The sequence below is a fragment of the Herbidospora sakaeratensis genome, from assembly GCF_001570525.1.
Classification (GTDB): Bacteria; Actinomycetota; Actinomycetes; order Streptosporangiales; family Streptosporangiaceae; genus Herbidospora; species Herbidospora sakaeratensis.
Window position 1 is genome coordinate 72,074 of sequence record NZ_BBXC01000017.1, and the last position, 176,175, is coordinate 248,248.

Consider the following 176,175-nt stretch of genomic DNA (forward strand, 5'->3'; position numbering starts at 1 on the left):
GTGCGGGAGGGGGCGGCGTTTGGGGCCCTGCGGGAACGGTGCCTCCGGAGGTGAAGGCTCTGCCGCATCAGGGCGTTTCTCCGTTACGGCTTCGCCTGGCTGGCACCGCCCGCCGCCTCCGGATCTCTCCGAGAGCGGCGGCAACCGGCCGCTTCTGGGGCTGCCCTGCTACGGGCCAGCGCGGTCTGGGTGGCGCGGTCTGGGTGGCGCGGTCTGGCGGCAGGCGCGGGCAAGGCGGCAGGCGCGGGCAAGGCGGCAGGACGGACAAAGGGCGGAGCGGAGCCGTAGGTGCTTGATGTTCTGAGGCGTCGAGCATTTCTGGGGGTTAGATGATCACCGTGCTCGTTGGGTTATGCGCAGGGCTGGCGGTTTGGGTGTGGTCCGGACCTTCGGTTCCAGCCGTGCGCCTGGCGCAGCTGACCCGTGCGGCAGGCCGAGGGTTCTCGCTGCCCGACCTGCTCAAAGCCAGGCGGTCACGCAAAGGGCTGGTGCGGGCCTGGCGCGGTGGAACGGTCGAGTTGTGTCAGGCGGTCGTGGCCGAGCTCTCCGCCGGGCGGACGCCCGGTGAGGCCCTCTCCAGGGCCATCGGCGCCATCGAGGGGCCGCCGGAGATCGTGAAAGCGCTTCGGCCGGTCGCGCGGGTTGCTCGTGACGGCGGAGACGTCGCGGCGGCACTGGTGGATGTGGCGCCGCCCGTAGGAGGGGAAGGGCTGCGGAGGCTGGCGTCCTGCTGGGAGGTCGGGGTCAGCGTCGGTGGCGGGCTGGCGCCTCTCGTGGAGCGCGTGGGCGGGGCGTTGCGGGACATGGAGAACCACCGGCAGGAGATCTCCGCACAGCTCGCCGGGCCTCGGGCCACCGCTCGGCTGCTCGCCGGGTTGCCGGTGCTCGGGCTGTTGATGGCAGCTGGGTTGGGGATGCAGCCGCTGCCGTTCCTCTTCACGACTCTGCCGGGGATCGGGTGTCTCGTCGTGGGGTTGCTGCTCAATGTGGCGGGACTGCGGTGGACGGATCGTATGGTCCGGAAGGCCGAAGACAACGTCCGCTGAGGCGGACAAGGTCTGATCCGGCGACCCCTTTTGGTCGAGATCAGGCGACCCCTTTGGTCGAGATCAGGAGATGAGGGCGTGGTGGTGGGGATTCTGTCCGGGCTGTGCGTGGCGCTTGCCGTCGTGTGCTGGCCGGTTCGGCGTACTGCGGCCGAGCGGCTCAAGGCCGTGGTCGAGCCACCCGAGGTTCGGCCGCCCGTGGCCGAGAATCCGGCGGGCCGGATCGCGATGGTCGCCGGGCCGGTGCTCGTACTGGTGGTGCTCGTGGTCGGTGGGGTCGCCGGGGTCCTGTTGGGGGTGCTGCTGGCGGGGCCGGTGGTCGTCCACTTCAGACGGCAGGAGCCTCCTCAGGAGCGCCGTCGTAAGGAACTCGTCCGGGCCGATCTGCCGTTCGCCGCCGATCTCATGGCCGAGTGCCTGCGGGCCGGTCAGCCGCTCGTGGGGGCGATCGAGATCGTCGCCCGGGTCGTCGACGGGCCGTTGGGGGAGCGGTTGCGGTGGGCGGGTGGGCAGATGCGGTTGGGCGCCGATCCCGTCGAGGTGTGGCGCGGGCTCGCCGCCGAGGACGCGCTCGCCCTGCTGGCCAGGGCCATCGCGCGGGCGGTCGAGTCGGGGGCGCCCGTGGCCGACGTGCTCACCCGGGTCGCCGAGGATGCCCGGCAGGCCGGACGGGCCGCCTCTTCGGCGGCGGCGCGGCGGGTCGGGGTGCAGGCGGTGGCGCCGCTCGGGTTGTGCTTTCTGCCGGCGTTCTGCTTTCTGGGCATCATTCCGGTCGTCGCGGGGCTGGCCACTCAGGTGCTCGCGCCCTGATGGTGGTCGCCGCCTGCCATGATCTTCGAGCGAGGTTTTCCACACCGGTCCCCACTACTGCACAGGGTGTGGACGAACGTTGTCCACAGGTGTGGATAACCGGAGTGTCTCCATGTGGGTTCTGGGCTCGGTTTCCCCTTCCACGCAGGTCTTTTGAGTTATCCACAGGGTCTTTCGTTTTCCACAGTCTGAGCCTGGGGCCGGTGGATACAGCGTCCGGATCGGCAGGCTGGCAACGCCGGGACGGAGGGTCCGGACCGGTGTCAGGAGGACGCGTGAACGTCAAGACCAAGGGCATCTCGTGGACCCGGGCCACGACCGCCAAGGCCAAGCGGGCGCGGGGAGCCGAGCGGTTGCGGGAGGCGGCCGCCCGGGCGGCTCGGGTGCTGGCCGAGCAGGGCGCGGGGCGGCGGGCCGACGCGGGGATGTCGACCGCCGAATACGCCGTCGGCACCATAGCGGCCTGCGGATTCGCGGGGCTGCTGTTCAAGGTGGTGACCTCGCCCGACGTCCAGCAGATGCTCAGCTCGCTCGTGCAGAAGGCGCTGGCGCTGGCCGGATGAGCCGGCGTGAGCGCGGTTCGGTCACCGCCGAGACGGCCGCGGCGCTGCCCGCGCTCGTGGTGGTCCTCGGCGTCGCCCTGTGGGCGGTGAGCGTGGTCGGGGCCCGGCTGGAGTGCGTCGACGCCGCCCGGGCCGGTGCGCGGGCCGCGGCACGTGGAGACGGGCTCTCCGCCGTGCGCGAGGGCGCGCTGACGGTCGCGCCTGCCGGGGCCACGGTCGAGGTGGCGGTGGGGGCGGCGCTCACGCAGGTGACGGTGCGGGTCCGGGTTCGGCCTGTCTGGGCGGTGGCGCTGCCCGAGGTGGCGGTGTCCGCGTCGGCGAGCGCGGCGACCGAGAAGGGCGTGCTGCCGTGAGAGCGAGTTCGGCGACTGACGAGGGTGTGCTGCCGTGAGAGCGAGTTAGGCGACCGGGTCGGTCGGTGGGAACCAGGAGGCGATGGTGAGTGCGCGTGAGGGCGGAAGGCGTGATCGGGGGTCGGCGACCGTCTGGGTCGTCGCGGTGATGGTCTTGGTGTGGGGGGCGGCTTATGTGCTCGTCCAGGTCGGGATGGCGAGGGTGGCCGTGCACGCTGCCCGCACAGCCGCCGACCTGGGCGCGCTGGCCGCCGCCGAACTGGCCCTCGCGGCCCCCCAGGAGGCCTGTGGGCGGGCGGCCGAGGTGGTCGTCGCCAACGACGCCCGGGTCGTGTCGTGTGAGATCAAGGCCGGTGTGTCGGAGGTGACCGCGGGGGTCCGGCTCAGGTTTCCGGGGCTGGCCGAACGGGAGGCGTCGGCCACGTCAAGGGCCGGGCCCGTCTACCTCGACGCGGAACGCTGAACAGGCCCCAGCAGGACGTCGAGGAGTTCCAGCGCCCCCCGCTTGCTCAACGGCTCGTTCCCGTTCCCGCACTTCGGCGACTGGATGCAGCTCGGGCACCCGTGCCCGCACTCGCACGACGCGATCGCGTCCCGCGTCGCGGTCAGCCACGCCACCGCGTTGCCGAAACCACGCTCGGCGAATCCGGCGCCGCCGGCGTGGCCGTCGTACACGAAGACCGTCAGACGCCCCGTGTCGGGGTGGAGTTCGGTCGAGACGCCGCCGATGTCCCAGCGGTCGCAGGTCGCGAACAGGGGGAGCAGGCCGATCGACGCGTGCTCGGCCGCGTGGGCCGCCCCGCCCAGGTCGCCGATCTCGGCGGGCAGGGACTCGGGGGGCAGCGTCCACCACACCGCTTTGGTCCGCAGGCTGCGTGGCGGCAGGTCGAGGGGCTCGTCGCCGAGCATCTCGCCCGTCGACGTCCGCCGCTTCAGGTAGCTGACCACCTGGCGGGTCACCTCGACCGAGCCGAAGTGCAGTTCGCCGGGGCCCAGGGGGTGGGAGCGGAGCGACTCGATCACGGCGATGTCGGTCACGTCGCGGGCGAAGGTCGAGTAGTCGGGGGTGCCGGGCGTGACCAGGGCGACGCCCGTCTCCAGGTCGAGTTCGTCGACGACGAAGGTCTCTCCCTGGTGGATGTGCACCGCGCCGGTGTGCACCGAGGTGTGGGAGGACGCCTCGTCGCACGTTCCGAGCAGGCGTCCGGTGTCGGTCTCCACGATCTGCACGGGCGATCCGCCCGAACCCCGGATGTCGGCCAGGCCGGCGGCCAGGTCGCGGCTGGTCCAGAACCAGCCTGTCGGGCGGCGGCGCAGCAGGCCGTCGGCCACCAGGTCGTCGAGGACCGCGGCCGCGGCAGGGCCGAAGATCTCCAGGTCGGCCTCGGTCAGCGGGACCTCGGCCGCGGCGGCGCACAGGTGGGGCGCCAGCACGTAGGGGTTGTCGGGGTCCAGGACCGTCGCCTCGACCGGGCGGCCGAACAGAGCTTCCGGGTGGTGGACGACGTACGTGTCGAGCGGGTCGTCGCGGGCGATCAGGACCGCCAGCGCGTCCTGGCCGTCGCGGCCGGCCCGGCCGGCCTGCTGCCACAGGCTGGCCCTGGTGCCGGGCCAGCCGGCGATCAGGACCGCGTCGAGGCCCGAGACGTCGACGCCGAGTTCCAGGGCGTTGGTCGTGGCCACGCCGAGCAGGTCGCCCGAGCGCAGGGACTTCTCCAGCAGGCGGCGGTCTTCGGCCAGGTAGCCCGCCCGGTAGGCGGCGATCTTGTCGGTCAGGGGGACGCCCGCGTCTTCCAGGTGGGCCCGGGCGGTGAGGGCGACCGTCTCGGCGGCGCGGCGGGAGCGCACGAACGTCAGGGTGCGCACGCCGTCGACCACGAGGTCGGCCAGCAGGTCGGCGGCCTCGGCGGTGGCTGCCCGGCGAATTGGAGCTCCACCTTCGCCGCGCAGATCGGTCAGGGGCGGTTCCCACAGCGCGACCGTCGTCGTGCCTCTCGGGGAGGCGTCGCGGGTCACCTCGGCCATCTGGAGGCCCGTCAGGCGCATGCCGGTCGTCGCCGGGTCGCTCGCCGTGGCCGAGGCCAGGAAGAACACCGGGGAGGCGCCGTACTTCGCGGAGACGCGGCGCAGGCGGCGCAGGATCTGGGCCACGTGGGAGCCGAAGACGCCTCGATAGCCGTGGCACTCGTCGACGATCACCAGGCGCAGGCGGCGCCAGAACGACGTCCAGGCCGAATGCCTCGGCAGGATCGAGCGGTGCAGCATGTCGGGGTTGGTCAGGACGTAGTTGGCGTTGCGCCTGACCCAGGCCCGTTCCTCATGGGGCGTGTCGCCGTCGAAGGTCGCGGCCCGCAGGCCCTGGACGCCCAGCGCGCCCACCGACCGGAGCTGGTCGGCCGCCAGGGCCTTGGTCGGGGTCAGGTAGAGCACGGTGCCGCCCGACAGGGCCTCGGTGACCGCCGGCACCAGATAGGCCAGCGACTTCCCCGACGCGGTGCCCGTGGCGATGATCACGTTTTGGCCACGGTGCGCCAGGTCGGCGGCCTCTGACTGGTGGCTCCACAACCCCTGTATCCCGAGTCCCCCGAAACCCTCCCGCACCAGCGGGGGGACCCAGTCGGGCCACTGGGCTTGACCTGCCTGACGTGCCGGAACATGCTCCACATGAGTGACCCGCCCGTGGCGGCCCGCGACCGTGACGAGACGGTCGAGAAGAGGACCGTTCCGGTTTGGCGTACGCTCTCGGGGAAGAGCAGGGGACGTCTGCGAAGTCATGGGTTTCCATCCTGGCATCTCTGGGGAGAGTCGCCCGGAGTCGTGATTTCGTATAGACACAGGGGCGTGGCGTGGTTGAATGCCGCGCGTCGGGGTCGTGCTTTCCTAGGATGCACGATCCGCATCGGGACCTACGCAGGCAAGGCGCTGGAGGATCTGTGGATCTGAAGTTGGACCACCGTACCGAGGACCGACTCACCATCGTCGAGGTTGAGGGTGAGATCGACGTCTACACCGCGCCCAGATTGCGTGAGCTGCTCATCGATTTGGTGAACAAGGGGAACTTCCACCTTCTCGTGAACATGGAGAAGGTCGACTTCCTCGACTCGACCGGCCTTGGTGTGCTGGTCGGCGGGCTCAAGCGGGTGCGGGCGCACGATGGCTCCCTGGAACTCGTCTGCACTCAGGAGCGGATCCTGAAGATCTTCCGGATCACCGGATTGACCAAGGTCTTCGGGATCTACGCCTCTGTGGAGGAGGCCAAGGAAGCCCACGGCCGAGACAAGTAGTCATGGCCACCGTCGAGCTGACGTTCAGCGCGCTACCGGCCCACGTGCGTACCGCTCGGTTGGTCGCGACGGCCATCGCCCGGCGCACCGGGGTGGCCGAGGCGCTGCTGGACGAAGTACGGCTCGCCGTCGGAGAGGCGTGCTCCCGGGCCGTGGAGGCACATCGTCTCCACTGCCCGGGAGAGCCGATCCGGATCGAGCTCAAAGACGACTCGGGGCGGTTCGAGGTCACCGTGACCGACGCCGCCCCCAGCGACGACCTGAAGGCCGTCGACTCCTCTGACGGCTACCGGCTGGTCGACGCGATGCTCGGGATAGTGCCCGAGATGCCCGGCCTCGGGATCGCGGTGATCGCCGGCTTGGCCGACGACGTCGAGGTCTCACCCGGCCCCAACGGTGTCAAGATCAGAATGAGCTGGCCGGCTGCTCCGACTCCTAACGGGTTGGCTGCCGTCTAGTCAGGGCTCCCGGTCATGCGGGAGCCCTTTTTTACTTGTGCGCAATCCCCGCGACATACGGCGATGCCCAATCCGCAGCCGATCTGTTCACCAATTTGCGGGGCGCAGGGGGTTCATATATGGCGGAGCGCTGCGTAGAGTACCCGGCACCGGCCAAGGTATTGCGGAACGCAACCGGAAGCGGCACTGCCAATGACCCGGAAGTGCGCCGCCGGAGCTCTCCTCCAACGGGGCAGCCGTAACATTTTGGGGCAGCCACTCCCGGGCAGGACCTACCCGTCTGGCCGAGGAGGACGGATTGTCTGCTCCTGCACATTTTCTAGCCGTGGATGACGGTACGGCGGTTTCCCTGAGCGGTGGTCACCTCACTCTCGTGGTCGTGGTGGCGGCCGTGGCCCTTCTCGCCCTCGCTGTCGCGGGCGGGCTCGTACGCGAGGTTCTCGCCGCGGGCCAGGGCACCGAGCGCATGCAGAACATCGCGAAGGCCGTTCAGCAGGGCGCCGCCGCCTATCTCACCCGGCAGTTCAAGACGCTTGCCATCTTTGTCGTGTTGATCCCGCTGGTGCTTCTGTTGCTGCCGGCGGAGACGACGGGGGTGCGTATCGGGCGCAGCGTCTTCTTCGTGATCGGCGCGCTGTTCTCGGCGCTGACCGGTTTCATCGGCATGTGGCTGGCGGTGCGCGGCAACGTCCGCGTCGCCGCGGCGGCCCGTGAGTCCGGTGAGAAGACGGCGATGCGCATCGCCTTCCGCACCGGTGGTGTGGCGGGCATGTTCACCGTCGGGCTGGGCCTGCTGGGCGCGGCCATCGTGGTGTTCGCGTACAAGGGGGACGCGCCGAGCGTCCTCGAAGGGTTCGGTTTCGGCGCGGCCCTGCTCGCGATGTTCATGCGAGTCGGCGGCGGCATCTTCACCAAGGCCGCCGACGTCGGCGCCGACCTGGTCGGCAAGGTCGAGCAGGGCATCCCCGAAGACGACCCGCGCAACCCGGCGACCATCGCCGACAACGTGGGCGACAACGTCGGCGACTGCGCCGGCATGGCGGCCGACCTGTTCGAGTCGTACGCGGTCATGCTGGTCGCCTCGCTGATCCTGGGCAAGGCGGCGTTCGGCACCGAGGGCCTGGTGTTCCCGCTGATCGTCCCGATGATCGGTGTCATCACGGCGATCATCGGCATCTTCATCACCGCGCCCCGGGCGGGCGACCGCAACGCGATGGCCGCCATCAACCGCGGCTTCTTCATCAGCGCGATCATCTCGGCGATCTTCGTCGCGGTGGCGGCGTTCCTCTACCTGCCGGGCAGCTTCGCCGAGCTGAACGGCGGCGTGCAGAACCTCGACGCCGACCCGCGCTGGATCGCCATCGGCGCGGTGCTCGTCGGTCTGGTGCTGGCCAGCGCGATCCAGATCCTCACCGGCTACTTCACCGAGACGAACCGCCGTCCGGTGAAGGAGATCGGCGAGAGCTCGCTGACCGGCCCGGCGACCGTCATCCTGTCGGGCATCTCGGTCGGCCTCGAGTCGGCCGTCTACTCGGCGCTGCTGATCGGCGGCGCCGTCTACGGCGCCTTCCTGCTCGGCTTCGGCAACGTCACCGTGGCGCTGTTCGCGGTGGCCCTGGCCGGAACCGGTCTGCTGACCACGGTCGGCGTGATCGTGTCGATGGACACCTTCGGCCCGGTCTCCGACAACGCGCAGGGCATCGCCGAGATGTCCGGCGACGTCGAGGGCGAGGGCGCGCAGGTGCTGACCTCGCTCGACGCCGTGGGCAACACGACCAAGGCGATCACCAAGGGCATCGCCATCGCGACGGCCGTGCTCGCGGCGACGGCGCTGTTCGGCTCGTTCCGGACCGCCGTCGAAACCGCGCTGGCGGGTGCGTCGCCGACGGTCAAGGAGATGCTGGGCAGCTTCCAGGTGTTCTCCCTGTCGGTCGACTCGCCGAACACGCTGGTCGGCCTGATCATCGGGGCCGCGGTCGTCTTCCTGTTCTCCGGTCTGGCGATCATGGCGGTCGGGCGCGCGGCGATGCGGGTGGTCTTCGAGGTACGCGACCAGTTCCGCAGCAAGCCCGGGATCATGGCGGGCACCGAACTGCCCGACTACTCCCGCGTGGTCGACATCTGCACCAAGGACTCGCTGCGTGAGCTGGCGACGCCGGGTCTGCTGGCCGTCATGACCCCGATCGCGGTCGGTTTCGCGCTGGGATACGCCCCGCTGGGCGCCTTCCTGGCCGGAGCCATCGCGGCCGGCACCCTGATGGCGGTCTTCCTGTCGAACTCGGGCGGCGCCTGGGACAACGCCAAGAAGCTCGTCGAAGACGGCCACCACGGCGGCAAGGGCTCCGAGGCGCACGCCGCGACGGTCATCGGCGACACCGTCGGCGACCCGTTCAAGGACACCGCCGGTCCGGCCATCAACCCGCTGATCAAGGTCATGAACCTGGTCGCGCTGCTGATCGCGCCGGCCGTCGTGACCTACTTCGACAACGTCGCCCTGCGGGTCGGCGTGACGGTCGTGGCCGTCGTCGTCGTGGTCGGCGCGATCATCGCGTCGAAGCGGCGCTCGGTGACGATCGACAAGCCGAACAGCGACAACGAGAAGAAGCTGGAGCCGGTGGTCAGCTAGACCCCCGGCGACGACGGCCCCCCGGCACCCACGTGCCGGGGGGCCGCCGCACGTCCATAGACTCGTTGTTCATGAACGACAAGGGTGGCCGCGGCCTGGCAGTCATTCTGCTCGGCATGGCTCTGATGTTCGCCGTGATCGTGGCCCTCGCCATGTGGGCGATGCCCTGAAAGACGCCCTGAAAGGGGAGTTGACCGCGTGAAGACGCTGATCGTGTTGCGGCACGCCAAGGCCGAGCACACGCCCGGGGTGCTCGACTTCGACCGGGTGCTGACCAGCCGCGGCGAGCGCAACTCCCGTGAGGCCGGTGAGCTGATCGCCCGGCTGACGCCCGACCTGATCGTGGCCTCGCCGTCGGCCCGCACCCGGCTGACCGCCGAACTCCTCGGCCTCGAAGGCGTGCCCATCGAGTTCGAGCGGGACGTCTACGAGGCGTACACCGACGAGCTGATCGAGATCGTTCGGCGCACCGATCCCGAGGTCGGCACGCTGGTGCTGGTCGGGCACAACCCGTCGGTACACGACCTGGTGGTGCAGTTGTCGGGGCCGCAGACCGAGACGTTCAAGCCGGGGGCGTTCGCCGTGATCGAGTTGCCGGGGCCGTGGGAGGAGCTCGACCCGGGCACCGGCACCCTGGTCGATGGCCACCAGCCTTAGAGACCGCGGCCTCGCCGTCGGCTACGGCCTCGTCGGCGCGGCCGGCCTGCTCATCCCGCTCCTCGTCGGCCTGGCCACCGGGCGGCCCGCCATGGGCGGCGTGGTGGCGCTCGGCGCCTTCCTGGTGACCATCAGGGCCAATCCCGATCCGCCGGGTGTACGTCTGTCGTTCATGCTCGCCGGCGTGCTCGTGCTGGCCGCAGGGTCGGTCCTGGGCGTGTTACTCGTCGGGAACGACTGGCTGCTGATCCCCGTGGCGACACTGGCGGCGGCCCTGGCCATCCGCTTCCCGGTGGTGGGCTTCACCGCGCCGCTGGCGCTGCTGCTCACGGCGGCCAACCCGCTGCCGGTCGACCCGATCCCGCACCTGGTCCTCCAGGTGGTCGGGGGACTGCTGGCCGCCTTCCTGCTGACGCTGCCGTGGGCGTGGCGGCGGACCCGGCCGCTGGCCGCCACCCTGGCCGAGACCGCCGGCCTGCTGGCCGACCTGCTGGAGGCGACCTTCGACGGCGAGCGCCGGGAGGAGCTGCGCGACGAGGTCGCCAAGGCCCTCCACGACGCCCGCACCGCCTGCGCGCGGCACCGGTGGGAACGCCGCTCGCGCGACGCCGAGCGGGTCACCACGGCCCTGCGCAGGGTCTTCTACGAGGCCATCACGCTGCGCGAGCTCGCCGAGGCGACCGACCTGCGCGCCGAGATCGAGCCGCTGACGTCCGAGCTGGCCGCCCGCATCCGGGACCTGTTCCACGACGACGTCGAGATCGCCGAGGTCGACTTCGCCGCCCTGATCGACGAGATGCGGGGCGAGCGGCCCGACGACGAGCGCGAGCTGCTGCGGCTGGTGCTGCTGCGGCAGATCGACCACGCCGCGACGCGGATCAGGGCCACGCTCGGCCAGGCGAGGATGCCCGCGATGAAGCTGAAGTCGGTGCTGATCCCGATCCCCCGGCTGCCCGCGGAGAGTCCGGTCACCGACGCCATCATGGTGGTTCCGCGAAGCCCGATCATGCGCATGACCAGAGACGACCCCGGCTTCCGCCATCTGCTGCGGGCCATGCTCGGCACCGCGATGGCGTGCGTGATCATCGCGATCTTCACGCCGGAGCACGCGCAGTGGCTGGCGCTGGGCGTGCTGCTGACCATCCAGCCCACCTACGGCGAGACCCTCGACAAGGCCGGCGCCCGCGTCGGCGGCAGCATCGCCGGGGCGCTGGTCGCCGCCGTGGTGCTGCTGATCGCTCCCGGGTACGGCTGGCTCGCCGCCCTGATCGTCATCAGCGCCGGCCTGGGCTTCGGCCTGTACGCCGTCCACTACGCCTACTGGGCCACGTTCATGACCATGTGCGTGCTGCTGCTGATCGACATCCAGGCGATCCAGACGTGGGAGATCGCCGGGTTCCGGATCGGGCTGAACGTGCTCGGCGGGGCCATCGCGCTGGCCTGCGTGCGGTTGCTCTGGCCGCGCGGCGAGGCGGTGCGGCTCCGGCGGCGGATGGCCGACCTGCTCCGGGCGCACGCCCTGGCGGCCCGCACGCTGGCCGAGGCGACCCGGGGCAGACGGCCCGAGGGGGCGGCCGAGCTGGCCATCCGGCGGGCCGCCGACATGGCCGAGGCGGTCGGGCAGGGCATCGCGGCGATGGCGCACGAACCCGGCGCGGGCGAGACGGGCCACGTCGCCGAGCTGCTCGACGAGGTGACCAGGGTCCGCGACGGGCTCATCACGCTGACCTCGGTGTTGCGGGAGGACCCGGGCAACGACGTCGGCCCGGCTCCGGCCGTGCTGCAGGCGGTGGCCGACCGGCTGGAGGGCGGGGCGGCGGCCGTACAGGAAGGAGAGCCCTATCAGCCGCAGGGTGACGTCGACCAGACGCTCTCCGAACTGCGGACCTGGCTGGGCAAGCTGGCGGTCACCCGGCTCGGCGAGCTCGACGCCGACCCGGCCGACTCCCGCACCGAGGTCAGGAGGGCCCTGCTGCACGCGGCCGCGGCCGACCACGCGCTCAAGGCCCTCGCCGACGACTCGGCGCGGGTGGTGAGCCTGGCTACCGGGGACCGGTGAGGCCGTCTTCGGCGTCGGCCGCCTCCACCTCTTCGCGGGAGATCCCGAGCAGGTAGAGGATCGAGTCGAGGTAGGGCACGTTCAGGGCGGTGTCGGCCTTGGCCCGGACCACCGGCTTGGCGTTGAAGGCGATGCCGAGCCCGGCGACCTCCAGCATGTCGAGGTCGTTGGCGCCGTCGCCGACCGCGACCGTCTGGGTGACCGCGATCCCGGCCTGGGCGGCGAAGCGTTCCAGGGCGCGGGCCTTGCCGGGCCGGTCGACGATCTCGCCGACGACCTTCCCGGTCAGCCGGCCGTCGACCACTTCGAGGGTGTTGGCGGCCGAGTAGTCGATGCCCAGGTCGGCCACCAGCGTGTCGGTGATCTGGGTGAACCCGCCGCTGACGATCGCGAACTTGTAGTCGAGCCGCTTCAGCGTGCGGACCAGGGTGCGGGCGCCCGGAGTGAGCACGACCTCCTTGGCGACCTTCTCGAAGACCTCCTCGGGCAGCCCTTCGAGCAGCGCGACCCGGCGGATCAGCGACTCGGCGAAGTCGAGCTCGCCGCGCATCGCCGCCTCGGTCACCCGGGCCACCTCGTCGAGGTTGCCCGCGTGGCGGGCCAGCAGTTCGATGACCTCGCCCTGGATGAGGGTCGAGTCGACGTCCATGACCACCAGGCGCTTGGCCCGGCGGAGGATGCCGGTGCGCTGCACCGCCACGTCGACCTGCTGGTGGCTGGCCTCGATGGCCAGCTCGGACCGCAGCGTCTTCGGGTCGGCGCCGGAGACGGCCATCTCGATGCAGGTCACGGGGTAGGACGACAGGCGTTCGATGCGGTCGATGTTGGCGCCGCTGGCCGCGATGCGGCCGGTGATGCCGGCCATCGCGGCCGGGGTGAGCGGGTTGCCGAGGACCGAGATGTGCAGGCGCCCTCGCCTGCGGGCCTCCTTGGAGGCCGTCCCGGTGGTCAGTTCGAGGTCCATGTCCAGGTCGGCCGCGACCTGCTCGATTGCGGTCCACAGGCCGCCGATGGTCTCACCGGTGCCCTTCGGTTTGCCTCCCGCGTAGGCCACCAGGACGCCGAGCGTCAGGCGGCCGCGGATGACCACCTGTTCGACGTCGGCGACGGTCACGGGAAAACCGGAGAGTACGGAGAAAAGTCGGGAGGTGACCCCAGGGCGGTCAGGACCGGTGAGCGTGATCAGAAGAGTGCGCTGTTTCATCCCGGATCTCTGGGCGTAGGACGGTTCCGTCGTCTCAACGCTACTGGGCCTGATCCCGGGGCCGTACACCAGGTTCACCATGCGGACGCCGACACGCCCGAAAAGTGAGAGATCTTCGTCACTTCCTCATGTCGTCATTTCAGTCATGAAGACTGAAAGGGAACTCCACCTCACGGACGCCCGCGGACGGTACTCCGTCAGCCTCGCCACCAGCGCGGCGGACGTCCAGGCGGCCCAGCGGCTGCGCTACGAGGTGTTCGCCGGGGAGATGGGCGCGCGGCTCGACTCCCCGGTGTCCGGGCTCGACGCCGACCGGTTCGACGCCTACTGCGACCACCTCATCGTGCGCGCGGGCACCGAGGTCGTCGGCACCTACCGGATGTTGCCCCCCGGGCGGACCGACCGGATGTACTCCGACGGCTACTTCGACACCGCGCGGCTGGCGGGCGTCCGGGACGGCCTCGTGGAGGTGGGCCGCACCTGCGTGCGCGCCGACCACCGGGGCGGCGCGGTGATGGGCCTGATGTGGGCCGGCATCGCCCACTACATGGTCGGCGGCGGCCACTCCTGGCTCGCCGGCTGCTGCTCGGTTCCCCTCGACGACAACGGCGCGGCCGCCGCGGGCGTGGTCGCCAACATCGACCTCGGGCCCGAGGAGTACCGGGTCACCCCGCGCAAGCCGTGGACGGGCGGCACCCCGCCGGAGCGGTTCGTGATCCCGCCGCTGCTGCGCGGCTACCTGCGGCTCGGCTCCTGGATCTGCGGCGCGCCCGCCCACGACGCCGACTTCGGCACGGCCGACTTCTTCGTGCTGCTCTCGCTGGCCAACGTCGACGCCCGCTACCTGCGGCACTTCCTGGGAGAGGCGGCATGACCATCACGGCGCCGGTCCGGGCGCTCACGCCCTGGTTGCCGCTGGCGCCCTGCGAGCCGGACACCTGCGTGGCGCCCGCGCGCCGACCGGCCGGGCTGGTCCGGCAGGCGGCGCGGCTGACCGGCGCCGTCGTCGTGCTCACGGCCGGGCTGGTCTTCGCGGTGTTCGCCCGGCGGTTGTCGGCCGAGACCCTGGCGCGGGTGACCATGGCCTGGTCGCGGCTGCTGCTGCGGGCCCTCGGCATCAGGGTGACCGTGGCCCAGGGGTTCGCGTTCGTCGGCGGCGCGGCCATGGCCGTCAAGGCCGTCTCGGACGAGGCCGGCGCGCTCATGGTGGCCAACCACATCTCCTGGCTCGACCCGCTCGTGATGGCGGCCGTCATGCCCTCGCGGCTGCTGGCCAAGAGCGAGATCGCCCACTGGCCGCTCATCAACACGCTCGTCGCCGGCTCCGGCGCGATCTTCATCGACCGTGAACGGCTCAGCCTGCTGCCCCGTACGGTCGGCGAGGTCACGGGCGCCCTGCGCGCCGGCGACACCGTCGTCGCCTTCCCCGAGGGCACCACCTGGTGCGGCCAGAGCATGGGCGGCTTCCGCCCGGCCCTGTTCCAGGCCGCCATCGACGCGGGCGCGTCCGTCCGCCCCGCGACGATCCGCTACCTGGAGGACGACGCCACCTCCGCCAGGCCCTGTTACGTCGGCGGCGACTCCCTGGTCGGCTCGATCGCCCGGGTGGCCTCGACCAAGCACATGACCGTCGAGGTGACCATGTTCCCGCCGGTCGCCGGGACCGGCCAGACGCGGCGGTCGCTGGCCGGAGTGGCCGAGGCGCAGGTCAGGACCGCTCTCGGCACGCCGTTCACCGGCCTGCACTCGTAACAAGAACAAGCGACCAGGCCATGGGGCCTGATCGCCTGTCCTCCTACTTCACAATCAGCCGTTCGGCGGCGTGTGGTTCGCCGGCGGGACCGTGCAGTTGTTCGGCCACGCCGGGTTGTTGCCGGTACCCGGGGTCGGCTGGAGCCTGCAGGCCGTCTGCCGGATCTGGCCCATGGAGTCGACGACGGTGACATGCAGGTCGGGACCCTGCACGGCCACGGACACGCCGACCACGTTCCCTCCGATCCTGCTGCTGATGTCGTGCCAGGTCGGCACGGTCCGCGGGTCGCGGATCAGCGTGGACCCGTTGCCGGGGGCGTAGCCGATGTACTTTCTGTTGTCATGGAAGGCGGTGTCGATCGAGCTGCCCGAGCGTCCAGGCAGTCCGGCCGGGCCCTGCATTCCAGGCGGGCCCTGCATTCCGGGAGGGCCCTGCATTCCGGGAGGGCCGGGAGGGCCGGGACGGCCCTTGCAGATCACGCACGGCGGCTTGGGCTTGTGGTGGTGGTGGCGGTCGCAGCTCCAGTGGTTGCAGCTGGACGTCTGGGCCTCGGCCACGTACTGCGTCGTGACCGGCTGGACCTCGCTCGCCTGCGCCGGCGTCGCCATCGAGAGGAGGCCGCCGGTCATCAGCGCCGCCGTCGCCGCGGCGGCCGCGAGGGACCCCTTGGCCGGCGGGCACGAAGACCCGATCTTGAGTCGGTGAATCACTGTTTTTCCTTTGGGTTGTCTGAGAGATGCGCCCCGCACGTTCGGCCCCGCCGGGGCGCAAGATCAGAAATACCCGTCAACGCATGTGAATTCTGTGACTGCGGTTACTGAAAGTGCAAAATCAGTACGTCAGGGCAACAGGGGGCTTTTGGGGCAGCAGCGGGCGAATCGCCCGCCGACCTTCATACGTGGGTAGTCTTCGCCCCATGGGGTCCACGATCATCGTCAATGATCTGCGAAAACACTATGGTCAAGTGCGCGCCGTCGACGGCGTGTCGTTCTCCGTCGAGCAGGGTGAGTTCTTCGGCATCCTCGGGCCGAACGGCGCCGGCAAGACCACCACGCTGGAGATCGTCGAAGGTCTCCGGGAGGCCGACTCCGGCACCGTCGAGGTCCTGGGCATGCGCCCCTGGCCGCGCAATTCCAAGCTGCTGACGCGGATCGGCGTCCAGCTGCAGGCGACCTCGTTCTTCGAACGGCTCACCGCCCGCGAGCAGATCAGGACCTTCGCGTCGCTCTACGGCGTCGCCCCCAAGAAGGCCGACGAGATGCTGGCCCAGGTCGGGCTGGAGGACAAGGCCGACACCCCCGCCGAACGGCTGTCGGGCGGCCAGGGGCAGCGGCTCTCCATCGCCTGCGCCCTCGTCCACGACCCCGACATCGTCTTCCTGGACGAACCCAGCGCCGCCCTCGACCCCCAGGCCCGCCGCAACCTGTGGGACCTGCTGCGCCAGATCAACGACAACGGCCGCACGGTCGTGCTGACCACCCACTACATGGACGAGGCCGAGTCGCTCTGCGACCGCGTCGCCATCATGGACGACGGCCGCATCCTCGAACTCGGCGCCCCGGCCGCCCTGGTCAGAGGGCTGGAGGCGGTCACCCGCATCAGCCTGGAGACCGGCACGCTCAGCGTCGAGTCGGCCGCCGAGATCGCCGGGCCGGGCGCCTCGGTCGACGACGACGGCGTCTCGGTCACCATCGGCACCGACGACCCGGCGCGGGTGCTGACCGCGCTGGCCGAGCGCAACCTGCTCACCGGCATCCAGGTGCGCGGGGCCACCCTCGAAGACGTCTTCCTCAACCTCACCGGACGGGAGTACCGCGCGTGACCGCCTTCACCTCCCTGTCGCGGGCGATGTTGCTCGGCTGGTTCCGCGACAAGTCGGCGCTGTTCTTCTCGATCCTGTTCCCGCTGATGTTCCTGGTCCTGTTCGGCGGCATCTTCAGCGACATGGGCACCTCCAAGATGGCGGTGGTCCAGGTCGGCAAGGTGCCCCTGCTGGAGCAGGCCGCGGCCGGGCTGGGCGACGTCCTGGAGATCCAGAAGAGCGACGACCCGGCCGCCGCGCGGGAGAAGGTCAAGGAGGGCGACGTCGTCGCCGCGATCAGCCAGCAGGGCGACACGCTCCACGTCTCCTACTCGGCCGCCGACCAGGTGCGGTCGGGCACCGTCCAGGGCGTGTTGCGGCAGGTCGTCAGCCAGGCCAACGCCGTGGGGGTGCCGCAGCGCTTCACCATGACCGCCCAGCAGGTCGAGGACGACTCGCTCAAGGCCATCCAGTACGTCACCCCCGGCCTGCTCAGCTGGGCGGTCGCCATGGGCGCGGCGTTCGGCGCGGCGGCGACGCTGGTCACGTGGCGGGAGAAGCGCATCCTGCGGCGGTTGCGGCTGGCGCCCGTCTCGCTCGGCTCGGTCGTGGGGGCTCGCGTCGGCGTCAGCGTCGCCATCGCCCTCATCCAGACCGCGATCTTCCTGGGCGTCGCGTCGTTGCCCTACTTCGGGCTGCGGTTGTCGGCCTACTGGTGGATGTCCATTCCGCTGATCATCGCGGGCACCCTGACGTTCATGGCGATCGGGCTGGTCGCGGGCGGGCTGGCCAAGTCGGCGGAGGCCGCGTCGGGCATCGCCAACCTGATCGTGTTGCCGATGGCGTTCCTGTCGGGCTCGTTCATCCCGCTGGACGCCTCGCCCGGCTGGCTCCAGACGTTGTCGAACGTCTTCCCGCTCAAGCACCTCAACCAGGCCCTGCTCGACGTGATGGTGCGCGGCCAGGGGCCGTTGTCGGTGCTGCCCGAACTGGGCATCGTGCTGGCGTTCGGGCTGGTCATCAGCCTGATCGCGATGAAGGTGTTCCGCTGGGACAGCGTCTAGGAAGCGGAAACCCGCCGTCGCGGCCACGACGGCGGGTTGTGGGGGTGCCTTGGGGTGCCGCTACTTCTTCTTGGGCTTGACGACCGCCGTCTTGACGGTGCGCATCATCTCCCAGCCCTTGAGGTTCTGCTCGCGCAGGCGGGCCCGGTCGAGGTTCTCCGCGCCGGCGGGGATGTCGTACACAAAGGCGCCGACCTTGCCGGTCTGGGTGCTCTTGGCGGTCTTCTTGAGCTGGAACCGGATGCTCACCCAGGTGGAGTCGCCCACGTCGAGGATGAAGTCGTTGGGGCACAGGAAGTGGCGTCCGTCGAGGAAGCACTTCAGGTCGTCGCCGGCGCCGTAGACGATCTTCTTCTTGAGGTCGACGTCCTTCGGCAGCAGGCCGCCGACGTCGAAGTAGTCGGCCGCGTGCGGGCCGGTGTTGGTCACGTGGAAGGTGTAGGTGACGTAGCCACCCGGCTTGGCCTTCTTCGTGTACGACAACTTCGTGACCTTGAACAGCGACCACGGGTCGTCGGCGGTGGTGGCCGAGGCGGCGGCCGGGGCGACTAAGGCCGCCGCGGCCAGCAGGGCGACCCCTGCGATCGCGCGCGTGACAGTGCGCATGTGTTTGTCTCCCAAGGAACAGACGGGGAGAGAGAAGGAACCCCCGTGATACTCGAAGGGATTTCTTACCATTTCCCGGCTGAACCGCGAAAGATCTTTTATATGTCGATTCGGCGCGTTCCAAGGATGAGGTGGACATCGCCGAACTCGTGCCACAGATAGCCGTGGTCGAGCGCGGCCTCGTAGGACTTCATGACGAGATCGGCGCCCCCGATGGCCGACAACATCATGAGGTGCGTCGACCTGGGCTCGTGCAGCCCGGTCAGCAGCCCGTCGACCACCTCGGGCGGGTGGTCCGGCGAGACGATCCGCGACGTCCACCCCTCGTCGTGGGCGGTCTCCAGCGCCCGCACCACCGTCGTGCCGACCGCGACGACCCGGCCCCCGTTCTCCCTGGTCATCGCGACGAGCCGCCGCGTCGCGGCCGGCACGTCGAAGCGTTCGGCGTAGGGCGGCTCGTCCTTCTCAGGTGAGGCCACCCCCGTGTGCAGGGTGATCGGCGCGATCGTGACGCCCCGGGCGACCAGGTCGGTGACCAGGCGGGTGGTGAACGGCCGCCCGGCGCTCGGCATCTCGGCGCTGCCCGGGATCCGGCCGAACACGGTCTGGTAGTCGTCGATGGGCCAGTCGCGGTCGACGTAGGAGTAGCGGATCGGCGTGCCGTGCCGTTGCAGGTAGCCGATGACGTCGGTGTCGAGCCGGGCCTTCCACAACCGGGGGGTGAAGCGCTCGACCAGCCGCAACGTGGCCCCGCCCGGCAACGGCAACCACTCGCCCGGCGCGCCGCCCCTGTACGTCGTGCCTCCCGGGCACCGCAGCTCGACCAGCCACTCTCCCCAGGGCAACTCGGTCGAGAAGTGCACCCACAACCGGTCGAGCTTCACGGCGGCCGGCAGGGTGCGCGAGTTGTTGACCACCACCAGATCGCCGGGATCGAGCAGTTCGGGCAGGTCGGTGAAGGCGTGGTGGGTGATCGCGCCGGTCAGCCGGTCGGAGACCATCAGCTTGACCGAGTCGCGGGCCTCGGGCGGGCGGTGGGCCTCGTTGACCGAGGGCAGCGCGAAGTCGATGCTCATGCCAGGCTCCCGCGGGTGTGGCGGCCACTGGCCGGGCGCTCGCCGACCAGCTTGACGATCAGCGGCGCGACCTCGTCGGGGAGCGGCGCCTCGCCCGCCTCCTGCGGCCCGATCGCGTCGGCCAGCATCCGGGTCCGCATCTCGCCCGGGTCGAGCCACCAGACGGCCACGTCGCGCTCCTCGGCGGCCAGCACGTTGGAGATCTGCTCCAGCGCGGCCTTGGAGGCGCCGTACCCGCCCCATCCCTCGTAGGCCTCGACGGCGGCGTCGGAGGAGATGTTGAGCACCGCCCCCTTGCGCCGCCGCAGCGCGGGCAGCACCGCCTGGGTGAGCGCCAGCGGCGCCACCACATTGGTCTCCAGCAGCTGCCGCAGCACGGGCACGGGATAGTCGCCCAGCGCCGGCAGGGGCACCGCCCCCAGCCCACTGGCGTTGTTCACCAGCAGATCCAGGTCCGGTACGGCCTCCGCCAGCCGCTCCCGGTGCGCGGGATCGGCGACGTCCCCCGGAATCGCGGTCGCGCCGAGACGGCCGGCCGCCTCGGCGAGGTCGTCGGCGCCGCGGGCGGTCAGGGTGAGGCGCCACCCGTCCTTGGCGAGCTCGGTGGCCAGCGCCAGCCCGAGCCCCCGGGAGGCCCCGGTGATCAGTGCGTTCTTCATGCCGTCAACGCTAGGAATCGCGGCGTCCGGCCACATCGGGCCCAGGACGGGCCGGACCTAGGCCTTCTGGGCTAGGACTTAGGGTTGCACCATGCGGGATAGTCAGGACGCCCTGCTGAACGCCGTCAGCGCCGCCGTCCTCGCGGTCACCCGGCACCTCTCCCCGCGAGAGGTGCTGCAGGTCATCGTGCGATCGGCCCGGGAGCTCCTCGACGCCCGCTACGCCGCCCTCGGCGTGCCCGACGACGACGGGTCGTTCGCCGAGTTCGTCGCCGACGGCATCACCCCCGAGCAGTGGGCGGCCATCGGCCCCACCCCGCGCCAGCACGGCCTGCTGGGCGCGATGTTGCGGGAGGGCACCCCGGTCCGGCTCGGCGACGTGCGCCGCGACCCCCGCTTCGACGGCTGGCCCAAGGCCCATCCGGTGCTGAAAGACTTCCTCGGCGTGCCCATCCAGGACGGCGACCAGGTGCTCGGCATCATCTTCCTGGCCAACAAGGCGTGCGGCCCGTTCACCCACGACGACCAGGACGTGCTGACCCTCTTCGCCGCCCACGCCGCCATCGCGCTGACCAACGCCCGCCTCTACGAACGCGGGCGCGAGCTGACCGTCATCGAGGAACGCCAGCGCATGGCCCGCGAGCTCCACGACGCCGTCACCCAGAAGCTCTTCTCGTTGCGGCTCACCGCCCAGGCGGCCATGGCGCTGCTGGCCACCGATCCCGATCGGGCCGCGCGTGAGCTCGACACCGTCCAGCGGGTGGCCGGAGAGGCGCTGGCCGAGCTCAGAGAGGTCATCGTCGAGCTGCGGCCGGCCGAGCTCGACAGCCACGGCCTGGTCGAGACGCTGCGCAAGAACGTCGGCCTGCTCGACCGCCTCCACGCCCCGGCGGTCACCTTCGAGGGGCGCTTCGAGGGCGAGCTCGCGGCCGAGACCGAGGTCGCGGTGCTGCGCGTGGCCCAGGAGGCCCAGCACAACGCGCTGCGCCACTCGGGCTGCTCGTCGCTCCGGGTGCGGCTCTGGCGCGAACACGCCGACCTCGTGCTGGAGGTCGTCGACGACGGCGGCGGTTTCGACGGCGAGCCCACCCAGGGCCTCGGGCTCGAGTCGATGCGCGACCGCGCGGCCGGAGTCGGTGGCAGGCTGGACGTGATCTCCCGGCCGGGGGCCGGGACGACGGTGAGGATGGTGGTGCCGACATGATCCGGGTGCTGATCGCCGACGACCATCCGATCGTGCGCCAGGGTCTGCGTACGTTTCTCGAGGTCCAGGGCGACATCGAGGTCGTGGCCGAGGCCGGCGACGGCGCCGAGGCGGTGAAGCTGGCCCGCGTGTTGTCGCCCGACGTCGTGCTGCTCGACCTGAAGATGCCGGTTCTCGACGGGCTGGGCGCGCTGGCCGAGCTCGACGGCGCCGCCCGGGTGATCGTGCTGACCTCGATGACCGAACGCGGCGACGTCGCGCCCGCGATGCGGGCCGGGGCGGCGGGTTTCCTCTACAAGGACGTCGACCCGGCGGCGCTCGTGTCGGCCATCAGGGCAGTCCACGGCGGCCAGGTCGCGCTGGCCCCCGAGGCGGCCGAGGCGATGTTGTCACCGTCGACCGAGGCGGTGGCGCTGACCGACCGCGAACGCGAGGTGCTGGCGCTGATCGCCGGCGGCCGGTCGAACCGCGAGATCGCGCGGGCGCTCGACGTCGCCGAGAAGACCGTCAAGACGCACGTGTCGAACGTGCTGATGAAGCTGGGCGTACAGGACCGGACCCAAGCGGCCCTGTACGCCGTGCGGCACGGCCTCGCTTAGGTGCCCTTCTTGCGGTTGCGCGTGGGGGCGCGGTCGGGCTTCGGCGGGGGCGGGGGCGGCGGCACGTAGACCTGCTTGGTGCTCTTCTTCTTCTTGACCGAGGGCGCGACGATCTGGGTCTTCACGGTCTTGGTGTAGATCCAGCCCTTGATGCCCAGCTCGCGCAGGCGCTTCTCGTCGAGGTCGCCGGCGCCGGTCGGCACGTCGAAGGTCATGCCGCCGAGCTTGGCGGTGGCGGTGCCGCGGGTCTTCTTGTTGAGGGTGACCTGGATCGTCAGCCACGTCGTGTCGGTCTGCCAGTCCTCTTCCGGGTTCGGGTAGAGGATGGGCGGCGGCCAGCACCAGAACTCGTTGCCCTCCCACGTGCACGTGGTGTTCTTCGGGCCGTTCCACTTCAGGGTGCTGATGATGCCCTTGGGCAGGATGCCCCCGATGTAGTAGTAGTCGGCGCTGTGCGGGCCGAGGTTGGTGATCTCGAAGTAGTAGGTGATCTTGGCCCCGGCCTTCACCTTCTTCGGATAGACGATGTGGTGCACCTTGAAGTTGGCGAAAGGAGCCTTCTTCGCGGTGACGCCCTTGGCGGCGCTCGCCAGGGCGGGCGCGGCGCTCGCGGGAACGCTCACCGCGAGCGGTGCTAAGAGCATGAGTCCGGCGACGATGCCGGAAGTTCGGCGCATGGAATTCTCCGTTGGACAAGACATGGCAATCCCCGTATGTCTAGACCATTATCACTTTGGAACGGTTAAGCACTACTACACTTCGCGTAGAGTTGATCGTTTGTACGGGGGAGCACCGTCGTGCCGCAGACTTCGCCATTACGGCCTGGCGACCCAACTGAGCTGGGGGTTTACCGCATCGACGCGCGCCTTGGGGAAGGCGCGCAGGGTGTCGTGTACGCCGGGACCGCACCCGACGGGACACCCGTCGCGATAAAACTGTTGCGCGTTACGGACGCGATCGACGCCGACTCGTTCCTCCGCGAAGTGTCGGCCGCGCGACGGGTCGCGCAGTTCTGCACCGCCCAGGTCCTCGGCGCCCACATGGACGGCGAGCGCCCCTACATCGTGTCCGAGCTCGTCGACGGGATCTCGCTGCAGAAGGTCGTCCAGCAGGAGGGCCCCCGCACCGGCGGCAACCTCCATCGGCTGGCCGTCGGCACCATCACCGCCCTGGCGGCCATCCACCGGGCCGGGATCGTGCACCGCGACTTCAAGCCGTCGAACGTGCTGCTGGCCCAAGATGGGCCGCGCGTGATCGACTTCGGCATCGCGCGGGCGCTCGACTCGTCGTCGACCCTGTCGAGCGGGGTCGTCGGCACGCCCGCCTACATGTCGCCCGAGCAGATCGAGGCCAAGCGCGTCGGGCCGCCGTCCGACATGTTCAGCTGGGCCGTGACGATGTTCTACGCGTCGACCGGGCGGCCCGCCTTCGGCCACGACAGCCTGCCCGCCGTGCTCTACCGCGTCATGAACGACACCCCCGACGTCTCGACGCTGCCCGACCTGCTCCGCCCCATCGTCGAGGCCAGCCTCGACAAGCAGGCCGACAACCGCCCGACCGCCAGCGAGGCCCTGTTCGCCCTCCTCGACCACCAGGTCGACGACGACCTCGACAAGTCCCTCCTGGCCGGCCTGAACGCGGCGTCCAAGAAGAAGGACACCCCGCCACCGCCGCCGCCGGTCACCCCGGCCTTCGCCCCGCCCGACCCGCAGGCGCCCCACTTACGGCCACCGGCCCAGAGCTTCCCGCCCCCGGGCTACCAGCCCCCGCCGGGCTACCCGCCGCAGAGCCCCGGCCAGAGTTTTCCGCCGCCGGGTTACCCGCAGGGCCCCGCACAGCCGCCTCCCGGCGGTTACCCGCAGGGCCCGCCTCAGCGGGGTCCCGTTCAGGGGTATCCGCCGCGTTACCAGCAGCCGCAGCAGAGTTTCCCGCCGCCCGGATACCAGCCGCCCAACGGGGTGCATCCCGCGCCGCCGGTCGAGCCGAAGCCGAAGCCGAAGGGCAAGGCGAAGGACAAGGCGAAGGACAAGGCCAAGGTGACGCCGCCGCCCGTCGAGGTCGACGCCGACGCGACCACCTTCCACCCCCGGCCCGATCCCACCGGCGGCTGGCTCGGTGAGGCGCCGCCCACCAAGAGCAGGGCGGGCCTGGTCACCGGGGTCCTCGTCGGCGTGCTCGCGGTGGCGGCGACCGCGCTGTTCCTCGTACCGAACCTCTTCGGCGGCGACGACGGCGACGACCCCGGAAAGATCCCCGCGGCCGCCCAGGGTGGCATCACCGAGGCCCCGGCGACCACGGCGCCGACCACGACCGCCGCGGGCTCGGTCCCGTCACCGGCGGCCGCCTCGTTGTCGCCGACCACCGCGCCGTCGCCCACGCCCAGTCCCAGCCCCACGCCGACGGTGGCCCCGGTCCCGGCGCTCGGCGAGCAGGACGGCAGCTCCATGGCCGGCCACCGCAGCTCGATCTACTCCGTCGCCGTCGGCGGGGACAAGGACGACCCCGTCGTCGTCACGGCCAGCGTCGACCGGTCGGTGCGGATGTGGAACGCCGAGTCGCACAAGGCGATCGGCAAGCCGTTCTACGCCCACGGCGACTGGGTCTACGCCGTCGCCACCGCCGAGGTCAACGGCCGCCCGCTCGCCGTCACCGGCAGCCGCGACGGCTCGGTGCGCGTCTGGGACGTCGAGAAGCGCAAGGCGGTCGGCGGCGGCCTGTGGGGCCACGGCAACTCCGTCTACTCGGTCGCCATCGGCAAGGTCGGCAGCAAGTGGGTGGCCGCCTCGGCCGGCGCCGACGGCCGGATCCGCCTGTGGGACCTCAAGACGCGCCAGCCCATCGGCGGCGGCATCAGGGCCCACAACGACGTCATCAACTGGATCGCCTTCGGCCAGGTCGGCGACAAGACCGTCATCGTCTCGGCCAGCGAGGACAAGAGTCTCAAGGTCTGGGACGCCTCGTCCAGGAAGCAGTACGGCAAGACCTTCAAGAGCCACGGCAAGCCCGTCTACGCCGTCACCACCGGCGAGGTCGACGGCAAGGCGGTGGCCATCTCGGGCGGCGAGGACAAGAAGATCCGCGTCTGGGACCTGAAGACCGGCAAGCAGGTCGGCGACAGCCTGACCGGCCACAAGGACAACGTCTACTCGCTGGCCTTCCGCGAGATCGGCGGCCACCCGATGGCGGTCTCCGGCTCCACCGACGGCACGCTCCGGATGTGGGACCTGGAGAAGTCGGAGGAGGTCGGCAAACCGGTGAAGGCCCACGACGGGAAGAACGTCTACTCGGTCGGCTTCGCCGACGTCGACGGGAAGACGATGGTGGTCTCGGCCGGTGAGGACAAGCGGGTCAGGTTCTGGAAGCTGACTGACTAGGCGCTGAGTTGTTCGAGGATCGCGTGGTGGGCGGCCACCCGCGCGCGGCGCACCGCGTGGTCGAGGGCCTTCAGCGCCTCCCGGCGCGCGGTGACCTGGCCGGAGGTCAGCCCGCGCTCCTCGGCCAGCCGCAGCGCCAGCGCGAGGCGGGCCGCGAGATGGCCGACGCGGTGGGCCCGCCCGGGATAACCGGGCGCCAGCGCGCCGTCGACGTGGTCGAGCGCCGGGAAGCCCTGCATGGGCCCGTCGACCGAGGTCAGCGCGTCGGTCGCCGACCGCATCGCGGCCGACAGGGCCCGCTCGGCGTCGGCCAGCTGCGGCACGTCGGCGTCGGCCGCGTGGGCGTCGTGGACGGTCCACCGGATGCCCGAATAGGACGAGCCGCGCCGGTCGGGGGAGGGCACCAGCCCGAACCGCCGGCCGCCGAGCACCGCGATGACGGCCTGCCCCGCTTCGAGCGCGGCGCCGTTGAAGACCGGCGGGCCGGTGAGCCCGAGAAGGTCGCCGGGGATGGGCAGCGCCAGCCGGAACGACGACAATCCCGTCGCCCGCAGCTCCGCCAGGAAGACGCGCAGCGGCGACTCGCCGGTGATATCCGTCACGATCTGTGGACCGGCCGACCGCTCGAGCGCGTCGACGGCGTCGTCAAGACCGGCATGGCCGGTCAGCCAGGCGTTGCCCCAGGAGACCAGGGCCGCGGAGATCGGTGAATCGGTGCGCACCCCAACCACGATAAGGCAATAGATTTTACGCGGACGGATTCGGACGTGAGGGGGATCGTCGTGGGCGGTCAGGTGCTCAACATGCGTGGCGTCGCCATCCGGCGCGACGGCGCGATCCTGGTGCGCGACATCGACTGGGCGGTGGCCGAAGACGAACGCTGGGTGGTGATCGGCCCCAACGGCGCCGGCAAGACCACGCTGCTCCAGATCGCCGCCGCGCTGCTGTTCCCCACCGACGGCCACGTCGACATCCTGGGCGAGCGCCTCGGCCAGACCGACGTGTTCGAGCTGCGTCCGCGCATCGGCCTGGCGAGCTCGGCGCTGGCCGAGAAGGTGCCGCCGGAGGAGAAGGTCATCGACCTCGTGCTGACCGCCTCCTACGCCATCCTCGGCCGCTGGACCGAGGAGTACGACTCCCACGACGTCACCCGCGCCGTCGAGCTGATCGACCAGCTGGGCTGCGCCCACCTGATCCGCCGCCGGTTCGGCACCCTGTCCGAGGGTGAGCGCAAGCGCGTCCAGATCGCCCGCGCCCTCATGCCCGACCCCGAGTTGCTGCTGCTCGACGAGCCGGCCGCCGGGCTCGACGTCGGCGCCCGCGAAGATCTGGTAAGGCGGCTTTCCCAGCTCGCGCAAGACCCGAAGGCGCCCACGATGGTGCTCGTCACCCACCACGTCGAGGAGATCCCGGCCGGGTTCACCCACGCGCTGATGCTCCGGCACGGTTCGGTCGTCGCCCAGGGCCCGATCGACTACGTGATGACCGGCGACAACCTGTCGAAGACGTTCGGGGTGCCTCTGGGGCTGGAGAGGAACGCGGCCGGTCGCTGGTACGCCCGGCCATTCTGATATTTCGTTCTTTTTCCTCTTGTAAAGCGTCGTCCAAATATCATTTACTCCAGTCGTCACAGACTGGAGTGGACGCATGACCCAGCTCGTCATCACCCTCGTCGTGGTCTTCCTCGCCGCGTTCGCGCTGGCCCGGACGATTCGCATCGTGCCGCAGGCGACCGCGAGAATCGTCGAACGATTCGGTCGATATCACCGCACCCTGAACGCGGGACTGAACATCGTCGTGCCGTTCATCGACCGCATCAAAGTCGAGGTCGACCTGCGCGAACAGGTGGTGACGTTCCCTCCGCAGCCGGTCATCACGTCCGACAACCTGGTCGTCTCCATCGACACGGTCATCTATTTCCAGGTGACCGATCCGAAGGCGGCGACGTACGAGATCGCGAGCTTCATCGTCGCGGTCGAGCAGCTGACCGTGACGACCCTGCGCAACGTGGTCGGCGGCATGGACCTCGAACGCACGCTGACCTCCCGCGAGGAGATCAACACCGAGCTGCGCGGGGTGCTCGACGACGCGACCGGCCGCTGGGGCATCCGGGTCAACCGGGTCGAGCTGAAGGCCATCGACCCGCCCGCCTCCATCCAGGACTCGATGGAGAAGCAGATGCGCGCCGACCGCGACAAGCGCGCCGCGATCCTCACCGCCGAGGGCAACAAGCAGTCGGCCATCCTCACCGCCCAGGGCGAGCGCGAGGCGGCGGTGCTGAAGGCGCGCGGCGAGGCCGAGGCCGTGGTGCTGCGGGCCCAGGCCGACGCGGAGGCCCGCGCGATGCGCGCGAAGGGCGAGGCCGACGCGATCGGCATGGTCTTCAAGGCCATCCACGACGGCAACCCCGACGAGAAGCTGCTGGCCTACCAGTACTTGACGACCCTGCCGCAGATCGCCAAGGGCGACGCGAACAAACTGTGGATCGTGCCGTCCGAAATGGGCAAGGCGCTGGAGTCGCTGGGCGGCCTCTTCCAGCCGCCGTCCAAGACCGACAAGGATCTCCCCGCGAAGTGACAGGTGTGTTCCGGCCCGTCGGCCCACACCCGCGACGACCTGCCCGCGAAGCCGATCGGATTGTGACCGGCGTCGATCGGCCTGTCGGCGGAACCTTTGTGACCTGACCGCAAGTGCCGCCCCCGCGTCCTGAGCTCTGACCGCTGCCGCCTAGGATTCCGTCAGCCGGTACGAGATGAGGATCTGTGACACCGTGTTGACGGCGTGGGGGGCGGTCGCGGTGTTCGCGGCCGGAATCGGGGCGGGCGGCATCAACGCCGTGGTCGGCTCGGGTTCGCTGATCACGTTCCCGACGCTGCTCGCACTGGGCTACCCGCCGATCGTCGCGAACGTGTCGAACAACATCGGGCTCGTGCCGGGCGGGGTCACCGGCGTCCTCGGCTACCGGGCCGAGCTCAAGGGGCAGAGGGCCCGCCTGATCAGGCTCGGCGCCGCCTCGGTCCTCGGATCGCTGGTCGGCGCGTTCCTGCTGCTCCGGCTCCCGGCCCAGGCGTTCCAGGTGATCGTGCCGGTGCTGATCGCCATCGCGCTGGTGCTGGTCGTCATCCAGCCCAAGATGGCCGGCTGGATCTCCGGCCGTCCCCATCGGGACCACGGCGGGCCGTGGCTCTGGCTGGGGGTCTTCGGGGGCGGCATGTACGGGGGCTATTTCGGCGCCGCCCAGGGGGTCGTGCTGATCGGGCTGATGGGGCTGTTCCTCGACGAGGAGCTGCAACGCCTCAACGCGGCCAAGAACCTGCTGGCGCTGCTGGTCAACTTCACCGCGGCGCTGCTGTTCATCTTCATCGCCGACGTCGACTGGCTGGTGGTTGCCCTGATCGCGGTCGGGTCGGCGATCGGCGGATACCTCGGCGCCCGCATCGGGCGGCGTATCCCGTCGCCCATACTGCGCGGGGTGATCGTGGTGGTGGGCATCGTGGCGATCGTGAAGTTGTTGGCCTGATTTATGCGTACAAATTATCGAAAACGGGTATGAAACCCCATGTGAAAGGCGATCGCGTAGAAATCGTCATCGACGCCGGAGGAACCCCCCGCACCTACGAGGTCATCGCGACGAAGGCCGGCCGCCGGGTCGAGGTGACCACCGGCCGGGGCGTCGTCGAGGTCTCCGAAGTGACCAGGAACGGAACTCCGGTCCGCACCGCCCGGTTCATGCAGAGCCGGGTGCTCGCCCTGGTGGAGCACCCGATCGACGCTAACGAGCCGGCCTGACCTGAACCACGCCGTCGCGGCGCACCCTCGTCTCGAACGAGGGCTGCTTCGCCGTCGCCGGGCCGTGGATCACCGCGCCGTCGGCGATCCGGAACACGCTGCCGTGCCACGGGCACACCACGCACGGCTCGCCGTTCTCGACCGTCACGCGGCCCTGGTGCAGCGGCCCGGCCAGGTGGGAGCACCCGTCGGCGAGCACCGTCACGCCCTCGCCCAGCCGCAGCACGAACAGGTCGATGTAGCCCAGGCGGCGGGCGACGGGCCGGCCGTTGGGCAGGTCGCTGATCGGGCCGAGGTCGTGCCAGCCGGTCGGCACCAGATGGCTGACCTGCTCGGCGTGGTTGGCCCCCGCGGCGAGCCGGTAGGCCAGGTGGCCGCCCAGGTAGGCGCCGGCGCTCGCGGCCATCAGGCCCGCCGTGGCGAAGACCCGCCCGGCCTTCTCGCGCCCGGCGATCCGGAACGCCAGCGAGCCCGCGTAGAGGCCCACGGCGGCGGCGTTGGCGAGGGCGTGCACGAACCCGACCCGCTGCTGCTCGCGGTGCAGGGTCGACCAGTCGGTGACCCCCGCCGCGGCGGTCGGCAACGCGGTCGCCAGGCCGGCGGCCAGCACGGTCCGGGCGGCCATGGGGTCGGACTTGGTCACGTCGAGGATGGCGGTGGCCACGAAACAGCCCACGGCCACGGTCGCCAGCGGCGGGTGCACCGGATGGCCGATCGGCACGCCGTGGAGCGCGTCACGCACCCAGCCCGGCCCGATGCGGGCGCGGACCGCCTTCGCGAGCCCTCTGATCGGCCGGTCGAGCGTCGTGGCGTGTTCGAGCCGGTCGAGGAGATCGCCGCCGCCATTGCCGATTTTGCGTGGCTTCGCGGACTTCTCGGTTGATCTGTCCATCGATGTCACCCCCTGACACGACGTACCCGGCCTGTCAGGAGACGAACATCATCGGGCGAGGTGACCTCGGAGCACCGAGGTCTCCACCAGGTCGTGGGCGTAGGCGCCCAGGGTGGGGGAGCCCTCCTCGATGATCGCCACGTTGGCGAGCACCTGGGAGGCGGTGACCTTGTAAAGCGCCCAGGTGCCGCCGTCGTTGTGGTGGTTGGCCATGATCGGCGCGAGCCGGTCGAGGGCCTTGGCGTAGCGGGCCTCGGGGGTCTGCCGGGCCTCGAACTCGTCCCAGAGCTCCCGCAGGGGGCCCGCCTGGTCGCTCGGCAGCAGCCCGAAGATCCGGTCGGCCGCGGCCCGCTCGGCCGCCTCCTGCGCCTCGACCGCCACCCGGTCGTAGATGAACGTGTCACCGGCGTCGATCTCGACGATGTCGTGGACGAGCAGCATGCGCACCACCCGGTCGATGTCGGTGCCCGCCGGGGCGTGCTCGGCCATCACCAGCGCCCAGACGCCGAGCTGCCACGAGTGCTCGGCGTCGTTCTCGCGGCGCGATCCGTCGATGAGGGTGTTCCGGCGGATGACACGCTTCAGCTTGTCGATCTCCACCACGAAGGCGAGCTGAGCGTCGAGGCGATCCCGGTGCTGCGCGATGGTCACCGCGCCACCCTATTCCGTGGTGATCAAACGCGGCACAGGATCACCGGAACACCGTTGAACACGGCATTCCCGGACAGCGGATCGATGATCTTTTCATCCGTCAGCACGTTGACGTTCACACCCGCGTTCCCGGAAGCCACCTGTTGCGGCAACCCGTCGTGCCCCCAGCCGTGCGGCAGGCTCACCACCCCCGGCATGATCTTGTCGGTCGGTTCGAGGGGCACGGTCAGCTCGCCCGCCGCCGACCGGACGAGGGCGTGGTCGCCGAGCCCGAGCCGGGCGACGTCCACGGGGTTGATCTGCAACGTGCAGCGGTTGGTGCCGCCGACGAGCGGCTCGATGTTGTGCAACCAGGAGTTGTTGGAGCGCAGGTGCCGGCGTCCGATGAGCACGAACTCCGGGTTCTGTACGGCGAGCCGGTCCCTGAGCCGGGCGACGTCCTCCACGATCTCCGGCGGCGCGAGCTCGATCCTCCCCGAGGCCGTGGTGAGGATCTCCGGCAGCCGCGGCGTGAGGGGCCCCAGGTCGAGCCCGTGGGGGTGCTCGTCGCGCAGCCTGCGCAGCGTGAGGTCGCCGCCGTTCCATTTCCCGTACGGCCCCAGCCGCAGCATGGCGTCGAGCCGACGCTCGGCCCCGGTGTCCCCGTCGAGTTCGGCGGGGTCGTGGTCGCCGATCAACTGGCCGATGATCAGATCGTCCACCCCGGAGAAGCCGGAGGCGATCTCGATGAGCCGGATGAGGATCTCCGCTTCCGAGGGCCCGTCGGAGGCCAGGATCGGCGGGGAGTAGCGGGCGTAGTTGCGCACCGCGAAGCCCAGCAGCGCGAAGTCGTAGTGGCCGGTGGCCAGCAGCCGGGGCGGCGGCAGGATCACGTTCGCGTGGCGGGTGGTCTCGTTGAGGTAGATGTCGACGCTGACCATGAAGTCGAGCTGCGCGAGGGCCCCGGCCAGCCGTTTCGCGTTGGGCGCCGACGAAGCGGGGTTCCCGGCCACGGTCACCAGGGCCCTGATCCGCCCCTCGCCTGGCGTCTCGATCTCGTCGGCCAGGGTCGCGACCGGCAGTTCGCCGTTGGTCTCCTTCAGGCCGCGCACCCGGCTGGTCCACCGTCCGGTCCGGTACGGCTTGCGCCGGCGCGCCCCCTCGGTGGCGGGCATCGGGAACATGGCCCCGCCCGGCCGGTCGAGATTGCCGGTGAGCACGTTCAGGACGTCCACGAGCCACTGCGTCACGGTGCCGAACTCGGCGGTGCACGTCCCGATGCGGGCGTAGACGGCGGCGGCGGGAGCGGCCGCGAGGGCGCGCGCGAGCCGTACCGTCACCTCGGCAGGGACGCCGCAGGCGGCCTCCACCACCTGCGGCGGGAAGTCCTTGACGACCGCCTCGACCTCGGCGAGCCCCTCGACCGGAAGGGTGGTCGTCACGAGATTCTCGGCGAAGAGGGTGTGCGCGATGCCCGCCAGCAGGAACGCGTCGGTGCCCGGCCGGACGAAGACGTGCTCGTCGGCCAGCTCGGCGGTCCGCGTGCGTCGGGGGTCGACCACGACGAGGGTCCCGCCCCGCTTCCGGAGCGCCTTGAGCCGGCCGGGGAAGTCGGGCGCGGTGCAGAGCGACCCGTTCGACTCCAGCGGATTGGCCCCCAGCATGAGCAGGAAGTCGGTGCGATCGAGGTCGGGCACCGCGATCGTCATCGGATGCCCGAACATCAGCCCCGAGGCGACGTGCTTGGGCATCTGGTCGGCCGTGCTCGCCGAGAAGACGTTCCGGGTGCCCAGCGCCCTGATCAGCGCCCCTCCGTAGAGGGCCCCCGCCATGCTGTGGGCGCTGGGATTGCCCAGGTAGACGGCCCGCTCGGGTCCCGAGATGTCCTTCAGGCCCTTGGCGACGGCCGCGAAGGCCTCCTCCCAGCCCACCTCGCGCCACTGGTCACCCTCGCGAACCAATGGTGCGGAAAGCCGGTCGGGGTCTTCGTCGAGCCGCCCGAGCGAGGCCCCTTTGGGGCAGATGAAACCCTTGGAGAACGGATCGTCACGGTCGCCGGTGACCTTGGTGACGCGGTCGCCCTCCAGCGTGATCGTGAGACCGCAGACGGCCTCACAGAGGGGACAGGTTCGGTGGACGGTCGTCATGGATCTCATCGTGCGCCCGCGAGCAGGAGGGGCGGAAGCCCCAGAACGGAATAAAATTCTGTGGCCCCCGCCGTCGCCCAGACGCCCCCGCGGACCGTCCGGGCCTCCTACTGAGCCGCGCCCGGCGCCCGGTGGGCACGGCCCAGCTCAACGGGTCAACCGGCCAGCACGAGCCGGCCGACCTCCTCGACCTCACGAACGACGTCGAAACGGGGATCGCGGTAGACGCGACTCCCGAAGCCTCTGCGAGTGGTGGTCCACTCCAGCTCATAAGCCCAACGATCCTGCGCGGAGCACAACCGACGGTCGGCCCCATCACGGAGCAGTATGAGTCGGGCCTTGCATAGCAAGATGGCGTTGGTACGGTGGAAGGGCATAGGAGACTCCTTATCGGTGGCTTCGAGTGGAGCTCTCGGGTCGGGTCGTCGGTGGCAGCCTTCGGCCCGGCCTTTTTTCTTTGCCGGAGGTCACGAGGAACCGGCCGTGTCCGGTTAGCGATCTTCTGTGAACCTTCTACCTAGATGCTCTATCAGAAGAAGTTTGTCTGCAAGACATGGCGTAAAACTTCGCGAGGAATACACTGCAAGTCCGGATGCAAATTGCATACGATCGTCGGTGGCCCTCCCATGAGGGCACCAGTCCAGCGTCTGCGAGACGGGGGGACGGGGATGCCAGAAAAGGACACTGCCACGCCTCGTCGCCGCCGCCTTGGGCAGCAACTTCGGAGACTTCGCGAAGTAACCGGGATGACCGGCGCGAAGGTGGCCAAGCCGCTGGGCTGGTCAGCCGCGAAGGTAAGCCGTATAGAGAACGGCCTGACTCTGCCCAGTGAGGACGACGTTGCCGCGTTGGTTGCCGCGTATGGTGGCGACGATCCTGTGCTGAGCCAGATGATGAGGCTTCGCCGAGATGCTGCCCAAAAGGGCTGGTGGGGGCTCTTCAGCGAGTCCTTCCCGCCCGGATTCGCGGCATTTCTCGAACTCGAGGCCGAAGCCGAAGAGTTGCGGAACTGGGAACCGATGGTTCTCCCAGGGCTTCTGCAAACCGAGGACTACGCACGTGTCTTGATGAGCAACCTGTCGCAGCCGATCCTCCAGGCCCCGAAGACGTGGTTACAGGATCGAGTCGAGGTGAGGGTTCGCCGCCAGCAGACTCTCTTCCATAGCTCGAAGCCACTCCGATTCAGGGTCGTGTTCGAAGAGTCACTGCTGAGCCGTGATGTCGGCGGTCCCGTCGTGATGCGGAACCAGATGGAGAGTCTGGCGGTCGCCAGCGAACTTGATCATATTGATATTCGGATCATCTCCAAGTCAAAGCTTCTGCCGGTGACCACCGGCCCCTTTGTGCACTTCACGTTCCCTGATTTCCCAGACCTCGTGTACCTCGAAGACCTCGAAGGATCTCGGTTTGTGGAAGATCCAGAGGAAGTCTTCGTATACGAGCGTGCTTTTGATCATTTGGTTGGGGTGGCCCTCGAGCCAGTCGCCTCACGGCAGTTGATCAAGGATGCTGCAGCGTACTGGCAGGGCATGATGCAGCAGAACGGGAACGTCGGCCAATGACTTCAGGAAATGCGGTTTGGAAGAAGAGCACCCTCAGCAACGCGGGGAACTGCGTGGAGGTTGCTCGCCTTGACGAGGGGCAGGTGGGCGTGCGCGACAGCAAGGACCGGAACGGCACCGCCCTTGTCTTCACCCAGAACGAATGGCAGGCGTTCATCGGCGGTGTGAAGAGAGGCGAGTTCGACCAGTAGTCCCTGAGTGAGGGGAGGTCCGGCTGCGCCTGATTGATGCCTGGCCGGACCATAACCTGACGTTTTAGGACATTGAGTACCTAGGCCCCTTTTCGTCATTCTGACGGTGACCAAGACGAAAAGGGGTGGGCCGTGTCGAATGTCGACATGTCCGATGCCGTCTGGCACAAGAGCAGCTTCAGCACCACCGGAAACTGTGTTGAAGTGGCTCGGGTGGCAGGAAGCTACACCGCAGTCCGCCACAGCCGGGACCCCGATGGGCCCGTACTGGTCTTCACCGAAGCCGAGTGGAACGCCTTCCTCCAGGGTTTGGCGGTTGGAGAGTTCGACTAGGCGCTGACGTGAAAACGGCCCGCATTCCTCGGTGGGGAGGAGGCGGGCCGTTGTCTGTTGGGGCCGAAACCCCGGCCGGATCAGTCGATGCCCAGGCCCCGGGCCACGCCCTGGCCCAGGTCCTTGTGGACGTTGGTCCAGTATTCGACCACCCGCTTCTGCACCTCCGGCGTCATCTCCGGCGCCGAAGCGTGCCCGACGATGTTGCTCGTCAGGTTCGCCCGGTCCTCCTCGCTCAGCACGTTCTCCCACAACGCCCGAGGCTGCACGAAGTCGTCGTCCTCGGCATGCGGCCGGTACGCGGAGCGCATGATCTCCCCGGTCACGTGGTAGGTGTCCCCGGCGTACAGGTCCTCGAAGGCCGCCGGCCCGCCCATGCTGTTCGGCGCGTAGACAGGGTCGGGCATGTTGGCGTACCGCATCGCCCCGTCCCGGTTGTAGCTGTGCACCGGCACCCGGGGAGCGTTGATCGGCAGTTGCTGGTAGTTGGGCCCGATCCGGTACCGGTGGGTGTCCGGGTAGGAGAACAGCCGTCCCTGCAGCATCTTGTCCGGCGAGGGCCCGATGCCGGGCACGAAGTTCGACGGCTCGAAGCCCGCCTGTTCCACCTCGGCGAAGTAGTTCGCCGGGTTCCGGTTCAGGGTGAACCGGCCGATCGTGATCTCCGGGTAGTCGCCGTGCGGCCACACCTTCGTCAGGTCGAACGGGTTGAAGCGGTAGTCGGCCGCCTCCTCGAACGGCATGATCTGCACGTTCACCGTCCACGACGGGTGGTCGCCGCGCTTGATGGCGTCGTACAGGTCCCTGATGTGGAAGTCGGCGTCCTGGCCGATCATCGCGGCGGCCTCGGCGTCGGTGAAGTTCTTGATGCCCTGGTCGGTGCGCAGGTGGTACTTGACCCAGAACTTCTCGCCGGCCGCGTTGTACCAGAGGAAGGTGTGCGAGCCGAAGCCGTGCATGTGCCGCCACGACGCCGGGGTGCCTCGGTCGCTCATCAGGAAGGTCACCTGGTGGGCCGACTCGGGTGACAACGTCCAGAAGTCCCACTGCATGTTGTGGTCGCGCATGTGGTTGTCGGCGCGGCGCTTCTGGCTGTGGATGAAGTCCTGGAACTTCTGCGGGTCCCGCACGAAGAAGATGGGGGTGTTGTTCCCGACCAGGTCGTAGTTGCCCTCGTCGGTGTAGAACTTGATGGCGAAGCCGCGCGGGTCGCGCTGGGTGTCGGCGCTGCCGAGTTCGCCGGCGACCGTCGAGAAGCGCAGGAACAGGTCGGTGCGGGCGCCCTTCTGGAACAGGCCGGCTTTGGTGAACTGGCTGACGTCCTCGGTGATCTCCATGAACCCGTGGGCGCCGCCGCCCTTGGCGTGGACGACGCGTTCAGGCACCCGCTCCCGGTTGAACTGGGCCATCTTCTGGATCAGATAGTGGTCCTGCAGCAGGAGCGGTCCTTCGGGGCCGACGGAGAGCGAGAACTCGTCGCTCGGGGCCGGGGTGCCGGAATCCGTCGTGGTACGTGGCCTGTCAGTCATCGGGTGTCCTCCAGAAGTCGTCTGGCCTATCACCACTTTCCCCACGCTACGTCTCTTAACTTGAACTATTCAAGTAAGTGAATTTCCCCAGTTTGTCCATAAGAAGTCTCCCTAAGGCGCGAACCTTCATGAGATGGCATGCTCTGGACCGTGAGACGTGCAATTGCGATGATCGCCGCCGCTGCCCTGAGTGCCGGATGCGCCGCCGCCGCGGAGGATCCCGGCGTGGAGCGCGTCAAGGCGCCTGAGCAGGCCACCCGCGAGACGCCGTCTCCCAAGCCGAAGCCGACGAAGAAGCCGTTCACCATCGCCTTCGGGGGTGACGTCCACTTCGAGGGCATCCTGCGCACCCGGCTGAACGCCAACCCGAAGACCGCGCTCGGGCCGATCGCCAAGGTGTTGTCGAAGGCCGACCTCGCGATGGTCAACCTGGAGACCGCCATCACCGAGGCGGGCACCCCGGCCCCCGGCAAGCAGTACACCTTCCGCGCCCCCGCCAGCGCGCTGACCGCGCTCAAGGCCGCCGGCGTCGACGTCGCCTCGATGGCCAACAACCACGGCATGGACTACATGCAGAGCGGCCTGGACGACTCCCTCGCGGCCATCAAGAAGTCGAAGTTCCCCATCGTGGGCGTCGGGCGCAACGCCACCGAGGCCTACCGGCCCTGGCGGACCGTCGTGAACGGCAACAAGGTCGCGATCATCGGCGCGACCCAGGTGCTCGACGCCGAGTTCATCTCCTCGTGGACGGCCACCGGCTCCCAGGGCGGCCTCGCCTCGGCCAAGGAGGAGGCGCGGCTGATCCAGGCGGTCAAGAACGCCCGGAAGAACAACGACACGGTGATCGTCCACCTGCACTGGGGGACCGAGCTGCAGAAGTGCCCCAACGAGGCGCAGCTCTCGCTGGCCCCCAAGCTGGTCGCGGCGGGCGCCGACGTCGTGGTCGGCGGGCACGCCCACATCCTGCTCGGCGCGGGTTACCTCGACAACGCCTACGTCAGCTACGGCCTGGGCAACTTCGTCTTCTACAACTGGGGCCCCGACACCGGCCGGACCGGCGTGCTGACCCTGACGATCAACGGCCGCAAGGTGCTCAAGGACACCTGGACGCCGGCCCGCATCAACGGGGGCGTGCCCGTCCCGGTCACCGGGTCGGCGGGGCGGCAGGAGATCGCCTACTGGCGGTCGCTGCGCGAGTGCACCGGGCTTTCGGCCAAGCCGTGATTTGTCAATCGGCTGGTCATGGCGTTGTCAGGCCCGGCGGCACTACCGTCTCCTCATGACGCAGCGGTCCCAGTTCATTCTCGACGTCCTGCTGGCCGAGTTCGGTGAGTCCATCGCCCGCGAGCCCGGGGCGTTCCGGGCCAAGTTCCGCAAGATGGCGGCGACCCCGTTCGCCTTCTACCGGGGCAGCGCGTGCCTGTTCTACGCCGACCTCTCAAGCGAGCCGGCCGACGACGCGTTCCTCGACGACCTGACCCGCCGCGTCTGGATCCACGGCGACCTGCACGCCGAGAACTTCGGCACCTACATGAACTCCTCGGGCCGCCTGGTCTTCAACGTCAACGACTTCGACGAGGCCTACGTCGGGCCGTACGTCTGGGATCTGAAGCGGTTCGTGGCCAGCGTCGCGCTCATCGGCTACGCCAAGGCGCTGTCCGACGACGTCATCTCCGAGCTGGTCCGCGAGTTCGCCCACTCCTACCTCCACGAGCTCACCGCCATCGCCCACGGCGGCGACGACGCCATCGGGTCGCTCACGCTCGAGACCACCACCGGGGTGCTGCACCGGGTGCTGCAGACCGCGCGGCTGAACACGCGGGTGGCGCTGCTCGACGAGGAGACCACGGTCGAGAACTTCGAGCGCCGTTTCGCGGTCGCCGACAACCGCCACCCCGTCGACGACGCCACCCGCGACGCCGTGCTGGCCGCCTACGAGGGCTACCTGGCCACGCTGCCGCAGCCGCTCAACCCCGTCGAGCACCACGTCAAGGACGTCGTCCTGCGGCAGGGCATCGGGATCGGGTCGGCGGGCCTGCCGTCGTACAACCTGCTGCTCGAAGGGCACACCCAGGCGCTGGAGAACGACGTCATCCTCTACATGAAGCAGGCCCAGGTCCCGGCCGTGGCCCGCTACATCGACGACGAGAAGGTGCACGGCTACTTCCGGCACCAGGGCCACCGCACCGCCGAGTCGCAGCGCGCCCTCCAGGCCTACGCCGACTCCTGGCTCGGGTACGCCGACCTCAACGGCGTCGGCCAGCTCGTCGCCGAGGTCTCGCCCTACTCGGCCGACCTCGACTGGAGCGACGTCAACGAGCCCGTCGAGATCGCCTCGGTGATCACCGACCTGGGCCGCGCGGTCGCCCGCATGCACTCGGTCGCCGACGACGAGTCGAGCCACGACCTGGTCGACTTCTCCACCGAGGAGGCGATCGTCGCCGTGATCGGCGGCCGGGAGGACGACTTCACCACGCTGCTCGTCGACTTCGCCCACGCCTACGGCGCCCGCGCCCGGCACGACCATCAGCTTTTTGTGGATCTGTTCCGTAACGGCAGATTCCCCGGTCTGTAGATTCCCGGGCAAGATAGGGAGAGTGTCCAGCCAGCCCCTTGACTACTCCGACGATTCCGGGAACTCCTCGCTGCGCCGCCAGCCGACGCAACGCCGCAGCGCGCGCCGGGTCGAGCGCATGCTCGACGCCTGCGCCGAGCTGCTGGACGAGGTCGGGTACGACGGCCTGTCGACGACCAGGATCGCCGAGCGCGCCGACGTGGCGATCGGCTCGGTCTACCAGTTCTTCCCCGACAAACGTGCCATCAGCCAGGCCCTGACCAGGAGAAACGTCGAGCTCTTCGTGGCCCGGGTGGGCCGCCGCTTCATCAGCGAGGAGTACGGCGGCTGGTGGGACGCGGTCGACGCGATCATCGACGAGTACGTCGAGATGCACCGCTCGGTGCCCGGCTTCAAGTCGTTGCGGTTCGGCGACGCGGTCGACCTCAACCTGCTCGACGCGGGCACCGACAACAACACCGTCATCGCCGGCCGCCTGCGCGGGCTCCTGCTGAAGGAGTTCGGCATGGCCGACAGCGAACGCCTCGACACCGCGATACTGGTGGCGGTCGAGGGCGGCGACGCCGTACTGAAACTGGCTTTCCGGCGTGATCCCGACGGCGACCCCGAGATCATCGCGGAGGCCAAGACCCTGGTGCGCAGCTATCTGTCGCGGCAGCTGCGCCAGTTCAACGCGGCGGCCACCCGGGTGGCGCCTGGAGCTCGATCCGGCTCTTGATGATCGCCTCGACGGCGGCCGGGGTGAGAATCGGCGTGCGGGGCACGGCGAGGGTGATGCGGTCGAGTTGCGGCCGGCACGGTTGCCGCCGCGCGTTCTCGTCGCTGATCCGCGCGGCCCGCAATTGGGCGTCGCGCAGTTCGAGGGTGCGCATGTCGGCGCCCCGCGCCGACCGGATGTCCTGGAGTTGTGCCCTCAGCCGGAGCACCTCTTTGACGGCTTGTTCGTGGGCCTCGAAACGCGCCGCGACATAACCCGCCAAACCGGGCAGAATCGCAGCCGCCATGAGCGCGCCGGCCACTGTGAAGGTCGTCTGCTTGGAAAGGCCCATCGCAGTCCCGTCACCTCCTGATGGAGCTCAGGTCCCGTCAATAATGCCCATGAGCTGGAACGACACACGCTCTGTAGGTGATCTGGCGCGAATCGTTGCCGGAGGAACACCTGCCGTTGTCCGGGCAAAGAACCTTCGCGCTCGCTAGCCTCATCCTTGTGGCACATGTGACGCGGGAGCAGCTTGATCGTCTGCTCGAACAGGCTCTGCTCTCCGATGACCACGGTGCCCTCGCGAGGCGCCTCGACGACCTCGCGCAAGGGTACGAATCGGGCGAAGTATCCCGGGCCTACATCCTGGCCCTGGCCGCCGAGGAGTGGCGTCAGGCGGGTCACCCCGACGCGGCGCTCGACCGCTACCGCATGGCGGCCGAAGACGACGGGGGAGACGTCAACGTCGACCCTCGTGCGGGCATCGCCGACACCCTCTTCGAACTCGACCGGCCCGACGAGGCCCGCGACGTGATCGAGGCCCTGCGCGCCGCCCCCTGCACCCCGGCGACCGTGCTCAACGTGGCCGAGACCCTGGCGGCGTACGGAGACCTGGCGGGAGCCCACGAATGGGCCACCGAGGGCGTCACGGCCTGCCCCCCGGGCAACTCGCTCCGCGAATCCCTGCTGCGCACCCGCTACCGCATCCGCATCGACCTGGGCCTCCCGGAAGACGACCTCGACGCCCTGGCCTCCTGACACCGAAAAACGGGCCGCGAGAAATCTCGCGGCCCGTTTCGTATGTATGTCGACGGCCCGCCCGCTCGCTGGGAGCGCTGGCCGGAGGCGATAAGGGAACTACGGGGAAACGAAGATCAGTGGAGGAGGGCGCCGCCGAGGAGCCCTCCGGTCAGCTTGGTGATGTTCGACAGGCCGCCGACGCCCAGGTCGTCGGCCTTCCGCTTCGGAGCGGGCGCCTGCTGCGGCTGCACACCGTCGACGACCCCGCCGACCGAGTCGCTGATGCCGCGCGGCACCACGGCCACCTTCGGGACCTTCGGCAGCACCTTCGACACCCGGGGCACCGGCGGCACACCCGGCAGGTCGGGCAGCAGCGAGAGGTCGGGAACCACGTTGGGCACCCCCGGCAGCGCCGACCCCGACGCGATGCCGAGCACCCCGTCGGCCCGCGCCAGGCCCGACAGGCCGAGCAGGGCGGCGGCGCGCTGGACGGTCCGGGACACCTCGTCCTTCGGCGCCACCCGCCCGCACGGCACGCCCGCCAGGCGGCCCGCCTGGGCCATGGTCATCGCCGCGGAGCCGCCCGTGCGGGTCAGGTCGCGGACGGTCTGGCCGGCCGCGCCCGCCGACCGCGCGACGTCGGCGGCGCCCTTCACGACCGAGGCGGCGACCGCGCCCGTCTTGGCGGCGGCGCGGTAACCGGTCACGCACAGGCCGTCGTCCGCGTGGGCCTGCTGGCCGGCGGCGGACAACCAGCTCACCCCGGCGGTGACGACCGCCAGGGCGACGAGCCGCCCCCGGATGCTACGTGGTGTCGTCGACATCGACGTCCCCCTGTTGCTTGCGGTAGTTCGGTGAGTGCCGAACGTAGCAGCGGGGTTTTCGCAGCCGGGAGCCGCTTGTCCCAGTCGTGGAGAACTGATTACGCGCCGGGACGCACGCTCAGCGTGTCGCCGGCCTCGTCGAGGTCGACGACCACCTCGTCGCCGTCGCGGATCTCCCCGCTCAGCAGCGCGCGGGCCAGCTTGTCGCCGATGGCCGACTGCACCAGCCGCCGCAGCGGCCGGGCGCCGTAGAGCGGGTCGTAGCCGGTCAGGGTCAGCCACTCGCGCGCCGCCGGGGTGACCGTCAGCGTCAGCCGCCGGTCGGACAACCGCCGCGCCAGGTGGTTGACCTGCAGGTCGACGATCTGCGACAACTCCTCGGAGCCGAGCGCGTCGAACAGGATCACGTCGTCGAGCCGGTTGAGGAACTCGGGCTTGAACGACCCCCGCACCGCCGCCATCACCGCGTCGCGCTTCGCGGTGGGTTCGAGCGCCGGGTCGACCAGGAACTGCGAACCGATGTTGGACGTCAGGATCAGGATCGTGTTCCGGAAGTCGACGGTACGCCCCTGCCCGTCGGTCAGCCGCCCGTCGTCGAGCACCTGGAGCAGGATGTCGAAGACCTCGGGATGGGCCTTCTCGACCTCGTCCAGGAGCACGACCGTGTAGGGACGGCGCCGCACGGCCTCGGTGAGCTGGCCGCCCTCCTCGTAGCCGACGTAGCCGGGCGGGGCGCCGACCAGCCGGGCCACGCTGTGCTTCTCGCTGTACTCGCTCATGTCGATGCGGGTCATCGCCCGCTCGTCGTCGAACAGGAAGTCGGCCAGCGCCTTGGCCAGCTCGGTCTTGCCGACGCCGGTCGGGCCGAGGAACAGGAACGAGCCCGTCGGCCGGTCGGGGTCGGCCACCCCCGCCCGCGCCCGCCGCACGGCGTCGCTGACGGCCTGGACGGCGGCCTTCTGGCCGATGAGACGCTCACCGAGCACGTCTTCCATCCGCAGCAGCTTGGCGGTCTCGCCCTCCAGCAGGCGGCCCGCCGGGATGCCCGTCCAGGCGGAGATGACCTCGGCGATGTCGTCGGGGCCGACCTCCTCCTTGACCATGGTCTGCTCGCGCTGGGACGCCTGGATGGCGTCGGCCAGCTCCTTCTCCAGGCGCGGCACCTCGCCGTACATGAGCTTGGCGGCCTCTTCGAAGTCGCCGTCGCGCTGGGCCCGCTCGGCCTGGCTGCGGGTCTCGTCGAGGCGCATCTTCAGGTCGCCGACCCGGTTGAGGCCGGCCTTCTCGGCCTCCCAGCGGCCGACCAGGCCGTTGAGCTCCTCCTGGCGGTTGGCCAGCTCCTCGCGGAGGCGTTCGAGGCGGGCCACGCTCGCCTCGTCGGTCTCCTTCGCCAGGGCCAGCTCCTCCATCTTGAGCCGGTCGACGATGCGCTGGAGCTCGTCGATCTCCACCGGGCGCGAGTCGATCTCCATGCGCAGCCGGGAGGCGGCCTCGTCGACGAGGTCGATCGCCTTGTCGGGCAGGAACCGGGCGGTGATGTAGCGGTCGGACAGGGTCGCGGCGGCCACCAGCGCGCCGTCGGCGATCTGGACCTGGTGGTGGGCCTCGTAGCGGCCCTTCAGGCCACGCAGGATCGCGATCGTGTCCTCGACGGTGGGCTCGCCGACGTACACCTGCTGGAAACGGCGCTCCAGCGCCGGGTCCTTCTCGATGCGCTCGCGGTACTCGTCGAGCGTGGTCGCGCCGATCATGCGCAGCTCGCCGCGGGCCAGCATGGGCTTGAGCATGTTGCCCGCGTCCATCGCGCCCTCGGCCGCGCCCGCGCCGACCATCGTGTGGAGCTCGTCGATGAACGTGATGACCTGGCCGTCGCTCTCCTTGATCTCGTTGAGCACGGCCTTCAGACGCTCTTCGAACTCGCCGCGATACTTCGCCCCGGCGACCATCGCGCCCAGGTCGAGCGCCACGAGCCGCTTGTTCCGCAGGCTCTCCGGTACGTCGCCCGCGACCACCCGCTGGGCCAGGCCCTCGACCACGGCGGTCTTGCCGACGCCCGGCTCACCGATGAGGACCGGGTTGTTCTTGGTCCGCCGCGACAACACCTGCACCACACGCCGGATCTCCGAGTCACGGCCGATCACCGGGTCGAGCTTGCCGTGCCGGGCCCGCTCGGTCAGGTCGACGCCGTACTTCTCCAGCGCCCGGTAGGTGTCTTCGGGGTTCTCGCTGGTCACCCGGGTGTGGCCGCGCACCTTCTCGAACGCGTCGAGCAGCGCCTGCGCGGTCGCCCCCTGGCCCTTCAGCAGGTCGGCGATCGGGCCGCCGTCGGTGGCCAGGCCGACCAGCAGGTGCTCGGTCGAGACGTAGTCGTCTTCGAGCTGCGCGGCCCGCTGGGCGGCGGTGTGCAGCACGGTCAGCAGCTGGCGGGAGGTCGACGGCGCGCTCACCGTGGCGCCCTGCGCCTTCGGCAAAGCGGCCAGCATCTCCTCGGCCCGGGTCCGCATGGCCTTCCAGTCGGCCCCGACGGCCTCGAGCAGCGGCACGGCCGTGCCCCCGGTCTGGGCCAGCAACGTGGTCAGCAGGTGAGCCGGGGCCACCTCGGGATTCCCCTCGGCCGCCGCCCTGCGCACCGCCCCCGCGAGCGCTTCCTGGCTCTTCTGGGTGAGTTTGTAATCCATGTCTATCGGCCTCGCCTTCGCTCGGCGGCCCGGCCGCCTTCAGCCACTGTCTTCCCTCGTCGCTCCGCTCCTCAGTCCAGACAGCGGCGCGGCCGGGCAAGTCCCCCATATGACGAATGTCTTCAGTTATGACGGCGGTAGTTCATATCTGACCAAGGCCCGGATCAGCTTCAGTTCCGTGGCGACGCGGTTGAGTTCGTCTCTCAGGCGGAGGTTCTCGGTCTCCAGCTCCAAGATGCGTTTGATGCCTGCCAGGTTTATGCCCTCTTCCTGCGACAACCGCTGGACCTCGCGCAACAAGACGATGTCGCGGGTCGAATAGAGGCGGCCACGGCCGGCCGTGCGGCCGGGGCTGACCAGGCCGAGTCGGTCGTACTGGCGGAGAGTCTGGGGGTGGAGGCCGCTCAGCTGGGCCGCCACCGAGATCACATAGACGGGGGTCTCGTCGGACAGGTCGAAGAAATTGGCGTCCATGCGCTACTCGCTTCTGGCCTGCTTGATCAGTTCCTCGCGCAGGTCATGGCCGTCGGTCGCGTCGCGGAACTGCTCCAGGGCGGCCCGGGCCTTCTCGTCGAGGTGCTCGGGCACCGCGACCTGGACGGTCGCGAGCAGGTCGCCCTTGGTGCCGTCCTTGCGGGGGGCGCCCCGGCCGCGCACCCGGAAGGTGCGGCCGTTGGGGGTGCCCTCGGGGATGCGGAGCGTGACCGGCATGCCGCGCAGGATGGGCACCTTGATCTCGGCGCCCAGCGCGGCCTCGGGGAACGTGACGGGCACGGTGACCGTGAGGTTCTCGCCGGTCCGGCCGAACACGGGGTGGGGCTGGACGTGCACCAGCACGTAGAGGTCGCCCGCGGGGCCGCCGTTCTCGCCGGGGGCGCCCTTGCCCTTCAGCTTGACCCGGCCGCCGTCGCTGACGCCCGCCGGGATGCGGGCCTGGATGGTGCGGGTGGAGCGGCCACGGCCGCTGCCCTCGCAGACCGGGCACGGGTCGTCGACCAGCAGGCCCCGGCCCCGGCAGTCGCGGCAGGGCTCGGAGAAGGCGAAGTTGCCCAGGTTGCGGCTGGCCGCGCCGGTGCCGTCACAGGTCGGGCAGACGCGCGGCGTGGTGCCGGCCTTGGCGCCGGTGCCGGAACAGGCCGGGCAGGCCGACGAACTGGTCAGCCGCAGCGAGACGGTCGCGCCGTCGATCGACTCGGCGAACGACAGCGTGACCTCGGACTCGATGTCCTGGCCTCGGCGGGCCCGCCCGGCGGTGTTGGCCTTGGGGCCGCCGCCGCGGTTGAACAGGCCGCCGAAGATGTCGCCGATCCGGTCGCCCGCCTGGGCGGTGCCGCCGAACAGGTCGCCGAAGTCGAAGCCCTGCTGGCCCTGGCCCGGACGCCCGCCCCGGTTGTAACCGCCGAGGCCGCTGCCGAACAGGCTTCTGGCCTCGTCGTACTCCTTGCGGCGCTTGACGTCGCTCAGGATGTCGTAGGCCTCGGAGACCTCCTTGAACTTCTCCTCGGTCTCCTTGTTGCCCTTGTTCGCGTCGGGGTGGTACTGCCGGGCGAGCTTGCGGTAAGCCTTCTTGATCTCTTCGGGGGTCGCGGTCTTGGGCACACCGAGGACGCCGTAGTAGTCCTTCTCCAGGTAGTCCTTGGTGCTCATCTAGCGCTTCCTCCGCGTGAAAGACATATGTGAAGGGTGCCCCTCCCGCGCTGGGACGGGAGGGGGCTGCCCTGGAGAATCAGGCGCCGGCGGGTTCGTCGTCGAGGACGTCGCCACCACCGGTCTCCGGCTCGGCCACCGCGACCCGGGCGGGGCGCAGGACGCGCTCGCCGAGGCGGTAGCCGGGCTGCAGGATCTCGACGCAGGTCGGTTCGGTGACCTCGGCCGAGTAGCTGTGCATCAGGGCCTCGTGGACGGTCGGGTCGAAGGGGTCGCCCTTCGTGCCGAACGAGGTCAGGCCCAGCTTGCCGACCGCCGCTTCGAGCGACTCGCTCACCTTGGCGAAACCGCCGGTGAGCTCGCCGTGGTCACGGGCCCGGCCGATGTCGTCGAGCACCGGCAGCAGCTCGTTGATCACGCCGGCGACGGCGTGGTCCTTGACGGCGATCCGGTCGCGCTCGACCCGCTTGCGGTAGTTGGAGAACTCCGCCTGGAGACGCTGGAGGTCGGCGGTGCGCTCGGCGAGGAGCTGCGTGGCCGCGCCCGCGAGGGCGTCGGTGTCGGCGGTCTCGTCGGGCGCCGGTGCGCTCTCGCGCGCCGCCAGCGTCTCGGGGTCGATCTTGCGGTTGTCGCGGATCACCGGCTCCTGCTCGGAACCGTTCTCGCGCGGGGTCACTTGGCGCCGCCCTCCCGCTTCGGCTCGTCGTCGACGATCTCGGCCTCGACGACGTCGTCGTCGGCCTTGCCCGCGTCGTCCTGCTCGGCGCCGGGCGCGCCCTCGCCGGCCTGGGCCTGCGAGTTGGCGTAGATCGCCGAGCCCATCTTCTGGCTGACGGTGGCGAGCTTGTCGGCGGAGGCGCGGATGGCCGCGACGTCGGTGCCCTCAAGCTCCTTCTTCAGCTCGGCGAGCGCCTCGGTGACCTCGGTCTTGATGTCGGCCGGGACCTTGTCGTCGTTCTCGCGCAGGAACTTGTCGGTCTGGTAGGCCAGCGAGTCGGCGTTGTTGCGGACCTCGGCCTCCTCGCGACGCTGCTTGTCCTCCTCGGCGTAGGACTCGGCCTCGCGGACCATGCGGTCGATGTCGTCCTTGCCCAGGGAGGAACCGCCGGTGATGGTCATCGACTGCTCCTTCCCGGTGCCCAGGTCCTTCGCGCCGACGTTGACGATGCCGTTGGCGTCGATGTCGAAGGTGACCTCGATCTGCGGGATGCCGCGGGGCGCCGGCGCGATGCCGGTGAGCTCGAAAGTCGCCAGCTTCTTGTTGCGCGCGGCGATCTCGCGCTCGCCCTGGTAGACCTGGATCTGGACCGACGGCTGGTTGTCTTCGGCCGTGGTGAAGACCTCGGAGCGCTTGGTCGGGATCGTCGTGTTGCGCTCGATGATCTTGGTGAAGATGCCGCCCTTGGTCTCGATGCCCAGCGACAGCGGGGTCACGTCGAGCAGCAGGACGTCCTTGACCTCACCCTTGAGCACACCCGCCTGGAGCGCGGCGCCGATGGCCACGACCTCGTCGGGGTTGACGCCCTTGTTGGGCTCCTGGCCGCCGGTGAGCTCCTTGACCAGCTCGGTCACGGCGGGCATGCGGGTCGAGCCGCCGACGAGCACCACGTGGGCGATGTCGGAGACCTTGATCCCGGCGTCCTTGATGACCTGGTGGAACGGGCCCTTGCAGCGGTCGAGCAGGTCGGCCGTGATGCGCTGGAACTCCGAACGGGTCAGCTTCTCCTCGAGGTGGAGCGGGCCCTCGGCGGAGGCGGTGATGTAGGGCAGGTTGATCGTGGTCTCGGTCTGCGCCGAGAGCTCGATCTTGGCCTTCTCGGCCGCCTCACGGAGACGCTGGAGGGCCATCTTGTCCTTGGACAGGTCGACCCCGTGGGCGTTCTTGAAGCGGGTCACCAGCTCGTCGACGACGCGCTGGTCCCAGTCGTCGCCACCGAGGTGGTTGTCGCCGCTGGTCGCCTTGACCTCGACGAAGCTGTGGCCGTCTTCCTGGCCGACGTCGAGCAGGGACACGTCGAAGGTGCCGCCGCCGAGGTCGAAGACCAGGATGGTCTGGTCCTTGTCCTTGTCGAGGCCGTAGGCCAGCGCCGCGGAGGTCGGCTCGTTGATGATGCGGAGCACGTTGAGGCCCGCGATCTGGCCGGCCTCCTTGGTGGCCTGGCGCTGCGCGTCGTTGAAGTAGGCCGGGACGGTGATGACCGCGTCGGTGATCTTCTCACCGAGGTAGGCCTCGGCGTCCTGCTTCAGCTTCTGGAGGACGAAGGCGCTGATCTGCTGGGGCGTGAACTTCTTGCCGTCGATCTCGACGGTCCAGTTCGTGCCCATCTCACGCTTGACAGAGCGGATGGTCCGGTCGACGTTGGTCACGGCCTGACGCTTGGCGACCTCGCCGACGAGGACCTCTCCGTTCTTCGCGAAGGCGACCACCGAGGGGGTGGTGCGGGAGCCCTGCGCGTTGGCGATGACGGTGGGCTCACCGCCTTCGAGGATCGAGACGACGGAGTTGGTCGTCCCCAGGTCGATACCTACCGCACGTGCCATGAGTACGTCCTTGTAGTCAAAGTTGAGTCGTGGTGACTCAAGTTTCGGTGAGTACGACAGCCCTTGTCAAACGCTGTCCTGTCAACGGTCTTGAGTCTAGTGCGCTCAACTCTCGGCGCGAGCGGAATGTTCCCGGGATATCCCTGATTCGACCCTTAGGGGTTACCTGGCCCCGTCGAGGATCACCCTCTTCCCTACGGGCTTCTTGAGCTTCACGTACGTGGCCTTCTTGATCGCCATGGCCACGCACATGCCGGCGTCCTTGACCGAGCCCTCGTACAGGGTGATCCGGACCGTCTTCCTGGTCTCCTTCACCGTGACCTTGGTCAGCACGGTGCACGGTTCCACGCCCGACCACCACACGACGCGCACCCCGCGCATGTGCGGCCTGGCGGTCAGCCACCTCACCTTCTTCGGTGAGAGGGCGCCCTTCTGGACCTTCACCACCTTCGGCCCGGGAGCGGCCTGCGCGGGGGCGGCGGCGGGGACGAGCAGCGCGGCGACGGCCGCGGCGACGACTAAGAGCCTCACTTGGCACCATCCACGACTTCCCGGCCGGCCAGGGGCTTGGCCAGCTTGACGAACGTCTCCTTCTCGACCGCGATCAGGATGCAGGCGGCCTCGGGGTCGGTGGTGCCCTCCCACAGGGTCACCGTCACCTCGGTGTCCGTCTCCTTCACCTCGACGCGATCGAGGGTGTAGCAGGGCTCGACCCCCGAACTCCAGGAGATCATCACGCCGTCTCCGGCGGGGGTGGCGCGCGTCCAGGGCACCTTGCGGGGGTCCACCGTCCCGCCCTTGGGCTGCACCAGCTCCGGCCCGGAACTCGGCGGGGCCGAGGCCGGCGGGGTGGCGGGCTGGTCGGGGCCGATCGGCGAACCGCTGTCCACGGAGTCTCCCTTTCCGCAGGCCGAGGCCATGATCACGGCTGTGAGCATGGCCGCGGTGACGAGCCAGATCCTTCTCATGTCCGTATGACGGGCGTCACTTCGAAGGGGTTCAGTAACCCGTTGACTCCGGTATGGGCGCCGGTTTAATTTCATCACATGATGAGTTCTGCTGAACCCGCGATAGCCGTCACCGGGCTGCGGGTCGTCCGGGGAGCCCGCGAGGTGCTCCACGGGTTGTCTTTCGAGGTGCCGAAGGGCCAGATCACCGGGCTGCTGGGCCCGAGCGGCTGCGGCAAGACCACGCTGATCCGATCGATCGTGGGCGTGCAGGTCGTCGCCGGGGGCGAGGTGACCGTGCTGGGGCGTCCGGCCGGGTCGGCCGAGCTGCGCCGGCTCATCGGCTACTCCACCCAGAACCCGGCGATCTACCGCGATCTGTCGGTCATGGAGAACCTCCGCTACTTCGCCGCCGTGCTCGGCGCGCCGAAGACCGACCCGGCCAGGGTCCTGCAGGAGGTCGGCCTGGAGGGGCACGCCGACCAGCTCGGCGGCACCCTGTCGGGTGGCCAGCTCAGCCGGGCCAGCCTGGCGGTCTCGCTGCTCGGCTCGCCGCAACTCCTCGTGCTCGACGAACCGACCGTCGGGCTCGACCCGGTGCTGCGCAAGGAGTTGTGGGAGCTGTTCGGCGGCCTGGCCGAGCAGGGCGTGACGATCCTGGTCTCCAGCCACGTCATGGACGAGGCCGCCCGCTGCCAGCGCCTGATCATGCTGCGCGACGGCGACATCCTCGCCGACGACAGCCCCGAGGGCCTGCGCGCCCGCACCGACACCGCCGACCTGGAGCAGGCCTTCCTGCGCCTCATCGAAGAGAGGCAGCCGGCATGATCACGCTCGCCACGGCCCGCCGGATCCTGGCCCAGCTCCGCAACGACCACCGCACGGTCGCCCTCATGGTGCTGGTCCCGAGCCTGATCATGATCCTGCTCTACTACGTGATCGACAACGAGCCGGTCTTCGCCCAATGGGCCCCCGCGCTGCTGTCGATCTTCCCCTTCCTGGTGATGTTCCTGGTCACGTCCATCGCCACCCTCCGCGAGCGCACCTCCGGCACGCTGGAGCGGCTGATGGCCTCCCCGCTGCGCCAGCTCGACCTCCTCCTCGGGTACGGCCTCGCCTTCGGCGCCGCCGCCGTCCTCCAGGTGGCCCTGGCGCTGACGGTCTCGCTGACCTGGCTCGGCCTCGACCTGCGGGGAGACCTGTGGGCGCTGGTCCTGGTGGCCCTGCTCAACTCGCTCCTGGGCACCGCGCTCGGCCTGTTCTGCAGCGCGTTCGCCCGCTCGGAGTTCCAGGCGGTCCAGTTCATGCCGCTGGTGATGGTCCCGCAGCTGCTCCTCGGCGGCATCATCGTGCCGCGCGACCAGATGGCGACCGTGCTGGAGTGGATCTCCAACGTGCTGCCGATGTCCTACGCCCTGGAGGCGATGAAGCTGGCCGTCATGACCGGCGACCTCGGCTCCGACTTCTGGCGCGATATCGCGGTGGTGGCCGGATCGGTCCTGCTGGCGCTGGTTCTGGGAGCCGCGACGCTGAAGAGGCGCACCCCGTAAACTGCCCCCCATGATCGCGATCCTGGGCACCGGCAAGATGGGTGAGGCTCTGCTCTCCGGCCTGGTCCGGGCGGGGCGGGCGGCTGACCAGATCATGGTCACCACCCGCCGGCCCGACCGGGCCAGACAGCTGTCGGAGACCTACGGCGTCAAGGTCGTCACCAACCTGGAGGCGGCCGAGCAGGCCGACGCGCTGATCCTGGCCGTCAAGCCCCAGGACATGGGCACCCTGCTGCGCGAGATCGCCCCCGTGGTGCCGTCCGACCGGCTGGTCATCTCGGTCGCGGCGGGCATCACCACCGACTTCGTGCAGGCGCGGCTGGGCGGCCCGATCCCGGTCGTCCGGGTCATGTCGAACACGCCGGTGCTGGTCGACGAGGCGATGAGCGTGATCTCGGCCGGGGCCCACGCCAAGGAGGAGCACCTCAAGCTGACCGAAGACCTGCTCCAGCCGGTCGGCAAGGTGCTGCGCATCCCCGAGTCGCAACAAGACGGCGCGACCGCGCTGAGCGGGTCGGGTCCCGCCTACTTCTTCTACCTGGTCGAGGCCATGGTCGACGCGGGCATCCTGCTCGGCATGCCGCGCGCGGCGGCCCTCGACATGGTCAAGCAGTCGATCGTGGGCGCGGCGATCATGCTGCGCGACTCGGGGGAGCACCCGGTGATCCTGCGCGAGGCCGTCACCTCGCCGGGCGGGACGACCATCGCCGCCATCGCCGAGCTCGAAAGGCACCGCGTGCGCGCGGCGTTCCTCGACGCGATCGAGGCGGCCCGCGACCGAAGCCGCGAGCTGGGCGGAACCAACAAGTGACCCCTGGTGACCAGGCGAAAAGGACTTAATGGTTAGGAAGCTTTCCTTATAGGCTAAGGCGAGTGGTTGTACTCTCCCCGGCTCGCCTCTGGTCTCGTGACTTCTCCCTCTACTTCGTCGGCCGGGCCGTCGCCCTCATGGGCGACGCGATGTTGCCGGTGGCGGTGACGCTCGGCGTCCTCGGCATCTACGGCCCCGTCGGGGTCGGCGTCGTGCTGGCGGCCTGGATGGCCGCCTTCGGCGGGCTCGTGCTGTTCGGCGGGGTGCTCGCCGACTGGTTCACCGCCCGGCGCATGATGATCTTCGCGGACGTTCTCCGCGTCGTCACCCAGATGACCATCGCGATCACCTTCTTCACCGGCACACCCGCGCTCTGGCTGCTGATCGTGATGTCGTTCCTCAGCGGCCTCGGGGCGGCGCTGTTCCAGCCCGGCGTGAACAGCATGATCCCGCAGATCGCCGCCGACCCCCAGCGCGCCAACGCGACCCTGCGGGTGGCCGACGCGGTCGCCCGCCTCATCGGCCCCGGCATCGCCGGCGCGATCGTCCTGCTCGGCGGACCGGGCGTCGTCTACGCCATCAACGCCGGAACGTTCCTGGTCAGCGCCCTGTGCCTGCTGGCGATGCGGGTGCGGCTGACCAAGACCGAGGCGACCTCGCTGATCAGCGACCTGCGGGAGGGCTGGGCCGAGTTCCGGTCCCGTACGTGGATGTGGTCGGTCATCCTCGTCTGGGCGGTCTACGGGATCGTCCTGTTCGGCCCGATGTGGCCGGTCGGCGCCCAGGTCATCTCCGAGGCCCACGGCGACGCGGCCTACGTCCTGGCCATCACGGGCGAGGGCCTCGGCAGCATCCTCGGCGGCCTGGTGGCCATGCGCTACCGCCCGGCCCGCCCGCTGTTCTCGGGCGCGGTGGCGATGATCGCCTTCATGGCCATGCCGCTGGTCGTCGCCCTGGCCGCCCCGATCCCCGTGATCGTCACCGGCTACACCCTGGCCGGCGCGGCCTGGGCCTTCTGGTCGGTGATGTGGGCGACCAGCGTGCAGACCCAGGTCCCGGGCGAGGTGCTCAACCGGGTCACCGCCTACGAGGTGGCCGGCTCGGTGCTGAGCATCCCGATCGGCCAGTCTCTCGGCCCGATCGTCGGCGAGGCGATCGGCGCGCAGACCGTCGTCCTCATCGGATTCTTCGCCGGCCTGGCCGGGATCGGCGTCCTGCTGTCCATTCGACCGGTCCGGAACCTGAGGGCGGTGGGGCGGATCTAGCATGGGCACTTGTGGTGATCCGGCGTGGTATCCCCCTGTTGGCCCTGCTGCTCTTATCCGTCGCCTGCACGACGGAGGAAGCGCCCGTCGTGCAGACGGCGGCCGTGGCGCGGGCGCCCGTCAGTGAGGTGGTGGAGGCCCCGGCGACCGTCGGGGCGCGGGCCACCGCGAGCCTCACCTCTCCCTCGGCCGGGACGGTCGCCAAGCTCTACGTCTCCGACGGCGACACCGTGAAGAAGGGCGAGATCCTCGCCCGCATCAGCGCGCCGCAGGCCCGAGACCGGCTCAGGGAGGCCAAGAAGGCCGACAAGCAGGCGGCCAGGCCGGTCTCCTTCGGGGGCGCGCCGAGTGTGCCGTCGCTGAGACTGCCCACGGGAGTCGACGCCCACGTGCGCAAATCGTTCGCGCAGGCGCGCCGGGCCGCGCGCAAGGTCGAGGACACGGCCATCCGCAAGCACCTGCTGGCCGCCATCGACCTGGCCGAGCAGCAGCACAGATCACAGCAGAAGGCGCTGAACGGCATCGTCGGCGGCCTCAACCGCATGCTCGGCTCGTTCACCGGGCAACTGGGCGCGGGCATGAGCGGGCTCTCCTCGTCGATGAGCTCGCTCCAGGCGGCCTCGCGCAGTCAGACCCGCGCCGCCGTGAAGGCCGCCGAAGACACCGTCAAGGGCCTGACGATCAAGGCGCCCTTCGGCGGGGTCGTCACCCTCGGCGGTGGTGGCGGGCCGGCCGCCCCGGCGCTGCCCGACCTGTCGCAGCTGGTCTCCGGCGGCGGCGTGCCGGCCTCGTCGGGCGGCAGTTCGGCCGGCACGATCGCCGAAGGCGTCCCGGTCGGCCAGGGGGAGGCGCTGCTGACCGTCACCGACGTCTCCGAGCTGAACCTGCGGGCCGACGTCGACGAGACCGACGTGCTGCTCGTGCGGGACGGCACCCGGGCCGAGGTCGAGTTCGACGCGGTGCCCGGCGCGATCTACACGGCCGAGGTCACCGGCGTCGGGGTCACGCCCCAGGAGGGCGCGACGGGCGGCGTCAGTTATCCGGTACGCCTCGCGCTCGCCGAAGGCCGGTTCGACGACGGCTCCGAGGCGCCCGACCCCAAACCCGGCATGAGCGCCGTCGTCCGCATGATCGTCAAGGAGTCGCCCGAGGCCGTCGCGGTCCCGGCGGCGGCCGTGGTGACCAGCGGGCGCGACACCGTCGTCTGGGCCGTCGTCGGCGGCAGGGCCGAACGCCGGACCGTCATGCTCGGCGCGGAAGGGGACGCCTTCGTCGAGGTCGTGAACGGGATCCAGGTCGGCGACCGGGTCATCACGCGAGGGGCCGACGGCGTGCGTCAGGGGCAGGAGATCCCGTGACCGCGTTCGAGGCCGCCGGGTTGACCAGGTCGTACCAACTCGAAGGCGTGACCGTGGACGCGCTGCGCGGCGTCGACCTGACCATCGGCGACGGCGAGTTCGCCGCGATCCTCGGGCCGTCGGGGTCGGGGAAGTCGACCCTGATGCATCTGCTCGGCTGCCTCGACCGGCCGACCTCGGGGGTGCTGAAAGTGGGCGGCGTCGACGTCTCCACCCTCGACGACACCAGCCTGGCCGAGCTGCGCAACCGGATGATCGGCTTCGTCTTCCAGTCGTTCCACCTGCTCGCCCGGACCTCCGCCCTCGACAACGTGGCGCTGCCGCTCGTCTACCGGGGCGTCGCGAAGACCGAAAGGCGGTCGAGAGCACGCCGGGCCCTGGAGGCCGTGGGCCTCGCCCACCGGCTCGACCACCGGCCCTCGCAGATGTCCGGCGGCGAGCAGCAGCGGGTCGCCATCGCCCGCGCGCTCGTCGGCGACCCCCAGGTGGTCTTGGCCGACGAGCCGACCGGCAACCTCGACACCCGCAACGGCGAGGAGGTCATGGGCCTGCTCGAACGCCTCAACGCCGACCAGGGCGTGGCGATCGTGCTGGTCACCCACGAGCCCGAGGTGGCCAACCGGGCCCGCCGGCAGATCCACGTCAGAGACGGCCTGATCGAGCGGGACGTCGCATGAGGACCGCCGAAGCCTTCCGGATGGCCCTCGAGGCGCTGCGGGTCAACCGCCTGCGCAGCGCCCTGACCATGCTCGGCGTGATCATCGGGGTGTCGGCCGTGGTGATCCTGGTCGCCATCGGCACCGGCGCCAAGGACGCCATCGAAGACGAGATCTCCGGTCTCGGCTCCAACATCATCCTGGTCGTGCCCGGCCAGCTGAACTTCCAGGCCGCCCCCACCCAGAGCCGCCTCGACCTCTCCGACGTCAACTACGTGCGCCGGGTGGTCGGCGACCCGAGCCGGGTGACCGTGTCGGTCCAGTCGGGCGAGAACATCCGCGTCGGCCGCAACGAGGCGTTCGTGACCGTCGTCGGCACCGACGAGAACATCCGCAACGTCTTCGAACGCCCCCTGAAGCGGGGCCGCTACCTCACCGAGACCGACATCGACACCCGCCGCCGCGTCGCCGTCCTCGGCTCCGAGGTGTCGGAACAGCTCTTCGGCGACCTCGACCCGGTCGGCAGACAGGCCACGATCGCCGGGGTGCGGTTCCGGGTCGTCGGCGTGTACGAAAAGGTCGGCGCCACCTTCGGAGTAGCCCGCGACCGCGAGACCCACATCCCGGTCACCACGGCCCAGCGGCTCCTCGGCGTCGAGAGGGTCAACGGCATCGCCATCGGCGCCTCGGGCCCCGACGTCATCGACAGCCTCGGCCAGCGCGTGGTCGACGCCCTCACCTCCCGCTACCCCGACGAGAAGTTCTCCGCCGTCACCCAGACCCAGCTCCTCGGCACGATCGGCACCGTCCTCGGCATGCTGACCGGCGTGCTGGCCGCCATCGCGGGCATCTCGCTGCTGGTCGGCGGGGTCGGGGTGTCGAACATCATGCTGGTCAGCGTGCGCGAACGCACCAAGGAGATCGGCCTGCGCAAGGCGCTGGGCGCCCGCCAGCGCGACGTCCTGGGCCAGTTCCTCATCGAGGCCGTGCTGCTGACGACGATCGGCGGCACCATCGGCATCGCCCTGGGCGTCGGCGGCTCCCTGCTGATCGAGACCCTCTCCCCGGTGCCCGCCTCGATCACCCTGTGGTCGATCCTGCTGGCCTTCGGCGTGTCGGCCGTCGTGGGCGTCTTCTTCGGCGTGGCCCCGGCCCGCCGAGCCGGCCGGCTCGACCCGGTGGTGGCACTCAGAGCCGAATGACCCGCAGCGCCGCCGCATCGGGGGGTCGGGGGGTCGTTGCCCCGTGAACCACGGTAATTTGCTGGCTATGAGCGACTTCGCGCGTGGCGCCTGCGGACCCGTGCGGGTCGTCTGGGACGACGCCCTGACGTCGTACGACTTCGGTCCCCATCATCCCCTCGCGCCGGTGCGGGTCGAGTTGACCATGGCGCTGGCGCGGGAGCTCGGCGTGTTCGGCGCGGTCGAGATCGTGCCCTGTACGCCCGCCACCGACGACGATCTCGCGAGTGTGCACAAGCGCGACTACATCGAGGCGGTCAAGCGGGTCTCGCTCGACGGGCGGCCCGATGTGCGGGCGGGGCTGGGCACCAGTGACAACCCGGCCTTCGCCGGCGTCCATGAGGCTTCCGCGCTGATCGCGGGGGCGACCCTGGAGGCGGTGAAGCAGGTCCATCAGGGCGGCGCGATGCACGCGCTCAACGTCGCCGGGGGGCTCCATCACGCCATGCCCGCCACGGCCAGCGGCTTCTGCGTCTACAACGACCCGGCCGTCGCCATCGCCTGGCTGCTCGCCCAAGGGGTGGAGAAGGTCGCCTACGTCGACGTCGACGTCCATCACGGCGACGGCGTGCAGGCCATGTTCTTCGACGACCCCCGGGTGCTGACGATCAGCCTCCACGAGTCGCCCCGCACGCTCTTCCCGGGCACCGGCTTCGCCGAGGAGACCGGGGCCGAGGGCACGGCCGTGAACGTGGCGCTCCCGGCCGGCTGCGGCGACTCGGGGTGGTTGCGGGCCTTCCACGCCGTGGTGCCGCCGCTGCTGCGCGAGTTCGCGCCCGACTTCCTGGTCACCCAGCACGGCTGCGACTCCCACGCCCTCGACCCGCTGGCCCATCTGATGTTGTCGCTCGACGGCCAGCGGACGGCGTACCGGGAACTGCACAAGCTGGCCCACGAGACGGCCGGTGGGCGGTGGCTGGCCACCGGCGGCGGGGGGTACGAGCTGGTCCAGGTGGTGCCGAGGGCCTGGACCCACCTGATCGCCGAGGCCGCGGGGGCGCCGATCGAGCCCGAGACCGCCACCCCCGACGCGTGGCGCGAGTTCGTGCGGGCGCGGACCGGCGAGTTGCCGCCGCTCACGATGACCGACGGACGCACGCCCGAATATCGGCCCGTCTCCGAGGGTTACGACCCGGCCGATCCGATCGACCGCGCGATTATGGCCACCCGGAACGCCGTCTTCCCCTACCACGGTCTGGATCCTTTGCCATGACGCGAGCAGAGCTCATCGACCACCTCGTCCGCACCCGCATCGCGGGTGACGTCGCCACGAGCCGTGAGAACAACCTCGACCACTACCGGTCGCTGGCGGTGCGCGACCCCCACTACATGTTCGGGCTGACCTTCGAGGGCGCCTGGGCCTACCGCGACGTCCTCGACCTGATGGCCAAATCGGCGGGCGTGGTGGCCGATCCGGGCCACCGGTCGGGCCAGGACACGATCGACCCCGAGCGCACGGTCGCGGCCCTCGACGCGATGGGCGACCGGATCGCGGTGGCGCTGCGGCGGCCGAACCCCACGATGATCATCGCCACCGGCCACCCGACGGGGCTGATGGTCGTTCACATGGCTATCGCTCGTTTCGTCGTGACTCAGGGGGCGACTCTGCTTACTCCGGCGGAAGGGTGGACGTACCTTCCCGGTTCGTTCGGCCGCCGGCGCTCGATCCGCTACATCGACGACGTCGCGCTCCTCGACGACGGCGGTGCCCTTGTGCACACGCACGACTCCGCTCCGATGCGGCAGATGCTCGAGGAGCAGAGACCGGATTTCGTCGTCGCCGACCACGGCTGGGCGGGCGCGGCGGGGGAGGCCGGCGTCGAGACGGTCGGGTTCGCCGACTGCAACGATCCGGCCCTTTTCGTGGGAGAAGCCGAGGGGAAGATCGCGGTCACCGTCCCGCTGGATGACAACGTGCTGCCCCGCTATTACGGACCGTTGACCGACTACCTGCTCCGACGTGTGGCGGCCGGCCTTTAGGGGTGTCCCTTTTAGGGGGTTTCACGCCCGCTTTTCAACTGGTGTGTCGACCGGTTGCCAACTTTTTGGTGATCCTGGGCGACTCTAATGTGAGAGAAGTTGGTCCGTTCCAAGATCAAGGCGAGGGGCACGGTCCGGCTGCTGGCCAGCGTTTTTCGGTGTTTCGCGGGCAAGATCCCCCGATGGCTGATGAAATGGGGGGTTTGCCTCTGTGAAGTCCCGACTTACGCTGACAGCAGTACACGTGCGTGAGCAATGGCACCAGTGGGGATAACCCGGAAACACGTGCGGAAGAGGCGTCCGATGGGTGCAGGCGAAAGACCTCTCAGCGAGGTGAAGTTCCTGACGGTGGCAGAAGTGGCCACCGTCATGCGGGTGTCCAAGATGACGGTGTACCGGCTCGTGCACTCGGGCGAGTTGCCGGCCATCAGGGTAGGCCGGTCCTTCAGAGTGCCCGAACAGGCGGTGCACGACTATCTGAGGGACGCTTTCATCGAGGCTGGATGAAGTGACCTGTAGCGACTAGCGATACCAAGGGCAACACGGGTTCCCCCCGGGGAACGATCAACCATGGATCGCCGGTAGGCTGTTGTGCCGGTGTGCGCTCGCGCACCGGTACGACGTCTATCTTCACCTGGGGGTCCCGTGGGCTCTGTGATCAAGAAGCGCCGCAAGCGCATGGCCAAGAAGAAGCACCGCAAGCTGCTCAAGAAGACCCGCATCCAGCGGCGTAACAAGAAGTAGCCCAGCGCGGTCCCTGCGAGGAAGAGTCTATGAGTCCCGTGACCCGGACTGTCCTGGTCACCGGGATATCCCGGCACATCGGCGCTCGGCTGGCGAGCGTCCTCGCAGCCGACCCGGCCATCAGCCGGGTCATCGGAGTCGACACGGTGCCGCCGACGTCGCTTACGCGTGATGGCGGCGCCCAACTCAATCCCCTGGGCCGCGTCGAGTTCGTCCGCGTCGACCTGCGCAGCCCCGACATCGCCCAGGTCATCGCGGCGGCCGACATCGACACGGTCGTCCACATGAGCCTGATGAGCGGGCCGGCCGGCAGCCGTCCGGCGATGAAAGAGCACAACGTCATCGGCACGATGCAGTTGCTCGCGGCCTGCCAGCGCTCCGAGACCGTTCGCCGGGTCGTCGTGCGTTCCACCACGGCCGTCTACGGCTCCTCGCCCACCGATCCCGCCGTCTTCACCGAAGACAGCGAGCCGGTGGAGGTGCCCCACACCGGCTACGGCAAGGACGCCGCCGAGGTCGAGGGCTACGTCCGCGGCTACGCCCGGCGGCGGCCCGACGTCGTGACGACGACCCTGCGGTTCGCGAACTTCATCGGGCCCAAGGTCGACTCCCCGTTGACGCGTTACTTCCGGGCGCCGCTCCTGCCGACCGTGCTCGGCTTCGACCCTCGGCTCCAGTTCGTCCACGAGGACGACGGGGTCGAGGTGCTCCGGCGGGCCGCGCTCGACGATCATCCCGGCGTCTTCAACGTCGCGGGCGACGGCGTGCTGCTGCTCTCGCAGTGCCTGCGGCGGGCCGGGCGCTTCTGGGTGCCGGTGCCCGCCCCGGCGTTCCGGTTCCTGGGCGAGGGCGCCCGCGCGGTCGGGCGCATGGACTTCACGCCCGACCAGCTGGCGCTGATGAGCCACGGCCGGGTGGTCGACTCGGGCAAGCTGGCCGACGAGTTCGGCTGGGTGCCCAAGTTCACCACCGCGTCGGCGTTCGACGACTTCCTGCGGACCCGGAGCGCACGGTGAACGCCGAAGAACTGCTGACCTTCGCCGCCCGCCGCATCTCGGGCCGCTACGAGGTCGACGAGTTCGGCTACGACGCCGAGCTGAACGACAAGGTGCTCCTCGAACTGCTGCGCCCGCTCTACCGCCACTGGTTCCGCGTCGAGACCATCGGCCTCCACAACCTGCCGCCCGAGGGCGCGCTCGTGGTCGCCAACCATTCGGGCACCCTCCCGGTCGACGCCCTGATGTTGCAGGTCGCCCTGCACGACGAGGCCGGGCGGGCGGTCCGGCTGCTCGGCGCCGACCTCGTCCACCGGCTGCCGGTGCTCGGCCACCTGTCCCGCAAGACCGGCCACACCCTGGCCTGCAAGGAAGACGCCGACCGGCTGCTGCGCAAGGGAGAGCTCGTCGGGGTCTTCCCCGAGGGCTTCAAGGGCATCGGCAAACCCTGGTCGCAGCGCTACAAGCTCCAGCGGTTCGGCCGGGGCGGGTTCGTCGCCTCCGCGATCAGGGCCGGGGTGCCGATCGTGCCGTGCTCGATCGTCGGGGCCGAGGAGATCTACCCGAAGATCGGCGACCTGCGGCTGCCGGCCCGGCTGCTCGGCCTGCCCTACCTGCCGATCACGCCGCTGTTCCCGTGGTTCGGCCCGCTCGGGCTGGTGCCGCTGCCGTCGAAGTGGCTGATCGAGTTCGGCGAGCCGATCAGGTCGGACGAGGTCGACCCCGCCGAGGCCGACGACCCGATGGTGGTCTTCGAGCTCACCGACCAGGTCCGCGAGACGATCCAGCGCTCGCTCAACGCGCTGCGGCTGCGCCGCGGACCGGCGTTCTTCCTCTAACGCTTCTTGTAGAGCCGGCGCAGAGCCAGCCCCGCCGCCACGCCGCCCGCGACCGCGCCGGCCGTCGCCGCGATGGGCAACCCGATCATGGTCGCCTTGCGGGTGGTGCGGAAGTCGCGCACCTGCCAGCCGCGCTGGCGGGCGTGTTCGCGCAGCTCGGTGTCGGGGTTGATCGCGTAGGGGTGGCCGACCAGCGACAACATGGGCAGGTCGTTGGCCGAGTCGCTGTAGGCCGAGCAGCGGGTCAGGTCGAGACCCTCACGCCGCGCCAGCGCCCTGACGGCTTCGGCCTTGGCCGGGCCGTGCAGTAAATCACCCACGAGATGGCCGGTGTAGGCGCCGTCTCTGGTCTCGGAGACGGTGCCGAGCGCGCCGGTCAGGCCCAGCCGGCGGGCGATGACGTGGGCCAGCTCCACCGGCGTCGCGGTGACCAGCCACACCCGCTGACCGGCGTCGAGGTGGGCCTGGGCCAGCGCGCGGGTGCCCGACCAGATGCGGTCGGCCATCACCTCGTCGTAGATCTCCTCGCCGAGCAGCACGACCTCGTCGACCTTCAGCCCGGCGACGAACGCCAGCGCCATCTCCTTGGCCTTGGCGACGTGGTCGGGGTTCTCGTTGCCGCGGACCCGGAACATGGCCTGGCCGACCGCGAACTTGACCAGGTCGCCGGTGGTGAACAGGCCCCGGGCGGCCAGGCCCCGGGCGAAGTGGTAGATCGAGGCCCCGCGGACCATGGTGTTGTCGACGTCGAAGAACGCGGCGGCCGTCGGATCGGGCTCGGCGCTCGGGGCCGGCAACGCGGCCGCGGCCGCCACCTCGCCCGCGAGTTCCGCCGCTTCGCGCCGTCTCAGTAGCCGCTTCATAACCTCCGAGCTTAACCGTTGAGGTCCCGTCGGCCGGTTGCCCGCGCGTGAACAGCGCTAGTTGCCGGCGGGCCCGGCGTACCCGTCGATCAGGCTCAGGTACTCGGTCGCGATCTCGCGGTTCTCGGCGTCGAGCTTCGGCACCATCTTCTCGACGACCTTCTTCTGCTCCCGGGCGAACCGGCGCACCTTCGCGGGCGGCTTGGTCGGCTGTTTCACCTTCTCCAGCGCGAGCCGCGTGGTGCTGTCCATGTCCTCGAGGGTCTGCTCGATCAGTTCCGCGCGGTCGGGCGTGGCGGCCTTCAGCAGCTCGGCCGCCTCGGCGGCGCGCGAGCGGGCCACCGTCATCTGCCGGTCGGCGCGTTCGGCCTCGCCCCGGGTGAGCGTCAGCAGCGTCGACTCGGCCGCCCGCTTCAGCGGGTAGAGCACCTCGCCGGGACCGGACGAGTAGGTCACCGCCGCCACCGACATGGTCGCCGCGACCATCGAGCCGAGCGCCAGCCACGGCCGCAGACGCACCAGCAGGGGGACCCGCCGGATGCGCGGCCGGGCGTGGGCCGGCCCGGGGCGCCGCGGCGCGGCGCGTTCTTCCTGGTGTGTACGCAGCAACTCGGCCCGCAGCCCCTCGCGGAACTCGGCCCGGGGACCGGCGCCCTCATGGCCTGCGGCCTCACGGCGGCCGAGCTCCTCGAGCCGGGCGGCGACGCGCGCGGCACGCCGCGCACGCGGAAGACGCCACCACCCCATCGCCAGAGCTCCCGCTCGAAGATCCACCCACCCCTGCGAATGGACCAACGACGACGCGTCGGAGTGGTTACGGGGCGTTTCTCAACTGAGATCTTTCGGCAGCGACCTGGCCAGCGCCTTGATGGCCCGGAACTGGAGGGCCTTGATCGCGCCGCTCTTCTTGCCCATCGCGGCGGCGGTCTCGGCGAGCGACATGCCGTACAGGAAACGCATGATCACGCACTCCTGCTGCTCGGGATTAAGCTGCTGGACGGCGCGCATGACGTGCTCGTTCACCATGTTGGTGATCGCGGCGTTCTCGGGGATGTGGGGGCCGTCGAGCGGGGTGTCGAGCACCTCGGCGGTGGACACCTCGAGGCGGCTGCGGCCCGACTTGTAGTGGTCGGTGATCAGGTTGCGCGCGATGGTCACGAGCCAGGCGCCGAAGTCGCGGCCCTGCCAGGTGAAGTCGGAGATGTTGCGCAGGGCGCGCAGGAACGTGTCGCTCGTCAGGTCTTCGGCGAGGGGGTGGGAGCCCACGCGGAAGAAGACGTACCGGTAGACGAGGTCGACGTACCGGTCGTAGAGCTGCCCGAAGGCCTCGGTGTCGCCCGTTTTGGCGCGCAGCACCAGCGTGCGCATCTCGTCGAACTCGGGCGAGACCGCCTCGGGCGCGGACTGCAACGCTCCAGCGGTGACCGAAGGGGCCAGCCCGGCTAACGACCAACTGTTCAGCATCCGGATATCCCATGGGAGAGGGGAAGTCGGCGTGCTCGCCACTCTAGAAATCTCCCATAAATTACACAATGAGGGCTGTCTCTGTAATCCCTTCCGTAACGGACGCTTCCGACGAGTCTCGCTGGCTGGGCGTGTGGACAGGGACAGGCCATAGAGTTGGTCCGTCATGGAACTCGTTGTCGCAGTCATCGCGTTCGCGGGGGCGATCCTCGCCGCGGTCACCACAGGCGTCCTGGTCGGGCGGATCCGCGAGGAGTCCTCCGGCTGGCTCGTGGCGTGGGCGATCACCACGGTCGCGGTGTGCCTCGGGCTCGGCGCGATCGCCGTCGGCACCCTTCTCGGGTTCGGCCCCCTGACCTTCCGCGTGTTCCAGATCGGCGGCGCGCTGCTGGCGCCGCTGTGGCTGGCCGGTGGACTGATCCAGCTGCTCGCCGAGTCACGGTCCGCCCGGCTCGGCGGCTGGCTCCTGGGCGGTGGCCTGAGCTTCGTCGGCGTGGTCATCATGACCCTCGACCCGGTGCAGAGCGGCTTCAACAAGACGCTGCCCCTCGCCAGCGAGAAGTGGGACATCCCGCCCGAGTGGCTGCTGCGCGGCGTCCACGTGCTCGACCTGGTGATCCTTTTCGTCGCGCTGATCGTCGCGCTGATCCGGATGCGGTCGGGCGACGACTACGACGCCGACAACATGAACGCCACCGTCGTGCTGGCCCCCATCGGCATGGCCGCGATCGGCTCCCAGCTCTTCCTGGTGCAGGGCGTCTTCGTGGCGGCCCTGCTGGCCGCCATCCCCGGCGGCCTCTGGTACGCCGTCAGCCGCCCCCTCGCCCCCTACGACGAGGAGGACGAACCGGCGGCGGCGCAACAACAGGGCCCGCCGAGCGGCCCGATGCCGGTGCAGCCCCAGCAGCCGGTCTGGCAGGAGCAGAGCCTCGGCCGCCGCGTGGCCGGCATGCAGCAGCAGCCGATGGCCAGCCCCATGACGGGCTCCATGAGCGGGCCGATGAGCGCCCCCATGGGCGGTCCCATGGGCGGCCCGCCGATGCCCACCACCGGCCCGCAGCCGGCGGTCCCGCCCGCCCCCCGCTCGGGCCTGGGCGACCTGGTCGCCGAATACCGCGCCGGCGAGCAGCAGGGCGGCGGGTTCGACTACGCCTCCCGCATGCAGCCCCCGCCGCAGCCGCAGCAGCCGCCCCAGCCGCCGCTGCCTCCCGACTTCGGCGCCCCGGCGACCGGCACCTTCATGGCCGCCGACGCCTACAACCCCCAGGCCCCCGAATACGCCATGCCGGTGCCGCCCCCGACGGCCTCCACCGAGTTCCAGATGCCGAACACCGGGGTGCTCTACCCGGGCCAGGTCCAGGCCGCCCAGTCGATGGCCGCGGCGCAGGTCCCGGCGACGGCGACCGGTTCGGTCCGGCCCTCGCCGAGCATCTACGGCATGCTGACCGTCTTCACCCTGATGGACGGCGCCGGGGAGGCCTTCGACAAGCTGGCCGAGGACACCGTCGAGCAGGTGCTCCGCAACGAGCCCGACACGCTGCTGTTCGTCTGCCATGGCGTGAAGTCGGCCCCGCTCCAGCGGCTGGTCTACGAGCTCTACCGCGACCAGACGGCCTTCCACGACCACCAGCGGCAGGCCCACATGGAGCGGTTCGCCACCGAGCGTCAGCCGCTGGTGCTGGCCACGAATGTGATCGAACTCACGGTCAACGCGGCCAAGGTCGTGCCGCTGCCCACGACGTTCAAGATCTGAGGGCTTGGCGCAGCCGGTTCTCGTCGACCCGCCAGTAGTCGTGCTGCACGCCGTCGACCAGTGTGACGGGAATCATCTCCCAGTATTTCGCCAGGTCGGCGGGGTTCTGAGTGATGTCGCGCTCGTCCCATTCGACGCCGGTTTCGGCCGCGACCCGCTCGATGACGGCGCGGGCGTCGTCGCACAGGTGGCAGCCGGGTTTGCCGAGGAGCGTGATGCGGTGGGCCATGTGCCTACCGTATGGGGCGGATTCGGGACCGGCGGCCACTCCTGACACCCTTGAAGTGAGCACGACAAGGGGGTCGCTCGACTTTGTGCATCACTTCACAAAGGCACTAACCTGGAAAGCGGCCCCGAAACCGATTCCCCTCAGGAGTGCCGGCCTGTGATCCGCCGAACCCCGCAACAACCGCGTGAACGCGGCATCCCCGACGCGACCGTCGCCCGGCTGCCGCTCTACCTGCGCGCGTTGAACGGTTTGGCCGAGCGGGCCGTAGCAACGGTCAGTTCCGAGGATCTTGCGGTCGCGGCGGGGGTCAATTCCGCCAAACTCCGCAAAGATCTGTCGCATCTGGGATCTTATGGAACACGGGGCGTCGGCTACGACGTTCAGTACCTCATCTACCAGATCTCCCGCGAACTCGGCCTGACCCAGGACTGGGCGGTCGCGATCGTCGGAGTCGGAAACCTCGGCAGGGCCCTCGCCAACTACGGCGGGTTCGTCTCCCGGGGGTTCCGGGTGGCCGGGCTGCTCGACGCCGACCCGGAGGTCGTGGGCGACCACATCGCCGGTCTCGTCGTGGAGCACAGCGACGAACTGGAATCGGTGATCGCCAAGCGGGGGGTGTCGATCGTGGTCATCGCGACTCCGGCGACCGCCGCGCAGGCGGTCTGCGACCGGGTCATCGCGTCCGGAGTGACGAGTATCTTGAACTTCGCCCCCGTCGTGCTCACGGTTCCTGCGGGCGTCGACGTCCGCAAGGTCGATCTGTCCATCGAACTGCAGATCCTCGCGTTCCACGAGCAGCGCAAGGTGAATGGGGGGCCCGTAATGGGCGAGGAATGGGCGGGGGAGGTCTCATGAGTCTGCTGATCGTGGGGCTGAGCCACCGGAGCGCACCGGTCTCGGTGCTCGAACAGGTGACGATCTCCGGCGACGCCCTGGTCAAGCTCCTCCACGACGTGCGGCAGGACGCCCACGTCGCCGAGGCCATGGTGGTCTCCACGTGCAACCGCGTCGAGGTCTACGCCGAGGTCGACCGGTTCCACGGCGGGGTGTCGGCGATCACCACCCTGCTCGACCGCCATGCGGGGGCCGACCTGGCTCCCCATCTGTACGTCCACTATGAAGACCAGGCCGTCCACCACCTCATGTCGGTGGCCTCCGGGCTCGACTCGATGGTGGTCGGCGAGGGCCAGATCCTCGGCCAGATCCGGGCCGCGCTGCGCCTGGCCCAGCAGGAGGACGCGGTCGGCTCGATCCTCAACGAGCTGGTCCAGCAGGCCCTGCGGGTCGGCAAGCGGTCCCACAGCGAGACCGGCATCGACCGCGCGGGCGCCTCGCTGATCGGCGTGGGCATCACACTGGCCGAGACCGTGCTCGGGCCCATCGAGGGCCGCCGGGCGCTGGTCGTCGGCGCGGGCTCGATGAGCGCGCTGACCGCGGCCACCCTCGCGCGGGCCGGGGTCACCGAGATCGTCATCGCCAACCGGACCTTCGAACGGGCCGAGCGGCTGGCCGAGACCGTCGGCGGCCGGGCCGTGCCGCTGTCGGAGATCGCCACCGAGCTGGCCACCGCCGACCTGGTCGTCTCCTGCGTCGGCGCGGGCACCCGCGTGATCACCCCCGAGATGATCCCGGCCCGCGACCTCCCCCTGTTCCTGCTCGACCTCGCGCTGCCCCACGACATCGACACCGCCGTCCGCGCGCTGCCCCTGGTCACCCTGGTCGACCTCGAAGACATGCAGCAGTCGGGCGCCGGGTCCGACGGCGGCCGGGCCGCCGACATCGCGGCCGTCCGCCGGATCGTGGCCGACGAGGTCACCGCTTATCTCAACTCCGCCCGCGCGGCCAAGGTGACGCCTACTGTGGTGGCGCTGCGCAGTCGCGCGGCCCAGGTGGTCGAGTCGGAACTCGGCCGGCTCCACTCCCGCATGCCCGACCTCGACGAGCGTCAGCGAGACGAAGTGGCACAGGCGGTCCGGCGAGTGGTAGACAAACTGCTCCACGAGCCGACTGTGCGTGTCAAACAGCTCGCCGCGTCTCCGGCAGGCGATCATTATGCGGAGGCGCTGCGCGAGCTGTTCAACCTGGACCCGAAGGCGCCCGACGCCGTTTCCCGGATGGAGATCGAGCAGTGAACCTGAGGCTGGGCACCCGCAAGAGCCTGATGGCGACCACGCAGTCGCAGCAGGTGGCGGACCGGCTGACCGAGCTCACCGGCCGCGGCGTCGACCTCGTCGGGATCACCACCTTCGGCGACGTCTCCAAGGCCCAGCTCTCCCAGCTCGGGGGCACCGGCGTGTTCGTCAGCGAACTGCGCGAGAAGCTGGCCGCCGACGAGATCGACTTCGCGGTCCACTCGCTCAAGGACCTGCCGACCACCCCCGACCCCCGGCTCGTGCTGGCCGCGATCCCGCTCCGCGACGACCCCCGCGACGCGCTGGTGGGCGCCCGCAAGCTCGCCGATCTGGCGCCCGGCTCCCGCGTCGGCACCGGCTCGCCCCGTCGCATCGCGCAGCTGCGGCTGCTGCGTCCCGACCTCGACTACGTCCCGATCCGCGGCAACGCCGACACCCGGATCGGCAAGGTCACCTCCGGCGAGCTCGACGGCGTCGTGCTGGCCGCGGCCGGCCTCGCCCGGCTCCGGCGCGACGACGAGATCGCCAACTTCTTCGACACCGACGAGATGCTGCCGGCCCCCGGCCAGGGCGCGCTCGCGGTGGAGTGCCGGGCCGACCGGCCCGAGCTGATCAAGCTGCTGAGCACGCTCGACGACGCGCGCACCCGCGACGCCGTCATCGCCGAGCGTGCGGTCCTCGCGGCGCTGGAGGCGGGCTGTTCGGCCCCCGTCGGCGCCTTCGCCGTCGATGACGGCCACACGCTCACCCTGACCGCCACCGTGGTGTCCATTGACGGCGCCGCGGCGGTGCGGAAGTCCACCACCGGACCCATCTCCTCGGCCATGGAACTCGGGCGGGAGCTCGCGGCCACCATGATCGCGGAGGGGGCCGGGCAATTGATGGGAGAGCAGGCCCATTGACCACATCAGAGCATCATCATGAGCATGGCATCGGGGGCTTCGTCGCCTTCGTAGGAGCTGGTCCCGGTGACGAGAACCTGCTGACGCTCCGGGGCGCCGATCTGCTGTCCAAGGCCGACGTCGTGGTCGTCGACCGCGAGTCGTACGGCCCGCTGCTGCGGCACTGCCGGGCCGGCGTCGACGTGCGCGACGTCGCGGCCGACCCGGGCGCGCTGGCCGGCGCGGTCGGCGCGGCCAAGGCCGGGAAGCTGGTCGTCCGGGTGTGCCCGGGTGACCCGTCGTTCTTCTCGTCGGTGTCCGACGAGGTCGCGGCCTGTTCGCAGGACGAGGTCGACTTCGAGATCGTGCCCGGCGTGCCGCCGGCGACGGCGGTGCTGACGTACGCGGGCATCCCGCCGGCGTCGTCGGGGCCGGAGTTCCGGATCGTCGACGCGAGCCAGATCGACGACTGGTCCAGGCACGCCTCGGTCGAGGGCACGCTGGTGATCTACAACGGGGTCGCCGAGGCGCCCGCGATCGGCAAGGCGCTGATCGCCGCGGGCCTGCCCGACTACACCCCGGTCGCGGTGACCAGCGACGGCACCACCACCGAGCAGTACACCGTGGTCTCCTCGCTGGGCCGTCTCGGGCCCGACCTGAAGCACGCGGGCATGACCGAACCGGCGCTCATCGTGGTCGGCGACGCCGTCGGCCAGCGTGAGAAGCACTCGTGGTTCGAGACCAAGCCGCTCTTCGGCTGGCGTGTTCTCGTGCCGCGTACCAAGGAGCAGGCCGCGGGCCTGTCGGAGCAGCTGCGGAGCTACGGCGCGGTGCCCGAGGAGGTGCCGACGATCTCCGTCGAGCCGCCGCGCACACCGCAGCAGATGGACCGCGCCATCAAGGGCCTGGTCACCGGCCGCTACGAGTGGGTGGCCTTCACCAGCGCCAACGCGGTCAAGGCGGTGCGCGAGAAGTTCGACGAATACGGCCTCGACGCCCGCGCGTTCGCCGGGCTGAAGGTGGCCGCCGTCGGTGAGGCCACCGCCAAGGCGCTGGTCGAGTTCGGCGTGAAGCCCGACCTGCTGCCGACGGGCGAGCAGTCGTCCGAGGGGCTGCTGGAGGAGTGGCCGCCCTACGACTCGATGCTCGACCCGATCAACCGGGTGCTGCTGCCGAGGGCCGACATCGCCACCGACACCCTGGTGGCGGGCCTGACCGAGCTCGGCTGGGAGTGCGACGACGTGACGGCCTACCGGACCGTCCGGGCCGCCCCGCCGCCCGAGGAGATCCGCAACGCGATCAAGAGCGGCGGCTTCGACGCCGTCTTGTTCACCTCGTCCTCGACGGTGCGCAACCTCGTCGGCATCGCCGGCAAGCCGCACAACGTCACGGTGATCGCGGTCATCGGGCCGCAGACCGCCAAGACGGCCGAGGAGTTCAACCTGCGGGTCGACGTGATGGCGGACAAACCGTCGGCCTCGGCGCTGGCCGCCGCACTCGCGGAGTATGGTGCCAAGCAGCGCCAGGCGGCCGTGTCCGCCGGTGAGATCCCACGCCGCCCCTCGCAGACCCGAAGGGGTGCCCGGCGACGTCCCAAGTGACCTCAGAAGGTGGTTTTCGCATGAGTGCCGAGTTCCCGGTCGCCCGCCCGCGACGGCTGCGCCGGACCGTTCCGCTGCGCCGGATGGTGGCCGGAACCCGGCTCCACCCGGCCGAGCTGATCCTGCCGATGTTCGTCAAGGAGGGCATCGCCGAACCGGCTCCGGTGGGGTCGATGCCCGGGGTCGTCCAGCACACGCGCGAGAGCCTCCGCAAGGCCGCCCACGAGGCCGCCGAGGCCGGGGTGGGCGGGGTCATCCTGTTCGGCATCCCGGCCGTCAAGGACGGCCGGGGCTCCGGCGCCGACGACCCTTCGGGGATCGTCCAGCTGGCCCTGGCCGACCTGCGCGCCGACTTCGGCGACGACCTGGTGGTCATGGCCGACACCTGCCTCGACGAGTACACCGACCACGGCCACTGCGGCATCCTGACCGAGTCGGGCGAGGTCGACAACGACCTGACGCTGGAGCGCTACGCCGCCGCGGCGGTCGCCCAGGCCCGCGCCGGCGCCCAGGTGATCGCGCCCAGCGGCATGATGGACGGCCAGGTCGGCGCGATCCGCGCGGCCCTCGACGCCGACGGCCACGCCGAGATCCCGATCCTGGGCTACTCGGTCAAGTACGCCTCCGCGTTCTACGGCCCCTTCCGCGACGCCGCCGAGTGCGCCCCCCAGTTCGGCGACCGCAGCGCCTACCAGCAGGATCCGGCGGGCCCGATCGGCGAGGCGCTGCGCGAGGTCAGGCTCGACCTGGCCGAGGGCGCCGACGCCGTCATGGTCAAGCCCGCGCTGGCCTACCTCGACGTCATCCACCAGGTCAGGGAACTGGTCGACGTCCCGGTGGCCGCCTACCAGGTGTCGGGGGAGTACGCCATGGTCGAGGCCGCCGCCGCCAACGGCTGGATCGACCGCGACCGCGTGATCATGGAATCGCTGATCGCGATCCGCCGCGCGGGAGCCGACATGATCCTCACCTACTGGGCCACCGAGGTGGCGCGGCGGCTGAGTTAGCAGGCCTGTCTTTGAGGCAGATTCCAGCGCGAGATGCGGCCGGCCTTCGGCCGCCCGCATCTCGTTTTCCAGGGGTCGCCCTGCGAAGATCCGGTCGGTCCGGGCATTATCGGGGGCAACAGCCCGTTTTTTCTCTGTGGGGGAGGAACAGCATCTGATGGTCGGGGTCCCGCTCGCTCGCCGCTCGAAACGCCGCGCGCACCGAATACCGCACCGGCTCGAAGCGGTGGTCGACTACGCCCGGCTGGGCTGGGCGAGCTGTCTGGGAGCTCATCCGCTGCGCGAGGGGCAGCGGGCGTGCTCGTGTGACCGTGTGGGTTGTCCGGATCCGGGCGCCCATCCGCTCTCGCCCGCGTGGCGCATGCAGGCCACCACCGACACGGCCCAGCTCACCCGGTGGTGGGAGCAGGAGCCAGAGGCGAATGTGATTCTGCCCACCGGACGCGTATTCGACGTGTTCGACGTCCCGGCGGAGCTCGGGATGTCCGCCCTGACCACGCTGGAGTCCCCAGGCCCGGTTGCCGCGAGCGGCGACCGGGTTCTCTTTTTCGTGGCCACGCGCGGCAACCCCGAAGACGAGGACGAGTGGTGGACGTCGTCCATCGACCACGCGCCCGAGACGATCGAGTCGAATCCGGGGCTGCGCTGGCACTGCCGTGACTCCTACGTCATGGCGCCGCCGTCGTCGCTGGTCGGTGGGGGGACCGTGCGGTGGCTCCGGCCGCCCGACGGGCGTCCGCTGCCCGATCCGCTGCGCGTGCTGGACGTGCTCGCCGACTAGGCTCGGTGGCCGTGAGTCGTACCGATGAATCAGCGGCCCTGTTCGCGCGGGCCAAGGAGATCGTGCCGGGTGGGGTCAACTCGCCGGTCCGGGCGTTCAACTCGGTGGGGGGCACGCCCCGCTTCATGGCGTCCGGGCAGGGGCCGCACATCACCGACGCCGACGGGAACACCTACGTCGACCTGGTCTGCTCGTGGGGGCCGATGATCCTTGGCCACCGTCACCCGGCGGTGGTCGAGGCGGTCGCCGAGGCGATGTCGGGCGGGTTCTCCTTCGGCACGGCGACCGAGGGCGAGGTGCTGCTGGCCGAGGAGATCGTCTCCCGGGTCGCGCCGGTCGAGAAGATCCGCCTGGTCAGCTCGGGCACCGAGGCCACCATGAGCGCCGTACGGCTGGCGCGCGGCTTCACCGGCCGCTCGAAGATCGTCAAGTTCGCCGGCTGCTACCACGGCCACGTCGACGCGCTGCTGGCCTCGGCCGGGTCGGGCGTGGTGACGTTCGGCCTGCCCGACACCCCGGGCGTGACCGGCGCGGCGGCGGCCGACACCCTGGTGTTGCCCTACAACGACCTGGCGGCCGTCGAGGAGGCGTTCACGCTCCACGAGATCGCCGCGGTCATCACCGAGGCGTGCCCGGCCAACATGGGCGTGGTGCCGCCCGCCGAGGGGTTCAACCGGCGGCTCAAGGAGCTCTGCGCGGCCAACGGCGCGCTGCTCATCGTCGACGAGGTGCTGACCGGCTTCCGGGTCTCGGCCGCGGGGTGGTACGGCCTCGACCCGGTGGACGCCGACCTGATGACCTTCGGCAAGGTCATGGGCGGCGGGCTGCCCGCCGCCGCGTTCGGCGGACGGGCCGACGTGATGGCCCGGCTGGCCCCTGAGGGGCCGGTCTACCAGGCGGGCACCCTGTCGGGTAACCCCCTGGCCTGTGCGGCCGGTCTGGCGACGCTGCGGAACTGTGACGCCGACGTCTACGCGCGGATCGACGCGGCCGCCCTGGCCCTCGGCGACGCCGTGTCGGGCGCTCTGGCGGCCGAAGGCGTCGCGCACCGGCTCCAGCGGGCCGGCAACCTGTTCTCGATCTTCTTCACCGAGGGGCCGGTGACCGACTTCGTGTCGGCGAAGACCCAGAACACGGCCGTGTTCACCGCGTTCTTCCACGCGATGCTCGACCAGGGCGTCTATCTTCCCCCGTCGGCCTTCGAGGCCTGGTTCCTGTCGTCGGCCCATGACGACGGAGCTCTGTCGAAGGTCGTCGATGCTCTTCCGGTCGCGGCCAAGGCCGCGGCCCAGGTCGCCGGTTAGGCGCTCCGGGCGCGGTTCTTGGCGCGCGACTGGCGGGCGTTGGTGGCCAGGGTCTCCAGGTACGAGACGCGGGCGGTGGCGGACTGCTTCGTGAAGAGGTTGTTGATGATTCGCATGTCTTCATCATGCAACGCTTAATAGTTGAGGACAAGCGAGATTTTCTTGGGTGGACCCTTTAGACTGGCTACATGTTGGACTTGCACCGTCTGAAGGCCCTCCACGCGGTCGCCACCTACGGTTCGGTCGGCGCGGCGGCCGAAGCGCTCATGGTCACCCCCTCGGCGATCTCCCAGCAGCTCGCGAAGCTGGAGAAGGAGACCGGCGCGGTGCTCGTCGAGCGCAACGGCCGCGGCGTGAAGCTCACCGACGCCGCCGGGCTGCTCGCCGAGCACGCCGAGAAGATCCTCGCCCTGGTCGAGACGGCCGAGGCCGACTTCGAGGCGCTGCGCGGGGCGGTGGTCGGGCGGTTGTCGATCGCGGCCTTCCCGACGGCCGCGCGCGGCATCTTCCCGGCCGCGCTGAAGCTGCTCAACGAGCAGCACCCCGACCTGGGCATGCTGTTCTGGGAGCGCGAGCCCGAACGGCAGATGCGCGAGGTCTCCCGGGGTGAGATCGACCTGGCGGTGCTGCAGGACTGGCTGAACCGCCCGATGGCCATCCCCGAAGGGCTGTCGCGGGCCGCTCTCCTCGACGACGTCGCCGACATCGCCGTGCCGGCCGACCACCCGCTCGCCGACCGGCGCGAGATCTCCCTGTCGGAGCTGCCCGACGACCGCTGGATCACCTCGGCGCCGGGCACCGTCTGCCACGACTTCCTGCTGTTCCTGGTGCGCTCGGCCGGCAAGGAGCCCGACATCGTCTGCATGGCCGACGAGTACCCGACCCAGCTCGCGCTGGTCGCGGGCGGCCACGGCCACGCGCTGATCCCCAGGCTCGGGCGGGGCGTGCTGCCGGAGGGGGTTCGGGCGATCCCGATCCTGCCCCGGCCGACCCGCCGCATCTACGCCCTGTGGCGTACTGACGCGGCGCGGCGCCCGGCCATCCGGGCCGCCGTCGACGCGCTGCGTACGGTCTGCGGTCAGTTGGAGACCACACTCGAGCTCGTCTGAACTCTTCGGCTGGCCTGACGCCGTCTCGTCATCTGGCCCGAGTAGGCTGGCGCCACCATGACTGAGACGACCGTCGTTCACCTGTTGCGCCATGGTGAGGTCTACAACCCGGGCGGGGTCCTCTACGGCAGGCTGCCCGGCTTCCACCTGTCGGACAACGGCCGGGCGATGGCCGACATGGTGGCCAAGTCGATCGCCAGCCGCGACATCGTGACCCTGTGGAGCTCGCCGATGGAGCGCGCCCAGGAGACCGCCGCCCCCTCCGCCGAGGCGCTCAAGCTCCCCGTCGTCCTCGACGAGCGGCTGACCGAGGCCATGAACGTCTTCGAGGGCAAGCCGGTCGCCGGCGACAACCGCGCCTTCTTCCGCGACCCCCGCAACTTCTGGCACTTCCGCGACCCGCGCCGCCCCTCGTGGGGCGAGGCCTACCGCGACGTCGTGGCCCGCATGAAGTCGGTGATCGACGACGCCCGCGCCGAGTCGCGCGGCCACGAGGCCCTGCTGGTCTCCCACCAGCTGCCGATCTGGATCATCCGCCTGGCCGCCGAGAGCAAACGCCTCTGGCACGACCCCCGCCGCCGCCAGGCCAGCCTGTGCAGCCTGACGACCTTCACCTTCGACGGCGACCGCCTCATCAGCGTCGGCTACAGCGAACCCGCCGCGGCGCTGCTCAAGAGCTAGTTCTCACCAGAGCGAGAAGAAGCTGCGCAGCGGGTGGGGATGGTAGGAGTCGTACAGCGCGAAGTTGATGAAGGGCGCCGAGGCGACTCCGAGCCGGGCGAACGAGCGGTTGAGCTCGGTCGTCTTCCGCAGGTAGGAGGCGCCGGGGTCGCGGCGGGCGAGCACCTTGGCGACCAGGGATGCCGCGCCCGCCAGGATCGTGCCGGTGACGAGCACGTCCTTCGACGCCACCATGATCTCCGCGTCCTTCTCCAGCGGCCTGCTGTGCAACGTTCTCCGCTCGGTCAGCCATCCGGTCGCGATGGCGGCGTTGACGAGCAGGTCGTAGAAGGGGGCGCGGGCGGGTCTGCTGAACGCGGCCGCCGCCAGGCCCAGGCGGCCGATCGACACGGCCGTCATCTGCATCATCGTCATGATCGTCACCGCCGATTCCTCAGGTGAACAGCCGGAAGATCGTTCCGGGCCGGTAGGAGCGCAGGATGTTGAAGTTCACGCGCGGGGTGAACGCGATCGCGCCGCCCGCGAAGACGCGGTTCAGCCGCCTCATCAGCGTGTACCAGCGGTAGTAGCGCCTCCCTTGGGGCGAGGCGTCGGGCGTGAGGTGACCCTCGTCGTCCAGCGGCAAACCCTTGGGGAACTCGCGCTGGAGGAGTTCGGCCGTGGCGATGGTGGCGATGTTGGTGACCGCTGATCCCACGACGGCGAGGTCCTTCAGCCTGACGGCGGCGTCGGTCGCGTGATCGAGGTGGCGCTGGGTCCGGAGGGTGTGCTGCTCGATCAGCCATCCCCCGGTGAGCATCGTGTTCGCCACGACGTCGTACCTGCTCCACAACCGTCCGGCGCCGTCGGTTTCCGGTGGTTGCGGACTGCCGACGAGAGCGGCGGCGGCGCCGAGTTGGTGGACGGATGCCGCGGAAGTGGTGAGCAGACTCATTGGTGACCCCCGTGTGGATGCGGCTCACAGGGCTTCCCACGGCGAGCCGTGAACGTGACGGGCTCTTCTTGCGCTCTTTGTCAACTCTGCGACCTGGGATTTCTCGTGTCAAGCGAGCGCCTGGCCGCCCGGACCGACCACTGGCCGGGTGGGTCGATACTATGTTTGCTCTACCGGTTGTAGTTCAAGGAGATCTCCTCCATGTCCCCCTTCTCGCGTGCTCTCCTCGCCGTATGCTCGGCGCTGGTCCTGACCGGATGCGCCGGGAACGTCGGAGGGTCGGGGCAGCCGGAGTCCGATGACACCCGGTTCGTCGCCGGCGACGGCAAGGTCCAGGTGTTCGAGGCCGGTGACCGCAAGCCCGCTCCCGTCGTCGAGGGGCAGACCCTTGAGGGCACGGCCACGAAGATGGCCGCCGGCAAGGTCACGGTGATCAATTTCTGGGCCTCGTGGTGCGCGCCGTGCCGGGCCGAAGGGCCGACGCTCAAGGACGTCGCCGCCCGCACCAAGGCCGACGGCGTCGACTTCCTGGGCATCAACTTCAAGGACCAGAAGGCCGCCGCCACCGCCTACGACGCGCAGCTCACGCCGGGCTACCCGAGCATCCACGACCAGAGCGGCAAGGTGCTGCTCGGCTTCTCCGGCACGGTCCCGCCCGCCGCCATCCCCTCGACGCTCATCATCGACCGGGAGGGGCGGATCGCGGCCCGCGCCCTGGGGGCCGTGAAGTACCAGGCTCTCCTCGACGCCGTGACCAAGGTCTCCAGTGAATCTCGCTGACACCGTCGCCTCCGGGTCGCTGCTGGTCGCGCTGCCGATCGCGCTGCTCGCGGGCCTGGTGTCGTTCCTGTCGCCCTGCGTGTTGCCGCTGGTGCCGGGCTATCTGTCGTACGTGACCGGCATGAGCGCCGACCCCAAGCGGGGGCGGCTGGTGCTGGGCTCGGCATTGTTCGTGCTCGGGTTCGCCCTCGTCTTCGTGCTGGGCGGCGCGTTGTTCGGCGGGCTCGGGGCGGCGATGCTCGGCAACGCCGAGGTGATCACGCGGGTGCTGGGCGTGGTCACGATCGTGATGGGGCTGGCCTTCATCGGCATCATCCCCGGCATGCAGCGCGACTTCCGCATCCACAAGGCGCCGGCGGCCGGGCTCGCCGGGGCGCCGCTGCTGGGTATCGTGTTCGGGCTCGGCTGGACGCCGTGCATCGGCCCCACGCTGGCCGTCGTGCTGACCCTCTCGGTCGATCAGGGCAGCGCCGCCAGGGGCGCGCTGCTCGCGTTCGGCTACGCACTCGGGCTCGGGCTGCCGTTCGTGGCGGCCGGGCTCGCCTACCGCAAGGCGCTCCACACGTTCCGCGCGGTGCGCCGACACACCCAGCTCATCACGCGGATCGGAGGAGCCATGCTGGTCGCCGTCGGGCTGCTGCTGGTCACCGGTCTGTGGGGTGAGCTCATCGCCGGTCTCCAGGTGTGGATCGGCGGATTCGAGCCGGTGATATGACACTGACCGACGAAGAGAAGACGACCGGCAACGGCCCCGCGGGGCTGGGCGTGGTCGGCTGGCTGCGCTGGGGCTGGCGGGTGCTCACCTCGATGCGCACCGCCCTCATCCTGCTGTTCCTGCTGGCCCTGGCCTCGGTGCCCGGGTCGCTCTACCCGCAGCGCGGGGTCGATCCGGGCGCGGTCGCCCGCTACTTCCAGAACGATCCCACCAAGGCCGAGTGGCTCGACCGGTTCTCGCTGTTCGACGTCTTCACCTCGCCCTGGTTCGCGGCGATCTACCTGCTGCTGTTCCTGTCGCTGATCGGCTGCGTGCTGCCGCGCACGATGGTGCACCTGAAGGAGATGCGGCGTACGCCGCCGCCCGCGCCGCGCAACCTGTCGCGGCTGCCGCACCACGCCGACATCGAAGGCGACCTCGCCTCGGCCGAGGCCTACCTGCGGTCGAAGCGCTGGCGGGTGGTCACCGGCGACGGCTGGGTGTCGGCCGAGAAGGGGCACCTGCGCGAGACCGGCAACCTGCTCTTCCACGTCGCGCTGCTCGTGCTGCTGGTCGCCGTCGGGGTGGGCGGGCTGTTCGGCTACCGGGGCAACGTGCTCGTGGTCGAGGGCGACGGGTTCGCGAACACGGTGGCGGCCTACGACCGTTATCTGCCCGGGTCGCAGGTGTCGCCCGAGGACCTGCAGCCGTTCTCGTTCACGCTCAAGGACTTCCAGGCGAGCTACATCGGGCCCGGCCACGAGAAGCAGGGCCAGCCGCTCGACTACTTCGCCAAGCTCACCGTGCAGGACTCGCCGAGCTCGCCGGAGCGCGAGTTCACCCTCCGGGTCAACGAGCCGCTCGACGCCGACGGCGCGCTGACGTACCTGATCGGGCACGGCTACGCCCCCACGTTCCGGATCACCGGCGGCGACGGGAAGGTCGCCTTCGAGGGCGCGGTGCCGTGCCTGGTGAACGACACCTCGACCTACGAGTCGGAATGCGTCATCAAGGTGCCCGACGCGGCCCCCGACCAGCTGGCCTTCCTGGGCCGGTTCCTGCCCTCCACGGTGCCGAACGGCGCCGAGTGGTTGTCGGTCTTCCCGGGCGCGGTCAACCCGACCGTGCAGATCTGGCCGTTCAAGGGCGACCTGGGGCTCGACGCGGGAACCCCTCAGTCGGTGTACGACCTGAGCGGCCACCAGAACCTCAAGCCGCTCGGCCAGATGACCGCCTCGCCGAAGCCGATGGCCGTCGGCGAGGCCGTCGACCTGCCCGACGCGGCGGGGAAGATCGAGTTCACCGGTGTGAAGGAGTGGATCACCCTCCAGACCACCTACGACCCGGGCCGTTTCCCGGCCCTGCTCGCCTCCGGCGCCGCCATCCTCGGCCTGCTGCTGTCCCTGCTCATCCACCGCCGCCGCGTATGGGTGCGGGTAAGGGACGGAGGGGTCACGGTGGGAGGATTGACGCGCACCGAGGGCGGAGACTTCGGCGAGGAGTTCGCCGAGCTGACGAAAGCCCTGGAACACCACGCTCGCGCAGAGGTGAAGGATGTCTCCTGATCGTTTGGCCACGTTGAGCGACCAGCTCGTGCTGGCCGCCATTCTCCTCTACCTGGCCGCGATGATCGGCTACGCCCTGGAGCTGGCCTTCGGCCGGGTCACCGAGACGGTCAGGGAGCGCCGTCTGGCGACCGTCGGCGGCCCGTCCGACGACCTGCCCGAGCCCGAGCCCGCGCCGGAACCCGCGTCGTGGGCCCCCAAGGCGGGCCTGGTCGGCACCGGCGCCATGTGGCTCGGCTGGGCCGCCAACGTGGGCGCGACGCTCACGCGCGGCCTGGCGGTCGACCGCTGGCCGTGGGGCAACATGTACGAGTTCGTCGTCGCCATGCTGCTCGCGGCCGTGACGGTGTTCCTGCTGCTGCAGGTGCGCTATCCGGTGCGGTTCCTCGGCGCGTTCGTCGGCGTGGTCGCCGCGATCGGCCTCGGCTTCGCGGTCCGCGTCCTCTACACGCAGGCCGGCCCGGTCGTGCCCGCGCTCGACTCGTACTGGGTGGCCATCCACGTCACCGCCGCCGTCGCGGCCAGCGGCCTGTTCATCGTCGGCGCGGCCGCCGCGGGGCTGTTCCTGGTGCGCAAGGAGGGCCCGTCGCGGCTGCCGTCGCGGGCCGACCTCGAACGCGTCGCCCACCGGGTCATCGTCATCGCGTTCCCGGTCTGGACGTTCGCCGTCATCTCGGGCGCGCTCTGGGCCGACAAGGCGTGGGGCCGCTACTGGGGCTGGGACCCGAAGGAGGTCTGGGCGTTCATCACCTGGGTGGCCTACGCCGCCTACCTGCACGCCCGCGCGACCGCCGGCTGGAAGGGCAAGGCCGCGATGATCGTCTCGCTGATCGCGTTCGCCTGCCTGATGTTCAACCTGGTCGGGGTGAACATCTTCATCGGCGGCCTGCACTCCTACGCCGACGTGAAGTAACCGCCGGTCAGTCCTCTTCGCGCAGCTTGCGCTCCAGGCTGCGCAGGAAGTCGGGGTCGTCGTCGGGACCCCTCGGCGCCTCGGGAGGCGGTGAGGGGAGCAGGTTCTGCCCGGGGGTGATCGGCTCGGGCACCGGTCGCCCGGCGAGCAGCCACAACACGCCGCCCATCGCCGGAATCATCACGACCAGAACCCACGCGGCCTTGGGGAGGGTCCGCACGATCTCCGGGGGAGTGGTGATGACGTCGAAGAGGCAGTAGAGCCAGAAGGCCAGCAGCGCCAGCCCGACAACCACGTTCGCCATTCCAACACGGTATGCCATCCCATGGCCTGATCGTGTTGCGTCTTGCATAGCGACCGACGAAGCGGGATGACTCGGACCAGACGGGCATCGTACGCTGCATCGGTACAGCACCTTGCCGACGCAAAGAGAGGTGCGATGGCGCAGCAGGGCGACAGGGGCCGCCACCGGCGAGGGAATCGGTGGTGGCAGCGGAGCCACGCAGGGGCCGGCTATGTCTCCCGTCGCGGGGCGGAGGCGACGCAGGAACGCATCGAAACAGTGGTCACCGACAGATGGGCCGACGTCCCGAGGGCCGTCGAGACCCCGGTGACCGCCCCGGTCGTGGACCGTCCGCAGTACACCTGGCGCGACTTCGAGCTGGACGACCAGCCCGCCCGCGCCGAGCCGCACCACCCCGACAGCCCCGACTACCGTGACGGCCGCCGCAACTGCGGCGCCCTGGAGACGATCCTCTACCGGCAGTGGGACGCCATGGACGGCCCCCCGCCCCCGGATGTCATCCGCGCCGTCGACAGCCTGGCACGGTTACCCGACCGCCTGAAGGAGATGCTGGCGGTCGGCCTCGACGGCATCTACGTCGGCCCCGGTGGCGTGCCCGACCTCGACGACATGGGCTACCTGCGGGGCGCCCCGCTCCCCAGCGGCCGCGCGACCTGGGACATCTGCGCCGGCGCGTACGGCGACCGGAAGATCGTGGTCGGCGATCGCCCCAGCCCCACGCCCGATGTGATGATGCACGAAGTCGGTCATGCGCTGGACGACGTGGACTCCCGTCCGGGAGAGTGGGTCTCGGACTCACCCGAGTTCGCCGCCCTCTACGACGAGTGCATCCCCCATCTGGCCTCCGCCTTCCACAAGCAGTCCGGAGAACTCGGCCGCAAGGAGTTCTTCGCCGACGCCTTCGCCGCCATAGCGTCGAGGCAGCGTCCCGCCCTGATAGACATGCTGGGTGGCGACACCCGCACGGCACTCAACGTCATGCTCTTCTTCAACAGGCGCTACGGAATCTAGGTAGGTCCCCTGATGTTCGTGATCCGGCTCGCTGACGGCACGCTGCGGGTCCCGCAGTCGTTGACCAGCGACGACGGCCGCCTGATCGGCAACGCGTATGTCGAGATAGCGCCCGGCGAGCCGGACTACGACCAGTGGCTGGAAGAGTCCATCACCGAGGAGGAAGAAGCCGACCGCCGCAGAAGATGGCAAGAAGAGAATGATGCTCTAGAACAAGAATTCCTAGCCTTCAAGGCAGAGCAGGAAAAATAACAAGCGAGCGGTGGTGCAATTTCACATGCCACCAAGTGGTCAAATATTTAAATAAAACTAGGCCGTCGGCGGAAATACCCAGGCCAGATCCATGAATTGCCGCAGCGCGCCGGCGTCTGGACTGAGGAGCGCAGGGGAGCGAAGCGACCCGGAGCGACGAGGGAAGACGCCGGATATAAGCGCGAGGACCCCGCGCCGAAGGCGCGGCTTCAGACACGTACCGTTCCCGTGGTTTTTCTCTCCCTCGGCGCCGTAGGCGCCTCAGAACAGAGAAAAGGCGCGGCTTCGGGTACGCCGCGCCTCTCTGCTTCTTCCCGTGGAGCTCTATCCGTTCGGCTTGTCGGCCGTCAAGACGTCTTCTCCACGGAGAAGGGCGTGCACTTCCGACTCGCGGAAACGCCGGTGCCCTCCGGGGGTACGGATGCTGCTGATTCGCCCCGCCGCGGCCCAGCGAGTCACGGTCTTCGGGTCGACCCGGAAGAGGGCGGCAACCTCTCCAGGGGTCAGCAGTCGCTCGCTGCTACTCTCCACAATCTCTCCCCCTCGCATCCCGCGTCATGCAGCGGGCGGACAGGTAACCAGTGTGCCGAGCGAAGCCTGATTTATCCGTGGTTTTCAGAGAAGATCACGGGATGTTACCGGCTCAGTGCCCGATTGTTATATGATAGAGCCTCTTTGGGGCGCTCATGGGTGTTTCTTTACGAAAGCGCCGTGATGGGCACACTAGCAGCGCTCGTGCCGGATGCGAAGAGAGTCCGCCATACGGGACAGTGACGTAACCTCTACGGCGTGCATCCGGTAATCGTCTACACCCTGTCCCGCCTGGGCCTGTTCGCCGTCGCCCTGGGCGTCCTCTATCTGCTGGGTCTGCGGACCTACGTGTTGCTCGCAGTGGCCGTGGTGCTGAGCGGGCTCGCCAGTTACGTTCTGCTGTCGAAGCAGCGGGACGCGGTCAGCGAGAAGATCAGCGACAAGAGGCGCCAGCCCGAGGGCTAGTCAGGGCATCGGGAACATTCCGACTCGGGCATGGTACTCGTGCCCGAGCTTCGTGGTGTCGCTTCCCACCAAAAGCCCCTTCTTTACCGGGAGAAAGGCCTTCACCCCGATTCCTCTCTCCCGGCCGGGATTGAACCCGAGCGCCTTTCCGGTACGTGGATGGAGCGCCGCGATGCCCTCTCGCGCGACCGCTCCCGGACCGGCGGAGTCCTTTCCCAGCGGGTTGTCCATCCAGCGTTGGTGCCCTCCGACGTAAACGGCCGCGCCGGTGATGGCGACGCTGTAGAGCGAATCGCCGCCCGTGTGGTTGACCCATGTCGGCTTCACGTTCGCGCCTTTCGCGTACGTCTCGAAGCGCGCCGCGGTGTCGCAGAGTTTCCCCGTCTTGGGCGCCGCGCCTCCGGTGGTGACGACCACGAAATAGGAGCCGTCGGGGGAGACGTCGAGTCCGCGTACATAGGAGGGAAAACCGTCGCGGCAATGGGGGGCGTAGGCATTGGTGCGCCATCGGGCGACCCTGCCGGTCTTCAGATCGATCTGGCCGAGCTGGTCGCGCGGCTGCCCGCCGAGGGTGGTGAAGGAGCCGTCGAGAATCAGCCGGTCTTTCGTCGCCGCCATCGCGTGGACCTTCGGATCGCCTTCTGACCGGCCGCCGCCGACGGCGACGGTGAACGCGGGGTCGACGGCCCCGGTCGCGGCGTCGAGGCGGGCCAGGGCGGTGCGCTGGGCGCGGCCGATGTGGGAGAAGTCACCCCCGACGTAGAGGTGCGCGCCCCGGCGTACAAGAGAGGTGATCTCGCCGCCGTAGGCGGCGCCCCCGAACGACGCGACCGGGACGCCCGACGGGACGGAGAAGGCGGCGAGGCCCCGGGAGAAGGAGCCGCCGGCGTAGACCGTGCCGTCGGCGCCGGCCGCGAGCGCGTTGACCGCGCCGTCGAGGAAGGGGGCGAAGGGGGAGATCCGGCCGGTCGTCAGGTCGAAGGCGAACAGGTTGGTGCGGCGCAGGGTGGACGTGCCCGACTTCACCGAGGAGAACTCGCCGCCGACGACCACGGTGTTCCCCACCAGCGCGAACGCGTTGACGATCCCGTCCAAGACGTGGGGCGTGTGGTTCACCGGATTCGGCGACACGACCGAGGGGTGACGGATGCCCGCCCAGGCCGGAGTGGCCACGAGCGCGAGAGCGCTTACTGTGATCATGAATCTGGCACGCATGGCCAAGTCCTAGCAGACGCAGAGTAATCAACGCACTACGTTGCGCACATTCGACCGGGCATGGCGTGACGGTGTGTGAGGTCGTCCTAGGCTGGGCACCATGACGCGCGCTTCGCTGGACAAACAGCCCCATGAGGTCGCGGCCATGTTCGACCGCACGGCCGCGCGCTACGACCTGGTCAACGACGTGCTGTCGCTCGGCCAGGACCGGCTGTGGCGGCGGGCGACCGCGTCCGCGATCGACGCCGGCCCGGGCGAGCTGGTGCTCGACCTGGCGGCCGGCACCGGCACCTCGACCGACGCGTTCACCCAGCTCGGGGCGCGTGCCATCGCCTGCGACTTCTCGATCGGCATGCTGCAGACCGGCGTGCGGCGGCGGGGTTCGTCGGGGCTGAGCGGCGGCGTCGCGGGTGTGACGTTCGTCGCGGGCGACGCGCTGCGGCTGCCGTTCGCCGACGGGGTGTTCGACGCGGTCACGATCTCGTTCGGGCTGCGCAACGTCGCCGACACCCGGCAGGCGCTGGAGGAGATGCTGCGGGTGACCCGTCCCGGCGGGCGGCTCGTGGTGTGCGAGTTCTCCCGGCCGAAGCCGAAGGCGTTCGACACGGTCTACACGCAGTATCTGATGCGCCTGCTGCCGGTGGTGGCCCGCGCGGTCAGCTCCAACCCCGACTCCTACGAATACCTCGCCGAGTCCATCCGCGACTGGCACGACCAGAAGAGCCTCGCGGCGGTCGTCCAGAGCGCCGGGTGGAAGCGGGTGGCGTGGCGTGACCTGAGCATGGGGATCGTGGCGCTGCACCGGGGCATCCGACCGGAAAAGTCATGAAATTTGCACCGGCACGCCAGGTAGAACGATGTTTTCGTCACGACTGTGCATGTTTACCCGCCGGTAGGTGTCTACCCCCTGACGAAGGTGTCGGAAGAGGGACTAGACTGCGGCGCGACAAGTTTGTGAAGTAGTTCACAAAGGCACGAAAGGCTCAGCCTACACGGTCTGCGGCCCCAAGAAACTCAAAAGGACAGGACAGGTCCCCTCGTGAGCGAGCCAGCCCTTGCGGCGCGGCGGAGCGAGACCGATGCCGACGTGATCGTCGTCGGCGCCGGCCCCGCCGGATCGACGACCGCGTTTTATCTGGCGCAGTCCGGGCTGTCGGTCCTGTTGCTGGAGAAGACGACCTTCCCCAGGGAGAAGGTCTGCGGCGACGGCCTGACCCCCCGCGCGGTCAAGGAACTGCTCGCGATGGGCGTCAACGTCGACGCGCCCGGCTGGATCAGGAACAAGGGCCTGCGCGTCGTCGGCGGCGGTCTGTCGTTCGAGCTCGACTGGCCTGAGTTGTCCGACTTCCCCGACTTCGGGCTCGTCCGCACGCGCAAGGACTTCGACGTCATCCTGGCCGACCACGCCGTGTCGAAGGGCGTCACCCTGCTCCAGGGCGTGAACGTGACCGCCCCGGTGATCGACGAGCGCAGCGGCCACGTCGTCGGGGTGAAGACCGCCTCGGGCGACGTCTACCGCTCCCGCCTGGTGATCGCGGCCGACGGCAACTCCACCCGCATCTCCCTGGCCATGGGCCTGCACAAGCGCGAAGACCGCCCGATCGGGGTCGCGGTCCGCACCTATTACACGAGCCCCCGCCACACCGACGACTACCTCGAGACCTGGCTGGAGCTGTACGACGGCGAACGCCTGCTGCCCGGCTACGGCTGGGTCTTCGGCGTCGGCGACGGCACCTCCAACGTGGGCCTCGGGCTGCTCAACACCAGTGAGGCGTTCAAGAAGATCGACTACCGCGACCTGCTCCGGCGCTGGACCAAGAACATGCCGGCCGAGTGGGGCTTCGTCGAAGAGAACATGGTCGGCCCGATCCGGGGTGCCGCGCTGCCGATGGCCTTCAACCGGCAGCCCCACTACACCCGGGGCCTGGTTCTCGTCGGCGACGCCGGTGGGATGATCAACCCTTTCAACGGCGAGGGCATCGCGTACGCGATGGAGACCGGCCGCATCGCGGCCGACGCCGTGGTGACCGCGCTCGCCCAGCCGACCCCCGCCGCGCGCGAGCGGGTCCTGCGGGCCTATCCGCGGATACTCAAAGACGCGTACGGCGGATATTTCACTCTGGGCCGGGCCTTCGTCGAGGCGATCGGCAAACCAGGCGTGATGAACTTCCTGACGCGGCACGCGCTGCCCCACCCCCGGTTGATGAGGTTCGGCCTGAAACTCCTGGGCAACCTGACCGACCACGGTGGCGACGCGTCAGACCGGATCATCAACGCCCTGTCGAAGGTCGCGCCGTCGGCATGACACCACTGGATCGAAGAATCATGACCACATTCACCGAGAGGACGCCTTAAGCGATGGAGCTCTACGCCCCCATCCTGGTGCTCGCGGTCCTCGGGGCGGGATTCGCCGTCTTCTCCGTGAGCATCGCCCCGTTCACCGGGCCGAAGAGGTGGAACCGCGCCAAGCTCGACGCGTACGAGTGCGGTATCGACCCCACGCCGCAGCCGATCGGCGGCGGCCGGTTCCCGCTGAAGTACATGATCACAGCGATGCTCTTCATCGTCTTCGACATCGAGATCATCTTCCTCTACCCGTGGGCCGTGGCCTTCGACAAGCTCGGGGTCTTCGGTCTGGTCGAGATGGTGCTGTTCATCGTCACCGTGCTCGTGGCGTACGCCTACGTGTGGCGGCGTCGCGGATTGGACTGGGACTAATGGGCCTTGAAGAGAAACTGCCCAGCGGCTTCGCGCTGACCACCGTCGAGCAGGTCGCCGGCTGGGCGCGCAAGAACTCCGTCTGGCCGGCCACCTTCGGTCTCGCGTGCTGCGCGATCGAGCTCATGTCCACCGGTGGCCCCAAGCACGACCTGGCCCGCTTCGGCATGGAGCGCGCCTCCGCGTCGCCCCGCCAGGCCGACCTGATGATCGTGGCCGGTCGCCTGTCGCAGAAGATGGCGCCGGTGCTGCGCCAGATCTACGACCAGATGGCCGAGCCCAAGTGGGTCATCTCCATGGGCGTGTGCGCCTCGTCCGGCGGCATGTTCAACAACTACGCGGTGGTCCAGGGCGTCGACCACGTCGTGCCCGTCGACATCTACCTGCCCGGCTGCCCGCCGCGGCCCGAGATGCTCATCGACGCGATCGTCAAGCTGCACGACAAGATCCAGAACATGAAGTTCGGCGCCCACAGGGAGAAGCAGGTCGAGGAGCTCGAGCTCCAGGCGCTGCGGACCCTGCCGCTCATCGACCAGGGAGGGCAGAAATGAGCGACAACCTTCCTGAGGTCCCGGAGCAGCCGATCGCCCGGACCGGCATGTTCGGAACCTCCGGCACCGGCGACACCTCCGGCTACGGCGGCCTCGTGGTCCGCCGCCCGGCGCCGGTCTCCAGCCCGCGCCCCTACGGGAGCTACTTCGACGAGATCGTCGACGGCCTCGACCACGAGGGCGTCGAGCGGGTCGTCGTCGACCGCGGCGAGCTGACCCTCCACGTGGCGCGCGAGCACCTCGTCGAGGTCATGCAGAAGCTGCGCGACGACCCCGCCCTGCGGTTCGAGCTGTCCCTGGGCGTCTCGGGGGTGCACTACCCCCACGAGACCGGGTCGGAGCTGCGCGCGGTCTACCACCTGTGCTCGATCACCCACAACCGCCGCGTGCGGGTGGAGTGCGCGACGCCCGACACCGACCGGCACATCCCGTCGACGGTCTCGGTCTACCCGACGCACAACTGGCACGAGCGGGAGACCTACGACTTCTTCGGCATCGTCTTCGACGGGCACCCGGGTCTCACCCGGATCGAGATGCCCGACGACTGGGAGGGCCACCCGCAGCGCAAGGACTACCCGCTGGGCGGCATCCCGGTCGAATACCGCGGCGCCGAGATCCCCGCGCCGGACCAGAGGAGGTCGTACGCATGACTCAGGAAGCGACCGAAGGCAAGGTCTACGACGTCGCGGGCCAGGACTGGGACAAGCTCACCGAGGCGGTGGCCGAGTCTTCCGAGGAGCGGCTGGTCATCAACATGGGCCCGCAGCACCCGTCGACCCACGGCGTGCTCCGGCTCGTGCTCACCCTCGACGGTGAGACGGTGACCGAGGCCCGGACCGTCATCGGCTACCTGCACACGGGCATCGAGAAGAACCTCGAATACCGCACCTGGACGCAGGGCGTCACGTTCGTGACGCGCATGGACTACCTGTCGCCGATCTTCAACGAGGCGACCTACTGCCTGGGCGTGGAGCGCCTCCTCGGCATCGAGGACCGCATCCCCGACCGGGCGCAGGCGATCCGGGTGCTCACGATGGAGCTCACCCGCATCTCCTCCCACCTGATGGCGATCTGCACCTACGGCATGGAGCTCGGGGCCACCACCCCGTTCCTCTACGGCCTGCGCGAGCGCGAGATGGTGCTCGACATCATGGAGTACATCACCGGGCTCCGGATGAACATGGCCTACATCCGGCCGGGCGGCGTCAGCGTCGACCTGCCGGCGGGCGCCGTCGACAAGATCGGCGAGCTGCTCAAGGTCATGCCCGAGCGGATCAAGGACATGCGCAAGATCCTGGACGCCAACCCGGTCTACACCCGGCGTACCAAGGACATCGCCTACCTCGACCTGACCGGCTGCATGGCGCTGGGCATCACCGGCCCGGTGCTCAAGGCCGCCGGCCTGCCGTGGGACCTGCGCAAGTCGCAGCCCTACTGCGGCTACGAGACCTACGACTTCGAGATCGCCACCCAGACCTCCTGCGACGTCTACGGGCGCTACCAGGTCCGGGTCTCGGAGATGGAGGAGTCGCTGAAGCTGATCGAGCAGGCGCTCGACCGGCTCACCGGGCCGCTGAAGAACCAGCCCGTCATGATCGAGGACAAGAAGATCGGCTGGCCGGCGCAGCTCGCGCTCGGCCCCGACGGCCTCGGCAACTCGCCCGCCCACATCGCGCACATCATGAGCAGCTCGATGGAGGCCCTGATCCACCACTTCAAGCTGGTGACCGAGGGCTTCCGGGTGCCGGCCGGCCAGGCGTACGTGCCGGTCGAGTCGCCCCGCGGCGAGCTGGGCGCCCACGTGGTGAGCGACGGCGGCACCCGGCCCTTCCGGGTCCACTTCCGCGACCCGTCCTTCACGAACCTGCAGGCCGTGCCGGCCATGTGCGAAGGCGGTTACATCGCCGACGTCATTTCGGCGGTGGCCTCGCTCGACCCCGTCATGGGAGGTGTGGACCGATGACCTACTCCCCAGAGGTCCGCGAGCGTCTCGAACTGGACGCCAAGGAGATCATCGGCAAGTACCCCAAGGCCCGGTCGGCGCTGCTCCCGCTGCTCCACCTGGTCCAGTCGGAGGACGGCTACGTCTCCGACGCCGGTCAGGAGTTCTGCGCCGAGATGCTGGGCCTGTCGAAGGCCGAGGTCGTCGGCGTCTCGACGTTCTACACGATGTACAAGCGCAAGCCCGCCGGTGACTACCACGTCGGCGTCTGCATCAACACCCTGTGCGCGGTGATGGGCGGCGACCAGATCTGGGAGGAGCTCAGCGAGCACACCGGCATCGGGCACGAGGAGGCCACCTCCGACGGCAAGGTGTCGCTGGAGCGCATCGAGTGCAACGCGGCCTGCGACTTCGCGCCGGTGATGATGGTGAACTGGGAGTTCTTCGACAACCAGACGCCCGAGTCGGCCAAGCAGCTCGTCGACGACCTGCGGGCCGGCAAGCCCGTGGTCCCGACCCGCGGCCCCGGCCGGCTCTGCACCTTCAAGGAGACCTCGCGGGTGCTCTCGGGCCTGCCCGACGAGCTCGCCGGCGAGGGTCCCTCGGCCGCCGGTCCCTCCCTTGAGGGCCTGCGCGTCGCCAAGGCCAACGGCTGGGAGGCTCCCAAGTGACCACGCTGACTCCGGTCCTCACCAAGAACTGGGACCTGCCCAACTCCTTCACGCTGGAGGGCTACGGCGACTACTCCGCCGCCCGCAGCGCGCTGGCGATGGACCCCGACGCGATCATCCAGGCGGTCAAGGACTCCGGTCTGCGCGGCCGCGGCGGCGCGGGCTTCCCGACCGGCATGAAGTGGGGCTTCATCCCGCAGGGTGACGGCAAGCCCCACTACCTCGTCGTGAACGCCGACGAGTCGGAGCCGGGCACCTGCAAAGACATCCCGCTGATGATGGCCAATCCGCATTCCCTCATCGAGGGCGTGATCATCACGGCGTTCGCCATCCGGGCCAACTACGCCTTCATCTACATCCGCGGCGAGGTCGTCCACGTCATCCGGCGGGTGCAGGCGGCGGTGCGCGAGGCGTACGAGAAGGGCTACATCGGGCGCGGCATCTTCGGCAGCGGCTACGACCTGGAGATCGTCGTGCACAGCGGCGCCGGGGCGTACATCTGCGGCGAGGAGACGGCGCTGCTCGACTCGCTGGAGGGCTTCCGGGGCCAGCCCCGGCTCAAGCCGCCGTTCCCGGCCGTCGCGGGCCTCTACGCCGCGCCGACGGTCGTGAACAACGTCGAGTCGATCGCCTCGGTCCCCTCGATCGTGGCCAACGGCGCCGAGTGGTTCGCCGGCATGGGCACCGAGAAGTCCAAGGGCTTCGGCATCTTCTCGCTGAGCGGCCACGTCACCCGTCCGGGCCAGTACGAAGCCCCGCTGGGCATCACCCTGCGGGAACTGCTCGACATGGCGGGCGGCATCCGCGAGGGCCACCGGCTGAAGTTCTGGACGCCGGGCGGCTCCTCGACGCCGATCTTCACCGACGAGCACCTCGACGTGCCGCTCGACTTCGAGTCGGTCGGCGCCAAGGGCTCCATGCTCGGCACCCGCGCGCTGCAGATCTTCGACGAGACCACCTGCGTGGTCCGGGCGACGCTGCGCTGGACCGAGTTCTACGCCCACGAGTCGTGCGGCAAGTGCACCCCCTGCCGTGAGGGCACCTTCTGGCTCAAGCAGGTGCTCAAGCGGCTGGAGAAGGGTCAGGGCACCGAAGACGACCTGACCACGATCACCGACATCGCCGACAACATCCTGGGCCGGTCGTTCTGCGCCCTGGGCGACGGCGCGACGAGCCCGATCTACTCCTCGGTGCAGCACTTCCGCGACGAATACCTCAAGCACTTCGAGATCGGCGGCTGCCCGTTCGATCCCGCACTCGCAACCGTGTGGGGGAGCAAGTGACCATCCAAGCAACCCAGCCCGAGGAGCGCGCGGTCGTCGAGATGGTCACCCTGACCATCGACGGCTTCCAGGTCAGCGTGCCGAAGGGCACGATGATCATCCGGGCGGCCGAGCTGCTGGGGATCCAGATCCCCCGCTTCTGCGACCACCCGCTGCTCGACCCGGCGGCCAACTGCCGCCAGTGTCTCGTCGACATCCCCGACGCGGGCAACGGCCGGGGCTTCCCCAAGCCGCAGCCCTCGTGCGCGATCGAGGTCGCCCAGGGCATGGTCGTGCAGAGCCAGCTCACCTCGCCGGTCGCCGAGAAGGCGCAGCGCGGCGTGATGGAGATGCTGCTGCTCAACCACCCGCTCGACTGCCCGGTCTGCGACAAGGGCGGCGAGTGCCCCCTGCAGAACCAGGCGATGTCCAACGGGCAGGGCGAGTCGCGGTTCGTCGAGCAGAAGCGCACCTTCGAGAAGCCGATCGCGTTGTCGACCGAGGTGCTGCTCGACCGTGAGCGCTGCGTGCAGTGCGCACGCTGCCTGCGCTTCTCCGACCAGATCGCGGGCGACCCGTTCATCGAGTTCTTCGAGCGCGGGGCCAAGGAGCAGGTGGGCGTCGCCGACGGCGAGCCGTTCCAGTCCTACTTCTCCGGCAACACCGTCCAGATCTGCCCGGTGGGCGCGCTGACCGGCTCGGCCTACCGCTTCCGGTCGCGCCCGTTCGACCTGGTCTCCCAGCCGAGCGCGTGCGAGCACTGCGCCTCCGGCTGCTCCCTGCGCACCGACCACCGGCGCGGCAAGGTCACCCGCCGCCTCGCCGGCGACGACCCGCAGGTCAACGAGGAGTGGAACTGCGACAAGGGCCGGTGGGCGTTCTCCTACGCCACCCAGCCCGACCGGCTGCGCAGCCCGCTGGTCCGCAACGACGAGGGCGTGCTGGTCCCGGCCTCCTGGCCGGAGGCCTTCGCGGCCGTCGCCGCCGGGCTCGCGGGCCGCAAGGCCGGCGTGCTCACCGGCGGCCGGCTGACCGTCGAGGACGCCTACGCCTACAGCAAGTTCGCGCGGGTCGCCCTCGGCACCAACGACATCGACATGCGGGCCCGTCCCCACTCCGCCGAGGAGGCCCAGTTCCTGGCCCACTCGGTGGCCGGCAAGGGCATCGAGATCTCCTACGCCGACCTCGAGAACGCCCCGGCCGTGCTGCTGGCCGGGTTCGAGCCCGAGGAGGAGTCGCCCATCGTCTTCCTGCGGCTGCGCAAGGCGGCCCAGAAGAAGGGGCTCAAGGTCTACTCGCTGGCGCCGTTCGCCACGCCGGGCCTGGCCAAGATGGGCGGCACCCTGATCCGGACCGTCCCCGGCGCCGAGGCCGAGTCGATCGGGGAGCTCATCTCCGACGGCGTCAAGCTTCCCGCGGGCACGATCATCATGGCCGGTGAGCGGCTGGCCTCGGCCAAGGGCGCGCTGTCGGCCCTGGTCCGGCTGGCCGGCTCGACCGGCGCCCGGCTGGCCTGGGTGCCGCGCCGGGCCGGTGAGCGCGGCGCCGTCGAGGCGGGCGCGCTGCCCAACCTGCTGCCGATCGGCCGCCCGGTCGACGACGAGGCCGCCCGCGCCGAGGTCGCCCGCCTCTGGAACGTCGCCTCGCTGCCGGCCCAGGTCGGCCTCGACACGAGCGAGATCCTGCGGGCCGCCCTCGACGAGCGGCTCGACGCGCTGGTCATCGCGGGCGTCGACCCGAACGACCTGCCCGACCCCGAGCTCGCGTTGCGGGCCCTGGAGAACACGCCGTTCATCGTCAGCCTGGAGATCCGGGCCAGCGCCGTCACCGACCGCGCCGACGTGGTGCTGCCGGTCGCGGCGGTCGCCGAGAAGGCCGGCACGTTCGTCGACTGGGAGGGCCGCGGCCGCTCCTTCGAGGCGTCCGTCCCGCAGCCCGGTCTGATGAGCGACCTGCGCGCCATCGCCGCCATCGCCGACGCGATGGACGTCCACCTGGGCCTGCCCGACGTCGCCGCGGTCCGCCGCGAGCTCGGCGCCCTGGGCGCCTACAAGGGCGGTCGCCCCGTGGCGCCGAGCGTCACCGGCGGCACGGTCGCCGAGCCCGGCGCGGGCGAGGCGGTCCTGGCGAGCTGGCACCTGCTGCTCGACGACGGCAAGCTGCAGGACGGCGAGCCGTTCCTCGCGGGCACCGCCCGCGACGCGGTCGCGCTGCTGTCCCCGGCCACCGCCGCCGAGATCGGCGCGGTCGACAAGGTCAGCGTCAACGGCGTCATCCTGCCGCTGCGGATCGCCGACCTGCCCGACCGGGTCGTCTGGGTGCCGGCCAACTCCGGCGGAGTCTCGGTCACCCGCGACGTGCGGGCCGAGGCGGGCGACGTCGTCACGATCGGAAGTGCCTCATGAGCCTCCTGACAACGGCCAGCGTGCTGGCCGCCCCGGCCGCGCCGGGCAGCCCCGGCCCCGGCCTGGCCGACTTCGGCCACGATCCCGTGTGGATCAGCATCATCAAGGGCCTGGTCATCTTCGTCTTCCTGCTGCTGGGCGTGCTGTTCGGCGTGTGGCTGGAGCGCAAGCTCATCTCGCGCATGCAGCACCGCTACGGCCCCAACCGGGCGGGCAAGTTCGGCCTCCTCCAGACCGTCGCCGACGGTCTGAAGATGGGCCTCAAGGAAGACCTGATGCCCCGCAAGGTCGACAAGGTCATCTTCTTCCTGGCGCCGGTGGTCATCTCGGTGCCGGCGATCCTGGCCTACTCGGTCATCCCGATGGGCCCGGTCGTCTCGATGTTCGGCCACCAGACGCCGCTCCAGCTGACCGACATGCCGGTCGCCGTCCTGTTCATCCTCGCGATGTCCTCGATCGGCGTCTACGGCATCGTGCTGGCCGGGTGGGCGTCCAAGTCGCCCTACGCGATCCTCGGCGGGCTGCGCTCGTCGGCCCAGGTGGTCTCCTACGAGATCGCGATGGGCCTGTCGTTCGTGGCGGTCTTCCTGTACGCCGGCACGCTCTCCACCTCCGAGATCGTCGCCAAGCAGGCCGACGGCGGCACCGCGACGCTCTTCGGCGTCGACGTCCCGCTGCCCAGCTGGTACGCCATCCTGCTGATCCCGTCGTTCCTCATCTACGCGATGACGATGTTCGGCGAGGTCAACCGGGTGCCCTTCGACCTCCCCGAGGGCGAGGGCGAGCTGGTCGCCGGCTACCACACCGAATACAGCTCCTCGCTGAAGTTCGCGATGTTCCAGCTGGCCGAATACGTCAACGTGTTCGTGGTCTCCGGTGTGATGGTCACGCTGTTCCTCGGCGGCTGGCGGGCCCCCTGGCCCATCTCGATCTGGGACGGCGCGAACGTCGGCTGGCTGCCGCTGCTGTGGTTCTTCGTCAAGATCGTGCTGATCTTCTGCTTCTTCGTCTGGGTCCGCGCCTCGCTGCCGCGGGTCCGCTACGACCAGCTCATGGCCTTCGGCTGGAAGGTCCTGATCCCGCTGAACCTGGCGTGGATCCTGCTGGTCGCCACCTTCCGCGCGCTGCGTGTCGAACAGAGCACCCCGGTCTTCATCCTGATGGCCATCGTGGTGGTCGGCGCCCTCGCGGTCTTCTTCCGATTCGACACCGTGCAGCAGCGCCGCCGCGAGGCCCGCGCCGAGCAGGTCGAGGAGGAGTTCGAGCAGCTCCGCGAGGAGCCCACCGCCGGTGGATTCCCGGTCCCGCCGCTGGATCTGCCGCACTACCACGGGGCGAATCGCAAGGAGGTCCCCAGTGCCTAAGTTCGACTGGCTGAACCCCGTCAAGGGATTCGGCGTCACCTTCCACCACATGTTCAAGAAGCCGGTGACGGTGAACTACCCGGAGGAGAAGCGGCCCACGGCGCCGCGTTTCCACGGGCGGCACCAGCTCAACCGGTGGCCCGACGGCCTCGAGAAGTGCGTCGGCTGCGAACTGTGCGCGTGGGCCTGTCCCGCCGACGCCATCTTCGTGGAGGGCGCCGACAACACCGACGAGGAGCGCTTCTCGCCGGGTGAGCGTTACGGCCGGACGTACCAGATCAACTACGCGCGCTGCATCCTGTGCGGGTTGTGCATCGAGGCGTGCCCCACGCGGGCGCTCACGATGACCAACGAGTACGAACTGGCCGACTCCAGCCGCGAGGCGCTCATCTACACCAAGGAGATGCTGCTCGCCCCGCTCACCGCGGGCATGGAGCAGCCGCCCCACGCGATGCGCCTCGGCGAGACCGAAGACGACTACTACCGACTGGGACGCGACAATGGGTGAGACCATCACGTTCTGGGTGCTCGCCGTCGTCTCCGTCAGCGCGGCGCTCGGGCTCGTCTTCAGCCGCAAGGCCGTCTACTGCGCCTTGATGCTCGGCGTGGTGATGCTCTCGCTGGCGGTCCTCTACGCGGTCCAGGACGCCCCGTTCCTGGCGGCGGTGCAGATCATCGTCTACACCGGCGCCGTGATGATGTTGTTCCTGTTCGTGCTGATGCTGGTCGGCGTCGACTCGTCCGACTCGCTGGTCGAGACGATCAGGGGCCAGCGGTTCTGGGCGATCGTCGCCGGGCTCGCCTTCGCCGCCCTGGTGGCGCTGGGCATCGGCAACGTGGTGTTCGCCCCGGCCACCGGCCTCGGCGCGGTGAACGCGGCGGGCAACGTGCCGTCGCTGGCCGAGCTGATCTTCACGCGCTACGTGTTCGCCTTCGAGGTCACCTCGGCGCTGCTGATCACCGCGGCGCTGGGCGCGATGGTGCTGGCCCACCGCGAGCGCCTGGAGCAGCGCGCCACCCAGCGGGAACTGTCCCGCGAGCGCTTCGTCAAGTACGGCGAGGAGGGCATCGACCCCTCGCCGCTGCCCGGCCCCGGCACCTACGCCCGCGCCAACGCGATCGACATGCCCGCGCTGCTGCCCGACGGCAAGATCTCCAAGCTGTCGGTCAACCGCTACATCGCCAGGTACGAGGCCGAAGAAGGCACCATCGACCCGAAGGTGGCCGAGATCCTGGAAGGTGAGGACAAGTGACCACCCACTACCTCGTGCTCAGCGCGCTGCTGTTCGCGATCGGCGGGATCGGCGTCCTCGTACGGCGCAACGCCATCGTCGTGTTCATGTGCGTGGAGCTCATGCTCAACGCGTGCAACCTGGCGTTCGTCACCTTCGCCCGCCAGAACGGCAACGTCGACGGCCAGGTCATCGCCTTCTTCGTGATGATCGTGGCCGCCGCCGAGGTCGTCATCGGCCTGGCCATCATCGTGACGATCTTCCGAACCCGCAGGTCCGCGTCGGTCGACGACGCCAGCCTGCTGAAGTACTAAGAGGTGGCCGTGGAACCCGCAGAGATCCTGTCGCACGCCGGCGGGGGTGCGATCAGCCTGGCCTGGCTGATGATCGTGCTGCCCCTCGCCGGTGCCGCGATTCTCCTTATCGGTGGCCGCGCCACGAACAAGTGGGGCCACCTCCTTGGCGTGCTCATGTCGGTCGGCGCCTTCGTGGTGGCGGCCCTCGTGTTCCTCCAGCTGATCGGGCTCGACCCGGCGCAGCGCCGCCAGTCGGTGAACCTCTACGAGTTCATCCCGGGCGTGGCGAACATCGGGCTCCTGATCGACCCGCTGTCGATCTCGTTCTGCCTGCTGATCACGTTCGTCGGCTCGCTGATCCACGTCTACTCGATCGGCTACATGTCGCACGACCCGGACAGGCGGCGGTTCTTCGCCTACCTGAACCTGTTCGTCGCGGCGATGCTGCTGCTGGTGCTGGCCGACAACTACGTCGCCCTGTTCATCGGCTGGGAGGGCGTGGGCCTCGCGTCCTACCTGCTGATCGGCTTCTGGCAGTACAAGCCGTCGGCGGCGGTGGCCGCCAAGAAGGCGTTCGTGGTCAACCGGGTCGGTGACTTCGGCCTGCTGGTCGCGATGTTCCTGATCTTCGCTCAGTTCGGCACGCTGTCGTACGCCGAAGTGTTCCCGAACGCCGCCCAGGCCAGCCAGGGGGTGCAGACCGCGATCGGCCTGCTGCTCCTGCTCGGCGCGTGCGGCAAGTCGGCCCAGCTGCCGCTGCAGTCGTGGCTCCTCGACGCGATGGAGGGCCCGACCCCGGTCTCGGCCCTCATCCACGCCGCGACGATGGTCACCGCCGGCGTCTACCTGGTGGTCCGCTCGGGCGCCGCGTTCTTCCCCGAGGGCAGCACGGCCGGTCTGGTCGTGACGATCGTCGGTGTGGCCACGCTGCTGGCCGGTGCGATCATCGGTACGGCCAAGGACGACATCAAGAAGGGCCTGGCCGGCTCGACGATGTCGCAGATCGGCTACATGATGCTCGCCGCGGGCATCGGCCCGGCCGGTTACGCCTTCGCCATCGCCCACCTCATCACCCACGGCTTCTTCAAGGCCGACCTGTTCCTCGGCGCGGGCTCGGTCATGCACGCCATGAACGACGAGGTCGACATGCGGCGCTACGGCGGCCTGCGCAAGCTGCTGCCGATCACGTTCGTCACCTTCTTCATCGGCTACCTGGCGATCATCGGCTTCCCGCTGCTGTCCGGTTACTTCACCAAGGACGGCATCATCGAGTCGGTCATGCACCACAACGCGATCCTCGGCTGGCTCGCGGTGCTGGGCGCCGGCATCACCGGCTTCTACATGACCCGCATGGTCGTGATGACCTTCTTCGGCCCGAAGCGCTGGGACGAGAAGGCCCACCCGCACGAGTCGCCGGCCGTGATGACCTGGCCGCTGATCATCCTGTCGGTCTTCTCGGTCGGCCTGGGCGCCTACCTGATCCTCAGCAACCGCCTGCTGGTCTTCCTCGCCCCGGCCGTCGGCCAGCCCGCCGAACTGCCGGTGTTCCACCCGTTCAGCGTCCCGGGCCTGACCACGCTGGCCCTGGTCGCCGTCGGCGCCGGGATCGCGATCGCCAAGTACGGCCGGTCCGAGGTGCCGGTCGTGCAACCGCGCGGCTCGTTCCTCACCGTCTTCGCCCGTCGTGACCTCTACGGCGACGCCCTCAACGAGGCGCTGTTCATGCGCCCCGGCCAGTGGCTCACCCGCCTGGCGGTCTTCTTCGACAACCGGGGCATCGACGGCGTGGTCAACGGCCTGGCGGCCGGTGTCGGCGGATCCTCCGGCAGGCTGCGGAAGATCCAGACCGGCTACGTCCGGTCGTACGCCCTGTCGATATTCGTCGGCGCCGCCGTGCTGGCCGGCGCCTGGTTCGTGGTTGGGACCCTGTGATGACCGCCATCCCGTGGCTTTCGATCCTGATGGGCGTGTCCGTCCTGGGCGCGCTCGGCGTGTCGTTCCTCAAGAACGACAAGCTCGCCAAGCAGGCGACGCTCGGCGTCTCGCTGCTCGTGCTGGTGCTGGCCGTCGTGATGACGGTCGGCTTCAGCCCCAACGGCGACCGGTTCCAGTACGCCGAGACGTATGACTGGATCCCCTCCTTCGGCGTCCACTACGCGGTGGCCGTCGACGGCGTGGCGCTGGTGCTGATCCTGCTGTCGGCCGTGCTGGTGCCGATCGTCGTGCTGGCCTCCTGGCACGACGCCGAGCAGGGCAAGCGCTCGGTCCGGACCTACTTCGCGCTGCTCCTGGTGCTCGAAGCGATGATGATCGGCGTCTTCGCGGCGACCGACGTCTTCCTGTTCTACGTGTTCTTCGAGGCCATGCTGATCCCGATGTACTTCATGATCGGGTCGTACGGCGGCGCACAGCGGTCCTACGCGGCGGTCAAGTTCCTGCTCTACTCGCTCTTCGGCGGCCTGCTGATGCTGGTGGCCGTGATCGCGCTCTACAACGTGGCCGACAAGAACAGCTTCCTGTTCCCCGACCTCATCGGCGCGGTCACCGACCCGACGACGCAGAAGTGGCTCTTCCTGGGCTTCTTCGTCGCGTTCGCGATCAAGGCCCCGCTCTGGCCGGTGCACACCTGGTTGCCCGACGCCGCCGCGCAGGCCCCGGCCGGCGCCGCGGTGCTGCTCGTGGGCGTGCTCGACAAGGTCGGCACCTACGGCATGTTGCGGTTCTGCCTGGAGCTGTTCCCCGACGCGGCCAAGTGGGCGACCCCGGTCGTCATCGCGTTGTCGGTGATCGGCATCGTCTACGGCGCCATCGTGGCGATCGGTCAGACCGACATCAAGCGGCTCATCGCGTACACCTCGATCTCGCACTTCGGGTTCATCACGATGGGCGTGTTCGCGATGACCACCACCGCGGCCTCGGGCGCGACCCTCTACATGGTCAACCACGGGTTCTCGACCGGTGTGCTGTTCCTGGTGGCGGGCTTCCTGATCTACCGCCGCGGCTCGCAGTTCATCGCCGACTACGGCGGCGTGCAGAAGGTCGCCCCGCTGCTGGCGGGCGCGTTCCTGATCGCGGGTCTGTCGGGTCTGTCGCTGCCCGGTCTGAGCACGTTCGTCAGCGAGTTCATGGTGCTCCTGGGCACCTTCGAGCGCTACGCCGTCCCGGCCATCATCGGCACGACCGGCGTCATCCTCGCCGCCATCTACATCCTGTGGATGTACCAGCGCACCATGAACGGCCCCACCGCCGAGTCGGTCGCCGAGATGAAGGACCTCAACGGGCGCGAACGCTGGGTCGTCGCGCCGCTGATCGCCCTGATCGTCGTCTTGGGCTTTTTCCCCAAGCCGCTTCTCGACGTGATCAACCCCGCGGTCAAGGAGTCGCTCGTCAACGTGAAGGTCACCGACCCGGCTCCGGTCGTCGCTGTTAAGGAGGGCCAGTGATCACGGCTCCCACCATCGAGTACTTCGCTCTGGCCCCGCTGCTGATCATCTTCGGCGCGGCCGTGATCGGGGTGCTCGTCGAGGCGTTCGCGCCTCGCTACCTGCGGCGGGCGGTCCACGTCCCGCTGACGCTGCTGTCGCTGGTCGGCGCGTTCGCGCTGGTCATCCTGCAGACCGTCCGCGGCGTTCCGACGACCCCGGCGGCGATGGGCTCGGTCGCGGTCGACGGCCCGACCCTGTTCATCTGGGGCACCATCCTGGTGCTGTCGTTCGTCAGCATCCTGCTGATCAACGACGAGGAGCAGTTCGTCCCTTCGGCGGCGGCCGTCCCCGGCTCCGCCGAGGAGGAGAAGGCGATCACCGAGGGCGCGGCGCACACCGAGGTCTACCCGCTGGCGCTGTTCGCCATCGGCGGCATGCTGCTGTTCCCGGCCTCCAACGACCTGCTCATCATGTTCGTCGCGCTCGAGGTCATGTCGCTGCCGCTCTACCTGCTGTGCGGGCTGGCGCGCCGCCGCCGCCTGCTGTCGCAGGAGGCGTCGGTCAAGTACTTCCTGCTCGGCGCGTTCTCCTCGGCCTTCTTCCTGTACGGCACCGCGCTGCTGTACGGCTTCGCCGGCACCGTCGACCTGGTCGGCATCTCCCGCGCCCTGGCCACCGCCGGCGGCACGGAGACCCTGCTGCTCGTCGGCACGGCCATGCTGGGCGTCGGCCTGCTCTTCAAGATCGGCGCCGCGCCCTTCCAGGCGTGGAAGCCCGACGTCTACCAGGGCGCCCCGACCCCGATCACCGCGCTGATGGCCTCCGGAACCCTGGTGGCCGCCTTCGGCGCCGTGCTGCGGGTCTTCTGGGTCGCGCTGGGCAACGACAGCTGGAACTGGCAGCCCATCATGTGGGGCGTCGCCGCCCTGACGATGGTGGTCGGCTCGATCCTGGCGATCACCCAGACCGACATCAAGCGCATGCTGGCCTACTCCTCGATCGCCCACGCGGGCTTCCTGCTCGTCGGCGTCATGGCCGTCGGCGAGAAGGGCCAGAACGCGCTGGCGCTGTCGGGCCTGCTGTTCTACCTGGTCACCTACGGCATCACCACGGTCGGCGCGTTCGCCGTCGTGACGCTCGTGCGCGACCCGGGCGGCGAGGCGTGGCACCTGTCGCGCTGGGCCGGTCTCGGCAAGCGGTCGCCGAAGCTGGCGGGCCTGTTCGCCTTCTTCCTGCTGGCCTTCGCCGGAATCCCGCTCACCAGCGGCTTCTTCGGCAAGTACGCCGTCTTCAGGTCGGCCGTCGCCCTCGGCGAGGGCTGGCTGACCGGCCTGGTCGTGCTGGCGGTCGTGGCCTCGGCCGCGGCGGCGTTCTTCTACGTCCGGGTGATCGTGCTGATGTTCTTCAGCGACCCCTCGGCCGACGGCCCCACCGTCGTGACCCCGTCGTGGGCCACGTCGACTGTGGTCGGCTTCTCGGCATTCGCTACGGTAGCCCTGGGGGTTTTCCCGCAGCCTGTCCTCGATCTGGCGGAAAAGGCTGCGAAGTCATTGTTCGTGCAATAAGGGAGCTTTTCTATGGCCGCGCCGCCCGTTGTTGACCTGCCCGTCGCCGACGAGCGGCTGGCCGAGGACCTCTCCAACGGCCTCGCGGCTGTGGAGAAGCAGCTCCGTTCGGCGGTGGAAAGCGAGGACACGTTCGTCACCGACGTGTCCAAACACCTCATAGAGGCGGGTGGCAAGCGCTTCCGCGCGATGCTCGTCCTCCTCGCCGCCCAGTTCGGCGACCACACGGCGCCCGGGGTCATCCCGGGCGCCGTCGTCATGGAACTGACCCATGTGGCCACGCTCTACCACGACGACGTCATGGACGAGGCGTCCGAGCGCCGTGGCAAGCCGTCGGTCAACGCCCGGTGGAACAACACGATGGCGATCCTGACGGGTGACTACGTGTTCGCGCGGGCCGCCGACATCATGGCCGACCTGGGCCCCGAGCCGGTGCGCATCCAGGCCAAGACCTTCGCCCGCCTGGTCCGCGGCCAGATCCGCGAGACCGTCGGCCCCGCCGAGGGCGTCGACCCCATCGAGCACTACATCGACGTGCTGGCCGACAAGACCGGCTCCCTGATCTCGACCTCGGCCCGGCTGGGCGCGATGCTGGCCGGCGCGCCCCAGGACGTCGTGCTGCGCCTGACGGCGGCCTGCGAGGCCATCGGGGTGGCCTTCCAGCTCGGCGACGACATCATCGACGTGGCGTCCGACACCTCGGGCAAGACCCCGGGCACCGACCTGCGCGAGGGCATCCGCACCCTCCCCGTCCTCTACGCCCTCGGCTCCGACGAGAACCCCCGGCTGCGCTCCCTGGTCGCGGGCCCGGTGCCCGAGGCCGACATCGAGGAGGCGCTGGAGCTGCTGCGCGCCTCCGAGTCGCTGAAGAAGGCACGGGCCGAGTTGGAGCGCTGGTCGGCGCGGGCGAAGGACCAGCTCTCCGAGCTCCCCGACATCCCGGCCCGCGCCGCCCTGCTGTCGCTGTGCGACTTCGTGGTGGAGCGCTCGGCCTAACCGACCGACGCCAGTTCCTTCTCCGGTACGGGCTTCTTGACGAGGCCGTACCGGAGGCTGTCCCACGTGAAGACCGCCAGGGCCAGCCAGACCACCCCGAACCCGAGCCAGCGCTCGGCCGGCATGGTCTCCTTGACGATCAGCACCCCCAGGAGGAACTGCAGCACGGGCGCGATGTACTGCAGCAGCCCCACGATCGTCAGCGGCACGGTGATGACCGAGGCGGCGAAGAACAGCAGCGGCACCGCGGTCACGATGCCCGAGCTGATCAGCAGCAGCGCGTGGCCGGCGCCGTGGTTGCCGAAGGTGTTGTCCCCGCCCAGGCTGAACAGGTAGATCGCGGCCGGGACCAGCATGACCAGGGTCTCGATCGTGAGGCTCTCGGCTGCTCCGACCTGGGCCTTCTTCTTGACCAGGCCGTACAGACCGAAACTGAAGGCCAGCGTGAGGGCGATCCAGGGCAGCTGCCCGTAACCCACGGTCAGGATGACCACGGCCGTGGCCCCCAGCCCCACCGCGACCCACTGCCACCGGCGCAGCCGCTCACCGAGGATGACCACCCCGAACAGGATGCTGACCAGCGGGTTGATGAAGTAGCCGAGGGCGCTCTCGACGACGTGCCCCGAATTCACGGCATAGATGTAGACGCCCCAGTTGGTCGACACGAGCGCCCCGGCCGCCGTGAGGAGCAGTACCTGCCTGCGCGTGAGCCCTCTGATCCATTTCCAGTGCCGCCGCACCGCCAGGATCACGACGACGGCCGCGAGCGACCAGAGCATGCGGTGGGCGAGGATCTCGACGGCACCGCTGGGCTTGAGGAGAGGCCAGTACAGAGGGAACAGGCCCCAGAGGAGGTAGGCGGCGACGCCGTACCAGACTCCTCGGCGCAAATCAGGCATGAACCCTAGTTTGGCTGCTTACCTTGTTTATTACAAATAAGTGATGTTGGGTTGATGGTTAAGTGGTTCTAACGGAACAAAGCTTGGCGCACCTTGGTTGAGGTGGTCAGGAGGTAGACATGGGCTGGATCTTCGGTACGAACAAGGCTTCCATGGTGAGCGCCGACAACGCGCTCCCCGGGCGGTCCGTCACCATGCCGGTGACCGACCGGCACCTCGTCCTGGGGAGTACCCTCACCCCGCCCTGGCCCGAGGGCGCGGAGGTCGCCGACTTCGGGCTCGGGTGCTTCTGGGGCGCGGAGCGCAAGTTCTGGCAGACGCCCGGGGTGTTGTCGACGGCGGTCGGCTACCAGGGCGGGTACACGCCCAATCCGACCTACGAGGAGGTGTGTTCCGGGCTGACCGGGCACACCGAGGCGGTCCGGGTCGTCTTCGACCCTTCCCAGGTCTCCTACGAGGAGCTCCTCAAGGTGTTCTGGGAGGCGCACGACCCCACGCAGGGAATGCGGCAGGGGAACGACGTCGGGACGCAGTACCGGTCGGCTATCTACACGCACTCGGAGGCGCAGGAGAAGTCGGCGGCGGCTTCGCTGGCGGCTTACCAGGAGGTGCTTTCCGCGGCGGGGTACGGGGAGATCACTACTGAGGTGCGGGCGGCGCCGGAGTTCTTTTACGCGGAGGATTACCACCAGCAGTACCTTCACCGCAACGTTAACGGGTACTGCGGGATTGGCGGGACGGGTGTCGCTTGTCCTGTTGGTCTTACTTCTGGTGAGGCGTAGAGCTGCGGCTTTAGCCTGAACTGCTGGCCCTTGGTCGGCTTCCCTTGGGGAGCTGATCTTGGGCCAGATGTGTTTTCGGCGACGAGTTTCTCTACAAGGTCAAGGGCGGCTCGCTTCGCTCACCGCCCCGGTGTGGCTCAGCGCATCGGCGTGCGGCCTCTTCGGGCCGGCTGCTGCGCCGACAGGCTGCAGAGCTGCAGCCAATCGGAATTCGTTGTGAGTGCTGAGAAAGGTCGTCTGGTTCCTTTAGCCAAGGTCCCATACTGCTGTTTCGTAATACCCCTCCGGAACCAGTTCATCGAATGCTCGCAGGAGGGGGTAACCCAAGTCTGGCTCAACAGCGGCGATGTAGCACGCCCAACCCATCAAGCGATTCCGATACATCTCCTCATTCTCGCCTCCGAAATCTGACATATAGGTGTCGTAGCCGAACTTTGAAATCATATGCAAGATCCATCGCATCCGGCGCTTTATCTTGCGCGGGATTCGTGGCCTACCCGATTCTCCGACATACAAGCCAGTAACGTATTGTGGGCCGCCACGACGCATAAAAGCGGTCTTGCGCGTGTTTACCGACCAGCCAGTGTCGTCGAGAATGCGGCCAATATTTTCCGAGTGACGGTCAGTGATCTCGCCGGAGAATGTGAGATCGTCTACATAGCGCGTAAAGGACAAGTCTTCTGACCGTGCGTAATCGGAAAGAGAGCGGTCCGTGCTCAAGAAGGCTAGGTTGGATAAGAAGGGCGACGTGCTTAGGCCGATTGGCAGCCTGCCACCGATAGTAACGAGGCTAACGGCAATGTCTGCGGCCTTTTCTTCATAACCCTGATCTTGCAGTAAAGCCTTAACTGTTGTTGCACTAATCGACGGAAAGAAATCCTCAAGGTCCATGCGCAGAACACACTCTTTTGCGAGGTGCTGGCTGGCATTGCTGACCACAGAACGCCCGCGAACAAATCCATGAACATGCTCTGGGGCCTTGTACGGAAGCAGTGTAGTAAAGCTCCGGTTCAAGTTCTTGCTGATCGCATCGAACGGACTCGCCGGCTTAATTACTTCTCTTATTCCGCCGTGCTTCTTGCGAAATGTTCGCTGAAAATAGAGCCGCCCAGCACCCGTAGGTAGAGACGAGGATAGCTTTTGTAGAGCTTCAGCCGATACGCCCGCGTGCTCAGCCAGATCATCAACTGAGAATGGCACTAGTGCCCCCGCGTAATAGAGGTGTCAGACGGTAGGGTCGCACTCGTGTCCAAAGGCCATCACGCAACGCACGCGAACTCGCGCACAAGGTTGACCGCGACCCTACCGCAGGCGTGATCGTATCATAGTTCAATGAAGAGCGTCTTTCCGGCTAGAGATACGACCCTGCTCAAACGAGTAGAGCACAGAAATAGAAGGTTCAATCTCGCGAAATGCTCTATAAGGCCAGTCTTTTGGACTCGTGGTATTTCCCGCTTGGAGCCATCTACTTACAGCTGCCATGGAATAGTCGATGATGGCCGTAGACATGTAGTCAGACTTGGCGACCATTGCGATCTTCAGTTGCGGCAAGGGTGCAACTTTGCCGATCGTTTTGTAGGCTCGCCTGGAGGCGCTATCGGAAAGTCGGGAAATGATTGAACCCATGCCCTCGCTCTGCTCAATGTAGCAAAGCAGCTCGGGTTGATCTCGATGTCGGATCAATAGGTCACTCAGCAACTTTACGTACATGAACTCGATTCGTTCGGATTCTGTCCCGCCCGGAACGCGCGTTCGATTAGTAGTGACCATGTATGTCCTAAAGAAAATATTCCGCATGAGCTCTAGAAATTGACTGGAAACCTCCAATGGGTCGGTCGAGCTATGAAAACCTTTCTTGCGAAATTCTTCAAATCCGGGAAGTCCGACCAGGTTGCTCCTAGCGCATAGGCGCTTATATAGATTCTGAATCTGCTTTTCTGTATCATCCGCATTCGTTCCAAGTTCGACCGCGCCGACGATCAGTGGCTGGGAAGTATTCCCGTTTCCTGACTCGTCCATGAAGAGCTTCACCGTGTTAGCCTTTCAAGAGTCCCGGCCATGGCGCTGCCAGGCCGCCTGTGTTTGTCACCCACTGTCGACGGTTGTGGGGGCCGCGCTTTCATCCGAGATTCGTTAACTCTACATTCTGTCATTGGCGACATCCAGAATTTCTCGAATTATTTGGCCTTCCCTCTTCCTGTCACGAAGGTGCAGGACGGATAGAGTTACCAGCCGTGTAGGTAAGGCCGCCGGATATTTGAGCCGTCGGCAATGGGCTGCGGCCGCCAACCGACCTCCGGCAGCACCCGAGCCAGCGAGCGGTTCAAGACGATCGCCATTGGCGATCATCACTGGCCCTCAGCCACTCCCGCTGTGAGCAACTGTCCACAAGCAAGATCGAGGACTCCGGGGATTGTTCGATGCCGGGTGGACTTCCTTAGGTCCTCGACCGCACGACTAGTCCCTGACCACGAGACCCTCACATAGGGCCAGGTTCGGATAGCTCCGTCCACTCGGCATCGGTCATTGCTGCTAGTCCTTCGCTTGCGGCCACCTCGTCTAACCATGCTCGGCTCAGAGAGCCTGACTGCCGCACGCATTCAACTGCAAGACGAGAGCGGACCATCCACGCCACGAGACTTCCCGTGACCTGCAACACCCGCTGCACGGTCTCAAGATCGGGCCGCTGGTCAACATCGCTGATCGGGACATTCCCGTGATTGGTATACGGCACGATCACTGATGGGTCCTTCCTGATTCCGGTCGACCCCTCGAAGCAAGCCCGCCATCGGCTCTCGCCGCATCCAGATAGCCCGGCACATGCGATGCGGCCAACTCGGCCGAAGGGACAGTCACTTCCCGACGACCTTCATCGCCGCCCCAGGCTCTGACGATGTAATGTCCGCTCAGCTCGGCTAGGTGGATGGTCGCCGATGTTGCGCCCATCGAGTCGAAGGCCACCAGTTCGGGAGCCTCCCAGGCCAGCGGAGCAGTGAGCGATGACGAGCCCGGGAACAAGATCAACCGTACGGTTCTGGTCTGGTAGCAGCACACATTCGCGCGAGCTAGCAACTCACAGACCGCCCGCAATGCCATGTACTGCCTGTCCGCCGGTGCATCCGCTGCGGGTGAGCATCCCTCTACTGGGACGAGCATCCGCTGGGAGGCGGCTACATTGCGTAAGTGGTGCGCTTGATCAGGCATGATCTGCTCCGGGGTTGACGGGCTCGCGCCTTCCCCCTGAGATTGCCTTTGGGCGTCACACTGGTTCAATGCGATCGGCCGGAACCGGGATTGCCGTTTGTCGTCAATCACTATGACGTGAGGCGGAAATGACGAAGATCTCAGCGGAGCGACGACGCGCCATCGAACGTGAAGCGAGGGAGATCATGCACGACTCTCTCCGTCGTGGCCTTGCGACAGAAGAGACGGTGGATCGCATATTGCGCGCCGTTCCTGACCTGCTGCCCCTCGAAGCGTGGCGATTCGCGAACGGATGGACTCGCGGCGAAGTCAGCGCGCGACTCGACCAGCTCTACCAGTCGGCCGGCCTCGCGCCACCCGGTATCGACCAGGCGTCCATATGCCGATGGGAGCACGGAGAACGACGGCCCAGCGACGAGAGGATCGAATACCTCTGCCGTCTCTACCGCACCCGTCCCGACAAGCTTGGTTTCGGGATCGATCACAGCCCAGCGGACGTCGGCCACATCGAGCGGGTGGGCATCATCGACGCCTACTCCTACACGAGCCAGGCTTCCGAGGGAGATCTGATCTCCCGGGTACAGGCCGCCAGGCAGCGGATCAACATGTTCGGTCTGACCCGGAACTTCTATCGCCGAGACGGCATCCTTCCGATCTTCGAGGAGAAGTCGGCACACGTCCCCGTCCAGATCTTCGTGATGGACCCCTACTGCGACTCCCGTCGTGACCGCTACCGGATCGAGCCGTCCGAGGCTGCGATGGAGGACCCCGAGAGGTACATCCGGGAGATTCTCCGGCCACTGCATCAGTCGATGCTCGTCCACCCGAACCTCAAGGTCTTCACGTACAACTTCCCCTGCTCGTTCGCCATCGAGGAGATCGACGACGTCTGCCGCGTCATGCTCTACGGGCACGGAAAGCGCGGTACTCAAGGGCCTGTCATCACGTTCAGCGGGGAGACCTCCGCGTACAACTACTTCGTCGACCAGATCCGTTGGTTGGAACGGCTCGCTGCCGAGGACGGAACTCCTGAGCCGTGGGCTAGCAAGGACATCGTCGTTCGACTGCTCGATTTCTGATGCGCTCCGCAGGGGGCTCCGGCTCCGGGAGCATCGAGGCTCAGCAGCTCTGGTCTTGGGGATGGCTGAGGTGGCGGCCGGTCTCCCTGCCTGCCGTCGCCCAGGGCAAGCCAGCAGACCAGCCGCACGAGGTCAAGGCAAGCTCCACGATCACGACAAACGCCGTGAGCCTTGACCCCGCACGTCCGGCCCGCTCCCCGGAGGGGTGGGCGACGGCAGACGGGAGACCGGCGAACCAATATGTGCTGCGCTGAACTCGCGCTGCTGTCGGTCCGAGGTGGACGTTTCGGCCTCACCGATAGGCTGCTCATCGTGGTGGAGCACTCCGACAGCGAAAGCCAGCCATGGGTATCGACTTTGGGCGGGCCACTCATCGTCATTCCAGAATCAGCCTGCCGCCATTGGAATGGCGGACTACTGATGAAGCACCCCGACGATGAAGGAGACTACCGCCGGGCCTGCGACGTGAACGGCTACATAGGGCTCATCGATGTGGGACCAGCCAAAGCCCTCGTCCTCGGTGACGGTCCCGCCGACACCACATTTCTGGCCGGATCGAATCTCTTCGTCCGTTGGATCGCCGCGGACTCTCCAGCCCAGATTCTGCACGCCGCTAATAAGGCGACCGACTCAGCTCGGTGGGAGGAGGAACTGACCTGGGACGTCCAAGGGCCGGTGATTCTCTTCGACTCTGTACTCGGTTATGAGGACCTCGCCACCGAGGAGCACATCCGTGTAGAGCTTCCACCGGGGCACTACACCGTTCGCGCGGCTTACATCCAAACCGAGAGGGTGTGGACGGTCGTTGTGCAGCTTGTCCGCGACCTTCCTGCCTGAGAAGTGCCTCCAAGAGACCAGCTTCACACGCTGTGTCACGCGCGCATCCGAGTCTGACTAACGGATCAGTCTTCGATCTTTCCGATTGCCAGGCGGCGGCGTGCCGCACCGCCGTACTCGGCCCTTCGCCGCCTGTCGTCCGGGCTGCGGCCTGGGGGCCGGTCCCGGACGACGCGGCATGGGCCGTCCTCCGACCGGCGCGACCGCCGTTGCCTAACGGTCGCGCCGACCTCAGCGACACGCCGCCGCCCGGTGGGACGCGCAGCCGCCGGCCCCAACCGCTACGCGGCCCTTCGGGTGCTTCGCATTGGCGCCGGCCGCTCCGCTCCGCAGTCGTTTAGACCTTCTGGCGTTCGTTCTCCCGCTTAATACGTCGAGCCGTGGAGACTTGTTGCCGGGCGATCTCCGCCCAGAAGTGTTCACCCTCACTCAGCCCGCTTCCGGCATAGCGCCACTGCGATACCGCCACCGTTTCTCGGCCGTTCAGTAGCAGTCCTGAAGCTGCGCGGGCGAACTCGGCTCGGTAGTCGGCGCGGGCCTGGCGGAGCGCGCCCAAGGTGACGGAGTAGTGGCGTGACTTGGTCGAGAAGTGGCCCCGGTAGCCGAGCATGTGTGACCACTGTTTGAGTCGCAGGTGATCGAAGCCCGGCAGCGTCGAGAGGGCCCAACAGGTGTAGATCATCCTCCGGGCGTGCTCGCTCACCCTCAGGTCTTCGATCTGGATGGGCTCCTTGACCGGCCGGTCGACGGTCCCGGCTGACTCCGCCCCCTTAGTGGCGTACTTGGCGATGTAGGCCGCCACCCGGCCGTCGGACATCCCGCCCAGTTCGGCGCTCACGTAGACCGGCTGCACGTCGAGCTGCTTGCCCCACCGCAGGGTGACACCCGGCCGGTTGTCACCGCGGACACCGGTCGAGGCGGTGACGGTCACTTGTTCGGCAGTGCTCCGGATGGCCTCTTCTAGTAAGGGGACGGTCGCCCAGGAAGGCGGAGGATCCCCAGGACCGTCCGGGCCGTCGAGACGGATCACGGCATGGAAGTGGACCAGGCCGCGCGTCTGGTATTCGGCAACCTTGGCGTAGGACACCCGGAGCTGCCGCCGCAGGTCCGCCCGGGAGACCCCGCGTTGCCGAGCCAGCACGGCGAGCAGGTCACGGGTGAAATGCCGCCACAGCTCACCCGCGTGGGCGTTCCACAACACCGCACCCGAGTAGTCGTAGCAATCGACGCAGATGGGCTGCCCGAGCCGGGAGTCGTTCTCGCCATGACGAACCCGGCACCCTCTCGGCCGCCCATGCGTGCACAGCGGATCGTCCCGCCGGGGACGGCACGGCAAGGTCTTGCCGTCGCGTTCGCGTCGAGCATGCACCGAGCCGAATGACGGCGCGGTGAAGGTGGCGAACATCCGAGGATGCGCGCTGACTTCATCCGGTACGCCCTTGCCGCCCTGCAACCCGGAGATGATCAGATGGAAGGTGTCGTCCCGGTACACCTCCGAGCAGGCCGGGCACCGGGAAGCGCGCCGGTTGCCGCACGCCGTGAGCAGGTAGCCGGTCGGCTCGTCAGCTGTTCGGTAGGACTCGACCACCTCACCGGTAGGCACGTCGACCGTGTAGCGCTCGCCATGCAGCCGGATCGGCTGACTACATCCGCCCGTGGCCTTGATCATCTGCCGCCAGCGGGAGAAGTCTGGCATCGCTGCACGTCGTACGGCTGCCAGTACGTCGAAGGACAGAGAAGGCACGTCGTTCATGTGGCCTCCCCGCCCGGGGAGGCGTCGCGCTTGACGCCGTTCGTGATGCGGACGCTCAGGACGGTGGCGACCCGTCGCCATTTCTCCTCGGACCAGCGTGGAGAACGGGCGGCTTGTCGTCTGCCCCACTCCCGAGCAGACACAGGACCGGGTTCAGAGTTCAGGTGGGCTCCTTTCCTCGTGGGCGGAGCCACCGCCGTACCGGGCGGGTCGCGACGTGCATCACCGACGCCGAGGCAGCCTGAAGACAGCTCTTGGCGATGGTGAGCGGCAGCGAGAGATCAGAAATGGAGTGCGGCGAGAGTGGGGATGGCGCTCTCTGGGTGGACACCTACCGCCGGGCCGGGTCTCTCCGGCGGATCATCGGTGATCAGTTCGTGGTGTTGTGCCCGGTCTCTTGTATGCGCCTGAGTGGTTCGCCGAGATGCTCGCTGTGCCGTGCCGTGGGGAAGACGATGGCTTCTTGCGTTGCTTCGTTTGTACCACTCCGGCGAGCGTTGATGCAGGTCACGAGATGTGAGGCAGGGATGTCCCCTGACGTTCCGTGGCGTCCCCCTGCGTCCCCTGATGCTCCTAGACGTCCCGCTGCCTATGAGAAAAGAAAGGGAGCTGTGGCCAGTTGGTGAGGCCGTAGCTCCCTGAAGACGTCCTCGGACGTCCTGCGTTAGTCCTCTCGCCAGATGGGCTCAAGAAGATCGGGGTTGAACTTCTTTCGCCCGCCGCCGCACGGGTGAATGATCACCGCGTGGAGGGCCTCGCGGATGTAGGTCCGCTTCACCGTCAGCGGGAGCCCGCCGTCCTCCTCCGCGAGGAACCAGCGTCGCCAGATCTCGCTCACGTCAGCGTTGGAGCGGCTCCGTTGCCGCTGAACGGACGCGGCGAAGCCTTGGGCCTCCGTCCGCAGTCGCGCGATCTGCTTCTCCAGGTCGGCTGCGGTCGGGAAGAAGAGTTCGTTGCTGACGTTGCCCAAGGCCCATTGGGTGCGCAGCGTTTCCAAGCGCTCCTTCGCACCGTCGTATTCGGCCTGTTTCGCCCAGGTGGCCTGTTCGGTCGATGCGGAGAGTTGCACTTCTTCGAGCTTGGCTAACACCGCCTCTGAGATGTAGAGGTCCACCATGTCGCCACGACGCCCCAGGCCGCCGCAGCCGCCGGCAGACTTGGCGGGGCACAAGTAGATGTGCTGCACACAGTCCTTGCTGTGAGAGACACGGAGCGAGGTGTTGCACAGCGAACCGTCTGCCTTGGGCCTGCCACAGCGGAGTGTGCCGGTGAGCAGGTAATTCGGCTCGCGGAAGTCCTGCGGGAGGATTTGCCCAACGCGGCCGTCAGGGTAGACGTAGTGCCCTTTCCTGGCGTCGAAGTGGCTCTTCACCGCCATCCACTGTTCCGGCGTCACGATCGGTTCCCAGGAGCCGACGACGGGGTTACCGTCCGGCCCGCGAACCAACTCGTTGTTGATCTGCCGCCAGCCACAGACCCTGGGGTTGAGAACGGTGACCTTGAGAGAGCTCGATGTCCACGGGTTGCCCAACGAGGTGATGACTCCGTCCCGCTGCCACTGCATGGCGATCGAGTGCAGTGACCGTCCCGCGATCAGATCGAGGATCGCTTGCCGTACGAGGGGAGCTTCGGCGGGGTCGAGGGCAAGCCGGTCGGGCATCCATCCGAAGGGGCGCGTACCGCCGACAGGCAATCCCTGCTCTGCACGGGTCCGATGGGAACGGCGCATGCGCCGCTGCATCTTGCGGACCTCCATCTTGGAGATCACCGCACCGAATAGGCCCATGCTCTCGGCGTCTTCGTTGTAGAGGTCCTTCGCTCCGCGAGCGTCGGCGAAGACCCGGCCGTCCTGGTACGTGATCGCCTCGGCGAAGCGTTCGTAGTCGCCCGGTCGTCGCGCGAGCCGATCTTCCGCGACGATCACGACGCCCTGGACGGTGGTGCCGTCCGGGAGTTCACCGGCGCGCAGAGCCTTGAGCATGGCTTCAAAGTCGTCGCGGACCACGTCGGCCTTGGCCGCCGACTTGTCGTTGTCGGTGTACTCGCGGACGACCGTCCATCCGAGGCGGGCGGCAGTCTCGCGGTTGAGCTTGTGCTGGTCCTGAACACCGTGTTCATCCCGCCTGACGTCGGCGGAGATGCGAGCGTAGGAGACGACCGGAATCTGATCCATGGAACCCCCTCGCATGAACTATTGCGGAGAGGCTAGTACTACCACCAGCAGTATTTGCACAAGAACGTGAATGGATACTGCGGGATCGGCGGGACGGGTGTCAACGCAGGTGACCCGTCTAACTGGTGCCCTACGGGGCTGACCAGTTCCTCTTCCGAAGAGTAGTACGCGCGCCGGTGAGACCTCCGGCGGCTGTGGCCGTTCGGAGGTCTCTTTCGTTCGAGGATCGCTGTGCAGACATGTCTTCAACCCCCGGACGGCTAACAAGCCACGCATATAGCATCATCGCTATGACCTGGGGTACGGTTGAGCTGGAGCCTGAGGTTCGCGAGTGGCTCGAAAAGTTGCCGGTGGCCTCATTCGCGAAAGCCGCCTTCTATATCGACCTCCTGGCGGCTGAAGGCCCACTACTGGGAGAGCCGTACACGCGGCAACTCGACGGCAAGCTTCGCGAGCTGCGGTTCCACTTGGATGATCTATCAATGCGGGTGAGCTACTGGATCGCCCCGCACAGACGGATCGTCCTACTGACGGTCTTCCACAAGACGCGAATGAGGGAAGATCGAGAAGTGGATCGAGCTCGGCGGGCATTGCTGCGCTGTGTCGATCAGGCGCACACGGTGGATGTGGATGAGGAGCCGGCATGAGTGAGGACACGACGTGGGAGGAACTCCGGCGGCGGCGGCTGGCCGAGCCTGGCGCGAGTGAAGCTTATGAGGCGGCACGTCTGGCGTTCGAGCTCGGGAAAGCCGTACGGCGGATGCGAGAAGGGTACGGGTGGAGTCAGGCGGAATTGGCCGTCGCTGCGGATATGACGCAATCCGCTGTGGCACGCTTCGAAGCTGGCGGCACGGTTCCGACTCTTCCCGTACTCGAGCGGTTGGCGAGGGCGTTGAACGCTGACCTTGAGGTGCGGATCAGTCCGCGAGCCCCGGCTGCTTGACTCGCTTCGGGAGCCGGTGCCGCCGAGCCATCGCGCACCGGTGGGGACCGGTGTCAACGCGGGTGACCCGTCCAACTGGTGCCCTACGGGGCTGACCAGTTCCTCGTCTGAGGAGTAGTTCGCGGTTCGGGTGAGACCTCCGGCGGCACGGCCGCTCGGGGGTCTCCTTTATTGTGCCCTACTTGACGAACGAGCCCATGCCGCGAGTGGTGACGATCAGGCCGTCTTGGCGCAGTTGGGCGGTGACCTTGCGGATGGTCACGCGGGCGACGTTGAACTCCGACTCCAACTGGGTGGTGGAGCGGACCGTCTCCTGGCTGGCCGGGTGCCGGCGATTACACTGCCGCTACGAACGCCGCGCCGACCACTTCGCCTCCTTCGTCGCCATCGCCGCAGCCCTCATCTGCTACCGCCGCCTCACCAAATGAGTCACCGTCTTACTGGACCCGCGCCCTACATCGAGCGCTGCCGCCCTGCCCTGACAGGGCGCATCACCCGGTTTCCGGCCAGGTCCCGTCGGGGATGCGATACATGGTGCGGGTGGATGTGAACCACTCCTGATCGAGAAAACGTCCCGTGATCCGGCCCGCCATGCACAACATGAGGTGCAGGTTCCGTCGGTCGTCCTCGCCGAGTTCCAGCCCGTCGGTATAGGCCAGGTAATCGGGGAGATCCATGTGTCCCTCCTCGTCCGGCGGCCCGGCGTAGCCGAGTTGCCGGCCGTCGTAGTAGAGATACAGCCCCTCAAGGAGGTAGCGGTCGTCGTCGTACCGGACCTGGAAGACCCGCCGCTTCCCCAGGTTGCGGATGGCGGGGTGATAGGGATAGAGGCCGAAGGCGAGGACGTGTGTCCAGCCTGGCGCGTGCGGGCCGAGCCAGACCGTGTCCGCCGGTCGTCCCTGGTAGAGGTCGATCAGTGTGCCGAGATCACACTCCTGCCGCGTTTTCTCGTCCACCCGGAGAAGTCTCGCCACCTCCTCCGGGTCGTCGCTTTCGACCCAGAGCCCATGGAAGTAGTAGCTCAGGTCATACTCGACGAGCAGATCCCACTGGTCGTGCACGGGAAGCATGATGCCGCCTTGTGTCGGGTTGTGAACTTGTGTCGGGTCGTGAAGGGGTTGCCGGGCGGTGACCCGGCAACCCCGCTCAGACGAGTGACGCTAGTCTACGATCTTCACCCAGAATGGATTGTCGCTTACCTTGGTTGGAGTTCTCTCCGGGTCGTACGGGATAACTCGATATTGGCCATAGAAGGCCTGGAGCGCGTCCCCGTGGTTCTGGTTGTAACTGGTGTGGACGGCCCGGACGGAGTAATGGATTCTGTCCTTCGCGGCCCCTTGCTCCGTCGACGCGAAGGGATACTCGTCACACTGAAAGGCGCCGTCGGCATTGTCGTCGTAGAGATGTTTGAAGTAGTACTTACAGTAGTTTCCCGTCGTCCCGACGATGCTAAAGTCCTCCTGGGGCACATAGACGCTGTGTGACGAGAAGATTTTGCGATTGGTTTTCTCGTTTCCGTCCGACCCTCTCCAGAGGGCATAGCCCTCGGGGGTGTTCGACGGCTTGGCGTAGTTTCCGGAGATGATCTTCTTCCGCTCGTTCCCGAGGGGCCCCCTGATCGGCGGGTACTTGACGTCATCCCGATCATCGGTCGTGTCTCCCGGGCGGAAGGGTGGGAAGGTGCCAGCGTTCTCGTTCTGGTTCAGGGCGGTCTCGATGTGATTGATCACCGGCAGGAAGTTCTTGTTCTTGCTTTTCGACATGGTGAAGACGCGGTCGGCCCTGATGTTGACGCAACCGCCCTTGTGCTGCTCGCCGAATAACCCGGCCTGCCTCCAGTCGCAGCGGAAACTGGGGGCGTTGAGGTTGTTCGGCGGAACGCCGTGTCCCCAGCGGACCACCCCGAGTCGCTCACCCTTCGACCCGAGGATCTCCTGGTCCCACAGGCGCAGCTTGCCCTGCTTGCCTTCGTATGCCGTGATCGCGGGCATGATGGAGCAGGTTGCCCGGTCCTTGGGAGCCGTGGGCTGCGACGTCGAGATGGTGAATGGGGAATATCCGCTGCGCCAGCTTTCGATTGTTTTGAGCTGACTTGGTGCCCCGCTCGTGATGGCGCATTCCGACGACGTCTCCAGGCCGATGCGGATCAGCACGTCATCGAGCTCGTCATCCAATTCGGAACGGCGAATGCCGGTATTGTAAATCCCGAAATCAGATAGTTTGAGCCAGAACTTCATGTCCTGCGGTTTCATGCCGTCGGTGGAGTCGCCGCCGTTGTAGATCTCCCGGCCCGTGTTGTTCGCCAGATACGAGTGCGCCACCCAGGTCGCCCGGAAGGAGAAGACGTCGCCGGGGTGCAACAGATTCACCAGGGCCAGCGGGATCTTCAACTGCTTGGGAACCAGTTTCGACCACGATGCCGGCTTATGATCCTTCCCGTCGCCGTCGTCCTTCTCCTCCCATCCCGTGTACCCGATCCACGCGGTCCAGCAGGCGTTGTAGGGGCGGTCCTGCATACGGGAGTAGGAGTCGACGAATCTGCCGGAGCTCGCGGTGGCGAGGCAGTCCTCTAGCGATGGATGCCGGTATTTGAAGGCGGGGATGTAGGGCGCGGCGGCGGCCGCTCTCCGCGTGTCCGGTGTGATCGGTGGGTCCTGGGCGGCCGGAGCCGGCAGAAGAGCGGCGACCTCAGCGGACGCCAGGGGCCGCTGGTAGATCTCGACCTCATCGAGGTCGCCCCGCATCCTGGTGCCCAGCGTCATGGCGGTGTCCGCGTGCCATGGTGTGAAGGTCACGGGTGAGGTCTTTACCAGGTTCCCGTTGAGGTACAACGAAGCGGCCCCTGCCTCCGCGTCGTACACCCCGGCCAGGTGGAACCACTCGTCGACCGGTGCCTCGACGTCGGACAACACGCCTTCGACCGCCGCGTCGGCGACGTCGCCACTCGTGAAGGTGAACACCAGTCCGTGATGAGCCTCGTTGCCGAGCCGGAAGGGCGCCTGGTGGGTGCCTCGTTGCTCGGCCACGCTGTAGTCACCGTCCTTGTCGCTCCAGCGCAGCCACGCGGCCGCGGTGAAGCTCTGGTCGGTCTGGATCACCGGATCGGCCGTCTGGGCCAGGGGCTCCTCACCGGGCTGCGTGACGTCAAGGGTGGCCTGCTGCCAGTCCGACCACGGCGAGGGTGCCTGGTCGGTGACCGCCCGCAACCGCCATCGGACCGTCCATCCGTCGGTGAGTTCGCCGCCGGGTACCGGTATTGCGGCCTGGGCGCCCGAGGCGACGCCGTCGACGCCGCCGGTCCAGATCTGGGCGCCGTCGTGCTCGATCTCGGCTTCGGCCCGCAGGGGCTGGCCGGTCGGGTGGGTGACGACGGCCCTGAGGGTGGGCGTCAGCATGGTGAGCACCGTGGCGCCGTCCACCACCTTCGACGGGGTGATCGTCAGGGCGGTGGCGGTGGGCTTGGGCACCACGACGGTGAAGGACTGCCAGTCCGACCAAGCCGACTGCGCGGTGGCCGAGACCGCGCGGGCCCGCCAGCGCACCTGCCACCCGTCGGTCAGCGTCCCGGCGGGAACGGCGATGACAGCCTGCGTGCCGGCCGGTGCGTCGTCCACGCCGCCGGTCCAGACCTGGACCGCGTCGTGCTCGATCTCGGCTTCGGCCCGCAGTGGCTTACCGGCCGGGTCGTTCACCTGAACCAGGAGGGAAGGGGCGCGGCTGGACGTGACGATCCCATCACCTACCTGCTCCGACGGGGTGATCTGCAGAGCGGTCACGGCCGGTTCTGAGACCGGGTCGGGCTCGTCGACGGCCAGGGACTGCCAGTCCGACCACGGCGAGGCGACCGTCGTGGCGGTGTTGACGGCCCTGACCCGCCAGCGGACCCGCCAGCCGTCGGTCAGCGTCCCGGCCGGAACCGTCAGGCTCGCCTGGGTGCCGGAGGCGACGCCGCCCACGTTCCCGGCCCAGATCTGGCCGGCCCCCTGCCCGGTGGCGGCCGGGTCGTGCTCGACCACGAAGTCAACCCGCACCTGCTGGGCGGCCGGGTCGGTGACTGTGGTGTGCAGGGCAGGGGTCACGCTCGTGGTCGTGGTAACACCATTCACCAGCTGTGACGGGGTCACCTGGAAGGCCCCGACCGTCGGGTTCGGCACGTCGACTGTGGCCGCCAGCCAAGCCGACCAAGCCGAGGTGGTGCCCGCCACGACGTTGGCCGCACGGGCCCGCCAGCGGACCCTCCACCCGTCGACCAGATTCCCGGCCGGGATGGCCACGGTGGCCTGCCCGCCGGAGGTGACCGTGCCCGAGGAGCCCGTCCAGATCTGGCCGGTGCCCTGCCCGGTCACGGCCGGGTCGTGCTCGACCTCGAACTGACCGGTCAGGTTCGCACTGGCGACGTCGGTGACGGTGCCGGACAGGCTCGGAGTGAGGGAGGTGAGCGTCGTGACGCCGTTCACCACCTGTGCCGGGGTGGCGGTCAGCGCGCTGACGACCGGCGCCGAGGTGACCGTGGTGACGGTCAGCGTCGGGGCCGGGCCGTAGCCGAACCAGTCCTCAGTGGGCGAGAAGACCCGGTAGTTCTCCGTCGTGCTCGACTCGTTGGGGTGCATCAGCACCAGGCCGTGGTTGGCCGCTCCGGCCGCCCAGTCCTGGGCGATGCCGGTGACCGTCCATTCCATTGGCCCCGTGCCTGCCGAGCACCCCTCGCCCTTCCCGGTGAACGAGGTCTGGGCGTCCTCAGTCGTCGTGGCGGGCTTGTTGCCCCACAGCAGGTTGTTCTGGCTCCAGGTGCTGGTCAGGCGGCGGACCTGAATTCCGGCGCCAACCGTGGTCCCGCAGCCGCTGGAGTCGAAGTTGGTCAGCGCCAGTTTCGCGTTGGTGACATTCGCCCCGGCCAGGCCGGTCGTGGTGAACCGCAGGTGCACCCGGCCGAGTTGCCCGTCGAACCGGCCCGCCATCAGATAGGGGGCCGAGGGGTCGGCGGGAACAAAGAGGTTGTCCTCCGACCACACGTCGACGTCATTGGTGAGCGTCAGCGTGGTGGTCGGATCCACTCTCACCGGATACCTCGTCTCCGGATCGGACAGGAACGCGTGGTCCGGCTTGAGCACGAGTTCGGTCCGCCCGTCCTTCGTGACGACCTCGGTAGCGATCTTCACGCTGTCGGCCCGCTCGGCGATGGCCTTGTTCTTGGCCTCCCACATCACTGGCTGCGGCGCCGACGCCACCGTCTTTTTCTTTCCAGTACGGCTGGTCAGCAGCAACCGGCCGCCCTTGTCCTCCGACAACGTCAACCCGCCGGTGTCCACCCCGATGCGTAACTCCAGCGGTTTCTCCGGTCGTTCTCGCAGCACCACGTCGTGGCGGAAACCGGTCGGCAGCACGGTCACCACGAGGTCCGCGCCCTTGCCGGCCGCGTCCGGGTAGGTGGCGACGTTCTTCTCTACCGTCGGACGGGGAAGCGGCGTCGGCCAGCGCAGCGAATAGGACTGCCCGTCGGCGGTGGTCATGGACACGAAAGCGCCCGTCCCGCCGTTGGCGACCGTCAGAGCGAAGCCCGAGTCGACCGCCTTGGGCGCCAGCGCCCCGTTCCGCTCGACCAGCGTCGGGTCGATCGGCACCCACACGTCGCCCTGCCTGGCCCGGACCGGCCCGGCCGTGACCTCGGTCGTGTACGTCTTCCCGTCAGGTTGCGCGTAGGTGATGCTGGTCGGTGTCGTCTCAGCGGCCACCTCCACGGCCTTCCCCTGCCCGGACGCCGTCCGCGAAGCGGCGACCCGTGCCTGCGACGGCGTGTTGGAGACGGCGGTCCCGCTCTTCCCGGCGATCCACGCCGCCGTGTCGTTCAGGCTCGCATGATGATCGTTCCCGGACGTGTCGGCCGCCGTCGCGCCCTCTCCGTCATCGAACGTCCACTGGCCTGCGGCCTGCGCGACCGTCGTAAAGGACCAGGTCCGGGGAGACATCATGTTGTCCCACAGGTCCGTCGCCCCGGTGACGACGGCCTTGTAGGTCGTCCCCGGTCGCAGTGCCTGCGCAGGGGTGAAGGTCACCTCGGTCTCGGTGCCGTCGTACCCGAGGGTGCCCTCGACCTCGGTGCCGTCGGCGTCTTCGAGGATCACCTCGGCGCCGGCGACCGGCTCGTGGAAGGCGACCTTCAGTGTCATGTCGAGCGGCACCTCGACGGCACCGTCCGCGGGTTCGGTCGAGACCACCTGTGGTGCCCGGGTGTCCTCGCCTCCGCCCTCGTATCCCTCCGTGCCGATGTCGAGCTGATCCGTCTCAACCTCGTAGGCGTCTCCCTGACGTTGCCCTGAGATCTGGCCACCGAGTTCGTCGCCGATGGTTATCTGCTCATTCTCCCCGGGTTCGTAGATCGATCGGGCGATGGCGTCCTCGTACGAGGGGAAGCTCGTGATCGGATCGGGTGAGGTGAAGAAGAAGTCCTTGATGACCGGTTGGACGGGGAGTTCGAAGTCGACCGTCAGGATGGGCGGGTGGAGCTGCCCCTTGCAGGACTCCAGCGGCGTGGTCCGGCACCCACCCGCCTCGTCGGAGCGGTAGCGGCGCCAGTTCCGCAGGTCCGACTCGTTCCCGGCGGTCAGCCGGATGCCGTAGTTGGTTGCACCATCCACCCACGCTTGGACGATCTGGTTGAGTGAATGCGTCAGGTCCCAGGCGTAGGCCATCGAGCCGGTGCAGTCGTCGCCGTAGGCGCCGAATTCGGTGTCGGCGCCCGCGTTGGTGACCGATGGCTGGGTGTTCCAGTGGAGTGTCGTCTCCTCCCAGTCGGAGGTGATGCGACTCGCGGTGATCCCGGACCCGACAGAGGTCCCGCAGGCGTTGGACTGGTAGTTCCACAGGTTCAGGTCGGCGTTCTCGACCGTGCTGCCGGCGAAGCTATCGGGAATGTCGGGGAACTTGAGGTAGCCACGCCAGCGCTTCGCGATGTTGCTTGAGTAGGACTTGCCGACCACGATCTGGTCCTGGGTGAAGGTGTCCCAGCTGTCCTGGTAGTCAACGTCGTTGATCCAAGTGTCCATGCCGCCGTTGACCCAGTCGCCAGTGTGCCCTTCATACCAGTCGTCTGCGGCGGCGGTCAGCGTCACCGGGTAAGTGACCAGCGGGTCGGACAGGAACGTGAGGTCCGGGGTGAAGACCAGGGTGGTGCCGTCGTCGTCGAGAGTCACGCTCGCGCGGCCGACCTTGCCCGAGTCGAGCGCGCCCTGGGAATCGGCCGCCCTGGCGTCCCGCATCAGCGTGGGCCGCACCGTGGTGACCGTCCGGTTGTCCTTGCCCACGATCGCCGGCCGTCCCGCGGTGTCCTCGGTGAGTGACAGGCCTTCGGGCAGGTCGAGCGGAACGCGGAAGGAGACGGGGGCGGTGGGCCGTTGCCGGATGACGATCTCCTGCTGGAATCCGGTCGGGGTCGCGGCCACCAGCAGGTCCCGGCCCTGCCCGTAGGCGTCCGGATAGGTCGCGGTGTTGCCCTTCAACTTCGGAGCGGGCAGTGTCGACGGCGTGGAGATCTGCACGTCGGCGCCGGCCGCCCGCGCCTTGATCAAGGTTCGGTCCTGGCCACTGGACAGCGTGAGATCTCCGGTCGCGGCTTTCGGCCTGATGGCACCGTTCGCCGCCACCAGAGTGGTGTCGATGGGCGTGAAGCCCTTACCGTCGGCGGTCCTGACACGGACGGGTTCGGTGTGCACCTCCATCCGGACGGTTCTGCCGTCCGGATTGGCGTAGTAGGTGGCGCTCTCGGAGCGCATCGACTCGATCTCGACGCGCCGGTTGTCCATCTTGGCCTGAGCCAGGGCGAGCCCGACCGGGGTGTCGAGGGCCTTCTGCGGAGTCATGGGATCGGGTGCGGATGGTGGTGGAGGGGCAGTGGCGCCCTCGGCTTTCGCGGGCGCGCTCATCAGCGAGAGGGATAGCGTCAGAACGGTGATCAGGGCCGCCCGGCGGCGCGTCCGGGCGATGAAGCCCAACGCTGATCGTGATGTTTTCACTCCAACCTTTCGAACATATGTGGCAAAACGGAGTGATCATCACATGGTTTTGGATACTTGTAAAGATCATTCTTGTGGTGACTTGGTCCGTGGTGTCCGATTTCTCGTCGGTGGACGTGATGTAGCGCCGTGGACTGATGGATGCGCTGGTGGTTGAACCGGTCGACCCACTCGGCGGTGGCCAGTTCGACGTCGGCCAGGCCTTTCCAGGGCTTGCGGGGTTTGATCAGTTCGGTCTTGAACAGGCCGATCTGCGATTCCATCAACGCGTTGTCCAGGGCGTCGCCGACAGTGCCGATCGAAGCGTCGATCTTGGCTTCGAACAGATCTGCTGGGCAATCAGAGCCAGTGCAAGTGGCCGCTTGACACCGCGCGGGAGCCTCGCTGGGACAGATAAGGCTACGAATGCCGTATTTGACGACTGCCAGGGGATTCGGCGCATGGGCGGTGCGGGCCGCGACCGGCCGAAGAGCCGCAGCGCGGCCCGCGACCGCCGACGCGCGCCGGACCGCCGCAGGCGGGCCGGCCTTGAAGACGTACAGATATTTTTCTTTCTGATCATGCTGAGCGCAGCGTGTAGCTACATGGGACGTCTGCTGGTCTGAGACGTCCTGATGTCGTCCCGGCGTGTGGTCGTGCTGCTTGTTGCCCAACTCTCATCCTCTATGTGGAGCCATACAGAGAGGAGTACGAGAAGGGAGGCAAGCATGCGACGAAGGGAGCAAGTACGTAGGCGTTGCCAGCGAGGCTGGGCAGAGGTTCCTGCTCGGTGGCGGAAGTGACTGAGGAACTGCGGGCCAGGGTGGCTGCTTCTCGGGCGGCTCAGGGGTTGCCGCCGGTTATTGAGGATCTTGCGGTGTTGGAGCGGGTGGCGGCGGTGTTCCGGCTGGTTGGTGATGGGGAGTCGGGGCGCCGCCTGGTGGCCGCTTAGGCGATCCAGTCGAAGGTGAAGCGGTCGGGGTCCCACCTCTTGCGTGGGTTGGCGGGGGCGACTGAGATCGTGCGTACGGTGGCGGCGACGATCGCGCGTTGCTGGGAGACGTTCATCGCTTTCCACCGGTTGAGCATCTGTTCGGCGGTGCCGATGAAGGTGATCAGTGGTGAGTGGCGGGAGAGGCCAGCGAGCTCGGCGCGGTTCTTCTCCAGGCGAAGGTCGATCGGGGCGCGGGCGGCCATCCATTCTTTGCGACTGATTTCGCGGGTGGCCCATGCTTCGGCGAGTTCTTCAAGCTGCTCTTCGTCGGCGCGGACAAGTTCGGCGAGGTTGTGGTCGTCCCCGGTCTGGCTGCGGATGCGCTGGGCCAGGGTTGGGGAGTCGAGCGCGGTCAGCAGCATGTCGCGGACATGGTCGTCGGTTCGGGCGGTGTTGGTGGCGATGCCGCCGCAGGAGCCGCTGCCGGGGACATTTGGGCAGACGTAGCGGGGGACTCCCGTGCGAGGACGTCCGTTCATGCGGTGCCCACATCGGCCGCAGCGAAGGATGCCGGACAGTAAATAGGTGCGTCCTGTGGCGGACTGGCGGCGGTAGTCGCGGGCCGGGTCGTTGAGCAAGGCGCGGAGCCGGTCGGAATCCACTGCGGTGATGATGGCGGGCCATACGGCCTCGGCGACGATTTCGCCGAGAAGCGGCCGGGTGGTCTCAGAAGTGCTGCGCGGAGTGTGCTCGCGTCGGCCACTGATCCGCGCTGAAGCAAGTAACCGCCGCAGCGTGGTGGGGATCCAGTGCCTGTCGGCGGGTGTACGTACATCACGCTGCTCGAAGTCACGGCAGATGCTCGACAGCGATTCGCCGGCCAGGGCTCTCCGAGCTGCTTCCCGGATGATCGCCGCTTCTTCCTCAATGACGGTTATGCGATCGTCGGCGTAGCCGTACGGGCGCAATCCTCCTCCGGAGACCTTGCCCGCTTCGGCGTTCTGTCGTCGCTGCCGCTTTTGACGTTCTGCTTTGTGCTCTGCTTCGTGGCGGGCCGCTGCTCCGAGCATGCGGGCGATGAGGCGCCCGGTCGGTGTGCCGAGGTCGATTTCCCCGGTGACGGTGGCGAGTTCGATACCGCGTTTGTCGGCCAGGTCGATGACGTCTTCCAGCTCGCGAGGGGAGCGTGTCAGTCTGTCGACGTGCCAGCACACGATCGCGTCGACCGCACCGGCGTCAATGTCGTCCATGAGGCGTCGCCACGCAGGGCGCGGGCTGCCGGAGTAGGCGCTCACGTCGTTGTCCGGGTAGACGCCGACGATGTGCCAGCCCTTGCGCTCGACCAGAGCGCGGCAATCGGCCTCTTGGCGGGCGACTCCCAGACCTGCGCCCGCTCGATCCTGGCTGATCCGGCAGTAGATCGCTGCACGTCTCGTCATGGGTCACATAGATACACGCTCGTAGGAACGGGTGTCGCCTGTCCTGTTGGTCTTACTTCTGGTGAGGCGTAGAGCTGCGGCTTCGGCCTGAACCACTGGCCCTGGGTCGGGTCCCTGCGGGGAGCTGATCTCGGGCCAGACGTGTGTTCGGCGACGAATTTCTCCGAGAGCTCCAGTCGAGCTGTGGTGCTCACCCCTCGACGTCGGCGGGTGGGGGTCGCGGTCCCTGTCGGGCGGAGGCCGTCTGGTTAGACTCGACGGATCACGCGCCGGTCATGCCGGTCGTACCCTGCCATCTCACTGACTTGCGAGACATTCCATGATCTTCATTACGGCGAAGTTCCACGTGCTGCCCGAGTATGCCGACCAGTGGCCGGAGATCACACGCGAATTCACCGAGGCCACTCGCGGTGAGCCTGGCTGCTTGTGGTTCGACTGGTCGCGCAGTGTCGAGGACCCGACGGAGTACGTCCTCGTCGAGGCATTTCGGGATGGCGATGCGGGAGGTGCGCACGTCCAGTCCGATCACTTCAGGAAGGCGCAGCAGACGTTGCCCCGCCATCTCGCCGAGACCCCCCGGATCGTCAACGCGACGCTTCCGCAGGACGACTGGTCACTTCTCGGCGAGATGGCCGTGCCTGAGTCGTGAGGCAAGCTTGGGGCGTGAATGTCGACGTGCCCGCGGACGATGTCAGAGCCCCCGGGCGCAGGCCGGGCCGAATCCGCGGCACCTGCACTGCTCGGTGAGTTCGGTATCAGCGAGTCCAGCGCGCGGGCCGTGTTGTCGCGGTTGACCGGCCTGGTCTGATCGCCATGCGGGGATCTGGACGGCCGCCCGTCTATCACCTGACACCGCAGGCGATCGCCAGGCATCGCTCCCCGGCCGCCGCGGTGGACCGGCGACTGGGTGACCGTTTCCTTCTCGATTCGGCAGTCGGGCCAGGCCGCGCGGCACTTCTCCTGCGGAGGACTGGAGGCCTATGCCGTCTCCTACGACGCGCGTATCACCACGACGACCAGCTCAGCGGCTGACGAAGCCGATCGCCTACTTCATCGGCGGGTCCAGTGACTCGCCTACCCGAACGCCATGGACGACTGGGGCAGACTGCCGTCGGGGCTGCCCGCGTTCATGGGCAATCTGAAGGTCGGACACGGCGGCGAGTTCGGCCGCGTGGCGGTGCTCTACGGCGTGCCGCACATCGGTCGCCTGTGTTGGCGAAGAAAATCTCATGGTCTGCCGCCCTGGAAGGGCAAAGCCCACACCGTTATTACGGCAGCGCCAAGCTAGGTGACCCCCCGAGTGGATCGACTGCACATACGAGCCTGACGGACTCGGAGAAGTAAGCGCGGCAGTGCCGCGAGATTCGATACCGAAGTTCGCATGGACGATGCGGAAAATCGTGGCCCGGGTGTCCTTCCGGCGGATCACGTCGGGGCGACACTGCCGGCGGGGGATGCGGTTTATGCTCGGGAGCGATTCGGCGACAGGGGTTCGGATGTTACTTCGACGGCTGCCCCCCATCCTCGCCGCGCTGATTCTGGCCGGGTTCGTGCCGCTGGCCTCGGCCGGGTCGACCGTCGTGACATGGCCCCGGGCGGCCACCACCTGCCAGGAGACGTCACCCGGTGGCGTTCCCGCCTCGTTCGGGGCGCCCGTCGCGATGGACATGGGCGGTCACTCCGACGTGACCTCGGTGGCCGTGGGTGAGCTGGACGGCCGGCCCGTCGCGATCAGCGCTGGTGTCGAGCACACCATCCGGATCTGGGACAGGGCCACGCTGAAACCGATCGGCGATCCGATCCCCGGCGACGGGCCGGTGGCGTACGGCACTGTCGACGGCAGATCCGTCATCATCGGCCGGAGCCACGGGGCGCTCCAGAGGTGGGACGCGAGCACTCGGCTGCCCGTCGGCGGACCGCTCCCCGCCGGGCGGGTTCATGCCGTCGCGTTCGGCGAGCTCGACGGCAGGCCGATCGCCGCCGCGGCGGGCAGCGACGGCGCCCACGTGTTCGATCTGGCGACCGGGCACCGGATCGGTCCGCCCATCGGCACCGGGGTCTTCAGCGCCGTCGCGCTGACCCGCGTCCACGGCGTCCCGCTCGTGCTGACCGGAGAGGCCGACGCCGTGATCGCCTGGGATCCGGTGTCCGGAAGACCCGTCGGGAAACCGCTCACTCTTCAGGACGAGTTCATCCAGAACATCAACACGATCAGGACGACCACGATCGGCGGCCGTCCGGTGGCCCTGATCCCCACGGCCGATCTCGGGGTGATCCGCTGGGATCTGGTCACGCGTGAGGCGACCTACCACTCGCCGGAGGGGAGGTTCGGCCCTTCGTCGCTCGCCGTGCTGAACGGCCGGACCGTGTTCGTCTCGGTCGAAACCGTCGGGGGCATCGCCACCGATTCTTACGGATCGAGGCTCCGAAGCTCGATCGCGGTCATCGATCCGGCCACCGGTGAGAGGGTGTCGTCCTTCGAGATTCCGGGGCACGTCACGTCGCTGGCGGTCGGTGATCTCGGCGACCGTCCCCTGATCGTGACCGGCGGGCGCGACAACGCCGTCCGTGCCTACGATCTCGCCACCGGCCGGGAATCCGCTCCTCCCGCCACCGGGGGGCCCAACGGTGACATTCACAGCGTGAACGGCGAGTTGCACGGCAGACCGATCGTGGTGGCCCAGGGGAACGGTGACGACAGATTCCCCAAGGTGTGGGATCTCGGCAGTGGCAGGCCGCTGGACGCGCCGGTCAGGCTGCCCGGGGGCATCACCTCGTTCGCGACCGGCGACCACGGCGGACGAGCGGTTCTGGTCGCGGGGATCGGTTTCGGAGACTTCTCGATCCGGATATTCGATCTTGCCAGTCGAATGCCGATCGGCGGACCCCTCGTCGGCTCTGACGGCTTCGTCAACGGGGTCGCGCTGACCGGAGCCGATCGCCGGGCGCTAGTGGTCGGAGCGGTCGACGAGGACGACGCGGCCGGTGACCCTTCCATTCGGGGTGCGGTACGCATCTGGGACTTTCCTTCGGGAGCGCTGCTGCACGATCTCCCCGTCAGAAACGGCCCAGCCGGGCAGCTGGGCCTCATCAGCCTCGCCGACCGGCCGGTCGCGGTGACCTTCAGCGCCACCCGCGCCCGGCTCTGGGACGTCGGCGCGGGAAAACGGATGGCATCGTTCCGCATCGCGAAGACCGAGCACTCGGCCCCGGTGGAGATCGCCTTGTTCGACTGTACGGCGGTCGCGATCGTGGCCACAGGCAGGACCGTGGAACTCTATGACCTCGCCACGGGCGAGCAGGTCGAGCGTCCGTTGCTCGGCCACTCCAAGCAGGTGAACAGCATCGCCTCCGGACGGGTCGCCGGTGTCCCGATCGCGGTCACCTACTCGCCGCAGGACAGGAGCATGCGGGTCTGGGATCTCACGACCAGCCGGCAGATCGGGACGCTTCAGCGTCCTTCCCGCTACCTCGGCTCTCTCTCGATGAGCTACCTCGACGGCCGCGCCGTGCTTGTCGGCGGCGGCCGCGAAGCGTTGTGGACCTGGGATCTGGGGCCTGCCGCGTAATGCGGAAGGACCGCCCCATAATCATCGCAGCGTCCGTCGATGCCGTAACGAACGTCACGTCCCACCGGGTTCACCGCCGCCCTCTTCATGTGGGCCACCTCGCCACAGCGGCTCCCGCCCTCGCCCATGGCGAGGTCTGCGCCGAGGCCACGGCCGCGGTGATCTTCCTTCCGCGCCTCCGTGACGACGTTCGCGGCTACTCGGCGTAGGGCTGGTCGGCGCCCTGGGAGCTGTAGCCGAGACTCCAGATGTAGCCGTCCGGGTCGGCGAAGGTGCCGCCGTAGCCGCCCCACGGCAGAGCGCCGGCGGGCTTGAGGATCGTCGCGCCGGCTTTCTCGGCCTCGGCCATGATCTCGTCGACCCGCGTCTCGCTGCGGACGACGTAGGTCAGGACGAGTCCGCTGAAGCCGCTGCCCTGCTGGTCGGTGCCCACCTGGGCGGCCAGGCCCTCACGGCCGTAGAAGCCGACGGGCGAGGCGCCGTCGGAGGCGAAGAACACCGAGACCCCGAAGTCGTTCTCGATCTTCCAGCCGAGCCCCTCGGTGTAGAACTCCTTGGCCCGAGCCATGTCCCGGACGCCAAGAAGAATCGAGCTGACGTGTGCCTTCATGTCGTACTCCATTAATGAGAAACGGTGGGCTTGGACGTTCTCAACTGTGGAGTGGCGGCGTGCCTGCATCAACGTGAGATTCCGGGCGATCCGATAACTTGGCGCTTATGACGCGACGAGGAACACCATGGAACTCAGGGACATCGAGATCTTTCTGACCCTGGCCGAGGAGCTGCACTTCGGCCGGACGGCCACCCGGCTCCACGTGTCGCAGGCGCGCGTCAGCCAGGCGATCGGCCAGCAGGAACGCCGCATCGGGGCCCCGTTGTTCGACCGCGCCAACCGCCGTCAGGTCCGCCTGACCCCGGTCGGCCGACAACTGCGCGACGACCTGCTCCCGGTCTACGCGGGCCTACACGAAAGCCTCGAACGCGCCCGGATGGCATCCCGCGGCATCATGGCGCGGCTGCGGGTGGGCATGCTGCCCTTCAACGTCCACGACCTGCATCCCTACTGGCGGGCGTTCCGCGCCCGGCACCCGCAATGGGAACTGCAGTTGCGCCGCGCCTCCTTCGTCGACACCTTCGCCGGGCTCCGCAACGGCGACATGGACGTACTGGTCGCCTGGCTACCCGTGGAAGAACCCGATCTCACCGTGGGCCCGACCCTGTTCGTCGACCCACGAGTCCTCGCCGTCTCCGCCGAGCACGAATTGGCCAGCCGGTCCTCCGTGCCCCTGGAAGCGCTCGGCGGCTTCCGGCACGCCGCCGCCCCCCACATGCCGGACTACTGGGAGAACAGCTACCTCCCCTTCCACACCCCGCGTGGCCAGACCATCGAACGGGTTGAAACCATCACCACCCCCGACGAGTTGATCAACCTGGTCAGCACCGGCGAGATCGTCCACAGCTTCCCCGCCCACGTCACCCGATACTGGGCGATGGCACACCTGCAGTGGCTCCCCATGCCGGACATGCCACATCTGACGTACGCCCTGATATGGCAGACCGAGGCCGAAACCGACCTGATCCGAGCACTCGCCCAGACGGTCCACGACCTCGGCCCCGCCCACGGCTGAGCAACGGCCCGCGAGAACGCGCCTGCGGCACCACACCCAACCCCGGCGAAGCCCTCACCTGGAGGGGGCAGCCTGACGGGAGTCCGTACGCTACGGCCTGTGTCTGCTGATCCGGGTTGCCGTTGCATCCTCTGCCATGACTACGGGGACCGCGATGAGCGGGATGCCATGGACCGGCACACCGTCGAGCATGTCCGGAGCCGCGGCTGGAGCGTGAAGATGATCCCGGAGGACGAGCTGGGGCCCGGCTTCGCCTACACCGTCGGCCTGTGGCATACCTACCGATCGCCCGAGCTGGCCATGTTCGGTCTGGATGTTCATCTCATGCAGGAGCTGCTGAACCGCCTCGGAGACGGTGTCGCTACGGGGCAGCCTGTCGAAGCGGAGCAAGAGCGGCACGATCTCATCGCGCGTCACCCGGTGATCTCCAAAGAGGTCGACCTGAGGTGGTATCGGGAGTTCTTCGGGCGGGCGATCGCGTTCTATCGGCGTCCACCATTTCCGGTGCTGGAAGTCGTGTGGCCTGACCCCGATGGCCGGTTTCCCTGGCACCCAGACCACGCCGAGCAGTATCGCGGCTTACAGCCCTTGTTGTGGCTATGGCCCGGCGACCAGCAGGACTGGAGCCCCGGTTAAGGTGAGGCGCCGCGGGCTGGTTCCTGTCCGCGCCCTTCGCTGTTGTGGGCTTGTGTGAACGGGCATGCCGAGCATGGAACTTGCGTAAACTGCAAGCTATGTTTCAGTTTATGAAACAACCGCCTTCGGTCCTGCTCCCTCTGCTGCGTTCGGCCTTTCAGGGAGAACTGCTGGCCTGGCTCTTCCTGCACCCGGAGCAGGAGTACCCGCAAGTGGAACTGGCCAGGAGGTTCGAGGTGACTCCCTCGGCCGTGACGAGGGAGGTCGACCGGCTGGTCGCTGCCGGCCTGGTCAAGGAGCGCCGGCTGGGCAATCTCCGGCTGATCGGCGCGGACGCCGAGGTGGTGGTGGCCCGGCCTTTGACGGAACTGTTGGCCCTGACGTATGGGCCGGTGGCGGTTCTCCCCGAACTGCTCGACGACGTGCCCGGGGTGGACGAGGCGTATGTCTACGGTTCCTGGGCGGCGCGTTACAGCGGCGAGCCGGGCGGGGTTCCTCGGGACCTCGACGTGCTTGTGGTCGGTGAGGCGGACGAGGACGACCTCTACGACGTCGCCCGGGAGGCGGAGCGGCGCCTCGGACGAGAGGTCAACATCCGCCGGATGAGCCGCTCCTCCTGGGAGTCCGCGGATGCCGATCCGTTCTTGGAGTCCCTGCGGTCGCGTCCGCTCGTACGACTGAAGCTCGCAGAGGAGAGGTCTCGATGAGGTGGGAGCAGGGGCGCCAGGCGTCGACGGCATGCTCGGCCGCGGGGAACTGGAGAAGGTGCCGGCGAGCCGATCGCATGCGGACGAACTGCTCGACCAGGCGCGCAGGCATGTGGCGACGGCACGTCTGGCGATGAATTCTGATCCGGTCGGCTCAACCAACTGCTCTACGACGCCGCCCGCAAGGCGCTGTGCGCGATCTTGGAGATCAAGGACTTCGGGCGAGTAGCCGAGGCGGGCATATCGCCGTCTATGAGGCGGTGAGGGCTCAACTCGATCCCCCGATGGGCCAGAGCCTGCGTCCATTCGACAGGATGCGACGGCGACGGAAGAGGTGCGGAGGGACATCCCGAAAGTGGAAACGATCATTGAAGTCGCGGCGAAGGTGATGGATCAGATGCAGCCGTTTTGAACGTATGGCTAAGCCTGCCCCGCGCGGACCGCTACTACCAGCACACTGCGGGGTGTCGCCAGTCCGGTCGGTCTCACTTCTGGTGAGGCGTAGAGCTGCGGTAAGGCCCTTGATCGGCTTGGGCCAGATGTGCGAAACGAGACGATCCAGATGGGTGGGACGCGTGACATCGAGCCTTTTTCATCTCGAGGATCTCTGCATCACGTACACCACCCATAGCGACGTCGAAGTCGTGGCGTCGTTGATCGGCGCTGTCCCGTTGACGGTGGACTACCGGCTGGCCCCGGAAGCCATGGCGCAGAGCACCGCCACCATCGTCCGTTGGGGTGACGGCATTTTGCTCAGCCATCCCTACTTCGGCTACGAATGCGCACGTCAAGAGGTCTTGAGCGCCCTGTCGAACGGCGGCCGCGTGGCTGTCTGCGTGGCGTGGGGCCTCGGGTGCCTCCCGTGGAGCAAGTCCGGTGGCGACATGGTTCCGTGGTTCAGGGCAGCCGCAGAGATGGCCTACGTCGCCTACGCCGTCGACGGCCGGTTAGAAGCGGGTTCGACCCGTGTGAATTCGACCGGACCGATCCGTTCGTGCGCTGTGGCTGGAATCCCGGCGTGGTCGACGACTACCTGCACGAGCTGGACTTCGGCTCGGTCACGGTCGACGGGATGAGAGGCGGGCGGAACCCGAGGCCGGCGCGGATGATCGTCGCCCAGCACCCGACAGCCTGCGTCACCATGCTGGAACGGATCTCCGGGGCGTCCTTCCCGGCCGATGTCCAACGGCCGGATTCGACAGAGGCGGGATTCACCGTCACCGAGCCGATACGAACCATGAGTACGGCTGAATTCGCTCGTTTCATGAATCCCGCGGGAAGCTGAAGCCACCACGCTCTCGGTAGGTTGCTCACCATGGGTGAGCACTCCGACGACGCCACCCTGCCATGGGTGTCGAGCCTCGGCGGGCCTCTCATCGCCATCCCGGAATCGGCATGCCGTCACTGGAACGGTGGACGGCTGATGAACCGCTTCGATGACGAAGGCGACTATCGCCGGGCCTGTGACGTGAACGGTTACATCGGGCTCATCGATGTGGGGCCGGCGAAGGCTCTCGTGCTGGGTGACGATCCCGCCGACACCACGTTCCTTCCCGCGTCCAACCTTTTCGTCCGTTGGATCGCCGCAGAATCCCCGGCCGAAATTCTTGATGTCGCCATCCAGGCGGTCGGCTCGGCTCACTGGGACGAAGAACTGACCTGGGACGTCGAAGGGCCGGTCATCCTCTTCGACTCCGTGTTCGGTTACGACGACCTCATCACCGAGGACCACCTCTTGGTAGAGCTCTCGCCTGGGCGCTACACCGTCCGGGCCGCATACATCGAGACCGAGACGGTTCGTACGGTCATCGTGCAGCTTTTTTAGTGGTCCCGGCCCGTGGGGAGAGCGCCCAGCAGCGTGAGCGCCGGGGATCGGGCTGGGGACCTACGTCCTCAACGCCGGGATCCAGCAACCGGCCTACCTCGCCCGTGACGTGGCCGACGTCTGGCGGGCTCGGGTCGCATGATGGCGATGGCGGCGCGTACCGCCGACGTCATCAGCTTCTCCATCGTGTCGGGGTCCGGGCCGGGCTCCCCGGAGGAGGCGCTGGCCGCGCGGGTGCGGGAGGCGGCCGGTGAGCGTATCGGCGACGTCACGCTGAACCACTCCGTGGCGGGTGTCGGCGCGACGGCGGCCGACCTCGACCGGTCGCTGCTCAGTTCGGCCACGGGGGTGCCGGCCGAGCTGCCGAGCGTGCTGGTCGGGTCGCCGCGGCGGATCGCCGACACCCTGCTGCGGTATCGCGAGGAGTACGGCATCACCTACGGGCGTTCGCCGAGGTCATTCCGCTGCTGCGCTGAGCCTGGCCAGGAGCGCGCCGCTCAGCACGAGGACCACGGCCTGCACGACGGTGACGGCGTTCAGGGTCTCGGTGACCTGGTCGGCGGCGGGGCTCAGGTAGGAGAGACGGGCCACGGCCACGGGGACGGTGAGGATCGCCAGCGCCAGCGGCACCGAGGGGGAGCGTCGCCGGGGTGCGGCCAGGTGTGTCACGACGTATCCGGCGCAGGCTGCCAGGAGCGCCAGGCTGAACAGGCCCGACGGCGGCAACCACGACCACACCCAGGCCCACGGGCCGGGCCACTGCGGTGAGTCGTTCGACGTCGTCATGGCCCAGGTCAGCAGGGTGATGACCAGGAAGAGCACCGCCCCGGCGGCCAGGGGGACTGCCGCGAGCCATCTCGGAAAGCGGTGCGCGGGGACGTCTCGGTGATAGCCGGCCAGCAGGGCGACCACCGCGATCACCGGCGCGAGGGACTCCGGCGAGGTCGGGACGTACCCGAGAAGGCCGAGGAGCGCCGTCGCCTTGGCGACGCGCGGGCGGCCCCACACCAGTGCGGCGTAGCTGATGATCCACACGATGGACGAGAGGTCTCTGGCCACGTGCCACAGCCGTTCGGCCGACGCCGGTTCGCCGACCGGGAGTTCGCCGGGCGGGTAGGGCAGGAAACCGTGGACGCCCAAGGTCTGGGCCAGGTAGACGCAGCTCATGGCCGCCTGGAAGGCCAGGCCGATCAGGGCGGTCAGCCGGACGGCCCGGCCCCGGGGGCCGTCGAGGCGAAGCCGCAGGGCGAGGGCGGCCACGCTGGCGATCTCCGACCAGCGTGGCCGCGCGTCGTCGGCGGCCGGGCCCGCGCCGTCGAGGAAGGCCGAGACCATCTCCTCCTCGCGTTCGGCGCGGTAGCCGGCCGGGAGCAGGCGCAACACCCGCCGGTAGCGGGACTCCAGGGCGGTCACGCCGGGCCGCCCGCGTGCCGGGCGCGCAGCCGCTCCGTCGCGTAGCGGGCGTGCGCCGCCAGGCGGGCGGCCTCGGCCTCCAGGGCGTGCACGCCCTGGTCGGTGAGCCGGTAGTAGCGCCGCAGCCGTCCCTGGTGGGCCTCCTCGCGGTCGAGTGCGACGAGTTCGTCGGCGGCCAGCCGGTCGAGCACGCCGTAGAGAGTGCCGATCTTCAGCTGGACGCGTCCTTCGGACAGCCGCTCGACCTCCTGGACGATCCCGTAGCCGTGCCGCGAGGCGTCGGCCAGCGTGGTGAGGACGAGGAACGCCTGCTCCGTCAGGCCCCGTGAGTTCATGGGAACCAGCATATCTTGTTCGTCAAGATATCGGGCCTCCCAGCGGAGCCTCCGGGATGTACGTGCTGAGTACCGGGTGCCGCCGCCCGGCTGCTGGAAGGCGGGGAGACCGGGCCGACGTCCACGCGGAACGACTTTGAGGTTCCGCGGCGGCAGGGCGCGTTTTATGAAAGCGTCTCCCAGCGGCGCGAAGAATGCGCCGCCGAAACGCCGATCTGGAGAAACGTCGTCTTGGACGGCAGCCGGCCATTCGGGTAATCGCCGGAAAGGGCGAAGCCCGCGTTGGGCGGATATCGACAGTCGTTCGCCGGTAACGCGAGAGGAAGTGCTGGGGCGTCAGGCCGCCCCCGGGCACGTATCCGCGCAGCAGCGAGCCGAGATGGCCCGACCGGGGCAGGCGTGCCGGACCGAGGTCGGGATCGCCGCAGACCTGCCCGATGGCGGCGGCGTTTTCGGCGTGCGCGGCCGTGTCGGCCATTGTGCACAGCGCTGCGGTCAGGACGACGCTGCGTCGGAGAATGATTGCCACCTTCCAGGTTCGCCATAAGGGAAGGGGAAAAGCGCGGCGGGAAATCGTCGGTCTGCTATTTCGCGAATGACGTGATATGTGCATGTTTCGGTGGCTGGTGGCGTGCGGCAAGCTGGGGGCGTGCATGCCCCCATACCTGCGGACGACGTCAGCGCCCCGCGGACGCAGGCCGGCCCCAACCCGCAACACCTGCTGGCGACGCTGCTCGGCGAATATCTCGACTCCTCCGAGGCCGATCTTCCGTCGGCGGCGGTGGTCGCGATGCTCGCGGAGTTCGGCATCAGCGAGTCGAGCGCGCGGGCCGCGTTGTCGCGGCTGACCAAGCGTGGGCTGATCGCGGTACGCGGAACCGGACGGCCGCCCGTCTACCACCTCACGCCGCAGGCCATCGCCCGCCATCGTGCCCGGATGGACCACTTCCTGGGCTTCGGCGCGCGGCCGCCGCGCTGGACCGGCGACTGGGTGACCGTCTCCTTCTCCCTGCCGCAGTCGGGCCAGGCCCCGCGGCACGCGGTGCGCAAGGCGCTGGGGGCGCTGGGGTTCGTCCGCCTGTACGACAGCGTGTGGATCCGCCCCGGCTCCGAGTCGGGCCCGGTCACCACGGTGCTGCACGACATCCTCGACGGCGTCGACGGCGGGCGATGGTCGGTCATGCACACCCGGTTCGACGACGAGGCGGGGCCGCACGGCCCGGCCGCCGCCTATGACCTGGCCGGTCTCGCGGCGTCGTACGAGGCGTTCATCACGCGCTACTCCGGCCTGCGGGCGGCCGTGCGCGAGGGGGAGGTCGACGCCGCCCGTGCGCTGGTGGCCCGCACCTCGGTGATGGACTCGTGGCGCACGTTCCCCGACACCGACCCTGATCTGCCCGAACATCTGCTGCCGGCGCGGTGGCCCCGGCAGGAGGCAAGAGAGCTCCTGCTGGAGATCCACTCGGCGCTCGGCTCGCTCGCCGAGGCGCGGCTCATCGAGATCGCCACACCCCTCTGGCCGGACGCCGCGTCGTGGATCACCCACTTCCTGGCGTCGGCGGACTCCGTCTCCGTCTCGACCCGCGGAAACTTTCATCCCCGTACGATCACCCGCCGGTCGCCGTCGGCGGGGTGATCTGCGCGCCGGGACTTCGCGCCAGGTCAGCGCCCCGTGTGGTCTTTGACACTTTTCATGACCGCAGTGATAGTAACTGCACGCTGGGCTCCGTCGCGTGCCACCCGACCTGGAGCGCCGTCGCGACACCTTCGGAGGGTGAAATGAGAAAACGCTCGATCATCAGTGCGGGACTGGCGGCCGCCGTCGTCCCGTTACTGGCCGGAATGATGGCGCTCACCGGCACGCCCGCCGCCGCGGCGGTCGGCGGCTCCGGCCCCTACCCGGCCGACTGGGAGACCTCAGGCAGCCTGCAGAACCACACCATCTACCGGCCCGTGAACATCCCGTCGGTGAAACTGCCCATCTACGTGTGGGGCAACGGCGGCTGCTCGGCCAACGGGTTGTCGCAGGCCAACTTCCTCCGCGAGATCGCCTCGCACGGCTTCCTGGTCATCGCCAACGGCGGCCCGAACGCCTCCGGCTCGACGACGTCGCAGATGCTCACCCAGTCGATCGACTGGGCGATCTCGGAGAACGGCCGCCAGGGCAGCACCTTCTACAACAAGCTCGACACGAGCAAGATCGGGGTCGGCGGCTTCTCCTGCGGCGGCCTCGAGGCCTACGCCGTCTCCAACGACTCACGGATCAGCACGACCACCATCTTCAGCAGCGGCCTGCTCAACGACGCCGACGACTACCAGCTGCGGCGGCTGACCAAGCCGATCGGCTACTTCATCGGCGGCACCAGCGACATCGCCTACCCCAACGCCATCGACGACTGGGGCAAACTGCCGAGCACGCTGCCCGCGTTCATGGGCAACCTGAACGTCGGCCACGGCGGCACCTACGGCCAGACCAACGGCGGCGAGTTCGGCCGGGTCGCGCTGTTGTGGCTGAAGTGGCGGCTGAAGGGCGACCTCACGGCCGGCGCCACCTTCGCCGGCACGAGCTGTGTGTTGTGCGGCAGCGGGTGGCAGGTCCAGCGCAAGAACCTGGTCCTGGACGGCAGCTCGCCGAGCCCGAGCCCGAGCCCGAGCCCGAGCCCGAGCCCGTCACCGAGCCCCAGCCCTTCGCCTTCCCCGTCGCCCAGTCCCTCGCCCAGCCCGTCGCCCACCTCTGGGACCGAGGGGTGCTCGGCGACGTACACGGTGCAGGACCAGTGGGGCGGCGGCTTCGTCGCCAGCATCAACGTCACCGCGGGCAGTGCCCCGATCCGCGGCTGGAGGCTGACCCTGACCCTGACCTCCGGAGCGGCGATCTCGACGATGTGGAACGGCGTCAACTCCGGCACGACCGGGGCGGTGACCGTCACCAACCAGAGCTACAACGGGCAGCTGTCGGCCGGGCAGAGCGCCACCCTCGGTTTCCAGGGCACCGGGACCGGCGCGGGCGCGACCGTCACCTGTACCGCCACCTGACACATATATAAGGTGTGCCAGCCCGTGGCCGGTGGGCCACGGGCTTCGGCCTGCGCCGGTATGTGACTCCATGAACCTGGATGACTACTATCCGTGTCATGCGTGCTCTTCTCGTCGCGGCCATCGTGGCCGCCCCGCTGTTGACCATCCACCCGGCCGTGGCCGAGGCGCCCTCGGGGGCTCTGGTGCTCACCCGGAGCGCGGGGGGTGCGCAGCAGGTGGTCGCCAGGCTCCTCTGCGACCCCGACGTGGGATCGCACCCCACTCCGAAGCAGGCGTGCGATCTGCTCCGGTCGGTCGACGGCGACCTCGGCAGGCTCGCCGACGACCCCAACTGGATCTGCACCAAGGAGTACCTGCCGCACCGGGTCACCGCCACCGGCAACTGGAAGGGCAAGGCGGTCCGCTACGCCCGGACCTTCGGGAACCGCTGTGAGATGACTGCGGTGACGGGAGAGATCTTCAGCTTCTGATCCGGCGCAGCCGGGCGTCCTGCAGCGCGGGCGGGGTGGTGCCGTAGTTGTCCTCGGGGTTGAGGTCGACCCCGGGCGGCACGATCGTGTCGACGCGGTCGAGCACGTCGTCGGTCAGGTCGACGTCGGCGCCCGGCAGCAGGCCGTCGAGCTGCTCGGCGGTACGCGGCCCGATCAGCACCGACGTCACCGCCGGGTGCGCGCGGGCGAAGGCGATCGCGAGTTGCGGCAGGGTCAGGCCGGCCTCGGCGGCGAGCGTGGTGAGCTCGGCGAGCGCGGCCGCCTTGAGCCGGCCGGTCGGGGTCGTCGCGTCGTAGCGGCCCGGCTGGAGGGTGGCGCGGTGGCCGTTCGGCAGGTCGGCGCGGCCCGAGAGCCAGCCGCCGTTGAGAGGGCTGAAGGTGAGCACGCCCATCCCGTGGCGCTGGACCGTCGGGAAGACGGCCGCCTCCGGCTTGCGGGTGAAGATCGAGTACATCGTCTGCTCGGCCAGGAACCGGTGGCTCCCGGTGCGCTCGGCGGCCCACTGGGCCTCGGTGATCAGTTCGGCGGGGAACATCGACGAGCCGAAGGCGCGGATCTTGCCGGCCCGGACGAGGTCGGTCAGGGCCGCGAGCGTCTCGCCGACGTCGGTCTCGTGGTCGGGGCGGTGCATCTGGTAGAGGTCGATGTGGTCGACGCCGAGGCGGCGCAGGCTGTCGTCGACCGCCTTGACGATCCACCGGCGCGAGCCGCCCCGCCGGTTGGGGTCCTCGCCCATCGGCAGGCCGAACTTGGTGGCGATCACGAGGTCGTCGCGGCGGCCCTTCACGGCCTTGGCGACGATCTCCTCGCACTCGCCGTTGGAGTAGACGTCGGCGGTGTCGATCACGTTGACGCCCGCGTCGAGGGCGCGGTGGATGATGCGGATCGCGTCGTCGTGGTCGCGGTTCCCCATGCTGCCGAACATCATCGCGCCGAGGGACAGTTCGCTGACGGAGATCCCGGTCGCGCCGAGAGTTCTGCGTTTCATGCGGTCATCACACCAAGGCGGGCCCGCGTGCCGTGAGCCCGATCCTGCCGCCGCCGTGCCCGATCCTGTCAACGAGGGTGGTTGACTGGCGCGCATGGAGCTCCTGGACGAGATGCGGCGGCTGATCATGCGCCACACCGCCGACGGCCGTCAGCGGACGATCACCGGCGGGGTGACCATCGCGTCGGTGGCGTGTTCGACCGAGCCGGTCGCCACGATCTCCGAGCCGTCGCTGGCGATCGTCGCGCAGGGCGTCAAACGCACGGTGCTCAACGGCGTCCCGTACGACTACCGCGCCGGGCAGTACGTCGTGGTGTCGGTCGACCTCCCGGTGGTCGGCCAGGCGCTGGAGGCCACCCGCGACAAGCCGTTCGCGGTGTTCAGCATGTCGCTCAGCCCGGCGGTCATCGCGCCGCTGCTGCTGGAGACCGCCGTGACCGGGCCGCCCCCGGCGTTCACCGGGCTGGCGGTCAGCGACGCGGCCCCGGAGCTGCTCGATCCGGTCGTCCGGCTGCTGCGCGTCGCCGACCGGCCCGACGACCTGCGGGTGCTCGCGCCGGGCTACCAACGGGAGATCCTCTGGTGGTTGCTCAGCGGCGACCAGGGCGCGCTCGTGCGGCAGATCGGACTCGTCGACGGGAACCTCGCGCTGATCTCCCGGGGCATCCGCTGGATCCGCGAGCACTACCGGGAGCACCTCGTCGTCGCCGACCTGGCGGGGTTGTGCGAGATGAGCGCCTCCTCGTTCCACCGGCACTTCCGCGCGGCGACGTCGATGACGCCCGTCCAGTTCCAGAAGCAGATCCGGCTCCAGGCGGCCCGCACCCTGCTCATGACCAGGGCGGGGAACGTGGCGGAGGTCGGCTATTTCGTCGGCTACGAGAGCGCGTCGCAGTTCAGCCGCGAGTACCGCAAGGCGTTCGGCGCGTCCCCGGGCCGCGACGCCGCACAGCTGACGGCCATGGCGCAGAACCGGTGACCCTGACGTCAACCGAGGGGGAGTCCGTCGGCGTCCGCGACGGCCTTCAGCAGGCTCAGCCGCTCCTCGTAGCCGGGCTGGGGCGTGAACACGACCATGAGAGGGCCGGGCGGGGGCTGCAGCGGGTAGGCGTCGAATTCGACGGCGATGTCGCCGACGTGCGGGTGCTGGAAGGTCTTGGCGCCGTGGACGCCCTCCCTGACGTCGTGCCGGGCCCACATCTGGCGGAACTCGGAGCTGGTGAGGCTGAGTTCGTCCACGACCTGAATCGCCCTGGGGTGGTCGGGGTCGGTGGAGACGGCGGCGCGCAGCACGCCGATGTAGTCGAGCGCCACGGATTCCCAGGCCGAGCACCACGGCCTGGGAATCTCGTGGAACAGGGTGAGCAGCACGTTGCGCCGCTCGGGCGGCACCCGGCGGGGGTCGCCCAGCAGCGCCGCGGCCATGTCGTTCCACGCCAGCATGTCGAGGTGCCGGCTGGCGACGAACGCGGGCAGACCGACCGCGGAGAGCAGCAGCCGGGCGTTCCTCGGCACCCGGTCGGCCTCGCGGCCGGGTGACGCGCGCGTCCGGCGGGTGAGCCGCGCGAGTCTCATGAGGTGGCGGCGGTCCACCTCATCCAGATCGAGCGCGTCGGCGATCGAGTCGAGCACGGCCTCCGAGGGGCGGATCCCTCGGCCCTGTTCCAGGCGCTGGTAGTAGTCGGTGCTCAGACCGGCCACCACCGCGACCTCCTCGCGCGCCAGCCCGCGGACCTCCTGCCGGGTCCGGAGGAACTGTCCGAGCTCCCGGGCGGCCGCCCACTCCTCGCTCATGGTTGAAGTTTGCATTACTTGATCGAAACAGCGCCTCCGGACGCCTGCCGCCCGACGTCAGCGGCGTCGTGGCATGAAAGTTTCATGCCGACGGCCGGACCTGACCCGTCGACCAGGCGCCGCGAGTCTGCGCTGGATCCCGGCGACGTGGGGGCGTGTCCCTAGCCGGCCGTGACGACCGTGCCGCGCATGAGCCAGTTCGGACCCTCGGCGTAGGCGCCGGCCTCGGCGAAGAACGCGCCGAAGTAGGGGCCGGCGGCGTGCGCCTCGAAGGCGGCGGCGTCGGCGTAGACCTCGTTCAGGTAGAAGACGTCGGGGTCGTTCTCGTCGGCGATGACCTCGAACCGCCGGGAGCCGGGCTCGTTCGCGAGGGAGTCGTGCGCGGTCCTGCGCGCCGCCCGGACGAAGTCGTCGCGGTGCTCCGGCCGGACGGTGAAGGAGACGACGAACTGGTACATGGGTGATCCTCCCGTGCTGGTTCGGTGACTGAACCACAACGTAGCACGCTCAGTTCACTGACCGAACTGGAGTGGATAGGATCGGCCGCATGACGCTGCCCAGCACCTATGCCGACCGCAACTGCTCGCTGGCGCGTGCGCTGGAGGTCGTGGGGGAGCGGTGGACGCTCCTGATCGTCCGCGACGCGTTCTTCGGGGTGCGCCGGTTCGGCGACTTCGCCACCCAGCTGAAGATCCCGCGTGCCGTCCTGGCCGACCGGCTCAAGCTGCTCGTCCGCGAGGGCGTGCTCAGCCGCGAGGAGGGCCCGGCCGTCGAATACCGGCTGACCCCCAAGGGCGTCGAGTTGTGGCCGGTCGTGCGGGCCATGATGACCTGGGGAGACGCCTTCTACTCCCCGGGCGGGGCGCCGCGCTCGATCCGCCACGACCACGACGGAGGGCTGCTCGACCCGGGCGGGCGGTGCGAGCGCTGCGGGGAACCGGTTCCGGTCGCGGAGACCAGGGTCGAGCCCGGTCCGGGCTTCGACGCGGCCGACGAGGGCCACGACCCGGTGTCCGACGCCATCAACACACCCCGGCGGCTGCTCGATCCCATCGGCTGAGGTCAATACGTCCCTATACTCCCGGGCAGGTCGAGATCACCGTCGTCTTTTTCTGCGGCGGCGCGGCGACCTCGGGCAGGCCCGTGAGGTCGTCGAGGAGGCGGTCGGCGTCTACTGGCGCAACGGCCACGAGCGGGTCGCCTCCGCGCTGGCGCTGCGCGGGGAGATCGTGGCGACCGGCGACACCGGTGAGCTCCCGTTCTCCGCGCTCGACCGGCTGCCCGACGAGGTCGTCGAGGGAATCGCCGACACGGCGATCGAGCGGGCGGGCCGCGACCACGTGCTGGGGAAGGCCGTGCTCGGCCCGCTGGCCGACGCCCTGGAAGAGCGCCTGGGGCCCGACCACCAGGCGACGCTCAACGTGTTCTCCCAGCTGGCCAACGCCGGGCACGACGCCGGCGACGAGGCGGGACGGGTCGAGACGATCAAGAAGGTGCTCGCCTCCTACGACCGGCAGGGCCGGGAGCACGACGCGTTCGCGACGGCCCTCGCGCTGGCCATGGCGCAGGACGACGTCGGCGACACGGCCGGGGCGCTCGACACCTACGCCCGCGCCCAGACCAGGGCCGACCGCCTGGGACGTCCGGAGTATCACGCCCAGCTGCTGCGCAACTGGGGGCTCGCGCTGGCGGCGGCCGACCGGCCCGCCGAGGCGGAGGAACGCCTGCGGGCGGCCGTCGGGATGGCCGATCTCGGGATCGACCACGAGATCCTCGGCCGGTCGCGGATCGCGCTCGGGCTCTTCCTGCAGCACGCCGGCCGTTTCGACGAGGCCAGGCACGTCGTGGAGGCCGGTCTGGCGACGCTGGACGTCGCGCATCCCGACGCGATCACCGGCCGCAGCCACCTCACGGCCATCGCGGCCGGGCAGTCGTGCGGGTGCGGCGACCTGCAGGACACGATCGCCGACGCGTTCCGGGAGTTCGTCCTCGGGAGGCTGCCGGGCGACCTGCTCGACGACCTCGCCGTGACCGTGCGGGACGGGAACTTCGCGGTGGACGTGCGGCTCAGCCGGGAACCGGCCGAGGCCGAGATCGAGCATCTGAACCAGCTGCTGCAGAGTGCGACCGCCGAGTTCCGCGGCCGGCTGGTCGCCGGCGGCTAGCGGATCCGCGGCCGCTTCCTGGGTCGCTCTGCCTCCGTGCACGGAGGCAGAGCGACTGACACGGGGACCCAGGAGTGTGGTGCCACCCAGGCCCTACGACGTCGCGCGTCACAGGCTCGGTCCTGTTAGCGCTAGCACATCGTAGTGCGACCTCCCTTCGGCGTCCCGGCGTCTGGTGGTGCTGGCGGTGAGTAAATACAGCGGGCGTGACCGCGTCAAGGGCTCTCCCGGGCCGCACCGGAGCGGCGCTCGGTGCTGACAAGCCGTTTCGGCCTCCGTAAATTACGGCGTGAGCATGAAACTTGCACGCTCCCGAAGCTGTTAACTTTTCGACCACCGCCGGTGTCCCGTGGCCTCATCGCTCCCTGTGAGTGCCCGCGTGAGGGCCATCAGGCCAGGATGCATGGCCGCCGAAAATTTCGCTCCGGTGTTGACATGTTTCGGTTGGGTTTCCACACTAAGTCTCCGAGGCGGTCGGCCCAGTCTGATGTGGTGATCAGGGGGTCGCCGGCCATGACGCCATCGTGGTGCGCGCCAGCGGTCTGGGGTGCGGCGTCGTCCGCCGGGTTCCCGCATATCCCTCTTTCGGTGATTTCAGTTATGGAGTCAGGCATGGGTATGAACGCATTACCCGCATCCACCCTTCGCCGGGTCTTCGGCGCCGGTGTCATCAGCGTCGTCGGGATCGTCGGCGCCGCGCTGATGGTGACCCTGCCGGCGGACGCCGCCGGGAGCACGCTGGCCGCCGCCGCGCAGCAGAGTGGACGCTACTTCGGCACCGCCATCGCCCAGGGCAAGCTGGGCGACTCGCAGTACACGACGATCGCGAACCGCGAGTTCGACATGATCACCGCCGAGAACGAGATGAAGATCAACGCCACCGAGCCCAACCGGGGGCAGTTCAACTTCCAGGCCGGCGACCGGATCTACAACTGGGCCGTGCAGAACGGCAAGCGGGTGCGCGGTCACACGCTGGCCTGGCACTCCCAGCAGCCGTCCTGGATGGAGCAGACGTCGGGGAGCTCGCTCCGCCAGGCGATGATCGACCACATCAACGGCGTGATGGGCCACTACAGGGGCAAGATCTACGCCTGGGACGTCGTCAACGAGGCCTTCGCCGACGGCAACTCCGGCGGCCGCCGTGACTCCAACCTCCAGCGGACCGGCAACGACTGGATCGAGGTGGCCTTCCGCACCGCGCGGGCCGCCGACCCGGCCGCCAAACTCTGCTACAACGACTACAACATCGACAACTGGAGCTGGGCCAAGACCCAGGCCGTCTACAACATGGTCCGCGACTTCAAGTCGCGGGGCGTGCCGATCGACTGCGTCGGCCTGCAGTCCCACTTCAACAGCCAGAGCGCGTACAACAGCAACTACCGCACGACCATCCAGAGCTTCGCGGCTCTCGGCGTCGACGTGCAGATCACCGAGCTCGACATCCAGGGCGGCTCGGCGCAGACCTACGCCGCCGTCGTGAACGACTGCCTCGCGGTGGCGCGCTGCACCGGCATCACCGTGTGGGGCGTGCGTGACAGCGACTCCTGGCTGGGCGCCAACACCAGCCCGCTGCTCTTCGACACCAGCGGCAACAAGAAGGCCGCGTACAACTCGGTGCTGAACGCCCTCAACGCCGCGACGCCCAACCCGTCGCCCTCGCCGACCACGTCGCCCTCGCCGGGCACCTCGCCCACGCCGACCCCCACGCCCACCCCGGGCACCGGCGGACAGATCCGCGGCCAGCAGTCCAACCGGTGCGTCGACGTGCCGAGCGCCTCGACGACCGACGGCACGCAAGTCCAGCTCTACGACTGTCACTCCAACAGCAACCAGCAGTGGAGCTACACCTCGGCCCAGGAACTGCGGGTCTACGGCAACAAGTGCCTCGACGCCGCCGGCACCGGCAACGGCGCGAAGGTGCAGATCTACTCCTGCTGGGGCGGCGCGAACCAGAAGTGGACCATCAACTCCGACGGCAGCATCAGGAACGTGCAGTCGGGCCTGTGCCTGGACGCCGCCGGCTCCGGCAACGGTGCCCTGATCCAGGTCTACTCCTGCTGGAACGGCGCGAACCAGCGGTGGAGCCGCACCTGATGAACCCCGGCGCCTGAGTCCACCACCGGGTCTGGGTGATTTCGGGAGATCACCCAGACCCGGGCGGGTGGAGGGCCCGGGTGCACTGCGTGAGCGCCTCCAGCAGGGTGACGCGGGTGACGTCGTCGAGGTCGGCGAGCATGTCGTCCTCGATGCCGTCGAGCGCGCGGTCGCACCTGCGCAGCGCCGCCCGGCCCTGCCGGGACAGATGGACCCGCAGGATCCGCCCGCCGTCGGGGTGGGCGTCGCGGTGGATGAGGCCGCGTCTCTCCAGGTCGCGGACCACCAGATTCATCGCCTGTGGCGTGACGAAGGCGATCCGGGCCAGCTCGGCCGAGGACAGGCCGTCGCGTACGCGCAGTTCCCCGAGCGCCATGTACTCGGTCGTCGTGACGCCGTGGAGCGCGAGGGCCTCGTCGAGCCGGGCGCGGATGCGGCGCTCCAGCCGGTAGACCAGATAACTCAGCCTGGGCGGGTTCACCGCATGACCATAACGGGCGATGTAAGTTTCCGGGCCTGCATATCAAGCTACTTGATAAGCATTGGCCCGATGACCAGCATGAGCAGCGCATTTCCATGATCGATCGGCTGTGTTCCCGCACGGGCGAAGGTTGACCGGCCCGCCGCGGCGCTCGTATACCGGCTGCGTCAGGACGTCGACCAGAGGAGGGCCGATGAAGCGATTGACCGCCGTCGTCGCCGCCGGAGTGGTGTACGCCGCCACGATCCTGGCGGCCGGACAACCCGCGGCGGCCGCCACGCTGACCGAGGTGACCAGCTTCGGCAGCAACCCCGGCAACCTGCGCATGCACCTGTACGTGCCGGACAACGTGCGGCCCAGCCCGGCGATCGTGCTCGCGATGCACGGATGCGGAGGTTCCGGACCGGGGTTCTTCTCGGGCTCGGAGTTCCGCTCCCTCGCCGACCAGTACGGCTTCATCGTCATCTACCCGTCGGCGTCGAAGAAGGGCAACTGCTTCGACTCGTGGTCGGCCGCCTCGCAGACGCGCAACGGCGGCAGCGACCCCGTCTCGTTGTTGTCGATGGTCAACTACACCCGGCAGCGCCACAACGGCGACGCCAACCGGCTCTTCGTCACCGGCAGCTCCGCCGGTGGCATGGAGACCAACATCATGCTCGGCAACTACCCCGACGTGTTCAAGGCGGGAGCGGCGTTCATGGGGGTGCCGTTCGCGTGCTTCCCGAACGAGGCCGACTACGTGCCGTCGCCGGGGGTCAGCGACTGCGCCTCCGGGCGCATCAACAAGACGCCGCAGCAGTGGGGCGACCTGGTCAGGGCCGCCTACCCCGGCTACACCGGCCCCCGGCCGAAGGTCCAGCTCTGGCACGGCACCAACGACAACCTGGTCTTCTACGCCACCCACCAGCAGGCTATCGACCAGTGGACGAACGTGTTCGGGCTGAGCCAGACGCCCACCAGCAGCGACACCCCGCAGGCGAACTGGAACCGCCGCCGCTACGCCGACTCGTCCGGCACGGTGCGGGTGGAGGCGTACAGCATCCAGGGCGCGGGACACAGCCTGCCGAGCGGCGGCATGGCCGCGGCCGCGATCCAGTTCTTCGGCCTGACCGGCGAACCCAGCCCGTCGCCCAGCCCGTCTCCGTCGCCCAGCCCGTCCCCGTCCCCGTCACCGAGCCCGTCTCCGTCGCCCAGCCCGGGTTCCGGCTGCCGGGTCGCCTACGTGCCGAACACGTGGAACAACGGGTTCACCGCCGAGGTCAGCGTCACCAACACCGGCAACACGCCCGTCAACGGCTGGACGGTGACCTGGTCGTACGCCGGTAACCAGCGGATCACCAACGCGTGGAACGCCACCGTGACCCAGTCAGGCACCCAGGTCACCGCGCGCAACGTCAACTACAACGGCACGATCGCGCCGCAGGGGCGCGCCGGCTTCGGCGTGCAGGGCACCTACAGCGGCAGCAACACGAACCCGTCGGGGTTCACGCTCAACGGCACGGCCTGCGTCATGGGATGAGTTCGTCCAGGACGCCGTCGGCGACCGTCCGGGCGGGGCGCACGTATTCTTCCGCACGGGTGCGGAAGACCTGCTCCGCCCGGATAGCCGGCCAGTCGCCGGGGAGGTGCTCGGCCGGCAGGTGCGGGTCCTGCCGGACGAGCTGCAGCCAGTCGGTGTGCAGCAGGAGCTGCCTGACCAGGTCGTCGGGGGCGTCGGGCAGCGGGTGGAGCACGTCCCAGCGGGCCAGGAAGGCGCGGTAGCGGCGGGCGATCTGCTCGATGTCGAAGGCTTTTGCGACCAGGTCGGCGGCCTCGGTCGGGGTGTACGCGCGGGCGGTCAGCACCGTCACGTGGTCGTCGACGTCGAGGCCGTCGAGCACGCCGGTGACGTCCTTGGTGCCCGGGGTGATCCACAAGCCGCTCTGCAACGGGCCGAACCCGGCCCAGATGAGGCGGGAGCGCAGGTCGTGCCGGGTGCTCCGGCGGCTGTCGGGCAACGAGAAGCCGACGACCGTCCAGGTGCCGTCCCAGTCGCGGTTGACCGCGCCGGTCTCCCAGACGCGGCGGCGGCCGTCGCGCAGCACGGTCTCGGCGTGGGGGGTGAGCCCGAGGTAGACCCGCCGGCCGAGCCGGTGGCGGACCAGCAGGTTGCGCTTGACCATGCGGGCGAGCGTCGACCGGACGGCCTCCTCGGAGACGCCGAGGCGGGCGAACACCTCGATGACGCTGCCCGAGGAGATGGCGGTGCCGCGGTCGAGGGCGTAGACGCCGAGGAAGCTGAAGATCAGGGATTGGGGGCGCGCGGAGGGCGCGGCCGGTTCGTCGTCGGCGCCGATGGTCACGACGAAAGCGTAGACGGGCCAGATGTCAGGCACATAATTGACGAAAGTCAGATTTGTGCCCAAGGAGGTCCCATGAACGTCGGCGAACTCGTCGCGATCGACGTCCACACGCACGCCGAGGTCTCCGCCGACGGGCACGCCTCACTGAGCGACGACCTGGTCGCCGCCTCGGCGAAGTACTTCAAGGAGGGCAACCGGCCGACGATCCCCGAGATGGCCGCCTACTACCGCGAGCGCGGCATGGCCGCCGTGGTGTTCACGGTCGACGCCGAGCACGCCACCGGGCATCCGCGCATCTCCAACGAGGAGGTCGCGGAGAGCTGCGCCGCCCACGCCGACGTGCTGATCCCGTTCGCCAGCGTCGACCCGTGGAAGGGCAGGGCGGGCGTCAGAGAGGCCCGCCGGCTGGTCGGCGAGTACGGGGTGCGCGGCTTCAAGTTCCACCCGAGCGTGCAGGGCATGGCCCCCGACGACCGCGCGGCCTACCCCCTCTACGAGGCGATCGAGGAGCTGGGCGTGCCGGCGCTGTTCCACACGGGCCAGACCGGCATCGGCGCGGGCCTGCCGGGCGGCGGCGGGATCCGGCTGAAGTACTCCAACCCGATGCTGGTCGACGACGTCGCCGTGGACTTCCCGGAGTTGCGGATCATCCTGGCCCACCCGTCGTTCCCCTGGCAGGACGAGGCGCTGGCGGTCGCCACGCACAAGCCGCACGTGTACATCGACCTGTCGGGCTGGTCGCCGAAGTACTTCCCGCCGATCCTCGTCCGGTACGCCAACACGCTGCTCAAGGACAAGGTGCTGTTCGGCTCCGACTACCCGATGATCACGCCCGACCGGTGGCTCGCCGACTTCGACAAGCTCGACATCAAGCCCGAGGTCCGGCCGAAGATCCTGAAGGAGAACGCGGCCCGGCTGCTCGGCCTGACTTGATAGTGGGCAAAGGATTGACGTCCGTCACGAATGTGCCTAAATTCCGGGCAAGCAGGCGCAGCGGCTCACTCCCTGATCGAGGAGCTTGTTATGTCGGACCCGTCGGTCATACCCCAAAGCCAGGTTCAGCTCCGCCGTGCGGTGGCTTCCAGCTTCCTGGGCAGCGTCATCGAGTACTACGACTTCCTGCTGTACGCGACCGCCTCGGCGGTCGTCTTCGGGAAGGTCTTCTTCTCCACCCTCGACCCGCTCACGGCGACGGTCGCCAGCTTCGGCACCTTCGCCACGGGCTATCTCGCCCGCCCCCTGGGCGGGGTGATCTTCGGTCACTTCGGCGACCGGCTCGGCCGCAAGCGCATGCTGGTCCTCACCATGACCCTGATGGGCCTGGCGAGCTTCCTCATCGGCCTGCTGCCCACCTACGACCAGATCGGCGTGCTGGCCCCGGTCCTGCTCGTCGCGTTGCGGATCGTGCAGGGCCTGGCCATCGGCGGCGAGTGGGGCGGGGCCGTGCTGATGTCGGCCGAGCACGCCACCAGCCGGCGCGGCCTGTGGGCGAGCTTCACCAACGCCGGCGCCCCGTTCGGCATGGTGCTCTCGACCGGCGCGCTGACCGGCACCGCCGCCCTCCTCGACGAGCAGGCGTTCCTCAGCTGGGGCTGGCGGGTGCCGTTCCTGCTGAGCATCCTGCTGCTGGCGGTCGGGTTGTTCGTCCGGCTGCGGGTCGAGGAGACCCCGGTGTTCGCGGCGGCCGGGCGCACCACCCGGATGCCGCTCCTGGACGTGCTCCGCGACCACCCGCGCGTGCTGCTGCTCGGTGTGGGCGTCGGGCTGTCGGCCTTCGTGGCGCAGGGCACGCTCACCACCTACCTGATCGCCTACGGGGTGCGGACCGGCTTCGCCCGCCAGGACGTGCTCAACGGCCTGACGCTCTCGTCGGCGCTGGCGGTGGTGAGCATCATCGCCTGGTCGGCGCTCTCCGACCGGACGGGCCGGCGGCCGATCGTGCTCGTCGGCGCGCTGCTCATGGCGGCCTTCGCCTTCGTGCTGTTCCCGATGGTGAACAGCGGCAGCGTCGTGGTGCTCACCCTGGCGCTGGTGCTCGGCCAGGCGATCATCCACCCGCTGATGTACGGCCCGCTCGCCGCCCTCTACGCCGAGTTGTTCCCCACCAGGAACCGGTACACGGGCGCCTCGCTCGGCTACCAGATCGCCGGGCTCGGCGCGGGCCTCGGGCCGCTGCTGTTCGCCCAGCTCGACGCCTCGTCGGGCGGCGGCGGCACGATGGCGGTCTCCATCGTCATCGCCGTCTGCTGCCTGGTGACGGTCGTCTGCGTGCTGGCGCTGCGGGAGACCAGCACCCGAGACCTCGCCGCCGATGCGTAACGCCGGGCTCGGCGGCTGGCCCGCCCGCCGCGCCCGGATGAGCCCCGGCCGGACCGCGTTCGTGCAGTCCGGCCGTCGGGTGACGTACGCCGAGTTCCATGAGCGGACCACCCGCCTGGCCTCCCGGCTGGACATCCGGCCGGGCGACCGGGTCGCCTACCTCGGCCCCAACCACGTCGCGCTGGCCGAGACCATGTTCGCCACCCACCTGCTCGGCGGGGTGTTCGTCCCGCTGAACTTCCGCCTGGCCGCGCCCGAGATCGGGTACATGCTGCGCGACTCGGGCGTGTCCCTCCTCGTGCACGACCCCGCCCACGGCCCGCCGGAGACGGACGTGCCGGCCGCGGACCTCGACACGGTCGAGTCGTGGATCGCGGCGGGCGACCCCGGCCCGATCGACGTGCCGGTCGCGGCCGACGACGTGGCGCTGATCCTCTACACCTCGGGCACCACCGGCAGCCCGAAGGGCGCCATGCTCACCCACGCCAACCTGGTGTGGAACTGCGTCAACATGATGATCGGCGTGGATCTGACGAGCACCGAGGTGACGCTGATCAGCGCGCCGCTCTTCCACGTAGCGGCCCTGAACCAGACCCTCCTGCCGACCTTCCTCAAGGGCGGCACCTCGGTGATCATGCCGTCGTGGAACGCCGACCGCTGCTACGACCTCATCGAGGAGCACGGCGTCACGTGGATGTTCGGCGTCACCACCATGTTCGCCGACTTCGCCCGCTCTCCCCGCTGGGCCGACGCCGACCTGTCGTCGCTGCGCACCCTCATGTCGGGCGGGGCGCCGATCCCGGTGGCGCTGATCCGGGCCTACCAGGAACGGGGCCTGGTGTTCTGCCAGGGTTACGGCCTGACCGAGACCGCGCCGGGCGCGACCTTCCTGGAGGCGGCCGACAGCGAACGCCGGGCGGGCTCGGCCGGGGTGCCGGTCTTCTTCGCCGACGTGCGGGTGGACGCGCCGCCCGGCACGCCGGGCGAGGTGCTCATCCAGGGGCCGAACGTGACCCCCGGCTACTGGGGCAACCCGGGGGCGACCGCCGCCGCGCTGACCGGCGACGGCTGGTTCCACTCGGGCGACATCGGGGTCATGGACGACGAGGGCCATCTCACCATCGTCGACCGCGTCAAGGACATGTACATCTCCGGCGGCGAGAACGTCTATCCGGCCGAGGTCGAGGCGGTGCTCTTCACCCATCCGGCGGTGGCGGAGGCCGCCGTGGTCGGGGTGCCCGATCCCCGATGGGGTGAGGTGGGCCGCGCCTTCCTCGTGCTCGTGGCGGGCGCCGAGGCGACCGCCGCGGAGCTGACCGGATTCTTGCGCGAACGGCTCGCGAAATACAAGATCCCCGTCTATTTCGACGTCGTCGACGCCCTGCCCAAGACGGGCTCCGGCAAGATCCGCAAACCGGAGCTCCGCGCGCTCGGCGTGCCAGATGAAGGTTTCAGCAGGTCGTGATCTCCGGGTGGCCCGAATGCGCAGGCCCCGTCGGCTCCCGGCGCGCGCTCCAGATTATGTGAATGTTTCATACTCTTGACGCTGGCCTGTCGGCTGTTGTTTGCTACGCAAGACCTGTCAGGGTGGATTCACAGGAAGAAAGGAGCCATGCCGACATGTGTGCTTGTTAACGCTCACATGTCGGTGAAGTGCGCATCGTCTGAGGATGGACGCCGCATCCCTCCGCAGAGGTCGCCGATGAGGAGGCACCTGGTGAGAAGGCTCTTCGCTCTCCCGGGCTCCTGATCAGACCGATATGCGCCCCACAGATGTCATGGCGGCCCGCGTCGGTCTCCGGTGGTGCCACTCCGGTCACCGGCTGGGCCGCTCCATCTCTCCCCGGACGGCACGCCGGTCGAACCGGCTCTTTCCGCCTGCCCTGACGCCGTTCCAGAGCGACCTCATCGTCCTACCGAGCGCAGAGGAAGTCGCATGACGTCACGGCACAGATCGATCTTCGCGGCCATCGTGGCCGCGGCCGGGCTGGTGCTCGCCACCGGCTTACTGGCGCCGCCGGCGGGCGCCGCCGCGACCGCGGGGTGCGGCAAGTCGCCGACGCTCCGCAGCGGCACCCACACCATCACGAGCGGCGGCAAGAGCCGCCAGTTCATCCTGCGGGTGCCCGACGGCTACGACAACAACCGGCAGTACCGGCTGATCTTCGCCTTCCACTGGCGGGGCGGCACCATGAACGACGTCGCCTCCGGCGGCACCAGCGGGACCGCGTGGTCCTACTACGGGCAGCAGGAGCAGTCGAACAACAGCGCGATCCTGGTCGCCCCGCAGGGCCTGGGCAACGGCTGGGCCAACTCCGGCGGCGAGGACGTTCGCTTCGTCGACGACATGATCTCGCGCATCGAGGGCGACCTGTGCGTCGACACCACCCAGCGCTTCGCCACCGGGTTCAGCTACGGCGGCGGCATGAGCTACTCCCTGGCCTGCTCGCGGGCGACGGTCTTCCGCGCGGTCGCCGTGTTCGCCGGCGCCCAGCTCAGCGGGTGTGACGGCGGTACGCAGCCCATCGCGTACATGGGGCTGCACGGGATCACCGACAACGTGCTGAACATCTCGCAGGGGCGGTCGCTGCGCGACCGGTTCGTCCGCAACAACGGCTGCACCGCGCAGAACCCGCCGGAGCCCGGCCAGGGCAGCCGCTCGCACACCCTCACCACCTACTCCGGCTGCCGCTCCGGATACCCGGTCGTGTGGGCCGCCTTCGACAACGGGCACATGCCCGGCCCGGTCGACGGGACCTACGCGGAGAGCGGGATCACGACCTGGACCAAGGGCGAGGTGTGGAAGTTCTTCTCCCAGTTCGGCAGCGGTCCGAACCCCTCGCCGACGCCGACCCCGACGCCCACGGTCTCTCCCGGCGCGACGTCCCCGCTGCGCGGGGTCGCCTCCGGCCGCTGCCTGGACGTCAGCGGTGCCTCGCAGGCCAACGGCGCGGTCGCCCAGCTCTGGGACTGCAACGGCCAGGCCAATCAGCAGTGGACCACCACGGCGGCCGGTGAGCTGCGCGTCTACGGCGGCAAGTGCCTCGACGTGAGCGGCGCGGGCACCGCCGACGGCACCGCGGTCCTCATCTGGGACTGCAACGGCCAGAACAACCAGAAGTGGCGCCTCAACTCCGACGGCAGCATCACCGCCATCGGGGCGAACAAGTGCCTCGACGTCTCCAACTACGGCACCGCCAACGGCTCCCGGGTCCACATCTGGGCCTGCCACGGCGGCACCAACCAGCGCTGGACGCGCACCTGAGAAAGCGGCCTCCGCGCCGAACACCCCCCAAGGAAGGCTCCATGCTCCCACTCACCTCAGCCTCCCTGAGAAAGTTGTTGTCCGCGGCGACGACGGCGCTCGGCCTGACCGTCGCGGTCACCGTGGTCGCGCCGGTCGCACCGGCCGCCGCGGCGACCACGACCCTCTACGCCTCGGCCACCGGATCGGGCACCGCCTGCACCTCGGCGCAGCCGTGCTCGATCTCGGCGGCGCAGACGGCGGTGCGGTCGCTGAACGCCGGCATGTCGGGTGACATCGTGGTCGAACTGGCCGCGGGCACCTACCGGCTGACCGCGCCGCTCCGCCTGACGGCCGCCGACTCGGGCAACAACGGCTACACCGTGCGCTGGCAGGCCGCCGCCGGCGCCCGGCCGGTGATCACCGGCGCCCGCGCCGTCACCGGCTGGACGCTCGCCGACTCCGCCAGGAACATCTGGCGGGCCACCGTCGGCACCGGCGTCGACACCCGCCAGCTCTACGTCAACGGCGCGGCCGCGATCCGGGCGCGCACCCAGGTGAACCGGGCCGACTTCACCGCGAGCAGCACCGGCATGCGGTTCACCAGCAGCGCCCTGAACTACCTCAACAACCTGGCGAACCAGAGCCGGGTCGAGATGGAGAGCGTGGGGTCGTTCACCGACCGCTACTCGCCGGTGCAGAGCATCAGCGGCGGCCAGATCACGATGCAGCAGCCGGCGTGGAACAACAACAACTTCGGCTACGACACCTTCACCCAGCCCCACCGGGCCGGGCCGCTCTACCTGGCCAACGCCTACGAGTTCCTCGACGCCGCCAACGAGTGGTACCTCAACACCGGCACCGGGGTCCTCTACTACATCCCGGCCGCCGGCCAGAACATGAGCAGCCTCAGCGTCGAGATGCCGGTGCTGCAGTCGCTGGTGTCGGTGGGCGGCACCCTGTCCGCGCCCGCCCACCACATCGCCTTCTCCGGCCTCACCTTCACCGGCACGACGTGGCTCGGGCCGAGCAGCAACCAGGGATTCGTCGACCAGCAGACCGGTTCCTACATCTACGGCAACTGGAACTGGCCCGGCTTCTCGACCTGCCACAACGGGTGCACCCAGTTCGAGGCGGCCCGGCCGAACTGGAACCAGATGCCGGCGGCCGTGCAGATCTCGGCCGCCGACAACGTCACCTTCGGCGACTCCCAGTTCGTCAACCTCGGGCAGACCGCCATCGGGATCGGCAACGACGCCAACGCCACCACCAGCGGCGTCGGGCTGGCGGCCAGCAACATCACGATCACCCGGTCGGAGATCGCCCGCAGCTCGGCCGGCGGCGTCGTGGTCGGCGGGGTCAGGGCCGACGCCCATCACCCCAGCGACCAGCGCATGGTCAACCGCAACATCACGATCAGCAACAACCGCATCCACGACCTGGGGCTGGACTACCGGGGCATCGTGTCGGTGCTGACCACCTACGTCAGCGACGCGACGGTGTCGTACAACGAGGTCTACAACATGCCCTACACGGGCATGTCGATCGGCTACGGCTGGGGCGCCAACGACACCGGCGGCAACACCCAGTACGCCAACCGGGGCCTGTACAACTACCAGCCCCGCTACACGACCCCGACGACCGCCTCGAACAACCGGCTCATCGGCAACTACGTCCACGACGTGATGCAGCAGATGAACGACGGCGGGTGCATCTACACCCTGTCGTGGAACCCGGGCGCGGTCATCAGCGACAACTACTGCCTGCGCACCAACGGGCACTTCGGCGTCTACTTCGACGAGGGGTCCAAGTACTACACGGTCCGCAACAACGTCTTCTCCTCCATCGGGGTGTGGGCCACCGCCAACTACTGGGGCGGGGAGAACATGGGCAACTGGACGGTCACCGGGAACTGGACGAGCAGCAGTTCCACCAACGTGACCAACGGTGACCGGGGCAACGTCGTCAACAACAACGTCGTGGTCTCCAACGGCGCCTGGCCCTCGGGCGCCCAGGCGGTCATGAACGCCGCCGGGCCGCAGGGCGGCACCACCAATCCGCAGACCGTGGAGATCGTGGGCGCCCAGTCGAACCGGTGCGTCGACGTGCAGAACAACAGCAACGCCAACGGTTCGCCGACGCACATCTGGGACTGCTCCGGGGTCTCCACCCAGCGGTGGTCGCGGACGTCGTCCGGGCAGTTCACGGTGTTCGGGAACAAGTGCCTGGACGCCTCGGGCCAGGGGACCGCCACCGGAACCCCGGTGGTCATCTGGGACTGCAACGGCGGCGCCAACCAGCGGTGGACGGTCAACGCCAACGGCAGCATCAGCGGCGTCCAGTCGGGGTTGTGCCTGGACGTGTCCGGCAACGCCACGGCCAACGGCAGCCGCTTGCAGCTGTGGACCTGCCACGGCGGCACGAACCAGCGCTGGACCCTCCGGGGCTGATCAGGGCCGGGGGGCCGGGTACTCGGCGTCCGGCCCCCCTCTGGCGTGAGATGTGCGGCCTCATGGTGAGGTCTATCAGTCGTACTCTTGGAGGTGTGGCAGAGCAGACGAGCGGTGTGGAGCGGGCGGCGGGCCCTTATCGGCCCGGATACGAGGTGGCGGCGGAACAGGTACTGGAGCTGATCAGCCGGTTGCGGCTGCGGCCGGGTGACCGCATGCCCACGGAGATAGACCTGGCACAGCGGCTGGGCACCAGCCGCACGGTGGTCCGTGAGGCGGTGAAGATCCTGTCCGCCCTGGGCCGGGTGCGGGCGCACAAGGGCCGGGGCCTCTATGTGGCCGACGACGAGGGCATGCTCGGCACCGGCAGGTGGGCGCCGTTCTTCCTGCCGACCGACCTCGACCACGTCTACATGTTGTTCGAGTTCCGGCGTACCCAGGAGATGGAGACCAGCCGCCTGGCCGCGCGCCGGGCCACGCCCGCGGAGCTGCGTGAGATCGAGAAGGCCGCGGGCGTCTGTCGGCATGGGTTCGAGACGGGGCGCGAAGACCTGTTCAACGAGGGCGACGACGCCTTCCACACGGCCATCGCGACGGCCTCTCACAACATGTTCCTCCAGGTGTCCGTCCGGGAGGCGCGCCGGCTCCAGGCGCAGTCGAGCCTGATCGGCATGAGCGGGTCGGTCGGCGGCCACGCGGCCAAGGCGGTCGAGGAGCACGAGGCCATCTACCAGGCGATCCGGATCGGCGACGCCGAGGCTGCGGCGGAGGCCGCCGCCGCCCACATCGACAACACCCTGGAGGACTACCGGACAGAGATTCAGCAACGGATCTTCTCGGCGAACCAGGAAGTATTGACGTAAGACGTCATACGAATTACGTTCCGGTTCACATGAGCGGCCGGGCCGACCGGCCGCCGCCGGGAGAGTGAACAGCGATGAAGCGAACCCTTTGGCCGGGCGTCGTGGTCCTGGCGCTGACTGTGGCCGCCTGCGGCAGTGCGACGCGTCCCGCGTCCACGCCGACCGGATCGGCCGCAGCAGCAGCCCCCGCGAGCAAGCTCGTGGTCTGGGACTGGAAATCCGGTGAGCCGTACGCCAAGACATACATCGAGAAGGCGAAGGCCGACTTCGCCAAGAAGCACCCGAACGTCACCGTCGAGTTCGTGCCGCAGCCGTTCGAGCAGTACTACACCCTGCTCGGCGCGGCCATGCAGACCAAAACCGGGCCCGACGTCATGCTCTTCAACGGCGGCGGCCAGATCCGTGACCGGTCCGACTCGCTCCTGCCCCTCGACGAGTACGTCGCCGAGGACAAGTCGCGCCTGGCCGGCTGGGAGGCCTTCGCCAAGGACGGCAAGACCTACGGCGCCCCGGTGACCCTGCAGGGCCACCCGATCTACTACAACAAGGCGCTCTACGAGAAGGCCGGCATCACCGCCCCCGCCACGACGTGGGACGAGTTCCTCGCCAACTGCGACAAGCTCAAGAAGGCGACCGGCGCCGCCTGCTTCGCCCTCGGCAACAAGGAGGGCATCGGGCCGCAGTTCTGGCTTTCCGGTATGGGCTCGGGCGTCCTGACGCCGGCCGAGTACGACGGCTGGATCGCCGGCAAGCGCGACTGGAAGTCCCCCAACGTCAAGAAGATCTTCGAGATGTTCAAGGAGACCGGGGACAAGAAGCTCAACAACGAGGGCGCCAACTCCACGGCGATGTTCACCGACATCTTCTCGGTGTTCAACACCGGCAAGGCCGCCCACATCATCGGCCTGATGTCCGACATCGGGCACTGGAAGGACTTCGGCGAGTTCATCGGCCCCGACAAGGTCGGCATCATGCTCGCCCCGGTCGTCACCGACGGCGCCACGCCGAGCCTGCCCTACGACGGCGGCATCGGCTACGCGGTGGCCAAGTGGACCAAGGACCCCAAGGCCGCGGCCGACCTGGTCCGCTCGCTGACCACCACCGACGCCCTGTCGTCCTTCTCCGCCGAGGCGGGCGCGATCGCCTCCGACACCACCATCTCCGCGCCGCAGGACGCCCCCGTCGTCGGTGAGATCGTGGCGCAGCTCAAGGCGGGCAAGCCGGCGCTGCACGTCGCGATGGACTCCAAGACCATCGACCTGATGGGCCGGCTGTCGCAGAAGCTGCTGAGCGGTTCGGCCACCGTCGACGAGGCGGTGGAGGAACTGGCCGCCTCCGACCAGGAGAACTGAGCCGGTGCCGACGAGGAACACCTCGCCGGCGGTCCGCCCGGGTCACCTCGGGCGGACCGTTGAGGGAGGCAAGAAGGAGCGGGCCCGCCACGGCGCGGCCCGCCGCAGAGGGCGTTCCGAACGCCTCGCGCCGTATGTGCTGATCGCCCCGGCGGTGCTGATCATCGTGGCGCTGCGGCTCTACCCGCTCGCGCTGGGCGTCAACTTCTCCTTCACCGGAGACGGCGAGGCCAACGGCACGGCGGTCGGCTTCGCCAACTACCTGGAGCTGCTGGACGACCCGCTGTTCCAGACCGCGCTGGCCAACGTGGGGCTGCTGGTGCTGCTCCTGCCGGTCGCGGTCGCGATCCCGGGGCTGCTGGCGACGTTCATCTACCTGAAGGTGCCGGGCCACCGGTTCTTCCGCAGCGTCTACTTCTTCCCCGCCGTGTTGTCGCCGGTCATCGTCGGGGCCATCTTCAACCTGATGCTCGCCTTCGACGGCCCGCTGAACGAGCTCCTCGGCACGATCGGCCTCGGCCCGGTCGACTGGCTGGGCGACCCGGGCGTGGCGAAGTTCGCCGTCGTCGGGGTGCAGATCTGGGCGACGTTCGGCATGGCCCTGGTGGTGTTCCTGGCCGGCTTCGCCACCCTCGACGCCTCGCTGCTCGACGCGGCCCGCGTCGACGGCGCCTCGTTGCGCCAGAGCATCTGGCACGTCATCATCCCGAGCCTGAGCCAGACGATCCAGTTCGTCTTCGTCACGACGATGATCGGCATGCTGACCTCGATGTTCGGCCTGCTCTACGTGATGACCAGCGGCGGGCCGGAGGGGTCGACCTACCTGCCCGAGTACTACATCTGGATTCAGCAGGGGCAGATGAACCGGCCCGCGCTCGCGTCGGCGGCCTCCACGGTCCTGTTCCTGATCATGCTCGTGGTCGGCCTGCTGCAGATCAGCGTGCTGCGCCGCGCGGGACGGGAGGACTGATGCGGCGCCTCGGCAAGTGGGTGGTCGCCGTTCCGATGGCGATCCTGGCCCTGGCCACGATCTATCCCCTGATCTTCACGGCCAACGTGGCCATGAAGACCCGGCGCGAGTACGTGCTCGACCGCTTCTCGCTGACCGAGTCGCTCCACTGGGAGAACATCGCCACGGCGTGGAACAGCGTCGGCATGGCGCGCTACTTCGCCAACTCGCTCTTCGTGGTCGCGGCGTCGGTGTTCCTGCTGCTCTGGCTGGGCTCGATGGCCGGATTCGCGCTGAGCAGGCTGCCGTTCCGGGGGTCGAAGGCCCTGTTCATCGGCTGCCTGGCCGCGCTGTTCATCCCGTTCCAGGTGATCATGGTGCCGCTCTCGCGGGTGATGGCCGACACCGGCCTCATCGACACCTATCCGGGTCTGATCCTCGCGTACGTGGCCCAGTTCCTGCCGTTCACCGTGTTCCTGATGACCAGCTACTACCGGTCGGTGCCCAAGGAGATCGTCGACGCGGCCCGCATCGACGGCAACACCGTCTACGGCGTCTACCGCCGGATCATGGTGCCCATCGGCCGGCCGGCGTTGTTGTCGGTCGGCATCCTGGACGCCCTGTTCTGCTGGAACGACGTGCTCATCGCGCTGCTGATGATGCCGTCGGCCGACCACCGCACGCTGATGGTCGGCGTCACCTCCCTGCGCGGCCAGTACACCGACAACATTCCCACCTTCGCGTCCGGGGTCCTGATCGCCGCCGTGCCCGTCCTGCTCGTCTACCTGTTCCTCCAGCGTCAGATCGCCGACGGTGTGACCGCCGGTTCCACGAAGGGCTGACATGCGCATCTCGGGGTATCGCGCGTTGACCACCGTCCATGATTGGGGCCGTCCCGTCGGGGACGCCAACGGTCTCTACGCCGACGGGGTCGTCAAGGTCCCGCTCGTCGTCGTCGAGACCGACGAGGGGATCACGGGCGTCGGCGTCGGCCCGCACGTGGAGATCGACTCGATCTTCGCGGCGCTGGAGGGTGAGGACCCGCGGGGCGTGACGGCGCTCTACGACCGCATGCTGCGGCGGACCTTCAAGGCGGGCCACGCCGGATCCGTCTTCGGCACCATCGGGGCGCTCGACACCGCCCTGTGGGACATCAAGGCGAAGGCGGCCGGCGAACCGCTCTGGCGGCTGCTCGGCGGGCGCGACCGGCGGGTGCCCGCCTACGCCTCCGGCCTCGACATGGGCCTGGACGACGCGGGGCTCGTCAGCCTGTACAAGGAGTACGCCGAACGCGGCCTGCGCGCGGCCAAGCTCAAGGGCGGGCTCGACGTCGACCGCGACCGCGAGCGCCTGACCCTCGTGCGCGACGTGCTCACCGAGGCGGGGAACGGCGCCCGGCCGGGGCTGATGCTCGACGCCAACGAGGTCTGGTCGCGCAAGCAGGCGGTCCGCCACGTGACCGAGCTCGAACGCACCCTCGACCTGACCTGGGTCGAGGAGCCCGTCCGGCGGTGGGACGCCGACGGGCTCGGCGCGGTCGGCCGGGGCGTGCGCGCCGCCGTCGCCACGGGGGAGAACCTCACGGGGCTGGAGCAGTTCCGGCCGCTGATCACGGCCGGGGCCGTCGACGTCGTGCAGACGGCGGCGGTCTGGGGGGTCACCCACTTCCTGCGCGTGGCGGCTCTGGCGCACGCCTACGACCTGCCCGTCAGCCCGATCGGCACCACCCCCCACGGCCTGCTGCACGCCGCCACCTCGGTGCCGAACCACCTGGTCACCGAGTTGCAGGACCTCCGGCCGCCGACCGGGTTCGTGCTCGACCTGTCCATCGAGGACGGCGCGTTCGTCCTCGGCGACTCGCCGGGGGCGGGCCTCACCCTCGACGAGGACGCGATCAGGGCGATCACCGCCGGGCCGGTCACCCGGGCGTACGACAGCCCCGCGGTCCGTCCCGGGCTGGCCGGCCTGCGCCTGCTGGCTCCCCGGGTGCACTGACGTCCACGCCGGAAAGAAAGGATCTGCCGTGTCTCTCTCACCCGTGGTCGTCACCGTCGCCCCCACCGGCGCCGCGAACGCCGACGACGCCGGGCCGGGCAGGCGGAACCGCCCGCTCGCGACCCTGGGGGAGGCGCGGCGGCGGGTGCGCGCCGCGCTGGCCCAGGGCCATCTCGACGTGACCGTGGAACTCCTCGACGGCGTGCACCGGCTGACCGAGCCGCTGCGGCTCGACGCGGCCGACTCCGGCCACGACGGGCACCCCGTGACCTGGACCGCCGCGCGCGGGGCCGACCCCGTGATCAGCGGCGCCGTCCCGGTCACCGGGTGGGCGCCCGACGACCCGGCGACCGGCGTCTATCGGGCCCGGGTGGAGCCCGGGTCCGACAGCCGCCAGCTCTACGTCGACGGCGCGCTCGCCCGCCGGGCCAGGATCGCGCTGCCGCGCGAGCACGTCACGCTGACCGCCACCGGCCTCACCCTCGACGACCCCGGGCTGGCGTGGCTGGCCGGCCTGCCCGACCAGGGGCGCGTCGAGTTCCAGGCGACGTCGGCGTTCACCAACCGGTTCGCCCCGGTCGAGCGCATCACCCCGGCCGCCGTCGTCATGCGGCAGCCGGCCTGGGACAACAACACCTACGGCTACGACACCCTCCAGGCGCCGATGCGTACGCCGGAGTACTTCATGGTCAACGCGCGGAGCTTCCTGGACGAACCCGGCGAGTGGTACCTCGACCCCGCCTCGGGCACGCTCTACTACGCGCCGCTTCCGGGGCAGGACCTGGCCACGGCGCGGGTCGAACTGCCGCGCCTGGAATCGCTGCTGGAGGTCGGCGGCACCTACCACGACCCCGCCCGCCACCTGCGCTTCGAGAACCTGACCTTCACCGGCACCACGTGGTTGCGCCCGTCGTCCCATGACGGCTACGCCAACCAGCAGACCGGCGCCTTCATCGCCGGCCCGCAGCCGCACCGCCCGGCCGACGCGTTCGACACGTGCGCGGTCGGCTGCGCGGGGTTCGAGGCGTCCCGCGACGGCTGGTTCCAGGTGCCCGGGGCCGTGCAGGTGTCGGCGGCCGAGGACGTCGCCTTCGCCGGGTGCACGTTCGTCAACCTCGGCTCGGTCGCGCTCGGCATCGGCAACGACGCGAACGCCCACGCCACCGGCGTCGGGCTGGGCGCGCGCCGGATCACGGTCAGCGGCGGCGTCTTCACGGCCAACGCCGGGGGCGGCATCACCGTCGGCGGCGTGCGCCCCGACGCCCACCACCCCGGCGACCCCCGCATGGTCAACGGCGACATCGTGATCAGCGACAACCGCGTCTTCGCCACGGCGGTCGACTACCTCGACCACGCCGGCGTCTTCGCCAGCTACGTCACCCGGCTGACCATCGCCCACAACCTCGTCGCCGACCTGCCCTACTCGGGCATCGCCCTCGGCTACGGCTGGGGCGCCAACGACCCGGGCGGCAGCCCCGACTACCTCGCCCGCGGCCTGTACGACTTCCGTCCCGTCTACGACACCCCGACGACGATGAGCGACGTCCACGTCGTCGGCAACCACGTGCGCGACGTGGTGCGGGCGATGTCCGGCGGAGGCGCGCTCTACACCCTCTCCTCGATACCGGGCGGCGTCATCGAGGAGAACTACTGCGAGAACAGCGGCCAGTACGGCGTCTACTTCGACGAGGCCTCCCGCGACCTGACCGTGCGGAACAACGTCTTCGTGAACACGGCCGGCCCGTGGGCGCACGCCAACGTCGCCAACGGCAACCGCACCGGCGACCTGACCCTGACCGGCAACCACGTCACCAACCCGCTGGTCACCGGGATCGCCGACGGCCGCCGGGGCGACGTGCTGCGCGACAACACGACCGTCACGCCCGAGACCCTCCCCGTCGAGGCGGCCCGGATCATCTACGACGCCGGTCCCTCCGGCGACCACCGCGGCCCGCCCGACCCGGGGCGGCCCCCTTTCGGCGTGACCGTGACGGCCGACCCGCCCGTGCTCGACGCGGGTGAGACGGCGGTCGTCACGGTGACCGTGCGCAACCTCAGCGAGCGCCGGGCCTCGGCGGTGACGGTCGCGCTCGTCGTCCCCGACGGCTGGCAGGCCGAACGCTCCGGCCGCCCGGCGCGGTGCGGGCTCGACTCGGGCGCGTCCGGCACGGAGACCTGGAAGGTCACCGCACCGGCGTCGGTCCGGGTCCCGGTGGGCCCGGCCGTGGTGAAGGCGGTCGTCACCGGCTGGGCCGACCTGGCCGGGGCCGAGGTGGTGCGGTCGCTCACGATGACCGCGCTGAACCCGCTCACGTCGCTGAAGTCGCGGGGCTCGGTGTCCAGCCGCTTCGCCGAGGCCGGTTCCCGGTACGCCATCCTGATCGCCGGGGCCGGATCACCCGACGAGTACGGCGTCGTCTACCGCGACGGCGCCGCCGGGCCCTCCGCGGTCGTCACGGCCCGGGTCACCCACCTCGACGCCACCGACCCCCGGGCCGAGGCCGGCGTCGTGCTCCGCGACGACCTCTCCGGCTGCTCGCCCGGTCACGCGGCCATGGTCGCCACCCCCGGCGACGGCGTGGTGTTCCGATGGGACGCCGACGGCGACGGGCGTCTCGACACGGCCGGGTCGGTCCCGGACATCGGGGCGCCGGTCTGGGTGCGGCTGGTGCGCCTGGGCGATCAGGTCAGCGGCTACTACTCCCGCAGCGGCACCACGTGGATCAAGGTCGGCCCGACCGCCGATCTCACGGGCGTCGCCCACCGGCAGGACGCGGGCCTGATGGCCGCGTCCCGCGCGGGCTGGTTCGGATTCAGCGACTTCAGTGTGAGGCAGGCATGAACAACTCCGTCGTCGACGCCCACCACCATCTGTGGGATCTGTCCCGCCGTCCGCAGGACTGGCTGACCTCCCCCGAGATGAAGATCCTCTACCGGGACTTCTCCCCGGCCGACTACGCCGCCACCGCTGCCGAGGCGGGGGTCGGCCGGTCGGTGCTGGTGCAGGTCCTGGCCGACGCCGAGGAGACGCGGGAGTTCCTCCGTACGGCGGCCGAGTCGGAGACCATCGCGGCGGTGGTCGGCTGGGCCGACCTGACCCGGCCCGACCTCCCGGAGGAGCTGGCCGCGCTGGCCGCCTCGCCGGGCGGCGGGCTGCTGCGCGGCGTCCGCCACCTCGTGCAGGCCGAACCCGACCCGGCCTGGGTGGCCCGCGACGACGTGCGCGCGGGCCTGCGGCACGTGGCCTCGGCCGGGCTCACCTACGACCTGCTGGTGGCGCCGCACCAGCTGCCGGCCGCGATCGAGACCGTGCGGGCGCTGCCCGACCTCGGCTTCGTCCTCGACCACCTGGCCAAACCGGCCATCGCCGCCGGGGAGCTGCGGTCGTGGGAGGTCCTGCTGCGGCGGCTGGCGGCCGAGCCCAACGTGACCGCCAAGCTCTCGGGCCTCATCACCGAGGCCGACCGGGAACGGTGGGACGCCGAGGCCCTGCGGCCCTACGTGGAGGTGGCGATCGACGCGTTCGGGCCCGACCGGCTGATGTTCGGCTCCGACTGGCCGGTCTGCCTGCTCGCCGGGTCGTTGCCGAGGTGGACCGACACGGTCCGGACCCTGCTGGCCGATCTGCCCGAGGGCGACCGGCAGGCCGTCTTCAGCGGGACGGCCGAGCGCGTGTACCGCCTGTCCACCGCGTGATTCGTATGACGTCTAGACTCGTCGCACACGTGCGGTGGGGGTCAGCTGGAGGGGACATGGCGGCATCTCGGAGGGCGTCCGCGGGCACCGGACCCTCTCCCGACTGGACAAAACGCCCGGCCAACCTCGCGCAGGCGCTCACGGGGGAGCTCGTCGCCCGCATCGTGCGCGGCGTGCACGCCCCCGGCACCCCGCTGCCGCCCGAACCGGCGTTGTGCGAGTCGTTCTCCGTCAGCCGGACCGTGGTCCGGGAGGCGGTGAAGGTCCTGCAGGAGAAGGGGCTGGTCCAGGTCCGCCAGGGCAGCGGCACGATCGTCACCGCGCCCACCGAGTGGAACATGCTCGACGAACTCGTGCTGGGCGCGACCATCGCCCAGGACGACGGCATCACCGTGCTCGACGACCTGGTCGTCACCCGGCGGCTGCTCGAGTCGGACATGGCCCACGTGGCCGCCCGCGTCGCCGACGGCGAGGTCGTCGAACGCCTGCGCGCCCTGGTCGCCCGCATGGACGAACTCGTCGGCGACCCCGTCGCCTACGCCGACTACGACCGCGCCTTCCACGACACGATCATGCGGACGTCCGGCAACCGGATCGCGCGGGCGATCGTACGCCAGCTGGAGAGCCAGGTGATCAACACCTCGCGCTACACGGGCCGCACCGAACGCGCGCTCTGCGTGGCCTCCAACCTCGGCCACCGGCGCGTCTACGAGCGCATCGCGCTCGGCGACCCCGAAGGCGCCTCGGAGGCGATGTTCACCCACATCACCGAGGCCTGGCTGGTCCGCCGGGGCGGTCCGGGCGAGCCGGTGCGCCTGCGGCGCTGACCCGGCGTGAGCCTCACGACCGGGGGGCGACCGACTCCCGGTGCCGCACCGGCATGGAGACCCGGAACACCTGGCCGGGCTCCACCTCGCCGGCCATCTGGGCGAACAGCACCTCCACGGCCTGACGGCCCAGTTCGTAGTGGGGCAGCGCCACGGTCGTCAGTTTGGGCTGTATCCACGACGCGATCGGGTGGTCGTCGAACGACACGACGGAGACGTCGCCGGGCACCGAGAGCCCGGCTTCGCCGAGCGCCTGGTAGGCGCCCATCGCCACCCGGTCGTTGAGGCAGATCAGCGCGCGGGGGCGGTGGTCGGCCAGCAGCGCGCGGGTCTCGGCCAGGCCGTGTTCGGGTTGCCAGTCGGCGCAGACCCGCCCTCCGGCGATCCGCAGCCCGGTCTCGCGGATGCCGATCAGGCGCTCGACGGCCGCGACGCTGTCGGCGGGCACGTCGTTCAGCGTCGGCCCGGCTCCGATCAGGTAGACCTCGTCGTGGTGCCCGGCGTCGAGCAGCACCCGGGCGGCCGACCGCCCGGCCTCGATCTCGTCGGGCACGATCGAGGGCAGGCCCGAGGCCGGCCGGGGCAGCGCGTTGAGCAGGACGGCCGGGCCGATGTCCTTCGGGACCTTGATCGTGCGGGTGAACATGGCGGCCAGGATGATGCCGTCGACCTGGCGGTCCTGCATGGCGTGCAGCAGGCCGCGCTCCAGCTCGGGATCGCCCTCGCTCTCACCGATGAACAACATGAAGCCGCGCTCGCGGGCGGCCTCCAGGGCGCCCTTGATCATGTCTCCGGCGAGGCGGGATGTCGCGACGGTGTCGGAGACGAAGCCGATCGTGCGCGTCGTGCCGGTGCGCAGCCCGACGGAGACCGCGTTCGGGCGGTAGCCCAACTCATCGGCCGCACGCAGTACCCTCTGCTCCACGTCGTGAGAAATGCGCAGCTCACGGCCCCTGCCCGTCATCACGAGCGAGGCGGTCGTACGGGACACTCCGGCCGCCTCGGCCAGATCGGCCAAGGTGACCCGACGTCGGCTCACCGCTGAGACCTCCACATTTCAACCCAATTACGGGGCCTTGACACGGTCGGATACGCACGGTGAGACTATCGCATCGCTAATCCGATTTAGCAAAGGGAGACGCACCATGTCTCGACGAGTTCACTCCCGCCGGAGCCGCGTGGCGATGGTGGTCATCCTGGGGGGAAGCCTGGCCGCCGCGTGCGCCGCGCCGGGCAGCGGCAACGCCCAAGCGACGGCCGCCGCCTCGTCGGCCGCGCCGATGTCGGCCGCGCCGACCTGCGGCACCGAGCCGATCACCCTGAAGGCCTACTACGAAACGGGCTTCCCGATCACGAAGGCCCTCAGCGACGAGTTCGCCAAGCAGCATCCGAACGTCACCTGGGACATCCGCGAAGACCAGTTCGCGGTGATCACCCAGAACGCGCCCCGGGTGCTGGCCGACGACCCGCCCGACCTGATGCGCCTGCCCCAGGTCTCCGAGCTGGTCAAGAACAACCTGCTCAAGAACCTCGACGACTACGCCAAGGTCTTCGGCTGGGACCAGTGGCCCGCCTCGCAGCTGGAGCAGATGCGGCTGGCCCCCGGCGGCGCGGTGCGCGGCGAGGGCTCCCTCTACGCCATGGGCCTGAACTTCTCCATGACGGGCGTCTTCTACAACAAGAAGCTGGCCGGGCAGATCGGCATGACCACCCCGCCCGAGACGCTCGCCGACCTCGACGCCGCCCTGGCCAAGGCCAAGGACGCGGGCCTGGCCCCGATCGCCCAGTTCAACGGCGGCGCGACCGGCGGGCTGGCCTTCCCGCTCCAGGACCTGATGGCCTCCTACGGCCCGCCGGCGCCGATCAACGAGTGGATCTACCAGAAGCCCGGCGCGACCATCGACACCCCGTCGAACCTCCAGGCCACCCAGCACCTGGAGAAGTGGATCAAGGCCGGCTACTTCTGGAAGGACGTCAACGCCGTCGACTACGCCACCATGATGAGCCGCTTCATCAAGGGCGACGGCCTGTTCATGTTCAACGGCGACTGGGAGTCGGGCAACCTCGACAAGCAGATGGCCGGGAACATCGGCTTCTTCCTGATGCCCCCGGCCCAGGCCGGCGGCAAGCGCGCCGCCATGTCGGCCCCGCTGACCTTCGGCATCGGCGCGAACGCCAAGAACGCCGACTGCGCCGCCGCGTTCCTCAACTGGGTGGCCACCGACGCCCAGGCGCGCACCATCGGCGTCGAGGTCGGCGGCTCCCACCCGATGGGCCCGGCCGACGCGCCGATGCCGCCGGTCACGGCGGGCAGCGTCACCGAGAACACCCTCGCGGCGGGCGCGCAGATCGCGACGGACAACGGCGCGATGGACTTCATCGCCAACGCCACCGGCGCGATCTACGCCAAGAGCTGGACCCCGAACCTGCAGAAGCTGGTGGCCGGGGAGCAGACGCCCGACGGCCTGCTGAAGAGCGTGCAGGCCGACTACCAGTCCCAGGTCAAGGGAGGCTGACGTGAAGGCGGCCGTGCAGCGGCGCAGAAACTGGGCCGGCTGGTTGTTCGTGCTGCCCGCGGCCGCGTTCTACGTCGTGTTCGTGATCCAGCCGCTGGCCATGACGGTGCAGTACTCCCTCTACTCGTGGGACGGCATCGGCGTGGCCGCCTGGAACGGCGTCCAGAACTACCTGCGGGTCTTCACCGATCCCGACCTGTTCGCCGCGATCCTCAACGCGCTGAAGCTGATCGTGTTCTTCAGCGCGGTCCCGGTCGTGCTCGGGCTGGCCATCGCGGCGACGATCCGGCGCATCGCCGCCAGCCGTCTCGCGCTGGTGGCCCGCACGGTCATCTTCCTGCCGCAGGTGATCCCGCTGGTCGCGGCGGGCATCACGTGGAGCTGGTTGTTGTCGTCCACCGGGCTGGTGAACCAGCTCCTCACGGCCATCGGGCTGGAGGGCGTCACCCGGGCCTGGCTCGGCGACTTCTCCACCGCCCTGCCGGCGGTCGGGGTGATCGGCGCGTGGGTGCTCCTGGGCCTGTGCACGCTCCTGCTCCTGGCGGGCATGAGCAAGATCGATCCGGCCCTGTACGAAGCCGCCCGCCTCGACGGGGCCGGCGCCTTCCGCGAGTTCTTCTCGATCACCCTGCCCAGCCTGCGGCAGGAGATCGGGGTCTGCGTCACCGTCACGGTCGTGGCCGCGCTGGCCAGCTTCGACATCGTCTACATCTCGACCCAGGGCGGGCCCGGCAACGCCAGCATGGTGCCCGGCCTGGAGATCTACTACCTGGCCTTCTCCGAACGGGAGGTCGGCCTCGCCTCGGCCCTCGCGGTGGTCCTCACCGTGCTGGTGATCGCGTGCGCGCTGCCGATCCAGTGGCTCACCAGGGACCGCTCATCATGAAAACCGCTCGTCGTGAGGCCTGGACCGGCCGGGTGCTGCTGCTGGTGCTGATGGCCTTCACCCTGATGCCGTTCGTCAGCCTCTTCGTCACCGCCCTGCATCCGTCGGGCACCTATCCGCTCGGCCTCGACTGGCCCGACGACCCGCAGTGGGGCAACTTCGCCGACGCGTTCACCGCCGCGCGGATGACCGAGCTGCTGACGTCGAGCGTGCTGATCGTGCTCGGGGTGGTGCCGATCTCGCTGGTGGTGGCCACCATGGCCGGGTTCGCCATCGGGCACCTGCGCATCCCCGGGCGGCGGTTCGTCTTCGTGGCGTTCGTGCTCGGGCTGACGCTGCCGTTCGAGGGCATCATCACGCCGCTCTACTACCTGGTCCGCGACATGGGGATCCTGAACACGCGGTGGGCGATCATCCTGCCGCTGATCGGCCTGTTCATGCCGTTCTCGGTGTTCTGGATGCGGGCCCACTTCGTCAACATGCCCGAGGAGTTGTCGGAGAGCGCCCGTATCGACGGCGCGAGCACCTGGCAGCTGTTCTGGAAGGTGCACGTGCCGCTGGCCGCCCCGGCGACCTCGTCGCTGGCGATCCTGCTGTTCCTGTGGACGTGGAACCAGTTCCTGCTGGCGATCGTGCTGGTCGACGACCCGTTGCAGCGCACGATGTCGGGCGCGCTCGGGGCGTTCCAGGGACAGTGGGGCACCGACATCCCGTTGCTCTGCGCGGGCTCGCTGCTCATCCTCACCCCGACTCTCCTGGTGTTCCTGATCTTCCAGCGCCGTTTCGTGTCGGCCCTCCTCCAGGGCTCGCTGAAGGGATGACCGTGACGACGACCCGCTGGACGCGGCGCCACCTCGACCTGATCACCGACGACCCGGCGACGACCGCGCCGCTCATCACCGGCCCGGTCGAACCGGCGCTGCCGGGCTTCGACCTGTGGGACATGTGGCCGATCCAGGAAGAGGATGGTGCCACCGCCCTCTTCGACGGCCGCGAACTCTGGATGGGCCTGGCCGCCCCGGCGGCCGGCCATCCGGAGGACCGCCACGACGTGGCCCGCATCCGCTCGCTCGCCTTCGACGACGGCAAGTGGATCGACCTCGGCGACGTCTTCCCCGACGGCGCGTCGCCCGGCAGCCGCGAGTGGTCGGGCACCGCGATCCGCCGCGCCGACGGCACCGTCTCGGTCTTCTACACCGCGAGCGGCTTCCGCGGCGAGGAGCGCCGCACCTTCGCGCAGCGGGTGTTCGAGGCCCGCGACGGCGTGCACCGGGAGATCGCCCGGCCGGACACGCGGTACTTCCTGCCCGCCGACCAGATCGAGGGCGGTCCGGGGAAGATCCTGGCCTGGCGCGACCCGGCCTGGTTCCGGGGCCGCCTGCTGATCGCCGCCTCGGTCCCGTGGGGCGAGCGCTACATGGGGGCCGTCGCCCTCACCGACGGGGGGTCGGGCAACCGCCCGGTCCTGGTCGCCGACGGGATCAACCGCGAGCTCGAACGCCCCCACATCGTGGTGCACGACGGCCTCTACTACCTGTTCTTCTGCACCCACCGCCAGTCGTTCGAACCGGCGGACGCCGCCCCGACCGGCCTCTACGGCTTCGTCGGGACGGCGCCGGAGGGGCCCTACGAACCCCTGAACGGCTCCGGCCTGGTGATCGGGAACCCGCGGGCCCAGCCCGACCAAGCGTACGCCTGGATGGTGCTCGACGACCTGCGGGTGGTCAGCTTCCTCGACTACCGGGGCCCGGTCGACCGGGCCGGCTTCGGCGGCACGGTGGCCCCCCTGCTCAGACTGCGCCTGGAGGGCCACCGCACCCGGGTCGAACCCTGCTGATCAGGTCCGGGGGGTTCCCCCGTACCCGACGATCAGCGCGTCGGCGTCGCGGAGCAGGGTGGTGCGGACGATCTCGTCGGCCTCGACGCGGTGGTCCTTCACCCCGCTCTTGAACTTCTCGATCGCCTTGATGACGTTCTTGTCGTCCTTCTCCTCGGCGATGGCCGCGATGACACGGTCGAGTGCCTTGTGGAGACGGACGGCGCTGCTGGCGTTGGTCTTGTCCTCGGCCGCGAAGCGGTCGATGAGCGCCGAGAGGTCCTCGACCGAGGTGACGACGGTGAACCCGACGGTCTTCACCGTCTGGTTCCCGGCGTGGTCGACAGCGGTGACGACCAGCTCGTGCTCGCCCAGGGCCCGCGTGTACAGGGCGAGCGCGCCGGGCTGGATCGGCTGGCCGTCCAGGGTCGCGGAGATCGTGGCCACGCCCGACTCGGCGTCCTCGGCGGTCCAGCCGAGGGTCAGGTCGCCGCTGTCGCCGTACTCGCCGCCGTCCGCCACGCCGGTGACCTCGACCGCGGGGGCGGTCTCGTCCTCGGCCTGGCTCTCGAAGGCCCACGAGTCGATCTCGAACAGGTCGGCGTTCGCCGGTCCGGCGTAGGTGAAGTAGACGTCGTGCACGCCGGTCGGGCCGTCGAGCTCGGCGGTCAGCTCCGTCCACGCGTTGAGCGGGGCGTCGACGGGGATCGACGCGACCACCGGCGCGGTGCGGTCGTCGAGGCGGACGTCGATCCGGCCGCCGGCGACGAGGGGGCGCACCTTCGCGGTGAGGGCGGTGGCGCCCTTCGCGCCGAAGTCGACCGAGGCGAGCGAGGTCCAGTCGCCGTTGTCGACGTCGTGCAGCACCAGGTTGGGCGCCTTCGTGCCGAACTCCGCCGAGGAACCGTCGACCTTCTTGGTCGCGATGCCCTGCTGCCAGGCGATGGTCTCGGCCTCGATCACCCGGTAGGGCGCCAGGTCGCGGATCTTGTCGACGCCGTCGTAGGTGCCGAGCACCTCCTTGACCGTGCCGTCGGCGTTGAAGTCGAGCTTGGCGATGTGCGGGCTGCGGAAGCCCTGGGTCGCGCCGCCGGTGATGCGGCGGTTGAGCGTCTGCGCGTGGTAGGTGAAGTAGTAGTCGCCGCCCAGCTGGAAGACCGACTGGTGGTTGTTGCCGCCTGCGCCGAAGAAGTTGCCGGGGTTGCGGAAGATCACGCCCTTGTACTTGTCGGCGGTCCAGGGGCCCATCGGGTGGTCGGCGACCATGTAGGCGATGGCACCGGTCGGCGGACCGGCGGGGTCGATCGGGCCGCCGAAGCCGAAGTTCGAGGAGTACGAGTAGTAGTACTTGCCCTCGCGCTTGAAGACGTGGCCGGCCTCGAACATGAGCGGCCCGTCGATGACCTCGGCCGAGCCGACGGTGCTGGTCATGTTCTCGCCGAGCCTGATCACGCGGGTCGACTTGGGGTGGTTGGTGTTCTCGTAGCTGCGCGACCCGTCGTCGCCGCCACCGCCGAAGTAGAGGTAGGCCTGGCCGTCGTCGTCGATGAAGACGCCCGGGTCGAACAACCAGTTGATCCCGTTGGACGCGCCCGGCGTCTGGCCGGTGATCAGCAGGCTGCCGCGCTCGTCCCGCCAGGGGCCGAGCGGCGAGTCGCCGACGATGACGCCGGTGGCCGCGCCGTTGTTGGCGAAGTAGAGGAAGAACTTCTCGACGCCGTCGACGACCTTGCTCTCCATGGCCGGGGCCCAGGAGTTGCCGGCGTACTTGGCGATGCCGCTCGCCCCGGCGACCGGGATCTCCCCGTGGTCGACCCAGTTCACCAGGTCGTCGGAGGAGATGACGGTGATGGTGTTGATGCCGCCGTAGGTGTTGGTCGGGGAGATCCCGTTCGGGCCCGGGTTGTACACCTGCGTGTCGTTGGTCATGTAGAGGTACACGCGGCCGTCGTGGACGAACGCGTTGCCGTCGGCCCCGAACTTGTGCGAGATGAGCGGGTTGCCCTCACCGGGGTTCTTGCCGAGCACCTCGATCGTGGTCGACGGCGTGAACTCCCGGAGGGTCACGTCGTCGACCTTGAAGTCCATGAGGTGCGTGTCGGGCGCGGTCGAGGGCGTCTGCGTCCACGGGGTCTCGACGAAGATCCGCGCGGTCGCCACGCTCTGCGCGGCCGGGATGGTGAACGTGCCCTGGATCAGGCCCCACTGCCCGCGCGGGGTGGTCACGGTGCCGAGGTTGGTGTACGTCCCCCCGCCGTAGTGCATGGTGACGAAGAACTGCTTGGTGGCCGGGCTGTTCGGGTTCTCGTACTTCACCCGTGCCGTCACCGAGTAGGTCTTGCCCGCCGCGACCTTGCCCGACAGGTCCTGCATCGGGCCCGATCCGGTGGTCGTGCGCTGGGTGACCGCGACGGCGGACGCACCGGAGTAGGCGTCGGTCGTCGGGGTCAGGGTGGCGGTGTCGGTCGCGTTCCCGTTGTTGGGGAACCAGCCGGTCAGGCCCGATTCGAAGCCGCCGTTGACGATGATCTCCGGACCGGCCGCCTGGACGGGCGCTGCCGTGACGGTCGCCACCGCGCCCAGCATCGCTCCGGCGGTCACGATCGCGGCGAGGCGCGAGCGTAATTTCACGAGCTGCTCTCCTTGTTCTTCGGGGTGCCGCCCCAGTGGACGATCAGGGCGTCGGCGTCGCGGAGGAGGGTGGTGCGGACGACGTCGTCGGCTTCGACGCGGTGATCCTTGACTCCGCTCTTGAACTTCTCGATCACCTTGACGATCTTCTTGGGGTCCTTGTCCTTCTCGATGGCCGCGACGACGCGGTCGAGTTCCTTGTGCAGGCGCACGGCGCTACTGGCGTTGGTCCCGCCCTCGGCCGCGAACCGGTCGATGAGCGCCGAGACGTCCTCGACCGAGGTGGTGACGGTGAACCGGACGGTGCTCTCGGCCTGGTCCCCGGCGGTGACGGTGAGCACGTGTTCACCCAGGGCCAGTTCGTAGAGGGTGAGCGTGCCGGGCTGGACCGGCCGCCCGTCCAGGGTGGCGGTCGCCGGCTGCACGGCGCTGGTCCAGCCGACGGTCAGGTCGCCGCTGTCGCCGTACTCGCCGCCGTCGGCCACACCCGAGATCTCGATCTTCAGCGTGCCGAGCCGGGCCAGCTGGTGGCTGAGGGCCCGCTCGGGCGCGTCGATCTGGTTCTGGGTGCCGAACGCGCCGGCGCGGGCCGCCTTCGCCGCCGCGAGCGCCTTCCGCGCGTCGGCCCAGGCGCCGGCCGGGTAGGAGTGCTCGTTCAGCGTGCCCGCGTGCGCGATGGCCGCGTCCAGGCGGGTGGTGTCGAGCGGGCGGTTCTGCGCGGTCAGGGTGTCGCTGAGCAGGTAGTGGTCGAAGTCGACCCGGCCGCCCTTCTCCTGCGTGGCGTAGTTGAACAGGGCGACCCGGTGACCCATGAAGTGGGCGAGGCTGCCGTCGAGCGTCTGCGGGCCGACGCGGTTGCCCAGGCGGGTCCAGGTCAGGCCGTCGAGGCTGTAGTAGAAGGTCGTCCACAACTGCCCGACCGGCGCGGCGAAGTCGAGGTCGGCCTTGACCGACACCTCGGTGGCGTCACCGAGCGCGACCGTCGTGCCCGGCACGAACGCCTCCAGCGACGCCTGGTCGAGGTCGACCCCGAACGGCTGGCCCCGGTTCACCACGCCCAGCGTGTTCACGCCGCCGGCTCGCTTGACCGCCACGTAGGAGAAGCCGCGGTTGAAGGCGGCCAGGCCCGCGACGTCGCCGTTCTTCATGCCCGAGACGTCCATGCGGGTCTCGACCGACTGACGCGGGCCGAAGGTGCGCTGGGTCAGCGTGTTGCGGGCCTCCTCCAGCCACGCCAGCTCGGCCCGGTTGGAGAGCTTGGTGTAGACGTACTGGCCGGTCACCGGCTTGCCGGTGGTCAGCCGCAACCAGCCGTCCCGGTCGGTGAGCGACCAGTTGCGGTTGTCGGGGGCGTGGTTCCACTCCCAGGCGACGTCGAGGCGCGAGCCGTTGGGGGCGATCTCGGCCTCGGTCGGGTACTCCGCCGTCGACGGGAGCCCGACGACCGAGACGTCGTCGATCAGGTACTCCACGCTGGAGGACGCCGGTTGCGGGTTGGCCCAGGGCGTCTCCACCGCGAACTTGAAGTTGTTCAGGTTGGCCGTCGCCGGCACGGTGAAGCGGCCGGAGACCGTCGTCCACTGGCCGCTCGGCACGTTCCCGAACGTCATGACCTGGACGCCCGAGCCCCAGTCGGCCACCAGGTTGAACCGCACGCTGCTCGGGCCGGCGGTGTACTTGATCTTCGCGGACACGGTGTAGGTCACGCCGTGCTGCATCTTGCCGTTGAGGAACTGGTTGGGGCCCGAGCCGTTGACGGTCCGGGTGCCGACCTTCAGCGCCGCCGCGCCCGCGGCGGGGTCACCGGTGTCCCGGCTGAGGGTCGCGCCGAACTGCGCCGCCCACGGCGCGGTCGACTCCGCCTCGAACCCGGGGTTCTGCAGCAGTTCCACGCCGATCAGCGACTCGTCGACGTCGGGCGGCTCGGGGACGGTCCACTGCTCGTCCGTGTACGCCCGCTCGGGGGCGTCGTTGGCGAAGTCGTCGGAGGCGACGATGCTCTTCTGCCGCTCGAAGGTCTCCTGCTCCGGGGTGAGCCGGATCGGCTTGTCGAACACGCCGTCCACCTGGGCGGCGCTGAAGGTCGGCCAGCCGTCCTGCCAGGTCGCGGGGATCAGCGCCGGGATGCGGCCGACGGGGAAGGTGTCGCGGAAGAACATGCCGTACCAGTCGGTCCGGCCGCCGTCGCGGGCGATGGGCACCAGGCTGCCCTGGGCGAAGCCGTTGGAGTTGAGCACCCCGCGCGCCTCGTAGGTGTTCACCCCGCCGGCCGAGGTGTAGCGGCCGAGCAGGTCCCGGGAGCGGAACATGACGACCTGGCGGCCCTGCCCGGACGGCCAGGTGATGATGACCGCGTAGTACCAGCCGTCGATGTGGTAGAACTGCGCGCCCTCGAACAGGCCGCCGATGAACGGCCGCCCGGCGTAGTCGCCCGCGGTGAAGATGTTCGGGTAGTCCTGCACGATGGCCGTCAGGTCGGCGTTGAGGCGCACGGCGCTCGTGCCGCCCGAGCCGTAGAAGATGTACGGGGTGCCGTCGACGTCGAAGAACAACGAGGGGTCGTGCAGCCCCCGGCCGAGGGCGGTGCGCTCCCACTTCCCGTCGTCGATGTCGTCGGTCCGGTAGAGGTAGGCGCCGCCGAGGTTGTTGGTGTTGAAGGCGACGTAGAACATGCCGTCGTGGTAGCGCAGCGACGACGCCCACTGGCCCTGACCGTAGGAGTTCTGCCCGTTGCGCAGCGAGAAGGAGTCTCCGATGTTCGCCCGGTCGAAGACGTAGTTGACGATCTCCCAATTCACCAGGTCGTACGACTTCATGATCGGCGCACCCGGGCTCATGTGCATCGTGGTGCTGATCATGTAATAGAGGTCGCGGCCCTCGTCGTTCTCGGCGGCCGGAACCCGTTCCACGCTGATGTCGGGCACGTCGGAGCGCAGGAGCGGGACGGTGTAGGTGCCGTCGCCCTTGTCGGTGGAGGTGTACGACGAGGCGGGCGACCACGCGTCGGCGGTCGCGCTCGTGGTCACCAGACCGGCGCAGGAGAGCGCGGCGACGAGCGCGGTGAGGGCGGCGGAAATGCGTAAGCGGAGGCGGGGGGACACGGGCATTGCAAACTCCAGACGCGGAGGTGTCACAGAGGTGTTATCGCTAACATTTCGGGGTAACGGGGCGTTCGTTGAACTTCGTGCGGGCATGCGTCGCCGACCTCTGTTGATGGCCGACGGTGATACTCCTGGTGGGATCGGCGCGTGTAACGATGTGTTATCGCTAACAAATCAGGGGGTGGATACACGCGTGGATTCGGTCAGGACACGAAAGCACCCTTCGGATGGACGGGAGGCGGAGCGCCTCAACCGGGCATGCGGTCAAGAAGGTGGCAGTTATTTTCGGGTTATTTTCTGAACCTTTCGTCTGAAACTGTAAAGTGACCGGACACTCCAGACAAGAGCCTCTGAACAAGATCCCGTAACAACCGCGAAACCTGATGCCCCCGGGAACGGCCTCGCCGCCGCGGTGGCACCCGCGGCGGCGAGGAGTCAGGCGTTTCCGGTCAGACC

At 69.0% G+C, this 176,175-nt stretch carries 162 protein-coding genes and 3 pseudogenes; 115 read left to right on the top strand and 50 right to left on the bottom strand.

Features of this window, described 5'->3' with window-relative positions:
• Nucleotides 1-401: 401 nt before the first annotated feature.
• From AW271_RS27475 to AW271_RS27495, 5 genes are all read left to right on the top strand, one after another.
• A complete protein-coding gene (locus AW271_RS27475; protein ID WP_245653225.1) occupies nt 402-1,046 on the top strand; it encodes a type II secretion system F family protein in 645 nt (214 codons plus the stop codon).
• A gap of 198 nt (nt 1,047-1,244) precedes the next feature.
• The gene (locus AW271_RS27480) at nt 1,245-1,856 is read left to right on the top strand and encodes a type II secretion system F family protein (RefSeq protein WP_245653226.1); all 612 of its coding nucleotides are present in this window, start codon (nt 1,245-1,247) and stop codon (nt 1,854-1,856) included.
• Between the two features lie 275 nt (nt 1,857-2,131).
• On the top strand, nt 2,132-2,419 hold the full coding sequence (locus AW271_RS43220) for a DUF4244 domain-containing protein (RefSeq protein ID WP_369408475.1): 288 nt from the start codon (nt 2,132-2,134) through the stop codon (nt 2,417-2,419).
• Nucleotides 2,416-2,772 carry a TadE family type IV pilus minor pilin gene (locus tag AW271_RS27490; protein WP_062340503.1) on the top strand — a complete coding sequence of 119 codons (357 nt, stop codon included), beginning with the start codon at nt 2,416-2,418 and terminating at the stop codon, nt 2,770-2,772. The genes AW271_RS43220 and AW271_RS27490 overlap by 4 nt, the downstream gene beginning before the upstream one ends.
• Nucleotides 2,773-2,857: 85 nt before the next feature.
• A complete protein-coding gene (locus tag AW271_RS27495; protein WP_245653227.1) occupies nt 2,858-3,235 on the top strand; it encodes an Rv3654c family TadE-like protein in 378 nt (125 codons plus the stop codon).
• Here AW271_RS27495 and AW271_RS27500 read toward each other — a convergent pair.
• A complete protein-coding gene (locus AW271_RS27500) occupies nt 3,214-5,547 on the bottom strand; it encodes a DEAD/DEAH box helicase (protein WP_439649010.1) in 2,334 nt (777 codons plus the stop codon). The two genes, AW271_RS27495 and AW271_RS27500, sit on opposite strands and share 22 nt — an antisense overlap.
• Before the next feature lie 158 nt (nt 5,548-5,705).
• Between AW271_RS27500 and AW271_RS27505 the strand changes: the two genes are divergently transcribed.
• The 5 genes from AW271_RS27505 to AW271_RS27525 all read left to right on the top strand — a co-directional run bounded on the left by AW271_RS27505 (nt 5,706) and on the right by AW271_RS27525 (nt 11,856).
• The gene (locus AW271_RS27505; RefSeq protein ID WP_030456213.1) at nt 5,706-6,056 is read left to right on the top strand and encodes an STAS domain-containing protein; all 351 of its coding nucleotides are present in this window, start codon (nt 5,706-5,708) and stop codon (nt 6,054-6,056) included.
• A 2-nt stretch (nt 6,057-6,058) separates the two neighbouring features.
• Entirely contained in the window at nt 6,059-6,514 is a 456-nt protein-coding gene (locus AW271_RS27510; protein WP_062340505.1) for an ATP-binding protein, read from the top strand.
• 325 nt (nt 6,515-6,839) lie between these two features.
• Nucleotides 6,840-9,140: a sodium-translocating pyrophosphatase gene (locus AW271_RS27515; protein ID WP_062340506.1), complete on the top strand. Its 2,301-nt coding sequence runs from the start codon at nt 6,840-6,842 to the stop codon at nt 9,138-9,140.
• A gap of 198 nt (nt 9,141-9,338) precedes the next feature.
• Nucleotides 9,339-9,797 carry a SixA phosphatase family protein gene (locus AW271_RS27520; RefSeq protein WP_063818133.1) on the top strand — a complete coding sequence of 153 codons (459 nt, stop codon included), beginning with the start codon at nt 9,339-9,341 and terminating at the stop codon, nt 9,795-9,797.
• The gene (locus AW271_RS27525) at nt 9,781-11,856 is read left to right on the top strand and encodes an FUSC family protein (RefSeq protein ID WP_062340507.1); all 2,076 of its coding nucleotides are present in this window, start codon (nt 9,781-9,783) and stop codon (nt 11,854-11,856) included. The genes AW271_RS27520 and AW271_RS27525 overlap by 17 nt, the downstream gene beginning before the upstream one ends.
• On the opposite strand, the gene serB is transcribed toward AW271_RS27525, so the two are convergent.
• Nucleotides 11,840-13,060, bottom strand: a complete 1,221-nt coding sequence (serB, locus tag AW271_RS27530; RefSeq protein ID WP_062340638.1) for a phosphoserine phosphatase SerB — start codon at nt 13,058-13,060, stop codon at nt 11,840-11,842. The two genes, AW271_RS27525 and serB, sit on opposite strands and share 17 nt — an antisense overlap.
• A gap of 145 nt (nt 13,061-13,205) precedes the next feature.
• On the opposite strand from serB, the gene AW271_RS27535 reads away from it, so the two are divergent.
• Nucleotides 13,206-13,934, top strand: coding sequence for a GNAT family N-acetyltransferase (locus AW271_RS27535; RefSeq protein ID WP_062340508.1), 729 nt, complete (start codon nt 13,206-13,208; stop codon nt 13,932-13,934).
• Complete coding sequence (locus AW271_RS27540) at nt 13,931-14,812, top strand: lysophospholipid acyltransferase family protein (RefSeq protein ID WP_062340509.1); 882 nt, start codon at nt 13,931-13,933, stop codon at nt 14,810-14,812. The genes AW271_RS27535 and AW271_RS27540 overlap by 4 nt, the downstream gene beginning before the upstream one ends.
• A gap of 54 nt (nt 14,813-14,866) precedes the next feature.
• On the opposite strand, the gene AW271_RS42965 is transcribed toward AW271_RS27540, so the two are convergent.
• Nucleotides 14,867-15,523, bottom strand: a complete 657-nt coding sequence (locus AW271_RS42965; RefSeq protein WP_157554675.1) for a hypothetical protein — start codon at nt 15,521-15,523, stop codon at nt 14,867-14,869.
• A gap of 254 nt (nt 15,524-15,777) precedes the next feature.
• On the opposite strand from AW271_RS42965, the gene AW271_RS27555 reads away from it, so the two are divergent.
• Nucleotides 15,778-16,635, top strand: a complete 858-nt coding sequence (locus AW271_RS27555) for an ABC transporter ATP-binding protein (RefSeq protein WP_245653228.1) — start codon at nt 15,778-15,780, stop codon at nt 16,633-16,635.
• The gene (locus AW271_RS27560; protein ID WP_157554677.1) at nt 16,632-17,678 is read left to right on the top strand and encodes an ABC transporter permease; all 1,047 of its coding nucleotides are present in this window, start codon (nt 16,632-16,634) and stop codon (nt 17,676-17,678) included. The genes AW271_RS27555 and AW271_RS27560 overlap by 4 nt, the downstream gene beginning before the upstream one ends.
• Before the next feature lie 60 nt (nt 17,679-17,738).
• Here AW271_RS27560 and AW271_RS27565 read toward each other — a convergent pair whose 3' ends face one another.
• The 3 genes from AW271_RS27565 to AW271_RS27575 form a co-directional block, all read right to left on the bottom strand.
• On the bottom strand, nt 17,739-18,284 hold the full coding sequence (locus AW271_RS27565) for a DUF11 domain-containing protein (protein ID WP_062340513.1): 546 nt from the start codon (nt 18,282-18,284) through the stop codon (nt 17,739-17,741).
• A 98-nt stretch (nt 18,285-18,382) separates the two neighbouring features.
• Nucleotides 18,383-19,360 carry an S-adenosylmethionine:tRNA ribosyltransferase-isomerase gene (locus AW271_RS27570; RefSeq protein ID WP_062340514.1) on the bottom strand — a complete coding sequence of 326 codons (978 nt, stop codon included), beginning with the start codon at nt 19,358-19,360 and terminating at the stop codon, nt 18,383-18,385.
• The gene (locus tag AW271_RS27575) at nt 19,357-20,019 is read right to left on the bottom strand and encodes an SDR family NAD(P)-dependent oxidoreductase (protein WP_062340515.1); all 663 of its coding nucleotides are present in this window, start codon (nt 20,017-20,019) and stop codon (nt 19,357-19,359) included. The genes AW271_RS27570 and AW271_RS27575 overlap by 4 nt, the downstream gene beginning before the upstream one ends.
• 91 nt (nt 20,020-20,110) lie before the next feature.
• Between AW271_RS27575 and AW271_RS27580 the strand changes: the two genes are divergently transcribed.
• Nucleotides 20,111-21,223: a GAF domain-containing sensor histidine kinase gene (locus AW271_RS27580; RefSeq protein ID WP_062340516.1), complete on the top strand. Its 1,113-nt coding sequence runs from the start codon at nt 20,111-20,113 to the stop codon at nt 21,221-21,223.
• Nucleotides 21,220-21,822 carry a response regulator gene (locus tag AW271_RS27585; protein ID WP_062340517.1) on the top strand — a complete coding sequence of 201 codons (603 nt, stop codon included), beginning with the start codon at nt 21,220-21,222 and terminating at the stop codon, nt 21,820-21,822. Before AW271_RS27580 ends, AW271_RS27585 begins: the two co-directional genes overlap by 4 nt.
• Here the strand turns inward: AW271_RS27585 and AW271_RS27590 are convergent.
• A complete protein-coding gene (locus AW271_RS27590) occupies nt 21,819-22,499 on the bottom strand; it encodes a hypothetical protein (RefSeq protein ID WP_062340518.1) in 681 nt (226 codons plus the stop codon). The two genes, AW271_RS27585 and AW271_RS27590, sit on opposite strands and share 4 nt — an antisense overlap.
• Before the next feature lie 120 nt (nt 22,500-22,619).
• Between AW271_RS27590 and AW271_RS27595 the strand changes: the two genes are divergently transcribed.
• On the top strand, nt 22,620-25,196 hold the full coding sequence (locus AW271_RS27595) for a WD40 repeat domain-containing serine/threonine protein kinase (RefSeq protein ID WP_083977309.1): 2,577 nt from the start codon (nt 22,620-22,622) through the stop codon (nt 25,194-25,196).
• Here AW271_RS27595 and AW271_RS27600 read toward each other — a convergent pair.
• A complete protein-coding gene (locus tag AW271_RS27600; RefSeq protein ID WP_174553123.1) occupies nt 25,193-25,918 on the bottom strand; it encodes an Rv1486c family protein in 726 nt (241 codons plus the stop codon). The genes AW271_RS27595 and AW271_RS27600 overlap by 4 nt on opposite strands.
• A gap of 60 nt (nt 25,919-25,978) precedes the next feature.
• Here AW271_RS27600 and AW271_RS27605 point away from each other — a divergent pair, with 60 nt between their 5' ends.
• The 4 genes from AW271_RS27605 (at nt 25,979) to AW271_RS27620 (ending at nt 28,985) form a co-directional block, all read left to right on the top strand.
• Nucleotides 25,979-26,767, top strand: a complete 789-nt coding sequence (locus AW271_RS27605) for an ABC transporter ATP-binding protein (RefSeq protein ID WP_062340641.1) — start codon at nt 25,979-25,981, stop codon at nt 26,765-26,767.
• Between the two features lie 76 nt (nt 26,768-26,843).
• A complete protein-coding gene (locus tag AW271_RS27610) occupies nt 26,844-27,773 on the top strand; it encodes an SPFH domain-containing protein (RefSeq protein WP_062340520.1) in 930 nt (309 codons plus the stop codon).
• A gap of 196 nt (nt 27,774-27,969) precedes the next feature.
• Complete coding sequence (locus AW271_RS27615) at nt 27,970-28,716, top strand: sulfite exporter TauE/SafE family protein (protein WP_218008198.1); 747 nt, start codon at nt 27,970-27,972, stop codon at nt 28,714-28,716.
• Nucleotides 28,717-28,757: 41 nt separating this feature from the next.
• A complete protein-coding gene (locus tag AW271_RS27620) occupies nt 28,758-28,985 on the top strand; it encodes a DUF8836 family protein (RefSeq protein ID WP_030456190.1) in 228 nt (75 codons plus the stop codon).
• Here the strand turns inward: AW271_RS27620 and AW271_RS27625 are convergent.
• Genes AW271_RS27625 through AW271_RS27635 form a run of 3 tightly spaced genes read right to left on the bottom strand, consistent with a single transcriptional unit; the run spans nt 28,969 to nt 32,654 of the window.
• A complete protein-coding gene (locus AW271_RS27625) occupies nt 28,969-29,877 on the bottom strand; it encodes a Rieske (2Fe-2S) protein (RefSeq protein ID WP_062340522.1) in 909 nt (302 codons plus the stop codon). The two genes, AW271_RS27620 and AW271_RS27625, sit on opposite strands and share 17 nt — an antisense overlap.
• A gap of 48 nt (nt 29,878-29,925) precedes the next feature.
• Nucleotides 29,926-30,528, bottom strand: a complete 603-nt coding sequence (locus tag AW271_RS27630) for an HD domain-containing protein (protein WP_062340523.1) — start codon at nt 30,526-30,528, stop codon at nt 29,926-29,928.
• A gap of 23 nt (nt 30,529-30,551) precedes the next feature.
• A complete protein-coding gene (locus AW271_RS27635) occupies nt 30,552-32,654 on the bottom strand; it encodes a molybdopterin-dependent oxidoreductase (RefSeq protein ID WP_062340524.1) in 2,103 nt (700 codons plus the stop codon).
• Nucleotides 32,655-33,322: 668 nt separating this feature from the next.
• Here AW271_RS27635 and AW271_RS27645 point away from each other — a divergent pair.
• The 3 genes from AW271_RS27645 (at nt 33,323) to AW271_RS38975 (ending at nt 34,740) form a co-directional block, all read left to right on the top strand.
• The gene (locus AW271_RS27645) at nt 33,323-34,216 is read left to right on the top strand and encodes a helix-turn-helix domain-containing protein (RefSeq protein ID WP_063818134.1); all 894 of its coding nucleotides are present in this window, start codon (nt 33,323-33,325) and stop codon (nt 34,214-34,216) included.
• The gene (locus tag AW271_RS27650; RefSeq protein ID WP_062340527.1) at nt 34,213-34,407 is read left to right on the top strand and encodes a DUF397 domain-containing protein; all 195 of its coding nucleotides are present in this window, start codon (nt 34,213-34,215) and stop codon (nt 34,405-34,407) included. The genes AW271_RS27645 and AW271_RS27650 overlap by 4 nt, the downstream gene beginning before the upstream one ends.
• Nucleotides 34,408-34,539: 132 nt before the next feature.
• A complete protein-coding gene (locus tag AW271_RS38975) occupies nt 34,540-34,740 on the top strand; it encodes a DUF397 domain-containing protein (protein WP_245653230.1) in 201 nt (66 codons plus the stop codon).
• Nucleotides 34,741-34,820: 80 nt separating this feature from the next.
• Here the strand turns inward: AW271_RS38975 and AW271_RS27655 are convergent, their stop codons facing one another.
• Complete coding sequence (locus AW271_RS27655; protein ID WP_062340528.1) at nt 34,821-36,269, bottom strand: catalase; 1,449 nt, start codon at nt 36,267-36,269, stop codon at nt 34,821-34,823.
• Between the two features lie 138 nt (nt 36,270-36,407).
• Between AW271_RS27655 and AW271_RS27660 the strand changes: the two genes are divergently transcribed.
• Genes AW271_RS27660 through AW271_RS27670 form a run of 3 tightly spaced genes read left to right on the top strand, consistent with a single transcriptional unit; the run spans nt 36,408 to nt 39,562 of the window.
• Entirely contained in the window at nt 36,408-37,493 is a 1,086-nt protein-coding gene (locus AW271_RS27660; RefSeq protein ID WP_157554679.1) for a CapA family protein, read from the top strand.
• Nucleotides 37,494-37,548: 55 nt separating this feature from the next.
• The gene (locus AW271_RS27665; RefSeq protein ID WP_062340529.1) at nt 37,549-38,844 is read left to right on the top strand and encodes a DUF2252 domain-containing protein; all 1,296 of its coding nucleotides are present in this window, start codon (nt 37,549-37,551) and stop codon (nt 38,842-38,844) included.
• 22 nt (nt 38,845-38,866) lie between these two features.
• The gene (locus AW271_RS27670; RefSeq protein ID WP_062340530.1) at nt 38,867-39,562 is read left to right on the top strand and encodes a TetR/AcrR family transcriptional regulator; all 696 of its coding nucleotides are present in this window, start codon (nt 38,867-38,869) and stop codon (nt 39,560-39,562) included.
• Here AW271_RS27670 and AW271_RS27675 read toward each other — a convergent pair.
• Entirely contained in the window at nt 39,513-39,848 is a 336-nt protein-coding gene (locus tag AW271_RS27675) for a hypothetical protein (RefSeq protein ID WP_218008190.1), read from the bottom strand. The two genes, AW271_RS27670 and AW271_RS27675, sit on opposite strands and share 50 nt — an antisense overlap.
• Nucleotides 39,849-40,051: 203 nt before the next feature.
• Between AW271_RS27675 and AW271_RS27680 the strand changes: the two genes are divergently transcribed.
• A complete protein-coding gene (locus tag AW271_RS27680) occupies nt 40,052-40,582 on the top strand; it encodes a tetratricopeptide repeat protein (protein WP_245653231.1) in 531 nt (176 codons plus the stop codon).
• 116 nt (nt 40,583-40,698) lie between these two features.
• Here the strand turns inward: AW271_RS27680 and AW271_RS27685 are convergent, their stop codons facing one another.
• The 8 genes and pseudogenes from AW271_RS27685 to AW271_RS27720 all read right to left on the bottom strand — a co-directional run bounded on the left by AW271_RS27685 (nt 40,699) and on the right by AW271_RS27720 (nt 49,222).
• Nucleotides 40,699-41,388: a hypothetical protein gene (locus AW271_RS27685; protein ID WP_062340533.1), complete on the bottom strand. Its 690-nt coding sequence runs from the start codon at nt 41,386-41,388 to the stop codon at nt 40,699-40,701.
• Between the two features lie 98 nt (nt 41,389-41,486).
• Complete coding sequence (clpB, locus tag AW271_RS27690; protein ID WP_062340534.1) at nt 41,487-44,066, bottom strand: ATP-dependent chaperone ClpB; 2,580 nt, start codon at nt 44,064-44,066, stop codon at nt 41,487-41,489.
• Nucleotides 44,067-44,281: 215 nt separating this feature from the next.
• Nucleotides 44,282-44,540: pseudogene (locus AW271_RS27695) on the bottom strand (heat shock protein transcriptional repressor HspR); the annotation flags it as partial.
• Nucleotides 44,541-44,543: 3 nt separating this feature from the next.
• Nucleotides 44,544-45,713 carry a molecular chaperone DnaJ gene (gene dnaJ / locus AW271_RS27700; protein WP_062340536.1) on the bottom strand — a complete coding sequence of 390 codons (1,170 nt, stop codon included), beginning with the start codon at nt 45,711-45,713 and terminating at the stop codon, nt 44,544-44,546.
• A gap of 79 nt (nt 45,714-45,792) precedes the next feature.
• Entirely contained in the window at nt 45,793-46,389 is a 597-nt protein-coding gene (gene grpE / locus AW271_RS27705) for a nucleotide exchange factor GrpE (protein WP_062340537.1), read from the bottom strand.
• Nucleotides 46,386-48,254: a molecular chaperone DnaK gene (gene dnaK / locus AW271_RS27710; protein ID WP_062340538.1), complete on the bottom strand. Its 1,869-nt coding sequence runs from the start codon at nt 48,252-48,254 to the stop codon at nt 46,386-46,388. Before dnaK ends, grpE begins: the two co-directional genes overlap by 4 nt.
• 162 nt (nt 48,255-48,416) lie before the next feature.
• Nucleotides 48,417-48,785, bottom strand: coding sequence for a hypothetical protein (locus AW271_RS27715; protein WP_157554680.1), 369 nt, complete (start codon nt 48,783-48,785; stop codon nt 48,417-48,419).
• The gene (locus AW271_RS27720; RefSeq protein ID WP_245653232.1) at nt 48,782-49,222 is read right to left on the bottom strand and encodes a hypothetical protein; all 441 of its coding nucleotides are present in this window, start codon (nt 49,220-49,222) and stop codon (nt 48,782-48,784) included. Before AW271_RS27720 ends, AW271_RS27715 begins: the two co-directional genes overlap by 4 nt.
• 81 nt (nt 49,223-49,303) lie before the next feature.
• Between AW271_RS27720 and AW271_RS27725 the strand changes: the two genes are divergently transcribed.
• The 13 genes from AW271_RS27725 to AW271_RS27780 all read left to right on the top strand — a co-directional run bounded on the left by AW271_RS27725 (nt 49,304) and on the right by AW271_RS27780 (nt 60,640).
• On the top strand, nt 49,304-50,029 hold the full coding sequence (locus AW271_RS27725; RefSeq protein WP_245653233.1) for an ABC transporter ATP-binding protein: 726 nt from the start codon (nt 49,304-49,306) through the stop codon (nt 50,027-50,029).
• Complete coding sequence (locus AW271_RS27730) at nt 50,026-50,751, top strand: ABC transporter permease (protein ID WP_062340540.1); 726 nt, start codon at nt 50,026-50,028, stop codon at nt 50,749-50,751. Before AW271_RS27725 ends, AW271_RS27730 begins: the two co-directional genes overlap by 4 nt.
• 10 nt (nt 50,752-50,761) lie before the next feature.
• Nucleotides 50,762-51,562 carry a pyrroline-5-carboxylate reductase gene (gene proC, locus AW271_RS27735; RefSeq protein WP_062340541.1) on the top strand — a complete coding sequence of 267 codons (801 nt, stop codon included), beginning with the start codon at nt 50,762-50,764 and terminating at the stop codon, nt 51,560-51,562.
• Between the two features lie 62 nt (nt 51,563-51,624).
• Complete coding sequence (locus AW271_RS27740) at nt 51,625-52,827, top strand: MFS transporter (protein ID WP_062340542.1); 1,203 nt, start codon at nt 51,625-51,627, stop codon at nt 52,825-52,827.
• A 38-nt stretch (nt 52,828-52,865) separates the two neighbouring features.
• The gene (locus AW271_RS27745; protein WP_062340543.1) at nt 52,866-54,185 is read left to right on the top strand and encodes an efflux RND transporter periplasmic adaptor subunit; all 1,320 of its coding nucleotides are present in this window, start codon (nt 52,866-52,868) and stop codon (nt 54,183-54,185) included.
• Nucleotides 54,182-54,862, top strand: coding sequence for an ABC transporter ATP-binding protein (locus AW271_RS27750; protein ID WP_062340544.1), 681 nt, complete (start codon nt 54,182-54,184; stop codon nt 54,860-54,862). The genes AW271_RS27745 and AW271_RS27750 overlap by 4 nt, the downstream gene beginning before the upstream one ends.
• Nucleotides 54,859-56,043 carry an ABC transporter permease gene (locus tag AW271_RS27755; protein WP_062340545.1) on the top strand — a complete coding sequence of 395 codons (1,185 nt, stop codon included), beginning with the start codon at nt 54,859-54,861 and terminating at the stop codon, nt 56,041-56,043. The genes AW271_RS27750 and AW271_RS27755 overlap by 4 nt, the downstream gene beginning before the upstream one ends.
• A 67-nt stretch (nt 56,044-56,110) precedes the next feature.
• Nucleotides 56,111-57,295: an acetoin utilization protein AcuC gene (locus tag AW271_RS27760; protein ID WP_062340546.1), complete on the top strand. Its 1,185-nt coding sequence runs from the start codon at nt 56,111-56,113 to the stop codon at nt 57,293-57,295.
• The gene (locus tag AW271_RS27765; RefSeq protein ID WP_062340547.1) at nt 57,292-58,062 is read left to right on the top strand and encodes a phosphatase; all 771 of its coding nucleotides are present in this window, start codon (nt 57,292-57,294) and stop codon (nt 58,060-58,062) included. Before AW271_RS27760 ends, AW271_RS27765 begins: the two co-directional genes overlap by 4 nt.
• Nucleotides 58,063-58,365: 303 nt before the next feature.
• Complete coding sequence (locus AW271_RS27770; RefSeq protein ID WP_030456159.1) at nt 58,366-58,569, top strand: helix-turn-helix domain-containing protein; 204 nt, start codon at nt 58,366-58,368, stop codon at nt 58,567-58,569.
• 138 nt (nt 58,570-58,707) lie between these two features.
• Nucleotides 58,708-58,806, top strand: coding sequence for a 30S ribosomal protein bS22 (locus tag AW271_RS38980; protein WP_018654693.1), 99 nt, complete (start codon nt 58,708-58,710; stop codon nt 58,804-58,806).
• A 29-nt stretch (nt 58,807-58,835) separates the two neighbouring features.
• Nucleotides 58,836-59,822, top strand: coding sequence for an NAD-dependent epimerase/dehydratase family protein (locus AW271_RS27775; RefSeq protein ID WP_062340548.1), 987 nt, complete (start codon nt 58,836-58,838; stop codon nt 59,820-59,822).
• The gene (locus AW271_RS27780; RefSeq protein ID WP_245653234.1) at nt 59,819-60,640 is read left to right on the top strand and encodes a lysophospholipid acyltransferase family protein; all 822 of its coding nucleotides are present in this window, start codon (nt 59,819-59,821) and stop codon (nt 60,638-60,640) included. Before AW271_RS27775 ends, AW271_RS27780 begins: the two co-directional genes overlap by 4 nt.
• Here AW271_RS27780 and AW271_RS27785 read toward each other — a convergent pair.
• From AW271_RS27785 to AW271_RS27795, 3 genes are all read right to left on the bottom strand, one after another.
• A complete protein-coding gene (locus tag AW271_RS27785; protein WP_062340549.1) occupies nt 60,637-61,503 on the bottom strand; it encodes an HAD family hydrolase in 867 nt (288 codons plus the stop codon). The two genes, AW271_RS27780 and AW271_RS27785, sit on opposite strands and share 4 nt — an antisense overlap.
• Nucleotides 61,504-61,560: 57 nt before the next feature.
• On the bottom strand, nt 61,561-62,250 hold the full coding sequence (locus AW271_RS27790) for a DUF5667 domain-containing protein (RefSeq protein ID WP_062340550.1): 690 nt from the start codon (nt 62,248-62,250) through the stop codon (nt 61,561-61,563).
• Between the two features lie 81 nt (nt 62,251-62,331).
• Nucleotides 62,332-62,967, bottom strand: coding sequence for a sigma-70 family RNA polymerase sigma factor (locus AW271_RS27795; RefSeq protein ID WP_062340551.1), 636 nt, complete (start codon nt 62,965-62,967; stop codon nt 62,332-62,334).
• A 166-nt stretch (nt 62,968-63,133) separates the two neighbouring features.
• Between AW271_RS27795 and AW271_RS27800 the strand changes: the two genes are divergently transcribed.
• Complete coding sequence (locus tag AW271_RS27800) at nt 63,134-64,720, top strand: antibiotic biosynthesis monooxygenase (RefSeq protein WP_062340552.1); 1,587 nt, start codon at nt 63,134-63,136, stop codon at nt 64,718-64,720.
• Here the strand turns inward: AW271_RS27800 and AW271_RS27805 are convergent.
• On the bottom strand, nt 64,710-64,949 hold the full coding sequence (locus AW271_RS27805) for a glutaredoxin family protein (RefSeq protein WP_062340553.1): 240 nt from the start codon (nt 64,947-64,949) through the stop codon (nt 64,710-64,712). The two genes, AW271_RS27800 and AW271_RS27805, sit on opposite strands and share 11 nt — an antisense overlap.
• Nucleotides 64,950-65,105: 156 nt before the next feature.
• Between AW271_RS27805 and AW271_RS27810 the strand changes: the two genes are divergently transcribed.
• From AW271_RS27810 to AW271_RS27850, 9 genes are all read left to right on the top strand, one after another.
• Entirely contained in the window at nt 65,106-65,804 is a 699-nt protein-coding gene (locus tag AW271_RS27810) for a redox-sensing transcriptional repressor Rex (RefSeq protein WP_030456151.1), read from the top strand.
• Nucleotides 65,801-67,081, top strand: coding sequence for a glutamyl-tRNA reductase (locus tag AW271_RS27815; protein ID WP_062340554.1), 1,281 nt, complete (start codon nt 65,801-65,803; stop codon nt 67,079-67,081). The genes AW271_RS27810 and AW271_RS27815 overlap by 4 nt, the downstream gene beginning before the upstream one ends.
• On the top strand, nt 67,078-67,983 hold the full coding sequence (gene hemC / locus AW271_RS27820) for a hydroxymethylbilane synthase (RefSeq protein WP_275935782.1): 906 nt from the start codon (nt 67,078-67,080) through the stop codon (nt 67,981-67,983). The genes AW271_RS27815 and hemC overlap by 4 nt, the downstream gene beginning before the upstream one ends.
• Nucleotides 67,980-69,563, top strand: coding sequence for a bifunctional uroporphyrinogen-III C-methyltransferase/uroporphyrinogen-III synthase (locus AW271_RS27825; protein WP_174553124.1), 1,584 nt, complete (start codon nt 67,980-67,982; stop codon nt 69,561-69,563). The genes hemC and AW271_RS27825 overlap by 4 nt, the downstream gene beginning before the upstream one ends.
• A 20-nt stretch (nt 69,564-69,583) precedes the next feature.
• Complete coding sequence (gene hemB / locus AW271_RS27830) at nt 69,584-70,570, top strand: porphobilinogen synthase (protein ID WP_062340555.1); 987 nt, start codon at nt 69,584-69,586, stop codon at nt 70,568-70,570.
• Nucleotides 70,571-70,727: 157 nt separating this feature from the next.
• On the top strand, nt 70,728-71,351 hold the full coding sequence (locus AW271_RS27835; protein WP_062340556.1) for a bifunctional DNA primase/polymerase: 624 nt from the start codon (nt 70,728-70,730) through the stop codon (nt 71,349-71,351).
• Between the two features lie 11 nt (nt 71,352-71,362).
• Nucleotides 71,363-72,655, top strand: coding sequence for a glutamate-1-semialdehyde 2,1-aminomutase (gene hemL, locus AW271_RS27840; protein ID WP_062340648.1), 1,293 nt, complete (start codon nt 71,363-71,365; stop codon nt 72,653-72,655).
• 188 nt (nt 72,656-72,843) lie between these two features.
• Entirely contained in the window at nt 72,844-73,764 is a 921-nt protein-coding gene (locus AW271_RS27845; RefSeq protein ID WP_062340557.1) for a LysR family transcriptional regulator, read from the top strand.
• Between the two features lie 57 nt (nt 73,765-73,821).
• A complete protein-coding gene (locus tag AW271_RS27850; protein ID WP_062340558.1) occupies nt 73,822-74,445 on the top strand; it encodes a histidine phosphatase family protein in 624 nt (207 codons plus the stop codon).
• A 3-nt stretch (nt 74,446-74,448) separates the two neighbouring features.
• Here AW271_RS27850 and AW271_RS27855 read toward each other — a convergent pair whose 3' ends face one another.
• Nucleotides 74,449-74,868, bottom strand: a complete 420-nt coding sequence (locus tag AW271_RS27855) for a hypothetical protein (protein ID WP_062340559.1) — start codon at nt 74,866-74,868, stop codon at nt 74,449-74,451.
• Between the two features lie 10 nt (nt 74,869-74,878).
• Nucleotides 74,879-75,379 carry a hypothetical protein gene (locus AW271_RS27860; RefSeq protein ID WP_157554686.1) on the bottom strand — a complete coding sequence of 167 codons (501 nt, stop codon included), beginning with the start codon at nt 75,377-75,379 and terminating at the stop codon, nt 74,879-74,881.
• A 201-nt stretch (nt 75,380-75,580) separates the two neighbouring features.
• Here AW271_RS27860 and AW271_RS27865 point away from each other — a divergent pair, with 201 nt between their 5' ends.
• From AW271_RS27865 to ccsB, 4 genes are read left to right on the top strand one after another with little or no spacing between them, the layout of a single operon-like run.
• A complete protein-coding gene (locus tag AW271_RS27865) occupies nt 75,581-76,159 on the top strand; it encodes a TlpA family protein disulfide reductase (protein ID WP_062340561.1) in 579 nt (192 codons plus the stop codon).
• On the top strand, nt 76,146-76,874 hold the full coding sequence (locus AW271_RS27870; protein WP_062340562.1) for a cytochrome c biogenesis CcdA family protein: 729 nt from the start codon (nt 76,146-76,148) through the stop codon (nt 76,872-76,874). Before AW271_RS27865 ends, AW271_RS27870 begins: the two co-directional genes overlap by 14 nt.
• Nucleotides 76,871-78,418: a cytochrome c biogenesis protein ResB gene (resB, locus tag AW271_RS27875; protein WP_062340563.1), complete on the top strand. Its 1,548-nt coding sequence runs from the start codon at nt 76,871-76,873 to the stop codon at nt 78,416-78,418. Before AW271_RS27870 ends, resB begins: the two co-directional genes overlap by 4 nt.
• Complete coding sequence (ccsB, locus tag AW271_RS27880; RefSeq protein ID WP_062340564.1) at nt 78,408-79,331, top strand: c-type cytochrome biogenesis protein CcsB; 924 nt, start codon at nt 78,408-78,410, stop codon at nt 79,329-79,331. The genes resB and ccsB overlap by 11 nt, the downstream gene beginning before the upstream one ends.
• Nucleotides 79,332-79,338: 7 nt before the next feature.
• Here ccsB and AW271_RS27885 read toward each other — a convergent pair whose 3' ends face one another.
• The gene (locus tag AW271_RS27885) at nt 79,339-79,635 is read right to left on the bottom strand and encodes a PLDc N-terminal domain-containing protein (RefSeq protein WP_061300486.1); all 297 of its coding nucleotides are present in this window, start codon (nt 79,633-79,635) and stop codon (nt 79,339-79,341) included.
• A gap of 258 nt (nt 79,636-79,893) precedes the next feature.
• On the opposite strand from AW271_RS27885, the gene AW271_RS27890 reads away from it, so the two are divergent.
• Both AW271_RS27890 and AW271_RS27895 read left to right on the top strand, forming a co-directional pair.
• A complete protein-coding gene (locus AW271_RS27890) occupies nt 79,894-80,646 on the top strand; it encodes a hypothetical protein (protein ID WP_245653235.1) in 753 nt (250 codons plus the stop codon).
• A gap of 12 nt (nt 80,647-80,658) precedes the next feature.
• Entirely contained in the window at nt 80,659-80,898 is a 240-nt protein-coding gene (locus AW271_RS27895) for a hypothetical protein (protein ID WP_062340566.1), read from the top strand.
• A 324-nt stretch (nt 80,899-81,222) separates the two neighbouring features.
• Here AW271_RS27895 and AW271_RS38985 read toward each other — a convergent pair whose 3' ends face one another.
• Nucleotides 81,223-81,447, bottom strand: a complete 225-nt coding sequence (locus tag AW271_RS38985; RefSeq protein ID WP_030456135.1) for a BldC family transcriptional regulator — start codon at nt 81,445-81,447, stop codon at nt 81,223-81,225.
• A gap of 240 nt (nt 81,448-81,687) precedes the next feature.
• On the opposite strand from AW271_RS38985, the gene AW271_RS27900 reads away from it, so the two are divergent.
• Entirely contained in the window at nt 81,688-81,894 is a 207-nt protein-coding gene (locus AW271_RS27900; RefSeq protein WP_062340567.1) for a DUF4229 domain-containing protein, read from the top strand.
• Here the strand turns inward: AW271_RS27900 and AW271_RS27905 are convergent, their stop codons facing one another.
• Nucleotides 81,895-83,109 (bottom strand): NHL repeat-containing protein, encoded by a 1,215-nt coding sequence (locus AW271_RS27905; RefSeq protein ID WP_062340649.1) that lies wholly within the window; start codon nt 83,107-83,109, stop codon nt 81,895-81,897.
• Between the two features lie 100 nt (nt 83,110-83,209).
• On the opposite strand from AW271_RS27905, the gene AW271_RS27910 reads away from it, so the two are divergent.
• The 17 genes from AW271_RS27910 to AW271_RS27990 all read left to right on the top strand — a co-directional run bounded on the left by AW271_RS27910 (nt 83,210) and on the right by AW271_RS27990 (nt 101,536).
• Entirely contained in the window at nt 83,210-83,938 is a 729-nt protein-coding gene (locus tag AW271_RS27910) for a demethylmenaquinone methyltransferase (RefSeq protein ID WP_062340568.1), read from the top strand.
• Between the two features lie 210 nt (nt 83,939-84,148).
• Entirely contained in the window at nt 84,149-85,414 is a 1,266-nt protein-coding gene (locus tag AW271_RS27915; protein WP_062340569.1) for a geranylgeranyl reductase family protein, read from the top strand.
• Nucleotides 85,415-85,467: 53 nt separating this feature from the next.
• The gene (locus AW271_RS27920; protein WP_030456130.1) at nt 85,468-85,827 is read left to right on the top strand and encodes an NADH-quinone oxidoreductase subunit A; all 360 of its coding nucleotides are present in this window, start codon (nt 85,468-85,470) and stop codon (nt 85,825-85,827) included.
• Complete coding sequence (locus AW271_RS27925) at nt 85,827-86,378, top strand: NuoB/complex I 20 kDa subunit family protein (RefSeq protein WP_062340570.1); 552 nt, start codon at nt 85,827-85,829, stop codon at nt 86,376-86,378. Before AW271_RS27920 ends, AW271_RS27925 begins: the two co-directional genes overlap by 1 nt.
• Nucleotides 86,375-87,028 carry an NADH-quinone oxidoreductase subunit C gene (locus AW271_RS27930; protein ID WP_062340571.1) on the top strand — a complete coding sequence of 218 codons (654 nt, stop codon included), beginning with the start codon at nt 86,375-86,377 and terminating at the stop codon, nt 87,026-87,028. Before AW271_RS27925 ends, AW271_RS27930 begins: the two co-directional genes overlap by 4 nt.
• Complete coding sequence (locus AW271_RS27935) at nt 87,025-88,341, top strand: NADH-quinone oxidoreductase subunit D (RefSeq protein ID WP_062340572.1); 1,317 nt, start codon at nt 87,025-87,027, stop codon at nt 88,339-88,341. The genes AW271_RS27930 and AW271_RS27935 overlap by 4 nt, the downstream gene beginning before the upstream one ends.
• The gene (gene nuoE / locus AW271_RS27940) at nt 88,338-88,991 is read left to right on the top strand and encodes an NADH-quinone oxidoreductase subunit NuoE (protein ID WP_062340573.1); all 654 of its coding nucleotides are present in this window, start codon (nt 88,338-88,340) and stop codon (nt 88,989-88,991) included. The genes AW271_RS27935 and nuoE overlap by 4 nt, the downstream gene beginning before the upstream one ends.
• Nucleotides 88,988-90,274, top strand: a complete 1,287-nt coding sequence (gene nuoF / locus AW271_RS27945; protein WP_062340574.1) for an NADH-quinone oxidoreductase subunit NuoF — start codon at nt 88,988-88,990, stop codon at nt 90,272-90,274. The genes nuoE and nuoF overlap by 4 nt, the downstream gene beginning before the upstream one ends.
• A complete protein-coding gene (locus AW271_RS27950; protein ID WP_083977317.1) occupies nt 90,271-92,658 on the top strand; it encodes an NADH-quinone oxidoreductase subunit G in 2,388 nt (795 codons plus the stop codon). The genes nuoF and AW271_RS27950 overlap by 4 nt, the downstream gene beginning before the upstream one ends.
• Nucleotides 92,659-92,663: 5 nt before the next feature.
• Nucleotides 92,664-94,022, top strand: coding sequence for an NADH-quinone oxidoreductase subunit NuoH (gene nuoH, locus AW271_RS27955; RefSeq protein ID WP_439649013.1), 1,359 nt, complete (start codon nt 92,664-92,666; stop codon nt 94,020-94,022).
• A complete protein-coding gene (gene nuoI, locus AW271_RS27960; protein WP_083974024.1) occupies nt 94,015-94,530 on the top strand; it encodes an NADH-quinone oxidoreductase subunit NuoI in 516 nt (171 codons plus the stop codon). The genes nuoH and nuoI overlap by 8 nt, the downstream gene beginning before the upstream one ends.
• The gene (locus AW271_RS27965) at nt 94,523-95,275 is read left to right on the top strand and encodes an NADH-quinone oxidoreductase subunit J (protein WP_062340576.1); all 753 of its coding nucleotides are present in this window, start codon (nt 94,523-94,525) and stop codon (nt 95,273-95,275) included. The genes nuoI and AW271_RS27965 overlap by 8 nt, the downstream gene beginning before the upstream one ends.
• The gene (nuoK, locus tag AW271_RS27970) at nt 95,272-95,568 is read left to right on the top strand and encodes an NADH-quinone oxidoreductase subunit NuoK (RefSeq protein WP_030456120.1); all 297 of its coding nucleotides are present in this window, start codon (nt 95,272-95,274) and stop codon (nt 95,566-95,568) included. The genes AW271_RS27965 and nuoK overlap by 4 nt, the downstream gene beginning before the upstream one ends.
• 9 nt (nt 95,569-95,577) lie before the next feature.
• Entirely contained in the window at nt 95,578-97,482 is a 1,905-nt protein-coding gene (nuoL, locus tag AW271_RS27975; protein WP_439649012.1) for an NADH-quinone oxidoreductase subunit L, read from the top strand.
• Nucleotides 97,482-98,993 (top strand): NADH-quinone oxidoreductase subunit M, encoded by a 1,512-nt coding sequence (locus AW271_RS27980; RefSeq protein ID WP_062340577.1) that lies wholly within the window; start codon nt 97,482-97,484, stop codon nt 98,991-98,993. The genes nuoL and AW271_RS27980 overlap by 1 nt, the downstream gene beginning before the upstream one ends.
• Nucleotides 98,990-100,540 (top strand): NADH-quinone oxidoreductase subunit NuoN, encoded by a 1,551-nt coding sequence (gene nuoN / locus AW271_RS27985; RefSeq protein WP_062340578.1) that lies wholly within the window; start codon nt 98,990-98,992, stop codon nt 100,538-100,540. The genes AW271_RS27980 and nuoN overlap by 4 nt, the downstream gene beginning before the upstream one ends.
• Before the next feature lie 12 nt (nt 100,541-100,552).
• Nucleotides 100,553-101,536, top strand: a complete 984-nt coding sequence (locus AW271_RS27990; RefSeq protein WP_062340579.1) for a polyprenyl synthetase family protein — start codon at nt 100,553-100,555, stop codon at nt 101,534-101,536.
• Here the strand turns inward: AW271_RS27990 and rarD are convergent.
• Entirely contained in the window at nt 101,533-102,435 is a 903-nt protein-coding gene (rarD, locus tag AW271_RS27995) for an EamA family transporter RarD (protein WP_062340580.1), read from the bottom strand. The genes AW271_RS27990 and rarD overlap by 4 nt on opposite strands.
• A gap of 119 nt (nt 102,436-102,554) precedes the next feature.
• Here rarD and msrA point away from each other — a divergent pair, with 119 nt between their 5' ends.
• Entirely contained in the window at nt 102,555-103,217 is a 663-nt protein-coding gene (msrA, locus tag AW271_RS28000) for a peptide-methionine (S)-S-oxide reductase MsrA (protein WP_062340581.1), read from the top strand.
• A 246-nt stretch (nt 103,218-103,463) separates the two neighbouring features.
• Here msrA and AW271_RS38990 read toward each other — a convergent pair whose 3' ends face one another.
• Both AW271_RS38990 and AW271_RS40155 read right to left on the bottom strand, forming a co-directional pair.
• The gene (locus tag AW271_RS38990; protein ID WP_083977319.1) at nt 103,464-104,417 is read right to left on the bottom strand and encodes a reverse transcriptase family protein; all 954 of its coding nucleotides are present in this window, start codon (nt 104,415-104,417) and stop codon (nt 103,464-103,466) included.
• Between the two features lie 129 nt (nt 104,418-104,546).
• On the bottom strand, nt 104,547-105,248 hold the full coding sequence (locus AW271_RS40155) for a hypothetical protein (protein ID WP_157554689.1): 702 nt from the start codon (nt 105,246-105,248) through the stop codon (nt 104,547-104,549).
• Between the two features lie 1,301 nt (nt 105,249-106,549).
• On the opposite strand from AW271_RS40155, the gene AW271_RS28010 reads away from it, so the two are divergent.
• Together AW271_RS28010 and AW271_RS28015 are read left to right on the top strand one after the other, a co-directional pair.
• Complete coding sequence (locus AW271_RS28010) at nt 106,550-107,500, top strand: helix-turn-helix domain-containing protein (protein ID WP_062340583.1); 951 nt, start codon at nt 106,550-106,552, stop codon at nt 107,498-107,500.
• A 240-nt stretch (nt 107,501-107,740) separates the two neighbouring features.
• Nucleotides 107,741-108,337, top strand: a complete 597-nt coding sequence (locus AW271_RS28015; protein ID WP_083977321.1) for an Imm21 family immunity protein — start codon at nt 107,741-107,743, stop codon at nt 108,335-108,337.
• Between the two features lie 337 nt (nt 108,338-108,674).
• On the opposite strand, the gene AW271_RS28020 is transcribed toward AW271_RS28015, so the two are convergent.
• Complete coding sequence (locus tag AW271_RS28020; protein ID WP_083977323.1) at nt 108,675-110,090, bottom strand: replication initiator; 1,416 nt, start codon at nt 110,088-110,090, stop codon at nt 108,675-108,677.
• Between the two features lie 664 nt (nt 110,091-110,754).
• Complete coding sequence (locus AW271_RS28025) at nt 110,755-112,263, bottom strand: recombinase family protein (protein ID WP_169806407.1); 1,509 nt, start codon at nt 112,261-112,263, stop codon at nt 110,755-110,757.
• A gap of 39 nt (nt 112,264-112,302) precedes the next feature.
• Here AW271_RS28025 and AW271_RS43280 point away from each other — a divergent pair.
• From AW271_RS43280 to AW271_RS28035, 4 genes and pseudogenes are all read left to right on the top strand, one after another.
• A pseudogene (locus tag AW271_RS43280) lies at nt 112,303-112,428 on the top strand (peptide-methionine (S)-S-oxide reductase MsrA); the annotation flags it as partial.
• Nucleotides 112,429-112,553: 125 nt separating this feature from the next.
• On the top strand, nt 112,554-112,910 hold the full coding sequence (locus tag AW271_RS28030; RefSeq protein WP_062340586.1) for a type II toxin-antitoxin system RelE/ParE family toxin: 357 nt from the start codon (nt 112,554-112,556) through the stop codon (nt 112,908-112,910).
• Nucleotides 112,907-113,206 (top strand): helix-turn-helix domain-containing protein, encoded by a 300-nt coding sequence (locus AW271_RS38995; protein WP_083974027.1) that lies wholly within the window; start codon nt 112,907-112,909, stop codon nt 113,204-113,206. Before AW271_RS28030 ends, AW271_RS38995 begins: the two co-directional genes overlap by 4 nt.
• A 290-nt stretch (nt 113,207-113,496) precedes the next feature.
• Nucleotides 113,497-113,634: pseudogene (locus tag AW271_RS28035) on the top strand (IS5/IS1182 family transposase); the annotation flags it as partial.
• Between the two features lie 63 nt (nt 113,635-113,697).
• Here the strand turns inward: AW271_RS28035 and AW271_RS28040 are convergent.
• From AW271_RS28040 to AW271_RS28055, 4 genes are all read right to left on the bottom strand, one after another.
• The gene (locus AW271_RS28040) at nt 113,698-114,267 is read right to left on the bottom strand and encodes a hypothetical protein (protein ID WP_157554691.1); all 570 of its coding nucleotides are present in this window, start codon (nt 114,265-114,267) and stop codon (nt 113,698-113,700) included.
• A 99-nt stretch (nt 114,268-114,366) separates the two neighbouring features.
• On the bottom strand, nt 114,367-121,062 hold the full coding sequence (locus AW271_RS28045) for a DNRLRE domain-containing protein (RefSeq protein WP_062340588.1): 6,696 nt from the start codon (nt 121,060-121,062) through the stop codon (nt 114,367-114,369).
• Nucleotides 121,063-121,211: 149 nt separating this feature from the next.
• A complete protein-coding gene (locus AW271_RS43285; protein ID WP_083977331.1) occupies nt 121,212-121,868 on the bottom strand; it encodes an integrase core domain-containing protein in 657 nt (218 codons plus the stop codon).
• A 274-nt stretch (nt 121,869-122,142) separates the two neighbouring features.
• Nucleotides 122,143-123,567 carry a recombinase family protein gene (locus AW271_RS28055; RefSeq protein WP_062340590.1) on the bottom strand — a complete coding sequence of 475 codons (1,425 nt, stop codon included), beginning with the start codon at nt 123,565-123,567 and terminating at the stop codon, nt 122,143-122,145.
• 319 nt (nt 123,568-123,886) lie between these two features.
• Here AW271_RS28055 and AW271_RS28060 point away from each other — a divergent pair, with 319 nt between their 5' ends.
• The 3 genes from AW271_RS28060 to AW271_RS28065 all read left to right on the top strand — a co-directional run bounded on the left by AW271_RS28060 (nt 123,887) and on the right by AW271_RS28065 (nt 127,136).
• On the top strand, nt 123,887-124,216 hold the full coding sequence (locus tag AW271_RS28060) for a putative quinol monooxygenase (RefSeq protein ID WP_062340591.1): 330 nt from the start codon (nt 123,887-123,889) through the stop codon (nt 124,214-124,216).
• A gap of 438 nt (nt 124,217-124,654) precedes the next feature.
• Nucleotides 124,655-124,855 (top strand): hypothetical protein, encoded by a 201-nt coding sequence (locus AW271_RS41670; RefSeq protein WP_218008191.1) that lies wholly within the window; start codon nt 124,655-124,657, stop codon nt 124,853-124,855.
• 208 nt (nt 124,856-125,063) lie between these two features.
• The gene (locus AW271_RS28065) at nt 125,064-127,136 is read left to right on the top strand and encodes a WD40 repeat domain-containing protein (protein ID WP_062340592.1); all 2,073 of its coding nucleotides are present in this window, start codon (nt 125,064-125,066) and stop codon (nt 127,134-127,136) included.
• Between the two features lie 196 nt (nt 127,137-127,332).
• On the opposite strand, the gene AW271_RS28075 is transcribed toward AW271_RS28065, so the two are convergent.
• Nucleotides 127,333-127,746 carry a VOC family protein gene (locus AW271_RS28075; RefSeq protein ID WP_062340653.1) on the bottom strand — a complete coding sequence of 138 codons (414 nt, stop codon included), beginning with the start codon at nt 127,744-127,746 and terminating at the stop codon, nt 127,333-127,335.
• Between the two features lie 127 nt (nt 127,747-127,873).
• Here AW271_RS28075 and AW271_RS28080 point away from each other — a divergent pair, with 127 nt between their 5' ends.
• The 5 genes from AW271_RS28080 to AW271_RS28100 all read left to right on the top strand — a co-directional run bounded on the left by AW271_RS28080 (nt 127,874) and on the right by AW271_RS28100 (nt 131,932).
• Nucleotides 127,874-128,764 carry a LysR family transcriptional regulator gene (locus AW271_RS28080; protein ID WP_062340594.1) on the top strand — a complete coding sequence of 297 codons (891 nt, stop codon included), beginning with the start codon at nt 127,874-127,876 and terminating at the stop codon, nt 128,762-128,764.
• A gap of 99 nt (nt 128,765-128,863) precedes the next feature.
• Complete coding sequence (locus AW271_RS28085; protein ID WP_245653236.1) at nt 128,864-129,400, top strand: DUF4262 domain-containing protein; 537 nt, start codon at nt 128,864-128,866, stop codon at nt 129,398-129,400.
• Between the two features lie 98 nt (nt 129,401-129,498).
• Nucleotides 129,499-130,107 (top strand): MarR family transcriptional regulator, encoded by a 609-nt coding sequence (locus tag AW271_RS28090; RefSeq protein ID WP_218008192.1) that lies wholly within the window; start codon nt 129,499-129,501, stop codon nt 130,105-130,107.
• Between the two features lie 1,018 nt (nt 130,108-131,125).
• Nucleotides 131,126-131,392 (top strand): hypothetical protein, encoded by a 267-nt coding sequence (locus AW271_RS28095; protein ID WP_062340596.1) that lies wholly within the window; start codon nt 131,126-131,128, stop codon nt 131,390-131,392.
• A gap of 30 nt (nt 131,393-131,422) precedes the next feature.
• The gene (locus tag AW271_RS28100; RefSeq protein WP_063818136.1) at nt 131,423-131,932 is read left to right on the top strand and encodes an Imm21 family immunity protein; all 510 of its coding nucleotides are present in this window, start codon (nt 131,423-131,425) and stop codon (nt 131,930-131,932) included.
• A 456-nt stretch (nt 131,933-132,388) separates the two neighbouring features.
• Here AW271_RS28100 and AW271_RS28105 read toward each other — a convergent pair whose 3' ends face one another.
• Together AW271_RS28105 and AW271_RS28110 are read right to left on the bottom strand one after the other, a co-directional pair.
• Nucleotides 132,389-133,345, bottom strand: a complete 957-nt coding sequence (locus AW271_RS28105; protein ID WP_062340598.1) for a hypothetical protein — start codon at nt 133,343-133,345, stop codon at nt 132,389-132,391.
• A complete protein-coding gene (locus AW271_RS28110; protein WP_218008193.1) occupies nt 133,342-133,680 on the bottom strand; it encodes a PadR family transcriptional regulator in 339 nt (112 codons plus the stop codon). Before AW271_RS28110 ends, AW271_RS28105 begins: the two co-directional genes overlap by 4 nt.
• 649 nt (nt 133,681-134,329) lie before the next feature.
• Between AW271_RS28110 and AW271_RS28115 the strand changes: the two genes are divergently transcribed.
• The 3 genes from AW271_RS28115 to AW271_RS28125 all read left to right on the top strand — a co-directional run bounded on the left by AW271_RS28115 (nt 134,330) and on the right by AW271_RS28125 (nt 137,189).
• On the top strand, nt 134,330-135,316 hold the full coding sequence (locus tag AW271_RS28115) for a PaaX family transcriptional regulator (protein ID WP_063818137.1): 987 nt from the start codon (nt 134,330-134,332) through the stop codon (nt 135,314-135,316).
• A 143-nt stretch (nt 135,317-135,459) separates the two neighbouring features.
• On the top strand, nt 135,460-136,716 hold the full coding sequence (locus AW271_RS28120) for a cellulose binding domain-containing protein (protein ID WP_062340599.1): 1,257 nt from the start codon (nt 135,460-135,462) through the stop codon (nt 136,714-136,716).
• Between the two features lie 98 nt (nt 136,717-136,814).
• Entirely contained in the window at nt 136,815-137,189 is a 375-nt protein-coding gene (locus AW271_RS28125) for an SSI family serine proteinase inhibitor (RefSeq protein ID WP_062340600.1), read from the top strand.
• Here the strand turns inward: AW271_RS28125 and AW271_RS28130 are convergent.
• Nucleotides 137,179-138,198 (bottom strand): aldo/keto reductase, encoded by a 1,020-nt coding sequence (locus AW271_RS28130; RefSeq protein ID WP_062340601.1) that lies wholly within the window; start codon nt 138,196-138,198, stop codon nt 137,179-137,181. The genes AW271_RS28125 and AW271_RS28130 overlap by 11 nt on opposite strands.
• Nucleotides 138,199-138,292: 94 nt before the next feature.
• On the opposite strand from AW271_RS28130, the gene AW271_RS28135 reads away from it, so the two are divergent.
• Nucleotides 138,293-139,177: an AraC family transcriptional regulator gene (locus tag AW271_RS28135; RefSeq protein ID WP_062340602.1), complete on the top strand. Its 885-nt coding sequence runs from the start codon at nt 138,293-138,295 to the stop codon at nt 139,175-139,177.
• An 8-nt stretch (nt 139,178-139,185) separates the two neighbouring features.
• Here AW271_RS28135 and AW271_RS28140 read toward each other — a convergent pair whose 3' ends face one another.
• Together AW271_RS28140 and AW271_RS28145 are read right to left on the bottom strand one after the other, a co-directional pair.
• Nucleotides 139,186-139,992, bottom strand: a complete 807-nt coding sequence (locus tag AW271_RS28140) for a helix-turn-helix transcriptional regulator (RefSeq protein WP_062340603.1) — start codon at nt 139,990-139,992, stop codon at nt 139,186-139,188.
• A gap of 161 nt (nt 139,993-140,153) precedes the next feature.
• A complete protein-coding gene (locus tag AW271_RS28145) occupies nt 140,154-140,450 on the bottom strand; it encodes a putative quinol monooxygenase (RefSeq protein ID WP_062340604.1) in 297 nt (98 codons plus the stop codon).
• An 89-nt stretch (nt 140,451-140,539) separates the two neighbouring features.
• Here AW271_RS28145 and AW271_RS28150 point away from each other — a divergent pair, with 89 nt between their 5' ends.
• The 3 genes from AW271_RS28150 to AW271_RS28160 all read left to right on the top strand — a co-directional run bounded on the left by AW271_RS28150 (nt 140,540) and on the right by AW271_RS28160 (nt 144,251).
• Nucleotides 140,540-141,052: a winged helix-turn-helix transcriptional regulator gene (locus AW271_RS28150; protein WP_062340605.1), complete on the top strand. Its 513-nt coding sequence runs from the start codon at nt 140,540-140,542 to the stop codon at nt 141,050-141,052.
• A 169-nt stretch (nt 141,053-141,221) separates the two neighbouring features.
• A complete protein-coding gene (locus AW271_RS28155; protein WP_062340606.1) occupies nt 141,222-142,157 on the top strand; it encodes a tetratricopeptide repeat-containing protein in 936 nt (311 codons plus the stop codon).
• A gap of 618 nt (nt 142,158-142,775) precedes the next feature.
• Nucleotides 142,776-144,251, top strand: coding sequence for an endo-1,4-beta-xylanase (locus tag AW271_RS28160; protein WP_245653237.1), 1,476 nt, complete (start codon nt 142,776-142,778; stop codon nt 144,249-144,251).
• Nucleotides 144,252-144,300: 49 nt separating this feature from the next.
• Here the strand turns inward: AW271_RS28160 and AW271_RS28165 are convergent, their stop codons facing one another.
• The gene (locus tag AW271_RS28165; protein WP_245653238.1) at nt 144,301-144,732 is read right to left on the bottom strand and encodes a MarR family winged helix-turn-helix transcriptional regulator; all 432 of its coding nucleotides are present in this window, start codon (nt 144,730-144,732) and stop codon (nt 144,301-144,303) included.
• A gap of 193 nt (nt 144,733-144,925) precedes the next feature.
• Here AW271_RS28165 and AW271_RS28170 point away from each other — a divergent pair, with 193 nt between their 5' ends.
• On the top strand, nt 144,926-146,251 hold the full coding sequence (locus AW271_RS28170) for an extracellular catalytic domain type 1 short-chain-length polyhydroxyalkanoate depolymerase (protein ID WP_062340608.1): 1,326 nt from the start codon (nt 144,926-144,928) through the stop codon (nt 146,249-146,251).
• Here the strand turns inward: AW271_RS28170 and AW271_RS28175 are convergent.
• A complete protein-coding gene (locus tag AW271_RS28175; RefSeq protein ID WP_245653239.1) occupies nt 146,241-147,107 on the bottom strand; it encodes a PaaX family transcriptional regulator in 867 nt (288 codons plus the stop codon). The genes AW271_RS28170 and AW271_RS28175 overlap by 11 nt on opposite strands.
• A 39-nt stretch (nt 147,108-147,146) precedes the next feature.
• On the opposite strand from AW271_RS28175, the gene AW271_RS28180 reads away from it, so the two are divergent.
• The 13 genes from AW271_RS28180 to AW271_RS28240 all read left to right on the top strand — a co-directional run bounded on the left by AW271_RS28180 (nt 147,147) and on the right by AW271_RS28240 (nt 164,769).
• Nucleotides 147,147-148,007 (top strand): amidohydrolase family protein, encoded by an 861-nt coding sequence (locus AW271_RS28180; RefSeq protein ID WP_062340609.1) that lies wholly within the window; start codon nt 147,147-147,149, stop codon nt 148,005-148,007.
• A gap of 141 nt (nt 148,008-148,148) precedes the next feature.
• Nucleotides 148,149-149,393: an MFS transporter gene (locus AW271_RS28185; RefSeq protein ID WP_245653240.1), complete on the top strand. Its 1,245-nt coding sequence runs from the start codon at nt 148,149-148,151 to the stop codon at nt 149,391-149,393.
• Nucleotides 149,386-150,858: an acyl-CoA synthetase gene (locus AW271_RS28190; RefSeq protein WP_062340611.1), complete on the top strand. Its 1,473-nt coding sequence runs from the start codon at nt 149,386-149,388 to the stop codon at nt 150,856-150,858. The genes AW271_RS28185 and AW271_RS28190 overlap by 8 nt, the downstream gene beginning before the upstream one ends.
• A 471-nt stretch (nt 150,859-151,329) precedes the next feature.
• A complete protein-coding gene (locus AW271_RS28195) occupies nt 151,330-152,658 on the top strand; it encodes a lectin (protein ID WP_062340612.1) in 1,329 nt (442 codons plus the stop codon).
• A gap of 41 nt (nt 152,659-152,699) precedes the next feature.
• Nucleotides 152,700-155,087 (top strand): RICIN domain-containing protein, encoded by a 2,388-nt coding sequence (locus AW271_RS28200; RefSeq protein WP_083977333.1) that lies wholly within the window; start codon nt 152,700-152,702, stop codon nt 155,085-155,087.
• 95 nt (nt 155,088-155,182) lie between these two features.
• Nucleotides 155,183-155,950 carry a FadR/GntR family transcriptional regulator gene (locus tag AW271_RS28205; protein WP_062340613.1) on the top strand — a complete coding sequence of 256 codons (768 nt, stop codon included), beginning with the start codon at nt 155,183-155,185 and terminating at the stop codon, nt 155,948-155,950.
• 74 nt (nt 155,951-156,024) lie between these two features.
• Nucleotides 156,025-157,302 carry an ABC transporter substrate-binding protein gene (locus tag AW271_RS28210; RefSeq protein WP_062340614.1) on the top strand — a complete coding sequence of 426 codons (1,278 nt, stop codon included), beginning with the start codon at nt 156,025-156,027 and terminating at the stop codon, nt 157,300-157,302.
• A gap of 4 nt (nt 157,303-157,306) precedes the next feature.
• Complete coding sequence (locus AW271_RS28215; RefSeq protein WP_083977337.1) at nt 157,307-158,272, top strand: carbohydrate ABC transporter permease; 966 nt, start codon at nt 157,307-157,309, stop codon at nt 158,270-158,272.
• Nucleotides 158,272-159,093: a carbohydrate ABC transporter permease gene (locus AW271_RS28220; RefSeq protein WP_062340615.1), complete on the top strand. Its 822-nt coding sequence runs from the start codon at nt 158,272-158,274 to the stop codon at nt 159,091-159,093. Before AW271_RS28215 ends, AW271_RS28220 begins: the two co-directional genes overlap by 1 nt.
• A gap of 1 nt (nt 159,094) precedes the next feature.
• Nucleotides 159,095-160,246 (top strand): mandelate racemase/muconate lactonizing enzyme family protein, encoded by a 1,152-nt coding sequence (locus AW271_RS28225; protein WP_062340616.1) that lies wholly within the window; start codon nt 159,095-159,097, stop codon nt 160,244-160,246.
• Nucleotides 160,247-160,274: 28 nt separating this feature from the next.
• Nucleotides 160,275-163,088, top strand: a complete 2,814-nt coding sequence (locus AW271_RS28230) for an NEW3 domain-containing protein (protein ID WP_157554699.1) — start codon at nt 160,275-160,277, stop codon at nt 163,086-163,088.
• On the top strand, nt 163,085-163,942 hold the full coding sequence (locus tag AW271_RS28235; protein WP_062340618.1) for an amidohydrolase family protein: 858 nt from the start codon (nt 163,085-163,087) through the stop codon (nt 163,940-163,942). Before AW271_RS28230 ends, AW271_RS28235 begins: the two co-directional genes overlap by 4 nt.
• A gap of 56 nt (nt 163,943-163,998) precedes the next feature.
• Nucleotides 163,999-164,769, top strand: coding sequence for a FadR/GntR family transcriptional regulator (locus tag AW271_RS28240; protein WP_062340619.1), 771 nt, complete (start codon nt 163,999-164,001; stop codon nt 164,767-164,769).
• A 13-nt stretch (nt 164,770-164,782) separates the two neighbouring features.
• Here AW271_RS28240 and AW271_RS28245 read toward each other — a convergent pair whose 3' ends face one another.
• Nucleotides 164,783-165,808 carry a LacI family DNA-binding transcriptional regulator gene (locus tag AW271_RS28245; protein ID WP_083977339.1) on the bottom strand — a complete coding sequence of 342 codons (1,026 nt, stop codon included), beginning with the start codon at nt 165,806-165,808 and terminating at the stop codon, nt 164,783-164,785.
• Nucleotides 165,809-165,914: 106 nt separating this feature from the next.
• On the opposite strand from AW271_RS28245, the gene AW271_RS28250 reads away from it, so the two are divergent.
• From AW271_RS28250 to AW271_RS28265, 4 genes are read left to right on the top strand one after another with little or no spacing between them, the layout of a single operon-like run.
• Nucleotides 165,915-167,285 carry an ABC transporter substrate-binding protein gene (locus AW271_RS28250; protein ID WP_083977341.1) on the top strand — a complete coding sequence of 457 codons (1,371 nt, stop codon included), beginning with the start codon at nt 165,915-165,917 and terminating at the stop codon, nt 167,283-167,285.
• Nucleotide 167,286: 1 nt separating this feature from the next.
• Nucleotides 167,287-168,171: a carbohydrate ABC transporter permease gene (locus AW271_RS28255; RefSeq protein ID WP_062340621.1), complete on the top strand. Its 885-nt coding sequence runs from the start codon at nt 167,287-167,289 to the stop codon at nt 168,169-168,171.
• A complete protein-coding gene (locus AW271_RS28260) occupies nt 168,168-168,992 on the top strand; it encodes a carbohydrate ABC transporter permease (protein WP_062340622.1) in 825 nt (274 codons plus the stop codon). The genes AW271_RS28255 and AW271_RS28260 overlap by 4 nt, the downstream gene beginning before the upstream one ends.
• Nucleotides 168,989-170,008 (top strand): glycoside hydrolase family 68 protein, encoded by a 1,020-nt coding sequence (locus tag AW271_RS28265; protein WP_062340623.1) that lies wholly within the window; start codon nt 168,989-168,991, stop codon nt 170,006-170,008. The genes AW271_RS28260 and AW271_RS28265 overlap by 4 nt, the downstream gene beginning before the upstream one ends.
• Here the strand turns inward: AW271_RS28265 and AW271_RS28270 are convergent, their stop codons facing one another.
• Both AW271_RS28270 and AW271_RS28275 read right to left on the bottom strand, forming a co-directional pair.
• The gene (locus tag AW271_RS28270) at nt 170,009-172,618 is read right to left on the bottom strand and encodes a family 43 glycosylhydrolase (protein ID WP_062340624.1); all 2,610 of its coding nucleotides are present in this window, start codon (nt 172,616-172,618) and stop codon (nt 170,009-170,011) included. It abuts the gene before it with no gap.
• A complete protein-coding gene (locus AW271_RS28275; RefSeq protein ID WP_218008195.1) occupies nt 172,615-175,725 on the bottom strand; it encodes a family 43 glycosylhydrolase in 3,111 nt (1,036 codons plus the stop codon). Before AW271_RS28275 ends, AW271_RS28270 begins: the two co-directional genes overlap by 4 nt.
• Between the last annotated feature and the right edge of the window lie 450 nt (nt 175,726-176,175).

Excerpts from the sequence above, each read along its gene's own strand:
- AW271_RS27490 (WP_062340503.1), top strand. The coding sequence starts at position 2,416 with ATGAGCCGGCGTGAGCGCGGTTCGGTCACCGCCGAGACGGCCGCGGCG.
- AW271_RS27500 (WP_439649010.1), bottom strand. The coding sequence starts at position 5,547 with ATGACTTCGCAGACGTCCCCTGCTCTTCCCCGAGAGCGTACGCCAAAC.
- AW271_RS27510 (WP_062340505.1), top strand. The coding sequence starts at position 6,059 with ATGGCCACCGTCGAGCTGACGTTCAGCGCGCTACCGGCCCACGTGCGT.
- AW271_RS27525 (WP_062340507.1), top strand. The coding sequence starts at position 9,781 with ATGGCCACCAGCCTTAGAGACCGCGGCCTCGCCGTCGGCTACGGCCTC.
- serB (WP_062340638.1), bottom strand. The coding sequence starts at position 13,060 with ATGAAACAGCGCACTCTTCTGATCACGCTCACCGGTCCTGACCGCCCT.
- AW271_RS27535 (WP_062340508.1), top strand. The coding sequence starts at position 13,206 with ATGAAGACTGAAAGGGAACTCCACCTCACGGACGCCCGCGGACGGTAC.
- AW271_RS27540 (WP_062340509.1), top strand. The coding sequence starts at position 13,931 with ATGACCATCACGGCGCCGGTCCGGGCGCTCACGCCCTGGTTGCCGCTG.
- AW271_RS27565 (WP_062340513.1), bottom strand. The coding sequence starts at position 18,284 with ATGCGCACTGTCACGCGCGCGATCGCAGGGGTCGCCCTGCTGGCCGCG.
- AW271_RS27570 (WP_062340514.1), bottom strand. The coding sequence starts at position 19,360 with ATGAGCATCGACTTCGCGCTGCCCTCGGTCAACGAGGCCCACCGCCCG.
- AW271_RS27575 (WP_062340515.1), bottom strand. The coding sequence starts at position 20,019 with ATGAAGAACGCACTGATCACCGGGGCCTCCCGGGGGCTCGGGCTGGCG.
- AW271_RS27580 (WP_062340516.1), top strand. The coding sequence starts at position 20,111 with ATGCGGGATAGTCAGGACGCCCTGCTGAACGCCGTCAGCGCCGCCGTC.
- AW271_RS27585 (WP_062340517.1), top strand. The coding sequence starts at position 21,220 with ATGATCCGGGTGCTGATCGCCGACGACCATCCGATCGTGCGCCAGGGT.
- AW271_RS27590 (WP_062340518.1), bottom strand. The coding sequence starts at position 22,499 with ATGCGCCGAACTTCCGGCATCGTCGCCGGACTCATGCTCTTAGCACCG.
- AW271_RS27610 (WP_062340520.1), top strand. The coding sequence starts at position 26,844 with ATGACCCAGCTCGTCATCACCCTCGTCGTGGTCTTCCTCGCCGCGTTC.
- AW271_RS27625 (WP_062340522.1), bottom strand. The coding sequence starts at position 29,877 with ATGGACAGATCAACCGAGAAGTCCGCGAAGCCACGCAAAATCGGCAAT.
- AW271_RS27635 (WP_062340524.1), bottom strand. The coding sequence starts at position 32,654 with ATGACGACCGTCCACCGAACCTGTCCCCTCTGTGAGGCCGTCTGCGGT.
- AW271_RS27645 (WP_063818134.1), top strand. The coding sequence starts at position 33,323 with ATGCCAGAAAAGGACACTGCCACGCCTCGTCGCCGCCGCCTTGGGCAG.
- AW271_RS27650 (WP_062340527.1), top strand. The coding sequence starts at position 34,213 with ATGACTTCAGGAAATGCGGTTTGGAAGAAGAGCACCCTCAGCAACGCG.
- AW271_RS27655 (WP_062340528.1), bottom strand. The coding sequence starts at position 36,269 with ATGACTGACAGGCCACGTACCACGACGGATTCCGGCACCCCGGCCCCG.
- AW271_RS27660 (WP_157554679.1), top strand. The coding sequence starts at position 36,408 with ATGCTCTGGACCGTGAGACGTGCAATTGCGATGATCGCCGCCGCTGCC.
- AW271_RS27665 (WP_062340529.1), top strand. The coding sequence starts at position 37,549 with ATGACGCAGCGGTCCCAGTTCATTCTCGACGTCCTGCTGGCCGAGTTC.
- AW271_RS27675 (WP_218008190.1), bottom strand. The coding sequence starts at position 39,848 with ATGGCGGCTGCGATTCTGCCCGGTTTGGCGGGTTATGTCGCGGCGCGT.
- AW271_RS27685 (WP_062340533.1), bottom strand. The coding sequence starts at position 41,388 with ATGTCGACGACACCACGTAGCATCCGGGGGCGGCTCGTCGCCCTGGCG.
- clpB (WP_062340534.1), bottom strand. The coding sequence starts at position 44,066 with ATGGATTACAAACTCACCCAGAAGAGCCAGGAAGCGCTCGCGGGGGCG.
- dnaJ (WP_062340536.1), bottom strand. The coding sequence starts at position 45,713 with ATGAGCACCAAGGACTACCTGGAGAAGGACTACTACGGCGTCCTCGGT.
- dnaK (WP_062340538.1), bottom strand. The coding sequence starts at position 48,254 with ATGGCACGTGCGGTAGGTATCGACCTGGGGACGACCAACTCCGTCGTC.
- AW271_RS27720 (WP_245653232.1), bottom strand. The coding sequence starts at position 49,222 with ATGAGAAGGATCTGGCTCGTCACCGCGGCCATGCTCACAGCCGTGATC.
- AW271_RS27725 (WP_245653233.1), top strand. The coding sequence starts at position 49,304 with ATGAGTTCTGCTGAACCCGCGATAGCCGTCACCGGGCTGCGGGTCGTC.
- AW271_RS27730 (WP_062340540.1), top strand. The coding sequence starts at position 50,026 with ATGATCACGCTCGCCACGGCCCGCCGGATCCTGGCCCAGCTCCGCAAC.
- proC (WP_062340541.1), top strand. The coding sequence starts at position 50,762 with ATGATCGCGATCCTGGGCACCGGCAAGATGGGTGAGGCTCTGCTCTCC.
- AW271_RS27755 (WP_062340545.1), top strand. The coding sequence starts at position 54,859 with ATGAGGACCGCCGAAGCCTTCCGGATGGCCCTCGAGGCGCTGCGGGTC.
- AW271_RS27760 (WP_062340546.1), top strand. The coding sequence starts at position 56,111 with ATGAGCGACTTCGCGCGTGGCGCCTGCGGACCCGTGCGGGTCGTCTGG.
- AW271_RS27765 (WP_062340547.1), top strand. The coding sequence starts at position 57,292 with ATGACGCGAGCAGAGCTCATCGACCACCTCGTCCGCACCCGCATCGCG.
- AW271_RS27770 (WP_030456159.1), top strand. The coding sequence starts at position 58,366 with ATGGGTGCAGGCGAAAGACCTCTCAGCGAGGTGAAGTTCCTGACGGTG.
- AW271_RS27775 (WP_062340548.1), top strand. The coding sequence starts at position 58,836 with ATGAGTCCCGTGACCCGGACTGTCCTGGTCACCGGGATATCCCGGCAC.
- AW271_RS27785 (WP_062340549.1), bottom strand. The coding sequence starts at position 61,503 with ATGAAGCGGCTACTGAGACGGCGCGAAGCGGCGGAACTCGCGGGCGAG.
- AW271_RS27790 (WP_062340550.1), bottom strand. The coding sequence starts at position 62,250 with ATGGGGTGGTGGCGTCTTCCGCGTGCGCGGCGTGCCGCGCGCGTCGCC.
- AW271_RS27795 (WP_062340551.1), bottom strand. The coding sequence starts at position 62,967 with ATGCTGAACAGTTGGTCGTTAGCCGGGCTGGCCCCTTCGGTCACCGCT.
- AW271_RS27800 (WP_062340552.1), top strand. The coding sequence starts at position 63,134 with ATGGAACTCGTTGTCGCAGTCATCGCGTTCGCGGGGGCGATCCTCGCC.
- AW271_RS27805 (WP_062340553.1), bottom strand. The coding sequence starts at position 64,949 with ATGGCCCACCGCATCACGCTCCTCGGCAAACCCGGCTGCCACCTGTGC.
- AW271_RS27815 (WP_062340554.1), top strand. The coding sequence starts at position 65,801 with ATGAGTCTGCTGATCGTGGGGCTGAGCCACCGGAGCGCACCGGTCTCG.
- hemB (WP_062340555.1), top strand. The coding sequence starts at position 69,584 with ATGAGTGCCGAGTTCCCGGTCGCCCGCCCGCGACGGCTGCGCCGGACC.
- AW271_RS27835 (WP_062340556.1), top strand. The coding sequence starts at position 70,728 with ATGGTCGGGGTCCCGCTCGCTCGCCGCTCGAAACGCCGCGCGCACCGA.
- AW271_RS27845 (WP_062340557.1), top strand. The coding sequence starts at position 72,844 with ATGTTGGACTTGCACCGTCTGAAGGCCCTCCACGCGGTCGCCACCTAC.
- AW271_RS27850 (WP_062340558.1), top strand. The coding sequence starts at position 73,822 with ATGACTGAGACGACCGTCGTTCACCTGTTGCGCCATGGTGAGGTCTAC.
- AW271_RS27860 (WP_157554686.1), bottom strand. The coding sequence starts at position 75,379 with ATGAGTCTGCTCACCACTTCCGCGGCATCCGTCCACCAACTCGGCGCC.
- AW271_RS27865 (WP_062340561.1), top strand. The coding sequence starts at position 75,581 with ATGTCCCCCTTCTCGCGTGCTCTCCTCGCCGTATGCTCGGCGCTGGTC.
- resB (WP_062340563.1), top strand. The coding sequence starts at position 76,871 with ATGACACTGACCGACGAAGAGAAGACGACCGGCAACGGCCCCGCGGGG.
- ccsB (WP_062340564.1), top strand. The coding sequence starts at position 78,408 with ATGTCTCCTGATCGTTTGGCCACGTTGAGCGACCAGCTCGTGCTGGCC.
- AW271_RS27885 (WP_061300486.1), bottom strand. The coding sequence starts at position 79,635 with ATGGCGAACGTGGTTGTCGGGCTGGCGCTGCTGGCCTTCTGGCTCTAC.
- AW271_RS27895 (WP_062340566.1), top strand. The coding sequence starts at position 80,659 with ATGTTCGTGATCCGGCTCGCTGACGGCACGCTGCGGGTCCCGCAGTCG.
- AW271_RS38985 (WP_030456135.1), bottom strand. The coding sequence starts at position 81,447 with ATGCGAGGGGGAGAGATTGTGGAGAGTAGCAGCGAGCGACTGCTGACC.
- AW271_RS27905 (WP_062340649.1), bottom strand. The coding sequence starts at position 83,109 with ATGCGTGCCAGATTCATGATCACAGTAAGCGCTCTCGCGCTCGTGGCC.
- AW271_RS27910 (WP_062340568.1), top strand. The coding sequence starts at position 83,210 with ATGACGCGCGCTTCGCTGGACAAACAGCCCCATGAGGTCGCGGCCATG.
- AW271_RS27920 (WP_030456130.1), top strand. The coding sequence starts at position 85,468 with ATGGAGCTCTACGCCCCCATCCTGGTGCTCGCGGTCCTCGGGGCGGGA.
- AW271_RS27925 (WP_062340570.1), top strand. The coding sequence starts at position 85,827 with ATGGGCCTTGAAGAGAAACTGCCCAGCGGCTTCGCGCTGACCACCGTC.
- AW271_RS27930 (WP_062340571.1), top strand. The coding sequence starts at position 86,375 with ATGAGCGACAACCTTCCTGAGGTCCCGGAGCAGCCGATCGCCCGGACC.
- AW271_RS27935 (WP_062340572.1), top strand. The coding sequence starts at position 87,025 with ATGACTCAGGAAGCGACCGAAGGCAAGGTCTACGACGTCGCGGGCCAG.
- nuoE (WP_062340573.1), top strand. The coding sequence starts at position 88,338 with ATGACCTACTCCCCAGAGGTCCGCGAGCGTCTCGAACTGGACGCCAAG.
- AW271_RS27965 (WP_062340576.1), top strand. The coding sequence starts at position 94,523 with ATGGGTGAGACCATCACGTTCTGGGTGCTCGCCGTCGTCTCCGTCAGC.
- AW271_RS27980 (WP_062340577.1), top strand. The coding sequence starts at position 97,482 with ATGACCGCCATCCCGTGGCTTTCGATCCTGATGGGCGTGTCCGTCCTG.
- AW271_RS27990 (WP_062340579.1), top strand. The coding sequence starts at position 100,553 with ATGGCCGCGCCGCCCGTTGTTGACCTGCCCGTCGCCGACGAGCGGCTG.
- rarD (WP_062340580.1), bottom strand. The coding sequence starts at position 102,435 with ATGCCTGATTTGCGCCGAGGAGTCTGGTACGGCGTCGCCGCCTACCTC.
- msrA (WP_062340581.1), top strand. The coding sequence starts at position 102,555 with ATGGGCTGGATCTTCGGTACGAACAAGGCTTCCATGGTGAGCGCCGAC.
- AW271_RS28010 (WP_062340583.1), top strand. The coding sequence starts at position 106,550 with ATGACGAAGATCTCAGCGGAGCGACGACGCGCCATCGAACGTGAAGCG.
- AW271_RS28015 (WP_083977321.1), top strand. The coding sequence starts at position 107,741 with ATGTGCTGCGCTGAACTCGCGCTGCTGTCGGTCCGAGGTGGACGTTTC.
- AW271_RS28020 (WP_083977323.1), bottom strand. The coding sequence starts at position 110,090 with ATGAACGACGTGCCTTCTCTGTCCTTCGACGTACTGGCAGCCGTACGA.
- AW271_RS28025 (WP_169806407.1), bottom strand. The coding sequence starts at position 112,263 with ATGGATCAGATTCCGGTCGTCTCCTACGCTCGCATCTCCGCCGACGTC.
- AW271_RS28030 (WP_062340586.1), top strand. The coding sequence starts at position 112,554 with ATGACCTGGGGTACGGTTGAGCTGGAGCCTGAGGTTCGCGAGTGGCTC.
- AW271_RS38995 (WP_083974027.1), top strand. The coding sequence starts at position 112,907 with ATGAGTGAGGACACGACGTGGGAGGAACTCCGGCGGCGGCGGCTGGCC.
- AW271_RS28045 (WP_062340588.1), bottom strand. The coding sequence starts at position 121,062 with ATGACTCCGCAGAAGGCCCTCGACACCCCGGTCGGGCTCGCCCTGGCT.
- AW271_RS28055 (WP_062340590.1), bottom strand. The coding sequence starts at position 123,567 with ATGACGAGACGTGCAGCGATCTACTGCCGGATCAGCCAGGATCGAGCG.
- AW271_RS28060 (WP_062340591.1), top strand. The coding sequence starts at position 123,887 with ATGATCTTCATTACGGCGAAGTTCCACGTGCTGCCCGAGTATGCCGAC.
- AW271_RS41670 (WP_218008191.1), top strand. The coding sequence starts at position 124,655 with ATGGACGACTGGGGCAGACTGCCGTCGGGGCTGCCCGCGTTCATGGGC.
- AW271_RS28065 (WP_062340592.1), top strand. The coding sequence starts at position 125,064 with ATGTTACTTCGACGGCTGCCCCCCATCCTCGCCGCGCTGATTCTGGCC.
- AW271_RS28075 (WP_062340653.1), bottom strand. The coding sequence starts at position 127,746 with ATGAAGGCACACGTCAGCTCGATTCTTCTTGGCGTCCGGGACATGGCT.
- AW271_RS28080 (WP_062340594.1), top strand. The coding sequence starts at position 127,874 with ATGGAACTCAGGGACATCGAGATCTTTCTGACCCTGGCCGAGGAGCTG.
- AW271_RS28090 (WP_218008192.1), top strand. The coding sequence starts at position 129,499 with ATGTTTCAGTTTATGAAACAACCGCCTTCGGTCCTGCTCCCTCTGCTG.
- AW271_RS28100 (WP_063818136.1), top strand. The coding sequence starts at position 131,423 with ATGGGTGAGCACTCCGACGACGCCACCCTGCCATGGGTGTCGAGCCTC.
- AW271_RS28110 (WP_218008193.1), bottom strand. The coding sequence starts at position 133,680 with ATGAACTCACGGGGCCTGACGGAGCAGGCGTTCCTCGTCCTCACCACG.
- AW271_RS28120 (WP_062340599.1), top strand. The coding sequence starts at position 135,460 with ATGAGAAAACGCTCGATCATCAGTGCGGGACTGGCGGCCGCCGTCGTC.
- AW271_RS28125 (WP_062340600.1), top strand. The coding sequence starts at position 136,815 with ATGCGTGCTCTTCTCGTCGCGGCCATCGTGGCCGCCCCGCTGTTGACC.
- AW271_RS28130 (WP_062340601.1), bottom strand. The coding sequence starts at position 138,198 with ATGAAACGCAGAACTCTCGGCGCGACCGGGATCTCCGTCAGCGAACTG.
- AW271_RS28135 (WP_062340602.1), top strand. The coding sequence starts at position 138,293 with ATGGAGCTCCTGGACGAGATGCGGCGGCTGATCATGCGCCACACCGCC.
- AW271_RS28140 (WP_062340603.1), bottom strand. The coding sequence starts at position 139,992 with ATGAGCGAGGAGTGGGCGGCCGCCCGGGAGCTCGGACAGTTCCTCCGG.
- AW271_RS28145 (WP_062340604.1), bottom strand. The coding sequence starts at position 140,450 with ATGTACCAGTTCGTCGTCTCCTTCACCGTCCGGCCGGAGCACCGCGAC.
- AW271_RS28150 (WP_062340605.1), top strand. The coding sequence starts at position 140,540 with ATGACGCTGCCCAGCACCTATGCCGACCGCAACTGCTCGCTGGCGCGT.
- AW271_RS28160 (WP_245653237.1), top strand. The coding sequence starts at position 142,776 with ATGAACGCATTACCCGCATCCACCCTTCGCCGGGTCTTCGGCGCCGGT.
- AW271_RS28170 (WP_062340608.1), top strand. The coding sequence starts at position 144,926 with ATGAAGCGATTGACCGCCGTCGTCGCCGCCGGAGTGGTGTACGCCGCC.
- AW271_RS28180 (WP_062340609.1), top strand. The coding sequence starts at position 147,147 with ATGAACGTCGGCGAACTCGTCGCGATCGACGTCCACACGCACGCCGAG.
- AW271_RS28190 (WP_062340611.1), top strand. The coding sequence starts at position 149,386 with ATGCGTAACGCCGGGCTCGGCGGCTGGCCCGCCCGCCGCGCCCGGATG.
- AW271_RS28195 (WP_062340612.1), top strand. The coding sequence starts at position 151,330 with ATGACGTCACGGCACAGATCGATCTTCGCGGCCATCGTGGCCGCGGCC.
- AW271_RS28200 (WP_083977333.1), top strand. The coding sequence starts at position 152,700 with ATGCTCCCACTCACCTCAGCCTCCCTGAGAAAGTTGTTGTCCGCGGCG.
- AW271_RS28210 (WP_062340614.1), top strand. The coding sequence starts at position 156,025 with ATGAAGCGAACCCTTTGGCCGGGCGTCGTGGTCCTGGCGCTGACTGTG.
- AW271_RS28220 (WP_062340615.1), top strand. The coding sequence starts at position 158,272 with ATGCGGCGCCTCGGCAAGTGGGTGGTCGCCGTTCCGATGGCGATCCTG.
- AW271_RS28225 (WP_062340616.1), top strand. The coding sequence starts at position 159,095 with ATGCGCATCTCGGGGTATCGCGCGTTGACCACCGTCCATGATTGGGGC.
- AW271_RS28235 (WP_062340618.1), top strand. The coding sequence starts at position 163,085 with ATGAACAACTCCGTCGTCGACGCCCACCACCATCTGTGGGATCTGTCC.
- AW271_RS28240 (WP_062340619.1), top strand. The coding sequence starts at position 163,999 with ATGGCGGCATCTCGGAGGGCGTCCGCGGGCACCGGACCCTCTCCCGAC.
- AW271_RS28250 (WP_083977341.1), top strand. The coding sequence starts at position 165,915 with ATGTCTCGACGAGTTCACTCCCGCCGGAGCCGCGTGGCGATGGTGGTC.
- AW271_RS28260 (WP_062340622.1), top strand. The coding sequence starts at position 168,168 with ATGAAAACCGCTCGTCGTGAGGCCTGGACCGGCCGGGTGCTGCTGCTG.
- AW271_RS28265 (WP_062340623.1), top strand. The coding sequence starts at position 168,989 with ATGACCGTGACGACGACCCGCTGGACGCGGCGCCACCTCGACCTGATC.
- AW271_RS28275 (WP_218008195.1), bottom strand. The coding sequence starts at position 175,725 with ATGCCCGTGTCCCCCCGCCTCCGCTTACGCATTTCCGCCGCCCTCACC.